A 230,686-nucleotide genomic window follows, 5' to 3' on the forward strand; every position below is an offset into this window, starting at 1 on the left:
AATAAGAAAAAAGCAGAGAGGCTGGCCTCTCTGCTTTTTTTATTTCACTGCAGCACGCAATTCCTCTGCCGCAAACTCTACATTCGGGCCAATAATGACTTGTACTGATTGCCCGCCCGATTTGACGACTCCTTTTGCGCCTGCTTTCTTTAATAACGCTTCATTTACTAAAGACGTATCTTTCACTGTCAATCTCAGCCTTGTCGCACAGTGATCAATCGTCTGCAGGTTTTCTTTTCCGCCAAGCCCCTTCAGCATGATGTTTTCATTGACAGACTGTGCTGTGTTCTCGTCCAGCACTTCATCCAAGTCATCATCCTCACGTCCCGGCGTTTTCAAATTCAACGTCTTAATTAAGACGTAAAACACGACAAAGTATACAGCCGCATAGCATATACCTACCAGAAGCAGCAGCAGCGGCTTTTCTGCAATTCCGTAGCTCAAAAGATAATCGATCGCACCGGCTGAAAAAGAAAATCCAGAGCGTATGCCGAGCAAATTAACGATGAATAACGACAGTCCGGTTAAGACTGCATGCACTGCGTATAACAGCGGAGATAAAAACATAAATGCAAACTCAATTGGCTCCGTAATCCCTGTGATAAACGCAGTCAACGCAAAACCGATCATCATTCCGGCCGTTGCTTTTCGTTTTGACGGCTTGGCAGTCACAATCATTGCCAGACATGCCGCCGGAAGGCCGAACATCATAATCGGGAAGAATCCCGTCATGTATGTGCCCGCTGTCGGGTCTTTAGCGAAAAAGCGCGCCAAATCACCTGTCACTCCGTTATATTCGCCGAATTGGAACCAGAAAATATTATTGAGCACGTGGTGAAGACCGAGCGGAATTAACAGCCTGTTGAATAAGCCGAATATGCCCGCGCCGATTCCTCCAAGCCCAAGCATCCACTCCCCAAACGCGTTAATTCCCGATTGAATCGGCGGCCATATCGAACCGAATATTCCTGCTAAAATGATTGTAAAAATAGCGGTGACAATCGGCACAAGCCGTCTGCCGCTGAAGAACCCGAGATATTCCGGCAGTTTTGTATCCTTAAAGCGGTTATAGGTGTAACCCGCAATTAAACCGGCAATAATTCCCCCAAATACCGCCATGTTGTTTGCTTCATTAATCGATTTTGTTGCCGCGTCGAGCATCAGATACGAAATCGCCCCTGATAAACCCGCGGCCCCATTGCTGTCCTTTGAAATGCCGATGGCAATCCCAATCGCAAATATAAGCGGCAGGTGATCAAAAACAGCAGTTCCCGCTTGATAAACAAACGGGATATCGAATAAATCCTCCCTGCCAAGTGCAAGGATAATCCCGACTGCAGGCAAAACCGCAATCGGGAGCATAAATGACTTTCCAAGCTTTTGTAAAAATGAAAGCATACCCATCCCCCTCTTACCCTTTTTTAAAAATATACCATACAAGATATCTAGTGATCTATACCAATTTTCCCGGCATATTTCTTTTTTCCCAGGTTCGCGTGTTTCCTATTCTAGAGCCAATTGTGGTAAGCTTAAACTAGATTATTTAAAAAGAAAGCGGGAATGACAGATGATTGTAACAAACGATCAAGAATTAGAAGGCCTGAAAAAAATCGGCCGAATCGTAGCGCTGGCGCGTGAAGAAATGAAACGGAAAGCAGAGCCCGGCATGAGTACAAAAGACCTTGACCTTATCGGAAAAGCGGTGCTTGACGAGCATGGCGCTGTTTCGGCTCCGCAAAAAGAATACGACTTTCCTGGTGTGACATGCATCAGCGTAAATGATGAAGTGGCGCATGGTATTCCAAGCACATCCACTATTTTAAAAGCCGGAGATCTTGTGAACATTGATATCTCTGCTGAATTCGGCGGTTTCTACTCCGATACAGGCATCTCGTTTGTCCTCGGTGAAGGAGAAGAACGTCTTCACAAGCTATGCCAATGCGCAGAGGATGCCTTCCAAAAAGGGCTGCAGCAGGCAAAAGCCGGCAAGCGCCAAAATCAGATCGGGAGAGCCGTTTATCATGAAGCACGTTCTAAAGGATTTACCGTCATTAAAACCCTGACCGGCCACGGAATCGGCAGAAGCCTTCACGAAGCGCCGAACCACATCATGAACTATTATGATCCATTTGATAACGCGCTTTTCAAAAACGGCACAGTGATCGCACTTGAACCATTCATTTCAACAAAAGCGGAAACCATCGTCGAAGCTGGAGACGGCTGGACCTTTAAGACGCCGGATAAAAGCATGGTCGCCCAAGTTGAGCACACCATCGTCATCACCAAAGACGAGCCGATTATCCTGACAAAGCTGTAAAAACACATTTCGTATGTTTAGCCTCCTCCTATTACAGGTAAAGCATCACTATTCTGCAGGAGGAGGCACTGTAATGAACAGAGATCAAGAAAAAATCCAAATTGAAAACGAAATGAATGCAATGCACGGAACAACAAAAGAAGAAATTTTAAAAGACTTTGAAGAATTTAAAGACTACCTGAAAAAACAAGTTGACCGGGGCAAAAAATTAGGATTAGATGACGGCAAGCTTGTCAAAAGCGCTGCGATCCTGGGAGACTACCTCGCAAAGCATGAAGAACCGCAAAACGGTGAAGAAATGCTGCTGCAGGAGCTTTGGAGCGTGGCGGATAATGATGAGAAAAAACATTTGGCACAGCTGTTGGTCAAATTGGTTGAGAAACAATAAAACACCTAAGCCGGGCATATGCCCGGCTTCTTTATATTGTCACAGCCCGGCCCATCCAGATATGCTACACTAGGATTAATGTCTTGAAAGGAGCCTTTGTCCGCATGTGGTTTATTATTTTTGGAATCGTCTTTTTCATTGAAGGCATCATCATGACCGTTTTCGGCGTGAAGAAAAAAAACGGGATGCTTACATATATCGGTATTGTGTTCAGCATCATGACACTTGGCATTGTCGTGCTGAAACTCACCGGGCATTAAATCATATTCAGCGTTTACTCCGCATATACATACAGGAAGAACGTTCGCATCATTAGTGCGAAAGACTCAGTTTTTCCCGCATCTCTTTTCAGCATCTTTTGATAGATGTTACAATGCCAATCGTTTGGTCAATCAGATAGGGAAAGGAGTTTTCTGACATGCATTACGGCAGTAAAGGCTGGTATGTGGCAGAATTAAAAAAGCAGGGCATCACGAAATATGAAGGAAGAAAGCTTCAAAGCTATAAAACCTATTTTCTTGCCAACCTGCTTGAAACAAAGAAAAAACAATCCTGACATGGTGAAGCCGCGCACGTTTAGATGCGCGGCTTTTTTATTGAATCGGAAGCAGCCTGTCCCGTTTTTTGATAAAGGAAGATCTCCAGCTTTCCGACAATGCTTCTTCACTTAATATCCGTTCAATGGCGGCGAGATTTTTTGTGTCATGGTATTTGATATGGTTTGCGAATTGGACGGATATGCCTTTTTCGCCTCTGGACAGCAGGTCGAGCTTGGCGCCCGGAGCAACCCTGCCCTCTTCCAGCACGCGAAAATAAAATCCCGTATATCCGGTTTGCTGAACTTTCAGCACCATATCCTTTACACCAAACTTTTTGGCCAGTTTTATACACGGCTGACGCGGCTGGCTGACCTGAACAACGGCATCATCAAGCTGAAAGACATCCCCTATGCAAACGTCCTCCTCAGTCAGGCCTTGCACCGTAAGATTTTCACCAAACGCGGCGTCCGGGAGCGATCTTGAGAGAAACTCCGTCCAAAACGGATAGTGCTCCGCGGAATAGACACAGACAGCCTTATCAGGGCCGCCATGATTGACGAGGTCCGCCTGTCCGTCTCCCTCAAAATTCTCCCGATACAGCATCACTGCGGAATCTGCCGGCCGCTTCATAATGCCGGTCTCTATTTTCTTTCCGTCATATTCAAGCGTCTGCGGCTTTCCCAGATTAAGAGAAAGAATGGAATAATGAGCTGATGTCATACGAACACATCTCCTTTACAGGATATAAAATGATTGATTATCATAAAAAAAAAGGTGGTTTTTACATGCTTCAATATCGAATCGTTGCTGACGGCCGGGTTCAAGGTGTCGGTTTCCGCTACTTTGTTCAAGCGGAAGCCGATAAGCATAAACTCACCGGCTGGGTCAAAAACCGTGATGACGGGCGTGTCGAGATTTTGGCCGAAGGGCCTGAAAACGCCTTGCAATCATTTCTTGAGGCCGTGAAGAAAGGCAGCCCCTTTTCAAAGGTTACCGGCATCTCTGTCACTGAATCCAGCAGCCTTGAAGGCCATCACCGGTTTTCAATAGTCTATTCGTAAGGCTTATCCTGATAAAAGTAATTCGGCTTGACGATTGAATTGTCATAAGATCGGTGAAAAATATGTGTGGAGGCGGGTGAAATCGGCGGTATCAGCCACGTCCAGTCACCCGTCAGCTTTCTGCCCGCTTCTTCCTCCTGTTCTTCAAACCGTTTAAACTGGCTTGCAGCCGTGTGATGATCGACGATGCTGACGCCGTGCTTTTTATATGAATGCAAAACAGCTTTATTCAATTCAACAAGCGCCTGATCCTTCCATAAATCCGCATTGTAATCAGTGGCAATACCGATAACGGATGCCACTTTTTTGAGCTTATCATACCGCTTTTCATCAGCCAGATTTCTCGCACCGATCTCCGTTCCCATATACCAGCCGTTAAACGGTGCGGCATTATAATGAACGCCCCCGATCTCAAGCCTCATATCCGCAATAATCGGCACGCCGTACCATTGCAGCTTCAGGTCAGAAAACGCTTCGAATTCCGGGTGGGTCAGCGGAACTTCTATCACCAGTGACCGGGGCAGCTCATACCAGACCGGCTGTTGGTCACCCTTCATGCGGAAAATAAGCGGCAGCAAATCAAAATCAGTCCGATCTCCGCGCCAGCCGAGCTGCTCACAGGCTGCGGTGAGAGAACGGGAAGCAGGATCGCCGATTCTTTCTCCGTCGGACTCATATCCCGCGTACCGGATCAGCTGATGATTCCAGATCTCGACTTGCTTTTCGCCCTTCTCTTCCGGAGGGAAAATCGTAATGGTCGGCCTGATTTTCCCGTTATTTGTGGCGGTTTCAATGTGATGAAACAGAGCGTCCCGTACTTCTTCTTTTGTCGTGACGTCACGTCTGTCAATGACATTCAGCGAATTCCAGAACAGTCTGCCGATGCAGCGGTTGCTGTTTCTCCAAGCCATTTTCGCCCCGTGCGCCAGCTCTTCCTTTGTATGTACATAGCTTCCAGTCCGGTCAATCTCACTTTTAATGTCATCGAGACGGTCTTGCGCTTCATTCTCCTTTCCGAGTTCCTGATAGCAATTGGCAATAAACGCTTTCGCTTCGTTCCAGAGTATTTCTTTATCTTCCAACAAACTCTCTCCTCCAAATCGCATTCATGCTTCTCATTGTATCGTTTTTGAGCGGGAAGACAAATGATTTTTCTGCATCTTCTTGGAAAAACAAATAAAAAAACACCCGCGTTTGCGAGTGTCAAAGGGATGATAAATGATGGGCCAATTCCATTAAATCACTGCGAAAGTTTCTGCCTGTCATTGGGATGCCGTGCCCGGTCAGCAGCGCTTCCGGTTCTCGTTCGGCAAGTCTTTGAATGGACTCGGCGGCCATCTCAGTGTCAGGTGTGAAATAAGCCGGCGGGCCGTGAAGCTCCTGTTTTTGAATGAAGACGTCAGCCATTTTTTCCTGTTCAACTGTAATCACCGCATCGCCAGCGACAAGCACACGGCCGTCCTCGCGGAATAATGAAATATGGCCCGGTGTGTGGCCCGGTGTTGCGATCCAGACCCACTCGTCCAAAAACGGAACAGTGCCGTCTTCAGGCAGCGCTTGAACATGAGAGGAAATATCGATCGAATGGCGCGGAAACAGAGGCGACAGCTTGGCAACCAGACCGCTTTTGCTGTCTGGCCGCGCCGGCGGATAATCCTCTTTTCCGGTCACAAAAGGCATTTCCCGCGAATGGACATAAACAGGAACATCCCAATGCTCAAGGATCTCTTCAATGGCCCCGATATGATCAAAGTGCCCGTGTGTCAGAATAATGGCCTTCAAGTGGTAGTCATCACCGAATCTTTGTTTTGCTTCGTTTAAAATCATGCCGGCTGATTGAGGCATGCCGGCATCTATTAAAATAAATGAATGAGGTTCAGAAGGATACTGAATAAAATAGACATTCGCAATTTGCACGGTCAGACCATGTACACCCTTTGCGGCCTCGAACCCAGTCCCGCTTCTGACTGAAGTCAGCGGCATATAAGGATCACTCATGAAGACACCTCCGGTACGTTGTATGCCGTTAGTGTATGTCATTCCGCCTGAATTATCATGCAGAAATCGAAATGGCACCGATCAATAAAGCGGTAACCGTCATGACAATCACGGCGAGAACCGCCCATTTCAAAGCGAATTTTTGATGATCGTCAATTGAGACACCGACAAGCCCGACAAGCAAATGTGTTGATGGCACTAGCGGACTCAGCATATGAATCGGCTGTCCGATAATTGAGGCTCTTGCAATTTCGACTTTATCAACACCGTATGCGACAGCCGTTTCTGATAAAATCGGCAGCACTCCGTAAAAATACGCGTCATTCGGCATGAGAAATGTGAAAATGCCGCTAGTTAATGCTACAATTGCCGGGATCAAGCCGCCCATTTGTTCAGGAATCATCGACACAAGCGAAATCGCCATTTCGTCAACCATTTTGGTGCCTGTTAAAATTCCCGTAAAAACGCCTGCTGCAAAGATCATGGAGCCAATGGCCAGCACGTTGCTTGAATGTGCTGAAATACGCTGTCTCTGATGATCGAGGTTCGGATAATTCACAATGAGTGCAATACAGAATGCGATGACAAACAGCACCGTTAAACTGACTTTGCCTGATACTAAAAATCCTATCAATGAAAGCGTTAACAACAAATTGAACCGCCAAAGCTTCGGCCGCTTCCACTCATCTTCAACCGAAGCGGCTGGTTCGTTGACATCGGCCGGCTGTTTCAGCTCAATCACACCGAGCCGTTTGCGCTCCGCTTTACCCAGCACATACGAAACTGCGACCATACAAAGCATTCCGCTCGCGATCACAGGGATCATCGGCCCGGTCAGCTCAGCCGGATCAACCCCAAGCGCGCTCGCCGCCCGCGGCGTCGCGCCTCCCCACGGGATCGTATTCATAATCCCCATGCCGACTCCGGCAATTCCCGCCAATATAATCGGCCGGATGCCGAGCAGCAAATAGAGCGGAAGCATCGCGCTTGTTGTAATCATATAGGTTGTTGAACCGTCTCCATCCAATGCAACAAGCATCGTAAGAACCGCTGTCCCGACAACGATTTTTAACGGATCGCCTTTGACCATATTTAATATTTTGGCAACCATCGGATCAAAAAGCCCAGTGTCAATCATGATTCCAAAATATAAAATCGCAAACATAATCATAACAGCCGTCGGCGCCACCTGTTGAATCCCCGAGATCATCATATCGCCAACTTCAGTGAACCCGAAACCGGCTATCAGCGCAAACACAATCGGCGTCAGAACCAATGCCGTCAGGACAGAAAGCCGTTTTGTCATGATCAATACCATAAACACAAGCATCATAAGAAATCCTAAGATTGCTAACACATTCATTCCCCCTTTAAATGAATCCGCTTACATTTTATCCCCTATTCCCCTTTTGCCTTTTTGTCATCGTATGAGAAAAACGGTCTCAAGTAAATAATTTGGTTTTTTTGTATTTTTAATTTTTTAAAACCGTTTTGTTCTTTTTGGTCATTTCTAAACACAAAAAAAGCATTCCGCCTACGGCAGAATACTTTTTGCTTAATTGCCTGTCATGATGGTTTGATAAAACGCTGATTGTTCTTCAAGAAACCGTTTCGTTTCCTTGCTGTTTAAATAAAAGCTCTCCCAGTCCTGCTCGTTTATTTTCTGCTTCCATTCGGGCGAGGATGTCACCTTTTTTAATGCTTGGTCCCAGTAAGAAATCTCTTCCTCAGACATGTTTTTCGGTCCCAGCACCCCTCTCCAATGAGAGAAGACAAACGGAATGCCCTGCTCTTTCCACGTCGGCACTTTTGGAAAACCGGGCAGCCTTTTATCTGACGTGACGGCGGCTAATGTAATCTCGCCGTTTCGCTCGTACGGCTTGGCTTCTGAAACAGTCATGGAAGCTGCTTCTATCTCATGCCTGATAAGCGCCTGGATCAATTCTTCACTGCTGTCAAACTGTAAAAACTCAATGTCGAAAGGGTCAATCCCGTACATATCAGCGGCTCTGACGAACGAGAGCTGATCGTCATTGCCAAGCCCCGGAGAAAAACCGATTTTGACTTTGCCAGGATGCTTCTTGATCTCTTTCAGCACATCCTTTCCGCTTTTCAGCGCCGACCCTTTCGGAAGAGCGACAGTCTGCCATTCCTTAGCGAGAATCGCCAGCGGCGTAAAATCATCAGTTTTTAATTTACTTTGTCCGAGCAGGTAATTGCTCAGGATTAAACTGGACATCATACTGATAGTCTTCCTGCCGCTTTGGTTGACATATTTCCAGCCTTTATCGCCTCCGCTTCCAGGTTTATACACAATATGAATCCCGCCTTTCATCAGCTGTTTTTGCCTGAGCACGGATTGAATCGCCTGCGCCGTGACATCCCAGCCCCCGGAAGGCTCGGCAGGCACAACGATCTCAACCGGCCCGTCCGGCAGACGGGGAGCGGCCGCCTTCCGGATGTCACCTTGCATGAAGACCAATAGACAAATGAATAGGATCACAAGTTTTTTCATCGCTATTCAGCCGCCAAATAATATTTTCTCTCCGGTCTGCCGATAATCCCGTACTCCAGCTCGGCTCGCGCTTCTTCCTTAGACACAAGATACTCGGCATAGCGGCGGGCTGTTGTTCGTGACGCACCCATTGCTTCTCCAAGTTCTTCCGCTGTCATTCCTCTCCCGGCAGTACACAGCGCCTCTTTAATTTTTTTCAGCGTGATCGGATTGATTCCTGTCGGCAAATCCTCCGCAGTGACAGCTCCCTTAGAGCTGCCCCCAAAAATATGGTCAATCATGGATTGGCTGACCTCCGGCTGAGACAGCAGCACCTGCCTTTTTTCTTTATACTGCAGCAGCACCTGTTTGAACTTGTCAGCCGATACAGGCTTTATCAAATAGTTTGCGATCCCCGCCCGCAGCGCTTCCTGTAAGTGGCGGGTTTCCGTTGCGGCTGTGATGATCATAATATCCACTTCCGGAAACCGTCTCCGTATCTCTGGAATCAATGCTGTTCCGAGCTCGTCCGGCATATAAATATCCAATAGCAGCAAATCAGTTTTGTGTGTCTCCAAAAGCAACATTGTCTCTTTTGCATTGCCCGCTTTGCCGATAATGCTGAATCCATCAAGCTGTTGAATCAATCTCTCATGAATTTGCGCAACCCGAAAATCATCCTCCGCAATCACGATGTGAATCAAATGGATTCCCCCTTTGTCTGTTTCTCCTTCGGTATAAAAACAGTAAATACCGCTCCCCCGCTTTTTTGATTTGTCAGCTCGATCCAGCCTCCCAGCTCACGCACTGACTCTTTTACGTTGGCGAGTCCGTAGCCTCTCTTCATCCCCTTTGAAGAGTAGCCCCTTTCAAACACCGCCTCCATTTTATCAGGCGGCACTCCCAGTCCCGTATCGGATACTTCGATAACAATATCCCGTCCGATATCTGTAATAAAACATGAAACCTCCTGTACGCTTTGATCCGCTACAGCTTCGAAAGCGTTATCAATTAAATTGCCGATAATTGTAATGAGATGGGACAAGCCGACATGAGGAGGAAGAGGCCCAAGTGTGCTGTTGTCATCAATCGACAGCTTCACCTTTTTTTCCGACGCTTTGCTCATCTTTCCTAACAAAATCGCCTGCACCTGCTGCGAATGAATATTTTGGAATAAAATATCATGCTGTTCATTTTGGATGGCGTATTCCTCTTTAATCAGTTCAATCGCTTCGTCATATTCACCAAGCTCAAGCAGCCCTAAAATCGCGTATAGCTTATTAGAAAATTCATGAGTCTGGGCGCGCAGGTCCTCTGAGTATTTCCGTACCTCTGTCAGCGTGTCAATCAGCTTTTTCAGTTCTGTTTTTTCTCTGAAGCTGATAACAATTCCATACGCCTGTCCGCCTTGTGTCATGACTTTTGTATTGATAATAAAGACTTGATCGTTGACGCATACCTCCTGATTCGGCGGCATTTCTTCCTGCTCAAGCACAGCCATCAGTTCTGCTCCCGGCATCACGTCATCAACAGGCACGTTCATCACAGGCTCGGAAAGCTTAAGCATTTCAGCCGCCGATACGTTCATCATCGTTACAATGCCTTCACGGTTGGTGGCGATGATCCCTTCCTTAATCGCCCGCAGCATCGCATTCCGCTCCCGATAGAGAGAGGCAATTTCGTGCGGTTCAAGGCCAAGCGTATCCTTTCTGATGCTTTTGGCAAGCGCGGCGGCACCGGCAAATCCAAGCAGCAGCACGAGTACAGCCATGAAGCTTAAGTCTCTCAGATGTCTCTTAATGCCTTGCTCTGTCTTCGTCTGCAGAAAATCAACGGACACGCTGCCGATCACTTGGCTGCGCCCCTTTTGTTCCTCGATAATCGGTGCGCTGCCACGAATCACCCTTTGTCCATCCGCTTTTGTCTCTGAGACGTGAGAGCCTCCAAACAGGATTTCTCTGCTTCTCGTCAGATGCTTATTTCCGCTATTTTCCGCGGCGGTTCGGACCATTCCTTTTTCATCAAGCACATAAATCGCATAAGCGCCGGTCTGTTCTTTCATTTGTTCAATGACCTCCTGCGCCTCAGCAGCTTGCCCGCCTTTCGACACGATAAGCTCCTTTGCCGGCGGCATATAGGAAATCGTTCTCGCCGTCTGTACCGCCAGCTGCTCTGCCTGTTTTCGCCCTTCTTTTGTTTGCTGAACGGCAAACGTGACCGTCAGCACGCCAATCACAAAGATCAGCAGCGCCGCAATCAACCCCATTATTTTTGTTTGCAGAGAAAAATGGAATCGCTTTTTCACCACAGCACCAGCCGTCCTTTCTACCTAGATCATACCATTTTTCGCCCGGTCATTTTCTTATTTTTCAAAATCCATTTCTTTGGTGATCAGGATCTATTATTCAGATCAAGATGTTTCCTTGTCACATTACCAGTGTCCAGTTTTGCTGAACAATCCTTTTTTCATGAAGGAATCATTCCGTCTGAACATTTCAATATACATATAGTATCTGAGTGATAAGGTGAAGGGCGGGAGGTTATGGTGAAAACGAGTCTTATTGTGCTGACTTATAATCAATTGGCGTTAACAAAACAATGCTTGGAGAGCATATGGACGCATACCGATGATGACTGTATAGAAGTGATTGTTGTAGATAACGGCTCTCATGACGGGACACAGGACTACCTCAAACAGATCCCTTCAATCAAAACGATTTTTAATGAAACAAACGAAGGGTTTGCGAAAGCCTGCAATCAGGGCCTTGAGGCCGCTTCGGGGGACAATGTTCTTTTTTTAAACAATGATACTGTTATGACAAGTCATTGGCTGGAGCCGATGATCAAGCTGCTTTATCAAGATGATAAAACCGGCATGGTCGGGCCTGTAAGCAATTATGTCAGCGGGCCTCAGCAAATCTCAGTTGATTACAACAGCTTAGAAGGAATCGAAGCTTTTTCACGGCGCCATTGCATGCAGCAGCGGGGCAAATCAAGAAGCGTTTTAAGGCTGGTCGGATTTTGCCTTCTTGTCAAAAAAGAGGTACTGGACAAAATCGGCTGCTTTGACGAGCGTTTTGGAGGCGGTTCATTTGAGGACGATGATTTGTGCCTTCGCGCTCTGCAGGCAGGATATCAGCTGAAAATCGCCCTTGATTCGTTTGTGCATCATCACGGGCATGCCACGTTTTCCGGAAATCCAGATTTAAGCATCAGCCGATTATATCAGGTCAACCGCCAAACCTTTATAGATAAATGGAAGCACGATGTGACGGCTTTTATTGATCCCCAGCCAGAGCTGACAGCCCTTGTGCCTTCAAAAGCCCGCTCCATCCTGCATATCGGCTGCGGCGCGGGAGCTGCGGGTGCAGAGCTGTTGAACCGGCAAACCTGTACATTGTACGGCATTGAAGAAGATGCATTGCTACGTACAATGGCAAGCGCCTATTATGAACAAGTCACGTCAGCAGATACGGAAACACGCGGCCTTCCTTACCCTGAGGCTTTTTTCGATACCATTTTGATAGGAGACCTTTTGAGCTGCTCGATGCATCCCCGGCGAACGATTGAGGCTCTTGCCGTTTATCTAAAGCCTTCAGGCTCATTGATTTGCAGTATCCCGAATGCAGCTTATGCAGACACGTTTTTTTCTTTATTATGTGGAACACCGGCACACACACATTTCATCACGCCTCAAAACGTAAACACACTATTTCCCGAACACCTTTATGACATAAAATCAACCTCCCATTTAGCCGTTCCTGAATCGAACATACAGCTGTTTTTACAAGAAGTTGAATATCTTGCCGGGCAATTTGATTTGCCTTTGGATCACTTATCAAAACATGCTCAGATTGATTACATGTTTGTCCATGCAATGAAGAAAAAACCTGAAGCGGAGGTGGCGATATGATTTCGATCAGTCTATGTATGATCGTGAAAAATGAGGAAGCCGTTATCGGCCGCTGCTTAGATTCTGTGCGCAGGATTGCTGATGAAATGAACATTGTGGATACCGGCTCAGTTGATCAGACGAAAGACATCGCTGCCCGTTATACAGACCGTATCTTTGATTTTGAATGGATAGACGATTTTGCGGCCGCCCGAAATTTTTCGTTTCAGCAGGCAACAGCTGACTATATTTTATGGCTTGATGCCGATGATGTGTTTACCGAGAAGGATCAAGAACTGTTCTTGGATTTAAAAAGAACGCTTGATCCGCATATTGACGCGGTATCAATGAACTATCACCTGGCGTTTGATGAAGAAAACAACGTCACATCCAGCTTAAGAAGATACCGGCTCGTAAAACGGGAAAAGGGCTTTAAGTGGATCGGCGCGGTTCATGAATATTTAGAGGTGTACGGAAACCTCCATCACAGTGACACAGCGGTTTCTCACATGCCTCTTAGCCATGACGCTGACCGAAATCTGCGAATTTATGAAAACATGGCCTCGTCAGGAAAGGATTTTTCGCCAAGAGATTTATTTTACTATGCGAACGAGCTGTGTGATCACGGAAAAATAGAAAAAGCGATAGAATACTATTTGCGTTTTTTGAAAACAAAGCAGGGATGGGTTGAGGATAATATCAGAGCCTGCAATAAATTAGCAGATTGCTATCATTCATTGGGACTGAAGGAAAAAGAATTAAACTGGGTGCTCCACACGCTCGTCTACGGACCTCCCAGAGCGGAAACGTGCTGCAGATTGGGATTCTCTTTTTTAGAAAAAAACGATGTCCAAACCGCTGTCTATTGGTATGAAAAAGCAATAGAAGATAGAGGCTCAGAAAGCTTGGCTTTTCAGAACCGCGCCTGCGCCATCTGGCTGCCTCACATACAATTAGCCGTCTGCTACGATAAGCTTGGCCAGCATCAGCTTGCCTATCAGCATAATGAATCGGCTTTACAATACCGTCCTCATGATTCAAGAATGCTTGCCAACAAAACATACTTTGAAGAGGTCCTGCAGCAGCAGGCTGGCTCCGGAGGTGAACATCATGGAAATCAATAAAAGGTCACTTGCTGATTCTATGAAAGAATATGAGCGAAAAGATAAAGAGTATTACAAAAGCATCAACCGGCAGCTGTTTGACCTGGTAGAACCCCATGCGAAAACCATTCTTGAGGTCGGATGCGCCGAAGGCCTGTTTGGCGCAGCTGTTAAGGAAAAAATGAATTGCTCCTATTTTGGGGTCGAATCATATCCGCCAGCTGCCGAAAAAGCCGCTCATCACATTGACGAAGTGATAACAGGAGACATCGAAACATTGAAGCTTCCTTTTGAAAAAAACACATTTGATCACGTCATCTTCGGCGATGTATTGGAGCACTTAATAGACCCTTGGACAGTGTTAGCTAACATGAAGCCTTACGTAAAAGAAACAGGGAGCATTTTGGCAAGCATTCCGAATATCGGGCATATCTCAATTTTTGAAAGTCTGCTGACCGGCAAATGGACGTATACACAGGCTGGGCTGCTCGATAAAACACACTACCGTTTTTTCACCTTGCAGGAAATGAAGAAGATGTTTCATGAAACAGGTTACAAGGTCAGCCAGATCAATCCTATTTCCTTTACGACTCACTATTATGAAAAAATGATCAGCAAACTGGCACATGTCAGAGCAAACATGGGAATTCACCATGCAAATTTCGAGGAGGAAGCCAGAGCCTATCAATATGTCATAAAGGCGCAAAAAAGATGAAACAGCATCTAAATGAAAATTCCATTTGCTTCATTACATGTGTTAATGATGACACCCTTTATGACCTCTGCCTGAGACATATCCAGTCTCTATCAGTACCGCCGCATATGGAGGTTGAGTTAATTGATATACGAAAGGCTGACAGTATGGCCTCCGGCTACCAGGCGGCAATGCATCAGTCAGACGCAAAATATAAAGTGTATGTCCATCAGGATACATTTATCATCAATCGTTCATTTATTTACGATATCCTGCATGTCTTTCAGCAGAACGATGCGCTTGGCATGATAGGCGTCATAGGAGCTGAAGAAGTGCCGCAAAGCGGGATTTGGTGGGAGGCTTCTAAAAAAGCGGGAAAAGTCATTGAATACCGCAGTACGTATAGCTATTTGTCGTTTGATGAGATAGACGGAACCGTGAAAACAGTTGAAGCATTAGACGGTTTATTGCTGGCCACCCAGTACGATCTCCCGTGGCGGAAAGAGATCTTTGACGGCTGGCATTTTTACGATACTTCTCAATGCTTTGAGTTCAGGAAAAAGGGATATCTTGTCGGTATTCCTCATCAAAAAGAGCCATGGGTCATACATGCTTGCGGCAATGAGTTTGATTCTGACCAGTATTCTGATTACCTTAAAAGATTTTTGGGGGAATATTTCAAAACATGATAAGTCTTTCATTGGGCACAACAAGAAACCTACTTTTTTTATAAAGTAGGTTTCTTGTTTCAAATGCTTGAATTTTAAAAAAGAAGTGACTCTCATTCTCTATTATTAAGGGAACCTAATAGCATTTATATCTAGGTTTAGTGCGGTGCTGCCACTCACATTACTTATTGTGGTAAAGATTATCCTAACCTCATAAGAAGTCGTGCCTGTGACTGTTGTAGTATCTACATACGTTGTAGCAATTGGAAATCTTGACGTAATGGCAGCATTAACATTTCTTTGGACAGAGCGTATATCTACCAATACTCCGTTTCTATAAATTCTGGTTTGGAAAGTAAAGTTCGAGTTAGCTGTCGTTGTCACATCAACAGAAATGGCAAAATCTAATTTTATTAATTGGCCAGCGACTGTTGGCAGACTTAAAGTCCCAATTGACGTTTCAGTACCGTTAACAGCAACTGAAACTGGGCCTGCTACCTCATTGTAAAACAGCTGCGGATTCGGTCCTGTTGGGCCTGTGGCTCCTGTCGCTCCGGTTGATCCCGTTACACCAGTTGATCCGGTTGATCCCGTTGATCCGGTTGCTCCCGTTGCTCCGGTTGATCCCGTTGATCCGGTTGATCCCGTTGATCCGGTTACTCCAGTTACACCAGTTGATCCGGTTGGACCTGTTGGTCCGGTTGGTCCGGTTACTCCAGTTACACCTGTTGGTCCCGTCGCTCCTGTTGATCCCGTTGATCCAGTTTCTCCGGTTGCTCCCGTCGCTCCCGTTGATCCGGTTACTCCGGTTGATCCTGTTGATCCTGTTGATCCTGTTGATCCTGTTGATCCCGTTGATCCCGTTGCTCCTGTTGCTCCGGTTACACCAGTTGATCCGGTTGGTCCTGTTGGTCCGGTTGCTCCGGTTGGTCCGGTTACTCCGGTTGGTCCTGTTGGTCCTGTTTCCCCGGTTGATCCAGTTGATCCGGTTACACCAGTTACACCAGTTGATCCGGTTGGTCCTGTTTCCCCGGTTGATCCTGTTACTCCAGTTACACCTGTTGGTCCCGTCGCTCCGGTTGATCCCGTTGATCCAGTTTCTCCGGTTGTTCCAGTGACTCCTGTTGATCCTGTGACACCAGTTTCTCCTGTTGCACCAGTTGATCCGGTTGCTCCGGTTGCTCCAGTTGCTCCAGTTGCTCCCGTCGGCCCAGTCGGCCCGGTTGGTCCAATCCCCCCGGTAGACTCTATTAAAGAAACATCATCAATTAGAACAGAACCAAAAGTAGCTTTACTTATTACCACTACTGCATTTACTGCTTCTGAGGGAGGGGCAATTGGTCTATATATTTCATTCCATGTATTAAATGAGACATTTGGCAAATTTCCGGCAGCAATGATCATTTCCTGTCCGCCTTCAATCTGTTCTCCTTCACTGTTAACAAATAGAATTTGTATAGTGACTTGAGGACTTGGATTGTTCCCCGTTTTCCCAAGCGAAACAGTGAATATAAGAGATTGTCCAGAAACGACAGGCACGATCTGCCCTAAAAAAGCATAAGGCTGGCTGCTGATAAACTGTGCGGAATAGCTTCCAGAATGGGCAAAAGTATTAATAACGGACGTATTTGCAAAAGCCCAGCCCGTCAGATTGCCTGTTTCAAAACCTCCATTTACAATCACATTATTCACTCAACTTCATTCCCCGCCCTCTTTGATTAGTTCCAGCTATTATATGCAGGAAAATTATCATCGGTCTGTAAGGTCACTAAACAAAATAAAAAAAGGTGATTGTCCCTGCATCACCTTTCTTTCCCTGTATTTGTAGAAAACCCATCTATGCTAGATATGCTGCTAGTACGCCGGACATTTCTCACTAGGTTAAGCGATCACCTGCCAATTATATTTTCCCGCTTTCTTCTCAGTTCTTTGCTTTTTATACCAACTTTTCATATACCGACTACTATAACGAGAGGCATAATCCCGTTTTGTTCTTGCGCTGAAACCCATCCATTATAAACCACCTCATCATCTGTTGCTCACGCCCTAAAGTAATGTGATCAAACATAAAAAAAGGCAGACCGCGTCTGCCTTTTTTCTTTCTACCATATCCCTAATAATTTCCACCATAATCCGCCGATCACAAGCCATGTGACAATATGAACGATCGACAGGATAAATCCGATAGACCACCATTTGCCTTGCGAAATGTAGCCTGCTCCGAAGAAGACCGGAGCCGCTCCAGAACCGTAGTGGGTTGTTGACCCGAACAGATTGCTGAAGAATGCGAGGCTCAGCGCTGCTAAAAGCGGCGGTGCGCCCGCTGCCACAATAACAGCCAAAAATGCTGAATACATCGCACTGATGTGGGCTGTCGCACTTGCAAAGAAGTAGTGAGAGTAATAATACACAACAATTAAAATTAAAAATGCCACAATCCAAGAGAACCCTGATACAGATGATTTCATGGCGTTGCTGAACCAAGAAACCATGCCTAATTCATTCAGGAAGTTGGCCAGCATAACAAGCGCCGCAAACCAAGTGAGCGTATCCCAAGCGCCCTTTTCTTTCTTGATATCATCCCAAGTCAGAACCTGTGATAATAAAAGAACTGACAATCCGATCAGTGCGGTTGTGGTTGCGTCGATGTTGAAGCTGCCGCCAAAAATCCAAAGAGCAAGCACTAAAAGAAACACAATAACCATGGAAAGCTCTGATTTTTTAAATGGTCCCATTTCTTTCAGTTTTTCGGTTGCGATTTTCGCTGCGTCCGGTGTTTCTTTAATTTCCGGCGGATACAGCTTGTAAATCACAAGCGGTGTGATGATTAAGCTTACAAGTCCCGGCACAATCGCGGCAATTGCCCAGCTTGTCCATGTTAAGTCCACCCCTGCGACATCATGGGCCAGCTTGGCAATCAGCGGGTTTGCCGCCATCGCCGTCAGGAACATAGCAGATGTAATCAAGTTTCCCTGAAAACCGGTTTTTAATAAGAAAGCACCGATTTTTCTTTCTGTTCCATCTGCCGGGCTTGATCCGAATGTTTCGGATAATGATCTGATAATAGGAAATATAATGCCTCCTGCACGCGCCGTATTACTTGGAATAGCAGGTGATAATATTAAATCACTGAACAGCAGTGAATAAGAAAGTCCAAGGGTTTTCTTCCCGAATTTCTGAACGAATACATACGAAATTCTCGCACCTAGCCCGGTTTTGATAAATCCCCGGGAAATAAAGAATGCGATGACGATAAGCCAGATGGTCTTATTCCCGAATCCGCTTAATGTATCCTCAATTGATAATGTTCCAGTTAATGCAGTAACCGCCAATGCAAAAATTGCAATTGCACCCATTGGCAAGGGCTTGGAGATAAAGCCGATAATTGTCGCGACGAAAATCGCAAACAAATGCCATGCTTTAGGTTCAAGTCCGGACGGAGCGGGAATAAACCAGATGATTAGTCCCACAGCGACAGTAATAAGCAATGGAACAAGCTTTACTGCTGACTGTTTTCCTGCGTCTTTTTCTGAAGCCATAAATAGGTCTCCTCCTATATACTTGTTTTCCGATCCCCTTTTTCATTCTACTCCTTAACTAAGTTAATAAACATTTTAATTAATTAAAAAACACAAAGGTGAGCAGCCCTTTGTGTTTTTTTCATTTCTTAATTTAGTTTACCCGCGCCCGCTTGAGATATAACACTTGACTTCACATTCGCGGAAGCATCAATTGATCCGTGCAGAGATGGCGTCCATCCGACAGAAGAGCTCAGCCCGTTTGCAGCCGATGCGTTGATCTGCGTACCGTTCAGCAATGTGCCGGAATCGTATAAAGCCGTTCCCCCGCTGAATACGCTGATCGTTTTAGCAGCAGTCAATCCCGGAACGTCAATGGCATTGTTTTGTGCATAAATTTTTGATGATTTTCCGATTCCCCATGCATAGCTAAAGGCATAATCTGATGAGTTTTTATTGCCTTCATAATAGTTGTTGTAAACGTGTACCTGTCCAAAACGGACTCTCGGTGCGCGCTGAACGATATTTTTGTAGCGGTTATGATGCAGTGTGATTTTTAATTTGCCGTCATCGGAGGTTTTGCTGTCGCTTGATCCGAAAATGGAGCTTTTATCATGATCGTGATAAAAGTTATAAGACATTGTAATGTAATTAGCGCCGTTAGAGGCATCAGTTTGGCCGTCATGGTGCTGATATTCTCTTCCAAAATACTTTGGAGAGGTGCTGTCTGGACGGGAACCGTCATTAAATGTACAGTGATCGATCCATACATGTGTACCGCCGTTTATTGTGATGTTGTCATATTGTGAGTTCCAGTTTCCTGAACTTCCGTCAGTCGGGTCCCATTGCGGGAAATAGTCATATGCGTCTTGGAATTCGATATTGCGGATAATGACGTTATCACTCTTGATCTGGAAGTTTCCGCCCAGAACTTTAGCATTTGACCCTGAACCAACGATCGTCGTATTTGCAGGGATATCCACCATCACGCGTGCCTTTTGGTTTTTCTGTGAGCGTGCTCTGGCCTCTTCCTGTGTTCCGGATGGCTCTTTTTTGCCCCATGTGCTTGGGTCATAGGCTTTCAAATATTTGTTCAAATCGTACTCTGGATCTTTATAATCATTCAGACCAAGCGGCTTCAGATTGTCATCGACATTCATGTCAATCGTTCCCTTGATATAAATGATTTTTGGCGTTGTGTTGGTGTCCTTGCCCAAAGCCGAAACGAGCTGATTTCTGTTGCTGACTGTATACACGTGGGATGACGAGGCTTTTGATCCGCCTGTCGTGCCGGTCGAGTACGCTCCCCAGCCATCATTTGACCCTAACGTCTGATGGCCCAAATCCGCTGCGTTCGCCCCAACCGGAGTCAAGCCTAATAACAAAGCCGTGGCTAACATCACTTTTTTCATTCAGTATGAACCCCCATTTTCTATTTTGTGAGAATTTGTTCCATATTCTCACAAAAAACATAATAGCAAATTCATGGGCGTCCATAACCGAAAATGTGCGGCTTTTTATTGCGGCATCCTGCAAAAAAACACCGCAAAAACCGCAAATATAAAAAACCCCAAAAGGACGATAATCGCCTTTTGGGGTTACATTCCTGCATTATGCCCAAGATTTTACTTTTTCGTTGTCTGTCACAAAGAGAAGCACTTTCCCTTCATCGAGCCGTTTTTCAAACTGAGCCGCTTCGTCTTCTGAAAAACCGATTTCGTGGATTTTATTGCGAAGCTCGTCTCCTTTTTTATTAAATATGTTCCCTACCGCATGTTTGAAACCTGTTTCTTTGGCTCCGATCGTGTTGGCATTCGTGTTGTCTGCCAGTCGTTCCGTTCTGTCATCGTCGTGAGCTAAGACGTATACATCCTCTTTTGCGACACCCATTTGCTGTAATTCTTCTACATCCTTCATGAGCTGTTCATCGTTTGTATACTCTCTTACAACTGGTTTCATATCCAATTCCTCCTTCATCATGTCTATGTTATATTCATACCCGATCCTTTTTCTATGAAACAGCATCCAGAGCATTGGGCACAAAAACAGGAAGAATGGTAGTAGATATTTCATTTCTAACCATGGTAAAGTGATAGAACGAGAGTATTTTCAGAATAGTCAAAATCAAAACCGCTGCACGGGGCGTCCGAACATGAATCGCCATTTTTATCCGTACAAGCAGGAGGTATGTCCAATGCAATACTTTTCACCAGAACAGCAATACAATGCGTGGGTTGTGAGTGATTTAGTAAAACAGGTCTTCCATCAGCGTGTCGGCTATTCAGCCGGCATTCACCAGCTTGCCATCTTTGCCGAAGAAACATTTCACATCGATATTGACTTTGTTTTCTCTATTGTCATGAATATCGGAGACATTGAATTTGCGCTCTCTGAAGAAATCGAAAGAAAATTGTCCGGCTATCTCAGCGTTCTTCTTCCCCATGTCAGCAGAGATATGCTTGAAGCCTCTAAAGCCAACGCCAGTTCGTTTTTATCCCACAGACACGGCGATGCTGTGTACGATTTATTTGTGCCATATGACCCATACATCAAAAAAACATAAAGCAGCCGCTTCTGTTTCTTTATTTAAAAAATATTGACATAGGAAGCCATGCTATTATAGTGTTTATTTGTGATAATGATTCTCATTATTAAATTCAGAAAAAAGGAAGAAAACAATGCGCACCTATCCTAACAAGTTTATTGCCATCATCAGTGTTTTATTAATCGCTTGTTTCATTATATCCGGCTGTTCATCAAGTCAGGATAACAGCGGAAGCAAAGCCGGAAGCAAATCTAAGGATTCAAGAGTCATTCAGCACGAAGACGGGAAAACAACAGTGACCGGCACACCTAAAAAAGTCGTTGTGCTTGAGCTTTCATTCCTGGATGCTGTTTACAACCTCGGCATCACGCCGGTAGGCATCGCCGATGACAACAAAAAAGACATGATTCAAAAGCTGGTCGGCAGCTCGATTGATTATACATCAGTAGGCACGCGAAGCGAACCGAATCTTGAGGTCATCAGCTCCTTGAAGCCTGATTTAATCATCGCTGACGCTGAACGCCATAAAAACATTTACAAACAGCTGAAACGAATCGCACCGACCATTGAATTGAAAAGCCGGGAAGCGACTTATGATGAAACAATCGACAGCTTCAATACCATTTCTAAAGCATTAAATAAAGAAAAAGAAGGAAAAGAAAAGCTTGCCGACCATACAAAGGTCATTGACGATCTGAAAGCGGAGCTTCCGAAAGATGAAGACCGCAGCATCGTTCTCGGCGTGGCAAGAGCCGATTCCTTCCAGCTTCATACGTCATCTTCTTATGACGGAGAAATCTTCAGCATGCTCGGCTTTACGCACGCCGTGAAGTCAGATAACGCGTATCAAGAGGTCAGCCTCGAGCAGTTAAGCAAAATCGATCCTGATATTTTGTTTATTTCAGCCAACGAGGGTAAAACAATCGTAGATGAGTGGAAAAAGAATCCGCTTTGGAAAAACCTAAAAGCGGTGAAAAACGGACAAATCTACGATGCAGACCGCGACATTTGGACAAGATTCAGAGGAATCAAGTCCAGTGAAACAAGCGCCAAAGACGTGCTCAAAAAAGTGTATAATAAGTAGGACAAAAGAGAAGCGAGGAGAATCCTTGCTTCTTCGTTTTTGCAAACAGACGCAGCAAGGAAGTGAGACTGTTGTATTACTCAGCCAAACGGCGCTCATCATCAAGATTGATGGTTTTTATCATTGCACTGATCATCCTTATTTTCGGGCTTGGGCTGAATCTCTCAGTAGGCGCCTCAGACATCGGCATCATTGATGCTTTGACATATCTTTTTGTATGGGACGGTTCAAAAGAACAGCTTATCATCTCTACTCTTCGCCTCCCCCGCACATTAATCGGCGTTTTCGTCGGCGCCAGCCTGGCTGTAGCAGGGGCGCTGATGCAGGCCATGACAAGAAACCCTCTGGCTTCACCTCAAATTTTCGGTGTGAATGCGGGTGCATCGCTGTTTGTCGTTGCTTCTCTCGTCATTCTGCCGGCGTCGTCCTACTCTTCGGTTGTGTTCGCTTTTGCAGGTGCGGCGGCAGGCGGCGCAATTGTGTATATGATTGCCTCTTCCGGCGGAATGACACCTGTCAAACTGGCGCTGTCAGGAATGGCGGTGCATTTGTTCCTGTCCTCCATGACACAGGCGATTATTATTTTAAATGAGTCGGGAGAGGATGTGCTGTATTGGATGACGGGTGCGATTGACGGCAGCAATTGGCAGGACGTCATGACCATTGCCCCGTTTTCTGTCATCGGCATTGGACTTGCCCTTGTGTTTTCAGGTCCCGTTTCTGTTCTCGGTCTCGGTGATGAAACCGCAAAAGGACTCGGGCAAAACATGAACGGCATGCGGATTCTGATCAGCTTTATCATTTTAATTCTATCGGGCGCTTCTGTGGCGGTTGCCGGCCCAATCGGCTTTGTCGGGCTGCTCATCCCGCATATCGTCCGCAAGCTGATCGGAGAAAATTACAAGTATGTGCTGCCTTTTTCAGCGCTGTTCGGCGCCATCTTATTGGTGTACGCAGATGTCCTGGCCAGATGGATTGCATTCCCTTCTGAATCCCCGGTCGGCATTGTCACCGCCATTATCGGCACACCATTTTTCTTATATTTAGCAAGGAAAGGGCGAAATCTGAAATGAAGAAATCAACCAGAAAACAAAAACGCCCCTTGCTGGCCATCCTTATATTGGCTGTCATCTTGCTAGTGCTGTCCGTGATCAGCATCGGCTTCGGGGCATTGTATATTTCACCTGATGCGGTGGTTACGAATCTGTTAGGGATGGATCATTCCTTCGAGTTTATTATTCAGCAGTACCGGCTCCCCCGCATTATACTGGCGATTCTGGCAGGCGCCGGGCTTGCCGCTGCCGGAGCCATTTTGCAGGGTGTCATCCGAAATCCCCTTGCGTCTCCGGACGTTGTCGGAATTTCAAAAGGGTCCGGACTGGCCGCCATGGCCGTTATTCTCATTTTTCCTGAGTCTCCGGTCTACGTGCTGCCGTTCTCCGCATTTGCCGGAGCAGCCATTATTGCTGTAGTATTATTAATGATAGCCCGCAAAAAAAGCATTCAGCCCTCATCATTGGCTTTATCAGGCATTGCCTTAGGCGCGGTCTGCCACGCCGGCATGCAATATATGATGGTCAAATTTCCGGGGGACGTTAATGCAGCGCTCATTTGGCTGACAGGCAGCCTCTGGGGGAGAAACTGGGAAGAAGTCAAGCTCCTTGCGCCATGGCTGCTTGTCCTTTTGCCGATTGTCTGCATCCTCATTCCGAAGCTGGATCTGATGTCACTCGGAGATGAGCTAGCGCAGGGTCTCGGCGAAAACGCAAACCGGCTGAGATTCATCCTGATTTTCACCGCAGTTGCACTGGCGGGGAGCTGTGTAGCCGTCGTCGGATCAATCGGTTTTATCGGGCTGCTTGCTCCGCATATCGCCAGAAGGCTTGCCGGAGAAAAAGCTAAATATTTACTGCCTGCATCGGCATTAATCGGTGCTATTATATTACTAATCGCAGATACATTAGGACGCGGCATCATGCCTCCGGTTGAGATACCCGCCGGAATATTGACAGCTGTGATCGGCGCGCCTTATTTTTTATATTTATTGAAATTCGAAGCGAGGAAACAGTAGGGAGAGGATACCATGGGAAAACTGGCTGCAGACCAGCTCACTCTTTCATATGACAGCACAGTGATTATTGACGGAGTCGATTTAAAGATTGAAGAAGGAAAAATCACTGTGCTCATCGGCGCCAACGGCTGCGGAAAATCAACAATCCTCAAATCGCTGGCCAGGCTGATGGCCCCAAAAAGCGGCACGGTCCTATTAGAAGGAAAAGATATTCATCGCCAGCCGTCCAAAGAAGTAGCTAAAAAGCTGGCGATTCTTCCTCAGTCTCCTCAAGCGCCTGAAGGATTGACGGTACAGGAACTATGCTATTTCGGCAGACATCCTCATAAAAAACTGTTATCCAAGCATACGCAAGAGGATCACGATATGGTAGAGTGGGCGCTTGACGCAACCGGGATGAATGAGCTGAAGGACCGGACACTTGATGCCCTTTCAGGCGGTCAAAGACAAAGAGCCTGGATTTCCATGGCGCTTGCACAAGGCACTGATTTGCTTTTGCTCGATGAACCGACCACTTACTTGGACATTTCTCACCAAATTGAGGTGCTGGAGCTGCTGAAAAAACTGAACCGGGATCATGGACGCACAGTTGTCATGGTGCTTCACGACTTAAACCAAGCCGCTCAATATGCTGACTATCTGATCAGCGTACTGGACGGAAAAATCTACAATGCCGGAACGCCGGAAGACGTCTTTACCCAGCCGTTTTTCCGGGAAGTCTTCGGCTTGGAATGCTGCATCATGAGAAGCCCGATCGACCAGAAGCCGATGTGCCTGCCGATGGGACTATGCCCAAAATTACGGACGTGATGAAAAAGGAGAGGAAACCCTAGGCTGTCGAGAAACTTGACAGCCTTCATTTTCCCTTATAATATTTCATTCTCACATTTAATTGATGTTTAACTAAAAAAACATGTTATTCTTCTCATGTTCCACACGAGAAACTCTTAATATAAAGTTAAATTTGTTCTTATTGACCAACTTGTTAAAGTTGTATATCTCTTCGATTCTCAACAAGACATAAACTTTATCTCATACATAGAAAAGACCGAAAGAATTATAGTAAGTCATCCCTCGAAATGTGTGGAAAGACCAAAAAAAGTGACAAAATTAGATTGTGTATCAGAAAAAGAAAGAATCAAAACAGTGGTAAGGGGCTTTGCTATTGCAGGTTCAATTAAAAATCGAAATGTAAATTGACAGAATAATATATATTTATCACAAAAATATATTGAAGATTTAAATATTCAACGGAGCTTGGGCTTAATGTCTCTTTTTCTGATTCTCAATCCTGATAATTATTAAAAACATTTAAAATAAAAGCTTGCAGAAAAAACATTGTTTTTTGTACAAGCCGAACATTATCACACAATGTTAGTATACTTTTATCAAGTCTCTAATCTAGAATGATTAATAAATTGCTTTATTAGTAATTGGCCCATTAATTGATTCTCTAATTTTATATACTGGAATATTCTTTACGCACCTAATTCCCATTTCATTGTGTCGACAGAAAGGAATATCTTTTGCTCTAAAGGAAGGGAACATTAAGCCTGGATGAGAGAAGAATGATCCTCCTTTAAGAACGGCAAATGAGTTAACACTATTAAATGGTACATTCTCAAAAATAGGGTGGAAAGCTCTCTTTGTTTTAAGCTCACTTCTAGTCCACTCCCATGTTCCGCCGATCATACCGCATACTCCATAGGGACTTTCACCATTTTGTTCAAAAATATCACTTGTTAAATGATTTAATTCTTTATCAGCATGAGCTTTTAATAAATTTTCTCTCCAGGACTTTAAAGAAGTAATGGGTTCATTATAAAGACTTCCAGCATATTGAACCTTTGCAGGATCAAATTTATCTCCCCAAGGCCATATATTACCTTTTTCGCCTCGAGCAGCTTTTTCCCATTGAAACTCGGTTGGCAATTCTTTCCCCTTATATCTTGCGTAAGCAAATGCATCATAAAAATCTATACCTGTAACGGGATGATTATCTAAATACCTATCATCCCAATATGTATTTCTTCTATGTTGTTTATTCTGTGGTTCATTAGGATGACAGAATATATGCCCATTTTCCTCTGTGAACTCGGTAAAGATATCATAATCTTTATTTGTAACAGGATACTTATCAATAAAAAAGGGAGGTAACCATACTTTTTGTCTAGGAACAGCATCTTTCCAATTAAATGTTTTGTCAGGAATTTCATTTTCATTTAAACCGAATTCAAAAAAGCCACCCGGAATTAAAATCATCCCATCTTCTTCTGTTTTTTCGAATTCCTCTATTAGACTTTGAGGAATTTTTTCTTCAAAGTCAAAGTTATTAGGAAGGATACCATTTTGATCAAAATAATTTTTTAGCATTACTAGCTCTTCATATTTTTCAACACCGAATATATCTAATAATGTACTTAATACTTTTTGGGCCCCTAATCCCACAGGTTTTTTAGGGTAGCTTATACTCTCCCGGACATCATCAATGATTGAAGACAAATATGCTAACGATTCTTCAATTTTATGATTTGCACACACATCCATAGCTTTAAAAGAAACTAAATCATCAGGATCCTGGGTTAGATTGATTATAGTTTCTACAGCAGAGAAATAAGGTACCCATTTTTCAACGAAATCAATTAATCTATACCTTATGTAAGTATTCGGGTAAGCAATACACATACCAAACACATTTTCAGCTGCTACAGGGTGTTGAATTTTATTTAGTAGAGTCATAATTCTATTATCGATTAAACTCTTAAAATCATTTTTTTTATTTTCTGGAACAGAAGTAATAAGTTCTTCAACTTCAATTAATATTTCTATATCTTTATTGTAAATTGATTTATGATCTTGCATTAATAGTGTCAATTTACGATAACCTCCCGATTTGTTTGTTGAAATAAGGAATAGCATTTAAATGCTATTCCCTAAGTGTTTACCATTTTTCATTAGTATAAAGAACCGGGCTAACAATCGATTTTCTCCAGTTTTTTCTTAATTTTTTCATGGTATCCCCCCCTTTAATAAGATATGTGGTTCCCCACCCTATTGATAGAATAGTCAGAGAACTTAAATAAACAATAACAATAAATAGAATAAAAGTAAATAGTTTACAAGGAAATTTTTTCTTTACTTTTGTTGTTTTAAGGTGTTTAAATATGTTTAAGCTCTTTACCGAGAAAAGTTATTCCAAGGGAGGATACATATGAGTAAAGGTTATTATTCTATTTTATTTAGCCAGACCACTACAAATTTAGGTTTTTCTCTATATACTATGGTAGTGATTTCGTTTTTGTTTAAAATGACCAATTCGACAACCATCGCCTCTATGGTGACATTAATAAGTATTATTTTTCGTATTTTTGGAAGTGCTATATTACCGTTAATAACAATTCGATTAAAACTGCATCTTACAATAATTATTTCTCAATTGATACAAATGCTGTTGTTAATATGTTTGTTCTTTTCTTTATTAAGAACTTACTCTAATCAAACTCTCATTTTAGTCTTTATTATTATTAGCTGTATTTCCTTTTTTAATGGATGGTTCTCACCTTTAAAAAGTGCAATTATAGGGGAAATAATCTCTCCTGATAAAAGAGTAAAGGCAAATGGATTATTATCTACAGTGGACCAAACTTTTCAATTTGTAGGCTGGTCTTTAGGTGGTCTCATAATTGCATTTTTAGGTAAGGGATATACCATTATACTTACTACCTTTTTGTTGTTTACATCTCTTATTTCTCTTTTATTTTGTCTACCACACGGCCACGCTAATTCTGTCATACGTGAAAAAAATTCTCCCAATAAGAGTATAGTAAGTGATTGGCGGTATTTATTTAGCCAAAAGAAACTTAGAACAATTATTATTATGGATTTAATTGAGTCATGGGCAGGAATGATTTGGATAGGGTCTGTCTCTTTAGCTTTCGTTAACGAAGTCTTGCATAAAGGAGAATCATGGTGGGGATTTATTAATGGAGCATACTATTTAGGTTCGATGATAGGGGGATTTATAATATATAAGCTGTCGGAGAGATTCCAAAATAAGCTAATTAATTTTATGTTAATTGGTGCTGTCTCATATGGAAGTTTAACTTTAATATATGGATTTATAAGTAATTCGTACTTAGCTCTAATATTGGTTCTCTTTATGGGGCCGGCTTATATATTAAGAGATCTTACACAAGAAACATTTATTCAGAACATAACAACCGAGCAAACTCGAATTAATATAATGTCTGCAAGGTCTTCTTTAGTACAGTTCATTTTTATGTTTTCAATTCTGGCTATAGGGGCTATTTCAGATTTCCTTGGAGTTCGTTTAGTTTATGTTTCAGCAGGTATTCTTTTATTAGTGTCCGCAATATATGGATTTTCTCAATTGCAATTCAAGAAAAAGGTAAATAAACATATAAGCTTTTAATAAATATCTAAAATTTAATTATGTTTTCGTTTGCTTTTTCGCGGTTTTATTAAAAAGTAAACATTACTTAATTGACCAAAAGAAAATGGTCGATTACAATCGATTGTCTGTTTCAGAAAGACACAGTATAAAAGTGAAAAAATTGAGAAAAGCTTTGCAGATGCAAAACAATTGCATAGACTTTGCTATGGCAGATTGATGGGAAAGCAAAATGTGAACGACTAAGCTCCCCCCTCGCAGATGCTTGCAAGAATATGAAGAAGAATCGACATACACACTAGCTAATCTTAGCTAGGTGTACACAAGCTCTTTTTCTGTTCTGTTTTCTAATAATGATAAATGACTAAAGACAACTTTTTAAAAACAAAAGAGCTTGTAGAAAGCATAAGTTCCTCTATAACCTTTTTTGTATGCCAGCATACCTTTTGTAATTCCTCTTCTGTCCATGTTACAGTGGTGTCAACCAAGTGATAGGAGGATGAAAATGAAAGCATCTCAGCAGCAAATTCAATTAGCAAGACGTCCGCAAGGTGTTCCCGTTCATGAAGACTTTCGCTTTGAAACCATTCCGGTTCCTGAACCGAAGCAAGGGGAAGTGCTTGTCAAAACGCTTTATGTATCGGTTGACCCTTATATGCGCGGCCGTATGCAGGATACGAAGTCATATGTTGAGCCATTCGCCTTGAATGAAGCGCTTTCTGGCGGGGTCATCGCTGAAGTTGTATCAGACGGGAATCATCTGAAAAAAGGCGATATCGTCATCGGAAACCTCAGCTGGCAAGAATTCTCCGCGGTAAGCGAGTCTGCCTTACGAAAAATTGATACAAGCCTTGCTCCCGCTTCGGCCTATCTCGGCATTTTGGGAATGACCGGCTTGACGGCATACTTTGGATTGCTGGATATCGGGCGTCCGAAAGAAGGCGAAACCGTGGTGGTCTCCGGAGCTGCGGGAGCTGTCGGTTCAACAGTCGGGCAGATTGCCAAAATCAAAGGCGCGCGAGTTGTCGGCATCGCGGGCTCTGATGAAAAAGTCTCCTATTTAAAGCAGAAGCTGCAGTTTGATGAAGCCATCAATTACAAAACCGCAGATGATATTCAAAAAGCGCTCGCTGATGCTTGTCCGAACGGTGTCGATGTGTATTTTGACAATGTCGGCGGGCCGATTTCAGATGCGGTCATGAACCTCCTTAATGAGTTTGCCCGCATTCCGGTGTGCGGCGCCATTTCTTCCTATAATGCAGAAAGCGAAGCAGATGACATGGGCCCTCGTGTTCAATCAAAACTCATTAAAACGAAGTCGCTGATGCAAGGGTTTATCGTAAGCGACTACTCCGACCGTTTTCCTGAAGGCGCAAAACAGCTGGCGGAATGGCTGAGAGATGGAAAGCTTCATTATGAGGAAACCATCACTGAAGGCTTCGAAAACATTCCGGATGCGTTTCTTGGCTTATTTAAAGGAGAAAATAAAGGAAAACAGCTGATCAAAGTCAGCGATCCGAGCTGAAGATGAAAATGGGAGGGCTTTTTGCCCTCCTTTTGGGTTTATATGAGGTCAGCTACGAAGAATCAGCGTAAGAAAACCATCTTCATCTGGTTCCGTATCCTCCAAAGTGAAACCTGCTGCTTGAAAGCAAGCTAAACTGATTTGATTGTCTTCTTCAATGCATGCCACCCATTCCCGCACGCTAGTAAAATCAGGTTCGGTCAGCAGTTTTTGCAATATCCGTTTTCCGTACCCTTGAAGCCGGTACATAGGATTAACGATCAATCCAATATACGTCCGCTCCTCCCCGAACTCAATAACGGCCATCCCTGCTGGCAGCTGTCCATCATATGCCATGATGACAGTATCCTGTTCATCTTTATTTACTCGTGCATACCACTCATCTAATGGCAGCATGCCATCCATTCTCCGCCTGGTATCTTCATGTTCAAACCAGTGTTCAAGGATTTTCAGCTCTGGCTCCTTCACTACTTGAAATCTGTCTATTGAAACCATCTTCCCACCCCCGCGCGAAACCTTTTCTATTATTTTACAACAAAAAAGAAGGGCTTTTGCCCTCCTTTTTATTTCGTCTTCAATTTTCCGCCGGCATACACAGCTTCACTCAGCTCCACGCCAAGTTTCTTCGCCATTTTCTTCAGCTTTGATTCTTCCATACGTGTGACAAGACTCAGCACGTTCCCTTCTTTTCCAGCCCGTCCTGTTCGTCCTGATCTGTGAACATAGCTGTCTTCATCAGGAATATCGGCGTGGATCACATATGGCAGGTTTTCAATATCCAAACCGCGCGCGGCAATGTCAGTTGCCAAAAGCAGCGGGAACTCGCCCTGCTCAAACGCTTTAATGATCTTCGCCCGCTCCATCTTCTTCGCCTCACTGTGAAGGATGCCAAGGTCGACATGATGGTACGCCAGCTTTTCCGCGTACACACTAAGGTTACCGATATCTCTCACAAACACAAGCGCCTGCATGCCATGAAGTCTTGAAAGCTTTTGCAGCAGCTTCACTTTGTCGCGCTGGTCACAGATGATGTATTGATGCTTCACTTTTCCCGCTTCCGCCTTGCTGCGTTCTACCTTCAGAACCTCAGGCTCTTTCGTCATGTCGCGGAGCACATCTTCTGTTTCTTTCTTCAGTGTGGCAGAAAAACAAAGAAGCTGGCGGTCTCTTAATGTCGTTTTAATGATTTGCTTGATCGTTTCACGATGCTCCGGCAGGACAAGCTGATCGGTTTCATCAAGTACGATCGTTTTTACTTCATGCATCTTGAGTTTTTTCGCTTGAATCAGCTCAAACACCCTGCCCGGCGTCCCGACGATAATATGCGGATGATTCTTTTTCAGCTTTTCGACCTGCTTTTTCACATTCGCCCCGCCGATTAAGGAAACTGCCCGTAGTTCTGATCCCGTTTTCCAGTCCTGGATCACCTGAAAAATCTGCATCACCAGCTCACGTGAAGGTGCTAAAATCACCGCCAGCGGATGCTTCTGATCAGGTTTGATGCGCTCCAATACCGGCAGTGCGTAGGCAAGCGTCTTACCTGTTCCTGTCGGCGATTCTGCGATGACATCCTTACCTTCCATGATGAGTTGGGCCGCCTGCTCCTGTACAGGAGTCGGCTTTTCAAAGCCTGAAGCGTTCCAATTTTCTTTGATAAATGATTGTGCATTATGTAAAAATGGCCAAGTTTGCGTCATTTTGTTCTCCTCGATTCCTGAAATCTATTCCATAGTATCTCAAAACAGCGCGCGGAACGCAATTTTTCTTTTTCTTTCCTATGCCTTTCAACAATCGTATTCCTCCTTTATAATCAAAAGGTGAGAAATACACGCCATACAGCGTGTTCGATAAACGATAGAGGTGTAAACATGAGTATTTTATCTGTAAAGGACTTAAGCCACGGCTTCGGTGACCGGGCCATTTTTAATAATGTATCTTTCCGTCTTTTAAAAGGCGAGCACGTCGGTCTGATCGGCGCGAACGGTGAAGGAAAATCAACCTTCATGAATATTATTACCGGAAAGCTTGAGCCTGATGAAGGAAAAGTCGAATGGTCAAAAAACGTCCGTGTCGGCTATCTGGATCAGCATACTGTGCTTGAAAAAGGAAAATCCATCCGTGATGTGCTGAAAGACGCATTCCATTATTTATTTGCAATGGAAGAAGAAATGAATGAGATTTATAACAAAATGGGTGAAGCTGATCCTGACGAGCTTGAAAAGCTTCTTGAAGACGTCGGTGTGATTCAAGACGCGCTGACAAACAATGATTTTTATGTGATTGATTCCAAGGTAGAAGAAATCGCCCGCGGCCTCGGCTTGAGTGATATCGGACTGGACCGTGACGTTACTGATCTGAGCGGGGGTCAGCGCACCAAAGTGCTTCTCGCCAAGCTGCTTCTGGAAAAACCGGAAATCCTGCTTCTCGATGAGCCGACCAACTACCTTGATGAGCAGCATATCGAATGGCTGAAACGCTACCTGCAGGAGTACGAGAATGCATTCATCTTGATTTCCCATGACATTCCGTTCTTAAACAGTGTCATCAACCTGATTTATCATGTAGAAAATCAAGAGCTGACACGCTATGTCGGCGACTACCATCAGTTTATGGAAGTCTACGAGGTGAAGAAACAGCAGCTTGAAGCGGCCTACAAAAAACAGCAGCAGGAAGTCGCGGAGCTGAAGGATTTCGTTGCCCGCAACAAAGCCCGGGTCAGCACGCGAAACATGGCGATGTCCCGCCAAAAGAAACTCGACAAGATGGATATGATCGAACTGGCGGCGGAAAAACCGAAGCCCGAATTTCACTTCAAGCCGGCCAGAACATCAGGAAAGCTGGTTTTCGAAACGAAGGATCTCGTGATCGGTTACGATTCCCCGCTCTCACGTCCGCTGAACCTCCGTATGGAGCGCGGCCAAAAAATCGCCCTTTACGGCGCCAACGGGATCGGGAAAACGACATTGCTGAAAAGCCTGCTTGGCGAAATCCAGCCGCTCGAAGGCTCTGTTGAACGAGGCGAGCACCTCTTTACCGGCTATTTCGAGCAAGAGGTCAAGGAAACAAACAACAATACGTGTATTGAAGAAGTTTGGAGCGAATTCCCTTCGTATACACAGTATGAAATCCGCGCCGCTCTGGCAAAATGCGGACTGACGACAAAACATATCGAAAGCCGCGTCTCCGTATTAAGCGGTGGCGAAAAAGCGAAGGTCAGATTATGCAAGCTGATCAATTCGGAAACCAACCTGCTGGTGCTCGATGAGCCGACAAACCACTTGGATGTCGACGCCAAGGAAGAGCTCAAGCGCGCCCTCAAAGAATACAAAGGCTCCATTCTTCTTATTTCTCACGAGCCTGATTTCTATATGGACATCGCGACAGAAACATGGAACTGCGAGTCTTGGACGACAAAAGTGCTTTAATGTTACGAAAAAACCCGCCTGGTGAAGGGCGGGTTTTTTACTGCCATTTTTTCTGAACGATTCTCAAAAGCTCTCTGTCTTTTAAAATGAGCTGCAATGGCGATATGAATTCATCAAGTATCAGCTCTTTTTTGGCAGACAGTTCAAGGTCTTCCTCATCAGCCCATGCGGTGAACCACTCGACAGAAAAGCTGTTTTTCATGACGCTGTGTATGTATTGATAGAGCGTCTGTAAACACTTCAAGTCATATGCGTCAGGCTTTGCCTTATGCATGGCAAATGATCCCTCTTCAGCATGAACTATTATTTGATAAGGCAACCGTAAATGCACAGACACATTCTCGGCTTCCTCAAGATAAATGCCCGCCGCGTCAATACCTGACCGGAGCGGATGCCCTTTCCGGGAGTAGCCGGAGGGCTGACTGAAAAAACCGGTTTCTAAAGGCGTTTTAGCAGCTAAATAGTAAAATTGTGTCATCTGGATGTCCTTTCTCGCGTCGATTCCATTATGATTAGATTATAACCGATTGCAAATGGTGAGCCGATTCAATCGAGACTAAAAACATATCCTTGCATGCCATTTCACTTCATAATAGAAGGGGTTAAAAAAATGATAAATGGCTATCTGACGGGAAATACGATCATACCATTATGAGGGAAAGATTAAGCAAATAAAAAAAGACACTGCACCTTAGCAGTGTCTTTCCTTATTAATGTCCTGCCTTAATTCCGGCAAGATGTTTACGACCCAGCAGAAGCACAAGCATACCGACGAGAACAACAATTCCGCCAACTGTATACGGCGCGCTTGCTGTGAAGTGTTCTGACAGCATTCCCGCAATCCACGGAGCGATCGCGCCGCCGATGAAGCGGACTGAGCTGTAGGCTGAAGAAGCGATTGAACGTTCAACCGGTGCAGAGCCCATGACAGCTGTTGTCATGATCGTGTTGACCATACCAAGGACAGCACCGGCCACAACGATACATGTAATAATCAACGCCTGATGCTCTGTCCAGATGCCCATGATGATCAGAATGACCGCAAAGGCGATAAAGAGAACAACCAAGGAACGCACTGTACCCAGCGCTTTGTGCACGAGCGGCGCCGTAAAGACTGACGTAATCGCCAGCAGAAGTCCCCAGCCAAAGAAAACATATCCAAGGCCGTGTTCATCTAAATCCAGAACGAACGGAGAATAAGCGAGCAAAATAAAAAATCCAAAGTTGTATAAGAAAGCCGATACCGCCATTGTCAAAAGGCCTTTATATTTGAGTGCCTTCATGGCGTCAAATACCCCAACGCGCTTCGCCGGTTTAGGCAATGTCGGCAGCATCAAGGAAATGGCGATTAACGCAATAAACATCAGGACAGATACCCCGAAGAACGGCGCACGCCATGAAATGCTTCCAAGCTCTCCGCCTGCAAGCGGTCCGACGGAAATCCCGAGTCCGAGCGCCGCCTCATACAAAATAATCGCTTGAGCGCTGCCGCCGACAGACACGCCGACAATGACCGCAAGCGCTGTTGAAATAAATAACGCATTACCTAGTCCCCAGCCGCCGCGATAGCCGACAAGCTGAGCAATTGAGCTTGAACTTCCGCCAAGCGCTGCAAAGATAATAATAAAAATAAGTCCGAGAATTAATGTCCATTTTGCACCGATCCTGCTGGAAATGGCTCCTGAGAAAAACATCATAAATCCGGTAACGAGCAAATAACTTGTAAATAAGAGTGATACTTCACTAGGTGAAGCATGTAATTGTGCGGCAATCGCCGGAAGAATAGGATCGACCAGCCCGATTCCCATAAAGGAAATCACACAGGCAAACGCGACAGCCCATACAGCTTTCGGCTGATTCAGCAAACCTGTCTTCTGATTCACTTGTTTTGTATTGTCCATTTGATCTGACCTCCATCTTTATTCCATTAAAAGAAACGCTACAAAAATAGCGTTTACCAAACGTTTTATTCGATTGATTGAATGGCATGCTCCGCTTTGTCTTTCATCCCGTGCAGACGTTCTTTAAAGCTTTGGAATGTGCGGATTTTTTCATCAATCAAATCCAGCTGGTGATTCAGCGTTTCCTGAATTTCCTCCAGCTTCTCTTTCCGTTCCTTTGGATCCAGTGACAACAAATACCCCTCTTTGTTTAACTCAAGCTGGCGGCTGGTTTCCATGAAATGCTGAAGCTCCTGAAGGGAAAAGCCAAGCACTTCCTTTGTGCTGATCACTTTCTCAAGCTCTTCCATATCATCCTCTGAATAAAGTCTAACGCCGCCTTCCGTCCGTTTCGGTGCTGGAATCAAGCCGATTTCTTCATAAAACCGAATGGTCCGCTTTGTCAGCCCGCTTCTTTTGGCAACTTGATCAATCTTCATCCATTCCATGGTAAATCCCCCTTCGCCTGTTCTGTTATTATTATACACCTTTTGGACCTTAACGTAAACGTTAAGTTTTGAAATATAATAAAAAAGACGAGTACATAAAGCACCCGTCTTTCATTATCCTATTTTAAGCTAGGCTCCCTGTCACTGACAAAGACTGCTTTTGCATGCTTTCAGAAAGCAGCCGATACGCGATAACCTTCTTCTTGTACTGTTTCACGACATCGATATGGTCATCGTAGCTGTACACAAACAGCTTTACATCTTTTTTGCCTTTTTTCGTATCTATCACGAGCGGTGTTCCGCCGTTTTCAGGGTATAAATAACGCTCTTCGTCGCCTGGATAAATATAATATTTCTCCAGGAAGACAGCTTCGTTAAATTGATCGATCATGTGCCTTTTCTCTTCACCCTCGAGCCGTTTTCCATCTAGAGAGAGAACAGCATCTTCGTCGTTCAGCTTGGCGTGAACCTCGAATTTGCTGAGCAGCCATTCTATGACGCCTGTTGGCAGGCAGGTTAATACGATTTTCACCAGACTCATGAGGATTAACATCACGATAGCCCATGTCATACTTCATCATCTCCGTTAGTTTTCAATGTGCCGCTGACACACAATTCCATCCTATCATAAGCTGGCTGTTTCGTTTTTGTACATTATGTGAAAAAAAGTGCGGCCTGCAGTAGGCCGCACTTTTTTAGCTTTCCAGCTCTTCTATCATGAGGGACAATTCTGTCCAGCGATCCATCGCTGCCTCAAGCTCTTCCGCTGTTTTTGCCTGCTCGGCCATCAGCTCTTGAATTTTCCCGAAATCACTGCCCGCCGCGGCGATATCCGCTTCGAGCTGTTCATGCTTTTCTTCAAGCTCGGCAATTTTATCTTCAATGCCGTCCCATTCAAGCTGATCTTTGTAAGAAAGCTTTTTCCGTTTTTTCTTCGGTTCCGCTTCAGCTGTTTTGACTTCAGCTGCGGGTTTCTCAGCCGTTTTTTTTGCTTTGGCCTGCTCCATATAGTCACTGTAGGAGCCTTGGAAGCGAGAAATCACGCCATTCCCTTCAAAGACAATCAAACGGTCTACGACGCGGTCAAGGAAGTAGCGGTCATGGGATACGGTGATGACAACGCCAGGGAACTGTTCAATATAATCCTCAAGCACGCTTAACGTTTCTGTATCCAAGTCGTTTGTCGGCTCATCGAGAAACAGCACATTCGGCTCCTGCATTAGAACCTGAAGCAAGTATAAGCGCCGCTTTTCTCCGCCGGACAGCTTGCGGATATAGGTTTGCTGCATGGAGCGCGGGAAGAGGAAGCGCTCAAGCATTTGTTCAGCGGTGACGATATCGCCGTCCTCTGTTTTCACGACTTCCGCTGTTTCTTTCATGTATTCAATCACCTTCAGCTCACCGTTCATTTCACTGTGATCCTGGGTATAGTAGCCGATTCGTACTGTCTGGCCGATCGTAATATGCCCGCCGTCAGGAGTGATTCGTCCGGCAAGGCTGTTTAACAGTGTTGTTTTTCCAATGCCGTTCGGCCCGATGATCCCGATTCGTTCACCTGGTATAACCAGTTCATTGAATCGATCGACAAGCACGTTTCCTCCATAAGCGATCATCACGTTCTCCGCTTCAATTACTTGCTTTCCAAGACGGTGGGAGCCGATCGCAAAGTCGAGCGAGCCGGCTGACTGAGGGCCTTTCTGCTCCTTAAGCGACTCCACCCTGCCGATTCTCGCCTTTTGTTTTGTGGAGCGTGCTTTCGCTCCGCGTCTGAGCCAGGCCAGTTCACGGCGCAGCAGATTTTGCCGCTTTGTTTCTTTTTGCTCGGCCTGCGCTTCCCGTTCCGCGCGCTTTTCCAAAAAGACTTCATAGTTGCCTTTGTAGGTATAAAGACTGCCCCGTTCAAGCTCATAAATGCGGTTTGTCACGCGGTTTAAGAAGTACCTGTCGTGCGTCACCAGCATGACGGCGCCTGGATATTGCGCCAAATACCCTTCAAGCCATTCAATCGTTTCATTATCCAAATGGTTCGTCGGCTCGTCTAAAATCAGAAGATCAGCGGGTTGAATTAAGTTTTTCGCAATCGCCACCCGTTTTTTCTGTCCGCCTGAGAGCTCGTTCACAGGCTTTGTCACCTCAGTTACTCCCAGCTTCGATAACACCGTTTTCGCCAAGGTATTCGCATCCCACGCGTTGTTTGCATCCATTTTCGCCTGCGCCGCCAGCAGGTGTTTCTGGCGTTTTTCATCTTCCGGGTCTTCTCCCAGCTCATAGAGCGCCTTTTCGTATTCACGGAGCGTTCTCATGACAGCCGATTCACCGGAATAAATATGCTCCAGAATAGTTTGTCCAGCAGGCAGCTGCGGGTCCTGATGAAGAAATTCAACATGCACGCTGCCGGATTTGGCGATGTCGCCTTCTTCAACAGATTCCAAGCCGGCAATCACTTTCAGCAGCGTTGATTTTCCGGTGCCGTTCGGCCCGATTAATCCGATTCTCTCATTCTCTTCAATATGAAAGGAGATATGGTCAAATAACGTCTTATCTCCGTATGTTTTGTAAAGGTTCTCCGCTTTTAATATGCTCATGGTTCCTATCAATCCTCACGTAAGTTCATGTGTACATTTTAAATCAGCCGCTGGAATAAAACTAGTAAAAGAGCAGACAAATTTCATGGAAATACCGGACAGAAAAAAAGACCGGGGACTCTGTCCCCAGTCTCTTACTCTTCTTCAAGCGCTTTTTCTGCCATTTTAGCGAGATGCTGCGCACTGCCTGAGATCTCCTGCATCGTGGCGGAAATCTGTTCAACAGCCGCAGCTTGTCCGTCAGTATGCTGATTAATCGATTCAATCGATTCTTCTAGCCCTTTTAACAGGCTGTGGATTTTTTTCGTGATCTGATCGATCTGGCCGACATTTTCTTTCGAATGCGTCGCAAGCTTTCTGATTTCATCGGCTACGACAGAAAAGCCTTTTCCGGACTCCCCTGCCCGTGCGGCTTCAATCGCAGCATTTAAACCGAGCAGATTGCTCTGGTCAGAAATGCCTTTCACGGTTACTGAAATATCGGCGATTTCTCCCGCGCTTTCGCTTACCTTTTTCGCTTGTGAGGAAATGCCCGACATTTGCGATGAGAATCCGTTAATGGAGTCAGATATATCGGAAATGGCCGCAGCCGTTTGTTCAACGACAGCCGATAAGCTTTCCGCTACATCATGAAGCTTAGAGGACTCCTCAAGGCTCGTGCCGAGGCCCACTCCTCCAATCACTCTTCCGTTCTGGTCATGAAGCGGGATGGCGCGTGCGATCAATGGGAAACCGAACAATTCCTTCGGCACCATGCTCGTTTTTTTCTGATTGCTGCGGATCGCGTCTGTGATGATATCTCCTTCTTGCAGCGGATCTCCGGCTTTTACGTTAAGGGAGAAGGTTTTTGCCGGAATATTGACCAGCAATTTCTCCGTATCATAAATGCCGATTGTAATATCATCCTGAACCAGGCTGTTTAAATAAGGGGCTACTTTTACAAATGCGTCTAGAAGATCTGCTGTTTCATTTTCTGTTCTTATGCTCAATTCCAATCACTCCTTTTATTAGTAAGGGAAGCTGCGTTTTTCGTGCTGAACTGAAATCCATTTCAGTGTCGTAAATTCTTCAAGACTCCATTCGCCATTTAATCGGCCGAGGCCAGATTGCTTTTCACCGCCGAATGCCACATTTGGTTCATCATTAATTGTCGTGTCATTCACGTGAATCATGCCTGTTTCAATGCGTTTCGCAAAAGCCACGCCGCGTTCAAGGTTGGAGGTATGTACGGCTCCGCTTAAGCCAAACGGGGTATCGTTTGCAATATCCACCGCTTCGTCTTCTGAATCAAATGTCATGAAGGAGACGACTGGCCCGAACAGCTCTTCCTTAGCAATGCTCATAAACGGTTTCACGTCTTTTAAGATGGTCGGCTCCACGATCGTCCCGTTAAATCCGCCAAGCTTCACTGGAACAGCCCCTTCTTCAATCGCTTTCTCAACAGATTTCATTAACCCGTCAGTCTGCCTGCTGTTGATTAAAGGCCCGATAATCGTATCAGGGTCCATCGGGTCACCAACTTTCAGCGATTCCACTTTTGCCTGATACAGCTCAAGGAATTGATCATAAATTGATGAGTGAACCAGTACGCGATTGGCTGACATACAAATCTGTCCTTGATGGGTAAATCTGCTGAACACTGCCGCATTGACTGCATATTCGATATCCGCATCTTCAAGCACGATAAAGGCGCTGTTTCCGCCAAGCTCAAGAAGCGGCTTTTTAAAGTGCTTCATCGCAAGCTGGCCGATGTAACTGCCCACTTTCGTAGAGCCTGTAAATGAGATGATCCGCGGCACCGGGTGTTCGACAAAGCTGTCACCGATTTCTGCGATGTCAGTGACAACAACATTCAGCAGTCCTTCCGGAACGCCCGCATTTTCAAAAATCTTCGCAATCAGCGTACCGCCGCAAATCGGTGTTTCTTCGTGCGGCTTCAAAACGACGACATTGCCTGCTCCCAGTGCCGGGGCTACTGATTTCATAGATAAAAAGAATGGGAAGTTAAAAGGACTGATGACACCGACAACGCCTGCCGGCACTCGATATAATCTGTTTTCCTTGCCGTCTATTGTAGAAGGAAGGATTTTCCCTTCCATGCGGACAGGGAACGTCGCCGCTTCTTTGATGATGTTTTTCACGAGTCCGATTTCAAAAGCTGCTTTCAGCCTTGTTCCGCCCAGCTCTTCCATAATCAAATAAATGATGGCTTCTTCATTCTCTTCAATATACGTAACGGCTTTTTCTAAGATTGCTCTTTTCTCGAATGGGTTGACCGCATCCCATTTTTTCTTTGCCAAAGCCGCCGCCCGGTACGCTTCATCTACATCATCAGCTGTCGCTTTTTGAAAGGATGTGATTGTTTTTTGAGTATAAGGATTTTTGTTTTCCAATACATTTGGGCTGCTGCCCTCCTGCCATTTTCCGCCAATAAATTGTTTGTTTAATTCTTCATATTGAAACATGGTCAGCATCTCCTTTTTACCAGCAAATCAAAATATGGCCAATCTATCATTTCTATCGGTTCACCATCAGCAAAATTCAATATCCCCTTTGTAAAAATTACTATATTATGATACGACAACGCTTTTTAGCTTCTATCGTTTAAAGCAGAAAAATATATGATTGACGCCGTCAAATTTCGACAATATAATACAACGAGAAATGTATATAATGATTAGAATATTTTGAATTTTCCAGGAGGAACTTTTTATGAGTTCATTATTTAGAAAAAAACCGCTTGAAACATTAAATGCGCAGAGCCAGTCAAAAAGCCTCGCCCGTACTTTAAGCGCATTTGATTTAACACTTCTCGGTATCGGGTGTGTCATCGGCACTGGGATTTTCGTTATTACAGGAACTGTGGCCGCGACCGGTGCCGGTCCTGCCCTGATCTTATCGTTCATTTTAGCGGGTCTCGCCTGTGCGCTTGCCGCCTTCTGTTATGCTGAGTTTTCGTCTTCGATTCCGATTTCAGGAAGCGTGTACTCATACTCCTATATCACACTTGGAGAGCTGCTCGCCTTTTTAATCGGATGGGATCTCATGCTTGAATATGTCATTGCGCTGTCGGCGGTTGCCACGGGCTGGTCTTCATACTTTCAATCGCTGCTCGCCGGCTTTAACTTTCATATTCCGGCTGCGCTGACAGGAGCTCCGGGAAGCTCGCCGGGCGCCGTGTTTAACCTTCCGGCTGCGGTCATTATTCTCATCATCACTGCAATTGTCAGCAGAGGTGTCAAAGAAAGTACACGCTTCAACAACGTGATCGTGCTGATGAAAATCGGAATTATTTTATTGTTCATTATTGTCGGCTTCGGTTATGTCAAACCGGATAACTGGACTCCTTTTATGCCGTTTGGAATGAAAGGCGTCATTGTCAGCGCGGCAACGGTTTTCTTCGCGTATCTCGGATTTGACGCAGTTTCCAACGCTTCAGAAGAAGTGAAGCACCCGCAAAAAAATATGCCGATCGGCATCATTTCAGCTCTGGCCGTCTGCACCATTTTGTACATCACGGTATCTCTTGTTTTGACAGGTATGATGCCTTATGCCAAATTAAATGTCGGTGATCCGGTATCCTTTGCGCTTAAATTCGTCGGCCAGGATGCGGTTGCGGGAATTATTTCTGTCGGCGCTATCATCGGAATCACAACAGTGATGCTCGCATTGCTGTATGCCCAGGTCCGTTTAACCTTTGCCATGAGCAGAGACGGTCTTTTGCCGGGATTGTTCGCAAAGATTCATCCGTCATTCAAAACGCCGTTCCGCAACACATGGCTGACAGGAATCGTCGCGGCGGGGATCGCAGGATTTATTAATCTCGGCACACTTGCGCACCTTGTAAACATGGGAACGCTTGCGGCATTTACAGTCATTTCGATCGCTGTGATTGTGTTAAGAAAAAAACACCCGGAAATCAAAGCTTCCTTCAGGGTGCCGTTCGTTCCGGTTGTGCCAATCATCAGCGCTGGAATATGCCTTTGGTTTATGTACAGCCTTCCAGGCATCACATGGCTTTCATTTGTCATCTGGATCGCCGTCGGAACGATCGTTTATTTCCTTTATGCAAAAAAACACAGCTTATTAAACAAATAATTGTAAGCCGTCGGTGCGGACATTTCAAACGTCCAATCCGCCGGCTTTTTTCGTTTTCGCGTGTGCTATACTTTGAGTACACATACAGAAAGGAAGACCAGCCTTGAAACCATACCGCACTTTATTATTTGATGTAGATAATACCATTTTGGATTTTACAGCGGCAGAAAAATTAGCGCTGCGCCTGCTGTTTGAAGATCAAAACATTCCGCTTACCGATGAAATGGAATCCCGTTATCAAACAATTAATCAAGGACTATGGAGAGCCTTTGAAGGCGGAAACATGACTCGCGATGAAGTGATGACCACCCGCTTTTCCGCTTTGTTCAAGGAATATGGCTATGAAGCAGACGGAGTGCTGCTAGACCAGAAATATCGCAGTTTTCTTGAAGAAGGGCACCAGCTTATGGACGGAGCTTTTGATCTCATCGCAAAACTGGAACAGCATTTTGATTTGTATATCGTGACAAACGGCGTTTCCAGTACTCAGTATAAGCGTCTCAGAGATTCAGGATTATTTCCGTTCTTCAAGGACATTTTCGTTTCTGAAGACACAGGTTTTCAAAAGCCGATGAAAGAGTACTTCGACTATGTGTTTGAACGGATTCCCCATTTTTCAGCGGAGCACACCTTAATCATCGGCGATTCGCTGACAGCGGACATCAAAGGCGGACAGCTCGCCGGAATTGATACGTGCTGGCTTAGCCCTGACATGAATCTCACTGAAACAGAGGTTGTGCCAACGTACCACATCCGTAAGCTTGAAGAGCTATATCATATTCTGAAAATCGAAAACACAATCATCAACTGTTAATGTTTTTTGGCCGGCGGGCGCTGCGTCTTTCCAGAAGGCGTCTTTTTTCCCTTGATAAATCCTTCACCTTATGAATAATATGTTGGTATGCATTGGTGATATATGTTAGGAGGAGAATCATTTGGCTATTGCCGCCCCACTGAAGGAAAAAACTGTTCAAAAACCCGGCACCACCGTGTATCCGATTTTGTTTATCATCGGAATCTGCCACATGCTCAACGATTCGCTTCAGGCTGTGATTCCGGCCATGTTCCCGATTTTGGAACGCTCCATGAGTTTGACGTTCACACAGCTTGGCATCATCGCTTTTACGTTAAACATGGTGTCATCCGTCATGCAGCCTGTCGTCGGCTGGTATACGGATAAACGGCCGCGGCCGTACGCCCTGCCGATCGGGCTGACTGCCAGCATGCTCGGCATATTGGGCCTTGCATTTGCCCCGTCATTTATTACGATCTTGTGCTGTGTGTTTTTCATCGGATTAGGTTCCGCTATTTTTCATCCGGAAGGCTCCCGTGTGGCTTATATGGCCGCCGGCACAAAACGCGGGCTTGCCCAGTCCATTTATCAGGTCGGAGGAAACTCAGGCCAAGCGATGGCGCCCCTGATTACCGCGCTGATCCTTGTTCCGCTCGGACAATTCGGTGCTGTCTGGTTTACACTTGTAGCCGCGCTCGCCGTTATGTTTCTGCTTTATATTGCAAAATGGTACGCCGCTCGGCTCGGCAGTCTTGCACAGAAGCAGGGCACCCAAAAGAAAGCCGCTGAACAAAACTCGTCTGTCACCAAGTCCGTTATAACCGCTCTTATTATTATTATCTTTTTGATTTTCGCGCGTTCTTGGTATACGAGTGCGATCGGCAACTTTTACACGTTTTACGCGATGGATACATATCACGTAAGCATTCAGCAGGCTCAGAGCTATATTTTCGTCTTTTTGCTGTTTGGCGCTGTCGGAACCTTTCTCGGCGGCCCGCTCGCAGACCGTTTCGGAAAACGAGTTGTCATTCTCGGCTCGCTGCTGTGCTCAGCGCCGCTGGCGATTCTGCTTCCATTTGCCGGACCGGTTCTGGCCTATGGCGTACTCGCTTTGATCGGCTTGGTTCTCATGTCGAGCTTTTCCGTAACAGTTGTGTATGCACAGGAGCTTGTCCCCGGAAAGATCGGCACGATGTCCGGTTTAACCGTCGGCCTCGCCTTCGGTATGGGAGCAATCGGCGCTGTGGCGCTTGGCGCTCTCATTGATGCTGCGGGACTGACCCCGACCATGATTGCCATTGCGTTTCTCCCGATTCTTGGCATCCTTGCGTTTCTTTTGCCGAGTGATCAGAAACTGAGAGAATGGCATAGCTGAAAAAACCCCTGCCGCCTGGCAGGGGTTTTTTAATCAAGCTGTATAAAATGAGTGTCCGGCACCGCGTGCTTCGGGATAAAGCCGTCCGCAAAGTCCGGAAATGCCGTCTGTATTTCGTCAATCCACCTTTTCAGGTTTAACATATACGGCATATAAATCATTTCAATTGTCGCTTCGTCTTCAATGCGGTAATACCAGCAAAGATTAAATTCGTTCTCCGTCACCAATGTGAATCCGGAGAAATGATAGAAAATCAGCGGCGTTTCATCTAGATAAACGCGGCCGTCCTTTTGAGTCACCTTATAGTTTTCTATATTCCAAAGCGCCGTATTGGCTCCGGTTGATTTGACAACATGCACACCCTGATACTGCGCCGGCCACTTCTCCACATACCTTTGATCGCCGTACGTCTTTCTTTTCGTATTCATTTCCACCGTGCAATATTCAATGCAATCCTGTCTCCACTGCCACACCGCTTTATAGGCTTCTTCCGTATTCCGGGCGCCGACAAAGCCTGTGTTAAAACGCCCGGTCCGCTCATAATAAGACATGAACCGCGGCGAGTTGCGGTGATCAGTCAAATACAGTGAAGCCGCCGGATTTTCGGCAAAAATACGCGCTGGATCAGAAAAGAAAAACAGATCGGTATCCATATGGGCATAATATTCGGCGTCATCCCACTGGCTCATGACATGGAACAAAAATGCGGGCTTCAGTGTCCAGCAATACTCATGGAACGTTCTGTTGCTTTTCGCTTCCAATAGCTCCGGATCTTCCATTTCATGAAGCTGCACAAAGGTGACATGCTCCCATGGCACGTGCTGAAGCAATTCATATGCCTTCTGATCAACACACAGCACATATAAATGAAAATCATCACAATGCTCATGGAGGGAATGAATCATAGGCATCAGTTTAAAGATGTGCGTCCTTGACACTATTGTTGAAAAATGAAATTGACTCACCATACCACATCCATTTATCTAAGATCCACGTGCAGTAAATCATTGACAAGCGCATACAGTGCATTGGCAAAATCGTTCACGCCAAGCTTCTTCTTCGCTTTTGGCAGAAGCTTTTGAACGGCTTGCAAATCAAAGCTTTTCGCAGTCACCCGCGGTGTTTTTTTCTGCCAATCCGGGTCCAGATTGCGATCCTTCACGACATGGAGCAGCTCAAGAAACAGATGCAGCAGCATGTCGTATTTCTTCGAGTCCAGCAGCTTATGAATATCAGCCATGATCCTGTTGGTCATGTCCGGAGGGAATGGGCCGTTAAAGGCAAGATGAACGTCTAATGACTGAATGTTGTTATATTTGTCGCACATATAGGCAATGTTTGCTCTGATATCGTCTACTGACTGACAATTGCTCGGGTGCTCCTGATGAACGCTGACAATATCGCGGTGCAGCCTGAACGTGAGTCCGGCCTGATGGAGCCTGATCCCAAGATCATAATCCTCAAACCCGTACCGCACAATGCCTTCGTCAAACAAACCGAGATCAGCCACATGCTTTCGTTTTACTGATGAATTGTTTGTGATAAAAAAACGCCACGGCATATGGTAGCCCTTTAAGTCATCGCCGTATTCATCCAGTATCCGCTTCAGCACGTCAATAAAATCGGTATCAAGGTCAAAGCTTTGATCCAGAAAGCTTTCGTTTTTGATATCCGCTTCCGCCAGAAGCTTTTGTTTGTCTTTTTTCGGCATTTCATCATATAATTTTGCGAGCTGCTTCTTATGTTCATCTTCAAAGCGCTCATAATAATAGCTGTAGATCCTTTTCCAAAATAAACCGCACACGACAAGATTCTCTTCGTTTTCATGCGCTTTGATATGCTTTGCCACAAGATCCTTGGCAGCAAGCATATCGCTGTCATGGAATATCAGAATATCTCCTCTGGCATTGCGGACCGCCTGATTTCTTCCGTATGCAATGCCCCTGTTTTCTTTAATCCGTACAAAAATCAGCGGAAAGTCCGCTTGAAACGATTTGAGCATCGAGAGCGTCCCGTCCTCAGAGCCATTATCTGCTACGATGACCTCAAACTCTTCATCGCACTCCTGCTGGTTTAAAGACAGAAGGCTGTTATAGAGGCGCTCCTTTGAATTATATGCAGGAATAATAACGCTTGCTTTCACTTCATTTTCACTTCCTGTATTTAATCATTTATTTGTTATCATCTTTTGAAGCAAAACCGTTAAATTCAGGGTCAAGCGCTTTGATATGCTGAATGATATGCGGCAGGGTCTGCTGGTACAGCTCATGCACAAACGGCAGGTCTGTGCGTGTTGTTTCGTGAATCTGTTTGATTTCATTGATGCTGACGATTCGATATCCGCTGAAATGATAGAAGATCAGCGGGTTTCCATCTTCCAGCACAATTCGGCCATCCTTCCAGGAAAACGTATGCTGTCCGTAATTCCAATGGCCGATGTTCACACCTGGTGTTGTAATGTCACACACATTCGGAAACAGCTCAGACATATAATCCAAATAGCCCTGATCCCCGAATTTCCCTTCACCCGGCGCATTTTTACACTCCTCAAGACAGCGCTCCTTCCACCACTCCAGACAGTCCGTTCCTGCTTTATCATGTTTAAAGCTGATAAAGCCCGAGTTATATCTGCCTAACAGACGCTGCAGCATATCAATTTGCTCTCTCTCAAAGGAAGGGATGATAATATCGCCCCGGGAAAGCAGCACCGAGCAGTCCGGCTGGTTCGCAAATATCGGTGACGGGTCGGTGTAGAAAAATAAATCTCCGTCAATATACGTCACCCGTTCCAGCTCGGGATTGCTGTTCAGCACAGCTTGCAGAAAGATCGGCTTCATCGTCCAGCAGTATTCGCTTTGATCCCGTGTATCCTTCAGCTTCAGGAGCGTTTCATTTTCAAGCGCTGCCACCGGTACAAGTGTCAGCTGCTTCAGATTCAATTTCCGCAATACGCGGTGCGTGTCATCATCCATACAAAGCGTAAAAATGGGGCTGTCTTGATCGACTTGCGCTAAAGACTTAAATAAGGCGACTGCCTGATATAATCTTCCTTTTGATAAAACGGTGCAATAGGCGCTCGTCACGGTATGTTCACCTCATTTCGCGTTACTTTTTGAAGAATTCTGTATACCACGCAATGGTTTTTTCAAGTCCTTCATCAATGGTGTAAGCAGGTGTCCAATTCAGCAGCTTTCTCGCTTTTTCCGCAGATAAATATTGGTGCTTGATTTCATTGCTTCCCTGATTCAGCACCTTCGGCTTTAGATTACTGTTCATTTTCTTTAATATTTTCTCGACTAACTCAAGTACAGTCAGCTGAATCTCATTGCTGAAGTTAAAGGCTTCCCCGGCGAGATTGTGTTCCTCCATTTTCTCCGCCAGAAGCAGATAAGCCTGAACGGCATCTTCAATATAGAAATAGTCGCGGACAAAGGTGCCGTCACTGCGGATTTCGGGAGCTTCCCCGTTCAGCACAAGCTGAATCGTCTGCGGAATGATGCGGTTGAAGTTCAAATCTCCGCCGCCGTACAGATTTCCGCAGCGTGTAATACAGACCGGCAGGCCATAGGTGTGAAAATACGTATGGCTGATCAGATCCGCGCAGCTTTTCGATACGTCGTACGGATGCTTGCCTTGCAGCGGCATATCTTCATCGTACGGAAGGTTTTCTTGATCACCGTATGCTTTATCGCTTGACGCGACAATGACACGCTTGATTAACGGATGCTTCCGGCAGGCCTCAAGAACATTCCACGTGCCGAGAATATTCGCTTCAAAGGTTGAAACCGGGTTGCGGTTCGCTACGCCGACAATCGCTTGTGCAGCGAGGTGAAACACCGTGTCGATTTCATACTCGCCAAGCGCGCGTTCAATCACGGGCAAATCTTCAAGAGCGCCCTGCACGATGTTCATTTTCTTCACATGTTCTCCCTGATAAAGATTGGACTGAGGCACATGATCTCTGACAAGCCCCGTCACGTTTGCGCCCTGTTCGATCAGCTCTTTCACCAAATAGCTTCCTAAAAGACCTGTACAACCCGTGACAAATACGTTTTTATTTTTCCAGAAACTCAAATCAGTTCACCATACCTTCCATACATGTTGTCCTTGATCCCACAGCTTGTTGACTTCCAAAAGATTTTTATACGTATCGATTGCCGTCCAAAATCCGTAATGGCGATACACGGCAAGTTCACCGTCTTTCGCAAGGTTCTTCAGCGGTTCATCTTCGAACATGGCGTTTCCGTCCTCCGGCAAATAATCGAAAACCTTTGGATTGAGAACGAAAAATCCGCCATTGATGATGCCGTCACTCGATGTCTTTTCAGAAAATGTTTTCGCTATGCCATCCTCAACCGTCAAGGTGCCGAACTGCGAGACTTTATCAATGCCGGTGACAGTCGCGGTAGCACCCTTTGTCTGATGATAGCTGATGAGATGAAAAAGATTGATATTGGCCAGCCCGTCCCCATAGGTGAGCATAAACGTTTCATCGCCGATGTAGTCCTTCGCCTGCAAGATTCTTCCGGCTGTCAGCGTGTCTTCCCCTGTCTCCAAAAATGTGATTTTCCACGTTTCAGGCTGTCCCAGCATCTGCACCTCTCCTGTAGAACTGTCGAGCGTGAGGCTGTTGTGCTTCCATTCGTAGTTCAGAAAATATTCTTTGATTTTTTCTCCTTTGTAGCCTAAAAGCAGAATAAACTCGTTCACTCCGTAGTACTGATAGATTTTCATAATATGCCATAGAATCGGTTTTCCGCCTATCATGGCGAGCGGTTTAGGAAGTTCATTTGTGACCTCACTCATTCTCGTTCCTTTTCCGCCGCAGAGAATGACCGCTTTCATCTCTACCCCTCATCTCTATGAATATTGAGTTCGAAACCTTGGTACCTCCGTACAATCTATCAAGGCATTTCCCCGATAATTTGTCCGATTCCAATACCGGTTTCAAAATCTACTGTAATGATATGAGAGAGAGGCGGCCTTGGTGACCAAATGGAATCTATTTTTTCAACTTGGTTATGTAACCACACAAAAAAAGAGCCCTGAGCGCGGCAATGCGCCCGCTCAAGGCTCTTCTTTGTCTTATTCGATATCTTTTTCCTTGCCGTAATGATAATCAGAAGGATCAACGGCTTGAAAGTCACTGAGTTTGTGGAATCTCAGCAAATCTTTGTAAAGGACACTGTCTGAAAGCTTCAGCTGCTGTGTCACTCTCGTTTTCAGGTTCTTCGTATCTTCATTCGCTTTTACTTCTTTACCTGTCTTCGTATCATAGATGATATTGTCGACAGATGTGTACTTCGGCGTTACAAAGTCGCCGTTTCTAAACGCCACTGTGTCGTCGTGGTCTTTAGAGAATAAATCGGTACCGAAGTTGATATATTTCTCAGAATCAATACCTTGCAAGTGAAGAAGTGTCGGCATGACGTCAATTTCGCCGCCATACGTATGGTTCACTCCGCCTTTTTTGCCAGGAATGCGGATCATCAGAGGCACACGCTGGTTTTGCGCGTTTTGATAATCTGTGATCTCTTTTCCGAGAATTTCTTTCATCGCGCGGTTATGGTTTTCAGAAATCCCATTGTGGTCACCGTAAATCATGATGACTGAGTTGTCATACAGACCTGCTTCCTTCAGTTCCTTGAAGAATTGCTCAAGGGACTCATCAAGGTAACGGGCAGTCTGGAAGTAGCTGTCGACTGTATTATCGCCAGTCGTCGCTTTCTTAATCGTCGCGTCTTTTTCATCCAAGTTAAACGGATAATGGTTTGTCAAGGTAATCAAATGCGCGTAAAACGGCTTTTTCAAAGATTCAAGTTTTGGAATCGATTCTGTAAAGAACGGCTTATCTTTGAGCCCCATATTAATGATGTTTTCTTCTGACATGTCATACGTGCTTGCGTCGAAAAATTTGTCATAGCCGATATGTTTGTAAATCTGATCGCGGTTCCAGAACGATTTGTAGTCACCGTGCAGGACGGCGCTTGTATAGCCTTCCTTCTGATCCAATATCGCAGGAAGCGACTGGTATGTGTTTTCGCCTTTTGTTACAAATGCGGAGCCTTCCGGAAGGCCGAAGATCGAGTTATCCATTGTCAGCTCGGCATCAGATGTTTTACCCTGACCTGTCTGATGGAAGAAGTTATCGAAGTACGTGACGTCTTCGCCTCCGTGGGCCAGTTTATTTAAGAATGGCGTAACTTCCTCACCGTTCAGCTTGTAATCAATCAGGAACGACTGGAAGCTTTCCAGGTGAATCTTAATGATGTTTTTGCCTTTGGCAGAACCAAAGTACTCAGCGTTCGGCTTCGCGTAATGTGACGTCGTGTAATTCTCGACACTTGTCAGATCATCGCTGCTTGCATACGCTCTTTGCGTTTCTGTTTGAGCCGTCTGCACACCGTCATAAATGGTGTAATTGTATAGACCTAAGTATTTTACGATATAATTGCGGTCAAACGTTCTTGTCAGCAGCTGCGGGCGGTCTTTTTCCGCAAAATGCAGGTTGATGAAAAACAGTGCGACCCCGGAAAGGATCACCAAAGACGCAAAACGTTTTTTCATTTTGAATCCTTTGAATTCAGGTCTCCAGATCAGTACCGCAATCAAGATGATAATATCTAAGAAATAGAAAATATCATGACCGGCCATGATGCTGAAAATACCGTCTCCCATGTTTCCGACGTTACCGGACTGTTTAATGTTCGGGAACGTTAAGAAATCATCAAAGAAACGATAGAATAAAATATTTGCATATAAAATGAACGTCATCACAAAATCAATAATCAGCATGATAATAGCCGATTTTCGCCCTTTCGCAAGCAAAGCCAGTCCTAAAAAGAAGACGGCGCTTGAGAACGGGTTAAACACCAAAAGGATTTCTTGGGTTGTGCCTTTTACCCCAAGGTTAAACTCTGTTTTGTAGGATAAATACGTTTTTGCCCAAAACAGTATAACAGCCAACACAAAAAAGCTAAGTTTGTAAGAAAAAAGTTTCTTCATGGCAACCTCTACTTTCTTAAACACTTTAAGTCTTTATTTACTTTTACCTTCTCTTTTATCCTGTCTTTCAATTCCTTCTTTCCAAACAAAATCAAGGCATCACACAACAAATAAATATACCGCGCTATACCGGGATATTTACGTTTTGCACCATACCATTTCTATTACACCTATTTCAAACCAAACACTGGACGAAAGAAGCCCTCAATTCGTTTCACTTTTTTTCTCGTAAATAAAAAAGGTTTCTTTTGTCATGCCCGCTTTTGGAAAAAAAGAAATAGATACCGAGTATAAGAATAACATAAACTAGCAAAAACGAGAAATAGGTCTTAAGGACAGCCCGCCCATCAGGCGGACTGTGGTTATTGTATGCACAGACGTTTAGCGAGATCACATTTTTTTAAAAAGGACATAACAAAAGGACTGGATCTTTCCAGTCCTTTGTAAAAACAATCAAATCCCTGACCAGACATCCTTTGCATACATGCCTGTTTCCTGCAGATGTTTGAGCCAGTTTTGCGCTTCTTCTTCACTGGTGCCATGAACAGACTGATATGCGTTTTGCAGCGCGGCCTCCACATCAGGCGCCATCCTGCTGCCGTCACCGCATACATAAAGCCGGCCGCCGCGGTCGAGGATCGAAATTAAGGTTTCCGCATGTTCCGCCATGAGGTGCTGAACGTACGTTTTCGGTATGCCTTCTTTACGGGAATAAGCCGTGTGCACAGTAACAATTCCGTCTTGTTCAAACTGCTTAAGCTCATCCCGGTAAATAAAATCGCGGTCATTTCTGCAGCCAAAATAAAGATGGGCTTCGCCGAGCGTTTTTCCCTCGCGTTTTAAAGCTGACCGAGCTTGCAGGAATCCGCGGAATGGCGCAACCCCTGTTCCCGGCCCCACCATGATGATTGGTGTTTCAGGGTCTTCCGGAAGCTGAAATCGGGATTCCGGTGTGCGGACAAACATCACGACATCATCTCCCGCCTTCCGCTCCGCCAAGTCATTCGATGCCACTCCGCGATATTCGCCGCGGCCGCTCCAAGCCGGCCCGCGCACAACGCCTACAGTTATCGAGGCTTGTTCCGGATTCACCCGCGGAGAGCTTGAAATCGAATAATACCGCGGTTTTAACGGGCGTAAAAGCTCTAAAAACCGTTCAAACGGCATTTCACATGCTTCATATTGTTCGAGCAGATCCAGCATGGAAATCCGTTTTTTCAAAATTTGTTCCTGATAAACGCCCTCTTCCGTCATATCTTCCAATTCACGTTTATGAGGCGGACAGACGGTAAATGCGGCCAGCTCGCGTATTTGCGCCCTAGTTGCCGCTTCCTGCACCTCGACGCTGTAGCTGAGCAGATCATGCAGGCTGACAGGCCGATCCAAAGGCAGATTCCCGGAGCTGCGCCCGCTTGCCGTCAGTGTAACTTGGTCAGTTCCTTTTAAGCCGAATCTGTGAAGAATCCGGCTGACATTTGTCCGGCTGTTCCTTGGCAGAACGCCAAGGTGATCACCTTCCCGGTATTCGACGCCAGAAGGCAGCGCAATTTCAATATGGCGGGTGCTGCGCCCACTGTCTGCGGACTGGAGTTCACGATTTTCCGCAATGGATGCGTGAACCGCTTCATACGACCGGGCTAATGGGGATTCTCCCAGCCCCCTGACAAACTGAAGGCTCAGCGTGCTTCTCTCCTTATCAGCGTTTTCATTAAGCTCGAGTCCGAAGGTTTTGATGGCGTCCGACCACATGCTTTTTTTCCACTGGTCAAGCTGTCCTTCAAAATCACCGCTCACATCGCCCTCTCCGCGTGCAGAAAAACGGGTCGCCCCTTTTTCCGCTAGCTGCTCGTCAATCGTTCGGGGTACGTACTGATACGTGCTTGCCCAGTTATGATCTCCGCAGCCAAACACCGCATAATGGACACCCTCAAGCTCACCCGGCTGTATTTCTTCAAGCCACTGCACAAACTGCCCCGCATTGCTTGGCGGTTTTCCATTGTAGGAAGAGGTGACGATCACAACGGCTCCCTCTTTCGGCAGTTTTCCAATCTGATCGTTCAAGGGCGCAACCTCAGTCCTTACGCCGTGAAGACTGGCTGTATCTGCAAGTTCCCGGGCGACGCCTTCCGCGGTGCCTGTATCAGAGCCGTACAATACGAGTAGCGGCCGGTTGTTGAGACCGATAACCGAAGCACTTTTCGTTTCCTGTTTGCCCTTTTGTTCATCGTCGTGCGCCGCTTTTTCCTCAGACGGAACGCCGGCATGAATCGCTTCCTGATTTCGTGTTTGAACCCGGATGTGAAAATCACCGGGCTTAAGTGTCAGCGTTTGTTTGATATCAAGCTCATAATTCTCATAATCAATCAAAGTGAAATATTTTAAAATCATGCCAAGCACAAGTGTAGCCTCATGCAGGGCGAACTGCATGCCAATACAGGCTCTCTGTCCATTCCCGAACGGCTTGTAGGCATGATGAGGCACTTGGTCCTGATGTTCGAACCGTTCTGGACGGAATTCCTCCGCATCCTCTCCCCATGCGTCTTGATCGCGGTGAAGCTGCGGAATCAAGACAGAAATTCTGTCCTTGATTGTGATCGGATATTTTCCGCCAATGACCGTATCTTCCTTTGGATAAAGGCTGAAAGCCGGAGCCGTCGGCCATAGACGCAATGATTCATTTAAAATCATCCGGATGTATTTCAGGTCAAGCACTTGTTTATAGGTCGGCGCTGCATCCGTCAGCACCCGGTCGACCTCTTCATACGCCTTTTTCAATTTGTCGGGATGCTTCAATAAAAAGTAGATTGCAAACGAAAGCAGGCCGCTCGTTGTTTCATGGCCGGCAATTAAAAATGTAATGATCTGAAAACGGATGTTTTCATCATCAAGCTTCTCCCCGGTCTCCGGATCTTCCACCTTCAGCATCCGGGCGAGCAAGTCTTTTTCATCCTGATCCCCATCCGCCTTGCGCTCTGCAATAATGCTGTCGACTAACGAAAACATCGTTTGTATATCGTGGTGGAATTGGCGCTTTGTTCTGACCATGAGTTTATCCTGAACATCAAGCCGCTGCATCTGGTGCATCGCTTCATCCAGCGCGCGCACCATGCTGTTGATAAACGGATGAGGCGTTTCTCTGTAGTAGCTGTTAAAACGATAGTTAAACCCGCATAGCCCAATTGTGTCCAGCGTCAGCCGGGTCATATCAGCGGGGACATCGACTGCTTCATTCGGATTGAGCCGAGCCCACTTTTGAATCAGCTGAACAGCGATATCAACCATTTTTTCATGATAATCCTTCATGGCCCGCTGGCTGAACGTCGGCATGAGAATGTTGTGCGCTTTTCTCCAGTTAGGCTCATGCGTCCAGCTTGTAAACAATCCGTCACCGGAAAACGCGCGAACTTTTTCCAAAGCGCCTTCAATGCTTTTATCGAAACGCTCTTCATCACAAACTTCTTTTACGAGTTCATGGCCGGACACCACAATTGTCGTGCCCGCCGGTGTGTGAATTTGAAAAATGGGGCCTTGCTCGTCCGCCAATTTGATCAGTGACAGGGTCGGTTTATCTTTATCAATTAAAGGAAGATTGCCGAGCGGTCCAAACGTCTTCGGCTGAGGAATCGGGTTTGTTTCCTTCATCGAACCATTCCTTTCGTATGTAATGCTTTCTATCTGACTACATTTCCCTTTCATGGTGACGATTATTCCATTTCTCTGATTGACGCCTGATCATTGTTTTTTCTATACTTGAGAAGCTGTACAATACGCAAATAAGGTGAGTTCATATATGGATTTTGAAATTCGATTTTTATCCTTTTATGTCATACAGGTGGAGGGCAAGGATGAGCAGGCAAACAAGCAATTCAAGCACTTCCAGACCCTTGATACAGAGGAATTTGAAGAAAGCGAACTGAAGGACTTTCTTGACGGAGAGCTAAAAAAAATCGTCAAACGGAAAGCCGACCGCCATCCGCAGTCCGAGCAGGTGCCGACGAAAATCGGCCATTTTATCGTCGAACCCGGCCACGAGCTGGATTCCAACCCGAACTACAACATGTTCAACCGCGCGCGCCTGGCGGAAACAAAAGAGGACTTTAACGAGCTGAGCGAACAGTTCGTCCGCACGTACCTAGATACAAGCGCGGTCCGCGGCGGTGTGTTCTTAGTCGCTTCGGCTGTGCCGAGAAAGTACTTCGACGAGTCATTTGTCTTCATTATGAAATGTGATTTTGAGCCGAAGGTGGCCCGCATCTCAGACGCGTCTTCCCTCATTAAAAAAGTCGAAATGGCCATCACGACAAAAAACATGAAGAGTATCCAATACCCGTTCATGCCGGAGGAAGGAATGGTCGAGGAAGGCGAGCTGAAAATCCACCAAGCCTCGCACGCCCGCTATTTCGAGGATTTCCTGAAATTCGTTGAGTACGGCGAATCAATGCCGGAAATCATGAAAACCCAGGTCATGAACATGGTGCAGGAGCACGTCTATGAGACATTTGAGGACAACAGTGAAGAGCTCAAGCAGTTTGAACAAGACATCGAAATCTGGGAAGCGAGCGAAAAACGGGAAATCCAAGAACGCCTCGACACGCATCAAGTGATCGAAGCCTCCGCCCAGATCATCGAGCACACGCCGGAAGCCGAGCTGAAAATGAAAGTCGGAGAAACCGAGATTAAGGGATTGCTAGCTGATTTTGGCGAATCGATTCATCTTGCGAAGGTGAACGGGCGCTATGTCGCGCTGATTGAAGCGGAGACGATTTCGTTTGAGAAGGGCAGTTCGCCGGTGGAGTTTTATAAACCGGAGGGGCTGCATGAGGTGATTGAGCGGATACGGAATAAAACAGAGCAAGAATAAAAAGTCCAGAATTCAATTCTGGACTTTTCCTATTTAATATCCTTCTCTCAACACCGCATAACACTCCCCGATCAGCTCTTCCGCTCCCGGCTGGCCTTTCAGCCCGCGGCGGACGATTTCTGAAGATAAGTCCTGCACTTTGAGCGCTCTTGGCGCTCTTCTTTCGTAGTATGCATGAAATGCGGTTTTGATGCCGTCGTGGTTTTTGAGTTCTTCGGCGAGGACCATGGCATCCTCGATGGCCATTGCCGCTCCTTGTGCGAGGGTCGGCGCTCCGGCATGGGCGGCGTCTCCCCCGATGACGACGCGGCCTTTGTACCATGGATCCTGCACCGCAACCTGCTCAAGCTTGTTAAAAATGACGGGATGCTCTTTTGACATATGCTTTGTGACAAAATTGAGCCCCGGAAAGCCTGAGAGGATCTCTTTGACTCTATCAAACCGGGTCTCTTCCTCATCCCAATAATCGCTCGCGCAAGGCTGAAGGACGAAAACATAGCCGGCGTGTTCCGCAAGCGGCACGACGCCGATTTGTGTCTCTCCGCTTCTGTACATCAATGTCGCGTCCTCAAATGTGTAATCGGGAAGTTCAATATAAAAGCGCCACGCCCCCATGCCGAGAAACTCTTTTTCTATTTCTTTTTGCAGCATGGCATCCCGCACAATGGAATGAATGCCGTCAAAGCCCGCCAGAATGTCGGCCTGCATCTTTTCTCCATCATCAAATATGGCAGTAACCGCTTCAGGCGTTTCTTCATAAGCCACAATCTTTTTCCCCCACAAGATCCTTGCACCCGAAGCTTCGGCATGCTTGATGAGAATATCATTTAACGTTTTTCGCAGAATATTATTGCGGCCCGGAAGCTTATCATCTAAGAAAGACTCACTGACTTTGAATAATAGATTCCCCTGCTTATCAAATGTTTTAAACCACGCTGTTTGAAATCCATGCACGCAGCACTCTTCAAATACGCCCAGCTCCTTTAACACCGCCAGTGCGTTTTGCGGCTGGAGAATCCCTGCGCCGGTCTTGCGGTTTTCTGCAGCCGCTTCACATAAGGTGACGGAAAAACCTGCTTTACTGAGAGAAATGGCTGCCGACAGCCCGCCGATTCCGCCCCCCGCAATCAGTATATGTTTCATGTTGATAACCACCTTTTCAGTTCTCTGTATATAGTTAGGTACCTAACTATATTACCTTACTATGTGCGGCAAACAGCTGTCAATCATCTCCAACACGGGTTGCGTTCTGATTTTCCCTCCATTATAATCGTGTCACGACAAACGTACGGGAGCTTATTGTGATGGAATTAAAACATTTACCGAAATACAAGCATATAACAGAACATGCCGAGACGTATTCCAATGTGGACACCGGTTCTCTTGAATTATTTTTATCTTTGTTTGATATTTCGAAAAAAATGAATCATGTGATGGAGCATTATTTCGCCAGACGCGGACTGTCTGAAGGAAAATTTAAAATCCTGATGCTTTTGTTCGACGCAAAGGACCACACGTTAAGCCCGACGGAGCTCGCCAAGCAATCGAGCGTCACAAAAGCAACGATTACCGGGCTGCTTGACGGACTGGCGAGGGACGGATTTGTCCGTCGCAGGCATCATAACGAGGATAAACGAAAAATCAGCATTGAGCTGACAATGGAAGGTAAAGAACGGCTGAAGCAATTTCTGCCCGGCCATTTCAGCAAGATTTCCGCTGTTATGGAAAACTACAGCGATGAGGAAAAAGACATGTTCGTGAATATGCTGGGCGATCTTTTTGAAAAGCTAAGCGTGTTTAAAGACTAAAAAACCCCGTCCGATCTGGACAGGCTACAGCACTTTTTCTTAAGGGACGGTGACAAATATGCCGCTGAACACAAACACAATGCCGATCAGAACAGATGTAAAAATGCCGGACACCTTTGTCAATCCACTGTACATAAAAAAACGCCAACCGTTACAAAAAGCGCCTATCTTAATGACAGGCGCTTTCTGATTAATCATCACTGCTTAAAATGCCAAAGAAGCGAAGCAGGTTGATGAACAAGTTGATAAAGTCAAGGTACAGCGATAATGCCATAACCGGAATTAAGTCCTCCGTAATATCGCGGTGTTTGATTTGGTTCAAATCATACAAGATGTAAAGGGAAAAGACGATGGTTCCAATAACGGAATACGCCATCATCGCCGCGGAATTCAGCGGGCTGAAGATGCTGAAAATGCCAACCGCAATTAGTGCGATGAGCGCTACGAGCAGAAACGACGACAGGAACGATAAATCCTTCTTCATTTTTGCGCCGATTGTGCCGAGCACAGCAAAAATTAAAAATGTAGATCCGAACGCTTCAAGTACCACATAGGCGCCGGCTATTGAAGCGTAGTGGCTGACAATCGGAAATAGGGTAATGCCGGAAACGAAGGCGAATGTATAAACAAACGCATACCCGACCGCTTTTCTTCTGCGCATCCAGAAGGCGATAATAATCATCGCCACTTCAAGGATTGAAAGCGGCAGCATCAAAGCGACAGGAATAAACTGGCCGATGTACAGCCCGACGGTTGCGATCAGCAGTGTAAAGATAAACACTGTCAAAATGCGCTGCATGATCGAATGCTTACTCTCATGAACTGTAGCTTGCATGTCAATAATCCTCCTAAGAAATGATCTTAAAGGTCTATTATATAAAAAATGGATGAAATATGTATATGTTTTAAGGAGAATTTAATGTCGAACAAAAACCTTTTAAACACCTCTTTTACTTCGATTCTTTGCTTTTCAGTGAGAAACGGTGCTTTTCGACCTTCTCAATCTGTGTGACCTGGGAATCGTGTACGGTGATTTGAACGGTGCCGAAATCCAGTGTTTCCAACGAGCTGATAATTTTTTCAATCACTTTCGGATCAACGGTTGTTTTTGAAACCAATGACCTTCCCCCCTGTTCGGTTTTAATTCATAGTATTCTTATAAGAATTATAATATTATGTTTTTTCCAATAAATCAATGGTGATTTCTATTCACATCAAAAAGGCATATGATCACCTCATCAAGGGGCGGTCATATGCCTAATCAGATTTCATCTTAGTTTTGTTCCAATTCCTCAACAATACAGCGGACGCCCATGTTTTCAAGCGCCTGCTTCAGCGTGCCGTATGTTTCATATTCACTGAAATCAAGCCCTAATTGAATGGATGTTTGGGCGACATCCGGCCGAATGCCTGAAAATACGGCTTTGACGCCAAGTAAGAAAAGTGTTTTTGACAGGTTGTACAATTGCTGTGCAACCATTGTATCCACAATCGGGACGCCGGAAAGATCGACAACAAGACTTGTGATTTTTCTCTCAATGCATCGGACCGGCACTGTCTCTAAAATCACCTGCGCACGTTTTGTGTCTACAGAGCCAATCAGCGGCAATATGCCGATTCCATCCGCAATGGAAATCACCGGACAGCCTAATTCACTGATCAATTCCTGCTGAGAAGTGAGCCTCATCAGCATAAATTTTTGATACTGCTCGGAAAACTCAATAATCAGCTTATCGAAAGACTGATTCACAATACGGTTCCAGCGGTCAGCATCCTCATTTGTGACGATATCCCGATGCTCTTTTATAAACGTAACGACAGCATCCCAGAATGCGATTCTTGAATTTGATATGGCTTCGACGACCTCATGCACCGGAACATCTTGCTCTACTCTTTTTTTCGCAACATTCAGCGCCCATTTTGCCATATTGTCTTGAAATTCGGTTTGTTCCTCCAGGAATGCACTTGCGATTGTTATATTCGTAAACGTATGCTGCTCTGTCAAAAGCTTTTTGGTTTCTTCACTTAAATGCTCGGCGGAATATAATTCGCCTTGCAGCTGACTTCGTAAACTGAACCATTTCTCAGTAATGTCAGCCGTATGGTCTATGATATATTGATATAGTTTTTGATCGATATTCACGGTCTGTCTCCTTTTTCATAATAGAAGCTCTTATATTATAAAATTATAAATCGGAATTGTGAATGGGACTAGGGAAAAATGGATTGATTCTGCACAATGAGCGCATGCCAATTCTATCCATAGGCAGATTCACTAATATAAGCCCACTCTCATATCCTGTCAAATGTACAGTTTACTATGAGAAAGGACGTTATGATATGTATTATGATCCATATATGTATGATGGGCCGATCTATGATCCATGGACTCCAGTAGAATATGATTACCGCTACCCAGTTGGATATCCAGGGCCTGGTATCGGCGGAGGCGCCGTACCCGGTATTGGCGGGGGTGCTGGGCCTGGTATTGGCGGGGGGGCCGTGCCTGGTTTTGGCGGAGGCGCTGGGCCTGGTATTGGCGGGGGGGCCGTGCCTGGTTTCGGCGGAGGCGCTGGGCCCGGTGTTGGAGGCGGGGCGCCGCAAGGTCCTCCCCCGCATAAAAAGCCGGCAAAACCGACAAAGCCTCAGGGCTTGCATGGGGCAGCTTATTTAGTTGAACCCGTTCTCATTCAGCCTTGTCTCTTCCGTTTTACCTATGTTTGGTTAACCAACGGCAGCTCATTTTGGTTCTATCCAGTCATTCTTGGAAGAGAATCCGTCGGCGGCTTTTATTGGGATGCCTCACACCACCGCTGGTTTTATTACGCATTGGACACAAAACATATAGATGTCGTAAGCTGCTCATTTTAATGGTAAATCAGCCGGTTCTCCCGGCTGATTTTTCTGTGTTACTTCAGCTTTATAAAGGTTATGATATACATATCTATTGAATTGGAGGTTTCCCTATGATCAAACAAATCGGCACTGTGGCTGTATATGTTGAGGATCAGCAGAAAGCGAAGCAATTTTGGTCGGAGAAGGTGGGTTTTGACATTGTGGCGGACCATCCGATGGGGCCAAACGCAAGCTGGCTGGAGGTCGCGCCCACGGGGGCACAGACTCGTTTAGTCATTTATCCGAAAGCGATAATGAAAGGCGCCGAACACATGAAGGCTTCTATTGTCTTTGAGTGTGAAGACATCTTTGGTACATATGAAAGAATGAAGGCAAACGGCGTAGAATTTCTCAGTGAGCCGAACCAGATGGAGTGGGGCACCTTTGTTCAATTTCAGGACGAGGACGGCAATGAGTTTTTATTGAAAGCATAAGTGTGACGGCGGAGAAAATGCTCCGCCGTGCTCTTTTTTTGACATTGAGAATGAATTTCATTTACAATAACGGATATATGAGCATGATTGGGGAGAGATAAATGTTTGTTCAGTTGAGAAAAATGACGGTAAAAGAAGGCCATGCTGATAAAGTGATCGAACGTTTCAGCGCTGAAGGAATCATTGAAAAACAGGAAGGCTTAATTGATGTGACCGTGCTTGAGAAAAACGTCCGCCGCGGCGATGAGGAAGTCGTTGTCATGATCCGCTGGCAATCCGAGGATCACTGGAAACAGTGGGAAAAAAGCGATGCGCATATCGCCGGGCATAAGGCGAACAAAGGCAAGCCAAAGCCTGACTATATGATCAGCACTGAAGTGAGCATGTATCACGTGAGAGCTGTTAAACAAGGGACTCATCAATAACGAAATAGAGCTTGGGCTATGCCGCAAGCTCTTTTTTCATGAGGATCTGCTTTCTTCAAATGTGATAGCGTACAGCGGTTTATTAGGATGCCATTCAGCAAATAATACATCCTCAATCTTTTCAATCCCCTGCTTTTTCAGCGTTTGCTTCAGCCACTGTTCGTCTACCCCTGCTTCTCGCAGGTTGTCATACACAATCTCCCCATCAAGAATTAACGTGGTGGGCAAAGACACATTTTGCTGCGGAAGATTCATATCTTTTCTCGTCGGATTGCCAAAATCGGATTTCTGAAGAACGCTGACCATCCCGTTTGTTTCTAATATGGCATATTCCACTTCCTGTATGGAAAAGCAGCCGGCCTGCCTTAAAAGGCTCTGCAGCTGATTAATGTCGAGCTTGTTTTTCTTCAGCATTTCATATTTGAGCTTTCCATTATGGATGACGATATTCGGTTCACCTTCCAGGAATTTTCTGGACCCTTTTACTTTTTGGGTAATGAATTCAATCATATAAATCAGCAGCCCCCACAGCAGCGAAGCGAAAATAATCTCTTTGATCTTAATTTCATGATCGTACACTGCATTTCCGACCAGTTCCCCTAAAATCAATGCAGAAATAAAGTCAAACGGAGTGATTTGAGAGAATTGGGTTTTTCCGAGAAACTTCAAAATGACAAATAAAATGCCCAAACCGCAAACTAATTCTACCGCTACATTGAGATAATCTCCCATGTTGATAGCACCTACTTCTTAAGAGCTACTATCATTATGGTCAACTGCACGTTTTCTAAACGGTCACTGCTCCTATTATAATATCGGCTGGTGCTTTGAAAGCATGTCGTCAAAAAGCTGCTCCGCATCACGGCGGTCGAGCGTGACAAGCGGGTCATTGAGAAACGCTTGAAAAGCGAGACCGCGGTCCTTTGTTAGCCCCGCTTCCGCCACTGCCTCCTGATTGGATACGTGTCGTGCCGCCAGCATTTCCACACCCTTCGGCAGCGCTCCGGAAACAATCGGCTGGACACGGTTGCGGGTAATGAATGCGTTTGTTTCCACGATCGCATCTAATGGGAGATGAGCGACCTGGCCTCGATTCGGCAGATTCACATTTGTTACAAGTTCGCCCAGTCCGAGGAGCGCCGCAATGATATTCACGCCCTCTTCTCCTGATGCTTTCCTCTCAACACCCTGTTTTTGCTGTGCCATGTGGTCCGTTTCTTTTTGTTTCCGGTCTCTGTCCTGTTTTCTGAAGGATATGGGTGTCAGGTGAAACTTCCATGTCTCAGGCTGTTTGAGATAACAACCGGGGAAAAACTCAGCCAGATGCCTGTCACCGGCAGCGGGGATGGCACCGTACGTTTCAAATAAATCGAATGCAATACGGTGTGCAGAGCGAAATACACTGTCCTTCCAGCTTTCCCCCTCCAGCTCATAGCCGGATTCGGCATAATGCGCACAGAAATCATGGAAAACTGGCAGCAGATCAATATGCCGGTAAGAAGCTGCTGTGACCCATGTAAAATGGTTAATGCCCAGCACATGAACATGGACGTCTTCACGCCGCTTTACCTCTAGTCCAAGCCTATCTGTAACCATCTCCGCCAGCAGTTTTTGCGTGCCGAATACCTCGTGGCAGCAGCCGAACGCTTTTATGCCCGGAAACACTTTATACAGCGTTCTCGTGCAAACAGACATTGGGTTTGTATAATTGATGACCCATGATTCGGGGGCGTAGTCTCTTATTGCCCGGGCAATTTCTGCAAACATCGGAACGGCCCGCAAACCTCTCATAATTCCCCCCGGTCCGACAGTATCACCAACTGATTGATAGATGCCGTATCGCTCAGGCAGATGAACGTCCGTTTCCATGTCATCCAGAGTGCCCGGCAAAATCGAAATAATCACGATATCCGCACCGGATAATACCTTTTTCAAAGTAGAAACCGCCTCGTACCGCCATCTGCCGTCTCCGCTGTTATTGCCGATGATTTCATTTTTCTGCGCCGCTTCAAAATTCAGATCATAGAGCGCCACCGTGCCTGACATTCGGTCATCAAGGGACAAATCGCTCATCAAGCTTCGGGCCCAGCCTTGGGAACCCCCGCCGATATAGGCGATTTTGATCTGATCTAACGTACTGATATGAAACACTCCCTTTCTCAGCCTTTCACAGAACCGATCAGCATTCCTTTGGCAAAATGTTTTTGTAAAAATGGATAAACCGCCAAAATCGGTATGGTCGCGATGACGATGACAGCAAGCTTAATCCCCTGCTCCGGCGGAATGGTATTTTGCATCGTATCGCCATTGGTCGCCGTTAAGTCCGATAAAATCGTGACCTGGCGGAGCACCATTTGCAGCGGCCATTTTGCACTGTCATTGATATATAAGAGAGCATGGAAGAAATCATTCCAAATTCCGACCGCATAAAACAGCGCAAAGGTGGCAATGACCGGCTTCGACAGCGGCAAAGCGATCCGCCAAAAAACGCCGATTTCTGAACAGCCGTCAATTTTTGCTGATTCCTCAAGCTCCTGCGGCAGCTGCTGAAAGAAGTTTTTGATAATAATGAGGTTAAACGGATTGATCGCCATTGGCAGGATCAACGCCCAATAGGAATCCAGCAATCCAAGTGATTTGACAACAAGATACGTCGGAATCATCCCCCCGGAAAACAGCATCGAGAAAATCACCAGGTTTAAAAGCAGATTCCGTCCCTTCACATGCCGCTTCGCCAGCGGATACGCCATCGTAAAGGTGAAAAACAATTGCACGGCTGTCCCGACTACAGTGATGAAGATGGATACGCCCATACTTCTGATAAACGTCGGTGTCGAAAACACGTACCGATAAGCGTCAAGGGTAAAGGTTTTCGGGAAAATAAAGAAGCTGCGCTGAGCAAGCTCAGCTTCTGTCGCAAAGGAACCGGCGATAATATACAAAAACGGCAAAATGGTAATAGCGCCGACGCCGCCAAGAAACAAAATGTTGCAGACGTCAAATACCCGTCCGGCTTTTGTGTTGTGCATCGTGTGAATGTCAGCCATACCTCTCCCTCCTTTAAAACAATCCTTCTTGATCGAACTTTTTCGCGATGTAATTAGCACCGAAAATTAAGACAATCCCGACAACCGATTTAAACAAACCGACAGCTGTGCTGTAGCTGTACGCGCCTTGGGTAATCCCCATCATGTAAACGTACGTGTCGAAGATGTCAGCCACGCTGCGGTTAAGCGAGTTTGTCATCAAATACACCTGTTCAAAACCGATATTCAAAAAGCTTCCGATCCTTAAAATCAAAAGAACAATGATGGTGCTTCTGATTGCCGGAAGCGTAATATGCCACATCCGCCTAAACCGGCCGGCCCCATCCATAATCGCCGCCTCATATTGCTCCTGATCCACCGTTGCCAAAGCGGCGAGAAATAAAATCGTTCCCCAGCCTGTCTCCTTCCAGATGCTTTGCATGACAATCATCGGCCGGAACCAGTCAGCGTCTGATAAGAAAGAAATCTGATTCCCTGTCAGGCTCATGACCATTTTGTTGATGACCCCTGTATCGACTGTAAAGAAAACAAAGGTGATGCTGACCACGATTGTCCATGAGACAAAATGGGGCACGTAAATAAGGGTCTGAATGCACCTTTTATACACAGCCTTCCTCAGCTCATTCAACAGCAAAGCCAAAATGAGCGGCGCGGGAAAGGCAAAGAGCAGATCAAGGCTTGCCAGCATGAGCGTGTTGCGCAGCAGCCGGAAAAAATCCGGATTCATAAAAAAATCTTTAAAATAATCAAGACCGACCCATTCGCTTTTCCAGAAGCCGAGATATGGCGAATAATCCTTAAACGCGATAAGCACGCCCCACATCGGCAGGTATTTGAAAATCAGAAAATAAAGCAGACCGGGAATAAGAAGAAGATAAAGCCATTTGTCTCTTTTGAGCGCAGCCATCCAGCTGATGCCTTTTCCAGCAGTGAGAACTGGTGCGTTTCCCTTCTTCGGCACCGTTTCCATATCTGTTCTCCTTTCGTGATACCGGTGCGCCCGCTGAACGGCAGGCGCATCGGTTTATTTTGACGATTGATACAATTTGTTTAAGTCCTTCATCAGTTCATTTCCGCCGCTGTTTTCCCAAAGCTTCACCGCATCCTTGAAGCCTTTTTCATCGATTTCTCCGATAATAAATTGTGTTCTTGCATCGAGAATGATGTTGTCCAGCTGGGCTCCTTTTTGGGTATATACATCGGATACAAGCGACTCAGCCGGGTTAAAGACGGCTATTTTTTCTCCTTCAGTGATGATGTCCTTGCGATGCTGGAAGAGCTTTGTTTTCTGATCTTCGATGTAGTACTCGCTTTTCGGGATGGACATGCTGAATTGAGCCAAGCCTCTATGCTCATACAGGAGGGATTTGTTGTTTTTCTCAAGAGAAGTGAATACGCCGTCCTTCAGCTCATAATTACGGCCCTCCACTCCGTTGTTGGTCAGAATCTGTGCTTCCTTATCGTTCAGCTTATCAAGGAAGGACAGCACCTCTTTCAGCTCTTTTTCCGTTTTCACACTTGATTTTGGTATCGCGATCATGCCTGAATATCCTGATGTCGGGAAAGTGCGCTTGCCTTTTGGTCCTTCTACTGTGCCGACGATATCAATGATATCCTTGTTCGACTCATCCGCTTCTTCCATGGCGCTTTGAATTTGCGACGCTCTGGAGCCTGTATCAACGATGACACCCGCTTTTCCTTTTACAACCGGATCATTCCACTTCGCCGAATCCATAACAGCGAAATCCTTGTTGATCAAGCCTTCATCATACAGCTTCTTAAAGAAGGTGAGCGCCTCCATATATTCCTTCGTTGTAAAATCAGGCACCAGCTTCCCGTTTTCAACGCCGTAGCGATTCGGGGCGCCGAACCAGATTTGCAGAACATCCCACGGGCTTCCGTTGCCAAGCCCCATCCATTTCGGCACGACCATGCCGTACGTATCGTCCTTGCCGTTTCCGTCAGGATCTTTTTCCTTAAAGGCTTTCAGCACTTCATAAAAATCATCAAGCGTTTCCGGCATTTCGAGCCCGACGTTTTTGAGCCAGTCGGTTCTGATGATCATACAGGCTCTGATCAAGTCTCTCGATCTGTAGACCCCGTACACCTCGCCATTTACCGAGCTGTTCTTGAGTATCTTTTCATCAGCCTGGCTTACATTCTTGTAGTCTTTTAAATAAGGAGACAGCTCCCAAAAAGCGCCCGCTTTGACAGACTTAATAAAGCCGGCTGACTTATCTTTAATCACAATCGCATGCGGCATCTCTCCAGAGGCCATGACGATGTTAAATTTATCGTTGTAGGATGAATCAGGCACCCATGTGACCTTAATATCTTTGCCTGTGTATTTCTCTAACGCTTTTAATGATGGGCTTTTATCACTCGGGCTTTCCGGTGACAGCAGCGGCGCCATGATGTTGATCGTGTTTTTTGAATCGCTCGCTGAATTGGATGTTTCTGAATTGCTGCACCCGGCTATCATCATGGCAGCGAGCGGTAAAGCGAGCCATTTTTTTCGTATTCTTTTTTTCATGATGCGTAAGTCCCCCTTTTTCTCCTTTTTCATTTCTCCTTTGCCACCCCTAATATAAAGCGCTTACATAAATTCTTGCAATCTTCATTTTTTGCATCATTTCTCCTATGAATTGACGGCTGTTATCCTTTTTTGCCGGATGTATCTTTTTTTGCGGGGAGGTATTCACCAATTAATTCAAGTGCCGCAATGACATTTAAACACCATTGGGAGACAGTGTTTGTCGTTACCCACGGAAGCTCTTCAAGCTGAGTCCACGTCTCGATTTGCGCGGGGTTGATCGGAAGCGGCGTATGGCTCAGTTTATGGTCGAGCAAAAGATTCCACGCTTTTTCGGCGAGGTTATGGTCTTGTTTTTTTCTCGCAGCATAGGCTGTCATACCAGCCGCAAACATCGGCCAGTGAAAATGCCCATCATGGAGCGCCCCTCCGCTTTTTTTGCGTTTTTCTTCATCACTGAATGTGTAAAACTCGCCGAATTCACTCAGCATTTCCTCCCATTCACGGTCATCGAGAAGCTCTGCCAGCTCCATCCACACTTGCGGCGCGCCAAACGCAATGATCATATGATAGCCGCCCGCGATGCCGTCTCCCATGTGATGAAGCATAGATGTCGCCGGATTATATTCAAACGTCGGACCTGATAATAAGCGAAGGGGCAGGCGTTTCAGGCAGCTGATGCCAGTTTGGATTTTCCTGAGATATTCAGGATTCTCAGTCCGCTCCAATTCCGCCAGCCAGTTCGAGCAAAACGCCGCCCAGTCCGGCCCCGTTCTGACGTGAGTCGGGTGCTCTCCTTTCTCGTAGAAAGCACGCATCGGATCGGTGTTCACTAGGGCGGCATCGGCGTCCTTCACTTCTGTCAAAAGATCTCCCGTGCGCTCATCGCCCGTCAGATAATAGTAGAATTTATAAAGACCGGCCATGCTGATTCTCGCTTCCTTGCAGCCGCATCCCCAGTGCACCACGTTATGCCGGGAGCCAAGCCCCGCATATTCTCCGAGATGAAAACAGTCGGTTTCACTTGTATGTCGGGTCATTGCTTCAGCCATTCGGAATAAGTCTTCTCTGCCGGAGCGGAAAAACGCCTGCCACAGCCACAAGGTCGGAACGAGCTCATTATTTTGCCACGCGTACCCGCCGAGATCATACCGCCACATATGCCGGACCGGGTCATACGTATGCATGACGTCCCCATAGTTCCAGAACCCGTACCATCTGCGCTGCTCCACTTCTTTTTGATAAAACAAGAAGGCGGCGTCCAGCTGTTCTTCCAGCTCTTTTTTGACTGGATCGGCCGTATCGATTACACTCCAAACGCCAAGCGCTTTTGACTCGTAATAAACGTCCGGCTCACAAATAAGCAATGGCGGCGCCTGCCATTTGTCCGCTAACGCATTCAGCACGTCATCAGACGGCATCTGAGAAAAGCATGACAGGCTGATGTCGTTTGTGTTGGCAATGCCTGTCGGATCAGAGCGCATCTCATCAAACCCTTCGTACGCGCTGACGACATGGGTGTTCCCTGTATAATGCCTGAAATCCATTGCTTCCGCGTCTGGCGGCCAGAGCCAGACGGTCAAGTTCGGTTGATCACCGGCAAGACCTGTTATCTCAAGTGACGACGGATATTTTTCAAAAAAATACCGCAGACCGAGCGCTAAGCCTCCATTTTCGCCGCCCGCATAGCAAAGCCCTTTCGCCCGCGTACCATGCAGCATGTCAACCCACGAATATTCCTTGCCGGTCCGTTTTGCCAGTCGGTAATGATCGCTGGAGTCCTGAACGAGTTTCATATCATTCCAAACTGCGTTCTGTACGCCGTGTGCGAACCAATTCTTGTGCTCTTCACTTGGAGAAATCGGTTCCCCGTTGATGTGCCGCTGATAAAGAGGATGCCGTTCATTCCATTTGCGGGTGCCAAACAGCTGGGCGGGTTCTTTATAAACGCCTTTGTCCCCCGCAAAACGGAAATGGCGGTTGTACGGCTCTCCCTGTAAAAAGAGGGCAAACTGCATGCCAAGCCCTTTGATGAACTCTCGTTTGAAATTCCTGTCGATCAGCTGAGTGTGCATGATATTCATCTCTGAAAGCCCGGCATAAAACGTCAATCTGATAATGAAGGGCAGCCATTCTTCATTTGTCTTTTGGAGTACATGAACCCCCTCAATCTTGATGACAGCTTTTACAGGACCTCTCTGTTCAATGACCGCACGTTTGATAAGACTGACCGATGTTTCATGTGAGAAAACCTTTTCCGCCGCCTTCTCCTTTCTCGTTTCCTTTATTGCGATCAGCCGCCCGCCTGCGGCGATCGGCTTTCCGTTGATCACCAGAGATTGAATGATGTCGGAGCCTGTTTTATTCACAGTGCAGACAAGCGCCCCGGTATCCACTTGGATTGCATCCTTTAACTCGTGGATCATGAGCTTTTTCGCTGGCAGCTGGTTTTCATCTTTTTGAAGGGTAAAGCTTGTATCGGTTTGTTCACTGAACACAGCCGCGTGCTTCGTCCATTTGATGCTCCCGTCCGGCCAATAGGCCGACGGATCGCTTTGCACATAGAGGCTTTCACCCTTTGCATTTACAAGCGCCAGACAGTCTCCCTTTTTCAATTCTCCTCTTTTCCAAGGCACACCCCACGTTACGCCGCTTGTCAGCTTAGGTTGCTCTGATAGCCATTTGATCTTTTTCATCGGTTCTCTCCTTCCATATAAAAAAGCTGATTCAATGCAAAGAATCAGCTGCGATTACCAAACTGAATCACACGGTATTCGTGTTGGCCGACTGACAGTCTCCCCGCTCCGACTGAACGGTTTGCCAAAAGATCGGTCCCCTCTTCCGGAAGCGTCACACTCCCGCCTTTTCCATTCATATTAACGATAACCCATACAAGGCCGTTTTCTCCTTTTCTCGGGGCAACAATCGTACCGGGGGTGACATCGGACCTGACAGAAACGGCTGCTTCCCCCGCATAGTGCCTGACGAGTGCTTCCAGCATTGCATTCCCTTTTTCGCCTGATGGAAGCGAGCCGAGCATGACCATTTTCCCTTCGCCGTGCTCTCGTTCTGACAGAAATGCATGGCCGGCACCTGGCCCGGATTCAACTGTGCCGAGAGTGTTTCTGCTCTCTATATCAAACACCGCGCTCCACAGCCCGAGCGGCGCCGTCATGCCAAACGCTTTTCCTGTATTGGCATCCTCGTTCATCGGGAACGTGAACAGTGTTTTGATTCCGGCTGTTTTCTCCAGTTCTCCAAGGCCATAATCGGTATGAACCGTATGCTCGCCCGTACGCCCTCCCGTCAGCGGCCCGGCAATCCATATGCCGCCCGCTTCAGCAAATGCGGAAGCTTTTTTGATAAAAGCAGAAGACAGATAAGGCACAAAAGGCGTAAACAGCACACGATAGCCCTCCAGCGGAAAGCCTTCCGGAACGAGATCACGATGAATACCCGTGTTGAGGATGCGCTCGTAAAAGTGTGTGATAAGCGTTCGGTGTTGGAGCCCCCGGTGAGGTTCTGTTTTCAGAAACGCTTTCGCCCTGTCGGAATAGGTCATTGCAACCTCAGCCTGAACGGGCACAGTAGAAAGAATGATCGGTTCGATTTCCTTTCTTGCCCGCTCAACCGCCAAAACGTTTTGATAACCAATCGTCGGCTCTCCCCAGGCACTAAGGACGGAACCGTGTGAAATCTCGCTGCCTGAACGCTGCTGGCGCCACAGCCAGTAGCAAAATCCCTCGCTCCCCAAGGCGTAAGAAGACACGGCTTCAGCTTGTAAATACCCATCGGCGTGCGGCATGGCACAGCTTTCGAGCGAGGCTGCATATGACGGACTTGTTTCCAGAATCCAGAACGGGCGGTCTTTTTTGAAATGCCTCCAAATATCACAATTTAATAAAAATGCAGATGCATTTTCTTGGGAAGCGTACGTATCATAGGAAGCAAAATCGAGATTCTGAAACATCCGTTCATTGTCTGTGCTGAACATGACCGAGCCGTTATGAGTGATTGGCGCATCTGAATAACAGCGGATGATTTTCGCTTGTTCATCCGCAAATTGAGCGATCATCTCCATCGAAAACAGCTGATACATCGTGCGCAATGAAGCGTGATGCAAAAACGGGGCCGGACCCGGCTGCGGCACCTGCTCAAAGGTTTGATAGGTTTCACTCCACACATCGGTTCCCCACGCTTCATTTAACCGTTCAATCACACCGTAACGGTTTCTAAGCCAGTCATGCCATAAGCTTAAGCACGTCTCACACATGCATTCAGCCACATGGCATTTAAATTCATTATCGAGCTGCCAGCCGATCAGCCCCGGCAAGTGTCCCAGCTCTTTGGCGATGCTTGTGGTGATGATGGCGGCTCTTTTTCGGAAATACGGGTTATTTGTACACGCATGCTGACGGGAGCCGTGTCCCATCACCTCTCTTTTTTCGTTGGTGTGCATTCGCTCAGGCCGGCCGTGCGACAGCCAAATAGGCGGTGTCGGTGTCGGTGTGCACATGATTGTTTCGATGCCGTTTTCATACATCCGGCTGATTATTTCCTTAAAAAAGCTCACGTCAATTTTTCCTTCTTCCGGCTCGATCACAGACCAGGCGAACTCACCAATTCGCACGACATTGATGCCGACCTCCCGCATCCTGTCAATGTCCTGCTGAATCGTCTTTTCATCCCATAGTTCCGGATAATAGCAAGCGCCGTGATATAATTTTCTCCCCAAGTCCTTCACCCTTCTTTGACGATAGATTCTGTTAGTGGCAGGCCCAGCTCTTTCATGCCTTTCGCTACGAGTTTTGCCATTTCATTTGCGCCTTTTTTTGTAAAGTGCGTGTAATCGTCAATCCCTTCTGAAACCATAAAATAGGTGTATACTTTTTCTTCGCCCTTCTCAGTAAAGAAAGCGAGGCTTTTTTCCATTAGATCAATGAGCTGGACATTCTCCTCAGCGGCTGTCTGCTTCATGGCAATGCAATAATCAGGAAAGTCGTTCAAAAACACGCCGTTTTCATAATGAAAGCGGGCTACTGGGGTAATGAGAAGCGGATGCGCGCCTTTTTCTCTAGCGCCTGCGATATACTGCTTTAAATATTGTTTATAGGTGGTATAGGGCTCGGTGTAGCGCTCCGGCTTATTTTTTGACGCGTCATTATGGCCCATCTGCACAAACAGCCAATCATCCGGCTCAATCACATCAAGGATCGCCTGAAGCCTGCCTTCCTCCACAAAGGTTTTTGAGCTTCTGCCGCCGATCGCTTTATTGATCACCTGAATATGCTCCGGCAGATGCGAACCGAGAAACTGCCCCCAGCCCCCTTGATTTGTACTTTCTCCATACGTTTGGACAGTCGAATCACCAGCAAGATAAATATGATGTGCCATGTCTCATTCCCCCTCGTTTTTTTCACTTAATATAAACTCAATGGCAGAAAGCTCCTCGTTTGAAAAATACGCTGATTGCAAGGCTTGAACGTTTTCCTCTATTTGTTGCGCCCGGCTTGCTCCAATTAAAACGGAGGTCATCCGGGCATCCTTCAAAAGCCATGAGAGCGCCATTTGCGGGAGCGATTGTCCCCGTTCTTTCGCAATATTATTCAGCCTTTGCGCCTTACTGACCGCCCTTTCGGTTATGTGCTCCGTCTGCAGGAATGGACTGTTCGCATCCTTTGCTCTTGAGGTTTCCGGGATGCCTGAAACGTACTTTGTCGTGAGAAGCCCTTGAGCGAGCGGCGCAAACGCGATGCAGCCGGCTCCCTTTTTGTCCAGCACATCAAGCAGCCCTTTTTCCGGATCTCGGTGAAACATCGAATATCGCGTCTGATGGATGGCGAGCCGGACTCCGAGCTGTTGTAAAAGATCGGCGGCGCGCTCTGTCTCTTCAGGGCTGTAGTTTGACAGTCCGACATACAAAGCTTTTCCTTGACGCACAAAGCCCGCCAGCGTCTCCATCGTTTCCTCAAGCGGCGTTTCAGGATCAGGACGGTGCGAATAGAAGAGATCCACATAATCAAGCCCCAGCCGCTTTAAACTTTGATTCAAGCTGGCAGTCAAATGTTTTTTCGAGCCGCCATTGCCATACGGCCCCTTCCACATGTCATAGCCGGCTTTAGTGCTGATGACGAGTTCATCACGGTAAGGCGCAAAATCCGTTTTCAGCATGCGCCCGAACATCTCCTCAGCGGAGCCGGGCGGCGGGCCGTAATTGTTGGCCAGATCAAAATGGACGATGCCTGCATCAAATGCGGCTCTCAGCGTGGACCGCGCGTTCTCCGGAGAATAGGCAGCGCCGAACTGATACCAGAGGCCGAGAGAAATAGCGGGAAGCCTTAATCCGGTTCGCCCGGCTTTGTGATAGGTCATTTTGTCATAGCGTTCAGTCTTTGCTTCGTATCCCATACATTCCTCCTAAAGCGGCGTCTCCGCTTTGTTTCCCGCTATGTACAGAGCGGGCTTCGGCGGTTTTTTCATTCCTGTTCCGAGATAAAAGCTTGTGTGCGGCGGCTGGTTGTACGCGGTGTTCTGCCAAGCGATTCCAAGCCTGTAAACCGGATCGTGCATCAGTGTGTAAAAACGATGTCGGGTAAGGTGTGTCGTTGTATAGATACGGAGCGCACTGCTGTCTTCGGTTCTCCAAATGACCTCTTCCCGCCAGTCTCCGAACAGGTTGGCCTGAAGAACCGGGTTTCCTTTTGTCCCGTTGTTGGACAGCACACCTTCCGGCTGAAAAATCGTATTTAAACAGCGGTTTTCAGCATCCCACTTTTCAATCTTTGGTTTGCCGATCGTTCCATTCCATTCATGATCCAACAGCTCCCTGACCAAGTCCCCGTCCCACCAAATGGAGAAATTGGCGGAAGCAGGCGCTTTGTCGCTGATTTTTTCTCCTTTGCTCGTATAGAACCCATATGACATTCCTTCATTGCCCGGCGGATCGATTCCCCAGACGAGCGATCCCTTGTACCGAGGGTCAATGTGAGCCGCCATTCCTCTGCCGACATCTGTTCCGGCATGGACGCCCCATAACACCTCGCCCGTTCCGGCATCACGCAGCGACAACCCATACGGCTTGCTTGCGTCCTCATGAACCTGGAACACTTCAAGCCCTTTGCGTGACGGATCTAGATCGCCGACGTGCATGGCGTCTCCGTGTCCGAGTTCCGTCGTGTACAGACCGGTTCCGTCATGATCAACCGCCATGGCGCCGTAAATAATTTCATCCTTTCCATCTCCATCAACATCGGCAACGCTCAAGCTGTGGTTGCCCTGTCCCGCGTATGCTTCATGCCCCGGCTGATTGGAATCAAACGTCCAGCGTTTCTTCAGCCTGCCATTCCGGAAATCATAAGCGACGAGTACTGTTCTCGTATAATAGCCCCGTGCCATCACCAGGCTCGGCCGCTCTCCATCCAAATAAGCGATTCCGGCGAGAAAACGGTCCATGCGGTTTCCGTAGCCATCTCCCCAATCCTCCAGTTTTCCCCGAGGCGGTTCATAATCGACAGTCGTGAGCGCTTCACCGGTTTCCCCTTTAAACACTGTCAAATATTCCGGACCTGACAGAATACGGCCCTGCTCATTCCTGAAATCGGCACGCGCTTCACCGATGATGTTTCCTTTGCCGTCTATTGTGCCGTCGGCTGTTTTCATAGCGATTTCTGCTTTTCCGTCACCGTCTAGGTCATAGACCATAAACTGCGTGTAATGGGCGCCTGCTCTGATATTTCTGCCGAGGTTGATCCGCCACAGAAAAGTGCCATTCAGTTTATAGGCGTCAATGAGGACGTCTCCGGTATATCCGTCGTGGGCGTTATCTTTTGAGTTGGACGGGTCCCATTTCAGGATGATTTCATATTCTCCGTCCCCATCCACATCTCCGACGCTCGCATCATTGGCGCTGTAGGTATACGGTTTTCCGTCCGGCGTCACGCCGCCTTCGGGTTTGTTAAGCGGGAGCTCGAGAACGTTTTCCCGCCAAACGGGAGCTTCTTTCGAAAGCCTTTCTTCCCGGCCTTTATAGACAGCCGCCACTTGATAGAGAGAGTCCTCCGTTCCCTTTTCATCCAGAAAATTGGTGCTATCCGAAATCGGTTTGCCAGTGATCCGATCTCCGTTCCGATAAATGTGAAAAGTAACAGTCTCATGATCGGTTCCGAGAAAACGCCAGCTCACAAATACGCCTTGCTCCGTTTTGACCGCGATTAGGCCTCTGGTCAGGTATTCCATTTGCCTCTTTTTCGGTTTCATTTTAAATGGGAACGGGCCAAGCGTGCGGCCCGTTCCTTCCCCCCTTCTGTTAAGGCGTATACATATTCGGTTTAGACTGTGCCGCCATGCCGTCTCCTAAAAAGAAGCTTGTATGCGGCGGCTGGTTATACGCGACATTTTGCCAGGCAATGCCGAGCCGGTACACAGGATCATGCATCAGCGTATACAGCCTGTGCTCGGTCGGAATTGTGGTGGTGTAGATGCGGAGCGCACTGCTGTCCTCGGTTCTCCACACAGCTTCCTCCCGCCAGTCACCGAGCAGATCAGCCTGAAGAGCCGGTGTTGCTTTTGTAGAGTTATTGGAGGCAGCACCTGATGCAGTCAGCAGGTTTTTAGAAACGCCGTTTTGATAATCCCATTTATCGATCCTGTTGCTGTCCAGCTGTTCCCGCAGCAGGTCACCGTCCCACCAGATGCCGAAATTGGTTGACGATGGCACACTGCTGCCGATTTTGGCGCCTTTCGATGTGTAAAGGGAACCGTTCGCCCAAACCTCCTGTCCCGGATAGCGCGGATCAATATCAGCGGCCATGCCCCGGCCTACGTCCTTGCCGGCGTGAACACCCCAAATGATTTTTCCTGTTGCGGCATCCCGGAAAGATAAGCCGTATTGCGCGTTTTTGTCCTCATGAACCTGAAATACTTCAAGCCCCGGACGGCTCGGATCAAGATCTCCGGCATGCAGCGCGTCTCCGTGGCCTAAGCCTGTCGAGTACATGCCTTTGCCGTCATGGTCAACAGCCATTGAGCCGAAGATGATTTCATCCTTACCGTCTCCGTCCACATCTGCAATGCTTAAGTTGTGATTGCCTTGTCCGGCGAAAGCTTGATTACCCGACTTAGAGGAATCCAGCGTCCAGAGCTTTGACAGTTTTCCGTCTCTGAAGTTATACGCAACAAGCATGGTTTTGGCGTAATAGCCTCTAGTCATAATCAGGCTCGGACGCTGTCCGTCGAGATACGCAATGCCCGCAAGAAAACGATCGACCCGGTTGCCGTAGCTGTCACCCCAATCCGATACGTTCCCTCGTGCCGGTTCAAAGTTTGAAGTGACAAGCTCTTTTCCCGTTTCACCTTGAAAGACAGTCAGGTACTCAGGACCAGAAAGCACACGCCCCTGCTCATTTCTGTAATCGGCATTCGCATTTCCGATCACTTTTCCCTTGCCGTCTTTTGTTCCGTCAGCGGTCTTCATCGCCACTTCCGCTTTTCCGTCACCATCCAGGTCATACACCATAAACTGAGTGTAGTGTGCGCCCGCTCTGATGTTTTTGCCGAGACCGATTCGCCATAATCTTGTTCCGTCCAGCTTATACGCATCAATAAACACTTCACCCGTATAGCCGTCCTGTGAATTGTCCTTTGAATTGGACGGATCCCATTTGAGGATCAGCTCATACTGCCCATCGCCATCCACATCGCCCGTACTGGCATCATTGGCACTGTAGGTATAGGCTTCGCCCTTTGGTGTCGTGCCGCCAGCCGGTTTATCAAGCGGAACGGAATGATACGGCTGTGCCCATACAGAGGCTTTTTCAGAAGCGGCCTGCTCGGTTCCGTTTACAACAGCCCGAATGGAATACGATGAGCCAGCTGTTCCGTTTTTATCGATATAATTCGTGGATTTGACAGGCGAAGCATTCAGCTTTTGTCCGTCTCTGTACACATTAAACGTCACAGATGCGTTTTCTGTCCCAAGAAACCGCCAGCTGACAAAAATGCCGCCATCCGTTTTGACTGCCACAAGGCCCCGGTTCAGCGCTTCCATCTGCCGCGCCGCTCCTTCTGCTTTGACAGGAAACACAGAAGCCCCCATCATCAACAACACCAACAATGTGAGAGTGGTAAACATGCTTTTTCTTCGTCTAATCATCAGACAGCTCCTTATCATTTATCTGTAAGCGCTTACTTAAATTGGATTTTATGCGCTTGAGGAGCTGTCTTCAATGTCACTTTTTTGCATAAACGTTTTTGATTGGCTGCACTTTTTTGCCCGTTTGTCATTTTTTTGTTTATCCGGCCTGATGGCGGTGCTGCGCCTCTGTTTTTTGAAACCCTCTGAAAGCAAAAAACATCGACACGAGCCCAAATAAACTTGGGCCGTAAAATGGGATCAGGCCTGGAAGCGTATACAGCAAATAAAGCACAAATCCGCAGCCGATCAGCATGCAGCCGGTGGTCAGCGGCCGCATGGCGCCAAACAGCAGCGCTTGGGGAATATATTGGCGAAGCGGAAGCTCGTAATGCACATAAAGAGGAAACACATACATGAGCGCGACGGTATACAAAAGCCCCGCCAAGAGGGTGCAGCTCGTCACGGTAAAGGACAGCCAATCCGCACTTGCCGAAAAATAATAATAATTAGCCGACAAAATAAGCAAAAGGGCAAAAAACGCAAGTCCAATCGCATTGACCTTCAGAAACTCTTTTTTGTAGGTCTCCAGAAATAACGCAAATACCGGGACATCTTTTTGTCCCATCAGCCATTTCCGTATGACGGCACACATCGCGGCTGTGCTCGGCGCCCATCCGAAAAGAACGCCGCCCAAAAGTGTAAACAACAGCCACAGCCCGTTCAGCCACGCGATTTTCACAACCGCTTCACAGCCTGCATAAAGCGCATCCGTCACAGTCGTCTTCATCTTCTCACCGCTTGGTGCACAGACAAATCACGATAAGCGGCTTTCATCGGCGCCATTTGCCTCAGCCCGATTTTTCCTTTTGTTAACACAGGTCCGAATGTGCTTCCGTCATCCTGCCACTCCAGAATGGGCAGATCATTGATCGAAAAATGCACATACCCTTTATCCTTAATAAGCTTCATATGATACGGGGAATCAGCGTCGTCCGGAGAAGGCAGCGGATCAGCTCCCATTGCAGCGAGGTGGAAACCGCGGCTTTTTCTTAAATTGCAGGTGCGGAACGCTCTTTCCTCCGGGTATTTTCTGCGGAAATACGACAGATGGAGCGCATTGATGTCTCCGGAATGGTATTCGGGGTACTTTCCTGTTCTTTTCTTGAGTCGCGGGTCAAATAAGTCCTCGCCTCCGATGCCGGCAGCCGCGAAAAACAGCATACACAGCCCCGGCTGTTCAATCGGGTAAAAATCCCACTTCACAATGATGCCGTCGGGAAATGTTTCCGGGCACCAATAAACAAAGTGCGCTTCGTCCTGTACATGTGACAGGTGCATACGGTGATCTTCGAATGAAACCTGCCCGCCTCCCTCCATCCGCCAGTCCTTCACATCGCTTGCTGAACGGAGCGGATTGCGGTACAGGCATGCGCCTTCTTTATACATGTTCTTTCCCCTCCCGGCTCACGAGATGGTCCTTCAGCGGAAAGCCGATTTCTTCGATGCCTTCAGCAACGAGCTTCGCAACCTCCATGGCCCCTTCTTCTGAAAAATGCGTATTATCCTCAATGCCATCTGGATAATTCGGATGTTCATTCGGCTGGAGCCACACGAACAAACACTTTGACTCCTCCGGTCCGTATGCTTCATAAAGCGCCTTTGTTTTCGTTAACAAATCAATGACCGGCACATCAAGCTCCTTCGCTAACGCTTTCATCGCATCCGGATACTCACCGAGCGTGTGCTCAATCCTTCCGTTTTCATCAAAGCGGCGGCGCTGCACCGATGTAACAAACACAGGCTGTGCTCCTTTTTCTCGTGCTGTTTCCGCAAACAAAGTGAGAAATTGCTGATACGTCGAGTACGGCTTCGTCCCCCGCGGTTTCTGGTCATTGTGGCCGAATTGGATAAACAAATAATCGCCTTGTGCTATGCACTCAGCAATCGCCTGAAGCCTTCCTTCCTCCACAAAAGAGTTGGTGCTCGCTCCCCCTTTGGCGTGATTGCGCACTTTCACCTGTTCAGTGAACAATTGACCGAAAACCTGCCCCCAGCCTGCCATCGGCGCTTCATGCGGCGGGCAGTCGCTTACGGTGGAATCCCCTGCTAAAAACACCTGAATCGGTTTTTCCATCACATGTCCTCTCCTTTCACGGCGTTTCCTGATACATTTGCCTGAAAACTCCCGGCGGCATGCCGACCTGCTTTTTAAAAATCCGGTTGAAATAATTGTGGCGATAGCCGACTTCTTCTGACACATCATGAATTTTTTTATTTGTATTTACCAGCAGTTCTTTTGCTTTTTCAATTCTGATGCGGGTCACATAATCAATAAAATTAACGCCCGTCACTTGTTTAAAGGCCTTGCTCAAGGTATAAGAATTCATGCCCAGCGCATCCGCGCAGCTTTCAAGAGAAAGATCCGCCATATACTGCTCATGAATCATCGCAATCACACGTTCTGCCACCTGTTTTTGCTGTCTGTTTTTCCTGCCTTCAAGCTTGGCGAGGTACGGGGTGACAACCGCATCCATCAGCCAGGCAGCCGCCTGGACAGGCTCATGCAGCTCGGATATTTCCCGAAGCATATCCCTGTTGCCAAACAGCTCGCTCGGATGAAGGCTGGAATGCAGAATATCCTCCTGGATGCGGGAGAACAGCTGAATCAGCGCAGAATGCACTTGTCTGTCGCTGACCGCCTTTTCGGCCAGTTCATCCATACATAAGCGAATCAGCTCTTCTGCTTCCTCTTTTCTTTCCAGCCGAATGGCCTGAACGATTTGCTTTTCAAGTTCAAAAGGATAGCAGGGTGCGGATGGCTCAGCCTGAAAAACATCATCCTGCAAATCTATGATCTGATGGCAATTGGCAAAACACCTGCGGGACTTGCCGCTTTTCACATCCTTAAACAGAGATGGGATATCCATAATACGGGCCGATTGCCTGCTCATTGTTCCGGTCAGGCTTAGTCCCGTGACAGCACCAAATATGCGGGCCAGCTCTGAAACATATCCCCTCAGATCCGAGCCGCTCGTTTTCATCACAAGCACGGTGACGGAAAGGCGGCCAATATCAAGAATTGAAGGGTGAAAACGGCGGTTTGCCGCAAGTTCCTCATGTAAATTGGTCAGTGTAAACACAGCAAGCTGTTCATCATCGGCATAGAACATGCTCTTATCACCACGAAGCCCTGTCACCTGAAGATCAAGCACGTGAAACTCGTGTTCTCCGATGTCCCAGCCCGCATCCTCCATCCGCGATCTGAGACTGTCCTCTGTGTCATAATAAAAATCACCCTGAAGCAGATGCTGCAAAAAACTCTTTTTCATATGGGGCGTCTGCCGGAGCAGTTGCTCTTGAAGCTTTCGGCTCTCAAGGGAAAGATCATGCCATCTCTTTTCTATCCACTTAAATTCATCCTGACCTGACGCCTGCCATGTTTTTCTCTCTCCTCCCGTAAACAGTCCGAGCAGATGCTGAATCGGTCGATAGATTTTCTTTGAAGCGTACCATGTCATGCACACAGCCAAGCCGATACAAATGACAAGCATCACAATAATCACCTTTGATAAAAACACCATCGGCGCTGTAATGGCTGAAAGAGGCGCTGCAGAAACAAAGGTCCACTTCTGATGCATTCGCTTCATTTCTCCATAGGAGACGGAATACACCGTGCCGTCCCAATCCATCTGAAAATGGCCTTTCTTGTGAGGCTGTTTTTTCACCTCATTCATTAAAGCATTTTCAAAATCCTTTTCTCCTCTATGGAAAAGCACCTCTCGCTTTTGATCCAGAAGAAGCGCGCTGCCTTCAGGGTAAGGAGACAAACTTTGCAGGAGCGCCTCCATTTCTTTCGGATCTACCGTCAGCATGATCGCGCCAAACGGTTTCTCAGCCGCACCCGGAATGAGCTGAATCAGCGCGGCGTCTTTTCCCGATCGGCTCCAATAAATACTCCGATCGGAGTCGAGAAGCGAGCGGTATTTGCGAAGCATATCCTGTTCTGTCAGTGCGCTGTATTCGGGGCTCAGCACAAGAGGCCGGGGGCTGTTCAGAAAGATAGAAGCCTGCTGAATCAGCGGCTGCTGGTCCCGCAATAGAAACAGCTTTTTCGTTATTTGATAGGAGAATGTAAAGTCTTTCTCCAAATCCTTCTCGGCCAATCCGTTCATCAGCGAGGAATCGTATGCCATTTGGGCAAGTGTCAGCTCAAGGTCTTCCAGCTTCTCATCCATCCGGCTGACTTCACGCGCCACCTGTGTTTCATGCGACTTTTGCAGCTCTTTCTCCACCTTATCGATAGACAAAAAGTAGATGGCCCCGCCTGTCAGCAGTCCGGGAATACAGGCAATCAGCAAAATGAAAACAAAGTTTCTTTTGAAATACGTTCCCTTCCAGTGTGAAACCCGTTCTTTCTGTTGAGGCTGTTTTTTCATCCCTTTCCCCCCGCCGCCGTCTTTACTGATATACGCGTTTTTTCGTTCTCAGCACATCAGCGAGAAATGTGAGTGCAAGCCCCTGACCCCAGCCTTGTATTCGTTTGTAAGGCACTTGTTTGTATCCTTCCGCATTTTTCATGACGGCTGTGCCCGCGGATACTTTGCTGACACGTCCGTCCTCTTCCACCGCATCCAAAATGGCGGCAAGTGATTTCTGCGCGTATTTTGTATAGAGCTTCCCGCTCGACAGCAAAGCAGAAGCAATGCCCGCCGATGCCGAAACCTCCAAATACGAATCCTGATCATCCAAAATGGTATGCCACAGCCCTGAATCGTCCTGCAGCCGGACAAGCGCGCTCAGCTGGTCTCTGAGCGATCCGTCAATGATCATAAAAGAAGGATGCGTCACCTCAATGAGCGGGAGCGCTTTTGCCATCGTGAGCGCAGCCCAGCCATTCGCCCGCCCCCAATAAATCCCCGACAGGTGGTTTTGCGCTTTGTTGTCCCAGGCATGGTAATACAGATTGGTTACGGGGTCCTGCAGCACGTCCTCATGTCCATGAAACTGGCGCAGGCCGTCCTCGAAGTAATCCTCCCGCTCCATCACACGGCCGATTCTCAGCATAAACAGCCCCGCCATCATCAGCGTGTCCGCCCACGCCTGCTCAGGAAACACATAATCCGCCGAGTTCACCGTATGCTGAAGAATACCTTCTCCAAAGCGCGGCGCATGATGAAGCACATATTCCGCCATCTCGCCAGCCGTTTCCAAATAGACGTGATCTCCCGTCACCTGATGCAGAAACAAAAGCGTATGGCCGATTGATACACCGTTGATCGACAGCGGCGGCAGCCCATCCTCAAGCTGTTCATCCACCCACGTTTTTAACAGTTTGATATACTCCTCGTTTTCCGTCGCTTCATACGCCTCCGCCACGCCGTAAAATGCGACGCCGCCTGGCCAATCCCACGCAAAATCCATTTGAAATGTCCGTTTCACGATTCGGTCAATAACGGCTGTGACCTTTTCTTCATCAAAGATAAGCTGTGCCATCTGCAACACTCCTTTTTATTTTAATCCGGTCGTACTGATGCCCTGAACGATATATTTTTGAAACAGAAAGAATACGAGAATCACAGGCAGCAAAGAGACGGCCGACATGGCAAACATCGCGCCCCAGTTCGAAGCGGATTCCGTATCGAGGAAAAGCTTCAGCGCAAGTGAAACAGGATAAAGCTCCGGCTTATTCAAATATAAGAGCGGCTGAATCAGCTCCTCCCACTTCCAATAGAAAGAAAAAATCGCAGACGTCGCAAGCGCCGGTGCAATGAGCGGCAGAATGATCCGCCAAAAACAGGCAAAGCGCCCGCACCCGTCGATTCTCGCTGCTTCATCCAGCTCCTCAGGGATCGTCCGGATAAACTGGATCATCAGAAAGATAAAAAACGCATGCCCGAAAAATTGCGGAACAACAATCGGTTTAAATGAATTCAGCCAGTCTAATTTCGCAAACATAATGTACTGCGGAATCATCAGCACTTCATGCGGCAGCATTAACGTCCCCATCATACAGGCGAACCAAAATGCTTTTCCTTTAAACGGGATGCGCGCAAAGCCGTAGGCAATGACAGCCGATGACAGAACGGCGCCGATTGTAGACAGCCCGACAATGATCGCCGAGTTTTTAATAAAGGCCCAAAACGGCTGACCCGCAATGCCCTTCCACCCTTCAGCATAGTTGCTGAGAATAAAAGGATCTGGAATGAGAGAATGAGAGGTTGTGAAAATACTGGAGCTTTCTTTAAAAGAACTGACAAACAGCCAAATGACGGGATACAGCAATAACACCGCCAGTGACGCCGTAAAAACATGGAACAGAATGCGTTTTGGCCTGATGCGCCCGGCTTTTTTCCCTTCAAACACCGGGGCTTGCCTGACAGGCTGGTTGACCGGCTCCATCCGTTATTCCTCCTTTGATTCGTAGTGAACCCAATATGATGATGTTTTAAATAAAATCAGCGTAATCAGCCCGACAATGATCAGCATGATCCACGCCATCGCCGAGGCGTAGCCCATTTGAAAATAGTTAAACGCCCGCTGGAACAAATAGAGTGAATACAATAGCGTCCCGTCAAGCGGACCGCCCTCGCCTTTTGAGATGATATAGGCTGGGGTAAAGGTCATAAAAGCAGAAATCGTCTGCATGACCAGGTTAAAGAAAATAATCGGCGTCAGCATCGGAAGCGTGATCCTAAAGAAGCGCTGCACGCGGTTTGCGCCGTCCACGCTGGCCGCCTCTAAGTACGATGCCGGAATGTTTTTCAGCCCGGCCAGAAAAATCAGCATGGATGACCCAAACTGCCAGACGGACAGCAGAATCAGCGTCCATAACGCGCTTGTCGGGTCTTGGTACCAGAGAATTTTTTGATCGATCCCGACAAAAAACAGCAGCGCATTGATGACCCCGTCATTGCCGAAAATATTGCGCCACATAATGGCAACAGCCACACTTCCGCCGATGATAGAAGGCAGATAAAACAGCGTCCTGTAGATAGCCGTCCCCTTTGCCGCATTGTTTAAAATGACGGCAATAAAAAGCGCGAAGCCGAGGCGGAGCGGAACCCCGGCAAGCACATACGTGAAAGTGACCTTCAGCGACTGCCAATACTTTTCGTCACCCGTAAACATTTCCTTATAGTTATCGAGCCCGATCCATTTCGGCGCCGTAAACAAGTCGTAGCTTGTAAAGGACAGAAACAGGGACGCGCCCATCGGAATCACCGTAAAACAGAAGAAGCCGATAATAAACGGAGAAATAAAAGCATATCCCGCCAGATTGTCTTTTCTCATACTCCGGCTTATTTTCATTCTGTCAGCCCCATTTCCCGTCAATTATTCCTCTCTAAAATGTCATTGGCCTGCTTCCGGAATGTTTTGGCGGCTTTTTCCGGCGATACCTTCTGATACAGAATCTGATCAGACGTATCCTTCAGCAGCTTAATAACCTCCGCGCTTCCCACCGGCTCTGGCGGATCGGCTTTGCTGATATTTTTCGACGCGGCTTCCACATATTCCACAATGTTGGCCTCTTCCTCATTCAGCTCCGGTTTAATCGCATCTGCCACCTTGTCGGATACCGGAACGCCCCGCTCGCCTTTAATCAGCTGGTTCGCTTCTTCATTATTCACGAAGAAATCAATAAACTTCGCGGCCTCTTTTTTATGCTCTGAGCTTTTCGGAATAGAAAACAGCATACTCGGCTTCAGCGTCAGCGCTTTTTCCTTCATTTGCTGCGGCGGCAGATAGAGAGAAAGCGGCGAGTCTGTCAGCCGGGCAAAGCCTAAATATTGATTCGAGTAGTTCCATGTAATGGCTGATTTGCCTTTGACAATAAAGTCATCTTCCATCCCCTTAATTTGGGCGCTTTCGTCCGGTGTTGGCGATGTTTTTGCTTTGACCAGTCTCAGCTGCCGCTCAAAATAGTCAACAAACAGCTTGTCATCCTGATACGCAAGGCCCGTGCCGTCCTCTTTATAAAAACGCTCACCCTTTGTGCGCAAATAATACGGGAAGAAAATATCAGGCGGGTGCATTCCGTTAGATCCGTATACGCCGGCTTTTTCCTGCAGCTCATACGCCAGCTTCTCATAATCCTTCCACGTCCAGTTTTCCTGATGAATTGAAACACCGGCTTTCTTCAGCAGATCATCATTGGCAATCACAGAAAGCACGTTGACCCCAAGTGTAAATCCGTAAAGCTTTTCGTCAATTTTTCCGCCGGACAGCATATTTTCATCGATTGAACTGACATCAATTGTTCCGTCCTTCATATATGGCGTTAAATCCTCAAGCTGATTTTTCTTTCCGTATTGCGCCAAATATGCCGTATCCATTTGAATGACATCAGGCAGCTGGCCCGCGGCAGACATTGGCGCAAGCTTCTTCCAATAGTCATCCCAGTTCGCAAATTCCGCTTCAATATGGACGTGCGGATTCTTTTTCTCATATAATTCAATGACCTTTGTTGTATAGTCATGCCGCGGCTGTCCGCCCCACCATGCGATTCTGAGCGTAATGTCTTCCTTTTTCCCTGATGCTTCTTCACCCGCAGAACATCCGCTGAAAAACAAGACGCACACAAGTGACAGCAGCACGTAATAAACCTTCTTCACATCAATCCCCCCTTTAATGTAAGTGCTTACATTTTATTTTAAAGGGTTGTGACGGGGCGAAACACTCAAAAAACAGTGGCGAAAGTTAAAAAAACAGAGATGGCTACCCTGCGGAAGCGCCTCCCTGTTTTCTTCTGAATTCTGACGGTGTCAGACCAGTATATTTTTTAAAGACGAGACTGAAATACTTCGGATTATCACCGAATCCGATTTCTTCCGCGATTTCTGATACACTCACATCCCGCCTCAGCTTCATCTGCTTCATCGCATGCTCAAGACGCACCCGCGTAACATATTGGGAAAACTTTTCGCCTGTCTCCTGCTTAAAGATTTTCCCCAAATAATCAGGGTTCATAAACAGCATATCTTTTGCTGCCCATTTCAGAGAGAGATTCGGATTGCCAAGCTCGTCGGCGACAAGCCTGGTGATTTTAGAAATCAATTCACTCCGCTTTTGGTCACCGGCCGTTTCAGTTGCTTCCCGGAACAGCTGTCCTGCGTCCTGCAGCTCCCCCGTCCGGCTGATGATTACCCGGCAGCCTGCAAAGCCGTCCGCCGCCTTTTTCTCCAGATCAGGCGTGCCCTCCTCCACGGCAAACACCGCACGTCCTCCGCTACAGCAAAAAGCTGTCAGCGAGGAACCAAACGCCTCTCTGGCGGCAGAATCTTCAGGCTGAGTGTTCTCCGCGATGATAAGGCGAATCTTCTTACCTGCAAGCGAAGGCGGCGGAGACAGATGGGTGACACCGGCAATCAAGCCTTCCAGGTATTGATCAGCCGCAAAGGAACGGATATGATTCAGCTCATGTTTCAGGTGGGCGGCTTTCTTCTTCCGCACATCATGCAGCTTCAGCTCGGCGATGATTTCCTCTAATGAACGGATAATCTGCTGTTCATTGCAGGGCTTCAGCAAATAATGCCTTACCCCGTATTTCATCGCTTCCTTCGCGTACTCAAACTCCCCAAAACCAGACAGGACGATAAATTGCACGGACGGGCAGACGGCTGACACCTTTTTGATCAGCTCAAGCCCGTCCATACCGGGCATTTTTACATCAGTGACGACGATATGCGGCTGCTTGTTTACGATCTTCTCATACGCTTCAATTCCGTTCTGCGCTTTTCCGACTAAAGAAGCGCCAAGCGTCTCCCACTCAATGATCCCTGCCATTCCGTCAAGAATGATTCTCTCATCATCAGCAAGCAGTATTTTGTACATCACACCACCTCATTTCGGCACGGTATTGTCAGCAAAATCGCGGTTCCCTTTCCTTTCTCGCTTTGAATGCGTAAGCCATACGGCTCCCCGAACATCAGTCGGATGCGTTCATGAATATTCCAGAGCCCGATCCCTCTTCCGCCCGTTTTTTCAAGAATACGTTCGTCCATGCCGGGCCCGTTATCTTCGACAGTAATACAGACGCAGTCCTCCGTTTTTTTCGCTTGAAGGCGGATGGCGCATGGCCGAGTAAAAGGCTCAAGCGCGTATTGAATCGCATTCTCCGCCAGCGGCTGGAGTGTCAGCTTCGGAATTCGGCAATGCTTCACCTCATCGGCGATGTCCAGTGTGAAGTTCAAGCGCTCCTCAAACCGGAACCGCTGAATCGTCATATAGTGAAGCACAATATCCGCCTCCTCCTGAAGGGTCACTGTATCTTCTTTGATGTGAATGCTGTTTCGCAGGAGAAAACCGAGCGATTCCACCATTTGAGAAATTTGCTTCTGCTGATTCGCTTTCGCCAGCCAATTGATGGACTCAAGCGTGTTATACAAAAAATGCGGGTTGATCTGGGCTTGCAGCGCCTTCAACTCTGTTTCTTTAATAATAAGCTGCTTTTCCACATTTTCTTCCATCAGCTCATTGATCCGCTTCATCATCACGGTAAAATGGCGGTTCAGCGTTCCGGCCTCATCCTGTGTATGTTCCGGCAATGACAGCGACACGCCCGCCTCAATCCCGCCGTGCTGCACCGATTTCATTGCGGACACAAGCTGCTCGATCGGCTCTGTAATGCTGTTGGCAATCTTCCGCCCGAAAAGCAAAACCACACTGAAAAACAAAAGAAAACACGTACCGATTACCGTTTTCATAAAGGAAATTTTCGCGAACATCTGATCAAAGGGGATGACATTGTAGTAGCTCCAGTTTTGATAGGATGATTGAAGGAAAGAAATAAAATAACGTTTGCCATTCTTTTTTACCAAGTCATAACCAGGATGCCGCAGCGTCTGCTTTGTCATCTCAGGCGTAAGCACCGATGCATGTGCCGAATACACCAGATTGCCGTCCTTGTCTGCGATCATCATGTCTCCGACCGAATCGCCCCAATCCTTCGGCAAGTCACGAATCATCTGTTTCACATTCACTTGAATCAGCACCATTCCCAAGCCATTTAAACTCAGCTGATGAAACGATCTGATTTGCCGCGCTGAAATCAGGACAGGATCTGAATTGCCCAAGGTCATCCAAAGATTTCTGCCTTTTTGCGCTTTCGCCCGTTCAAATACCTCTTCCTGCTGCTGTTTCATAAGGTCCGATGAACTGCTTCCGGCGGAATACTCTGAGCCGCGGGCATCAATCAAATGAATCGAATCAATGTACTTTTCATCGCCGGCATATTGCGCAAGCTGATCCCACAGCTCCTGCTTCATTTGATACTGGTCATACGTATCATCACGGTTTTGCATGCTGAGAATGCGCTGAATTTGTTCATCGGTAATGATTTCATATGATACATCTTCAATTTTCTTCAGCTCGTCTTCAATCCGTTCAGAAGACATCCGCAGCACCTCCGAGGATTTGCGGTAAATCTGCTCATCATAGACATGAAAAGCGTACTGCACCCCGCTGTATACAAACAAAAAGGACACGGCCATAATCAATGACAGAAACACAAACAGCTTATCCTTAATCTTCATCCGCCTGTACCAGCCCGCGACTCTTCCTTTCATGCCGCCTTTTCTTTCTCCTGCCGCTGATCTATTGACATAAATGCTGTAAAGGACAGCTTCGTTAACAACAAGCTCAGCGCGCTGCCGCTGAAAAACAGCAAAAACGTCACATGAAACAGCACTAGAAACAACATTCCGACCGCACCCGCTGCCATCATCAGCGTCACCAATGGCCGGCTGAAGGCAATCAAAAAGCTGATGCTCAGCACCTGTCTGAGCTTTACATCAAAATGAGAAAAGACCGGAAACACATATAACAGCACAAACACGAAAATCAATCCGATGCTCATAAACACATTCACCAGCACAGGCTGATTCATCTGAGCGGCAATCCGTATATCCGCAAACAAAAACAAGCCGGCCGTCACAAGAATGAGCCCCAACAGCTGAGCTGCACCCCACTCCTTCTTAAACGTCCGGATAAACACAGAAAACACCGGGACATCCGTGTTCCCCTTCGCCCACTCTCTCGCCACTGAAAACATCGCGGCCGTAGCAGGCATCAACCCAAACACGACGAGCCCGGCAAGAGAAAACAAGATCCACAGCACATTTACATAAGCCAGTCTCATCACCCATGTACAAAAACGATTCAGCCCATTTGTCAGGCTATGTATCATCGACATCACCTTCCCACTACAGAAAACGCTTTCATTGTAAAGTAATATGTATTTCTCCACTCGAAAGAAAATTCCTGCCGGCCCGTAAAAAATTCGACATCATTTGAGACGGCAAATGTCTTACCTTCTCCTGATTTGCCTTTTCAACAGCCGGAACACCGTCTCGATCAAGTACCCGGCAAACGCTCCGACTATCACATGAATCCCAAGCATGCCCAGCGCCATGCCATCCCAGCCGCCGACAAAAAAGATGCTGCACCAAATTGTGATCACACCGAGAACAAGCAGCCCACCAGTATCCATTCCGGCCATTTATTTTGCGGCATCCTCAACCGCAGAAAAATGGAGACACAAGCGGAAATACAAGCCGTCGCAATGGCCATCACATAAAAAAAGATCATCCGCCCTTTCCTCCCTTTTCAAAAAGGCAAAAAAGCCCCCTAAAAAGGACGCTTATTCTGACTTGTTCAGTTCTTTCTCAAACAAATGAAACCCCGAGGCATCCGATCCCTTGAATTCATATCCCATTCTCCGGTAGAAGGAATGCAAGGCGTCGTTATCAGCAACACAATCAAGACGGATCCGCTTCTTCCCCGGATACTCAACACCCGTCTCCGTCCATGTGAGAATCTCGGCCCCAAGCCCATTCCCCGCAAACCGGCGGCTGACCGCCAGACGATGCAAATAAATGGACTCTTCGTGCCCCTCGTCTCCCCAAAGCGTTCTGTCCCACTCGCTCGGCTCAGGCAGAAGCATCACTACACCGGCCAGCTCTTGATCTTTCTGGAACACAAACACATGTCCGCTTTCAATTGAGCCAACAATATCATGTGAGTCATGCCCCTCCAGCAGCCCGCTCCATTGGTCAGAGCCCTGGTCCCGCAGCCATTCAGCCGTACGGACGAGCAGTCCCGTTATTTGCTCTGCATCCTCACGATCTGCCAGGCCGGCGTAAAAATCATTTGCGACAGTTTCTTTCGTAATCTTAAAAGATGTCATAAAGGCCCCCCGATCAAAAATAAACTTACATGCATACCTTCATTATAATGCAAGCAAACGACAAAAAAACAGAATATTTTGTCTGTATGTAAAAGGACGCATGAAGGGAGCCCCCGCTGCCTGTTAAAAGAGTTTCTTCTTATCCCGTTCTTCTTTTAAAATCTCAACCGCTTCCCTGAAGCGCATAGAATGCACAATTTCACGTTCACGCAAAAACCGCAGAGAATCGTTCAAATCAGGATCATCCGAAATATCAATCAGCCACTGATACGTCGCACGCGCTTTTTCTTCTGCTGCGATATCTTCATACAAATCCGCAATCGGATCGCCTTTCGCCTGAATATAGCTTGCCGTAAAAGGCACTCCCGCCGCATTGTGATAAAAAAGCGCGCCGTCATGATTCGCGTAATGATCGCCAAGCCCGGCTTCACGCAGCTGCTCCGGCGTCGCATCTTTCGTCAGCTTATACACCATCGTCGCAATCATTTCCAGATGAGCAAACTCCTCCGTGCCGATATCTGTTAAAAGGCCGATGACCTTATCAGGAATGGTATAACGCTGGTTCAAATACCGGAGAGCCGCGGCCAGCTCGCCGTCCGCTCCGCCATATTGCTCAATCAAATACTTTGCCAGCGTCGGATTGCACGTGCTGACCTTGACGGGATATTGCAGCTTCTTTTCATACACCCACATTCAAGCATTCCTCCTTATACTTGCCACGGCCATGGCCCTCGATTCCAATCCCAATCCTCACCCGCGGGGCTGTTGCCGTACTGCAAAAGCGGTCCGTAAGATGATTCGAACTGTCTTTTTAAGTGCCTCGAATAACCGGAATATTGATTAAATTGCTTTAGCGCGTCTTCATCATCAGGATGTGTATCTAAATACAGACTCAGCTCAACAAGCACAAAATCCGCTGCTTGAATCTGCTCAAGCTGGCGGTAATATTCCGCATCAACCTTTTTTGTCATGTGTGTCTCCCCCTCGATAAGGATTTTCATAAAAATCATAGAGATCCTTCCAAAGGGTGCCTTTCCTTAAAGCCTCCATCGGCGAAAACTGCTCCATATGCTCAGGCTGAAAGGTCATATAGAGGTTAGGCGGCGTTCTGTAATATTTCTTCCCTATGGGCGGACAGGGATCAAAACGGCTGTGAAAGGGCGTGTATGATTTAACAGGTGTAAACGGCTGCATATCCTTCATTCTGGCTCCTCCTTTCTCAAAAACAATGACCTTAATAGGTATGAGGCAGGAGGCGTCATTATGACAAAAATCTTAATAAGGAAGCTTGATTTGTTTTTCTATACCCGCAATTCGGAGAGGTCCCAAAAGCGTTAAACGTGTTAATTGATTTGCCATAAATAAAGGACTGTACTTCATGCCGCTTTCCAGCCAGGAACAAATCACCCCGATATGGGCGGAGGTGATATAGCTGACCAGTATCTCTTTCGGAATCTGAAGCTGTTTCTCAGATTCTTCAATGGATGAGAGCAATTCCTCGTAAATTCGTTTCTGAACGAATTCCGCCATCAGACTTCTGAATTGAGGAAGCCCTCTGTCACTCATCATCACTTGAAAGTACTCGGCGTGTTCATGGATGTACTCAAAGAGCCTCACAAATGAAACAGGCGGATGATCCTCATCCATACTGACCGGTTCCACCGGCGTCTCAGGCTTAACCTGCCGGATCAAATCATCGAGAACCTCCGTCATGCTTTGAAACAGAAAATCCTGTTTATCCCGATAGTGCAAATAAAAAGTGCCGCGGGTCAGATCCGCTTTTTCAGTAATTTCCTGAATCGTAATCGAATTGGCTTCTTTTTCTTTCAACAGTGCGATCAATGCGTCTCTTAAAAATTTGTTCGTTCTTTTGACTCTCGGATCTACTTTATTTTTTTTAGACATTTTTTACCTCCTTGTCTAACTTTTATTTTCTTCTGGACAAATCATCAGCTGATGTCTTCTTCTAAACGTTTGCACGTTCTCTGTTTATTGACCTTTTCCCAAAATCTACTGTACCATGAACTTACATCTTGTACATGATGTAAAGTAATAAACACGATGTTCATTACCTATTGAAACGAAGCTTCGTGACGTAAAATGAGTGCACTCCATCTGATCTACACCAGCCATGATAAAGAGAGGAGCCTTTGACATGAATGGAAAAATCGCATTAGAAGAGCACTGGGAATCTCCTGATTTTCCGGCAACGGGAAGTCACAATTTTACTGACGATGAATATTTCAGCGCTGTCCAAAAACGATTGCAGGAATTCGAGAAACGGATTGAAGACATGGATAAAAACGGCATCCAAACGTCGATTCTCTCATTAACCCAGCCGGGGATTGAAGGAATCACCGATCCTGACAGAGCTGTGAAACTCGCCAAGCAAATGAACGATCACGCTGCGGAATTCTTCGTTTCCAAACATCCAGACCGTTTTAAAGCATTTGCGGCGGTTCCGCTTCAAGATCCTGAAGAAGCAGCGAAGGAGCTGGAGCGGGCAGTAAACGAACTCGGTTTTGTCGGCGCCTTGGTCAACGGCTACAGTAATATCGGAGACGAAAATACCGCTCAATATTTAGACGAGCCACAGGTACGCCCTTTCTGGGAGAAAGCTGCACAGCTTCAGGTTCCCGTCTATCTGCATCCGCGTATCCCGCTGCCAAATCAGCAGCGTATCTATGAAGGCTACGAAGGCCTCCTCGGCTCAGCGTGGGGCTTTGGGGTTGAAACAGCAACACACGCCATCCGCCTGATTCTGAGCGGCCTGTTTGACGAATATCCTGATTTGACCGTAATTCTCGGACACTTAGGCGAGGGTCTGCCGTTTACGCTGCCGCGTGTCGAGCACAGACTGCGCCATCAGCGCCCTGAGACCCATGGAAACCATAAAAAAGCGCCGACTGAATACCTCCGCAAAAACTTTTATCTCACAACAAGCGGCGTATTCAGAACACAGGCATTAATTGATACATTGTTAGAGGTCGGCTCAGACCGCATCTTATTCTCGGTGGACTATCCGTATGAAACAATGGAAGAAATCTCTTCCTGGTTTGACCACTGTCCAATCAGTGAAACGGACCGATTGAAAATAGGCACCGAAAACGCGGCCAGCCTTTTTAAACTCAATAGATAAAAAGAAGACCTTCGGCAGAGCCGAAGGTCTTTCTAGACTATTCAGTCCAAAATGAGGTCAGCGCGTCCAGTACGAAACGTGATCAGCCGCAAACTCATCCAGCGAGCGGGGCTCTTTTCCCGTCACACGCTTCACTGTATCCGTCACCCGGTGTTCGGCACCATGGCGGATCGCTTCTTCTAATTCCGCCATAAAGCGGGCGTAATCCGCAGGCAAACCTGCTGTTTCCATCCTGTTTTGCAGTTCGGAAGAAGAAATGCTGACATGCGTCACCGGACGTCCCGCCGCGGCTCCGATGATCTCCGCCGCCTCAGCGTAGCTAAGCGCCTCAGGTCCCGTCAGAATATGATGAGTATTATGAGGCACAATGTCAATCAAAGCACGCACTGCTGTTTCCGCAATATCATCGGCATCAATAAAACCAAGTTTTCCCTCACCCGCCGCCGTGATGATTTGCCCCTCAGTTTGAATGGACATGCGATGCTGGACATTGATGAAGTTTTGCATGAAGTATGACGGCCGCAGCACCGCCCATTCCGGAAACCCGCGTACTGCACGATGCAATGCCCCAAACACAGGACCATCCTCAGGAACAGCGGACGCGCTGAGCATCACCACACGTTCAGCACCGAGCCGCTTTGCTTCCTTTAAAAATGGAAGCACATAAGGAGACGGATCAAACACACCAACCGGCGCAACGAGGTAAATCCGCTTCACCCGCTCCAATGCAGGCGTAAAGCTGGACTCATCCTTCCAATCAAAATATACATACTCCGTATTGCTAATCTCGCCCTTTTTCCTGCTTGCGATGCGAACGCTGTAACCCTGCTCAATTAACCGTTTAGCAATCCGGCTCCCTGTTGTGCCGGTTCCTCCCGTAATCAGAATCTGATCGTGATTCATCATTTTTCATCCTCCTCTGTTTGTACAAATGTTTCTCCAAACGTCTCATTGACGACAAGCGGATTCCAATAATCCTTATAATGCAAAATGCTGCCGTCCTTCGTTTCAATCACACTGATATAGGTTTGCCGGTAAGGCAGCCCAGTCGCGATCGCATAGCCTTCACATTGAAACTCCGCAATGATCGTGTTTGTATCAGCCGAGCGATACACTGTCGGAGCAGTAAAAGCAGAAATATGAATGTTATCAGGAAAATCCTTAATATAATCGTAAATGGCCGCCTTCCCTTCAATTCTTTCCGGAAATCCCTCTGGCGCATAGGGAAACTCCAATACGGCATGTTCATCCCACAGCTCTGTCCAGCGCTCCATATCCTTTTCAAGCATATATTGCATAAATTGATTCAGTGTGTCACATGCTTTTTCGTATTCCGTCATCATCATGGATCATCACCTCGTATTTTATTCTAGACCATTCAGTCCGAAAAATGCGTCAAAGGGCTAAGCACCCTTTATCAAAAAAAGTCAATCAAGGACAGATAAACTCACTTCAACATAATCCTGAAGCTGGTTAAAATCAGCAGAAACCTTAGCGATAAACGTCAGAGACAGCCTGCTCTGGTTTAAATAACGGGCAAGCGCCGATATATCAAGATGTTCCTTCAATTCTCCTTCAGCCTGTGCCCTTCTCAGTGCCTGATAAAAGGCCGCCTCAAGCTGTTTCGTCTGCCCTTCAAAGTACCGGGCAAGGGCCGAATCATGCGGGATTTGTTCAATAGCGCTGTTGATGATAAAACACGCCTTTGAACGTTCAGGATCTTTCAGGACATTCACACCCTCCTGAAAAATATCACGAATGGCTTCCTTGACAGAGCCCGGTGCCTCAAGCCTTTCCACAACAGCCGCGTTTTTTCCCTCAAGATACGTTTTCACAGCGGACAAAAACAGATCCCGCTTCGTTCCATACGTATCGTACAAACTCTGGCGCGCAATGCCTAAATGAGAGAGCAGCTCCTGAAGAGACGTGCCTTCGTAGCCATACTCTCCAAAAACCTCTATCGCTCTGCGTAAAACAAGCGCGGTATCGAATTCTTTATTCCTACCCAAACGAATATCACCTCCTGCAAGAAGATATTACCTTTTCCAGACTGAACAGTCAAGAAAAAACAAAAACAAAAAAACACCCTTGATCAGCAAGAGTGTCCGTTCTCCACGCTTTTTATTTATGGCCGTCTTTTCCCCAGTGCCCCATTTGGTGGTGATGGTGCCCGTAGTTACCATCATGATGATGCCCATAATTTCCGTCCTCATGATGCCCGTAATTTCCGTCCTCATGATGCCCATAATTTCCATCCTGATGATGTCCATAATTTCCATCCTGATGGTGTCCGTAATTTCCATCAGGGTAATGGTGGTGGTGTCCATCATTATCATGGTGCATTCCGTAGCTCGGATAGCCTCCGCTTGGGTAGCCGCCGAATCCTCCAGACATGCCATAACCCAGATAGCCTGCGCCTCCATAACCTGGTTGGCCCATCCCCGTATACATGCCATGGCCCGGATAGCCCGCGCCTCCGTACATGCCGAATCCCGGACCGCCTGCACCATAGCCTGGGTAAGCGCCAAAACCGGGTCCGCAGCAGAAGTGTCTTGTATCAGTCATATCCAATCTCTCCTTCACATAGGTTACAGTCCAGCGTATGAGAAGAGCTTGCAGATCGTATAGACACCCGCCTATAAACGGATAAAACAATTTCCCGGACAATAAAAAAAGCAGACCATGACAGTCTGCTCCTTTTTTATTCACCAAGATCTACGTTATGATACACCTGCTGAACGTCTTCCAAGTCCTCTAACGCGTCAATCAGCTTTTCGAACTGTTCTTTCGCTTCCTCAGGAAGTGTCACTTCACTTTGCGCAAGCATGGTCAGCTCCGCCACCGTAAATTCCTCAACGCCCGCGTTTTTAAATGCCTCCTGCACCGCATGGAATTGATCCGGCTCCGCATAGACGATCACGCTGTCATCCTCTTCTAAAATATCGCGGACATCCACATCCGCTTCCATCAGGATTTCAAGCGCTTCGTCAGCTGTTTTGCCTTCCACACCAATAACAGCCGTCGCGTCAAACATGTAAGCGACAGATCCGCTCACACCCATGTTTCCGCCATTTTTCCCGAACGCCGCACGCACTTCCGGCGCCGTACGGTTCACATTATTCGTCAGCGCATCAACGATAATCATTGATCCGTTCGGCCCGAAGCCCTCATAACGAAGCTCATCATAATTTTCTTCCGCTCCGCCCTTCGCCTTCTCGATCGCACGTTCAATGATATTTTTCGGCACGCTGTAAGTCTTCGCGCGTTCAAGCACAACTTTCAGCGCCTGATTGGATTCCGGATCAGGCTCGCCCTGCTTAGCCGCCACATAAATCTCACGGCCAAACTTTGCGTAAACCCGACTCGTATTTGCGTCCTTAGACGCCTTCTTTTCTTTAATATTGTTCCACTTACGGCCCATGATGTTCCACTCTCTTTCATATATATCAATCTAAATACTGTTATTCACTTTATCCATTATACCTCAAATGGTTTGGTTGTTTCGAGTGTCTTGCGTTAGAAATAGAAGGAAGGCGGCAGTTTAAAAGTACGAGACGACACAAACTTCCAATAAAGCAAGAAAAAAAGCCCTAACTAAGGGCTTTCTTATCCGGATCAGTCATGACATGATGAGGGGAATGATCGATATACGTCGTGTTTCGATCCGTTGATTCCTTAAAACCGCCTGACTGTGTCAAGAAAGGAACCGCAATGCTTCCGCAAATAAGGGGAACAGCAAGACACATCATCACTTTTTTCTTAATAAGCATATAAACACTCTCCTTTTTGAATATCTTCTTGCGCTTTCAGCACTTTCCGATAAAACGCAGCAGCGTGCTCAAAATGACAGCGGCTTTCAAAAACAGCGGCAGCGCTGCGGGCACATGCTTCAATGTAAGCGTGCAAGTTCTTTTTTTCGAAATAGCTTAAAAGGTCATGAATTTTGCGTTCGTCAACAATCTCTTTGTACACTGCCTGCAAGAACAGATACAATTCTTTATAAAATTTGTGGGCCCCCGCATTTGGATGGGTTGTGATATGTTCTAATCCTTCTTCTATTAGCTGAAACGCCTGCTGTTTTTGTCCAGCTTTACATAATGTCCAGCTTAACCCAAACAGTACTTTCGGCAGCAAGTCAGGGACCGTTTCTCTGCTTACTTTCTCCGCTTTTTGGAAGTGCTCAATTGCCAAATCATATCTTCCTGACCTGTCATAACTGTTGGCGATGTTCAATAAAGAGATGCCAATGAACCTGTCGTTTTGAATGTCCATTGCCAGTTCCAGCGCCTTTCTTAAATGCGGGAGGGCTTTATCATAACATCTGAAGTCATCATAATTTCCCGCTACGATAAACAAGCTTTGTATTCTTCTCATGCTATATAACGGATGATCTTGATAAATGTCTAAGGCTTGAAGGATATGATGCATCGACACATGAGTTTGTTTCATATTGTAGTATGCTTCTGCCACTTTAAAATGAAATTCCGCTTTCTCGATTTCATCTGTTACAAACGGAAGCTCCTTCTCCGCCTCACGGTAAGATCCAATCGCTTCAACATATTCTTTCTGATCAAATTCATACATGCCGCGGAAAAACAAAGAGTAGTATTTCAAAAGACCTGTGAGTTTTTTCTGAGGGGCTTCAATCGTTTCTAAAAGCTCTGTCACTGTAGGGCGATTCCCGTATGTTTGTCCCGGCTCCAAATAATCCAGCATCAGCTGGTGCCGAAAACACATCAGAGAATAATAGATCAGCAAATCCTGATCCTCTTCCATCTGCTGAATGTCCTGCTCCACTTCCGCTTTCAGAACCTCAGCATCCGGAACACTGAACTGGCGAATCATCTTGTACCATTCATTAATCTTAACACCAACACGCGATGATGGTATGGCTTGACTCAACGGCTTCCCTCCCTCTCTTTAGGATATGTCATATTCTATCAATCCCAAATTTTGAAAACAATATGAAAGGAAGAAATTGTTTTTTCATCCTGTCAATTTGTTTTCTCGGCAAAAAAAGACCCTTTATGCAAGGGTCCAATATCATTCTATTTCATTTACGCACTCACTTATTGTCAACCACAACAAAATCCTGAACTTTCACTAGTTCCTCAGGCAAATCAAACTGATAAAGCATCTTCTTGGAATGGATATCAAACACACCCACATACCCGCCAATGCCTTTTTTATGCTCTTCCTGAGCAACAACATACAGTTGACTCCCCTTAAACTTTGCATCCATATAAGGGAATTTTAAGCCGTATGTGTGAAAAGAAAAGTCCTTCCCATACTCAAGCAGGTTCGCTTCCCCCTCTTTGTCTTCGTACGTCACATAAAAACTGCCGCTTTCTTTGTCATAGTACACGGTATCAGCATATTCAAGATCATCAGGATAAGAAATATAATTTGTCTTCCATGTCCCTTTTTCAATCACAGTCAGTTCATGCTGCGAGCTTGCGACAATAAATTCCTCCGAGTCTGCGAATTTATCAGCGTATGAGGCTAAGCTCAGGGTTTCTATGATTTCCTCTGTGTTTCTGTCGATCACGTAAATAGCCATGCCTTGAATGACATAAATATTATTCTCGTCACTCGCCCCCATCGTGACAAGTGAAGGCAAGGTGAGGCTATATTCCTTTTTCGTTTTTTTGTCGTTTATATGCACGTCATTCCCCGTCGTATCAACGTTATAGGCCTTAACAGAAACATCCTTCCCCTCATACCAAAACGAAAATGGATTCGATAGCGAATGCTTTTTTATAGCATCCTTCTCCAGCGTGTAATAAAAGGACTCATGTTCCGCTAATAATACAATGTCTGTTGATGCGTAAGACTTCGTTTGGATGTACGGCACATCCGCCACCTTGAACGTGCGCCTATTAAATCTTTCGCCTGTTGAGGTTGAGAGCAGCGTGCTTTCTTTTATGAGAGGGTTGGAATAGATAAAATAGATGCGGTCTTCTTCGGGATGAATGGCGGAAGTTTTGATAGGAATATCGTTTTTACCATGTAACTGAAGATACAGAGCAAACAGGATGATGCATATCATTAACCCTAATAAACCGAATGTAATGCGTTTTTTCTTCATCAAAATGCTCCTTTAATAACTGTCTATCAATAATCATTTCGACTATGTTTACACAATCCCTCCACGAATAAAGACACATGCCAAATGACTCATTTTCCCATCAAAATATGTTCTCACAGCCATTCTCATCCTGCTCCGTGGTAAAATTTTGATATCGAGTGTAAAAAGAAGGGAAATGGTCATGAAAGTACTTGAAGCGAAAACACTGCTTTCTGAAGCGACAGACCGCGCGAAAGAGTATAAAGAACTAAGAACGCAAATGGTTAATTTAAGAAAAGCCTTAAAAAGCGTCGCTGATCTCAGTGACAGCGAATTCTCGGGAAAAGGCGCCAGCAACATCAAAGCCTTCTATCACGACCACGTCGGTGTCACCGACCAATGGATCGACTACATCGACATGAAAATCGCATTTTTCAACAGCATCGCTGGAGCCGTCGAGGATAAAGCCCTCTCTGACGCATACATCGAAGAATCCTTTCTGGAACACGAGCTGGCAAACGCCCATAAAAAATCAAAGTCCATCATGTCCGAACAGAAAAAAGCCATGAAAGACATCCTGAACGATATCAACGACATCCTCCCACTCGACCTGTTTTCAACAGAAACCTTCAAAGACGAGCTGGCCGATGCCAACGACAAACGCAAAAAAACACTGGAAAAATTGGACGCCTTAGACGAAGACCTGCAGACAGAATACGCCCTGTCAGAACCAAACGAACAATTCATCAAGTCCGACTTCCAAAAGCTCCAAGAAGCAACGGGCAAAGGCAAAAACGCCACACCCATCCACTACAACGCCAAGGCGTACCGTGAGAGTGACATACATAAGAAAAAAGGCGACATTGAAAAGCGGACTGAGGCTTACTTGAAGATTAAGAAAGAGGAAGCGAAGGAACGAGAGATTGAAAAACTGAAAGAAAGACTGAAAAACTACGATTATGCGGATGCCGATGAATTCTACAAAATGGCAAAAACGATCGGCTATGAAAATCTGACAGCAGAACAACAGAGATACTTCACCCAAATTGAAAACACGCGTGAGTTTGAAGCAGGCTTCAAAGGGGTCGCCGTCGGCCTTTACGATTCAGGAAAAGACGCGGTCACAGGCCTGTGGGATATGGTCACAGATCCGGGTGGAACCGTTGAAGCCATTACAGGAGCGGTGGCTCACCCGATCAAAACGTATGAAGCCATTTCAGCAGCAATCGAAGAATCGTATCAAAAAGACATGGTGAATGGTGACACCTACTCACGAGCAAGATGGGTGTCATATGCGGTTGGCACTGTTGTCACATCAGTTGTCGGCACAAAAGGCGTAGGCGCCGTCTCAAAAACTGGCACAGCCGCCAAAGTGACGACCAAAGTCAAAACAGCAGCAAGCAAATCAGCAACAGCCCAAAAAGCCATAACGGTCTCAAAACAAACCGTTGATCACGTCAAACAAAAAGTAAACAAAGGCATAGAAGTATCAAAAAAACACGTCAAAACCAAGTTAAATCAAATCGGAGATCTCACACTTGCAGACATTCTCCCCTATCATCCCCGTCACGATTTAGTGCCGGCAGGCGTCCCTTACAACGCAGTCAATGGGGTCACACTTAAAGAGGGACTGCAGAAATTCGCCAAGGTCATCCTGCCGAAACCGTACGGAACTTCTTCAAGCGGAAGACGAACACCAGCGCCAGTTGTGCCGCCGGTAACCGTCAAATACGGCGAGCATTATGCAAAATGGAGCAGAAAGAAAGTGCTGAAGCCTAATGTTGTCTATAAAACAAAAGAAGGCTACACGTACACCACTGACAACTATGGTAGAATTACAAGTGTCAAAGCAGACTTGCAGCTAGGAGAAGCAAAACGAAACCAATATGCACAGTCGAATGCTGGAAAGCCCCAAGACCGAAAGCCTGACGATGACGGAGGCCATTTAATCGCCACCCAATTCAAAGGCTCAGGCCAGTTTGACAATATCGTGCCGATGAATTCCCAGATTAATAGGAGCGGCGGCAGATGGTATGAAATGGAGCAAGAATGGGCAAAGGCTCTTAAAGAAGAACCTCCGCAAAAAGTTAATGTTAATATAAAAGCTATATATAAAGGTGATTCACTAAGACCAGACAAATTTATCGTTAAGTACAGAATTGGAGATGCTGATTTCGAAAAAGTAACATTAAAGAATCAATCTGGAGGTTGAGATCATGGAAACACCAAAAATGGGTGACTTGTATCAAAGAATAGCAAATCAGATAAATGAAATCATTCCCTCTGAATGGGAAAACGTATATCTTTACGCTGAAATATTAGACGACTCTTCGGAAGTATTTTTTTATTTTAATATACCGGGCGAGAATGAATTCTTATACTCACATAACATTCCAGAACATTTTAATGTAAGCGAAGATATTTATGATGATTTATTAATCGAACTTCAAGAATCATTCGAAGAATTACGCGAAGAATATAAGGAAAATAATCCAGAAACTTGGACGAACTTGACTTTGAAACTAGATAGGACAGGCCAGTTTTCTATAGATTATAATTATGAAGATGTAATTGCTTCAGAGCTAAATGGATCTCAAAGAAAGGCTGTTTGGGTGTATAAAAATCTAGGTTTAATGCCAAAAAGGAAAACGGTAAGAGACTTTTTAGAGGATTATATCAAGACTAACGAAGGAAAAATTTAAATTAATTTCTGATATGGGACAGTTATATCAACAAATAGCAGAACAGCTTAATGACATGATTCCATCTGATTGGACAAAAATCATTCTTTATGCGGAAATATTAGATGATTCATCAGAAGTTTACTTTTTCTTCAATACACCACAAAGTGAAGAGTATATCTATTCTCATGATATACCGAAACAATTCGATGTTAGTAAAAAAATATACGTGAGTTTATTAATTGAACTTCAAGAGTTATTCGAGGAGTTAAGAGAAGAATTTAAAGCAAACAACCAAGATATTTGGACCAATTTAACGCTTAAACTAGAGAATATCGATAAATTCTCAATAGACTATGATTACACCGATGTCATCGCCTCAGACTTAAACGGAACACAACGGCAAGTGGTATGGGAATATAAGAATTTAGGTATCTTGCCTGATGATAAGAAAGACAAAGAATTTGTAATAAACTACTTCAGTCTATAAATAAAAAAATATGGCTCAGCTCTTCTCTGCTGGGCTATTTTTTATAAATTTAGAGGTTCTATATGGATATGTTGATTAAAAATACAATTAATAAACTCTACTATGGTGCAGACCCTTCCAAAGGCAATTATCTATCATTATGCCAACAACCTATAACACTACCGACAGAAATAAAGTCATTTGTAAAAGAAATGAAGATACAATTTGAGAATATAAGCATGGGTGAGATATGGCCCTCCGCTGCCTTTCAGTTTGAATTTCCTAAATATGAGAAGAATGAGTTTCATGTAAACTATACCAGTAAACTTATGATTTCAAAATTGGCTCCTGTTTATTACCTGCAGCACCATTTCACAATTGAAAATGTTGATCCCGAAAGAGCAACTCCCGTGTTAGATGGTTTCAGTACACAATCTTATTCTATGCTTCAACAGAAACTAGACACAAAACTGAATCAAATCTTAAAAGAAATGCGATACAACGCTCTTAATTACCAAGAAATGAACGAAGTCATTTGCGATCTTGATATAAAAATAGAGCCTTTATTCGGTCCCCAAATCACAGTAGAACTGGCATTATTTCATGACTTGCTAGAACTTTGTCCAGACTAGATGCTGGAGGTTGATTCTTTTTGGAAAATAAATTAAATGCATTATATAGAAGCATCGCTGAAACCGTTAACGAAATGATACCAGAACCATGGGAGACATTTTTGTTCTATGCCCAGGTTTCAGAGACAGGCGGAGGGACTTACTTTTTTTATAATTCCCAAAATGAACCTAAGCATTTTAAGTACAGTCTTGAAATTCCGTTTGAATTTGATATTGACGAAAATGAATTCGATCAGTATGAGATGAAATTATTTAAACTAAGCGAAAAAATGAGAGATGTTTTCAAAGATCATGATCAAGAATTATTTTATTCCTTCACTCTTAGCCTAGAGAGATCAGGAAAATTAACTGTCAACTTTGATTATACAGATTGGTTTAAGACAGATTATAGTTTCAGTGATCAGCTTATCATCTGGAAATTTAAATATTTAGTGGAAGAACCTAAGGATCCATCATTACAAAAATTAATAAAAAAATATTTAGAAGAATATCCTGAAAATCCAATGTAATTTTTATAAGGGCATGATAATGCTGTATTAAAATAAGAAAATATCCAAGTGTCATAAACGAATTATTCTTTCAAGGGAGCATAAAAATGGATAATCCGACAAAAGTAGAGTTAATCTCTCTTGTAAAGAAATTGATGAACCCAACTTTAGATGATGAGAGAGTCAATGAATATCTTGCTTTATTAGAGAAAAATGTACCTCATCCGGCACCAAGTGATTTAATTTTCTGGAGCAATGAAGATTACACAGCGGAGCAAGTTGTAAGAATTGCTCTAAACTATATAGATGAGTAGTCTACCATACCGTTAAACAGATATAGCAACTCTAAAATGGAATAGAGATAATAAAGCTGCCACTGACTTGGAGGTTAAAAGAGATTGGAAACTAAAAGAGTGGGTACATTATATCAACAGATAGCGGAACAGATTAATGAATGATTGTAGCAGAATGGAATAAAGTTGTTCTATACTCAGAAATTTTAGATGATTCTAGAGAAGTTTACTTTTTCTTTAATACAAAAAATAGTGAAGAGTTCATTTATTCGCATGACATTCCCGCACATTAGTGAACAAATTTATGATGACTTGTTAATCGAACTTCAAGATTTATTTGATGAACTAAGGGATGAATGGAAAGCGAATAACTCAGATGTATGAACTAACCTTACACTCAAGCTAGATTACACTGGAACATTATCAATAGACTATGATTATGAAGATGTTATTGCATCTACATTAGACGACTACCAAAGACAAATAATCTGGGAATACACTAACTTGGGTATTTTCCCTTTAGACAAAGAGGATAAAGAATTTGTAAAGAACTATCTGACTCTGAGATGACGTTTTACATCTGATGCATTTATCCAGTATCCTATTTTTGATCTGATGGATTATTTTATTATGATTGGTAAGGGGTGAAAAATTGGAAAAACAAAATTTTGTATCGCTATGGATAGGGTACATTAAAAATACCTTCTCTTTAAATGATTACGTTAATCTAAAATACAATGAAGATGAAGGTGATTTTCTCCCTTCCCAATTTTTAATTGACTATGATATAGATATCGATGATTTAGATGAAGATTTTATAGAGAAAGTCGCACATGAAAAAGATTGTAATAATTTAACTTCATTAATTGGCGGCTGTTCATATGATAGTGTCATTTTACCTCGATTTGAGAACATGATAGGTACCACAATCCCTGAACAAATCAACGCTGCTGTTCTTTTATATAATTTTGAATATGATGGCATGCAGAAAGAAATAAATGCAGCCTACCATACATTTAAATTTATTGGTGCAGTATCCTATGTTTGAGTAAAATTTCAAAATAGAAAACAGAAAAAGATTTATAAATAAATGAGCAAATGGCAAAATTATCAGTAAAGATATATTCAAGTCAAGCTACTTATTTTATATTCGTCCATCTCTGCTTAATAAAGCCCTCTTAATTGAGGGCTTTAGCTATATCTCATCTAATAAATTGTAAATCCATTACCCAATAAAATATAAAAATCTCACATTTCAAAACCCGTAACTCTTTTTATGTTTATGCCAATAAGCCAATAGTTGGTTCCATGAAGCTATCCAAAAACTCTTCTGTCACACCCCGTATTTTTCTCCTTTGACACAATGAGTACAATTCTTCTACTGCTGAATAAGGGAAATATCGGACATCTAATTCTTGAAATTGTGGCCGATTCGCTTCCCTTAATACTTTGCTACGATCCTCATCAGGTGCGACGATGACATATCTTGTAGGAAATGGTGGCAGTGCATCTTGAAGTCCTTTCATTCGAGTTAGGCCACTCGTTACACCTGTGCTGTGTTCAACTTCCATGACAGCAGGCATTAACTTCCCATTTTTAAACCAAATGCAATCTATTAATTTAGCTGCATTATATGCTCCATCAAATGCTGCGATTAATCTTTCATCCCGTAACGAATTTACTACTCCAGTCATTTCACCAACCCGCTTGTTGTTATACATAATTCCTTTATCATTTTGAGCTATCCATGTACGAAATCCTAATTGTTTCCCAATCATGATTAAAGCTACTTGAATCTGTGAATGACGTCTTTTAATTTCAATATCAATTTCATTATGAACAATTCCCTCTGGTAGAATTAGCGAATCGTAAAATGCATCTGCATTTGGGATTTCCGAAATAACAATATCCGTTTCGATTTTTACCATTACCCCTAGCTCGTGAGGTTTTTCAGGGCACCACATGAGATGCTTGTGTCCGTTCTTTATACTAGAATTCGACATGGTGCTTTCAATTCGCCCTGGATAACAGTAGTAAAACTGTGGTGTATGGGCGATAAGTGCCTCCAATACCGAGCGGGTATTATAACTGCCACCTAAAACACGATCTAAGTTAATTGGTTGGTTCGGGAAAAAAGCGTTGGCGACTCTCCATATCATTTCAGCTGAAATGGATTCATCTTTAGCTGTAAGGGGTGTCCCTCCTTTACTTGGGTCATAACGTTTAACAACAATACGTCCTTCTGGCTTTGTAACACTCACTATTTTAATAAGACCTTTTGTTCTTGGATTGATATATGGGAATGTTCTATTTTTCGGCAATTGATCAATATAAGCAACAATGTCAGCTGCAGTTAATCTCATCTCTCTAGTATCCCCCTAAGAAATCCTTAATGGTTTCCGCGATTCCCAAAGATGCCAAATATGGCACTCCATTCCCAACTGTTTTAAAGGCATCAGTTAAAGAAATATCAGTCGGAATTTCAAAATTCTGTGGTAATGACTGTATGGCTAATGCTTCTGCTACTGTCAGCCTTCTAGCTTTGTACGGATGTAAATGAACTTCGTTATTCCCGTATGCAGCCGTAGGTGAAAATCTCCATCGATGAAGGCGTTTGTAGGATTTTTTCGAGTCATCCCCCTCTTCAATAACAAGAAATTTGGCTAAACCAGCCCTTGGAGTGAAAAATTGTTTGCTATTCGGATGATTGTCTACATCGTTCTTGCGGAACCAATGCTCGACCGTTAATTCATCAATAATACCTTCTGGTTTTGGTAATACTGAATCCTTCACAAATTCATTCACTATAGGCCAAGGGGAGTTTTCGATTTTTTCCATAGAGTATTTCAAATGATTCTCCCAAGGGAAAAGACCGTTTGGAAGAATGGCTTCGATATCTTCAATGTTGTAACCCACTTGATCTAATAGTTCACGTCGAAAACCAAGCAAGATAATCCGTTCCCTGTGTTGAGCTGAGCCATACTCTAGAGAATTAATTAATCTTTCCGTTGTTACGTATCCATTTGCATGTAATTTGCTTTTCATTTCTTCAAAAAACTCTCTATGCCTCTTGGTTCGCCATAATCCCTTTACATTTTCAAATAAGAAAAATGAAGGTTTATGCTGGCATATCAAATCCACATAGGTCCCTGACAGCTTTCCATTTTCTCCTTCTCTTCCTCTGTTCTTACCACCGACCGAAAAATCTGGACAAGGAGGTCCACCGATAAATCCAAAAACGCTATTTTCAGACTTAATTATGTCTATATATGCCCGTAAATGCTCTTGCTCTAGTAATTCCGTTATATCACCATTGTGATAGCCAAACCGTGGCTCTTCTATTTTAAGCATGTTTCTAGAATGTTTGTATGATTTTAAAAACGGTGTATGAATTTCGTTTACATATACTACATCGAAACCGCTATTTTCAAATCCTAGATCTAAAAAACCTGAACCTGAAAAAAACGAAAATATTGGGTAACTCATTTTATTTGCAACCTTTCTGCGTCTAATAATTGTGTTTTTTGCTATCTCGAATTATATCATATTAATACATATTTTAACGTAAAAACAAAACAGGCAGTGCCCTGTGTTCTTCAAGTAAACTGATGGCTACTTGTTTTTAAAAACTCCCTATAATGGAAGTTGTAACTTTAATTAATGCCCCGTTTATTTAAAAACATGAGTCCTAAATCTTTGTTTCTAGAATTATCTCTTGATTTGAATACACTTTCCTTTGTTCTACCTAATCATCTTATAAATTATCAAATATCTGATATATATAATTGTCTAAGTCCTCATAACCTGCTATAAAAATGACAGAGAAAAAATGGAATACTTTTGATGGCTATTACCATCAGGGGAATGTGAACACTACTACATCTTGTAAATAAAGGAATGAAGTGGTAGAAAATCTGTAATTAATATTCGCGGATATACTCATAAAGGAATAAAAGAAGGCCTCAGAAACTTCAGGGGACTTTTATTTAAAGATTACGGATACATTGGTTTCAAGTACTAACTCCTAATATTTCACACCACATAATAGAAAGAATTGAAATAAAAATAGATGGAAGCCCAGAATCGATAAAAGATTCTGGGGCCCTTCTGCTTATTCCTTTATACTCTCTATCAACACACAGCACTCCACATGATTCGTATGCGGAAACATATCAACAGGCTGCACCTCGCGCGTCGCATACCCGCCATCCTCAAGTACTCGCAGATCTCTTGCAAGCGTGCCAGGATTACAGGACACGTACACTACCCGCTTCGGTTTCATCTCCACAATCGTCCGCAGGAGGGCTTCGTCGCAGCCTTTTCTTGGCGGGTCGACAACTAGCGTGTCGGCCGTGATGCCTTCCTCATACCATTTCGGAATCACGGTTTCCGCTTCCCCAACCGCGAACTCTGCGTTTGTGATGCCGTTCAGCTCAGCGTTGCGTTTCGCATCTTCAATTGCTTCCGGCACAATCTCTACGCCGTACACTTTTTTCGCCTGCTTCGCCAAAAACAATGAAATCGTGCCGATGCCGCAATAGGCGTCAATCACCGTTTCTTCGCCTTTCAGCTCAGCATACTCAAGCGCTTTGTCGTACAGCACCTTTGTTTGCTCCGGGTTGACCTGGTAGAACGATCTGGCGGAGATGGCGAATTTGACGTCTCCGATGAGGTCGTAGATGTATTCTTCGCCCCAGATGACGTTTGTTTCGTTGCCGAAGATGACGTTTGTTTTGTTTGGGTTGATGTTTTGCACGATTGATTTGACGTGCGGGAACGCCGCTGTGATGTCTTCAATAATCTTCGCTTTGTGCGGGAAGTCATTTGTTCTTGTGATGAAGACGATCATCTTTTCGCCTGTGACGACGCCGTATCTGACCATGATGTGGCGGAGCCAGCCTTTGTGGCGTTCTTCGTTGTAGGCTTTGACACCGTAGTTTGCGCAAATGTCTTTGACGGCTTGAACAGCTTCGTCGTTTTTGGATTGCTGGATCAGGCAGGCGCTCATGTCGATGATATCATGGCTTCTTTGCTGATAGAATCCGGCGACGAGCCCGCCTTCCCGTTCTCCTACCGGCACCTGTGCTTTGTTTCTGTAGTTCCATGGGTCTTGCATGCCGAGTGTCGGGTGCACGGTGACGTTGGACAGGTCCAGCTTGCCGATCCGTTCTAAGACGTCTTTGACTTGTTTTTGTTTAAACAAGAGCTGGCCTTCGTAGGTCATGTGCTGAAGCTGGCAGCCTCCGCATTGCTTGTAAATCGGGCATGGGGCGTCCGTTCTATGCGGGCTTTCTTCCTTCAGCTCAATCAGGCGGCCGAAGGCAAAGCCTTTTTTGACACGTGTGACTTTGATTTGGGCTTTTTCTTCCGGCAGGGCGTTCGGCACGAAGATCGGGAAGCCTTGGACCTTTGCGACGCCCGCTCCTTCGTGAGTCAAATCCTCAAATGTCACGTCGTAGTATTCGTTTTTTTCTACTGGGGGTTTCATTTTCATGTATGTTCACCTCTTGTTTTAAGCGAAAGAAAAACTTGGCTCTTTAAAGCCAAGTTTTTAGTCATCCAGCTGTTCCGCTTTCTCCTTCGGCATGACAACGTGAATGTGTCGATACAGATTCACGAATTCGCCCGGCAGCATGCCGCCGTACTCGCCGTCCAGGTTCAGCTGCATCTTTTCTGATACATTGACTTTCACGCGGTTCGCTTTTGTATAAATAATGTGCTGGTCGTTGATGTGTTCGCCGCGGAGCGCCATCGATGCGACTCTGATAAATTCAGCAAGGTTTGCTTTCTTTAATATCATCAAATCAAACATGCCGTCATTCAGGCTGGAATCCGGCGCGAGTTTTTCGAACCCGCCGACGGAATTTGTCAGCGTGACCAAAAACAGCATGATTTCACCTTGAAACAGCTTGCCGTCATATTCAATCTCGACTTCTGTCGGACGAAGTGAAGGCAGCATTTCCATACCCTTTAAATAATAAGCAAGCTGGCCGAGCATCGTTTTGAGTTTGCTTGGGACGTCGTACGTCAGCTCCGTCAGGCGGCCTCCGCCGGCGATATTGATAAAATACTGGCCGTTGACCTGTCCGATGTCGATCGGGCGGGCAACGCCGTTAATCACCGTATCCGCCGCTTTTAAAATATCCTCTCGCGGAATGCCGAGCGCTCTGGCGAAGTCATTTGTTGTGCCGACAGGAATCACGCCGAGTGTCGGACGATTGTCTAATGGGGCAAGCCCGTTGACGACCTCGTTGATCGTTCCGTCTCCGCCTGCCGCAATGATCAGGTCAAACTCACGCAATGCCGCTTCCTTGGCAGCGTGCGTTGCGTCTCCCGCGCATGTTGTGGCATGGGTGGAGGTTTCATAACCGGCTTGTTCAAATTTTTGCAGGACCTGGGCAAGATGCTTTTTAAAGACCTCCCGTCCCGAAGTCGGATTGTATATTATGCGTGCACGTTTCATTATCTCATCATCCTACTTAAGAGTATCCGATCCATTTTTACACTAACAACCTTTAATTATACTATGAGTTAAAAAAATCGCAACAAAATGTACATAATCTTACAGAAGGAAACACAGAAAAGCCCCAGCATAGCTGAGGCTTTTTGTCATTTTTACTCTTCTTCTGTTCCCGGTTTTTTCTTGCGGAACTTCGCCAATACTTCGTATACGATTGGCACGATCAAGAGCGTCAGAAGCGTCGAACTGATTAAACCGCCGATAACCGTTACGCCGAGTCCTTTTGAAATGACTTGGCTTCCGCCTTCGAAGCCGAGAGCTAATGGAATCAAGGCGCCGATTGTCGCGATGGCTGTCATCAGGATCGGACGGAGTCGTGTGGAGCCGGCTTCTAAGAGCGCTTCTCTCGTAGACAGTCCTTCCGCTTCCTTATGAATCACGCGGTCAATTAAGACAATGGCGTTTGTAACAACGATACCGATTAGCATCAGCATACCGATCATCGCGTTCAGACTGATTGTCTCACCTGATACGTAAAGTCCGACCAGGGCACCGATGATTGTAAACGGCAATGAGAACAGAATCGCAAATGGCGCTAATGCTCCGCCGAATGTAATCACAAGCACGAGGTAGACGATCGCAATCGCTGCTAGCATCGCTAATCCAAGCTTCGTAAAGGAATCCGCGATATCTGCGGAAACACCGCCTGTATCGATTGTTACGTTGTCAGGCATGTCAAGCTTATCAATTTTCTTCTGTACATCAACTGATACAGCTGTCACGTTATCTGATGCAACCTCACCAGTGACATCAGCATACACTTTCCCGTCACGTTTAGACACCGTATCAGATGTTGTGCCTTCTTTTGCTTTTGCCACATCACCGATTTTGACTTCTTTGCCGGTCGCTGATGTGATCTTTTTGTTCTCTAAATCTTTGACACTCTTATACTCGTCTTTTTCGGTTTTAATGTTAACGTCAAGCTCTTTGCCGTCTTTTTTCACGGTTGTGAGCGGGTCCTGTGCTGTCTCTGACATTAGGGCCTTAGAAATTTGAGAAGCTGTTAAACCGAGTTTGCTCAGCTTTTCTTGGTCAGCCACAAATGTGTACTCATCATATGTGCTGGAAAGGCCTGAGTTTACGTTCTTCAGATCCTTTTCATCCTTCATGACCTTCTCAATGTCTTTGACAGTGTCTTTAATGTCATTTTCTGAATCGCCATACACATAGTATGTCAATTCATTGTTATTGCCTGAAGAGCTGAAGTCCTGTGACTTCCATTCTCCGCGGTCAGACTGCTTTTTGATTTCTTTCAGCACGTTGTCTTTTTCTTTATCAAAGTTCGGCGTGTCGCTGTCATATTTGATATAGAATAACGCGCCGTTTGAATCTCCACCGGCAAGCGGGCTGCCAGAGCCTAATGAATACTGAACCGTATCGACATGCTTGCGGTCAAGCAGGATTTTTTCTGCTTTTTCAGCTTCATCTTCCGCTTCTTTTTTCGTTTCACCCGGTTCAGGGCTGTATGTGATCTGCATCGTTTTTTCTTCCTCTGACGGAAGGTAGCTGGCACCGATTAACGGTACAAGGAACAAGCTTCCGAGCAGCATCAGAACGGCGATGATAGACGTGATCCATTTGTGGCTCAGCGCCCAGTTCAATACTTTTTTATAGATGTTTGCGAGTCTGCCAGGTTTGTGTTCTTTCGCTTTTACAGGCGCTCCCGTTAATGATTTTTTGAACAGGCTGTGTGCGAGCATTGGCACGAGCGTGATCGAAATCAACAGGGATGCGGCAAGCGCAAATACAATTGTTAAGGCGAAAGGAATAAACAATTCACCAATTTGTCCGCCTACCAGTGCGAGCGGCAGGAATACCGCGATCGTCACGATAGTGGATGACATGATCGGTTTAAACATTTCCTTCGTTGCTTCACGGACCAAGGCTTTTCCGCGCAGCGGTTCATCTTTCAGTCTCATGCGGCGGTAAATGTTTTCGATCACAACAATGGAGTCATCAACAACCCGTCCGATCGCTACGGTCATTGCACCGAGCGTCATGATATTCAGTGTGATATCAAGCTGCTGCAGCACGAAAAGTGCGATCAGCAATGATAATGGAATAGAAATAATTGAAATTAATGTTGATTTGATATCTCTTAAGAATAAGAGAATAATCACAATCGCAAAAATAGCACCGAAGATGGCTTTGCTTAACATTGTTTCAACTGACTGTGTGATAGGCTCTGCCATGTCGAGTGTTGCGCTGTAGTTGAAGCCTTTATGGTCTTCTTTGAACTGCTTCAGCTCATCTTTGACATTGTCGGCAACCTCTACCGTGTTGGCATCGTTTGCTTTGATGATGTTGATGCCGATGCTGTCTTTTCCATTTGTGCGAGAAATTGATTCAGCTTTTTTGACATCTTTAATCGTTGCAATGTCAGATAGCTTGACCGTCGGCACGTCTGTGCTTACGCTTTGCTGCGCCTGTGCTGCTGCCTGCGGGCTTTGAGCCGCTTGTGCGCTTTGTGCTGCTGCGGCGCTGCTGCCTGCACTAGAAGCAGATGCCGTTGGAATTCTCATATTCTTCAAATCTTTAATGGTTTCAATATCGCCGCTGACGACGACAGATTTTTCTTTATTTCCGAATGTGTACAATCCAAGCGGCGTTGTCACATCTGACCCCTGAATCACTTGCTTAACTGTATCTTCATCAAGGCCATATTCTTTCAGTTTGTCTTCTTTGAAAGAGAATTCAACCTCTTCCACCTGCTGGCCTGATACTTGGACTGAAGCAACGCCTTCTATGCCTTCAAGCTTAGAAACGAGGCTGTCCTCCACTTGTTTTGTCAGCTTTTGCAGATTATCTGAATCACTGGACACGCTCAGCGTCAGAATTGGGAAGGAGTTCAAACTGTAGCGTGAAATGTCCGGGTCTTTCGCGTCATCAGGCAGGCTGACGTTTTCTAATGCTTCAGCCGCTTCTGTTTTCGCTTTGTCCATATCTTTCTCATAATCATATTCAATCATGACCGACGATGCATTTTCATAGGACGTCGACGTAACAACGCTCACGCCGTCCAAATTCTGCACCGCTTGTTCAACCGGTTTCGTTACTTCATCAGCGACTTGGCTAGGCGTCGCTCCCGGATATGTCGTGCTGATTGTCAGGTAGGGCATGTTTACATCAGGAATGGATTCTTGCTTCATATTCATACCCGCGTACAAGCCGGCTGCCGTTACAATAATCGTCATCAGCCATACGGCGAATTTGTTTTTCAGAACGAAATTAATAACGTGATTCATCATATCCTCCATTGTGTTTTTATTGACTGACTGGTCATTCTATATAATACTAAACGGTATAACGCAACATCGTCAACTCATATACCAGAAAATTTTTCTAAATTTTTCAAGGATTAAGGGGAAGCACGTCATGAATGAGAAAAAAGAGAGAATCATAAAAACAAGCATTCGTTTATTTGCGAAAAAAGGATACGCTTCGACGACCATCCAGGAAATCGCCAGCGAATGCGGTATCTCAAAAGGCGCTTTTTATCTGCATTTCAAATCAAAAGAAGCGCTGCTATTGTCTGCCTGTGAATATTACATTGGCATGTCTATGAAAAAAATGCAACAAATAGAAGAGAATCTCGCCGGACAGCCGCCTAAGGATGTGCTGAAAAAACAAATCAGCGCCCAGTTTGAGGATTTTCGCGATCATAAGGATTTTATTGTTCTGTTGCTAACTGAAAATATCATTCCGGAAAATCAAGAAGTAAAGCAATACTTTTACAAAGTCACAGCCGAGACAGATAAGCTGTATCGGAACGCTTTGCTTGCGACTTATGGCAAGGAAACTGAGGACTACCTCTCAGACCTCTCCATCATGGCAAGAGGCATTGTGCACTCCTATATGAATGTGATGGTATTTAATGAAGAAATCAAAATTGATGCAGACAACATATCTGAATTTATCATGGAGAGACTGGATGATCTTGTACAGGGGCTAAGCCGTTCCAGCCTGAATCCGCTCATGCCAAAAGACATTTACAGCCTGGTGCCGGCGGATAAAGGCCAGATCCTTCAGGACATTCAAAAAGTGAAAGAAAACAGCGCATTGCCTGAGGACATCATCGTTTCGCTCGATGTGATCGAGGAAGAGCTGTCGCAGGAAAAGCCGCGCAAGCCGATTATCAAAGGCCTGCTGTCAAATTTGACCGGAAGTGATTTCGAAGAAGTTGAAAAGCTTCGCGCTTTAATCTCTATCTTTATTTCTATTTGATCATAAAAAAGCAGCTCTCCTCGGGACTGACCCCCGTTTTTGAGACAGGGATCAAAACACCTTTTATACAGCCAATTGCCGATAGCTTATCGGTGATTGGCTGTTTAGTTTCGTTTGAATACGAATGTTGTTATAATAATAAATGTATTCTTTGACAGTGCGTTCTACGATGGCGGTCGTGGTTCGATCAATGCTGTTAAGATAGAACGTTTCAGACTTTAGTGAGGAATGAAACGATTCGATGGAGGCATTATCAGCGGGCGTCCCTTTGCGGGACATGCTCATGGTAATGCCTTTTGTTTTAACAGCTTTCTGATACTCATAAGATGTATACACAGATCCTTGGTCACTATGTAACACGCAGTTCTGAGACAGTGTTGGCAGCTGATCAAGTGTGTTTAAGACAAAGTCTGTGTCCTGCTTATCTCCAATCGTGAAAGCAATTACTTCTCCATTGTATACATCCAATATACTGGAAAGATACAATTGTTTCTGTCCATAAGGCAAATACGTGATATCCGTTACTAGTTTTTCAAGAGGATGATCGGACTGAAAGTTCCGATCTAATATATTATCAACCACGGCATATGGCTGCCCATTCTTCTTGCGCTTTTTCACCTTAACCCGGCACTGCCACTGATTTTTCTGCATGATACGCTGAACCGTTTTATGGTTAATACGCATTTCCTTTTTTAATATAGCTGTAATTTTTCGATATCCATATCGATACTTGTGCTCTCGGCACAACGTGCCGATTTGTTTTTCCAAATGGCGCTTGGGATGATCTTTCATCAGGTTCTTCTTCCAACGATAATAAGACGCTCGTGAGATACCTAAATGAACACAGATATTCTGTACGGTCATTGTGCCGTGCAATACTTCTACAAGTTCGACTGACGTTTGGCTATCAACTTCCTTTCCAATTCGTTGTACTTTTTTAAAACTTCATTTTGTTGTCTCAGATAACGGTTCTCTGCCTGCAGTTTCTCTAATTCGGAAGAATACTCCGGACCTTTTCCGTAAGTGTATTGCTAACCAACAGGCTGTTCAAATCGATGTGTATCCCCAGCTTTATGCCATCTAACCCATGTCTGAACCTGCGTCTTATTCTTGATATTCAATTCCTGCATGATCGCTTTCATAGGCACGCCTGCCAATCTCATTTCTACAGCCTTATGTTTGACTTCAATCGGATAACTCATTCTTGTTCCCATACAAAAAACACCTCCAAGTCTTATTTCGGATAACAACTATCCGTTTTCAAACTTGAAGGTGTTTTTTATTTGTCTCATCTTATGGGGTCAGTCCCCCTCATTGCAGAGGGAGCTGCTTTTTTATTAGCGTTTTTTGATTTCTTCAAGCAGGATTTTGTTAACCATCGGCGGGTTGGCTTGTCCTTTGGACGCTTTCATAATTTGTCCGACAAGGAAGCCGATCGCGCGGTCTTTCCCGTTTTTAAAGTCTTCAATCGACTGAGGATTGTTGTCAAGCGCCTCTGTGACAAGCTTCAGAAGCACGCCTTCATCAGAAATCTGCACAAGGCCTTTTTCTTTCACAATCTTCTCAGCGTCGCCGCCTTTTTCAATTAATTCCTTGAACACTTTCTTCGCGATTTTAGAAGAAATTGTTCCTTTTTCAATCAATTGAATCATGCCGGCAAGGCCTTCCGGTGTCAGCGCAACATCAGAAAGCTCTTTTTGCTCAGCGTTCAGATAAGCTGACACTTCACCCATGAGCCAGTTTGATGCTTGTTTTGCTTCAGCGCCTTTTTGAACTGTTTCTTCGAAGAAGTCTGCCATTTCTTTTGTCAGTGTCAGAACCATCGCATCATATGCAGGCAAGCCAAGCTCATCGATATAACGCTTGCGGCGTTCATCCGGAAGCTCAGGAATGCTTGCTTTTACGCGCTGCTTCCATTCATCGTCAATGTAAAGCTCGACAAGGTCAGGCTCAGGGAAATAACGATAATCGTCAGAACCCTCTTTGACACGCATAAGAATGGTTTTCTTCGTTGCTTCATCGTAACGGCGAGTTTCCTGCTGGATCACACCGCCGGACAGAAGAACCTGCTCCTGGCGTTTTTCTTCATGCTCAAGGCCTTTTTGAACAAACGCAAAGGAGTTCAAGTTTTTCAATTCCGTTTTTGTGCCGAATTCCTCTTGGCCGATCGGACGAAGAGAGATATTGGCGTCACAGCGAAGTGAACCTTCTTCCATTTTACAGTCAGACACGCCTGTATATTGGATGATGGACTTCAGCTTTTCAAGATACGCATATGCTTCTTCCGGCGTGCGGATATCCGGCTCAGATACGATCTCGACAAGCGGCGTTCCCTGGCGGTTGAAGTCAACAAGAGAATAGCCGTCGCCTGTATGCGTCAGTTTTCCGGCATCTTCTTCAAGGTGAAGACGTGTGATGCCGATACGTTTCGTTTTTCCGCCGACTTCAATCTCGATCCAGCCGTTTTCGCCGATCGGCTTATCAAATTGAGAAATCTGATACGCTTTCGGGTTGTCCGGATAGAAATAGTTTTTGCGGTCAAACTTTGTATCCGTTGCGATTTCACAGTTCAGCGCCATTGCCGCTTTCATTGCGAATTCCACTGCTTCTTTGTTTAGTACAGGCAGGACACCCGGATACCCGAGGTCGATGACACTTGTCTGTGTATTCGCCTCCGCGCCGAATGGCGTCGGAGAGCTTGAGAAAATTTTTGAATTTGTTTTTAATTCAACGTGGACTTCAAGTCCGATTACCGTTTCAAAGTTCAATTCATTTCACCCCTTACAGTTCAGGTTTTGCTTTATGATGGTCTGTCGCTTGTTCGAATGCATGAGCGACGCGGTATACAGTGCTCTCGTCAAAGTGTTTTCCGATGATTTGCAGGCCGAGCGGAAGTCCGTCAGCAAATCCGCATGGCACGCTGATTCCCGGAACGCCGGCAAGGTTGACCGGAATCGTTAAGATATCGTTAGCGTACATTGTGAGCGGGTCCTTCGTGTTTTCACCGATTTTAAACGCAGGTGTCGGTGTAGTTGGTCCAACAATGACATCATATTTCTCAAATACGTCTTCGAAGTCTTTCTTAATCAAAGTACGCACTTTTTGCGCCTTTTTGTAGTACGCATCATAGTAACCTGAGCTTAAAGCGAACGTTCCAAGCATGATACGGCGTTTCACTTCATTTCCGAAGCCTTCAGCGCGCGTTTGCTTGTAAAGGTCGATCAGGTTTTCCGCATTGTCCGTGCGGTATCCGTAGCGGATGCCATCAAAACGTGCAAGGTTGGCAGACGCTTCAGAAGAAGACAGCAGGTAATACGTCGCAAGCGCGTATTTACTGTGCGGAAGAGATACTTCTTCCCATGTAGCGCCAAGGCCTTCTAGAACTTTGAGCGCTGCAAGAACAGATTCTCTCGCTTCTTTGCCGACGCCTTCGCCAAGATATTCTTTCGGAACCGCGATTTTCAATCCTTTGATATCGCCAGTTAATGAAGAAAGAAAATCCGGAACGTCTACATTTGCGCTTGTAGAGTCCATTTTATCAACACCTGAAATGGCTTGCAGCAAGAATGCGTTGTCCTCAACCGTACGTGTAATCGGCCCGATCTGGTCTAATGAAGACGCAAATGCGACCAATCCGTAACGGGATACGCGTCCGTATGTAGGCTTTAATCCGACAACGCCGCAGAAAGAGGCCGGCTGGCGGATGGAGCCGCCTGTATCAGAGCCAAGAGAAAACGGAACTTCTCCCGCAGCAACTGCAGCCGCAGATCCGCCGCTTGAACCGCCGGGAACCGTATCTAAGTTCCAAGGATTTTTCGTCAGCTTGTAAGCTGAGTTTTCTGTTGATGACCCCATGGCGAATTCGTCCATGTTCAGTTTTCCGATTGTGACCGCTTCAGCTTCTTGAAGGCGCTGAACGACAGTTGCGTCGTAGATCGGGTCAAAGTTTTCAAGAATTTTGCTGGAGCAAGTCGTGCGCAGCCCTTTTGTTACGATATTATCTTTTACGCCGATCGGCATCCCAAAGAGAAGACCATGCTCAGAACGGCTGTCAACCGCCTCATCGAGCTCCTTCGCATACGCGCGCGCTTTTTCTTCATCTAATGCCAAAAAGGCTTGTACCTTATCATCTACCGCTTGAATGCGTTTATAAGATTCATCGATCAGGTCAGAAATCTTAATCTCTTTTTTATGTATGAGCTGTTTTAATTCTGTGATTTTGTGATCAAATAATGACATTCTTGTGTCCCTCCTTTAGTCCAGAATTGATGGCACACGAATATAGCCGTCTTTGTGGTCAGGCGCATTTTTCATGACATCCTCAACCGGAAGACCTTTACCCGCTTCATCTTCTCTCATGACATTTTTCATTTTCAGCACGTGAGTTGTAGGCTCAACATGGTCTGTGTTGACTTCATTCAGCTCCTCGGCAAATGAAATGATGCTGTCAAGCTGTTCAGTGAACATTTTTGCTTCTTCTTCAGTAATCGCAAGTCTTGCAAGATGCGCAACGTGCTTTACTTCTTCTATTGAAATTCGTGACATATGATCCACCTCCACATATTTCTCCGTTAAGTCATATAATACTGATCATATCAAAAACAAGCCCTTTAAAGCAACAAAACGCCTTGGGGCGGGCCTGTGTTTTCGAGACAATACCCTATATATTTTATACTAAAAAGAGGCGAAGGAGAAACGAAATATTTTTCTGAAAATTTTTACTTTAATTATTTTTGAAAGCGTTTTAATCTTTATTCCCTTCTAGGTTTGCCCCGGTATTTCCCGCTGACCGTCTATGTTTCATCGCTTGAATGGGTGGGAATACTTTGTTAGGTTAAGTTACCAAGTGCACCTGCAAAAGAATGTCTTTTGTGTCGCACTTGCGCCAGGCTGCTTAACTGGCACCATCAATTTGAGAGGTGATGCAAAATTATTAGAATTGAAGAGAGGGTAAAACGTGAGTATTGAAATTATTATTTCTTTAGGAATTTACTTTATTGCCATGCTGTTAATCGGCTGGTATGCATTTAAGAAAACCACTGATATCAACGATTACATGCTTGGAGGAAGAGGCCTTGGGCCATTTGTTACTGCTTTGTCTGCCGGAGCGGCGGATATGAGCGGATGGATGCTGATGGGTGTTCCCGGCGCGATGTTTGCGACAGGGCTGTCAACCTTATGGCTTGCTTTAGGTCTTACAATCGGGGCGTACTCAAACTACTTGCTGCTGGCTCCAAGGCTGCGTGCTTATACGGAAGCGGCGGATGACGCGATTACGATTCCTGATTTCTTTGATAAACGATTCCAGCATTCTTCATCACTGCTGAAAATCGTATCTGCTTTGGTCATTATGATCTTTTTCACATTGTATACCTCTTCCGGTATGGTATCTGGCGGACGGCTGTTTGAATCTGCTTTTGGCGCGGATTACAAATTAGGCTTGCTTCTGACTACCGGTGTTGTCGTATTGTACACACTATTTGGCGGTTTCCTTGCTGTCAGTCTGACTGACTTCGTGCAGGGTGCGATCATGTTTGCAGCACTAGTGCTTGTGCCGATCGTTGCTTTTACCCATGTGGGCGGCGTTGCTCCGACTTTCCATGAAATCAGCGCTGTTAACCCGAATTTATTGGATATCTTTAAAGGCGCGAGCGTCATTAGCATTATTTCCTATTTAGCCTGGGGCTTAGGCTACTACGGCCAGCCTCATATTATCGTCCGGTTTATGGCCATTAAAAACATTAAAGATTTAAAGCCTGCGCGCCGAATCGGCATGAGCTGGATGATCATCTCAGTTCTCGGTTCCGTGCTGACGGGTTTAATCGGTGTTGCTTATGCCCATAAATTCGGTGTTGCTGTAAAAGATCCGGAGATGATATTCATTATCTTCTCTAAAATCTTGTTCCACCCTTTAATTACAGGATTCTTATTGTCAGCTATTTTGGCTGCGATCATGAGTTCCATCTCCTCACAGCTTTTAGTAACAGCAAGTGCTGTGACAGAGGATTTATACCGGACATTTTTCAGACGAAAAGCTTCCGATAAAGAATTAGTAATGGTCGGGCGTCTGTCCGTCTTAGTGATTGCTGTTATTGCGGTTCTCTTATCCTTGAATCCGAGCAGCTCCATTCTTGATTTGGTCGGATACGCGTGGGCCGGCTTCGGTTCAGCTTTCGGGCCTGCGATTCTGCTCAGCCTGTATTGGAAGCGGATGAACGAATGGGGCGCGCTTGCTGCGATGATTGTCGGGGCTGCGACCGTGTTGATCTGGATTACAACCGGCCTGGCAAAATCAACCGGTGTGTACGAAATCATCCCTGGGTTTATCCTCAGTATGATTGCCGGCATTATCGTCAGCATGATCACAAAGCGGCCTGCAAAAGCATCTTACCGATTATTCGGTGTCATGGAAAAACTGTTAAAACGCAAAAAATAATCAAAAAGCCATCAAGCGCTGCTTGGTGGCTTTTGTGCCCTTGTTTTGCGATAAATACTGTGAGAAAATCATATTTATTTAAAAACACCATAGATAAGGGGGAAGTTGCTGTTGAGCTGGTATATTGATCCTGACATTTTATTAAAATTAGGCATTGCCACTTTGATTGGCATGGTCATCGGGCTGGAGCGCGAGCTGAAGAATAAGCCGCTCGGGTTAAAAACCTGTATCGTTATCGCCGTCAGCTCATGCATGCTGACGATCGTCAGTATTAACGCGGCATATCATTTCCCTAAATACTACCGCATCATGATGGACCCGCTGCGTCTGCCGGCGCAAATCATCTCCGGCGTCGGGTTTATCGGCGCAGGTGTCATTTTGCGGAAAAGCAACGACGTCATTTCCGGCTTAACCACATCGGCTATGATTTGGGGTGCGGCAGGACTCGGGCTTGCTACCGGAGCGGGATTTTATAAAGAAGCCTTTGCCAGCCTTCTGTTCATCCTGATCAGCGTTGAATTTCTTCCGTGGGCGGTCAGAAAAATCGGTCCAGACCGTCTGCAGGAAAAAGACATCCGCATCAGAATGTCACTTTCTGATAAAGACAAAATGACAGAGATCTTAAAAGAAATGAAAAGAAGAAACATTAAGACACACTCCGTCCGAATCGATGACCTTCATGAAAAAGAATTTCCGATCATGGAAGTCAAAGTCCGTGTTCATAAAAACAGATATACGACCGATGTCTACTATGATATAAAAGACATTGAAGGTGTCGTCGGCGTGAAGTGCGATACATTATAAAAGCCAATGGGGCATTATATCCCATTGGCTTTTTTCGTTCTAGACGAGCTTAGAAAAATCAAATTCTGTGATCGGCGTGCGGTTTTCTATATCCCTTCTGAAACCGGCCAGCATTTCTTTTTCTTCTGCGCCTATTGAGTTAAGATCAAACATTTGATGCAGCAGTCCGTATATCAGCATGTGACGCAGGCGGAGAAAATCAGGTATTCTTTTCAGCCACGAAGCATCAAGATTATTTTCCTCTCTGTATCCGTTCATAAAGTGCATCATAAATTCCTCTGTAAACACGGCTTTATTTTCATATGGAACGACCGGGTACCACAGCACATTATAAAGGAGAATGCTGATATCATTGACAAACCAATTGTATCCGATGTCATCAAAATCAAATGTTGTAATTTTCCCTTGGTCCCAGTTAAAATTGCCATGGTGGAGGTCTGCATGAACCAAGCCGTAGCTGTCCCTGCTTTTTGGTAATTGGCGCAGTTCATTCATTAGCTCATCCGCCTGCTGAAACACCTGTGTCTGGTCTTCCGGCACGTATTTTCTAAGCATCAGCTGCTCTTCTTCATCCCACTCCTGTCTTTTAAAAGCAGGATTTTTGAGCTTGTAGCTTTTTGTCAAGCTGTGCATTTTCCCTGTGTATCTGCCAAGCTCAAAAAATAGGGTTTCATTCCAGTCGGATTCGTCCACTTTGTGCCCCGGCGCCTTCTCATAGGCTCGCAATAAAAATGCTCCGCCGTTTCCGTCAGGGACTTCTTCAATCTCTGTGCCGTTTAGCGACGAAATCGGTTTTGCGACTGAAAGCCCGCCTTCATCCAGATGACGGAGCCATTCCATTTCACCCATCATATAATCAGCCGACCTGCGAATTGTATGGGTAACCTTTAAAATATAAGGTTCATTATCTTTTATAAACTCATATACATAGTTTTCGGCATCAGCCAGAAAACGCACCTGATTTCTTGAAAAACCGTATCTCCCCGCAGCCTCTGCCAAAACCTTCTCCTCACGAAATACTTTCTTGATTTCTTTATGCACGTTTATCTCCCTTTCTATGCCTTTGATTTCTTCTATTGTTTTTACACGATTTCCAGCATCAACATACCCCCATTTGGTTTTTGTTTCGGCAGAAGCGGAAATGATTGCGGTTTCCTTATACTGTTAATTGTAACACAAAAAAACCCTCGAGCCTTAATTGGCACAAGGGTTTTGCATGTTTATCAGTCATAAATGTGAACAGTCGGCTCTTTATCGCCAGCATCGCGGAGAATGACCGCTTCCTGTCCGTCTGAGGATGTAATATCCACTTCGAGATCCAGTGAGCTCTTTGAGTAGTAGTCCATGACTTCACCCGTTAAGAACTGGGTAAACGCGACGACTTCACTCTTTCCGTAGAATTGCATCGGAATTTCAATTTTCATTTTCTTCATTTCATCGTTTTCATACAGGGCCGTTCCGACAACACCTGTGTAGTTCGGGAAGTAGTTGTCAATTGAGTTTTTAAACCGTTTAAAAACTTCAGTATCATCAGGATATTTCTCTGCAGTGCTCGTATCGGCCGGATAAAAGACGTATTTTTCATTTACATCGTCCCAGTTTGAAATATCAGAGGAGCCTGCTTTGACTTCTGTTTTGGCGATAAAATTGCCGGGAACGATTGATGTTTTGGACGCCTGTTTGTAAAGCGCAATCGTAATCGGCACATTTTTCAGGTTGTCTTTTTTGCGAAGGCGGTTAATGACCTCCTGCGCGATTTTTTCTCCCTGTTTACGGAGTGTGCTGTTATCAATCTCCACTTCTTTTTGAGGGTCGCCTGTTTTTTCACGGTAGTAATACACTGAATTTAACGCCAAGCCGATCATAACGCCGCCAAGCTGGATGGAATTCTTGTCTTTTCTGACTAAGTAATCATGTTCCAGCATAGAAGCTAAATAAACCGGACTGCTTTCGTTTTTCTCTTCAGTTGAACCAGAGCTAGGGAGTGCTGGGTTCAGACCCTCGTTTTTAAAGTTTTTATCTTCTTTTTGGGCTTTTTTCAGATCAGAGCCTGTTTTTTTCCGAGCCAGCCAGCTTAATACTGTATCTTCATCTAAGTATTGTCCTTCTTGGAACAGATAATCGTCTGTCGAGAAAGAGTCCTGGGCAAGGCGCATCAGCCCCGTTTCAAACTCATCAATATCAAGTCTTGTATTCAGCTGTTCCGTTGTCAGGCCGCGTGCTTTCCCCGCCTTAAACGGAAGCACCATTTTGTAATAGGAGTCAGAGATATTGTATTTCGGGATAATCGCTTTTTCTGACGATTTCGCCGTTTTTTGCGTAATCTCTTCCTCCTTCTTCCCCCCAAAACCTGACGAACAGGCAGACAGCATTAACACTGCCGCCGTTGCCGCCATTACCAACGTCTTTTTCAATAGAAAACACTCCTCTTATTTCTTTAGCTCTCCCATTAACTGTTCTTCATTCCACACTTCAATGTTCAGCTCTTGCGCTTTTGTCAGCTTGCTTCCCGCCGCTTCTCCGGCGATGACCAAGTCTGTGTTTTTGCTGACGCTTCCAGTCATCTTTCCGCCGAGCGCTTCAATTTGCGCTTTCGCTTCGTTTCTTGACAGCTCTTCCAGCTTTCCTGTCAGAACGATGGTTTTGCCTGCAAAATAGGAATCGCTGTCCTCTGCTTTTACTTTTTTCGGACCTTTATAAAGTGTGTTTACGCCCAGCTCCTCAAGCTCTGCCAAAAGCTCGAGCATTTCTTCTTTATGGAAATAGGTGATGACTGCGTCAGCCATTTTTTCACCGATTTCATCTATTGCGAGAAGCTCCTCTATGGTGGCTTTTTTCAGATTATCCAGGCTTTCAAAGTGCATGGCGAGCGTCTTTGCAGCCTTCGAGCCGATAAAGCGGATGCCAAGGCCGAATAACAGGCGCTCTAATGAATTTTCCTTCGATTTCTGTATAGAGCTGATCAGGTTTTCAGTTGATTTTTCGCCCATGCGTTCGAGCTGAATCACCTGTTCCTTCGTCAGCTTATACAAATCTGCCACATTTCGGACGAGATTCTCCTGAAACAGCTGTGTGATGACTCGTTCGCCAAGCCCGTCAATGTTCATGGCATTGCGGGAGACAAAATGAATCAGACCTTCTCTGATTTGTGCAGGGCATTCAGGATTGATGCAGCGAAGTGCCACTTCTCCTTCAATGCGGACGAGTTCACTGCCGCATTCAGGGCATTCTGTCGGCATGCTGAATTCCTTTTCTTCCCCTGTCCGCTGTTCAACGAGAACGTTCACGACTTCAGGAATGATATCTCCCGCTTTTTTGACGACTACCTTATCCAAAATCCGGATATCTTTCTCTCTAATTAAATCTTCGTTATGAAGGGATGCTCTTGAGACCGTTGTCCCGGCTACTTTTACCGGCTCAAGAATCGCGGTCGGCGTAATCACACCCGTTCTTCCGACATTTAATTCGATATCGAGAAGCTTTGTCACGACTTCTTCTGCAGGAAACTTATACGCTATGGCCCAGCGCGGGCTTTTCGCCGTAAAACCAAGCTCCTCCTGCTGATCAAGGGAATCCACTTTGATGACGATGCCGTCAATTTCATACGGGAGATCGGCTCGTTTCGCCTGAATGTCATCGATCATCGCAATGACTTCTTCTATGCTGCCGCATTTTTTCCGTTCCTGGTTCGTTTTAAAGCCGATGTCGTCGAGAAAATCAAGTCCTTGGCTTTGTGTCTCCACACCCATTTCGTCAAGCTCCGCTATACTGTAGACGAAGATATCGAGATTTCGTTTCGCCGCAATTTTAGGGTCGAGCTGTCTGAGTGATCCCGCAGCGGCATTGCGTGGATTTGCGAAGGGTTCTTCCTCGTTTTTGATCCGTTCTTCATTGAGCGCTTCAAACGAACGCTTCGGCATATACGCCTCTCCTCGCACTTCAATCGAAAGGCTGCGTTTCATTTTGAGCGGAATAGTGCGGATCGTCTTCAGATTTTCCGTAATATCCTCTCCCGTCGTCCCATCGCCTCTTGTGGCGCCTCTGACAAAATAGCCGTCTTCATAACGGAGAGAAACAGCAAGACCGTCTATCTTCAGCTCCACATTATACGCCACATCATCACCCACGGCCTGTCGCACACGGCGGTCAAAGTCGCGGAGATCGTCAGCATTAAACGCGTTGCCCAGACTGAGCATCGGCGTGCCGTGAGTGACTTTTTGAAACGCATCAAGCACAGCGCCGCCGACACGCTGTGTAGGAGAATCAGGCGTTCTGAGGTCTGGATGCTCCTCCTCAATCGCAATCAGCTCCTGCATCAATCTGTCGTATTCGGCATCCGGGACGCTCGGTTCATCTAAGGTGTAATATTCATAGCTATACTTGTTGATGGTGCGGCGCAGTTCTTCTGCCCGCTGCTTCGCTGTTTCTTTGTCCATCTGCTTCTTCCTTTCCTCTTCAATTACTGCTTTTCAATTGGCGCGAATGCCGCTAACAGGCGTTTCACACCGATCGGGCTTGGGAAGGCAATATCGAGTTCGGTCCCTTCTCCTTCGCCTTTCACGCTGACAACGGTTCCTGTGCCCCATTTTTTATGCCCGGCTTTATCTCCGACAGCCCAGCTTAGGGTATCGCCGCCTGTTTTGCTTGCGTAGGACACCGGACGGGAAACAGGGCCGCGTCTCGGCTGCATTTTTCTCGCAGACGGCGCTCTCGTTTCTTTTTTCTCATTTAGGTTTTCCAATAAATCATCTGGAATTTCACCGATAAAGCGTGATTCCGGGTTCATGTTTGTTCTGCCAAACAACGTGCGCATTTTTGCGTTGGTCAGATAAAGCTCCTGCTCAGCTCTTGTAATGCCCACGTAAGCGAGACGGCGTTCTTCTTCCATCTCTGCTTCTTCCATCAGTGAACGGCTGTGCGGGAAGACGCCTTCCTCAAGTCCCATAAGGAAAACCACCGGGAATTCCAGTCCTTTTGCGGCGTGCAGCGTCATCAGCGTGATCGCATCCGTGCCGCCGGATTCTTCCTCTTTCTGGTCGAGCTGGTCGATATCAGCGATCAGTGCCAAATCAGTCAGGAACGCAACGAGTGTTTTGTCTTCGCTTTTCTGTTCAAAGTTTTTCGTTACAGACAGGAACTCGTCGATGTTTTCTAAACGGCTTTGGGCTTCAATTGATTTTTCAGCCTTCAGCATTTCTCTGTATTCGGTTTTATCGAGAATTTCTTCGGTCAGCTCGGTAATTGATAAATAGTCCTGCATGTTTGTCAGGTTCTCAATCATCTGTCTGAAGCTGTCGAGCGCGTTTGCTGCCTTGGCGCTGACGCCAATGAAATCAACCTGCTGAATCGCTTGGAATAGTGACAAGCCGTTCATCGCGGCATATGAAGCGATTTTTTCAAGCGATGTGGCGCCGACCCCGCGCTTCGGCACATTGACAATACGCGTGAAGCTGATGTCATCATCCGGATTGGATACGAGACGCAGGTACGCGAGGATGTCTTTGATTTCTTTTCTGTCATAGAACTTTGTGCCGCCGACAATGTTATAGTTCAGGCCCGCTTTGAGAAGCGTTTCCTCAATCACACGGGATTGGGCGTTTGTCCGGTACAAGATGGCGATATCCGACAGCTTCCGTTTGCCGGAGTTATGAAGCTCATAAATCTTCCCGGCAACAAATTGTCCTTCACCGAATTCATTGTCTCCGCGGTAATAGGAAATTTTAATTCCTTCATCGTTTTCCGTCCATAGATTTTTCGGCTTTCGGTTTGTATTGTTTTGGATCACTTCGTTGGCCGCGCGCAAAATCCGTTTTGTCGAACGGTAGTTTTGTTCAAGCAAAATGACGCTGGCATTCGGATAATCCTTTTCAAAGGAAAGAATGTTGGCAATGTCCGCCCCGCGCCATCTGTAGATGGACTGGTCGGAGTCGCCGACAACACAAAGGTTTTGGAAACGCTCCGCCAGCTGCTTCACGAGCATGTATTGCGCTCTGTTCGTATCCTGATACTCATCGACGTGGATGTATTGGAATTTGCGCTGATAAAACTCAAGCACTTCCGGAATACGGTCAAACAGTTTAATGGTCGTCATAATTAAGTCGTCGAAATCAAGCGACTGGTTTTTCAGCAGTTTTTTCTGATAATCAGTGTATACATCGCTGACGACCTGATCATAGTAGCCGCCGGCAACCTTAGAAAATTCCTCAGGTTCGGTTAATTCGTTTTTCGCACTGCTGATCGTGCCGAGGATGCTCCTCGGATCAAATTTTTTCGGATCGAGGTTGCGTTCCTTCAAAATTCCCTTGATGACTGAAAGCTGGTCAGCCGTATCAAGGATTGAGAAATTGCGGTTGATCCCGATGCGGTCGATATCTCGGCGCAAAATCCGCACACACATGCTGTGGAACGTGGAAATCCAGATATCATCCGCCCCGGGCCCGAGAATGCTTTCCACACGTTCTTTCATTTCTCTGGCCGCTTTATTTGTAAATGTGATCGCCAGAATGTTCCACGGCGCCACATGCTTTTCCGCCATTAAGTAAGCGATTCTGTGCGTCAGGACACGCGTCTTTCCGCTTCCCGCTCCCGCCATCAGCAGCAAAGGCCCGTCCGTTGTTTTGACAGCTTCCTGCTGAACGGGGTTTAATCCGCTTAATAGTTGATTGCTAATGTAATTCAAAATTCGTCACCCGCCTATACAAACATATGTTCTATCATAAACCAAATCCGTACATTTCGCTACTCGCCTTTGACAGCCGCTACTGTCTTCAGCGCTTCATCAAAATCCTCATACACAGCGTTGCCTACCACAATGACATCCGCGTGCTCGGCATACTGTTTCGCCGTCTCCGCATCTTTAATGCCGCCTCCGTAAAACAGGGTGGACGTTTCCAATACAGCCTTCGTTTTCTTCACGGCTTCTATGTCCCCAAGAGCGCCGCTGTATTCCAGATAAAAAATCGGAAGCTGCAGCAGTTCAGACACGCGCGCATAGGCGATGATATCGTCATGATTCAAATTGGTGTCCGCCTCCGTTAAAGCCGCGGCTTTGCAATCAGGATTTACGATACAGTAGCCCTCCGCCACGATTTCTTCCATCGCCATCAGTTCTCCATATTCCTTCATGGCTTTCTGATGCATTCCGACAATCCAATCCGGATTTTTGCTGTTTAATACACTCGGAATAAAATATAAGTCAAAGCCAGGGACAATCGCTTCAATCGCAGACACCTCAAGGACACACGGCACCAAAAACCGTCTCACCTGAGACAGCATCCGCAGGACATTATCCTCCGTTACACCGTCGCTTCCTCCGATAATAACCGCATCAGTCCCTGACTCACAAAGCATCTCCAGCTGTTCATCAGGCAAATCTTTATTTGGATCGAGTTTAAAGACATGCTTCCACTCCGTTACATCGTACACGTCATCCGTTCCTCCATTCGTTTCTTACCATTTAAACATTATAACAAATTCACATAGCGCGGAAAAACGGAAAAAGCCGTCATTCTCTTTATTCACTGAAAAAGGTGTTTTGATTCTATTTCCGCAGAAAAAAAGCGGCTGTTCCGCTCTCTTTTTATAGAAAAAACACAGAAATATTTTCTATTGTTTGGAAACGCCCCAACAGTGGAAATGGTTACATAAAAAAGGGAGGCTGACAGATGGAATACATCATTATTGCACTTATTGCATTTATCATCGGGATCATCGTTATCCCCATCGCATTGTTTGTCTGGATCTACATAAAGGACGAAAAACAGCAGGAGCATGCAATCCTCCGCAATTATGCTGTCATCGGAAGGTTTCGCTATATTTTTGAAAAAATCGGACCGGAGCTGCGGCAGTATTTATTCAGCAATGACAATGAGGAACAGCCTTTTTCACGAAAAGAATATGAGCAAACAGTCATATCAGGAAAATACAAAAGCAGAATGATGGGGTTCGGATCGGTAAGAGATTTTGATCAACCGGGCTATTATATCCGAAACGCCCTTTTCCCAAAGCAAAAAGAAGAATTGCGTGTGGGCCAGTCTCCGAAAATCGAAACCCACATCTATAAAATCGATTCGGACAATCTGTTCAGACGCAGCGAACATGCCGAACGTATCAAGGCTGATCCGTATTTTCTCCATCCTGATGATGTTCAAGTCATCGGCGGGAGTACATGCGAAAAGCCTTTTTATGTGAAGGGATTAGTCGGTCAATCCGCCATGAGCTACGGTTCACTTGGAGAGCGCGCCATTACGGCGCTGTCAAAAGGGCTGCACCAGGCGGGCGGCACTTGGATGAATACCGGTGAAGGCGGATTGTCTGAGTATCACTTAAAGGGAGGTGCTGATATCATCTGCCAAATCGGCCCCGGTCTATTTGGCGTACGCAATAGAAAAGGGGAATTTTCGTGGGAGGAATTTAAAAAGAAAAGCCGGCTAGATCAAATTAAAGCGTTTGAGCTGAAGCTCGCACAAGGAGCCAAAACCCGCGGCGGACATGTGGATGGCGCTAAAGTATCAGAAGAGGTGGCAGACATCCGGAATGTCGAACCCGGAAAGTCAATCGACAGCCCAAACCGCTTTCATGAATTTTCAAGCGCGCCTGAAATGCTGGATTTTATTGAAAAGCTGCGAAACGTCGGTCAAAAGCCGGTCGGCATTAAAATTGTTGCAGGCCAGCCTGATGACTTGCATGAGCTTTTTTCTTATATGCAGAAAAGCGGAAAACATCCTGATTTTATTACGGTAGACGGTAGTGAAGGCGGTACCGGCGCTTCCTTCTATGAGCTTGCCGACACAGTCGGCCTCCCGATTATGACGGCGCTCCCTATCGTTGATACGCTGCTCAGACAATACGGCTTGCGTGACCGTATGAAACTTTTTGCTTCCGGAAAGCTGCTGACCCCTGACAAAATCGCGGTCGCTTTAGCTCTGGGCGCTGATTTTGTCAACATTGCACGCGGCATGATGTTTTCAGTCGGATGCATCCGCGCCCTCGTATGCCACACCAACACATGCCCGGCAGGCGTTGCGACAACAGATCCAAAGCTGCAAAAAGCGCTGAGCGTTGAGGAAAAACAGCACCGCGTCTGCAACTACGTCATTTCGCTGCGTGAGGGGCTGTTTAATCTGGCCGCAGCAGCCGGGATCGATTCGCCGGTTCATTTTTCCAAGGAGCATGTTGTCTATCGAAAAGAGGATGGCAGCACAGTTGACATCGACAATCTGATTGAGAAAATTGTTTCATAAAAAAAACGCCCCTTGCCAGACGGCAGGGCGGTTTTTTATTTGGAAGAAGACTCTGTTTCATTCTCCTTCACACGGTCAAGCGCCATTTCATATGCGTCATTTCCATAATTTAAGCATCGTTTCACTCGGGAAATGGTCGCTGTAGAAGCGCCTGTTTCTGTTTCAATTTTATGATACGTGTTTCCTTCGCGGAGCATACGCGCCACTTCAAGGCGCTGAGCCAGCGATTGAATTTCGTTAATTGTGCAAAGATCATCGAAGAACCGATAACATTCCTCCAGGTCTTTCAGCGATAAGATCGAGTTAAATAACTGGTCCAGTTCTTTGCCGCGTAATTTATCGATTTGCATCGTTACACACCTTCTCCTTTACTAATGGAAGCCGCATCGAGATCAGGCACGATATTTATCCATGTCTTTCCTGGCACAAACGGCAGCCATTTGCCGTCTTTTACCGGCACAATTCTTCCGTTTACATTTTTCCAGTCTGCTTCAATGACGTTTCCGTGCTGAAACAGCAGACCTTTACCCCCTGATTCTATGTCGATGTCACGCCTTCCATCTTGGTCAATAGTATGATGGCTGGCTTCAACAATGAAAATATTTTGCATTGCAACCGGCTTTCCGGTCTCCCGGTCTGTCGTCATGACACCATCAGAGCTTCTCGTATAAGCTTCAGTTTTTTTATCATAGTTGTATTCGACAAGATTTGTAACGTTTTTTGTTCCATAATCTACCCGAACATTATAAGATTCATTTACAGGTTTTGCATCTGATGTTTGAAACAGCATTGGATCTGTTTTCTGCTTCAGCTCATATCCCTTTTGTTCAGCCGCCTTTTTTATGTACTGATAAGACGTGTAAGAATTGTGGGGCGGTTCGCTGAAATCAGCTCTCCAAAATAAGCTTCCGTCAAAATCCAATCCATTAATATAATCGGCAGCTCCGGATTCCAGCTGCTCCTTGGCGCCGGGACTCCAGCCGTGATGGACAAATATGCTGTCAAAACCGTTGCTGAGAGTGACGAAATATTCCCGCGCACTCCGCACAGGTCCGACAGTTTCAGGCATCTGGCTTTGAAAAATGGCCAGAAACCTTGTGATTTGGCCTTCGGCAAGCGCTTCTATGACAATGTCGGCTTTAGACAGTCCTGATTGCGGCCTCGCCTTCGGGTGATTGTTCACCATGACAGCAACAGGCCTGCGTTCAGTCACCTTCTGTTCAGTCTCCAGTCCCGTCAAAGGAGCTTTCAGCTTCTTTGTGTGATCAGGGACAGCGTCCTTCTGCTGGCAGGATACTAGCAGGAAAAACGCGAAACACAGTACGCAAACTGTCATCCATTTTTTCATATGTCGGCTCCCCGCTCTTTTATATTTTAACGCATTATCGATGGAAAGAGTACAGTTTTTTTCATCACGTCGAAGATTCCTCTTGGCGTAATGCGTATATACGGGAGGTGCGTGCTTTGCAAAAAGAGCAGCGTATAAACCGGATCACAATACTCATAGCCTCTTTCAGTCAAAAGATCTCTCAGCTTCTGTTCCTTTTCCAGCACGATGTCATACGATTCCGAAGAAGCGCATCCGCACAGTGAAAGCGGTATTTCGTGAAGGATTTTTCCGTTTTCCGCAAGCACAATTCCCCCGCCGATTTCTTTCATGCGGGAGAAAGCAAGCAGCATATCCGCTTTGTTTTTTCCGATCGCGACAATGTCACCCGTCGTCGTAAAGGAGCTCACAAATCCCTGCACACTTGACGCAAATCCTTTTATCATCGTATTCACGCGCCATTTCCCATGTCTGTCAAGCATCGTTAAATAACTTTCATCATGGTCAAATGAAAGCTGTTCGACTGAGTTGTCGATCTCAATCATATACGGCTCCATAATCACCGCATTCCGCATTTTTACGCCCATCGGCATGGAAAACTGCAAATCATCCATCGTCATATCATATGAAAGCTCAAGCGGGACAAGACCGCCTTTATTCCAGTTCGTATGTGGAAACGCATTCATATCACGGCCGTCTTCACGCAGAATTTTGCCTTTTGACAGAACGGTTACCGGATTCGGCTGCAACGGGTCCTCAAGGATATTCAGTGACGCAAGTCTTCCCGGTCCGACAACGCCTAAATAATCATCCATTTGGTAATACTTTGCGATGTTAAAGGATGCCATATTGTACGCATCGATTGCCGGAACCCCTTCTTCCAGGGCAATCCGGATGAGCTCGTTTGTCATGCCGCCTTTATAGAAATTAGGCGTAGCGCCGTCTGTTGTGTAAAAAAAGTGGTCGTAGTAGCGGAAGCCCTTTTCATGAAGCTCCTGCAATATGTTTCTTAAATCAGGGCGAATGGACGAATTGCGAAGTGATACATAATAGCCCAGTTCCAGCCTTCTCATCACTTCATCACCTGTCATGGCTTCATGATCACAATCCGCTCCGAACAGCTTCATTTTTGTAAGCGTTTTATCTGAAGCGCCGGGAAAATGCCCTTCTATGCGTTTCCGCTGTTTTTTTGTGGCCTGCATGCAGTGAAGCATTAAATCATCGCCATCTACAAGACGCGGCCAGCCGGTCATTTCTCCGCCTTGAATGACATCCGGATGTTCGATCCACTGCTTTCTGACGTCAAACGGAAGAACGTGATCCTCGTTCAAAACCTCGGTCTGCAGGTCATACCGTGACCACCAAAAATACTGAACCGGAAGCTTTTTGAGTTCGTTCAAAATAGTAAGCGCTTTCTTTTTTCCGCTTTGCAAAAGCAAAAATAAGTTATCATTTACGAATGTCGTTGTACCGTACTGAGACACATATTCCGCCAGCGTTTGGGGATTATATATTTGAAAAGGATGTGCGTGCGGTTCGATATAGCCAGGCACAATGTATTTTCTTTCACAATCAATCGTATGAATTTCTTCGGTTCTATCCGGAAGTTCATGACCAACATAAACAATACGGTCCTGATAAATCCAAATGTTTTTTTTCAGCCATTGTTTTACATATGGATTTAAGACGAGAGCATTCCGTAAAAGGAGCGTTGGAAGCAGCTTAGAGTCTACAACATCAACCTGTGCCCTGATGTCTTTGTTTTTCCAGTTAAAGGTGCGTTCGGACATTCACATACTCTCCTTTACATGTATTAGACTCATGTTATCACATCCTTCTCCATCACGCACGATAAAAACGTTACAAATTTTTGAAGGTTCAATTAAAAAACTTTTTTAATTAAAAGGAGCAGATTTCATGAAACCAAACATCAGTCTCATCAATGCCGTCTTCCGTATCGCCTGCGGACTGACAATTATGTCAGCTGCCAGCGCCAAGTATACGAAAAAACCTTGGTGCAGAATGCATCTGTTCTGCATCTTTATGGGCGCCATGAAGGCAGGTTCAGGCATACTGCGTTTCTGCCCTGTGACCTATATGTTTCAAAACAGCACTGGTGAAAACCATGGACAGGATCATCAAGAATCGTAAGCAAAAAAGCTTGATCATAAAACGTGATCAAGCTTTTTCTCAGTATATCCCTTTGTCTTCATATAGAAAAAACCAACAGCCGCAAACGCAGCCGGATACAAGAGAGCCCAGCCGCTAAATAAGTAGATCACTGTACAAAGAAGAAGCGCCCCCAAAGCCATCCACCAGCCTGAATCCTTCCAGTTCAGCAGTTTCAGCGCTGCCGCCATTGTGCATATGTAAGATGCGATGAATGCTGAGCTTGGTCCTTTCAGGAGCGTTGTCAGATCAATTTGAAATATGCCGTTTGTCATAAGAACGAAACCAAACACGAAAGCCAGTGCTGTTAATACACGGACAGGTGTATGTTTTGTATGACTGAGCTTCCCGAAATACCCAGGAATATGACCTTCTCTTGCCAACGCATAGACCATCCTTGAAAACCCTGCAATGTTGGCATGAATGGTGGCGAATGTAATAAAAAGAGCTAAACAAGTCGTTACATATACCCCAATATCCCCTGTACCTTTTGATATGAGCATCGTCAGAGATGCGATTTCTCCTTTTTCTCCATATGCATGAGTGCCTACAGTGACAAATGATAGCATGATATAAAGCACCGCCACACAAGCTGCCGCCAAGAATAAACTGATTGGAACATCCTTTTCCGGATGTGTAAACTCTTCAGCTAATGGGGTAATCATTTCCCAGCCTACAAAAGAAAAAAAGATGATGACAGAAACAGAACCCGCGGCAAACCAGCCATGCGGCAGAAAAGGCTTAAATTCAGCTGCTTTAACGTGAGGCAGTGAAACAGCAACAGAAATGACAAGCAGCAGAAGAATGACACAGATGACGAGTATGCTGATGTTTGCTGATAATTGAATGCCCCTGATATGAAGCAAAATGGAGATCGCCAGCATACTTGCTGCAATGCAAGCAATCTGCCAATCTGAAGCCTGTGTGACGTAGCTGACATAATGTGCGCCAGTCAAAGCGATCACTGGCACACCGATCGGAACCGATCCCAGCATGATCCAGCCCAACATGGCTCCGGCTTTTGGCCGAAAAGCAAGCTGTACATAAGCCGTGATCCCTCCCGCGCTTGGCGCCATTCTGACAAGGCGCGCCAGTGTGCCTACGAGCAGAAATGATAAGAAAGACATAAATCCCCAAACCAATACAGAAGCGGGACCAGCGGCGTCAGCCGTGACAGACGGAAGAATTAAGATCCCGCATCCCAATACGGCCCCGATCGTTAATGCCGCTCCTTGAACCCAAGTAATCGAACGCTGCAATTCCGGCAAAATGATGCCTCCTCTCATGTTGATGGCTTTATTATAGAAAAAAGATGACGACACTTATATGCTACAATTAAGCTAAAACAACAACATCACCTAATCATAAAAGGTATTTTTATCAATTCACCTAAATATGTAAAGGAGCCATACGAATGGATGATACAGACCTTCAAATTCTTTCGCATTTGCAGCAAAATGCCAGATTAACGATGGTTGAATTAGGAAAGCTTGTCGGACTCAGCTCTCCGAGTGCGGCGGAACGTGTCAGAAAGCTTGAGGACAAAGGGGTCATTACCGGGTACAGCGCTGATATCTGTTATGAAAAGCTAAACAAACATGTCACTGCTTTTATCCTGATGGAGCCGAAAAGCTGCAAACACTACGCCGCCTTTGCCGCAGCTCACCCCGATGTGGCAGAGAACCACCGGATTACAGGTATGTACAGCTATGTGACAAAAGTGGTGACGGAATCTGTGCATAGTCTAGAAGATTTTATAGACGCTTCAATGGCCCACGGAAAACCGACCACGCTTGTTGTGCTTTCTTCTTCCGCTTTCCGGAATGCTTTTGTATAACAAAAAACCCGCAGCACAATCTGCGGGTTTTTCTTCACTTTATTTTTTGGCAGCCTTCAGAGCTCGTGCTCCGATATCTTTTCTGAAAAACAGGCCGGGTTTGATGATCTCATCAACGGCTTTGTACACTCTGTCTCGTGCCGCTTCAAACGTTTCATCAAAAGCGGTCACATTGGCGACACGGCCGCCGTTTGTGACGAACTCTTCACCTTCTGCTTTCGTTCCGGCATGGAAGACGACAACTTGATCAGCATTTGCTGTCAGGCTGCCAATCGGCGTGCCTTTTGCATAGCTTTCAGGATAGCCTTCTGAAGCAAGCACGACACTGACTGCCGCCGTATCCTTCCATCTCAAGTCAACGTCCTTATCATCTAAAAGATCTAGAAGCACTTGTACCAGATCAGAATCCATACGAGGCAGCACAACCTGCGTTTCCGGGTCGCCGAAGCGGGCATTAAATTCAATGACCTTCGATCCATTCGCAGTGAGCATCAGCCCCGCGTACAAAACGCCTGTGAAGGAGCGACCTTCTTGAAACATTGCTTTTGCGGCTGGCTTGACGATCGTTTCTACAGCATGACGCACGGTGTCTTCCGAAATTTGCGGAACAGGAGAGTAAGCGCCCATTCCTCCTGTATTCGGCCCTTTGTCTCCATCAAAAGCACGCTTATGATCCTGGGCAATGACCATCGGATATACCTTTTCTCCTTTGACAAACGCCATGAGGGAAAACTCTTCGCCAGAAAGAAATTCTTCAATTACGACAGATGCGCTCGCATCACCGAATTTTTCATCCTCAAGAAAATCATGCAGACACGCGATGGCTTCTTCTTCCGTCATCGCAACAGTTACGCCTTTTCCAGCCGCAAGTCCGTCAGCTTTAATGACAATCGGAGCGCCTTTTTCCTGCACATAAGCCTTCGCTTCTTCAAAGGATGTAAACGTGTCGTATTCTGCGGTCGGTATGTCGTATTTCTTCATTAAATCCTTTGCGAACTGTTTGCTTCCTTCGAGGATTGCAGCGGCTTTTGACGGACCGAACACACGAAGACCGGCTTTTTCGAACTCGTCAACAAGGCCTTCAATTAAAGGAACCTCAGGTCCGACAATAGTCAGCCCGACCTGATTTTCTTTTGCAAATGAGACAAGCCCGGCGTGGTCGCTTTCCTCAATGTTTACAAGCTGTGCAGAAGATGCCATGCCGTCATTTCCCGGAGCGGCAAATACCGTATCAACAAGGCTGCTTTGCGCCACCTTCCATGCCAGCGTATGCTCTCTTCCGCCTTTACCGATAATTAATACATTCACGTCGTTTTCATCCCCTTAATGTTTGAAGTGTCTGATGCCGGTGAATACCATGGCAATGCCGTACTCGTCCGCTTTTTTAATGGAATCCCCGTCACGGATAGATCCGCCTGGCTGGATGATAGCTGTAACGCCCGCTTTTGCCGCTTCTTCGACTGTATCAGGCATTGGGAAATATGCATCTGATCCGAGTGCGCTGCCTTTCGCTTTTTCTCCTGCCTGCTCGATTGCGATTTTCGCTGATCCGACGCGGTTCATTTGTCCGGCTCCTACACCTACTGTCATGTTATCTTTTGCGAGAACGATCGCATTGGATTTCACATGTTTCACGACTTTCCAAGCAAGCTTCAAATCTTCCCACTCTTGCTCGTTCGGCTCTCTTTTTGTCGGAATGCTGATCTCAGCATCATTAAAGCCGTGCATATCTAAATCTTGAATCAGCAATCCGCCTTGTACAGATGTCAGCTGTTTTTCTTTTTGGACGGCAGCTGTCACATCAAGTGTCAGCAGACGGAGATTTTTCTTCGCTGTCAGGATATCAAGCGCTTCCTGGCTGAATGAAGGCGCAATGATGATTTCTAAGAAAATATGATGAAGCGCTTCGGCTGTTGGCTTGTCCACTTCACGGTTCAACGCGATAATGCCGCCGAAAATCGATGTTTTATCTGCTTCGAACGCTCTGTCAAACGCTTCTGCGATCGTTTCGCCAGTTCCCACGCCGCACGGATTCATATGCTTCACAGCAACCGCTGCAGGCTCAGTGAATTCACGAACAATTTGAACAGCTGCGTCCGCATCTTTAATGTTGTTGTAAGAAAGCTCTTTGCCGTGCAGCTGTTCTGCTTGCGCAATAGATCCTTTGACAGGAAGCGCGCTTTGGTAGAATGTTGCTTCTTGATGAGGATTTTCCCCATAGCGAAGCGATTGTTTTTTCTCAAACGTAACGGTGAATTGCTCTGGTTCTTTTTCACCGACAACATGTGTCAGATAGTCAGCGATCAGCGCGTCATATGCCGCAGTGTGGCGGAATACTTTTGCCGCCAGCTCGCGTTTTTTCTGAAGCGAAACATCGCCTTCTTCTTTGATTTGATTCAGAACAGGGCTGTAATCCGCTGGGTCAACGATAACCGTCACATCCTGATGGTTTTTCGATGCCGCGCGCAACATGCCAGGTCCGCCGATATCAATGTTTTCAATAGCCTCTTCGTACGTCACATTCTCTTTAGAAATCGTTTCTTTAAATGGATAGAGGTTGACGACAACCAGGTCAATTGGCGCAATGCCGTGTTCATTGATCTGCGCCATATGCTCTTCATTGCCGCGAACTGCGAGAAGACCGCCGTGAATATTCGGATGAAGCGTTTTTAAGCGCCCGTCCATAATTTCCGGAAAACCTGTCACTTCAGAAATTCCGATGACATCAACACCGTTTTCTTGAAGAAGCTTTTTTGTGCCGCCGGTTGAAATCACTTCAACGCCAAGCTCTGTCAGTTCTTTTACGAAAGGAACAAGATTTGTTTTATCTGAAACACTGATTAGTGCGCGTTTAATGGTCATGCCTTTTCACCTCTGTTATTTAATCCTAATAGCTCTTTGATCACACTCGGATACCATTTGTGCTCAAGCTTGTGAATGTGATGTTCAATGGTTTCTAATGTATCTTCTTCGGTAATTTCAATTGCCTTTTGAGCGATGATCGGCCCTGTATCCATTCCTTCATCGACATAATGAACGGTAATCCCGGCAACCTTCACACCCGCCCGGTATGCCTGTCCGACTGCGTCTATTCCAGGGAAAGCGGGAAGAAGGGAAGGATGGATGTTGATGATTTTTCCTCCGTATGCCTGAAGCAGCGTATCACCGATCAGTCTCATATACCCGGCGAGAACGATCAATTCTGCTTCATGAAGATGAAGCTGTTCAATAATGGCCCGTTCAAATGTGGCCTTGTTTTCATAAGACTTCGGCTCAAATGCAAAGGATGGAATCTGGAATCTTTCCGCCCGCTCGATGACTTTCGCCTGCGGCTTATCGCAAACGAGGAGCGAAACGGCTGCATCCCAGTTCTCCTCTTTCAAACGCGTGACGATGGCTTCAAAGTTTGAGCCGTTTCCGGATGCAAATACCGCAAACTTTTTCATGAAAGTGCAGCACCGCCGAATGTAACGCCTTCACCATGTTTTACTCGCCCGATCAAATAGGCTTTTTCGCCGTGACTTTCAAGCGTTCCGATGACTTCGGTGAGATGTTCTTCTTTTACCGCGAGAACAAATCCGATGCCCATATTAAAGACGTTAAACATGTCTCCTTCTTTCAGCTTGCCGTGTTCCTGCAAGAAAGAGAAGATCGGCGGGATCGGCCAAGAGCCGTGATCGATTTCCGCACTTAAGCCTTCAGGAAGCATACGCGGAAGATTTTCAATAAATCCGCCGCCTGTTACATGCGCCATACCATCAATGAGTCCGCTTTTCACAGCCGCAAGCACAGGCTTCACGTAAATTCTTGTCGGCTCAAGCAGTTCTTCGCCGAGCGGGCGTTCAAACGGCTCATACGTCTCGTCGAGATCAAGCTCTGCATCGTCCAGAAGCACCTTTCTCACAAGGGAAAATCCGTTGCTGTGAAGACCGCTGGAGCTTAGTCCGATTAAAAGGTGGCCTTCCTTGATGTTTTCGCCGGTCACGATTTCATCCTTTTCCGCTACACCAACTGAGAAACCTGCAATATCGTATTCATCAGCTGTATATAATCCAGGCATTTCAGCGGTTTCTCCGCCGACCAAGGCTGAACCTGATTGCTCACAGCCATCCGCAACGCCTTGTACGATCTGCTCGATTTTCACAGGGTCCGCTTTGCCGACCGCTAAATAGTCGAGAAAAAAGAGCGGCTCCGCACCTTGCGCAAGCACGTCATTGACACACATTGCAACAGCGTCTACACCGATCGTGTCATGTTTATTCATGGAAAAAGCCAGCTTTAATTTTGTGCCGACACCGTCTGTTCCCGAAATTAAAACGGGTTTCTGATAAGAAAGCTCCGACAGATCAAACATGCCGCCAAAGCCGCCAAGGCTGCCCATAACGCCAAGCCTTTTCGTGCGCTCCACATGTTTTTTCATCCGTTTTACAGCTTCATATCCGGCTTCGATGTCAACTCCTGCGTTTTTATATGCTTCAGACATCCTATTCACTCCTTTAAGGCGCTTTTCAAAATATCTCTCCGAACAAGGGCAGAAAGAGAAAGGCAGCCAAACTGCGCTGCCTTTATGTCATTTTCAAGTTTTATTTGGTTAACACCGCTTCTTTTACATGAGGAAGCACAGTGTCCTGATAAATTTCAGTCGGATATTTCCCTGTAAAGCAAGCAAGACATTGCCCGCAATTCGAGTCTTCGTATTTTCTGCCGATTCCTTTCAGCAGCCCTTCGACACTCAAAAATGAGAGAGTGTCGGCTCCGATTTCCTGACGGATTTCTTCAACCGAGTGAGAAGACGCGATCAGCTCTTCATGTGTGGACGTATCAATGCCGTAAAAGCACGGATGAGCGATCGGCGGCGAACTGATTTTCACATGCACTTCTGTCGCACCCGCTTCTCTGAGCATTGTTACGATCCGGCGGCTTGTTGTTCCGCGCACGATGGAGTCATCCACCATAACGACGCGTTTCCCTTCTACAACACCGCGCACCGCAGAAAGCTTCATTCTGACGCCCTGCTCACGAAGAGCCTGAGACGGCTGAATAAACGTTCTGCCCACATAACGGTTTTTGATTAATCCAAGCTCGTACGGGATGCCTGTTGCTTCCGCGTAGCCGATAGCCGCTGAAATACTGGAATCCGGAACCCCTGTCACGACATCAGCTTCAACCGCTGATTCCTGAGCGAGCATTTTTCCAAGGCTTTTACGCGCACTGTGCACGTTAATGCCGTCAATATTGCTGTCAGGTCTTGAGAAATAAATGTACTCCATGCTGCAAATGGAACGGTTGATATTCATGGAGAAGCGCTCTGATTTCATGCCATCATCATTGATAATCAGCATTTCTCCCGGCTCCACCTCGCGAAGGTACGTCGCACCGACGACATCAAATGCGCATGTTTCTGAAGCGACGACATAAGCGTCTCCCATCATGCCGATTGACAGCGGTCTAAGCCCGTTCGGGTCAAGCGCTACGATCATTTCTGTTTCAGTCATGATCAGGAACGCGTAGGCGCCTTTCAGCATAGAAAGCGAGTTTTTAATCTGATCCTTCAGTGTGAAGTGGCCGCTTCTTTTGATCAGGTGAGCCAAAACCTCTGTATCCGAAGAAGTCTGGAAGATGCTCCCTTGATTTTCAAGCTGCTGCTTCAGCTGAGTGGCATTCACCAAGTTTCCGTTATGGGCAAGCGCCAGGCTGCCGTTGTTTTGAGAGCGGAAGAGGAGCGGCTGAACATTTTCATATCCGCCGCCGCCAGCCGTTGCGTACCGAACGTGTCCGATTGCGCCTTTCCCTTTTACTTTGCTGAGCTCACCGTTTTGAAATACTTCAGTGATCAGTCCTTGGCCTTTATGCGCCGTCAGCTTTTCACCGTCAGTCGCCACAATGCCCGCGCCCTCCTGTCCTCTGTGCTGGAGGCTGTGAAGGCCGTAATACGTGATTTGCGGGGCTTCTTCATGCCCCCAAATCCCAAAAACGCCGCATTCTTCATTTAAGCCTTTGATTTCAGCAAGCATGGGATAGCTCCTTTCCACGCGCGTTCAAGCTCTTTCGTCTGCGCGTGAATCAATTGTTGTCCGTCTTGATTTTGAATGCTCAGAAGTCCGTCAGCTGTTACCTCACCGATATGAACCGCATCTTGTACAGCTGCTTCAAACGCTGCTTGATGTTCTTTTTTCACAGAAACAACGAAGCGGGATTGAGATTCAGAGAATAATAATGCTGCTTCCCCTTCAACAGTCACGCTAGCGCCAAGGTTTTCCGTCGTCATGACACTTTCCGCAATTGCTACGCCTAAGCCGCCTTCAGATACATCGTGCGCTGATTGAACAAAGCCTTGTTTAATCGCATCAAGCAGTGCCTTTTGGCGTGCCTGCTCTACATCAAGATCAATTTGCGGCGCTTTGCCGTAAATGCGGCCTTCTGTCATTTTTTGCAGCTCGCTTCCGGCAAACTCAGGTTTTGTTTCGCCGATGACGTACACAAGGTCGCCCGCTTGTTTGAAATGCTGCGTTGTAATGTGATCTGTATCTTCAATTAAACCGACCATGCCGATTACAGGTGTCGGGTAGATCGCCGTGCCGTTTGATTCGTTATAAAGCGATACGTTTCCGCCGATTACAGGTGTGCTGAGAACGTTACACGCCTCACTGATGCCGTCAGCCGCTTTTTCAATCTGCCAGAAAATTTCCGGTTTTTCCGGGTTTCCAAAGTTCAGGTTATCTGTAACCGCAAGCGGTTCTGCACCTGAGCAAACGATGTTGCGCGCCGCTTCAGCGACAGCGATTTTTCCGCCGACCTCTGGATCAAGGTAGAGATAACGGGCGTTACAGTCAGTTGTCATCGCCAGCGCCTTTTTCGTTCCGCGGATTCTGAGAACACCCGCATCAGACCCAGGAGCGACAACTGTATTCGTCCGCACCATGTAGTCATACTGGTCGTAAACCCACTCTTTGCTTGCGATCGTCGGCTGCTGCAGGAGCGCCTTCAGTGTTTCATTCGCATCGTCAATTTGAGGAGCCGGGACATCCGTCTCTAAAAATTCGCGGTAGTAAGCAGGCTCTTGAGAAGGCTTGTGGTAAACCGGCGCTTCTTCTGCCAAGGCATCAACAGGGAGCTCGCATACAACCTCACCTTTATGTGTCAGGCGCAGCAGTTTATCATCTGTTACACGTCCGACAGAAACCGCTTCAAGATCATACTTGTCAAAAATATCGATGATTTCCTGCTCACGTCCGCGCTCGATAACAAGCAGCATCCGTTCCTGTGATTCAGAAAGCATCATTTCATAAGCAGTCATGCCTGTTTCACGCTGCGGAATCAAGTCAAGATTCATTTCAATGCCTGAACCCGCTTTACTTGCCATTTCCGCGCTTGAGCTGGTCAGACCGGCAGCTCCCATGTCCTGAATGCCGACTAGGGCGTCACATTGAATGACTTCCAGACATGCTTCAAGCAAAAGCTTCTCCATAAACGGATCGCCGACTTGAACCGCGGAACGTTTTTCTTCAGAAGCATCAGACATTTCTTCAGATGCAAACGTAGCGCCGTGAATTCCGTCTCGCCCTGTTTTAGCGCCGACGTACATGACCGTGTTGCCGACACCCTTTGCCTGGCCTTTTTTGATGTCTTCATGATTAATTAATCCGACGCACATTGCGTTGACAAGCGGATTTCCTTCGTAGCTGCTGTCAAATTGCACTTCGCCGCCGACTGTCGGGATTCCGATGCAGTTCCCGTATCCGGCGATACCTGCTACTACTTCTTCAAACAAGTACTTCACGCGCGGTGAAGTCAGTTCACCAAATCGAAGAGAGTTTAATACAGCGATAGGACGCGCCCCCATTGAAAAGACATCACGGATTATGCCGCCTACGCCAGTCGCAGCGCCTTGGTACGGTTCGATGGCTGATGGATGGTTATGCGATTCAATTTTGAACACAACCGCTTGGTTGTCACCGATATCAACGATTCCGGCACCTTCCCCCGGACCTTGCAGCACGCGTTCGCCGCTCGTCGGGAATTTACGCAAAATCGGCTTTGAGTTCTTGTAGCTGCAATGCTCTGACCACATGACAGAAAAAATTCCGATTTCTGTGTAGTTCGGCAATCTGCCAAGAATGGATTCAATCAATGCAAACTCATCATCACTGACACCCATTTGCTGATATAATTTCTCTTCTTTAATTTGTTCTTTACTTGGTTCAAGCAGTAGTGACATGAGTTTCCCTCCAATTTTTCACGATAGACTGAAACAATGTAAGACCGTCGGCGCTTCCAAGCAGTTCATCGACCGCGCGCTCAGGATGAGGCATCATGCCTAATACATTTCCTTTTTCATTAACAACACCGGCAATATCGCTGACACTTCCGTTAATATCGGAACCGTATGTGAAAGCAATTTGATTGTTTTCTTTTAATGAAGCAAGCGTTTCATCATCACAGTAGAAGTTCCCTTCACCGTGGGCAACCGGAACCGTAATCGCTTGGCCCTTTTCATAGGAAGAGGTGAATAATGTTTCGTCGTTCTGCACGATTAATTCAACCGGACGGCAAATGAACTTCAAGTCTTTGTTGCGTCTCATTGCACCTGGCAGAAGGCCAAGCTCCTGTAAAATCTGAAATCCGTTGCAGACGCCGAGAACAGGTTTTCCTTCAGCCGCTGCCTGTTTTACAGCTGGCATAATATTCGCAAAACGGGCGATGGCGCCGCATCTCAAGTAATCTCCGTAAGAAAAACCTCCCGGAATTAACACCCCGTCAAAGCCGTCAAGGCTTGTTTCCTCGTGCCAGACGTATTCCACATCATGACCGAGTTCATCCTTTACAGCGTGAAACATATCGATATCACAGTTAGAGCCAGGTAACACAATCACCGCAAATTTCACTGTGCGACTACCTCCTCAACCTCGTATCTGTAATCTTCAATCACTGTATTCGCAAGAAGTTTTTCGCACATTTCTTTGACTAGCACGTCAAGATCACGGTCAGACTTTTCGATTGTTAGCTCCATGTATTTCCCGATGCGCACGTCTGCGACTTCCTTGTAAGACATACTGTGCAAGGCATGCTGGACAGCGCTCCCTTGTGGATCTAGTACACTTTCTTTTAAGCTGACATAAACTTTTACTTTATACATGATGAATGCCTCCCAGTCTTTTGAAAATCTCTTCGTATGCGTCGGTTAAGCTTCCCAGATTGCGTCTGAATAAATCTTTGTCCAGCTTTTCGTTCGTGTCTTTATCCCACAAGCGGCATGTGTCAGGTGAAATTTCATCCGCCAAAAGCACTTTCCCGTCTGCATCTAAACCGAATTCAAGCTTGAAATCTATTAATCTGACGTGACAATCGTCAAAAATGCTTTGAAGCTCTTCATTTACTGTTTTTGTAATGGACTTAATGGTTTCTACCTGTTCAGGAGTCGCCGCTTTCAGCAGCCAAATATGATCTTCTGTGATGAGCGGATCACCCAGCGCGTCATCCTTGTAGTAAAACTCGATAATCGGCTGTTCAAGCTTCGTGCCTTCTGGAATGCCGAGACGTTTGGACATGCTTCCTGCCACCACATTTCTGACAACGACTTCCAGCGGCACAATCGTTACCTTTTTAATGAGCTGCTCTGTTTCCGAAATGCGCTCGATAAAGTGGTTGTTAACCCCTTTTTCGTGAAGGTGTTTGAAAATCAGGCTTGAGATCTCATTGTTTAAGCGCCCTTTGCCGCTGATTTCCGCCTTTTTTTCTCCGTTAAAGGCAGTTGCAGAATCTTTATACACCACATACAGCGTGTTTTCGTCGTCGGTTTTGTAAATCTTTTTCGCTTTTCCTTCATATAAAAGTTCATTCTTCACAATATTCACGGAAGGCCTCCTAACCCGAATGTTGGGAATTTTCAAACTAAGGCAGCAGGGAAGAAGCCGCCTAAAAGCTTCTTCTATGCTAAACCTAAACGTTCAAAGATCAGATCTACATTTTTCAGATGGTAATGATAATCAAAGCAGTCAGCAATTTTTTCCGAAGAAAGACGGGAAGTGATTTTCTCTTCCGCTTCCACAAGCTCACGGAACGGTACTTGCTTTTCCCATGCCTCCATTGCTTTCGGCTGCACTGTGTCATAAGCTTCTTCACGAGTCAGGCCTGTGTCAATCAATGCCAGCAGCACGCGCTGAGAGTAGATCAGCCCCAATGTGCGGTCCATGTTGCGCTTCATGTTTTCCGGGAAGACCGTTAAGTTCTTCACGATGTTGGAGAAGCGGTTCAGCATGTAATTCAGCCCAATTGTCGCATCCGGAAGAATAATCCGCTCCGCTGAAGAATGAGAAATATCGCGCTCATGCCATAATGGAACATTTTCGTAAGCTGTCATCATGTAGCCGCGAATGACACGCGCTATACCTGTCATGTTTTCAGAACCGATCGGATTCCGTTTATGCGGCATAGCTGATGAACCTTTTTGCCCTTTCGCAAAAAATTCCTCGACCTCGCGTGTTTCACTCTTTTGCAGTCCGCGAATTTCAACCGCGAATTTCTCAATGCTTGTCGCAATCAAAGCAAGTGTCGCCATATAATCAGCATGGCGGTCACGCTGAAGCGTTTGTGTTGAAATCGGTGCGGCTTTCAGGCCAAGTTTCTCACAAACATACTGCTCTACAAACGGATCAATGTTCGCATATGTGCCGACAGCACCGGAAATCTTACCAACCTCGATGCCTTCCTTCGCTTGTTTAAAGCGTTCCAGGTTGCGTTTCATTTCTTCGTGCCAAAGCGCCAGTTTTAAACCAAATGTTGTAGGCTCTGCGTGTACGCCGTGTGTACGGCCCATCATGACGGTGTATTTATGTTCTTTCGCTTTTTCTTTTATAATGTCAACAAATCTCTCAAGGTCCTTGAGCAGAATGTCATTTGCCTGTTTTAATAAGTAAGAAAGAGCGGTATCTACGACGTCAGTTGACGTTAAGCCGTAATGCACCCATTTTCTTTCTTCGCCCAGTGATTCGGATACAGCGCGCGTAAAAGCAACTACGTCATGGCGCGTGTCCTGTTCGATTTCTAATATGCGGTTGATATCAAATGACGCATTTTCGCGCATCAGCTTTACGTCTTCTTTTGGAATAACGCCAAGCTCCGCCCACGCTTCACAGGCAAGAATTTCAACCTCTAACCATGCTTGAAATCTGTTTTCATCCGTCCAAATCGCGGACATTTCAGGTCTTGAATAACGTTCGATCATTCTGCTTGTCCTCCGTCTCTATTTCTCCATTTATTTGTGATCTCCTGAATCCATTCGTCTTCAGGCTGCTTCATAAAAGTAATATGCCCCATTTTGCGGCCTTTTTTGATTTCATGTTTTCCGTATACATAAAGCTTTGCTTCTTTTAAAAGCTCTGGCTCTTCCTCTGGGATCTTCACTTCATCGCCGAGAAGATTCACCATCATGCCAGGCTTCAGCAGCTCCGTTTTTCCAAGCGGAAGGCCGCAGACCGCTCTGATATGCTGTTCAAACTGGCTTGTTTCGCAAAGATCCAGCGTGTAATGTCCTGAATTGTGCGGTCTTGGCGCCAGTTCATTAACCAAAAGCTCATCGCCCTCTGTCAGGAACATTTCAACAGCAAGCGGTCCGACAAGGTTCAGCTCATCTGCGAGCTTAACGGCCAGCTCATCAGCCTTTTCCTGAATCCTTTCTTCAACCCGTGCAGGCACGATGCTTTGGAACAGAATATTATTGTGGTGAATGTTTTCTGCGGCCGGGAACGTCGAAATCTCTCCGTTTACCGATCTGACAACAATCACGGACAGTTCCATTTTAAAAGAAACCCAGCTTTCGAGAATGCAGGTTCCGTGCTCTAAAAGAGCTGAAGCCTCTTCTATTTGTGACGTTTCCTTGATGACAAATTGGCCTTTGCCGTCATATCCGCCGCGGCATGTTTTCAGCACTGCGGGAAGCCCCAGCGACTGAACCGCCTCTTTCAGCTCATCCATTGTTTTGACGATGCGGTAAGGTGCAACTTCACAGCCCGCGGATTGAATCGCTTTTTTCTCTGCTTCACGGTTTTGGGTAATGAGCAGCAGCTCACTTCCTTGCGGGAGATACGCATGACCTTTCAGCCAATGCAGCGCATCATAATCAATGTTTTCAAACTCATACGTGATAATATCACTGATCTCAGCCAATTTCCGAATCGCTTCGCGGTCGTTGTATGAAGCGGTGATTTCAATATCCGCCACCTGCCCGCACGGCGAGTCTTTTACCGGATCGACGACCGCGACTTTATACCCCATTTGTTTTGCGGAGACAGCCATCATTTTTCCAAGCTGTCCGCCGCCGATAATGCCGATGACGGCTCCCGGATAGATGATTTGATTAGACAAGCTGATCACTGCTTTCTAACACTGTTTGTTTTGTATTTTCTCTTCTTTCATCTAACTTTCTGGCCAGATCCTCGTCAAAAGCTGACAAAATTTGCGCCGCTAACAGACCTGCGTTCACAGCGCCCGCTTTTCCGATGGCTGTTGTGGCAACCGGCACGCCTCCAGGCATTTGCACGATGGAAAGAAGTGAATCGAGTCCGTTCAGCGCCTTGGATTGAACCGGAACACCGATGACCGGCAGCGTCGTTTTAGCAGCTGTCATCCCCGGCAGGTGCGCCGCTCCTCCAGCACCGGCGATAATCACCTTGATGCCTCTTTCTCTGGCTGTTTCAGCGTACTCAAACATGAAATCAGGCGTCCGGTGAGCGGAAACCACCTTCTTTTCGTACGGCACTTCAAGTTCTTCAAGTATGTCGCATGCGTTTTTCATTGTCTCCCAATCGGAAGTGCTTCCCATGATGATCCCTACTAGCGGCTGCATTCTGTTCCCACCTTCTAATGCTTTAGTTTTCAGAAAATAAAAAATACCCGGCTTTGTATTGACTTATGAGGAAGCAATACAAACCGGGCATGGTGCATGTATCGGCAGTCGTTCGCTTCTGCGATATATCCATGTCAGTTTTATCGATCACTTTCCTGCATAGTCCGGCAATTTACGGTTGCCGGGTAGAAACTTATGGGCCATATTCCCAAGATTATATGAGGTCGTGTTTTGATTTCATGTTTATCTTAACAACGGACTTGGATAATGTCAACGATATTATCGAACGATACAAAAATTCATTCTTCTAATGTTCGTGTTTTAGATCAATTTCCCTTCAAATACGATTTTTTTTCCGCACGGAACGATCTGAATTGACCCATTTTCCATCTTTTCCTTGAAAATCGGCTCTTCCATTCGACGTACAGGCATATATCCTTCTTCTTTCATTTGCTGAAGCACTGCTTCTATCGTTTGCTGTTCTGTCACTTCAAACTTTTTCTTCTTCGGCTTTGCCATTATTCTTTAATTCTCCTCTTCTTCACCGCTTTGACCCAGAAGCCGCCGTGGATCGTTTTTGGTTCATACGCAATAATAAAAGCTTTCGAATCAAGCGTTTTAATCGTATCATACAGCTGCAGCTCATATCTTCTCGGCGTCAAAATCTGCAGGGCCGTGCGGTCGCCTTCAAGCCCGCCGGCCACCCAATTCGTTACGCCGTAGCCTTTTTCACGAAGCTGCCTAGGAAGATCGAGGTCAAGCTCTTTTGTAATCACATTGACCATAATATAGCCAAGCGCCAGTTTTTCTTCGATTTTCATGCCGACAATAACGCCCAGTCCATAGCCGAGTGCGTACGCAATCACGTTTTGAATCTGGTCTAAGTTATCAAGCACAAGGCTCAGCCCTGTCACATAAACCAGAATTTCAATGGTGCTGATTCCGGCCGCTAAATACCGCTGGCCTTTCAGTGTTAAAATCATTCTTATCGTAAAAAATGATACATAAACAACATTGATAATCAGAATAATGAGAACCATTGCTAATCCGTTTGATAATAAGGTTTGCATCATTTTATAAAACCTCCTTACTCATTCAACTTACGTAAAGCATTCATATTCTACTAGAGAAATGAACCCTTTACAATCAGCTATGGCCGTCATCGCAGGCAAAATTTTTCGACACACTCTCTTCATCACTCAGCAATAGTTTACCCTCTTTCTGTCCTTTTCAAAATCCAAACAAAAAAGCCTGCTTTTCAGCAGACTCATTTTTCTTTATCTATTGTCACATCTCTTTTTTCATTTTCCGAAGGGACTCATATTCTTTCTCAAGTTCACTCAGCGTATAATCAGCGAGCTGTTCCCCTCTTCCGCGATAAAATTCTGAGAGCATTAATTTGGTTTTTAAAAATTCCTTCTTTTGATAAATCGCCTGACGAAGTAAATGGGCCATGTCCATCATCCTCCACCGCATTTTCCTCATCATACACGGATTAATCCTACAATTCAACTGTGTTTTTTAGATATATTTGTAAAAACTGTGACATCAAAAAAACCGGCCTTTTCAGCCGGTTTTTTTACATTAAAGCGGGATAAGCGATGCCGTAAAATATTCAGAAATAAACGGCCAAGTCACTGCCGCAAACAGCAGCGCAACGGCTAAAACAGCAAACACACAATAGATATAGTCAATCGGTGCCTCGCTTGCCGCCTGATACAGACGCTGTACATACAACGCCATCACAAAGAAGATCGAAAACAGCATTAACACTGTAAAAAGGACAGTCAGCATCGGTACATTCACAATCGCAAATATCATCCAAATGATTGAAACGGCGATCACCGGAACAAGCAATGAGCCAAAACCAGCCGCAGCTTCCTTGAATGATACCTTTTGCTTCATCATATACCGAGACACGGCCCATATCGAGAAGACCATAACAGCAAAAAAGACGAGCATATACACAAGAACAACAAAAAATCCGTCATAAAACGCGTGATGGCGCTCTCCAAAACCAAGCGGCCTGTTCCAGCTCGCCTTTAACTGAAACCAGTTTCCGATTGAAAAAACGATACTGAATATGAGCATTGAAATAAGACCATATTTATAATGAGAGAAACCATCTGCCACAACAGTTTTCGCCGGAGACTTTAATATTGAAAAAGCAAAGCCGCAATATCTGTTAATGGCTGCCCAAACAGAGGATAGCTTTTCTTTCACAGACGATTCTACGCGTTCCTTATGTTGTTTCTGCTTTTGTTTCTGCTTTTGCTTGCTTTGGCGGCTGGCTTTTCTGGACATCCGCGAAAGCGGCTCTTCATCTATTCCTTCATTCTGGTTAACTTCTTCTTCAAACGTTTCTTTTCTTTCTTCCGTCATGTTAGCAACTCCTATCAAAAATATACGGCGGAATACCATTCAGTAAGAAAATAAAACACTTATATAAGGTACCGAAGCCTTCCTGAACAGTCAAGTCATTTCCATTTAAGTAAACAATGGCGGCACATCTACATGACGGTATATGATATGAAATGGTTTTGCCTTTCGCAACAAAATAAAAAACCAGCCGCAACATCGCAGCTGGTTTTCATTCATTATTTCAAGAAAATAAAGTAAAGAATAAATACAACAAACAGTCCGTACATGATCGGATGAACCTCTTTGGCTTTTCCTTTGCACACCATTGTAATCGGATAGAAAATAAATCCGATGGCAATCCCGGTCGCAATGCTGTACGTTAACGGCATCATGATCATTGTAAGGAAAGCGGGAACCGCCACTTCGAACTTATCCCAAGCGATTTTGCCAAGCGGCGCTACCATTAGTGCACCGACAATGATCAGTGCCGGAGCTGTTACATTTGACGTAACGACTGATAGAAGCGGCGAGAAAAACATAGCGAGTAAAAAGAGAAACCCAGTTACAATTGCCGCAAATCCGGAACGAGCGCCCGCAGCAACACCCGAGCTTGATTCCACATAAGACGTTGTCGTAGACGTCCCAAGCACGGAGCCGATAACGATGGAAGTTGAGTCAGCTAAAAGCGCACGGCCCGCACGCGGCAATTTGTTTTCCTTCATTAAACCAGCCTGTGTTGCCACAGCAACCAGTGTACCAGCCGTATCAAAAAATCCGACAAACAAGAATGTTAAAATGACGATCAGCATTTGCACAGAGAAAATATCCGGCAAGTGAATCCAAGCTTGTCCAAAGGTCGATTCAAGGCTCGGCACACTTCCGACGATTTGAGACGGAACCGGAACCAAACCGAAAATCATCCCGGCAATCGCCGTTAACAGCATCCCGATAAACACGCCAGCGTTTACGCGAAGCACCATCAAAATAACCGTTACGATGACACCGAAAATCGTTAACAGCACAGGACCGCTGTGAATGTTTCCGATTGTGACAAGGGTTGAAGGATTCGATGCAATGATTCCTGAGCCCTGCAAGCCGACAAATGTAATAAATAGGCCAATCCCCGCTCCGACTGCCAATTTCAGCTCAGGCGGAATTGCGTTAATGATTTTTTCACGAAAACCTGTTAAAGAAAGAGCAACAAAGATCAGTCCTGAAATGAAAACACCAGACAAAGCGGCCTGCCAGGAAATCCCCATACCGAGAACGACAGAAAACGCAAAAAACGCGTTCAGCCCCATACCGGGCGCAATGGCAATCGGATATCTCGCAATCAATCCCATTAAGATACAGCCTGCTGCAGACGCCAAAGCTGTCGCCGTAAAGACCGCGCCTTGATCTATTCTCAATGCTTCCGGAAAATCTTTTACACTTTCCAAAGCAAGCGTAATCGGATTGACGAACAGGATATACGCCATGGATAAAAAGGTCGTTAATCCGCCGATGATTTCGTTGCGATAGCTGGTGCCCAGCTCATCAAACTGAAAAAACTTTTTCAAGCTATATGACTCCCTTCACTCTTTGCTATTTATCCTGCCCTGAAATCGCCAAATAAAAAACGCCCCAATACATTTTGGGACGCTTGACTACAGACGGATTTCAGTTTGAATAAATAAACCTGTTTTATTTATATCAAACGAAAGAAATGTTTACGTAGTCAAGCCATTTACGGTAGCTTGGTAGAAACTTGCGAGCCATATCCCCGCGATTATACGAATTCATCTTATTTGATTTCTGTGTCTATTGTACCAACTTCAATTTGAAATGACAATATAAATAACGAACAATAGTCAGTTAAAAATCGATTTTGTTCGTAATAAACAAAAAAAACCATCTTCTCGGCATAATTGCCAAAGAAAATGGTTTTCTCTATTTTTACTTATTCCCACTCAATCGTCGCAGGCGGCTTACTTGTAATATCGTACACCACGCGGTTGATGTGCTTCACTTCGTTTACGATACGTGTAGAAATGACTTCAAGCACATCCCATGGGATACGCGCCCAGTCAGAAGTCATGCCGTCGATTGATGTAACGGCGCGGATTCCGATTGTGTAATCATATGTTCTTGCATCACCCATAACACCAACGCTGCGGATGTCAGGAAGAACAGTGAAGTATTGCCAGATATCACGCTCTAAGCCGTGATTTGCAATTTCTTCACGCAAGATTGCATCTGATTCACGAACGATTTCCAGTTTTTCTTCTGTTACTTCGCCAAGAACGCGGATGCCGAGTCCCGGTCCTGGGAACGGCTGGCGCCACACGATTTCATCCGGAATGCCGAGCTCTGTGCCAAGCGCGCGCACTTCGTCTTTGAAGAGCGTGTTTAACGGCTCGATCAGCTCAAACTGCATGTCTTCAGGAAGCCCGCCGACATTGTGGTGAGATTTGATCGTTTGCGCCGTTGCTGTACCGCTCTCGATGATATCTGTGTAAAGCGTACCTTGTGCAAGGTAGTCGATGCCTTTGAGCTTGTCCGCTTCATCATCGAATACGTAAATGAATTCATTACCGATGATTTTGCGTTTTTGCTCAGGATCAGAAACGCCTTTTAATTTATCTAAGAATCGATCTTGTGCATCTACTTTAATCACGTTCATGTTAAAGCCTTCGCTGAATGTTTTCATAACACCCTCAGCTTCGCCTTTACGGAGAAGACCATGGTCTACAAAGATACAAGTCAGCTGGTCGCCGATCGCTTTATGAATCAAAACAGCAACAACAGAGGAATCAACGCCGCCGCTTAGCGCGCAAAGAACCTGTTTGTCTCCGACCGTTTCACGGATTTTTTGCATTTCGATTTCGATAAAGTTCTCCATTGACCATTCGCCTTCGCATTCGCAAACGCCGAATACAAAGTTTTTCAGAAGGTCATTGCCGTATTCAGAATGGCGCACTTCCGGGTGGAATTGAACGCCGTACCATTTTTTATCCGCTTTGCTCATCGCTGAGTTCGGACAGTGATGGCTTGTCGCATCAACAGTGAAACCTTCAGGCACTTCTACAACCAAGTCACCGTGGCTCATCCAAACCACTTGTTCATTCGGAAGATCTTTGAACAAATCAGGTGTTCCCTCGATGTGGATGTTCGCTTTGCCGTATTCACGCTGGCTGGCAGCTTCTACTTTACCTCCAAGGTAATGAGTCATCAGCTGCATGCCGTAGCAAATTCCCAATACAGGAACATCTAATTCGAAGATTTTCTCGTCACAGCGGAAAGAGCCTTCATCATATACACTGTTCGGACCGCCGGATAAAATAATTCCTTTTGGATTCATTTCTTTAATTTCTTCAGCCGTCAATGTATGCGGATGCAGCTCACTGTATACACCAAATTCACGGATGCGGCGTGTAATCAGCTGATTGTACTGACTGCCGAAATCAAGGACAAGAATCATTTCATTCACTAACTTTGTCATGGTTGTCACCTAATCTCCTCTAAGTTTTTTGACACAGAAAAAAACGAGGACAGATATGAAACACGCTCCGCCCTCTTTGGCAAGGCCGTTTGCCGGAGTCAGGCAACTCGCTCCCAGACTCCGATAATATTCACTAATTCTAACAACACGTCGATAAGCGGTCAAGACCATCTTCTTTTAATTAAATTTTCCCATAACTCTCTGGAATCATTCCAAAGCTTTGCCGAATCGTCATTTCTGTACAGCACCCGTTCATAGTTTGCTGTCAGCTTTAACATGTCTTCAGAATGATATGTTTCGTCAATTCGTTTTGCATATTCCCGCAGCGTTTCGCTGTCACGTTTGGGCAGGCCTCTTCTTTTCATCTGTTTCAGAAGCGCGCCGTATGCCTCAAAAAACACATGCTGATCGCTGCGGCGCTTCAATTTTCTCACTGTGAAAACAGGCAGCCATAACGAACGGAATACATACAGCAACACCGCTGCCAAAAATACCGCAGCAATGGCGACATACCAGCCTGTACTAACACTTGCATGCGCAGACGGCGTTTTTTTAGAAACGGCAGGCTCACGTTTTTCCTTTTGCTTTTCCTCTTTCTCCGGCTGTTTTCTCTCTTCTTTCTGGTCCTCTTTTGCTTTCTCAGGCGGATTGCTGCTCTCGCTGCCGGAATCCTTTGTATCAGAGGAAGCAAACTCAGCCGGATTTGTGAATCCTTTTGTCGGCTCAAAAGTGACCCATCCCTGCTCTGGAAAATACACCTCTACCCAGGAATGGGCGTTGTTATTTGTCACTTCATAGATGCTGCCGTTTTTGTTCCCCGCTTCTTTATATTCACCAGACGTATATCCTTTTACCCAGCGTGCCGGAATGCCGGCCGAACGCAGGAGCACCACCATCGAGGACGAAAAGTTATCACAATAGCCCATCTTTGTTTCAAACAGAAATTGATCCACATAATCTTCATCATCTTTAGGGATGGTGACGTTTTCTGTTTCATAGGTGAACTCGTTTGATCCTAAATAGTCCTCAACAGCTTTGACCTTATCAAACATATTATCGTGATCCTGAGTCAGCTTGATCGCTAGCGTTCTCACCCGCTCAGGCAGAGTATCCGGCAGCTGCATATAGCGGTCGCTGAATGTGTACTCCTCACTGTTTTGTCTCACTTTCACCTTTTTCAGCTCATCCTGTTTATAGACCGGGGAGTTGTACGTCACTGTATAACTGCCCATGTTCCGAATATCACCGGCCTGCTCACTGATCGGAGAAATTTGTTCAGTGTTCCCGTTCATTTCAAGCGAGACAGCCTGCTTAGGCTTAATATTTTGCGCACCAATCGGATACATTACATGGTTATATCCATAATGCTCATCGACCTTCACACGTACAGTGTTCCATTCTGTGGAAACCTTATGATCAAACCACAGATTTTCAACGTTGCCTCCGCTAAGCTGATACGACATGCCCGTGTCTGTTTCAATCCAGCCTTTTCCCGTATACGTATCCTTTGTTTCCACGCGGAAATATGTGCGCTCTTTTCCCTGCCACGTGAAAACAGGGGTAGCGTCCTGCTGAAACGGACCGCCAAGCGATTCATCGTGATTCCCGTATCCGATTTTGCTTTCTCCTGCCGGCACACGATCATGATTGGTGACTTTTTTGAGAAAAGGAACGGGATCCGGCCAATTCGGATCTGATTTCGGCGCGGCAAGCCCAAATCCCACCGCGGCCAAAATCAGCACAGACAGGGGGAGAAACCATTTCAGAACAGCCGCTTTCGGTAACGTTATTCGTTCCATCAGCTTAATGCGTTCCAAATACAGAAGGCCCAGCATAAAGAAGCCAATCAGCACGATACGGATAACAGCGTAAGCGGCGTCATAAGGCGTAAATGTATCAAGAATCGTAATATACGCCACTGTCATCATAAAGAAAAATAAGATCCTCCTCTGGTAAATCACCCAGTAATGAAGGAGATAGACCAGCAGCCACAGCAGCACAAAAAACAGCAGGGTCCGAAAAGAAGGAATCATATTATCCCATTGTCCTGTCTGAATAAACGTGATATTCAAATAGACATCCTGTAAAAAAGAGCTGACCCAGCTTAAGTCAAAAATAGACCCTTGGTAAAACAGAATGTGTATCGAAATGAATGTAAATAAGACACAAAAAGGAACGGTGACAAACCACCTCATCCTGAAAAAAGTCAGCAGAAACGTCAAGCCGATAAAGACAATAAAAAAGCCTGTATGCTTCGTGTCTGTAAAATGGTCCAGCGGCCTGAGCCACTCCCACAGCAATAAAAAAGCCAGAAAATAAAATAACAGCAAGCTCAAACGGCTTCCCTTCTGGTCATCAAGCGGCATGTACACCGTCACCTCTCTTTCTAAACAACACGCGAAGCTCGGCCGCCTCTCATGATTTGAACTCTGATTTGGTGTTTCAGCATGCGTTCGATCATCATATGCTCACCTTGGGAAAGATCGGCGTCTTTCTCTTTTGCCAGTATAATGGTAACCGGACCGATCCCTGCTTCTGACGTCTTCACCAAATCCTCCGTGATTTGTCCCGTGACAATCACTTTATCAGCCTGGCGAACAGACGGCTTCCCAAGCTCCTCAGCCGCAAAACGGCTTACGCGGTCAGCAGCATCACAATCACAAACGGCTAAGTGATGGAGCATGTGTTTAAAATGCCGCTCTCCCTCCTGAATCGGAAAAATAGACCTTTCCTTTCCGACTGAAGCCAGACCTGCTCCTGCGCCATTTTTCAAAACAGAATGAAGAATCGAAGCTGTCACGGAAACGACCTCTTCGAATCCGTCAGAACTAAAACGGTCCATCAGAAGAAACAGGTTTTTGCTTTTTGACGGTTCAAATTCCTTCGTCATCAGCTGGCTCCTTCTTGCCGAAGTCTTCCAGTCTAACGCCGCAAAACGGTCTCCCGGCTGATAGTTCCTTACACTCGCTGCGACTGAAGACTGGTGCTGATGAACAGGCGATGCCCCGCTTACGCCATCTTCCTGATAACGCTCATTCAGCTGATACTGAAGAGACTGAAAGGACGGATAAACAAACACCGCATCATCTGCTCCATAAAACGCCGTTTTTTCAATCAGGCCGAGAACATCCCCGGCCCGCACCCTGACGGCATGAAAATGATGTTCTCCACGCGGTACTCGCGTTATTTGATATGACATCGTGATGCTCCGTTTGAACCATGGGAACACCAGCTGTTTGGCCAAAGCTTCATCTCCGTTTAATGGCTCTAACCCTGACGGCAGACAATCTTCAATCACCATATACATCAGGGGAAACGGCAGTTTTCTTTTAAGCGTAATCGAAGTTTCCAGCCTGTCTCCCGCATGCAATTGCGTTTTGACGATATGCCGCGACACCTGAAAAGAGCGGAGCAGGTACATCGCCAGCAGCCCGGCGTATACAACAAAAGGGAGAAATGAATAAAACAAAAACCAGCTGACAAAGCCGCCCTGAAACATTGCATAAGAGAAAACAGCACCCGTCAATAACGTTAATACGAGCAGTTTCCACCCGTACATCAACCATTGAAATTTCTTTTTCATCAGCGGACCGACGACCTTTGAACCGGAACTTTCACGCCAGACATGATCTCCCGTATGATTGTTTCTGCCTGGATCCCTTCAAATTTTGCTTCCGGCTGCAGGAGCATCCGGTGCGGCAGTGTATAAGAGGCAAGATATTGAATATCATCCGGAATGACATAATCGCGGTCATGAAGCAGCGCAAATGCCTGGGCCGCTTTCATAAGAGCGATGGATCCGCGCGGACTGACGCCTAAGTGAACAGAGGCATGCTGTCTCGTCTTTTGCACGATTTCGACAATATATTCCTTCATGCTGTCATCAGCACGGACATCCTGCACTTCTCTCTGCAGGCGGATGAAATCTTCTTTTGAAATCACAGGCTCGAGTGTCTCAATCGGATGGCTTTTTTCCTGAAGAGATAAGACATCCAATTCCTCTTCAAAGGACGGATAGCCCATGCGAAGTTTAAATAAAAAACGGTCAAGCTGGGCTTCCGGCAAAGGATATGTCCCTTCATATTCCACAGGGTTTTGCGTGGCCATAACAAAAAATGGAGCGGCAAGCGGCATTGTGTTGCCGTCTACCGTGACGCTTCCCTCTTCCATCGCTTCAAGCAAGGCAGACTGTGTCTTAGGGGATGTTCGGTTGATTTCGTCAGCCAGCACGATATTCCCCATAATCGGGCCCGGCCGGTATTCGAACTCCATTGTTTTCGCATTATAAATAGAAACACCCGTTACATCGGAGGGCAGCAAATCCGGTGTGAATTGAATTCGTTTAAAATCTGCGCCGATCGATTTCGCCAGAGCGCGAACCATCATCGTTTTCCCTACGCCCGGCACATCCTCAAGCAGCACATGTCCTTTGGCAAGAATAGCTGCTAAGCTGAGTTTTGCGATGTCCCGTTTTCCAACCATTACTTTATCGATATGTTCAACTGCTTTTCCCAGCAAAGGATGCAGGTCTTCTTGGTATGACATTCTCTTCCTCCTAGTCATCTACAAAAATCATCATATAGTAACCTAACTTTACCACAAAAAACGACCTGTATAAAAAAACGATTCTAGCAAATTGCTGCCAATACATACAGAGCACTCAAACAAAAAAAGCCTCCCATGACAGGAAGCTCTCATTACCCAGTTATTTGTTTTGCAAAGGCTCCATATGAACATGCGAATAATCAATCGCATGCTCCTCCTTCATTCTCCGCTCAATTTCATTCGCAATATCATGGCTTTCTGTAATATTTAACTCTGATGACACTTCAACCACTACATCTACGTGCACAGAGCTGCCCAAATATCTCGCCTTGATGTCTTTTAACCGGCTGACACCGGAGATTTTTTCGATCGTCTGTTTATAATCGGACATGTCCTTTACGTCAAAGCCATCAGTCAATGAATGCGATGATTCCTTAAAAATATCCCATGCCGTTTTGCAAATGAGAAGGCCGATGACAAATGCAGTCACCGTATCAATCCATGCAAGATGGAATTGCGCGGCCAAAATACCGATAAACGTGCCGACACTGACGAATGCGTCCGATTTATTATCAGCCGCCGCCGCAAGCAGCGCTTGGCTGTTCACCTTTTTGGCAAGCCTTTTGTTGTACTGATAGACAATCAGCATCATGACTGCCCCGCCTGCAGCCGTCCAAGCCGCAATCATATCCGGTGTTTCTTCTTTCACAGAAAAAATAGATTCACCGGCGCTGAAAAGCACTTGCAGGCCGACAACCATCATAATAAACGATGCGATAAGTGATGCAATTGTTTCCGCCCGAAAGTGGCCGTATGGATGATCTTCGTCAGGAGGCTTTTGAGAGATGCGGAGACCGATCAGCACAGCAACAGAAGCAATAATGTCTGTTGTGTTATTTAGCCCGTCTGCCGTAAGAGCTTCCGAGTGAAATACATAGCCGATGATCAGCTTAATCGCGGACAGCACAAGATACGCGGCAATACTGACCAGCGCCCCGGATTCTCCCTTTTTCAGTTCATCATATCTCTCCATAAAAAACCTCCTCTCCGCTCATGTTTTCCTATCATTATGATACAAAGCTGACCCGCAGTGGGTCTATAGAAACATGATTCACTCACCACAGAAAAATAGTGACGATAGAACAATTTTTACTCAATGCAAATTATTTTCATTTGTAAAAAGTGTTTCAAATCCAATGATGCCAATACTTCTAGCCATCCAACACTTTTTCAAAAATATAACAAATCAAAAAAACGGGTAATTGACGGAAAATTTTTTCTTTTATTTCGAACATATTCACTCCCAAAACAGCAAACAAAACCCTACAAATTTGAAATAAACTGTTATATTTTCTGACATAAATTTTCGACAAAATGTATATTTATGTTACAGTTTCAATTATCATAATATTCAGTAACAACTCTAATTTTCAAGGAGGTAACATATGAACCAGTCTCAATCAGGATTAAAAAAAGAATTAAAGACCCGACATATGACGATGATTTCTATCGCCGGCGTCATCGGAGCCGGATTATTTGTTGGCAGCGGTTCAGTCATTCACTCGACCGGGCCCGGTGCCATTGTCTCTTATGCATTAGCCGGATTATTGGTCATCTTTATCATGCGAATGCTTGGTGAAATGTCGGCTGTAAATCCGACAAGCGGATCATTCTCCCAATACGCTCATGACGCTATCGGACCGTGGGCAGGATTTGCAATCGGCTGGCTCTACTGGTTTTTCTGGGTTATTGTTATCGCTATTGAAGCAATCGCGGGAGCAGGCATTATCCAATACTGGTTCCACGATATTCCGCTGTGGATGACGAGCTTAATTTTGACGATTTTACTCACACTGACAAACATCTACTCTGTTAAATCATTTGGTGAGTTTGAATATTGGTTCTCCCTCATTAAAGTTGTTACAATCATCGCATTCTTAATCGTTGGTTTTGCATTTATTTTTGGCTTCGCCCCAGGCAGTGATCCAGTCGGTTTCGCAAATATCACGGGCCAAGGCGGATTTTTCCCGGAAGGCATAGGCTCTGTATTACTCGGAATTGTTGTCGTGATCTTCTCCTTTATGGGAACGGAAATTGTTGCGATTGCTGCCGGTGAAACATCAAACCCGGTCCAATCCGTAACCAAAGCGACTCGATCCGTTGTATGGCGCATCATTGTCTTTTACGTTGGTTCAATCGCCGTTGTCGTTGCGCTTCTGCCTTGGAACTCAGCGAATATTTTAGAAAGCCCTTTCGTCGCTGTTCTCGAACATATTGGAGTGCCGGCAGCCGCGCAAATTATGAACTTTATCGTCCTCACAGCTGTACTTTCTTGCCTGAATTCAGGTTTGTACACCACATCCAGAATGCTGTATTCACTCGCAGAAAGAAACGAAGCGCCGCGCCGCTTTATGAAACTGAGCAAAAAAGGAGTTCCCGTACAAGCAATTGTCGCCGGAACATTTTTCTCTTATATCGCGGTCGTAATGAATTACTTTTCACCTGACACCGTCTTTTTATTTTTAGTCAACTCATCAGGCGCAATCGCCCTGCTCGTTTATCTTGTTATCGCTGTTTCCCAGCTGAGAATGAGAAAAAGCCTCGAAAAAACAAACCCGGAAGCATTGAAAATCAAGATGTGGTTCTTCCCGTTCTTAACCTACCTGACCATTATTGCCATCTGCGGTATTTTAGTATCCATGGCATTTATTGAATCTATGAGAGATGAACTGCTGCTGACAGGCTTTATCACAGGCATTGTATTGCTTTCTTATCTTGTGTTCAGAAAACGCAAGGTGACTGAAAAAGCATCAGCCAAACCGGTCACTCAGCAGCAGCCCGATATCCTGCCTTAACGGCAGGATTTTTTTGTCACCTTCACGTCCTTAATGTCATTAACTATAGTACCAATTAGGGAATATTTAGATAAGGACAGATGAAAATGACACTTGAAAAATTTGCGGATGCTCTCCCAATCCCAGATACACTAAAGCCGGTACAGCAGTCAAAAGATAGCACATACTACGAAGTAACCATGGAGGAATGCTACCATCAGCTTCACCGCGATCTCCCTCCAACCCGCTTGTGGGGCTATAACGGTTTATTCCCCGGTCCCACCATTAAGGCCAAAAGAAATGAAAACGTTTATGTGAAATGGATGAATAACCTTCCTTCAGAGCATTTTCTTCCGATTGATCACACCATTCATCACAGTGACAGCCAGCATGCCGAACCCGAGGTGAAAACCGTCGTTCATTTACACGGCGGCGTCACTCCAGATGACAGCGACGGTTATCCTGAGGCCTGGTTTTCTAAAGACTTTGAACAAACAGGCCCTTATTTTAAACGAGAGGTTTACCATTATCCAAATCAGCAGCGCGGAGCTATTTTATGGTATCACGATCATGCTATGGCGCTCACGAGGCTGAATGTGTATGCCGGGCTCATCGGTGCTTATATCATCCATGAACCAAAGGAAAAACGTCTAAAGCTCCCATCAGGTGAATACGATGTGCCGCTTTTGATCACGGACCGTACGATTAATGAAGATGGCTCTTTATTTTATCCGAGCGGACCGGAAAACCCTTCACCGTCACTGCCAAATCCGTCAATCGTTCCAGCCTTTTGCGGAGATACAATTCTCGTCAACGGGAAGGCATGGCCATACATGGAGGTCGAACCGAGAAAATACCGCTTCCGCGTCATCAATGCCTCTAATACGAGAACATATAACCTGTCACTTGATAATGGCGGAGAATTTATCCAGATCGGTTCTGACGGCGGACTTTTGCCGCGCTCCGTCAAGCTAAACTCTTTCAGTATCGCGCCAGCTGAGCGCTTTGATATCCTCATTGACTTCGCCGCGTTTGAAGGACAATCGATTATTTTAGCAAACAGCGAGGGCTGCGGCGGCGACGTTAATCCGGAAACAGACGCAAACATCATGCAATTCAGAGTCACAAAACCGTTAGCCCAAAAAGACGAAAGCAGAAAGCCAAAATACCTGGCATCTTACCCTTCGGTACAGCACGAAAGAATACAAAACCTCCGAACATTGAAGCTGGCAGGCACTCAAGACCAATACGGCAGACCCGTCCTTCTTCTTAACAACAAACGCTGGCACGATCCTGTCACTGAAGCACCGAAAGCCGGTTCTACCGAAATATGGTCGATCATCAATCCGACACGCGGAACACATCCCATCCATCTTCATTTGGTCTCCTTCCGTGTATTGGACCGGCGCCCATTTGATACAGCCCGTTTTGAAGAGCGCGGAGAACTGGCCTACACCGGACCCGCCGTTCCGCCGCCACCAAGTGAAAAAGGCTGGAAAGACACGGTTCAGTCCCACGCCGGTGAAGTCCTGAGAATCGCCGTAACATTCGGGCCATACACTGGGCGGTACGTATGGCATTGCCACATTCTTGAGCATGAAGACTATGACATGATGAGACCGATGGATGTGATTGACCCCCATAAATAAGGCCCAAAAAACTTGCCTGCTGCAGGCAGGTTTTTTTATCTATGAAACTTTTTTCTTCCACAAATCGTATAACTTAGAAACAGCGAAGAAAGGAGCGGCTTTTTATGCTGACAAACGATCTTAAAAATAAAACAAATCAACACATTTCAATTTATGACGAATTAAAATCAAAATTAAGGTGGAAAGTTGCTCATAATCAGATATTAATGCTCATCTCCTCTGCATATATTGTGAATAAAAGAGATTTTGATTTTCAGCGCTTTTATGATTTAAGCAGCTATATAAAATCAAACATCGGCAGCTTCTCAACACTCAATTCTCACCACCGCTTTACTGTCGCTTCAATTCTGGATATTCATTTTCAGCATGAGGCGAAGCAAGCGTTTCTTACTTTCATCGATGTGTACAGCCAAATGGTGAAGCTTGGATATAAACGGGATATTTTCACGTACCTTTCCGCTCTGATCATGCTCACCGGCAAGACCGAAACGATAAACCAAAGAGAACAGATGAACATGGGGCTCTCTGTTTATCAGCAGATGAAGAAAAATCACTATTTCCTCACTTCAACTCAAAATGTTCCGCTTGCCGTATTGCTCGCCCAAAACGAAAATGGTTTGCGGGCGCTGAACAAGGCAGAAACATGTTATCAGCTGCTGTCCGCTAACGGCTTTAAAAAAGGCCAATACTTACAACACGTCAGTCATATTCTTGCCCTGCAAAGTGAAAAAGACCCTGAAACCCTTGTTTCCCAATGCAAACTGATCTTTCAATCCATTACTGAATCTCATAAAAAGCCAAAAGATTTTCATTATCCCGATCTTGCCCTTCTCACATTCTTGGAAGAGCCGGACATCAAAACCGTTTTAGGCATCACTCATGAGCTGAACCAAGAAAAAGCATTTAAATGGGAAAAGGATATGAACTTCAAAATTGCTGTCAGCTTATATCTCAGCGAGTATATGGAGAAAAATCTGCTGATGGAATCAGGCCTATACACAGCAATTGAAACGGCCATCCAAGCACAGCAGGCAGCCGCGACAGCTGTGATCATCAGTTCATCAGCCATTCATTCACATGACGGAAACTAAAGGAGGAGAAAACATGCCATATATCACATTAGAAGATCAGACCCGCCTATACTACGAAACTCACGGGAGCGGGACACCGATCCTATTTATACACGGCGTGCTTATGAGCGGACAATTTTTCTACAAACAACTTTCAGCGCTATCTGCCAATTATCAATGTATTCGTCTCGACCTTAGAGGGCACGGCGAATCCGACAAAGTTCTTCATGGACACACCATTTCCCAATACGCCCGTGATATCAAGGAATTTATGTGTGCGATGGAGCTTGATCCTGCCGTCCTTGTTGGCTGGTCAATGGGCGCTTTCGTGGTATGGGATTATATCAATCAATTTGGGAATGATAACATACGAGCCGCTGTTATCGTCGATCAATCAGCTTCTGACTACCAATGGGACGGCTGGGGACACGGCCCGTTTGACTTTGACGGCTTGAAAACAGCGATGCACGCTATTCAAACTGAGCCGCTTTCATTCTACAAAAGCTTCATCAATAATATGTTCGCAGAGCCGCCAGCATCAACAGAAACAGAATGGATGCTTGCCGAAATTCTGAAACAGCCAGCAGCCATTTCAAGTACGATTTTATTTAATCAAACGGCAGCTGATTATCGCGAAACCATTCAAAACGTTCATGTGCCGACATTGTTATGCTTCGGAGAAGACCGCAAATTTTTCTCAATAGAAGCCGGAGAACACCTGCGTGAACATATTCCAAACGCAAAGCTCGTTACATTTTCTAGGAGCAGCCATTGTCCGTTTTTAGAAGAACCGGATGCTTTTAACAGCACGCTCCTGTCCTTTTTAGATGAGCAGATTGGAAAGTCATAAAGAAAAAGGAATTAGGAGATTAGGGCAAAGTATGAGACAATAAGAAATGTGCAGTAAAATACATGAGGGAAGAAGTGACTTTATGTCTTACTATAACAAACGAAATCAAGAACCGCTGCCAAAGGAAGATGTGAGTACTTGGGAATGCACAAAAGAAGACTGCAACGGCTGGACCAGAAAAAACTTCGCCAGCAGTGACACGCCATTGTGCCCTTTGTGCGGAAGTAAAATGGTCGACGGCATCCGTTCATTAGTGAATCTCCAAAACAACAGCCAAACGAAAACAAGTTAGCTCTTCCCTTTTTTAAAAGCAGTCTCTATCAGCAAACAATCCTCGATCAGAGATACGAATTTTATATCCAATAGCACGGCCTCCCGATTTGACGAGAGGCCGAGATAATGAAGCCCAAAACTGCAAACGTTTCGGGCTTTTTCACTTTCTATTATGGTATAATATGGATATTAGGGATGATGATGTGATCAAAAACCAACAGCAGGCTGACCTGAAGAAACGAGCTTCAGTCAAAAAGTTGAATTTGGCTATTAACTCATGTGCGGAACTTATGAATTGGTCAATACCGATCATCCGTTTCTTTAAATGGCTCGGATCATTTGCCCTGCACCTCGTCCATTAAAAAAATCACTCAGCATTTGCTGAGTGATTTTTTCAGTTGATGACAGAAAAGCTGTTGATGATGCCATTCGGATTTTCCCATACTTTTTTGAACGTCTTCGTATCAAGGTCATAAGAATAAATTGTCCGAACCTTGGCTTCACGCCCTGTTTCGTCCTTCAGCTTTTTAGCCCCCTTGGCTTCGGCAAGGAAATAAATCTTCTTTCCGTCCTTGGAGAACTGCGGCTGCGCGTCAATTAACAGCTTAAATGTTTTCTGGTTTGAAATGATTTTTTCATAGGTTTTCGTGTCTGCATTCAGCATTTGAATAGAAGCCGTTTGCTCCGTTCCTTTTTGTGTATATGACGTAAACAGAATACGTTTATCGTCATCAGAAACAGCAATATCACTGATAAACTGCTCCAGGCTCTTAAGCTCATGAAGGCCGCTTTCATTACCGGCCGAAAAATGAATCTTTGTCGGTTCAGGATCGATTCCCTTCTCATTGGCTTCATCCGTTTTTTTGTAATCTTCTTCTACAGAATAATGAAGCAATGCAAATGAATCTGTTTTTTGGTTATAAAAGAAGCTGCTGACGCTGTCATCCTGGTCATTAGCGGCAGGATACAGGTTTTTATACTTCTTCGTTTTCAAATCAAAGGATGCGATACGAAAATTGCTTTCGTCCGCTTTCCCTAAACGAAAATAGATTTTTGAGCGATCCTTTGATAAAAACAAGCTGTCCGCGCTTTCCGGACCTTTATAAAGCATAGTTTTCTTATCAGATTTAAGATCAAGCTTAAAAAGCCTCATCTCATTTTGATCGTTATTGCTTGTATAATAGAGCGCCTGCTGCTCTTGGTCCAAGGCAAATGCCGGATAGCTGGTCAGCTTCGCCTCGTGGATCACCTTATCATTTTCATAATACTTCGTCAGAAGATCGGTATCGGTAATCGAAACCAGAAGCTTCTCACTGTTCTCCGTGTTCACGGAAACATCGGCGGCACTCTCACTGCCTTTATCTTTAAAAGAATAAAACATAAAACCCGCAGCTGCCGCCAAAACAACGACGATTGCCAATAAAACGATTCCTTTTTTCATCTCTTATCTCCACCAATAGAAAAAGCAAGAATGCGACTTCTTGCTTTACAGATTTAAACTATGTATTAATAGCTGTAATGTCCCGCTACTTTTCCTTTGCTTAATGGGTATCCCAGCGCTTTAAACGCTTTAGGGCTTACATCCAGCACTGCATGAGGCATTCTGCCAACATCATTTTTATAAACCGTAATCACCTTTTTAGGCTTCGCTTTAGCATAAGCTCTGATTTTTGTCCCATTTCTAGGTACGTCAAATCCGATCTTTGTCGCACAGTCCCAATGTCCAAGTTTTTTACCTGAAGAGCCTTTTTTCCCAACTCCGTTATACCAAGTAATATTTCCGTTCACATGTTTTGCACTGGCATCTGCTGAAAAACTGAAAGCTCCCAAAGTACTTCCTACTAAGATAAAAGCGGCTAAAATGACTTTCTTCAACATTTCGTCCCCCTGTTTGTTAACATCTAGGAAAAATTATACACGATCAACCAGGGATTTTTTATTTCAATATCCTTACAGTAATGTTACAAAGTCGAAAAAATCCCCTCTGCTAAAATAAACCATGGAAGATTATCCTATTATAATTGCAGCATTAGCGTTATAATTGTTGATAGAGTAGTTGTCGCATTCAATATGAACGAACCATTACCGTATTGTTCAAGCCAAATTCATAGTTATGTAAACCAATCATACTCTCTCATCATAAAGAAAAAAGAGTGTGCGAGACTCTTTTTTCTTCAAAGTTTCTTATTTCAAAAAACGTAGATTATATTATATATAAGTTTTATCTTTTTTTGGTTTTAAAAAATGGCGATTTTGTGAACAGTTCATATTGATCGGTGCGGAATTACTCATATCAAAAGATATAGGAGTGGTAATCCATGAAGGCAGCTAGATGGCATAACCAAAAGGATATCCGTATTGAAAATATTGAAGAGCCAAAAGCGGAACCGGGAAAAGTCAAGATCAAAGTCAAATGGTGCGGCATCTGCGGCAGTGATTTACACGAGTATTTAGGAGGCCCGATCTTTATCCCGGTGGACAAACCCCATCCTTTAACAAAAGAAACAGCACCTGTCACAATGGGGCATGAATTCTCCGGTGAAGTTGTTGAAGTCGGGGAAGGCGTTGAAAACTATAAAGTCGGAGACCGAGTCGTTGTGGAACCGATTTTTGCAACACACGGACATCAGGGTGCGTACAACCTTGATGAACAAATGGGATTCCTCGGCTTAGCCGGAGGCGGCGGCGGATTCTCTGAATACGTTTCTGTAGATGAAGAGCTGTTATTCAAACTTCCTGAGGAATTATCATATGAACAAGGCGCACTCGTTGAACCTTCTGCGGTCGCTTTATACGCTGTCCGCTCAAGCAAAATCAAAGCCGGTGACAAAGCGGCTGTATTCGGCTGCGGCCCGATCGGACTTCTTGTCATTGAAGCGCTGAAAGCTGCGGGTGCTACTGAAATTTATGCTGTTGAGCTCTCACCTGAGCGCCAGCAAAAAGCTGAGGAGCTCGGCGCCATTATTGTGGATCCGTCCAAAACAGACGATGTAGTGGCACATATCGCAGACCTTACAGGAGGCGGCGTTGACGTAGCCTTTGAAGTAACCGGGGTTCCAGTCGTTTTGCGCCAAGCGATCCAATCTACAACAATCGCCGGTGAGACAGTGATCGTCAGCATCTGGGAAAAAGGCGCTGAAATTCATCCGAACGATATCGTAATCAAAGAGCGTACAGTGAAAGGAATCATCGGGTACCGTGACGTATTCCCAGCTGTATTGTCATTAATGAAAGAAGGCTATTTCTCAGCCGATAAACTCGTTACGAAAAAGATTGTCTTAGACGATTTAATCGAAGAAGGCTTCGGAGCTCTGATCAAAGAGAAAAACCAAGTGAAAATTCTTGTCAGACCAAACTAAACATACAAAAAAAGAATCCGCATTCAAGTGCGGATTCTTTTTATTCCACTTAGCCAATCACTTCAGCGCCGGACTCTTCTTTAACCTCACTGCGATCATGAGCACGGAAGCTTTCCTCAAGCTGCTCAAGCGAAAGACCTTTTGTTTCCGGTAAAAACTTGTTCACAAACAGAATCGAGCAAATTCCCAGCGCAACGAAGATGAAGAACGTTGTTGATAACCCAATGCCTGCCATCAAAATAGGGAAAGTCAGACTGACTGCGAAATTGACCATCCACAAGCAGAATACCGTAACACCCATTCCCAGACCGCGAAGGCGCAGCGGGAAAATTTCTGAAAGCATCAGCCATGTCACTGGTGAAATCGCACCCTGCTGAAACGCCAGGAACGAAACCGTTAATGACAGAACCACATATGGAAGCGCAGGCGATCCTTCCAGCACAAGTGAAAATATCCCGATCAGCAGCAATGCCGTTGTCGTTCCGATCAGCCCTGTAATCAGCATCGGCCGGCGACCGACTTTACCGAGCAGCCAAATTCCAACGAACGTGGCCAGGACGGAGATCACACCATTGGCAATATTCCCGATCAGCGCTGCTTCCGTTTGAAATCCGGAATCTCTTAAAATTTCAGTGCCATAATACATGATGGAGTTTACACCCGTAATTTGCTGTACAATCGCAATTCCGATTCCTATGAATACAATTCGGCGCACCCACGGCACTGCAAGATCTTTAAACGTAGCTTTCTCAAGCTTATCCTCTCTTTTGAAAGCGGATTCAATTTCAGCCAGCTCAGAAGCAGCGCGTTTTTCGTCCCTGATTTTCTTCAAAACCCCTAAAGCATCTTCATTCCTTCCTTTTGAAACAAGCCAGCGAGGACTCTCAGGCATTCTGATCATTCCAAAGAACAGGAATACGGCCGGAAGAGACGCTATCACGAGCATAAATCTCCATACATTGGAGCTGTCTCCCATTGTCGTCCCGAGGATGGCATTAAAAACAAAGGCCAACAGCTGTCCGGATACAATCATTAATTCATTCTGGGTCACCATCCGTCCTCTGCTTTCCACAGGTGACATTTCCGCTAAATAAGCAGGCACCGTGACTGATGCGCCCCCGACGGCAATTCCAAGCACAAAACGGGAGATGATCATGATTGTTACGTTTGGAGCCAGTGTACACCCAATCGTTGAGATAAAAAATATAATGGCGAGGAAAAGAATATTTTTACGGCGTCCGTTAAAATCAGACATTCTTCCGCCAAGCACAGCTCCAAGTGCAGCTCCAAAAAGAAGAGAACTGGTGACGAGCCCCTCTGTGAAAGCATTGAGATTAAGCTGATCAGGCTCACCCATATATGGTAAAGCTCCATTTAATACCCCGGTATCATAACCGAAGAGAAGCCCGCCGAAAGTCGAAACTAAAATAATTGTGCGTAAAAATGACATTTGACTGCCTTTTGTATTCATACCGTTTCCCCCAGTCTTTTTCAAAATCGGTCACTGCGTATTTCAAAAACGTATTCTAGGGTGCCGCCTTCCTCAAATGCCGTGAGCAGGCCGCAGAAAAAAGTTCAAAATGTCTTTTTTCACTGGCTTCATAACCTTCCCTTCTTTTCAGCATGTGATGAAGTCAATTGATTTGGAAGCGATTTCATTTATTACTAAACAACAATGGGTATATTTTTGATGTCTGACTTAATTAATTGTCATCTTATAGTCACTTTTTAGTGTTGTTATAGTAATTTTATAGTGATATATTTGTCACTTCTGATATTATCATAATTTCAAAAACGCTTTCAGTCAATATAAATTTCTGAAAATTCCTTAACTTCATGTCAGTAAAATGACCACTTCAAGGGGAAATTGAACTTTTTTCTTGCCGGAAATGTGGAATCAGTATGTATTATCTCTGAACTTCTGTTTCATTTCTGTCTTCATCAAAATGAGTAAGTGTTGGGTAACTCCCCCTATACAAATCTTCTCTGCATAATTCGCTGCTCAAACATTCAAATGTTTGTTTCAGATTCAAGACAAAAGGAAATAGAAGAGGAAAATAAAGATGGCTAAATGGCTGGCTCTTATTGAATAGGAGGAGGCAATAAAATTGAATGAGATTTATATCTTTGCAGGAATTTTATTGTTGGCAGCGGGGATGATTGATTTTATATGGACAACATTATGGCTTGAGAGCGGAGCCGGTCCGATCACAAGATGTTTGTCTGCATGGCTGTGGAAAGGCTTCCGTAAGATCAGCGGAGATCACGCAAAGGTTCTCAGTACGGCAGGGCCGCTGCTGTTATGCATGACATTATTGGTGTGGATCGGTTTATTTTGGAGCGGCTGGACTTTTATCTTCTCAAGTGATCCTCACTCTCTCGTAGTTACTCAAAGTAAAGAACCAGCCTCCTGGTCAGACCGGGCTTATTTTTCTGGATATGTGATGTTTACATTAGGAAATGGCGACCTTACACCGAACGGTGCCCTTTGGAAGCTTGTGACAGTCGGTGCTACAGCTGAAGGTCTGCTTACGATTACTTTTTCTGTCACGTATTTGATTTCTGTCTTGAGTGCGGTTAATCAAAAGCGCTCATTCGCCCAGAGTGTACTGAGTCTTGGGCATAACGGAACAGCGATTGTCCAAACTGCGTGGAACGGAAGACATTTTCACGACATGGATTTGCTTCTCGTCACATTTTCTTCAGAGCTGGGAAAGCTGACCGCTCAGCATAACGCCTTCCCCATTCTTCATTTTTACCATAGCACACAGCGCGAGGAATCTTCCGTCATTGCAGTCACTGTATTGGATGAAGCGTTAACCATTTTGACGTATGGCATTCCAAAGCAGTACCTTCCGAATCAGCTGCACATAAAAGAAGCGCGCTCAAGTGTCAAAAACTACTTAGACACCGTTCATACAGCATATATCCATCCGGCTGAACAAGAACCGCCGGAGCCCAACCTCTTGAAGCTAAGAGATTGCGGCATACCGACCCTATCAGAACAAACATTTCGAACAGCGGTCAAATCTTTAAAAGAACGGCGGCAATTGCTTTTGGGCATTGTTCAAGCGGGTGCGCGTAAGTGGCCTGCACAAGAGTAAGGGGTAAAAAAGAGGATGCCTCCCAAAAGTCAAAAAGACTTTTAAGAAACATCCTCTATTTTTATTACAAAGATAAAGAAGCTTCAATCTCTTCCATACGCGGCAGTGCATCAATCGCTCCAATTTTAGTGCAGACAAGAGCGCCCACCTTATTGGCAAAAGACACGATATCACGCAGCTGCTCAAAATCAGTTTCTACCGATTGAATCTTATCTGTACCAGCTAATTTGAACAAAGCCGCTCCGACAAAAGCGTCTCCCGCTCCTGTAGAATCAATCGAAGTGACAGGAATACTCGGAATGATTTCATGTTCCTTGCCATTAGACAGCAATGTTCCGTTTTTCCCAAGGGTCACGGCAACCATCTCGGCTCCGATACCATGGAGAATATTGACGCCCTCTTCATGATCCTTCGCACCAGTGATGATCTCCAGCTCCTCGTCACTCACCTTAACAAAATCACTTAAAGCAATGGCTCTTTTTGCAGCACTAACAAACTCAGAGACTCTTCCCTTCCATAAATCCCCTCGATAGTTAGGATCAAATGAAAGAAATTGCCCTTTATCCTTCGCAATGGTCATAAGCCGTAAATAGGCTGTACAAAATGGATCAGATAACAATGCCGTCGCTGAGCCAAAATGAAGGATTTTCGCTTGATTCATTTTATCCTGATCGACATCTTCGATCGTAAACAGAGCATCCGCGCCTCTATTGAAAACAAAATCGCGCTCTCCATTATTCTTTAATGAAACAAAAGCAAGCGTTGTAGGTGCTTTCTCATCCATCACCAGCATAGAGGTATCCACATGAACAGCATCTAACGTTTGCTTCAGAAAATACCCAAAGGGATCCTTCCCTACTTTTCCTGCGAAAGCAGCGTCCCCTCCCAGCTTGGCAATCGCCGCTGACACATTTGCTGGGGCGCCCCCGGCACTTTTTAAAAATTGACGCCCTTTCTTTAAATCAACGTCCACATCGGTACAAAAGAAATCGATCAATAACTCCCCAATACAAACAACAGACTGACTTCGCATGTTATCACACTCTTTTTACATATTCTAGATTACAGTCTCAGTATATTACTTTCAGTCATAAATACAACCTTTTACATCGAATATTAGAAATATTAAATATATTCATTTACCTGGATTTCTTCTCAAGCTCGGTGATGATCTGTTTATATCTTTTTTCAGTTAAAGGATAAAAGGCTATGATGATGATAGAGAGTAAAATAAATAGTCCCGGAATTAAGGCATTCATATGTTTAATCGCATTCAGTGACGTCACGGTTTGATCAGTATTCGCCACATATCCTGCGATTCCTAAATAGATGGCAGAAAACGAACCGGCCAGTGCAACACCTAACTTATTGATAAAACTCATGCTGGAAATCACCACTCCGTCGGCACGAACCCCTGTCTTCCATTCCGCATAATCAACACAATCGGCAACCATTCCCCAAGCAAGCGTATTTAAAGGGGTTGTAAAGAACCCTGAAGCAAATAGCCAGATGAAAATGAGCGTCACCGAAGAATACGCCGTAAAATGCAGACCTGCATACGAGATCAGTGACAAAGCAGCCGATATGACCATCACATTTTTCCTGCCCCACTTCTCAGAAAAGTATGGAATAAACAAGTTACTGATGAGGGCTGCGCCAAAAAATAAAACGGTTCCAAAGAACACCTGTTCCTTATGATTCACGTTATACGTAAAGTAGTACACCATTGTACTGATTTTAATATTAAACCCGATTGCAAATGCTAAAAATGATGACGTTAGAATCAGCAAAGGTTTGTTTTGAAACAAAACAGATAACGTCTTTTTCATTCCCTGTTTCTTTGTTTTCTTAGGCGCAATCCGCTCACGCACAGTAAAGAAACTAAAGAGGTTCAAAGCGATGCTAACAATGGCATAGACGAGAGCTGTCATTTGAAACCCAAATGCCTGGTTCTCTCCTCCCAAAGCTGCTGCAAGCGGTGTTGCACAGGAGATGGATAGAAGGATTCCAACATAAACCAAGATCATACGAGTCGTTGTTAATACCGTTCTTTCTTTTACAGAATTCGTAATCCGGCCCGTTAAGCTGTTCACTGGAATCGTTTGCATACTAAAGGACATGCCGAGCAGAATATAGGTAATATACGCATATACGATGTTTCCCGTTGCTCCAAAGTGAGGCGTGGTGAAACACAGGACAGTAAATAATGCGAAAGGAAATGCAACCCACAGCAGATAAGGCCTTGCCTTTCCCCACCTTGTGTTTGTTTTATCTAAGATAACCCCCATAATCGGGTCAAAAATAGCATCCAGCACCCGCACAACAAGAAATAATGTGGCGATGACCGCAGGCTGTATGCCGCCGATGTCCGTATAATAAAACAGCAGGTATGCGTTTACAAATTGAAACACAATATTATACGACATATCACCAAAGCCGTATCCGATTCGTTCAAGCCAGGACAAACCGGCACTGGATTTTGTTTGATGTTTCGCCTTCATTACCGTTGCTTTTTCTGTTTCGATCATCTTTCCCACCCCAAGAATCCGTTTTCATTATTGAGTACAAATCCAGTAAATAAGAGGGAGAATACGAGATTCTCCCTGTTCACTCAGCTATTCGGATAAACCATCACTTTTAAACATTCATTCTTAAATTGAAGCGCCCGCTCCATCGCCTCTTGTGTCTGTTCCAGCGAATATTGGTCCGTTACAAGATGCTTCGTGTCGACAATGCCTGAAGCGAGAAATTCGATTCCCTTCGGATACGTGTTGGCATAACGGAAGATCCCGTAAATATCAATCTCATTGTCCGCAATAAACGGCACATTAAGCGGGATCTCGTTCTGAGAAGGCAAACCAACAATCGCCAGTTTCCCGCCCCGGCGCACAGAAGCCAGTGCGGATTGCAATGCTGCTGGATTCCCCGCTGTTTCCCAAGCAACATCAACGCCTCTATCATTCGTGATCGTTTTAATCTCTTCAAGCGCGTCCTGTTCACGGATATTAATAATATGAGTCGCTCCCATTTTTTTCGCAGCTTCTAACCGCAGCGGCTCTAAGTCGGTCACGATAATTGTGCTTGCCCCAAATGCTTTAGCTGCCGCAACAGCCATTAACCCAACAGGGCCCATCCCCATAATCGCAATCGTTGATCCGGGCTGAAGCTTCGTTCTCGCCGCTGCATGGATACCGACAGAAAACGGTTCAATCAAGGCAGCATCCTCATAAGAAAGTGAATCTGGAATAGAGAAAACAAAGTCCTGTCTGATTTTGATATATTGTACAAACGCGCCGTCTACCGGCGGTGTGGCCAAAAACTGTACATCCGGACAAAGGTTATAGCGCCCTTCCTTGCACGCCTCACAGCGTCCGCACGTGACACCCGGCTCAACAGCGACGCGGTCACCTACTTTGAATTGTTCAACAGACGAGCCGACAGCCGCGATTTCTCCCGCGCACTCATGTCCGAGGATAAATGGCTTTTCCACTACATAATTGCCTATTCTGCCGTTTGTATAGTAATGCAGATCCGATCCGCAGATGCCGACAGCCATCACCTTAATCAACACTTCATCCTGGCTGATGTCCGGCACAGGCAATGTTTCTATTCTGATTTCTCTAGTGTTATGCATAATAGCTGCTTTCATGGTTTTAGGTACTGTGTGAGTCATTACGGCAAATTCCTTTCTTTATGAACACTATTAACGGCATTTAAGCCGCTTCATCAAGAAATGTAAGTGCATACATTTTTGCATTTTCTGTCACTGCCCTCATTTTATCTGCTTTTCAGAATGTTCAACAGCTTTTCATGCTGTATAAAAGGACAGCCGCACTGTACTTTTTGATTTTTCATATACAAAACTAGCAGGATTGATAAAATAGTACTAATAGGAGGTGCAGGTTTTATGGCTGAACTTGAAGATCGAAAACAATTTGCGGAATTGCTGGCACCTGGCGTAAAGTCATTAAAACTTCATCCAGATTATAAAGTCAGAAGGAATAAGAACGAAAAAACAAGACAGTCTTATTTAGACAACATTTCACACCAGCTGGGAGTTTCCCCAAACACGATTAAAAGCTGGATCGGACAGATGGGTGTGAACTATGTTCCCGGAAGAATAGAAGACGGAAAACTGTTCGGAATGATCTGGATCATTCTAGAAAAAACCGATATGAATATACAGTGGTTTACTGACCTGCTTGAGACCACCACTATACCGGTAATCAAACCTGCACTGCCTGTATGGGCGGCCTCATGTCTTAAAAAAGCGAAAATAGTACGGCAGGACAATTCATTCGGAGCACCGCTTGATCAAGATATTGAAAAAACAGTCAAACGTTTATTTCCCGATATTCTCGACCATAAAACGAATGCGCTTACAGAACAGATGCCTTTGACACACAACTTACCGTCACGCTGGTCGGGTCACTTTATAGGAAGAAGATTTGACATCGAGGCGATACGGCAATGGATGCTTTCCCCATCACCCGTCTGTTTAATTACCGGATGGGCAGGCACGGGAAAAACGACAACTGCTCTAGAAGCAGCCTATTCCTGTATCGGCGATTCCTCAGATTGGCCGGCATTCAACAGCATCATCTGGCTCAGTGCTGATTGGAAAGGATTAAGCTTTAGCGATTTTTTAAATACGATTGCATACCAGCTCGGACGCGCTGAACAAATCGATAAATCAATCAATGAAAAACGATTCGTCGTCCGCAATGCGTTAGCCAATTACACCAGAGAAAAACCGATACTGCTGATCGTGGACAGCATAGACACTGCTGAAAGAGACATTCACGAATTTATCACCAGCCTGCCCCAAGGCGTGAAAGTCCTCCTCACAGCACGTGAAAACTTGAAGCAAACCTATCGGGAAGGCTTCGGTGAAATGGTAACCATCCAGCTGAGCGGACTTGAACAAACAGATGCCCTGGAATATTTTCATCAAGAAGTGAATCGCTGCCTGCAAATGTGCAACGATCCAACTAAACGAGAAAAGCTCGCGCAGCTGCTGGAACTATCTCCAGAACTGAAGAGCGGGTTCATTTCAGCGACAGCCGGAAACCCGAAAGCCATGGCACTCAGCATCGCCTATATGTCAGACGATGACATTCCCGCTCAGCAGCTGATTCATGAGCTCGGAAAAGCAGGCTACTCACTATTAGATCTGTTTGATTTTCTATTTGGGCGCACATGGCACAGATGCAATGAAGACACCCGGAAGCTATGGCAGGTGCTATGCTTTTTCAGCAAGCCGCCAGATGAAAAAAGCCTGGCGGCAGCGGCCGGATTAGACGCTCGTCGTTTTCATTACGCAGTTGAACAAATGCGGTCTTTTGCTCTGATTCAGCCGGAACGAAGCGAAGGAAGGACACAATACTTAGCGCATCAAACTGTGGTCGCTTACGGAGAACAGCACTTGTCCGAAAATCAGAATTATGAAACAGAAGCCCGCAGCCGCTGGGCGCACTATTATATTCATTATGCAGAGACCCACTTAAAGCGGGAACAGCCAAACTCTATCTATTGGAGCTGTCTCTTGGGACGTAATTTGGACCAAATCAAAAAAGAATGGCCAAACATCCTAAAGGTGATCAAATGGTCAAGCGAAACCGGACAAAGTGAAATCTTAATTGAACTCATCACCCGCATCAGCCATTTTCTAAGCAGAATCAACCTGCCCTTACGAATCGAATACGGACGTAAAGCCGCCGACGCCGCCCATCAATTAGGCCAACACACACGAGAAGCCTTCTTCCGAATCGACACAGCAGGCTGGGCACTGATGGAAGTCAATGATTTAGACGGGGCCTTACTGCAAATAGAAGCCGGCCTGAAGATTCTGGAACAATCTGACGTTCAAGATGCCCTTGATCTAAAGGTTTGGGGACACGCACTCAAAGCAAGGCTGTTTTTAAAAGCCAGGCAACAGGAAAAAGCAGAAGCCATTTTAAACGAAATCGAAGATCAACCGATTTCCCCTACAATTCAACACAGAGTTCTACTGGTACGCGGAGATCTAAGCTTTGCGAGAGGTCATGATGAAGAAGCCATTCAATTATACGAAGCGGCAAATCAGATAAGTTCTATGTATGGGGGCGAAAAAACGATAGAAGCCTATTTCAATTTAGGTGTGGCTTACGTGAAATGCGATCTGTTTGAGAAAGCGGAAGAAGCTTTTGAGCAGATGCTCTATGACAAACATAACGCGAATCAGGTTGAGCTGATTTATTATTATTATGGGATGGCGCAGCTGTTGCATCGTAAAGGAGAGAAAACGAAAGCGATGGAAGCTAATCAGAAAGCGATTCGTTTGATTGATTCGTGGGAGCCTGCGATTGGGATTCGGGGAGAGGTTGAAGAACTGGCAATGGCGATTAAAGAAAACGACTATTACTCATAGTTGTTCTGTCAGAAATCTCATGCTGTTTCTTTATTATAAATAGGAAAGGCCAACTGAAGTCAGCAGTTGGCCTATCGTTTCTTATTAAGGTCTACAAATGTACTGAACCAGGTTTTCCCGTATGTATTCTTTCTCGTATAAAGGAAAGCGTATCATTTGCCAGCTTTTTGCGGCAAAGAACAATACCGGAATGACCACAATTGTAGACATATCTTGTGGGCTTCTCCCAACTTTCCCATAAATAATCGGCATCTTTTAAGTCAATATACTGATCATGTTTAGCAGAAATCAGCAGAATGTTATCTTTATTAACTTTCGGTAAGGCTTGACTAGGAACTGTGATATTCCAATATTTTACTAACTCTTCATAGGTCACACCATTTTGTTCTAATTCTTCTCTTATAAATTTACCTGGGATCGTGTTCCATATTGAATAAGATAGGCGATTGGCATAAAAGATTGATACCACTACATCAATTTGAGATTCTAGGGTAGCAATTAGATTAGTAACCCATCCCCCTAAGCTTACTCCCACTATGATAACAGGGCCCTTTTTATTTGCTTTTATCCAGTGAATTAACGCCCGTAAATCTACAATAGACTGTCTTGTCGACTCAATTGTACGATCAATGTTTGCACTAATCATCAACTCGCCACTATACAGTGAATTTTCCGGTTCCCTTTCAAAATGGTATGGAAGAGAATAATAATACATGTTCCAGCCTAAATCGTTTATTATACGATTATGAAATATTTTTTTGATTCTATCGAACGAATCCATGCGCCAGCCATGTACAAAGATAACATTGGGTTGATCTATATCATTTTCATTTAAAAAAACCTCCCCTTTTAAAGTATCATTAACAGGATTCCCAGATTGAATTAAAGATTCATAGCCAAAGGTTCCAATTTTATAATTTTTTCCTGATCCATTCAAATCAATTGAAACATCAGCTATATTTGCACTGTAAAATTCTTCTCTATCATCTATATCGGCTGTAAAAGCAGCAGAAAAATGTTTATCTTTGCTTCTTTTTCTGTGTAAATCATATAAAGCCAAGCGATCTATCATTTCTGAGAAATGCACTATAAGTCCTCCTTGATAATCAAAAAAACTAATATTAGAGTTGATAATTGGATTGTCTGTCTCCATAGAGTCGGGACGGATTTTATCAAGAATCTAACTTCATCGACAGTGAATTTTTGGGGATCAGTTAGATGTCATTATTCTGTCTCTCTTTATTCTTAACAAAAAAGACGAGTTCCTTATTGCAAGGAAAACAGCGTCTTTTAGTAGCTAAAAAAGCAGCAAAATAGACATTTTAACAGGATTTCTCTTTGACAGTGCTTTCCTAGAGGAAACCGTCTAAAAGTGTTGGTGGCACTATTTATCTAGATAACGGGGTCTTTTTTTGTCGTATGAGAGTATACCAATATTGTCTCCTATCTGCAATAGAGAGAAAGGTAACAGAGGTCGGGACGAATAATTTTCAACCCCATAAGTGAATGGATATAGAAAATGACCAAAAATAAATAACAATGCCCTTCCTCTTTGTGGATAAGGGCTCTTATTATTTCAATTACTTATTGTTTCACTTTTATTTTGGTCGGGCTCATAATATCATGGATAAGCCCAGAAAAGGCTGGAACCTTCTCGCTGGAACCCAAGAAATGCCTCGTGTTATTTTTCGAGACGATGGAATTCAACTCACTTCTGGTTTTCAGCAGTCGAAGATGAGGTACTGCGCCTCCTTAAAAATCACAAAGTAAATCAAAACAAAGTCAAGATGCAAATAAAGCATGAATTGTATGATGAGAATTTTGTATTTCAGTCGATAGAATAGTCTATATCGGGGTTACCTACCGTTTATCAAAACTATTGAGTATCGATATAAAACAGTGCTGAAAAAATCAAACCACAAAAGACAGAAAAAAAGAAGCCTCTCACAAGTTCGGTGAACTCATGAGAAGCCTCGAAAATTTATAAATGGCATCAAAAGGGCATCAAAAATGACGTCCGTTGCCGACAAACCCTTGTTTATCAAGGGTTTTTTGTCGGTTTTACATCATTCCACCCATACCGCCCATGCCGCCCATATCAGGCATTCCTGCGCCGCCGGCATTTTCTTCCGGTTTGTCAGCGACAACAGCTTCAGTTGTTAAGAGCATTGCTGCTACAGAAGCTGCGTTTTGCAGTGCAGAGCGTGTAACTTTCGTTGGGTCAACGATACCTTTTTCGATCATGTTTACCCATTCGCCAGTTGCAGCGTTGAAGCCTACGCCGATTTCTTCGTTTTTGAGGCGCTCAACGATGACGGATCCTTCAAGACCTGCATTGTGCGCGATTTGACGAATTGGCTCTTCAAGCGCGCGAAGCACGATGTTGATACCTGTTTGCGCATCACCTTCAGCTTCAACGGCAGCCACTTTGTTATATACGTTGACAAGCGCTGTACCACCGCCGGATACGATGCCTTCTTCAACAGCTGCGCGAGTTGAGTTGAGGGCGTCTTCGATGCGAAGTTTGCGTTCTTTCAGCTCAGTTTCAGTCGCAGCGCCGACTTTGATGACAGCTACGCCGCCAGCAAGTTTAGCAAGACGCTCTTGTAATTTTTCTCTGTCGAACTCAGAAGTTGTTTCTTCCACTTGTGCGCGGATTTGAGTGACGCGTGCAGAAATTTTATCTGTTTCGCCAGCGCCTTCAACGATTGTTGTGTCTTCTTTTGTAACAACAACTTTAGAAGCGCGTCCCAATTGTCCGATTTCAGTAGATTTCAGGTCAAGACCAAGATCTTCTGTGATGACTTCTCCGCCAGTAAGGACAGCGATGTCTTCAAGCATTGCTTTACGGCGGTCACCGAATCCAGGAGCTTTAACAGCAACTGCGTTGAATGTGCCGCGAAGTTTGTTCACAACAAGTGTTGCAAGAGCTTCACCTTCAACATCCTCAGCGATCAGAAGCAATGGTTTTCCTTGCTGAACAACCTGCTCAAGCACAGGAAGGATTTCTTGAATGTTTGTGATTTTTTTGTCTGTGATTAAGATGTAAGGATTGTCAAGAACCGCTTCCATCTTATCAGAATCAGTTACCATGTAAGGAGACGCATATCCGCGGTCGAATTGCATACCTTCAACAACTTCAAGCTCAGTTGTGAAGCCTTTAGACTCTTCGATTGTGATAACGCCGTCGTTGCCTACGCGCTCCATTGCTTCAGCGATAAGGCTTCCGACTTCCTCATCAGCAGCAGAGATCGCAGCAACCTGAGCGATAGATTCTTTGCCTTCGATTGGCTTAGAAATTTCTTTCAGATTCTCGATCGCAACGTTTACAGCTTGTTCCATACCTTTACGCACGCCTACAGGGTTAGCGCCTGCTGTTACGTTTTTAAGGCCTTCACGAATCATTGCTTGCGCAAGAACTGTCGCAGTTGTTGTACCGTCACCGGCAACGTCGTTTGTTTTGCTGGCTACTTCAGCTACAAGCTTAGCACCCATATTTTCAAACGCGTCTTCAAGTTCGATTTCTTTAGCGATTGTTACACCGTCATTAGTGATTAACGGAGAACCGAATTTTTTCTCTAGAACCACGTTGCGTCCTTTTGGTCCTAAAGTTACTTTTACAGCATCAGCAAGTGCATCAACACCGCGAAGCATTGCGCGGCGAGCTTCTTCACTAAACTTAATATCTTTTGCCATGTGTACGAAACCTCCTCGAATTTTTAAGTATTTGTTTATTTAAGAATTAGCCGATAACAGCTAAAATGTCACTTTCACGTAAGATTAAGTATTCAGTACCTTCGTATTTCACTTCAGTACCTGCGTATTTTGAGAAGATAATGCGGTCGCCCTCTTTTACTTCTAAAGCAACGCGCTCTCCGCTTTCTAACACGCGACCTGAACCAGCTGCCACGATTTTGCCTTCTTGCGGCTTTTCTTTTGCAGAATCCGGTAACACAATTCCGCTGGCAGTTTTTTCTTCAGATTCTACGAGTTCAATGACAACGCGATCACCTAATGGCTTTAACAATGTAATAACCTCCTCAATAGTATGAATATGTAATTTTAGCACTCAGCACTAAAGAGTGCTAACACAATTCTTATAATAAAGAATCTCACTTCCAATTTCAAGTGATAAGATAAAAAATTTTTCACGCTTACATCATTCTTTTCAGCTCAGATATCCCTTGGCTTTTTCACCCCCGATTCAATTATGTTACAATAGCTGTAGACAAAAGAAACCCATTTAACAAAGGAGTACATACCATTTGAGAAAACAGTATTGGTTTATTATTTTGACATATATCATCATGCAGTTTTCAGCAGTAATCGGGATTCCCTTGTTATTTAAATTCGGTTATGCGGGAGGACAGCCCACAAAAGAAAATCTGCTGTACGCGCAGGGATTATGGTCCGTCATCAGTTTTATTGCCTGTCTGATTGTTGTGTTGCTCATTCTCAGAACTATGCCTAAAACTACGCTGCGGAACGAAAAGAAAGACTCGGTCGGACTTTCGATCCTTTGGGCGATAGCCGGGTTTTTCATAGCCCTTTTCTCTCAAGGAATAGCCGGTTCTATTGAATATTATGTATTTGGCATCGGAAGAGAATCAGAAAATACAAAAGCCATCCTGGATGTGATTCAGGCAGTCCCGCTTATGATTATCGTTTCTTCTATCATCGGGCCTATATTAGAAGAAATCATCTTCAGAAAAATCATTTTCGGCGCGCTGTACGAAAAAACAAATTTCTTTATTGCCGGACTGATCAGCTCCATTATTTTCGGAATTGTTCACGCGGATTTAACGCACCTTCTGCTGTATACGGCAATGGGCTTTACCTTTGCATTTCTATATGCGAGAACTAAACGGATTTGGGTGCCGATTTTCGCCCATGTAATGATGAATACATTCGTCGTCATTATGCAGCTTGAGCCTGTTCAGAAATACCTTGAACAGCAAAGCACACAAATGCAATTGATTATTGGAGGATTATTTTCATGAGAAACCCGATAGTGTGGGGAATGATCTACTTTGCCGTAGGGTGCATCTTTACTTATCTCGCCGCAAGCTCGCCAGGCAGCATGTGGTCATTTTACTCCATCCTGCTGATGGTGTTCGCTGCATACAACATCAGCATTTCTTTTAAGATGTTCGCCTTTTCATTTAAAATAAAGAAGAACCAGAAATAAAGAAAATCCATTTCTCTCTATGAGAAATGGATTTTTTATGTTGGCTAAGAAGAAACGTCCTGATCGGCAGCACTGTTTTTCTGCGCTTTCCGATAGGCAGCCTTCGATATTAAAATACTGATTTCATACAAAATCAAGAGCGGAACAGTCACCATCATATGAGACAAAAGCTCAGGTGGTGTGATCAGAGCAGCAATCACAAGCAGCGTAAAGTACGCATACTTTCTGATTTTCGCTAAGAACATCGGTGTCACAATTCCAAGCCTTGTCAAAAACATAAGGATGACCGGCATTTGAAACAACAGTCCAAACGGAATCGTCAGCTGCAGAAGAAAATGAAAATATTCATTAATTCCAATCACCTGAGTGACATTCAAATCCTGAGATATCCGTTTCATAAAATCGACAACAAAAGGAAATAAAATATAATAGGAAAAAGATAAACCCGCTAAAAACAGCAAAATAGAGATCGGAATGTAGCTGAGCGTTACTTTGCGCTCCTTTTCATAGAGGCCCGGGCTCACAAAAGCCCAAAGCTGATAGAGAATAACCGGCGAAGTCAGGACAATCCCGATGATAAACGCAAACTGCATAAACACATAAAGCGGGTCTGTCAGATTAAACGCATTGAGCGTGAGCTCCTTCGCTTCATCCGTTTCTTGCAGATACACTATAATCGGCTTCGCTAAAAAAAATCCCGCGATAAAGAAAACGACAAACGCCAGCGCCACAACCAGCAATCGTTTTCGAAGCTCCGCAATATGCTCCAGCAGCGACATTTGATTCACTTTCATTTGTGTCATCCTAACTTACTGATTCTCTTTCTTTTTTTCCTCATCATCACTCGCTAATCCTTTAGTAGCGTTTTTGAATTCACGAAGTGTGTCTCCAGCCGCTTTTCCCAACTCAGGCAGCTTTTTGGGGCCAAAGATAATCAGAGCAACGATTGCGATAACAGCAAGGCTTCCAGGACCGATCGGCATATTTGGGCTCCTCCTTTCCGGTTACTCGATTTCCTCTAAAACAGAATAATGCTTCAAGAAATAAACCAGTGACTGAAGCTCTACAGCTAAATCTATATGATGAATTCGAATGTGTTCCGGCACATTCAAACGGGCCGGCGTAAAATTAAGAATACCCTTGATCCCTAACGCAACCAATCTGTCGGTAATCGATTGGGCCGCAACTGCGGGCACTGTCAGAATGGCAACTGATTCGCCTTTTACATGCTTTTCAAGATCATCGAGGTTAAAGACGGGCACACCGCCTACCTCAGTTCCTATTTTACTCTCATTTATATCAAAAGCCATAGAAATTTTTGTGTTATTATTTTTTGTGAAATTATAGTGAAGAAACGCTGTTCCTAAGTTCCCGACACCAATCAGGATAACGTCTGTCATTTCATCCTGATCCAGCGTTTTTCGGAAAAATGACAGCAAATAATCGACATTATATCCGTATCCTTTTTTGCCAAGAGCTCCAAAATAGGAAAAATCCCTGCGAATCGTGGCAGAATCAACCTTTACGGCATCGCTGAGTTCAGCGGATGATACACGCTGTTTTCCTGACGCATGCAGATTCTTTAAAAAGCGATAATAAAGCGGCAGCCGTTTTGCCGTCGCCTGCGGAATTTTTGATTGATCCTTATTCATTTTTGGTCCTCCAAATTATACTCGGATAGTTCTCTTTTAAAGTCACCGTTTTTCCCGCCTGTCTTTTCCAGCAAGCAGGTAGGGCCGATGACCATCCCCTTATCAAGCGCCTTGCACATATCGTAAACAGTAAGGGCACACACCGATGCAGAAGTTAGCGCTTCCATTTCCACACCTGTACTCCCTTTCGTTTTGACCTGTGCTTTTATATGAAGTATAACTTCTGTTTCTTTTATTTTCCAGTCAAACGAAATATCGACCCCGCTCAAGGATAGCGGATGGCACATCGGAATGATATTTGATGTTTGTTTCGCAGCCATAATACCCGCCACCTGAGCGACAGCAAGTACATCTCCTTTGCCGATATCATGGCTTTTTATTTTCTCGTACACTTCACTCTTCATGTGTACGCTTGATACAGCCGCCGCAGTACGGACAGTCGAAGATTTTTCGCTGATATCCACCATCTGGGCTCTGCCCTGTTCATTAAAATGAGAAAATCCATTCATAGTAAAAACTCTCCTTAAACAGATCATACACTATTTTCTTCTCTATGTCTTATTCGGCCAATGTATTGTTTGCTGAGTTCTGGTTCATAAGCTACACTTAACTTATTATAGCAGAGGTGAAATAATATGATGATCTTACAAATTAATCAGCTTTCCAAATCATTTGGTGCTGATACTATTTTAAACAATATAAAGCTGGAAGTCAGAAACCGTGATCGCGTCGCAATTGTAGGAAGAAACGGCGCTGGGAAATCTACACTCCTTAAAATTATCGCAGGTCACCTTTCATATGAAAAGGGTGAAATGATCAAGCCGAAAGATATCACAATGGGCTATTTGGCCCAGCATACCGGCTTGGATTCTAAGCTTACCATAAAAGAAGAGCTGCTGACTGTTTTTGATCACTTAAAAGCAATGGAAAAAGAAATGCGAAACATAGAAGAAAAAATGGCGGCAGCTGACCCAAGTGAACTGGAAAGCATCATGAAAACCTACGACCGTCTTCAGCAGGAATTTAAAGATAAAGGCGGCTATCAGTATGAAGCAGATGTCAGATCTGTGCTGCACGGTCTCGGCTTCAGCCATTTTGACGATTCAACGCAGGTGCAAAGCCTGAGCGGAGGTCAGAAAACAAGACTGGCCTTGGGTAAGCTTCTGTTAACACAGCCTGATCTTCTCATTCTAGATGAGCCGACCAACCATCTGGACATTGATACGCTGACATGGCTTGAACATTATTTACAAGGCTATTCAGGCGCGATTCTGATTGTTTCTCACGACCGCTACTTTTTGGACAAAGTGGTGAACCAGGTGTACGAGGTATCAAGATCAGAAAGCAAAAAGTATCACGGCAACTACAGCGCTTATCTAGACCAAAAAGCTGCCCAATATGAAAAGGATCTTAAGCTGTATGAAAAACAGCAGGATGAAATCGCCAAGCTGCAGGACTTTGTAGACCGAAATCTGGCGAGAGCCTCAACGACAAAAAGAGCACAAAGCCGCCGGAAACAGCTTGAACGGATGGACGTCATGTCAAAACCGCTCGGCGACGAAAAATCAGCAAATTTTCATTTCGATATTACAAAACAGAGCGGAAACGAGGTCCTGCGGGTTCAGGATCTGACCATCAGCTATGAAAACCAGCCGCCGCTTCTGACAGATGTGTCGTTTAGGCTTACAAGAGGAGAAAGCGCCGCTCTTGTAGGTCCCAACGGAATCGGAAAATCAACCCTGCTGAAAACATTAATAAACACATTGAAGCCGGATCAAGGAACAATAGCGTACGGTTCAAATGTCAGTGTCGGTTACTATGACCAGGAACAGGCTGAGCTGACTTCCTCTAAACGCGTCATTGATGAGCTGTGGGACGAGTATCCGGAGCTTCAAGAGAAAGAAATTAGAACGTGCCTCGGAAATTTCTTATTCTCCGGGGATGATGTGCTTAAACCCGTCCATTCCCTAAGCGGAGGCGAAAAAGCAAGAGTGGCCCTGGCAAAGCTGATGCTGCAAAAAGCTAACTTTCTCATTCTTGATGAGCCGACGAACCATCTTGACTTAGACAGCAAAGAAGTTCTCGAAAACGCCTTGATCGATTATCCGGGCACATTGTTATTTGTCTCACATGACAGATATTTTATTAACAGAATCGCAACAAGGGTATATGAGCTTTCTCCAAACCATATTGAAGAATATCTCGGAGATTACGATTATTATACAGAGAAAAAAACACAGCAGCTGGAATTGGAGAAAATGAAACAGCAAGAGGAAACTGAAAAAGCCACGGTTGCAATGAAATCCGACTCTAAACGTTCTTATGAGGAAGAAAAAGAATGGAAAAAGAAAGAACGACAACGACTCAGACGCATAGAAGAAATTGAAACGACAGTTCAAACCATAGAAGAAAAAATCAGTCATAATGATGAATTACTTTGTGATCCGGAAGTATATCAGGACCACGAAAAGGTACAAGCCATCCACGCTGACAACGAGAAACTCAATCAAGAATTGGAAAACCTATTATCAGAATGGGAAGAACTATCCACAGAAGAAGATTAAAAAAAGTCAAGCACCTCTTTTTTAGAGGTGCTTTTTATCCACAGAAAATAACCTTATAAGCAAACGAAGAAAGCGGTTTATACACAATATCCACAAAATATTCTGAATTTATCCACTTTATTAACAGCCTCTCAACCCCTTTACCCATCTATATCTCTATAATTACTCACAGATATGTGGATAAATTGAGAATTATCTGTTAATAACAATAAAAAAGCCTCACTCCATTATGTCGTGAGACCTTGGTAAGAAGTCAGTTCAAGACCAGGCTGGCCATTCATATCATATGATCCGCGAATCCCTTTTTCAAAAGCAATTGTACCGGCCGCAGCAATCATTGCAGCATTATCCGTACATAAGGATAGCGGAGGAATGATGAGCGCTGTCCCCTCATGCTGGGAGAATTCCTTCTGTAACGCAGCTCTGAGTCCTCTGTTTGCAGCTACTCCGCCGGCCAAAAGAACCTGTTTGACACCATATTCTTTTGCAGCGCGTGCCGTTTTTGTCACTAAGACATCAATGACGCTATTCTGAAAACTGGCAGAAAGATCTTCCGGCGCAATTTCCTGTCCTTTTTGAGCCGCGTTATGAAGCGTATTGATCACAGCTGATTTCAGCCCGCTGAAGCTGAAATTATAAGAACCTTCTTCAAGCCATGCGCGAGGCAGAGGAATAGTGTCATTCCCTGATTCCGCAAGCTTGTCAATCTGCGGTCCGCCTGGATACGGGAGATCCATTGTTCTCGCCACTTTGTCATAAGCTTCCCCTGCTGCGTCATCGAGTGTTTCCCCGATTACTTCAAATGAACCGTGTTCTTTCATATAAACCAATTCCGTATGGCCGCCGGAAACGACCAATGCAAGCGCTGGAAAAACAATCTCTTCTACCAGACGGTTTGCGTAGATATGGCCCGCTATATGATGGACTCCAACTATCGGAATCTGATGCGCAAAGCTCAATGCTTTAGCGGCGTTTACCCCGATTAGCAGTGCTCCCACCAATCCCGGGCCTTCAGTAACTGCAATCGCATCTATGTCACGATATGTCATGTCTGCTTTACGGAAAGCCTCTTCGATCACTAAAGTGATTTGCTCCACATGATGTCTTGATGCAATTTCCGGCACAACCCCTCCGAATCGTTTATGGCTTTCAATTTGAGAGGCCACAACGTTCGAGACGATTTCTGTTCCGTTTTTTACAATAGCTGCTGCCGTTTCATCGCAGCTCGTTTCGATTCCTAATATATAAAGATCTTTTTGCTCATTCATTTATCATCACCCACATAATTAACGCATCTTCCCCGTTATCAGTATAATAGTTCTTTCTTATTCCGCCGGGCTGCATCCCGAACTTTTTATATAAACTTTGAGCAGGGTGATTGGAAACCCTCACTTCAAGCGAAAGCCGCCTCGCCTCTTTTTCTTTACAAAGCTCGAGAGCTGAACGAAAAAGTGCTTCTCCTAAAGACTGGCCCCTATACTCTGGTTTAATCGCTATATTTGTGATTTGGGCGTCGTCCATCACAATCCAAATCCCGCAATAACCCGCGATACAATCGTCCTTTTCAATCACGAGATAGTGGGCATACGGATTTTCAAGCAATTCATGATAAAACGAATCCTTCGTCCAGGGAGACGTAAAGGAGGATGTTTCAATTTCGTATACGTGATCAACATCATCAAGCTGCATTTTTCTGACTGCTGCTTTTGTTTTCATCCTATCACCCTACTTTTGACTTTCAATCCATTTCGCTTCAGCTTCTGCAAGCCGCAAATAATCCGGCACAAGCCCGTGAATATCAGCAGCTTCCCTATCCGCACCCAAGTAAGCCAATTCTGAAGGGCGGGGATTATGCTGAACCGCAGACCCTATGATTCCTTTTGTTCCTAATACATCCAGTATCGTCTCCTTGTGTATGGATGTATCATGTCCTAAAAACAAAACAGGGCGATCCTTCTCTTTTAGCATCTCCAGCCACTCTGTCAGCATCACATTTTGATCCGGCACAGCCTGTTCTAAAAGCCCGTTTTTATATTCATAAAGACCTGTATACACCTGTCCGCGTCTCGCATCAAATATAGGGCTGATCAGACCGTCAAAGTGACGTCCATTTGCCGCGAGCGCTTCAAGACTTGAAACAGCAGAAATCGGAATGTTTAAAGACCAGGCAAGTGTTTTGGCAATGGTTACACCGATTCTCACCCCTGTGTACGAGCCAGGACCTTTTGCGACAACAATTTTAGAAAGATCCTGCGGGGTTGTATCACAATCATTCAGCAAAGAATGAACAGCAGGCATCGCTCTCACAGAGTGATTCTTTTTTAAATATGTCATGTATTCTGCTATGACAGTGTTATCCCGAAGCAGCGCTATGCCTAAAGTATAATTCGATGTATCAATTGCTAATATTGTCATGTCTACTTATCTCCTCACAAAGCATTTCATACCGATTCCCCACAGCTGTAAAGGTGATCTCTCTTTCATCATCACCAGCTCTTTTAATGACAATTTGCAGTCGCTCCTGCGGAAGCTGCTCTTCAATTAAATGTGCCCATTCCACTAAGCAGACACCTTGTCCATGAAAATATTCATCAAGTCCTAAGTCTTCACTCTCGTCTTCCATTCTGTATACATCCATATGAAAAAGAGGAAGTGAACCATCGTTATATTCTTTTATGATCGTAAACGTCGGACTGTTTACAACACGTGTAATTCCAAGTCCTTCAGCAAAACCTTTTGTAAAGGTTGTTTTCCCAGCTCCTAAATCGCCCTCTAATGTCAGGACGTCCCCAGGCTTTGAAAACGATGCAGTCAGCTTAGCAATCGCTTTTGTTTCTTCAGGATTTACAGTTCTCCATTTTAATTGCTTCACACGAGTCACCCGTCTTATTTAAAATGATTATATCCTTTTTTCTCTAAAGTCATTGTTTCTTCATCTGTCTTTAATACGACATTGGATTCTGTCTTTTCACGGACACATCCAATCTTTGTAATTGGCAGTTGAAGTCTGCTGCACTCCTGCTGTAACACTTCCCAGTCTTCCTTTGAGATCGTCCCAGTCAGCTCAAAATCCTCTCCGCCAAACAAAGCCCATTCCTTCCATTTGGAATTTAACTTAGGCAAGTCCGGATGAACTGGAAGAAGGCTCTCGTCAATTTCTATTGAAACAGAGCTGGATTCAGCAATTTCATGCAATTCACTTGCCAATCCGTCACTAATATCATTAAGAGCCACACGCTGAGCGTTCGAGCATAGTCTGCCAACACTCACTCTTGGGTGAGGCCGTTTATGCCTATTGATAAAGTGATCTGTTTCAAATGATGTTTCCGGATGAGAGGACTCTTTTAGCAGCAATGAAAGTCCAGCGGCAGAAGAACCGATTTCACCAGTGACAAAGACAATATCATTCGGCTTTGCCAAACTGCGCAAACAGGCACGTCCCTTTTCAACTTCCCCAATCACAGTCACTGTGACGACTAGTTTATCGTTAGTAGAAACTGTATCACCGCCAATCAGGTCCATACAGTATAGTTTCGCCAGTTCATTCATTCCTTCATACATTGCCTTGATTTCTGATGCCGTCCATTTTGAAGGCACCGCAAGAGACACTAAATAAAACTTAGGAATACCTCCCATTGCGGCAATATCACTTATATTTATAGCCAACGCCTTATATCCAATGTCCTCCGGCGAAGAATAGCTCAATTTAAAATGCACGTCCTCTACCATTGTATCGACACATACAATTTCCTGCACACCGTTTTTCGCTGTGTAAAGAGCCGCATCGTCTCCAATTCCTACATCAACGGAAGAATGGTGAATGGTTCGCGGAGTAATACTATTAATTAAATCAAACTCATCCATTAACCAAACCTCCTTTTGGTCTGATTATGTTTTATATGTACTGTATCTAGTGTATCGGATTATGGTGAAATATCCAAGATGTTGCCGATATAAAGAAAGCTTGGCTATCATACCAAGCAAAAGATGTAATAAAAGAAAACACAAAAAAAACGAAAACATGATCGTTTCGTTTACAATAAATGGCGGTCCGGACGGGACTCGAACCCGCGACCTCCTGCGTGACAGGCAGGCATTCTAACCAACTGAACTACCGGACCATTTTAATTTGGTTGCACCCTTTGGGCGCTCCTTATTTTAAAGGATATATTTTTTGGTTGCGGGGGCAGGATTTGAACCTGCGACCTTCGGGTTATGAGCCCGACGAGCTACCGAACTGCTCCACCCCGCGACGATATAATTATGATAAAACTGCTTGGCGGCGTCCTACTCTCACAGGGGGAAACCCCCGACTACCATCGGCGCTGAAGAGCTTAACTTCCGTGTTCGGCATGGGAACGGGTGTGACCTCTTCGCTATCGCCACCAAACAATTTGAGAGTGTTCTCTCAAAACTAGATAACAGGTGTGACATCATTAGAAATTAGGTTAAGTCCTCGATCGATTAGTATCTGTCAGCTCCATGTGTCGCCACACTTCCACCTCAGACCTATCAACCTGATCATCTTTCAGGGATCTTACTTCCTTGCGGAATGGGAAATCTCATCTTGAGGGGGGCTTCATGCTTAGATGCTTTCAGCACTTATCCCGTCCGCACATAGCTACCCAGCGATGCCCTTGGCAGAACAACTGGTACACCAGCGGTGCGTCCATCCCGGTCCTCTCGTACTAAGGACAGCTCCTCTCAAATTTCCTGCGCCCGCGACGGATAGGGACCGAACTGTCTCACGACGTTCTGAACCCAGCTCGCGTACCGCTTTAATGGGCGAACAGCCCAACCCTTGGGACCGACTACAGCCCCAGGATGCGATGAGCCGACATCGAGGTGCCAAACCTCCCCGTCGATGTGGACTCTTGGGGGAGATAAGCCTGTTATCCCCGGGGTAGCTTTTATCCGTTGAGCGATGGCCCTTCCATGCGGAACCACCGGATCACTAAGCCCGACTTTCGTCCCTGCTCGACTTGTAGGTCTCGCAGTCAAGCTCCCTTGTGCCTTTACACTCTGCGAATGATTTCCAACCATTCTGAGGGAACCTTTGGGCGCCTCCGTTACCTTTTAGGAGGCGACCGCCCCAGTCAAACTGCCCACCTGACACTGTCTCCCCGCCCGATAAGGGCGGCGGGTTAGAAGGTCAATACAGCCAGGGTAGTATCCCACCGATGCCTCCACCGAAGCTGGCGCTCCGGTTTCCAAGGCTCCTACCTATCCTGTACAAGCTGTACCAACATTCAATATCAGGCTGCAGTAAAGCTCCACGGGGTCTTTCCGTCCTGTCGCGGGTAACCTGCATCTTCACAGGTACTATAATTTCACCGAGTCTCTCGTTGAGACAGTGCCCAGATCGTTGCGCCTTTCGTGCGGGTCGGAACTTACCCGACAAGGAATTTCGCTACCTTAGGACCGTTATAGTTACGGCCGCCGTTTACTGGGGCTTCAATTCGCACCTTCGCTTACGCTAAGCGCTCCTCTTAACCTTCCAGCACCGGGCAGGCGTCAGCCCCTATACTTCGCCTTACGGCTTCGCAGAGACCTGTGTTTTTGCTAAACAGTCGCCTGGGCCTATTCACTGCGGCTCTCTCGGGCTTGCACCCTAACAGAGCACCCCTTCTCCCGAAGTTACGGGGTCATTTTGCCGAGTTCCTTAACGAGAGTTCTCTCGATCACCTTAGGATTCTCTCCTCGCCTACCTGTGTCGGTTTGCGGTACGGGCACCTCTCACCTCGCTAGAGGCTTTTCTTGGCAGTGTGGAATCAGGAACTTCGCTACTATATTTCGCTCGCCATCACAGCTCAGCCTTATGGGAAACGGATTTGCCTATTTCCCAGCCTAACTGCTTGGACGCGGATATCCAATACCGCGCTTACCCTATCCTCCTGCGTCCCCCCATTGCTCAAATGGTGAGGAGGTGGTACAGGAATATCAACCTGTTGTCCATCGCCTACGCCTTTCGGCCTCGGCTTAGGTCCCGACTAACCCTGAGCGGACGAGCCTTCCTCAGGAAACCTTAGGCATTCGGTGGAGGGGATTCTCACCCCTCTTTCGCTACTCATACCGGCATTCTCACTTCTAAGCGCTCCACCAGTCCTTCCGGTCTGGCTTCACAGCCCTTAGAACGCTCTCCTACCACTGTTCGAAGAACAGTCCGCAGCTTCGGTGATACGTTTAGCCCCGGTACATTTTCGGCGCAGAGTCACTCGACCAGTGAGCTATTACGCACTCTTTAAATGGTGGCTGCTTCTAAGCCAACATCCTGGTTGTCTAAGCAACTCCACATCCTTTTCCACTTAACGTATACTTTGGGACCTTAGCTGGCGGTCTGGGCTGTTTCCCTTTCGACTACGGATCTTATCACTCGCAGTCTGACTCCCAAGGATAAGTCATTGGCATTCGGAGTTTGACTGAATTCGGTAACCCGGTAGGGGCCCCTAGTCCAATCAGTGCTCTACCTCCAAGACTCTTACCTTGAGGCTAGCCCTAAAGCTATTTCGGAGAGAACCAGCTATCTCCAGGTTCGATTGGCATTTCACCCCTACCCACACCTCATCCCCGCACTTTTCAACGTGCGTGGGTTCGGGCCTCCATTCAGTGTTACCTGAACTTCACCCTGGACATGGGTAGATCACCTGGTTTCGGGTCTACGACCACGTACTCATGCGCCCTATTCAGACTCGCTTTCGCTGCGGCTCCGCATCTTCTGCTTAACCTTGCACGGGATCGTAACTCGCCGGTTCATTCTACAAAAGGCACGCCATCACCCGTTAACGGGCTCTGACTACTTGTAGGCACACGGTTTCAGGATCTCTTTCACTCCCCTTCCGGGGTGCTTTTCACCTTTCCCTCACGGTACTGGTTCACTATCGGTCACTAGGGAGTATTTAGCCTTGGGAGATGGTCCTCCCGGATTCCGACGGAATTTCACGTGTTCCGCCGTACTCAGGATCCACTCTGGAGAGAACGAAGTTTTGACTACAGGGCTGTTACCTCCTATGGCGGGCCTTTCCAGACCTCTTCATCTACCTCGTTCCTTTGTAACTCCGTATAGAGTGTCCTACAACCCCAAGAGGCAAGCCTCTTGGTTTGGGCTAATCCCGTTTCGCTCGCCGCTACTCAGGGAATCGCATTTGCTTTCTCTTCCTCCGGGTACTTAGATGTTTCAGTTCCCCGGGTCTGCCTTCTCATATCCTATGAATTCAGATATGGATACCACTCCATTACGAGTGGTGGGTTTCCCCATTCGGAAATCTCCGGATCAAAGCTTGCTTACAGCTCCCCGAAGCATATCGGTGTTCGTCCCGTCCTTCATCGGCTCCTAGTGCCAAGGCATCCACCGTGCGCCCTTTCTAACTTAACCGTTAAAAAGAATCACTATGTGATATCTTGTGTTACTAATTGAATGTGATGTCTACTGTTATCTAGTTTTCAAAGAACACGTTTCGAAGGAATGATCCTTCAAAACTAAACAAGACAGGGAACGTTCTGTTTATAAGACCCAAGGTCTTATATTCCGTAAATATCCTTAGAAAGGAGGTGATCCAGCCGCACCTTCCGATACGGCTACCTTGTTACGACTTCACCCCAATCATCTGTCCCACCTTCGGCGGCTGGCTCCATAAAGGTTACCTCACCGACTTCGGGTGTTACAAACTCTCGTGGTGTGACGGGCGGTGTGTACAAGGCCCGGGAACGTATTCACCGCGGCATGCTGATCCGCGATTACTAGCGATTCCAGCTTCACGCAGTCGAGTTGCAGACTGCGATCCGAACTGAGAACAGATTTGTGGGATTGGCTTAACCTCGCGGTTTCGCTGCCCTTTGTTCTGTCCATTGTAGCACGTGTGTAGCCCAGGTCATAAGGGGCATGATGATTTGACGTCATCCCCACCTTCCTCCGGTTTGTCACCGGCAGTCACCTTAGAGTGCCCAACTGAATGCTGGCAACTAAGATCAAGGGTTGCGCTCGTTGCGGGACTTAACCCAACATCTCACGACACGAGCTGACGACAACCATGCACCACCTGTCACTCTGCCCCCGAAGGGGACGTCCTATCTCTAGGATTGTCAGAGGATGTCAAGACCTGGTAAGGTTCTTCGCGTTGCTTCGAATTAAACCACATGCTCCACCGCTTGTGCGGGCCCCCGTCAATTCCTTTGAGTTTCAGTCTTGCGACCGTACTCCCCAGGCGGAGTGCTTAATGCGTTAGCTGCAGCACTAAGGGGCGGAAACCCCCTAACACTTAGCACTCATCGTTTACGGCGTGGACTACCAGGGTATCTAATCCTGTTCGCTCCCCACGCTTTCGCTCCTCAGCGTCAGTTACAGACCAGAGAGTCGCCTTCGCCACTGGTGTTCCTCCACATCTCTACGCATTTCACCGCTACACGTGGAATTCCACTCTCCTCTTCTGCACTCAAGTTCCCCAGTTTCCAATGACCCTCCCCGGTTGAGCCGGGGGCTTTCACATCAGACTTAAGGAACCGCCTGCGAGCCCTTTACGCCCAATAATTCCGGACAACGCTTGCCACCTACGTATTACCGCGGCTGCTGGCACGTAGTTAGCCGTGGCTTTCTGGTTAGGTACCGTCAAGGTGCCGCCCTATTCGAACGGTACTTGTTCTTCCCTAACAACAGAGCTTTACGATCCGAAAACCTTCATCACTCACGCGGCGTTGCTCCGTCAGACTTTCGTCCATTGCGGAAGATTCCCTACTGCTGCCTCCCGTAGGAGTCTGGGCCGTGTCTCAGTCCCAGTGTGGCCGATCACCCTCTCAGGTCGGCTACGCATCGTTGCCTTGGTGAGCCGTTACCTCACCAACTAGCTAATGCGCCGCGGGTCCATCTGTAAGTGGTAGCCGAAGCCACCTTTTATGTTTGAACCATGCGGTTCAAACAAGCATCCGGTATTAGCCCCGGTTTCCCGGAGTTATCCCAGTCTTACAGGCAGGTTACCCACGTGTTACTCACCCGTCCGCCGCTAACATCAGGGAGCAAGCTCCCATCTGTCCGCTCGACTTGCATGTATTAGGCACGCCGCCAGCGTTCGTCCTGAGCCAGGATCAAACTCTCCGATAAATGGATCGCAGATTAAGTTCACCACATCCTGTGGCAACATCTGCGTGATCTGCATCGTGCAGACCTCAGTTTGACTGACTACGCACATCGCTGTGCGATTTATAATAAAACTTGAATTAACAGGTACGTTTTGTCTTGTTTAGTTTTCAAAGATCATTCAAGAAATAATGGAGCGGGTGATGAGAATCGAACTCACGACATCAGCTTGGAAGGCTGAGGTTTTACCACTAAACTACACCCGCATGTATATTATATTGGCGCGCCCGAGAGGAGTCGAACCCCTAACCTTTTGATCCGTAGTCAAACGCTCTATCCAATTGAGCTACGGGCGCTTATCGAGCGACTTAACTATCATACTATTAATTGATGTTAAAGTCAAGATGTTTTTTCGAATGTTTTTTCAAATCTTTTTGATTCGACTTTATCTATTATACACATTCTGAAGTGTTTGTAAACACCTTCGAAAAACTTTTTTGTTTTTCATTTTGTTCTGTGCTGTTCATCAGCGACGTTTAATAATATACCATGTGTTTTTTTATCGGTCAACACTTTTCTATGTTTTTGTTTCATTTTTCTCATTTTCTTTTCAGCTGTTGGTTAGTCCGTATAGTTTATCTGATTGTACAGATGATATAAAAAACAAAATAAATAAGAAAAGAGGCGTGCTATGTTTTACTACAAAGAAGAACTAATCAATATCATTAAACCCGATAAGCCAGATCCGGCCGCAGCTAAAGTACTGCAGGAAATATTAGGCGGACATTACGGAGAAATGCGTACAATGATGCAATATTTCTTTCAAAGCTCCAATTTCAGAGGAAAGCAGAAACAATATCGTGATTTGCTGCGCGGCATCTTTTTAGAAGAAATTGCCCATGTAGAGCTTGTGCAAAATACAATCAATGCCTTGTTGGATGAATCAGGCGGTGCTGGAGTCGGCAGCCAGGGTATAGATCACGCCCCCCTCGATGAAGCAGTTAAACATGCTAACCCTCATCATTACATTATTGGCGCACAGAGTTCACTCCCGGTTGATGCGGGCGGCAATCCTTGGAACGCATCCTGGGTTTATAATCACGGAAACTTAATCACTGACCTGTTGGATAACTTGTTGCTTGAGTCTACTGGCGTTCTCCAAAAAACAAGAATTTATGAAATGAGCTCTAATCAGACGTTCCGGGAAACACTCGCTTTTCTTATTGTTCGTGACAATGCTCATCAAAATGCTTTCGCTAAAGCGCTTGAGACTTTGGGTGTTGACTGGGCTAAGCTTTTTCCAGTACCGAATTACGACATTAATAAATATCCAGAGTGCAGAAAGTATGTTGAATTAGGCTACCATAATGTACAGTTTAACTTTAGATTAGATGAAACAAGAATTGCAGAGATCTTTCAAGGGAAATCTCCAAGCAGAAATGGCGGCGAGCTGCAAGTAACTGAACCTCCGGCTGGATTTCCTGTTCCGGTTCTTCCGGAAATGCCGAATGAACATAGTCCCGGCTTAGGGGATATGAACGCCTGATGAGCAAAAGGTTCTCAAGGATATCCTTGAGAACCTTTTATTAATGTAAAACGTTTTTTATTCAACTATAGGTGTTAGCGTATCACCGTTCCATACTTCTCCCTTATTTAATGTCCAGCTATCATTGTAGAGAGCAGAAGCGCCTCTGTTCACAGCCGGGCTCCATTCATCATTCCAGGCCAGAAAATAAGTGGTTTTAGGGTATTTTTGTTTTATCGCACTCATAAACAGGCTGTAATCAAAGCTGCCGTTTGCTGTTTGCGGACCAACTTCTGTGAAGGCAAATGGTTTATTAAGTGCTGTCAGCTGGTCGTATCCGCTTATCGAATATGGATCTTGAAAGTATGCATCTAACCCAACTATATCTACGTATGAAGCTCCAGGGTAAAAATCTGTTTTAAAATCTCGATTAGCGTCGGGAGAGTAAACCCACAATAAATGATCCAATCCTCTTTCGTCAGTCATATAATGATAGATTTTGATGTAGAGCTGTTTATATAAGTAGATTCTTTCATCATCCTTTTGATTATATGACGTAAGGCCCCACCAAAACCACTCGCCGTTCATCTCATGCAGCGGCCTGAACAGAACGGGCACGCCTTGCTTTTCCAGCTCTTGAAGTCCGTCAGCAATTTTGCTGAGCATGGCGTTCAGCCGCTTCCCCTCTGTTGTAGAAGAGTCTAACAGTTTTTTATACTGATCGTTGGTAATCGGTGTTTTATAGTGTCCTGACTGATAAGCAGGATTCGCTAGATGCAGACTGATCTGCGGAATCCCTCCGCTTTTCCAATACGAAATTAAATCACTGTTGCAGCTTACGTCTATAGAATCTTCAATGTTTGAGGTTTCAAGCCATCCCCTCGCGTAATCACAGCCGTAAATGGCAGGTGATTGTCCGGCTGAGCTTCGGATTCTTTCTGCTTCGGCCATGGAGAATGTGTCATGACTGTAACCGCCAAACGCACCGGAAAGCACTCTGTTTTCAGAACGATTCGGCAGGTGGGCGAGCCAATTCATCAGATCTTTTGTTGTCTGCTGTGCTTTAGGATTAACAGGTGACACAGTATGTGCTTGGATCGGCTCAGCCAAAACGGCAGGCGCAAATAAAAATAAGATGAACAAACAGATGATAGGTTTCTTTAACACAGAAATTCCTCCGTTCTTATTAAGGATGAGATATGACCAGCTCGCAAGTTCCTTCTATTGAAAACTCGCCAAAATGGGCAGGCAAAATAAAGTGTGAGCCTTTATTGCATTCATACTGCACACCGTTGTTTTCTATTATCCCTGAGCCTTCGACAACACTGCATAGCAAATAGGTTTGAGGAGAAGGAAAAACCGGCTTGCCGCTGACATTCCATTTGTAAACTGAGAAATAATCTGACTGAACATAAGACGTAATCACGGCATCCTTCATTTCTTTCACCGCCGGTATTGGTTCAGAATCCGCATGCGGTATGTTTACGACTTCCATAGCTTTTTCTATATGGAGATCCCTTTTTTGGCCATGGTCATTACAGCGATCATAATCGTATACTCGATATGTGGTATCAGAATTTTGCTGAATTTCAAGGACGAGGGTGCCCTCACACAATGCATGCAGCGTGCCGCTTGGAACATAAAAGAAATCTCCTGGCTTTATGTTGATGCGCCTAAGCAGTCCGTTCCAATCACCGCTTTCTATAAGCTGTTTGAATTCTTCCTTCGTGCTTGCGTGATGTCCCAAAATTAGTTCCGCGCCTTCTTGGCAATCAATAATATACCAGCACTCTGTTTTTCCGAGGTCTCCGTTTTCGTGCACCATGGCATAATGATCATCAGGATGCACTTGTACGGAGAGGTCCATGTTGGCATCGAGTACTTTCACCAGTAACGGAAACACGCTTCTTTGCGGAAAGCCGAAAAACTCCGGGCATTCTTTCCACACTTGATCTAGTGTTTTTCCTGCCAACCGGCCATTTTGAACAGTCGATGATCCATTGGCATGGGCCGAGACAGCCCAGCATTCACCAGTTTTTTCTGAAGGGATGCTATAGCCGAATCTATCACGAAGCGCTGTGCCGCCCCATATCCTTTCTTTAAAAATCGGCTCTAAAAATAAAGGATGCTTCATGATGGAACCTCCCCGGATGCTTCTTCTGCTTTTAATGCCTGATCGGCTAAAACAAACGTTCCGATGATTCCGGCATTTCTGCCTAAATGGGGAGCTACAATAAACTCATTTATACTTTCTGATAATTCGGAAAAATTAAAGTAGCTTTTCATTATTTTAGGTACATATTGATATATATAAGGGAACAGCTGACTCTGATTCATGACGCCGCCGCCAAGAATCATTTTTTTTGGTGCCAGGATGAGGATATATTGTGCCAGCGCCTGCGCAATGTAATATCCTTCAAGTTCCCAGACCTCATTAACATGTGATAAATCTGCGGCCTTTTTTCCCCATCGTGACTCTATAGCAGGACCGGAAGCCAGACCCTCGAAGCAATCCTTATGATAAGGGCACTTTCCTTGATACGTGTCATCCGGATGGCGGCGAATATAGATATGGCCCATTTCAGGATGTGACAATCCTTGCAGAAGCCGCCCTTCTATAATCGCGCCTGCACCAATGCCAGTGCCGACCGTGATATATAAGCAGCTGTCGAAGTCTTTAGCTGCGCCGAAAAGAGATTCACCGAGCGCCGCAGCGTTTACATCCGTACTGAATCCGACAGGAATATTCATTTCTTCTTTTATTGTTTTCAAGAATGGATAGTGCCTCCAGCCTGGTTTAGGCGTGGCAGTAATGGTTCCATATGTTTTACTGTTTACATCTAAATCAACGGGACCAAAGGAGCCGATGCCGATTGCCTGTAGCGAGAATTGGCGAAAATATTGAATGACTTTCTCTATCGTTTCATCCGGCATCGCTGTTGGTATCTCTATTCTGTCAATGATCGTTCCATCTTCTGTTCCGACGGCACATACAAATTTTGTGCCGCCTGCTTCAATACCGCCAAGCATGCAGATGGCCTCCTTGTTATCTCCGCGATCAGCGCCTTACATTTACCGAAGTGACGACAAATTTGTCATGCCGATGACGTGAAAAGGAATATTCAAATGGAATACCGATATCTAAAAAGCCCACGTGCTCAACTTCAAGAATGGGATCATCCTGTTTGCAGCCCAGATGCTGCTGATCCATCTCATCAGATTTACAGGCTCTGATTTTCCGGTGCGTTCCGGCAATCTTTAGCTGAAGCCCGTTTGTAATGTGTTCATAAATAGAGTGGTGCAGCACCTCATCATTAATGCCGGGTATTAAGTGTGTCGGCATATATGTTTTTTCCAATACATATGGCTCGCCTTCCACAATCCGCAGCCGTACAACATAATAAACCGGCGTTTTCTGATCAATTGATAAATGGGCAGCCACTTCCTCAGTGGGAAATTGCACCTCGAACTGAATGACCTTGCTTTTGATTTTTTTGTCTTTTAACAAATTGGTCAGTCCGAGGATTTCATTGCTGACGACATGGACATGTTCATCCTGTATCGCAGATTGGATGATAAAGGTTCCGTGACCGCGTTTTCTGAATAACAGTCCTTCAGCAACTAAATTATCTAGAGCTCTTTTCATCGTCATGCGGCTTGAATTGAACTCTTTTGCAAGAGATACTTCATCGGGAATCGGCTGATCGATGGGATATACATTATTTTTGATTCGTTTTCTCATTTCATTTGCAATGATTTCGTATTTATTCATTGGTATCCTCCGGCAGCTGTAAAAGTAAAAATTTTGATATCGAATAAACTTCTTTACGGATATCATAAGTTCTTTTCCCTGTTTCATCAACGTTATGGCTATTTGTTGTTTCTGTTAGAAATTTTGACCGCCGGAAGACCTTTTAGCTATAGCAACCTAAAAAACATTTTTCTCAGCAAGCTTTTTGAACCATTTTCCGCTCTTTTTGACGGTTCTTTCTCCGTCTTTCTTCAGATTGACTGAAACAAATCCGTATCGGTTTTTATAAGCGTTTGTCCATGACCAATTGTCCATAAACGTCCATAAGTGATAGCCTTTTACGTTTGAACCTTCCTGTATAGCGCGGTGAATCCATTTTAAGTGCTCTTTGATAAATTCAATTCGATAGTCATCTTGAATCATACCCTGCTCGTCTCTGAAACGCTCTTCCCCTTCAACCCCCATGCCGTTTTCAGAAATAAAGCACTCGATATTCCCGTAATTTTCTTTTAAATTGATCAGGATATCATAAACGCCTTTTTCGTAAATCTCCCAGCCTCGGTGGGGATTCATTTTGCGGCCCGGCATGACGTAAGGATCGAAATACCTGTCAGGCAAAAACGGCGCATCCGGATTTGGCAGGTGCTCTTTGGCTTTTACACGTCTCGGCTGATAATAATTCACACCTAATAAGTCAACCGTATGCTGTTTAATGATCTCAAGATCCTCTTTCTCATATTCAGGCATAAAGCCTTCAGTTTTTAAAATGTCTATGAGTTCTTTTGGAAACTCGCCTTTTACAGAAGGGTCTAAAAAAGATCGGTTAAAGAACGCATCTGCTATTTCACCCGCTTTTACATCCGCCGGGTGGCTGCTTCTCGGATAGGATGGGGTTAAATTTAAGATGATGCCGATTTTTCCATCCTGCTTCATCTCTCTGTAAGTCCGAATGGCCCGGGCGCTCGATAACATGGTGTGAAACCCGACTTGAACGGCTTCTTTAAAATCTACCTTGTTCGGATAATGAAAATCATATAAATATCCGCCTTCTACCGGTACGATCGGCTCGTTATGCGTGAACCATTTTTTCACGCGATCGCCAAACAAACGAAAGCACGTTCCCGCATAGTTTTCATAAGCATCCACCGTTTCTCTGTTTGCCCAGCCGCCGATGTTTTGAAGTTCCATCGGCATATCGAAATGAAACAAATTGACAAAGGGTTCAATTCCATTAGCTATGAACTCATCAATGACGCTGTTATAAAAGTCCGCTGCTTTAGGGTTGATCTCGCCTGTTCCGCCCGGTATTAAACGTGACCATGAAATCGACATACGGAACGAGTTGTGGCCAAGCTCCTTCATCAGCCTGATATCCTCTTTATAGTTATCGTAAAATTGCGATGTGGATGCAGGCCCTACATGATCAAAAAAGCGATGAGGCTCTTTTTCAAACCAGTAATCCCAAATATTCTTCCCTTTTCCGTCTCGATCGGAGGCACCCTCCGTTTGTGTCGCTGAAGCGGATGATCCCCACCAAAAATCTTTTGGAAAACGATACTGTTCTGTTTGAGTCAAGTTCTCTCTCTCCTTCTGTCACATTTTGATGCTGTTATCATTTTGCTTTGCTGTTTCCTGAACAGCCTGTTCCTTTTCTTTTGCGAGATTTAATTTATCCATTGCTTTTAGGAACGGAAACCATATCACGAAGACAATTAATAGATTAACAAGCTGCATGACGCCACCCATGATTGAGTTCGTCGCCATAATGCCATTAATGAATAATGGAACCGTCCACGGCACCGTCACACCGGTCGGCGGCGGAACGAGCCCTGCTGACATGGCCAGATAGGTGACGAGCGTAACAACCATCGGTGCCAGCACCCAAGGCACGATAATGATTGGATTCATCACAATCGGCAGTCCGAAGATAATCGGTTCGTTTACGTTAAAAATCCCTGGAGCAAGGCCGAGTTTTGATACTTGCTTCATCTGCCTGCTTTTCATGAATATAAGAATCGTAAATACAATCGCCAGCGTCATCCCGGTTCCGCCCATCCCCACTGTATAAATCTCCATAAACGGTTTTGAGATGATGTGCGGCACTTCTTTCCCCGCTGTGTAGGCTGCCAGGTTTTCCACCTGAAGTGTATTCCAAATCGGGTCCATCACAGAGTTGATAATGATTTGCCCATGCAATCCGAAAAACCAAAGAATTTGAATAAAAAATACAGCAATCAGCGTCGGAATGATACCGCTTCCAAGTCCGACAAGCGGAGCCTGAATCGCATGATAAATGACATCATGCATGTTGGTTTTGAAAAGCTGGGTGACCAGAACGTTAATCAGCAAAAACACAGTCAGTGTGATAAAAGCCGGAATAAGTGCGGCAAATGATTTTGCTACAGCCGGCGGAACCCCGGCAGGCATTTTGATCGTCAGATTTTTCTGAACGATTCTTCTGTAGATTTCACCAGAAAGAAATGCCGTGATCATACCCAGAAACATTCCTTTGGCACCGAGGCGGTCTACCGGAATGACTCCGGTTATGGCATCTCCTGTTTCCGGCTGAACGATAAAAGGCGTCAGCAGCAAAAAGGAAACCAAAGCGATCGCACCGCCAAACACAGCTTCAACCTGATAGCTTTTTGAGAGATAATAGCCTATACCAAACACGACGAAGACAGACATAATCCCCATGGTCGCCGTAGACGCAATGCCAAAATTGGACTGAAACGATGTGAGCATTGAAGCATTCATGATTTTATTTAAAAACGGCAGGTTCGTTAACACCACAAAAATGGACCCGAATATCGTAAGCGGGAAGGCCAGCATAAACGCATCGCGCAACACCTGCAAATAACGGTTATTATTTAACCTCCCTGCAATTGGAACAAGGAATTGGCTGATTTTCTCGAACACCCTATCCACCCCGATTTTTATATATTCTTTGTTTTAAAGATGCCAAGCAGCTCTTTTACCAATTCTTTCATGGTCAATGTTGACATCAGATGATCTTCCGCGTGCATAAGCAGCAATGAGAAATTGGCTGCCTCGCCGCTTGATTCTTTCTGTATCATTTGAAAGTGAATGTCATGGGCTGCAGATAGAGCATCCTCAGCCTGGGCAATAAGGGCATCTGCCTCCCCCCTGTTTCCTTCCTTGTAGGCACGCAGTGATTGAATGATGCAGCTGCGGGCATTGCCGCTGTGGAGAATAAGCTGAAAGCTGATTTGTTCGTCTGTTAAATCGGTGATTTTTATCTGCTCCATCATTGTTGCCCCATTAATGACAAAGCCTGTTCATAAGCTTTTTTGCCATCAGCCATTCCGTAAGCCATCATGTCAATGACCTCAACCCGAATGTTGTATTGGTCGGCTTCTTTTTGCAGTTCGCTTTTCAGAAAGCTCATTTGCGGGCCGATTAAAACCGCATCTGCCTTTTGCATATCTTCTTTCGCTTTATCCTGGCCGACTGCCCAGATCTCCGCTTCCTCTCCGATGGATTGCGCGTATTCTTTCATTTTTGTCACCAACAAACTGGTGGACATTCCCGAACTGCACGCCAGTAAAATTTTCTTCAATGGATGACCCCCCTCTTATATTTAAAACGCTTACAAAATTTATTATAGTCATTTAATTTTAATTGTCTATACTTTTATAAAAATAAATATATTCATATTTTTCGATTCAACTATTTATCAAATTTTTCTATGGAAGATTCGCTCACAATATGTTAAACTCATCCTCGGAAACTAAATCAATTCAATAGCTATTTTTACTTGTATAACCTCAATAATATGGATTGAGGGTGTCTACCAGGAACCGTAAAATCCTGATTACAAAAATTGTGTATCACTTTTTTTGTAATCAGGATTTTTTTATTTGTCAAAAAATTTATGTAAAGGAGTTTGTTATGAATTTTAAAGTTTTTCTGCTTGCAGCTTCTACGATTGCAGTCGGATTGGTTGAGTTAATTGTGGGTGGGATTCTTCCTCAAATCGCAAATGATTTACACATTTCCATTGTTTCGGCCGGACAGCTGATCAGTGTGTTTGCGCTGGGATATGCTGTTTCAGGGCCGCTGCTTTTGGCAATGACCGCGAGGGTTGAACGGAAGCGTTTATATTTAATTGCGTTATTTGTTTTCTTTTTAAGTAACCTTGTCGCCTATTTCAGCCCTAACTTTGCGATGCTGATGGTATCAAGGGTATTGGCGGCGATGAGCACAGGACTGATTGTGGTCCTTTCCTTGACAATTGCGCCGAAAATTGTGGCGCCTGAATACAGAGCCCGCGCAATCGGCATCATTTTTATGGGATTCAGTTCTGCCATCGCATTAGGTGTGCCGCTTGGCATATTGATCAGCGATTCCTTCGGATGGCGCATTTTGTTCCTTGGCATCGGCCTGTTGGCGCTGATCTCCATGCTGATTATTTCAATCTTCTTTGAAAGAATACCAGCGGAGAAAATGATTCCTTTCCGGGAACAACTCAAGACAGTCGGTAATCTGAAAATCGCGAGTTCACACCTCGTCACGATGTTTACATTAGCTGGCCATTACACGCTTTACGCTTACTTTGCGCCGTTTTTAGAAGAGACTCTTCACCTGAGCTCTTTCTGGGTCAGCATTTGTTATTTCCTTTTCGGGATATCTGCTGTATGCGGAGGTCCTTTCGGAGGAGCGCTATCTGACCGGCTTGGTTCCTTTAAGAGCATTTTGCTGGTGACCGGTTCCTTTGCCATCATTATGTTCTTACTGCCGCTGTCTACATCGTCTATGATTTTCTTTTTGCCTGTTATGGTGATTTGGGGTCTTCTGAGCTGGAGCCTCGCCCCGGCTCAGCAAAGCTATTTAATTGAAATTGCACCTGATTCGTCTGACATTCAGCAAAGCTTTAACACGTCGGCCCTCCAAGTCGGAATTGCCCTTGGCTCAGCCATTGGCGGTGTTGTTTTGGATCAGACGGGTACTGTGGTGTCAACAGCATGGTGCGGCGGGTCGATTGTGATCATCGCTGTCCTGTTTGCTCTAATTTCTTTAACAAGACCTGTTCAGACAGCAAAAAAATCCTCCTTGTAAAAGGAGGATTTTTTATTATTTAGCTGAAAGCTCATCTTCGGTGACCCATTTGTGGTTTTTCACTTTTTCTCCGCTTGTTTTCGATGTATAGTCCACCATGTATACCGTTGTTTTTTCTGCAGAGTCGATTTCAGCAGTTGCTCCCTTCATGCCTTTCATGTGAGAGGCCTCTAAGATCGCCTGATCTCCGGGGTTGAGGGGTTTATCTCCTGCATCTTTTATCTCTTCTTGGATCACCCATTTGTGATGATCAACTCGCTGTCCTCCGGTTGTCGGTGTATAAGAAACAACATATGCCGTAGTATCGTATGCGCCTGTAACTGTTGCTTCGGCGCCCTTCATACCTTTCATATGAGAAGCATTGATGATGACCTGGCTGCCTATCTTATATTTAGGATGTTTCGATTCCGTTAATCCCTCTGGAACTTCAGCAGATCCGGAATGATCCATTTCTTCGTGTGAGCCGGAGTCCGAATGACTTTCATGAGTGCTTTCTTTTTTGCTATCGCTATTGCCGCATGCTGATAAAACAAAAATAAGTGACATCAATAAAATTCCAAGTGCCTTTTTCGAAATCTTCATGTTCATTCTCCTTTGCTTCATTTTTTGGTGTGAACCACATCTGCCTGTCATACATGATCTTTTCAATAATACTGTACCCCCGAACGGTATGTAAATGCGCTGATATTCTCATAAAATATGCTGCTGTTTGTCCTATTCCCCGTGATCCGCAGAATAAAACGCGGTGGATAAAAGCCGCGGTTGCGCGGCTTCGGTTAGTTTTCGATTACTTTGATATACACGCCTTTTTTTGCTTTCTGATAAGCGGTCTCTCCCATTTTTCTGATGTTTTCAGATACTGATGAGGATGTGATCCATTCATTATGATGGAAAACAGAAGGGTCGATGAGACGCATTTTCTTTTTTCGATGAAAATCGTAATGAATGTCATCCTCTTTTACTTGTATGTGAGGATGTATTTTTTCAAGCAGTCTCCGTACTTCTTCATTTTCTGATGAATGCAGGATGTCTAACACCTCTTGGTCTGTTTTCAGCAAATCTTCGGCAGCGATGACATTGTGCTGCAGCGCAGCCTTCAGCGTTCGCGTTAAGTATTCATATCCATATACATTCACTGGGTGCATAAAGAAATCGATTACTTCCTTGTAATACACTCGCACGAACCATTCGGCTGTTCCGATACTATCTGGAAACACCCTTCCGTTTCTCACAATGAGGCGATCTAAAAAGATTTCTGCTTCGCGGAGCGTGATCTGTCCATATTGATACATGTCACGCAGCGTGTAGTCTATGCGATCAGCACACAGCTCCGGTGCGGGCTGTTCGAGCAGTGTCCATCTTGTATCATTTAATAAAAGATCGTCGGCATCATAACCGTGTTTTTTTAGAATTCCAGGGATCTCGGACTGGCCAATGACTTGTTGAAAAATGTTTTCATGATAATCTTCCGCTTCATTTTCAAATACAAAATCGATTACATGAGAAAATGCTGTGTGCGACACATCGTGGAGAAGACCCGCGATCTGCTCTTCTATGGTTCCCCCCAGCCTTTTGATTAGAAGCATAACGCCAATGGAGTGCTCATACCGGGTCACATTCCACTTTGGATTGACTAAAAAGCTGGCGCCGCCTTGATAAACCCCTTTTAATCTTTGCACGGGTGAGCTTTTTATGAGTTCTTCCAGTACTCCGTCTATTTGATGCCTGCCGTATAGCACATCGTTTATTTCCATACTGTCACCTCAACATCTATTCTCTTCTTCGGGTGCATTGCCGGTCACATGTTTTCCTTTAATATCCCCTCAGTAAGAAATATTACCTCTAGCAAACTCGATTTCTTTTTGAGTTCTATATCAAGGGATTGATTGACATCTTCTAGTCACATACATAATCACTAGCCGGTCAGATTTGCACATCATATTTACTTTCGGCACTGCCTTTTCATTTCCTTGTAATCTTGTAAATTCAATCTTTAAAATCGATTAATACTAGCTTAACACTTTAAAAATATAATGGGTTTGTCATTGAGGATCATATTTTTAGGAGGTTATTCAGTTGAAAAAATTCCCGAAGAAGCTGCTGCCTATTGCGGTGTTATCATCTATTGCGTTCAGCAGCCTAGTCAGCGGCAGCGTGCCTGAAGCCAGCGCCCAGGAAAAGAAAAAGGGGAATCAAAACGAAATTAAGAATGTCATCGTCCTGATCGGTGATGGGATGGGTGTGTCTTATACGTCCGCTCATCGTTACTTAAAGGATAATAAAAAGACAAAGGTTGTTGAGCCTACAGCTTTTGACCAATACCTTGTCGGCCAGCAGACTACTTACCCTGAAGATCCTGAACAAAATGTAACGGATTCTGCTTCTGCCGCAACGGCTATGTCAGCTGGGGTTAAAACATATAATAATGCAATTGCAGTGGATAATGACGGTTCAGAGGTCAAAACAGTTCTTGAAGCGGCAAAAGAAAAAGGAAAATCGACCGGCCTTGTCGCCACTTCAGAGATTACTCACGCCACTCCGGCTTCTTTCGGCTCACATGATCACAGCCGGAAAAACATGAATTCTATTGCAGACGACTATTTTGATGAAATGGTGAACGGCAAGCACAAAATCGATGTCCTTCTAGGCGGTGGAAAAAGCAATTTTGACCGCAAGGACCGTAATTTGGTAAAGGAATTCAAAAAAGCGGGATACAGCTATGTGGATAACCGCAAGGACATGCTGAAAAACAAGGACAGCCAAGTTCTCGGCCTATTCGCTGACGGCGGCCTGCCTAAAAAGATCGACCGCACGAAGGATATTCCTTCATTAAAAGACATGACAAACACAGCTCTCAAAAAATTAAGCAAGGACAAAGACGGTTTCTTCCTCATGGTTGAAGGAAGCCAGATTGACTGGGCGGGGCATGACAATGATATTGTCGGCGCCATGAGTGAGATGGAAGACTTTGAACAAGCCTACAAGGCAGCGATCGATTTCGCTAAAAAAGACAAGCATACATTGGTTGTCGCAACGGCTGACCACTCAACCGGCGGGTACTCCATCGGTGCGGACGGCATTTACAACTGGTTCAGTGAGCCAATTAAAGCGGCAAAACGCACGCCTGACTTTATGGCAGAAAAAATCGCCGGCGGCGCAGATGTTGAAAAAACATTAAAAACGTATATTGATCAAAAGAAATTAGCTTTAACAGCATCTGAAATTCAATCTGTTGAAAAAGCGGCAAAATCGAAGGAAGTCCTTGATATCGATAATGCGATTGAGGAGATTTTCAATAAACGCTCCCACACAGGATGGACAACAGGCGGACATACCGGCGAGGATGTTCCTGTCTATGCGTACGGACCGTCCAGTGAGAAGTTTTCCGGCCAAATCGATAATACTGAAATCGCCAAAAATGTTTTCGACGCTTTACAATACAACATTAAGATTAAAGATAAGTAGGAGAATACAAGGTGTCCCGTTGCTTGTATAAGGAACGGGCTCTTTTCTTAATGGAGGTCTCATGATGAAAAAGATTCTATCGATTTTATTTTTTATCGTCATGCTTGCGGGCTGTTCATCAAACGCCGATTTTGAAAAACAAAATACAGCTGGAGAGCAAACAGCTAAAGCCACACCGCAAAGCACTTCGTCTCAAAAGGACAGTATAGATGAGTATCAGCCTAATGCACAGGTAACAGATGACCGGTCATTGCTGAAGGTAAATCAAACGTTTTCTGATGACAAAGGAGAAGCCGTCTTAAAAGATATCAAACAAGTCAATCAAACTTATAAGATTGGAAACGTAGAGTTAACAGTAAAAGAAATGAAGCTGATCCACTTACGTCCGGATTACAGCATGATTGATTATTTTCATGTATTAACACACGATGAAGAGTTTGATTTCGTTAAAGTTTTCGTTGATATCAAAAACACTTCTTCCGAGAAAGTAAATTTTGCCCCGATTGCATTGATGAAAACAAATACAGGTGAAACCTTTGATTGGAATAAAGATATGTACCTCGAAGAGTTGAATGGTGAATTAGAAGGCGGCGCCGAAAAATCCGGCAATCTCGGCTTTATTGTAAACGCAGCAAGCGGACATGCTCATGATGAACCATCAGCTGAGAAGAAGAAAAAAGAGATCAAATGGATTGAAATCACAACAAGTGACGTTTTTGACCAAAACCATAAGAAGATCAGTGATTCACAAAAGATCAAAATTGCATTTTAATAATTGCCTTCCAACTCGGAAGGTTTTTGTATATCGGAGAAGCTAAACAGTCACCTTGTATGCCAATTTGATATGATCTTATTTTTTGCGTAGATAGAATACTTCACCTGTTCATCAAACCCTAACTTTTGAGCTGGCTTTATCGATGCTAAATGGTTAACATCACGATCCTATCTTGGTTATGGCATAACCAAAACCTTTAGCTGCCCCGAATCCTCATATTCTTCATAGTATGCCCCATTAAATAACGACTGTTTGTAATTGTTTCTTCGTTAATTCTCTAGATGCTGTAAACCTTCCGAAGAATCGTTTAACCGATTAAAAGAAAAGGATGTCTGCTCATTTGTTCGATATCGTTTTTTTGTTTTACACATCCTATCCCAGTTATCCCATACAAAATAAATATCTGAGATAAAAAGAACTTGGAGCGTTTGTATGATCACATAAATAGGTCAAAAAAAGCACTGCTGAAATATAAGTACTAGTAAGATCAATAGAGTACTTTTTGTTTGTTCATGACACAGTGCTAATTGTTAATCTAATTTTTTAATTACAATTGAAGCGTTTACGTTAGGTTGTGTGCCTCCTGCCAAAGTCTGGAGAGTCACTGCGGCAGCGGACGTATGATTTCGAAGAGTTAGAACATCGCCGGCTGCTATGGCTATAATAGCCTGACCGTTGTTTTGCTGAGTACCTGCACCTGAACCGTAGACTGTATTCGTAATCGGCGCACCATTTAAAAATAGTGTGAATTGGTTAGGCTCTACTCCCGAAACAGAAAAAGTGACCTCATAGTCTCCCGGAGTGGTAATTGCAATTTGAGAAGTTCCGGGGGCATGTGTAATTCCAGGGGTGGTTATCCCTGTTGAATCAAAAATGACATCAGCCTCTATAGCTACCGTTTGAGCGCTTAAGTTATAAATATACCCGTATTCGGATAACCCAGCTGCTCCTGTGCCTGTGGCTCCCGTGGCTCCCGTCGCTCCCGTGACTCCGGCTGGTCCGGCGTCTCCTGTGGCTCCCGTGGCTCCCGTTGCTCCCGTTGCTCCGGTGGCTCCTGTGGCTCCGGCTGGTCCGGCGTCTCCTGTGGCTCCCGTCGCTCCCGTTGCTCCGGCTGGTCCGGCGTCTCCTGTGGCTCCCGTGGCTCCGGCTGGTCCGGTGTCCCCTGTGGCTCCCGTGGCTCCGGCTGGTCCGGTGTCCCCTGTGGCTCCCGTGGCTCCGGCTGGTCCGGCGTCCCCGGTTGCTCCCGTGGCTCCCGTCGCTCCCGTGACTCCGGCTGGTCCGGCGTCTCCTGTGGCTCCCGTTGCTCCGGCTGGTCCGGTGTCCCCTGTGGCTCCGGTGGCTCCGGCTGGTCCGGCGTCCCCGGTTGCTCCTGTGGCTCCCGTTGCTCCGGTGGCTCCCGTCGCTCCGGTGGCTCCGGTGGCTCCGGCTGGTCCGGCGTCTCCTGTGGCTCCGGTGGCTCCGGCTGGTCCGGCGTCCCCGGTTGCTCCTGTGGCTCCCGTTGCTCCGGTGGCTCCCGTTGCTCCAGCTGGTCCGGCGTCTCCTGTAGCTCCCGTTGCTCCCGTGGCTCCGGCTGGTCCGGCGTCCCCTGTAGCTCCCGTCGCTCCGGTGGCTCCGGCTGGTCCGGCGTCTCCTGTGGCTCCCGTGACTCCTATTGCTCCGGTGGCTCCCGTGACTCCTGTTGCTCCGGCCGGCCCTGGTGGTCCTGTGGCTCCAATACTGCCTGGAATACCGCGTAATCCGCGTGGTCCCTGCGGCCCTCTTACTCCCCTTACGCAGCAGCAGCACATACATGAATGTTTAGGCTCAGGATTTTTTTTAGGGCCTACTCTACAACTGGGGCTTGAAGAGTTAGATCCACAGTAAGGGCACCTATGTGACGGCTTTCGAGACATAATTTATATCCACATCCTTTCGATACATAATTTTCCATACACTTATTCATAATATGAAAAATGATTTTGAGTGTGAATGAATGCGAAAGTATTCCTCCTGCTGCCCTGCCGTTCCCAGAAAATGAGCCCATACAAATTTATAATCCTTTTGCTAAAATCTCGGATCCCGCAAAATGAATCCGGTTATTGTCACAATGCCTGTAAGACCCTATCAGTAAAAAAGAGTGAGACCATTTTCATCTCACTCTTTTTTCTTATATCATCCGAATGTATTTTTTGCTGTTTATTTTCTCTGATCTATAAATTGATCAATCCGCTCCATTACCTCTTCCATATTCATGCAATCCTGAAAGCTTTGATTGATTTTTTGAATCCCTTCCTTATACCGGTCGTTTTTCAACACTTCTTCCACTGCATGTTTTAAAGACTGCGCGGTTACATGGTCTTTAGATACTGTATAACCGGCTTGTAATTCAGTCAGCCGCTGGGCCACCATTGGCTGGTCCTTATCGTGCGGCATTACAACTAAAGGAACGTTAAAGTGAATGCCTTCATTTACACTGTTCATTCCCCCATGAGTGATGAAAACATCTGATTGTTCCAGCACTTCCAATTGAGGCACATATGAAGCTATGATAAAGTTTTCCGGCGCTTGCTTTAATTTTGTCAAGTCAGCTTTTTCTCCCGCAGCTATCACGACCTTGCCCTCGACATCAGAAAAAGCATCTATACATAAGTTGAAAAACTCTTCAGTTTCGTCTAATACAGTCCCCATTGAAATATAGATGACTTTCTCATCTTTCAATTTCTCAATTGGGAAATCAGTTTTTTCCGCTCTCTTTGGAAAGCTTGGACCGATAAACAGAAATTCATTGCCGAAACGATGGCTTTCCGGCTGAAAATATCGGCTTGTGTACACTACATTTAATTCACCTTTATTATTCATGAATTGAACCATATTTTCAGGTGATACACCATAATTTTGTTTCATCTCTAATAATAGATCTTCACACTCTTTATCCAATTGTAAAGGCACTTCTGAATCCGGATGCAGAGGCAATACCTTTAAATGCTCTTCATCGAATAAGAAGGAAGCAGATGAAGAGATGCCCGGGATGTCGAGATAATCTCTGACCAGCTCTCCCGCACCGAATTTATCATAATAAACAAAGTCAAATTGGATGCTTTTTGACAACTCCTTTACGACATGTAAAATGTCCAGTGAGGTTTTGATATGTATTTTCAGGAAATCAAGAATGCCATTTGGCGAAGCGACATGAATAGGTGTTGTTCTCAGCAAATCCTGATGAAGGTGGACAGTCGCTCCCACCGCTTCTAATCTTTCTTTATATTTTTCAGTGGATATATAGTGGACATCATATCCTCGATCGGCAAAGGCTTTCGTAATGCCTAATGTAGGATTTACATGGCCTTCAGCTGGGAAATTCAGGATCAATACTTTTTTCATTCTGACAACTTCCTCTCACTCATATTCCGTAAGCGTTCATAAGATGATATGCAATTTGTGCCTGATTAGACTGATGATAGTTCTCACTATCGATCATAATGGGGGAGACTGACGCCATGCAAGTGACAAATGATCGAATTATTCTGCCGCTTTAGGCTGATGCGATTTTACGGCTATCAATCCGTTACGATAAAGGATATCGCCAGCGCTGCCAGCCAGTGAAATGACAATATGTCGGGAACTCAGGGCTGCTCGAGGCACCGCAGTCAAAAAATACGCCTATGTCCTCCTTTGTGTGAGAATGGCATTTATCTGCTTCTTATATTTCAACACCGTGAACGATTATCATCTGATTTTAACAAAGCAGCTTAGAGATAATGCCCGATGGAAGTAACAACGCAAGGAAGGCTGAGACGGTAAAAGCATTCAGCAGACGCTTAAAACATCACTAAAAAGACACCGTGCCCGGTGCCCTTAAACCTTTCTGATCGTAAAAAATTTCCGCAGAAGCCATGGAGCTGGTGTGAATCCGAGTGTTAACTGCCAGGCGCCTATTGCTTGTAATCCATATTCGCGGACGATCAGCATCTTTTGGCTCATGCTCCTGACATCTTCAAACCATACTTCATGCGTCCGTCCCTGCTCATCTCTGTAGCGAAAAAATGGCGATTGATATTCGTTTGAATATTGAATGGGTGCTTGGTACCTCATCGCTGTTTCAATTGATTTTTGATTTGAAATAGCTGAAGCCACTGTTCCCGGCTGATAAGGGATGATCCAATTGTAGCCGTAGAGCGGGACACCGATGATGATTTTTCTCCGCGGCACCTGGGCAATCGCAAATTCAATTGTTCTTCTTATTTCAGTAATCGGCGCAACAGGCCCCGGCTCGCTTCCCGCATGATGCCAGTCATACGCCATGATAAACATATAATTGACGACCGCTCCAATCCCTCCGTAATCATAGCCCCTCAGCCACGGAATATCATCACTTGTTTTTGCCGGAACAGCTATGGTTAGCACATAGCCACCCGGCTGCAGACGATCTCTGAGCTGACGCAAAAATCCTGTGAACAGATCCCGATCTGCGGCGCTCACTTGTTCAAAATCGATCATCACGCCGCCATATCCCCTTGTGGATACCAAGTTATAAATATTGTTAACCAGATTGGTTCTCGCAGTTGGATTGTTTAACACTTGGTGTACGAGTTCCGTGCTGAAGCCTGCTGAGGTTAGATTTGTTATTGTTGCAAGCGGCGTCACCCGTCTTCTCCATGTGGTTTCAATAGCGGCTGCGTCATTCAATTGGTTTGCAATGTCGCCATTAGGCGCAATATGGTATTCGAAAATGGAAATCGAAGACGAATACGGGGCGTAATCATTGATTAAATCGCGATCTAGATCCGGATTGCGGAGCACGTAAAAGCTTAACGTTCCCGCAATATAGTTTGAGATATTAGGAATCGTCAGTCTCATTCCTGCTTGCAAGGCATTTGGATTTATAGCGGGATTTGCGGCTCTTAGCCGTTCTGTCGGAACAAACGCTTTTGCTGCAATAGCTCCGAGCGTGTCTCCCGGCTGTACTGTATATACATAAAGAGGGATGAGCAGAGCCTGCCCCGGCACGATATTCGTTTCTTCTAAGCCATTCACACCACGTATTTGATCAACAGAAGCACCGTATCTTCTGCCTATGGAAAACAAAGAATCACCCGGCCGGACGATATGGATAAACATGTCTAACCCCCATTATTCGTTAGTCAATCATCATAGAATCTTATTAATGGGCTTCCTTATATATGATTTTCAATTTATTAAAGTAATGATAGCAATAAAAAATACCAAGGACTCATCCTCGGTATCTGTACATGTCATTTAATTTTCTTTTCCTTCTTCAAGCACACGCTTCAAATGTTCTGAATCATGATTGAAATGAGCCATCATATATTCTTTGGCTGCTTCTTTGTTTCTCTTTTTTACTTCTTCAAATATGCTGCGGTGTTCACGCAGGATCGTTTCAGGGCGGTTGTCCCCTTTATAATTAAGGATTCTGCAAAAGTGAATCAGATCGTTTACATGCTCAAGCAAGTTTTTTAAATGTCTGTTATGGCTAAAATCGACAAGCAGCTGGTGAAACTTTTGGTTTAAGCTGATCATTTCAGTTTCTTCCGCTCCGTTACGAATCGCGTTTTCTGTTTCTTCAAGCTGTTTTTCAAGCGTTTGAAGCTCTTCGTCATTCGCTTCGTCTATGACCAATTCGACAGCAAGCAGCTCGAGAGGAATTCTGATTTTATAAATTTCATCTACATCTTTAGCCGTTAAAGAAGCGATTGAAAATCCATTCCGGTCATCTGCTCTTAACAAGCCGTCTTTCTCAAGCAGCCGCATAGCTTCCCGTATCGGAGAGCGGCTGACACCGAAACTTTTAGCCAGCTGTGTTTCATTGATCCGTTCCCCCGGCTTAAATGTCCCGTTAAAAATCATTTTTTTCAGCTGGAAATAAAATTGCAGGTAATAAGGAGTCGGCTTGTCTAATTTAAAATCATCCATATAAATAATACCTCTTTTGAATAGATTCAGGGGCTGTTCTTCATCAAAATCATATAACAGATGATAAAGGGAAGCAACAAACTCCCTTGTCAAATTCCAAAATTTGCGGTACGATATTTTTGCTAAACGACGGTCGACAGACTACTGTAAACCAGTGAGATGATCCTCTCATCGGCTGCCGGACACTTCGCCTCAGCTACAATCACTCAGATTCATTACATTTACAGCTCAGAATACAATGGAGGAAAAAGTATGCTCATTATTCTTGTTATGTTTCTTCTCGGAATCATTTTAGGCTTTATTGGTGCCGGGGGAGCCGGCTTTGTTATTGCTCTTTTAACTCTTGTTTTCCATATTCCGATTCATACAGCTTTAGGCACTTCCCTCGCCGGTATGGCTTTCACCAGCTTATCAGGGGCCTACAGCCATTACCGGGAAGGCAACATCCAATTAAAAATCGGTTTAACGGTCGGATGCTTTGCTGCCGTCGGGTCATTTTTCGGGGCAAAGCTGACATCTTTTATTCCCGCCGATTTGCTTCATTATTTGACAGCAGGAATGTTATTTTTATCAGCGATTCTCATTTTAATCAGATTATTTATTTTAAAAGAAAAGCCTCAAGGGAATCAAAGCAATGTTTCAATGTACACAAAAGCCGTGATTTTAGGAATCGTATCAGGCATACTTTCCGGCACATTCGGCATCGGTTCTGCTCCTTTTATCCAGATCGGTTTAATGATTATGCTGAACCTTTCCATCCGTCATTCTGTCGGAACAACGATGCTTGTCATTATCCCTCTTGCTGCAGGCGGAGGTATAGGGTATATCACGGAAGGATTTGTTGATTATGTGTTGCTGATCAAAGTCTTGATCGGAACCATGTGCGGTGCGTATGTTGGCGCGAAATTCACCAATCTCATGCCAAAGGCCGTCTTGAAATCAGCAATCTTTTTGACTCCGGCCATCGCCGGACTGCTTTTGCTATTTTAATAAAATCAAAAAAACCTGACATGCCGTCAGGTTTTTTTGATTAATTCTGCTTCACGCTCTCTTTAGTTAATCTAAAAAAGGCGAGCGAACCGATAACTGCTGTAACAAACATGATCGCTCCCATCGGAACAGCTGTCGTCTCATCAATGCCCACAAGCGGCGAAACGATGGAGCCAAGGAGCAGCGGGAGCATTCCCAGCAGCGCACTTGCACTTCCGGCGCGGTGCCCCTGTTTTTCCATGGCCAGCGTAAATGTGCTCGTCAGAACCATGCCGATCGTAATCATATAGACAAAAATAGAGATGACCAATGCAGCGAGAGGACCGTGAATCATCGTCATCGTTAAAAGCACGGCAGTCGCAATCATAGCTGTAATGACCGCCATGCGGAGCAGGCTTTTTTCATGAATGATTCCGCCAAAGCGCCCGATAATAAAGCTTCCCGTAATAATCGCCAGGCCGTTAATGCCGAATAAAATACTAAATACCTGCGGCGACACCCCGTAAATATCCTGGTACACAAAAGGCGTACCGGATACATAAGCAAAGCTTCCCCCGTGAACAAATCCGACAGTTAACGCGTAGCCCATAAAAGAACGATCCTTCAGCAGGCTCCCCATTGTTCTGACAGATGTTCCAATTGAGCTTGGAATCCGCTTTTCTGGCGGCAATGTTTCTTTTAGCCTCAGCGCAATAACCAGTACAAGCACAAATCCGATGATCGTTAAAAAGTGAAAAATCGTATGCCACGTTGCAAACGGCAGCAATAAAAGAGCACCGCCTGTCATTGGCGCAATCATTGGTGCGACTGCGGTAATCACCATTAACAGTGAGAAAAATTTAGAAAGCTCTCTCCCTGTGAACACATCCCGCACGATTGCCCGAGACAGTACAAGTCCTGCAGAGGCCGTAATCCCCTGTAAAAAACGGGCTGCCACTAGTGTTGTAATGTTTGGTGAAAGCGCACAGAACAGAGAAGATAACGCAAATAAGAAAATACAGATTAATAGCGGTTTCCGTCTCCCCTGCACATCACTGACCGGCCCGACAATCACCTGGCCGATGGTAAGCCCGATCAGACAGGCTGTTAAACTTAACTGTACAAGCGAGGCACTGGCCGATAAATCATCGGCAATGTCAGGAAAACTAGGCAAATACATATCTATATTAAGCGGGCCCAATATAGCAAGCATGCCGAGCAGAAATGCCAATGCCAAACGCTCTTTTCCAGTTGGATTTTGCAGCATTCTATCAAAACCTTCCCTTCAATCTATTATTTATCTGAAACAGATGTCACTCCAACAATTGATTGAAGCTGTAAAACATTTGTATATTGTACCATAACTTTCAGCCAGTGAAAGCCGCTTAAAGATTGAATCAGAGACACAAAAAATACCAGGGTTTGCTTCCCCCTGATATCGTGAGTTTTGATGTAAGCAGCTGTTTTATACCCATAAGCGCAAGCCAGCCATAAGAACAACACCGCTGATAACTGTCATAGATAAACTTTTTGTTTTCAGTGCAATCAATAGAGTAGGAATCAATACAACTGCTGCCTGCCAATTCAATTTCAGAGAATCATTGGATTGAATCATGCAATCCTTCACAACAAGTGCCGTCAATATACAAACCGGCACATAGGAGAGCCATTTCAGCACAGGCTCCGGCAAGGAAATATTCCGTACAACTAAAAATGGAATTACGCGGGGAATCATTGTGACCAGCGCGCAGCCGATAATCACCATCAGGATGTATGTATTTACGCTCATTTATCTGTCACCACCCCGATTGTCGCTACGATGATCGTTGAAATAATCACAGCGAGATGTGACGGCATTAAGAAAGAGAAAACAATCATCGCAATCACCATATAAATAATGAGAGATACATAGTGTTTAATCTTTGCAGGCACAACATGTTCCATCTGCAAAATCAGCAGTGCTAAAAACATAGCCGTCACCGCAAAATCGAGTCCGAACGTTTCCGGATCGGTAATCCATTTACCAAAGACTGCCCCTGCCACACAAGAGAGCACCCAGCACGCATATGCAGTGAGATTTAATCCGAACATCCATCGATCACTAATTGGTTCTTTTTTTACAATCTTATTTGAAGCAACACCGAATGACTCATCTGTCACCATCATGCCGATCCCCACATTTTTCACTAGCGTATACTTTGAAAAATGAGGAGCAAGCGCGGCACTTAATAGAAAATTGCGTAAATTTACGATAAACGTTGTCAGGATAATAGCGGACATCGGACTGTTCGCTGCTAACAAAGCACAGATAACGAACTGGGAGCCGCCGGCAAAAACCAAACCTGACAACAGCGTAATCTCAAGGACGCTTAAATGCGAGGCAATTCCCACGATTCCGGCAGCCAAACCTATACTGATGTAGCCGATCAGCGTCGGGACACAATCTTTAACCCCTTGTAAGAACGATGGCTCGCAAGTTGGGGCATGAGTGATTTCCTTCTCTGATATCATTCTGTTTCTCCTCCTCGTCTAACATATTATACACATATATGTTATAGCTTACAACTGTATGTAATAGCTGATTTTAATATGTTATAATAAAGCGAATATGACGTAAGGAGATACATGTATGGATGATATCCAAGCCATTATCGCAAAGAATCTTGTCAAACTCAGAAAAAGCAGAAACCTGACTCTTGATCAAGTTTCTGAGTTAACGGGCGTCAGCAAAGCGATGCTAGGACAAATTGAGAAAGAAAAATCGACCCCGACTGTCACCACTCTCTGGAAGATCGCAAATGGACTGCAGGTATCTTTTTCTGTTTTTCTGAAAGAAGACAAGCCGAAAGTAAGAAAAATTAATCTTAAAGATATTGAACCTGTTACAGATAATGAAGAAAACTACATTGTTTACCCCTTTTTTCCGTACAACCCTGAAACAAAGTTTGAAATTTATGTTGTCGATCTGAAACCGGGATGCATACATGAAGCAAAAACACATTTAGGAGAAGAATACATTTTAATCAAAGAAGGCGAGTTAACCGTCAATCTGCAGGATCAGGAGCATTCGCTGGTACCAGGAGACGCCATGCAGTTTACGGGATCCACACCGCACAGCTACATCAATTCATCACAGAAAACGGCCAGCTTTTTTCTGCTGATGTTTTATCCTGAGCCGCAAGGATAACAAGAACCTCCCAACTTATATGTTGGGAGGTTTTTCAAATGTGCAAATGGCTTGCAAATTGAAATCAATCGTTGTATATTAATTGACGTGTCAATCATTGATATATCAATTATTTTTTTGACAAGAAAGAAGGGATGGGTTTTGGCATCATTTTGTTCTGAGGAAGCCGAGATTTTATATCAGCTGCAAGGCGTGAACAAAGTGATTGGCGTGAAGTTCGAGGCATGCACGGGCATCAGCCAATCTCGTTTGGAATTGCTGACATTGCTTTATCATGCGGATGAGATCAGTCAAAGCGACCTTCAAAAGAAAGTCAATATCGACAGCGCGGCCGTCACAAGACACCTAAAACAGCTTGAAGCCAAAGGCATGGTATCAAGACGGCGCAAGCCCGAAGACAACCGGATTACCCTTGTGCGGTTAACAGATCAAGGAAGAAAACGAATCGAGTCTTCTAAGAAAGAAAAGGAGCGTTTCATGAAGGAAATGCTCGCAAATGTAAGTGCTGAAGAGCGCAGCTTGCTTATTGATGTGCTTGGGCGCATGCGAAACAACATAGATAATATCGAAGCTTAAAAGGAGTGTATCAACATGATCAAAACAAACGATTTTATGGACATTATGAAAGGACGCCGTTCCATTCGCAATTATGATCCGACAGTGAGAATCAGCAAAGAAGAGATGACAGAAATCCTAGAGGAAGCTACAACTGCGCCATCCTCTGTCAACGCGCAGCCATGGCGTTTTCTCGTCATCGACAGCCCGGAAGGAAAAGAGAAGCTCGCGCCGCTGGCAAGCTTTAACCAAACACAGGTCACAACTTCATCTGCCGTCATCGCTGTTTTTGCAGACATGAACAATGCAGACTACTTAGAAGAAATTTATTCAAAAGCCGTGGAGCTCGGTTACATGCCGCAGGAGGTCAAAGACAGACAAATCGCTGCCCTGACTGCTCATTTTGAAAAGCTTCCGGCTCAGGTGAACCGTGAAACGATCCTGATTGACGGCGGCCTTGTTTCTATGCAGCTTATGCTGACTGCACGCGCGCACGGCTATGACACAAACCCGATCGGCGGCTACGATAAAGAAAACATCGCGGAAGCCTTCGGATTAGACAAAGAGCGTTATGTGCCTGTTATGCTTCTTTCCATCGGAAAAGCTGCGGACGAAGGATACGCTTCCTACCGTCTGCCGATTGATACTATTGCAGAATGGAAATAAAACAAAGCTCCCAAGAATGACTCTTGGGAGCTTTTTCATTTTAAATAAATCCGCCATTCACACGGATCGTTTGGTCTGTGATCCATTGGATTGTTCGCTCGTTAAAAATTCAATCACATTTGCGATATCTTCCGGTACCGCATTAATGGTGATTTGTTTCACGGCTAATTCTTTGGCGAGCTGACGGGTGAATTGCCCAAGCGCCTTTTGTTCCCGCATATGCTGTATGTCGGAAACATTTGACCGACAACAGATGTAGAAAAGTTGATGATTCTCCCCTGTTCCTCCATTGCTTGCTGAAAGGTGAAAAACGTGCCTTTTACATTTACAAAAAAGAGTGATGAACAAATGAATTGTCACCACTCTTTTTTTCTATTCTTTATTTTTCTTTCTGCCAAACGGCCACCAGTTTCCTTCTCCAAATGTCACAATGATTGCCGGCATCAAGAGCGGAAGAATGACAAGGCCGTACAGCAGCAGCCCGATAATGACGACACTTGCCACCTGCATCAGCGTATTAACGCCCGATGGCATCATCGCCGCGAATGTACCGGCCAAAATAATAGCCGCGGTGATGATGACAGAGCCCATTTTGCTCATTGACCTGATGACACCTTGATGAATGCCAAGCTGAACCTCTTCTTTAAAGCGGTCAAGCAAGAAGATCGAGTAATCTACCCCTAACGCGATCAATATGACAAAACTGAAGAACGGTACCGCCCAGCTGACTCCATCATTGCCCAAGATATTCACAAAAATCAATTCCGTCATTGATATTGAAGTGTAATACGTAAGCAGCAGTGAAGCGATCATATAAATCGGCATCACCATTGAACGGAACAAGATTGTCAAGACGATAAACAGCCCGAGAATCATGATGACCATCGTTCTGGAGAAATCCGTTGTAGACAGCTCTTTTAAATCGGCATTGACGCTCGTTACCCCGCCGTAAACTATTTGAGTGTCCTCCAGAGGCGTGCCGCCGACTTCGCCGGCTACCGCTTTTTTGATCTGGTTTATGGTCGTAATCGCTTGTTCTGAATACGGGTTTGACTCCAAGGCGACGCTTAATTGCACTCCCTTGCCGTCTGCAAAGGAATACCGATCAATTGATTTCTTAAAATCCTTATCTTTCATGACTTGATCAGGAATAAAAATCCCCGTATCCCGAACGGTTGAGCTTTTGCTCATGTCCTCTAACATATCACTGGATGCCGTAATCCCGTCGGTGATTTTTGTCAGTCCATTATTTGCACTCTTCACACCTTCGGCAAGCTGATTCAGGCTTTCTGTCAGCGTTCCGGCCTGTTTCTGCTGACCTGAAAGCTGCTCGTTTGCTTGCTCAAGTCCGGTTTGAATTTGTCCAAGCTGTCCGCTGATTGCTGCGAGCTGCGGCACCGCCTGTGCGGTATTGCCGGTTTGAGAAAGCTGTTTGCTGACAAGCTGCAGCTGCTGATTGATTTTTCCCAAACCGTCAGCTGCATCTGACAGTGAGCCTCCGGAGCTGCCATTCGCGGCCGTTCCGGTTTGCCCGGACATTTGATTCAGCCCATCTTCAATATCCGTTAACCCGCTTTGGACATCAGCAATTCCCTTTACTGTCTTATCCAGTCCGTCTGACACAGAGCCTAGCTGTTTATCAATATATAAATCTTTGATTTTTTCACCCGTCGGCTGGGTAATGGTCATGACGGAATCAACATGTTCGACTTTCTCAATGGCTTTGCTGATATTTCCGAGATAAGGGATCGTCTCAGCGGTAGTGAGATCCTTGTCTCCTTTTATCACCACATTCACCGGAAATGCTTTTCCTTCACCAAACCCATCCTTAATGGCTTCAAGACCTTTGATGGATTTGTAATCGCTGCTGATTTCCGCCGTTGAATCAAATGAAATCTGGTCATCATAGGTCAAAATGAACGGAAGCGTGATGATGACTGTTATAACGAGAAACAGAAACGGACGGGCAACAGAATGTCTGCCGAGAAACGCCCACAATTTATTGTCATTGTGCGACAGCACTTTCTTAGACGGCCAGAAGAGCTTTTCACCGAGCGTCACCATAAATAAAGGCAGCAGAGTGAAGAGGATGATCATTAAAATGCCAACCCCGACAGCAACTCCCACAGCTGATTGGAAAATGGCGAACTTCGCAAAACCAAGGGCAGAAAACCCGATCAATACCGCAAACCCGCTGATAAACAATGTTTTTCCGCCTGTACGGTAAGCAATAAGGGTTGCCTCTTTTTTGTCATGCCCGTTTGCCAGTTCTTCACGGAAACGAGTCAGAAGAAGAATACAGTAATCTGTTCCAATCCCAAACAGGATGGCAACTAAAAAGGTTTGGGTAAATGTCGAAATAGGAAAATCAACATTATAAACTAAAATGCCCAGTATAGATTGACTGATTACATACGAGAAACCGACAATCACAATCGGGATAAAAGGCGTCACAACAGAGCGGAACACGATCAGCAGCAAGCCGATAATCAAACAGACTGTGATCACTTCCGTTTTCTTAAGCCCATCCTCTGAGCTGTGCGCAAAATCCTGATTGATAAGAGACGCTCCCGTAATATATGCCGTCAAATCATCGGGAACGATTTGATAAATATCATCGGCAATATTTTCCGCTTTCTTATCAGATCCGGTGATCGTTACGGGAATAAGAATGGTTTTCTTATCCTTTGAAATCAATTGATCTTTGATTTCTTTTTCACCTGTCAGCGGAGATGTTACCTCTTCAACACCATCAATCTTTTTGATGTTATCGATCATGCTGCGGAGCTGACCCTCTGTATCTTTATTTAGCGCACGATCTAATGGAAAGACAATGCTTATCGAATTATTGTTTTCTCCGGCTTTTTTCAGAATAGCATTTGCTTTTTCTGAAACGGAATCAGCCGGCAGCTGTGCCTGCCCCTTTTGATTGGCCAGCTCCGTTAAGTTGGGAGAAAATAAATTCAATATAACAGTCAGCGCTAAGATAACCGCCGCAATGGCCCATTTGAATTTGACAATCGATTTCATTCCGGAAGATCCCCTCCTTTAAATTTGCTTTTTAGAATGGTAAATATGTCAATGAATGATTGTAAGTGCTCCTCATCTATATCGTGCATCAGCTCTTTGAGCGCGTTAAAGATAGCTGAATCCAATTCTTCGATAATGCTTTCACCGTTTTCTGAAATTTTGATTCGTTTCGTGCGTTTATCACTTTTTACCGGACAGTCATCCCACTCAACCAATCCCTTTTCCAGCAGCTTCTTCAATCGGTTAGAAATCGCGCTCTTATGCACGTTTTGATACATGGCCAGGCTGCCGGGAGAAGATGGGCCCTTGACTTTTAAAATTTTTAACAGGTCGGCCTGTTCTCTGGAGATGTGTTTGAATACATCCTGATCGACTTCATGATGTACAAACTCTGTACCTTCAAGTAAAACTTCTACGAAAAGATTTATCGCTTGGCATAGCTTCTGTTCATTCAACGTCTTTCCTCCTGCATTTTAGTTTACACCCCTAAACTTCCGATCGATGCTACATAGTTTATCCCTCTAAACTATGTTCTGTCAATACATTTTATTCACAGAAAATCCCCTAAAGAATGTTTGTTCGTATACAATAGAAATGATAAACGCGAAAGGGGAAAATTCACATGTCTGATCTAGCATTACAATTGTATGAATATAACGTATGGGCTCATCAGCAAATGTTTAATCGATTAAAAGAGCTTCCACAGGAGGTTTATCGTCAGGAGATCCAAAGTGTGTTCCCGTCAATATCCCATGTATTGTCCCATGTTTATCTTTCTGATCTCGGCTGGGTGGAAGTGTTTTCCGGAAAAAGCATGAACCATGCTTTGGCATTAGCTGAACAGCTTAAAGACCAGACAGTGGCGAAGGAGCTAGCGGAAATGGAAGCCCTGTTTCTAAAGTTGTCCGAGCGATATACAGCTTTTTTCAAGCAAAAGGAACAGATCCATAAACCCCTTCAGATTGAAAATCCCGCCGGCGGAATCATGAAAACGACTGCTTCTGAACTGGTGCCGCATGTTGTAAATCACGGGACATATCACCGCGGCAACATAACAGCGATGCTGCGTCAGATAGGGTACGCATCTGCTCCGACTGATTATGGGCTTTATCTGTATATGAAAAAATCATAAAATGGCGTAAACAAAAGCGGCTCCCACGATTGAGCCGCTTTTTTCGTATCTTGTGATGAATCGATAAACCTTAAAATTTCCTTCCATATTTCCTGTATAGTAAAAAAGATAGAAATTTTAGTGTTATAATAGTATCTAAAAACATGTTTAAACAATTTTCAATGGAGGAACACACAAAGTGACAGACGACATGACGCAAGATCCTAATATAAATCAGCAGAAACTGTCGAGAGGCCTGAAAAACAGGCACATCCAGCTTATTGCGATCGGCGGAGCCATTGGGACAGGCCTGTTTCTCGGCTCGGGAAAATCGATACACTTTGCAGGACCGTCAATTTTATTTGCTTACATGATCACGGGGATCATTTGCTTTTTAATTATGAGATCGCTTGGAGAACTGCTGTTGTCTAATCTGAACTATCACTCTTTTGTTGATTTTGTTCAGGATTATTTAGGCGATATGGCCGCATTTATCACAGGCTGGACCTACTGGTTCTGCTGGATTTCAATCGCGATGGCCGATTTAACTGCGGTCGGGCTATATACACAGTATTGGCTTCCCGGTGTGCCGCAATGGGTTCCGGGCTTAATCGCTCTTATTATTTTACTGATTATGAACCTGGCTACCGTCAAGCTGTTTGGAGAATTGGAATTCTGGTTTGCATTAATTAAAGTCATTGCCATCTTGGCGCTGATTGTGATCGGTCTTTTTATGATTTTCAAAGGCTTTTCCACAAGTTCAGGTGTTTCCAGTTTCTCAAATCTCTGGAACCACGGAGGCATGTTCCCGAATGGAATACACGGATTTATCCTCTCGTTCCAGATGGTTGTGTTTGCCTTTGTCGGCATTGAACTCGTCGGGCTTACAGCGGGTGAAACAGAAAACCCTGAAAAAGTCATCCCTAAGGCGATCAACAATATCCCTGTAAGGGTGCTGCTTTTCTATATTGGGGCGCTTCTTGTGATTATGAGCATCTATCCATGGGATGTCATCAATCCTAGCGAAAGCCCATTCGTACAGGTCTTTGTTGCAGTCGGCATCGTCGGTGCGGCAAGCATTATCAACTTTGTTGTATTAACGTCAGCTGCCTCAGCCTGCAACAGCGCTGTATTCAGTACAAGCCGCATGGTCTATTCACTGGCGAAAGACAAGAATGCGCCGGAATCAATGGCAAAACTGACACCGCGCAAGGTACCGAGAAATGCATTGTTCTTTTCAGCTATCGTGATTTTAATCGGTGTGACATTGAACTACATCATGCCGGAAGGCGTATTTACCTTGATCACAAGTATTTCCACCGTATGTTTTATCTATATTTGGGGAATTACTGTTATCTGCCATATGAAATACCGTAAAACAAGACCTGAATTGGCGAAAGCAAACAAATTTAAGCTGCCGCTTTATCCATTTACGAATTACTTAATTTTGGCGTTCCTGGCGTTTGTCCTTGTTGTACTGGCATTAGCACAGGATACTCGGGTTTCCTTATTTGTTACACCGGTTTGGTTTATTTTGCTGATTGTGATTTATAAAGTAAGAAAATTAAAGCAGCAATAACCCTTTTAAGCTCCTGCCTCAGAAATGAGAGCAGGAGCTTTTTTGATTGGATATCCAGAGGAATTCCAATTTCCCTTTGCTTTCGAATTAAAAAATATGCTATATTGTTTGTAATAAATTGAGAAGGGATGATGGGTGGACAATGATTAACTAATCTTATTTTTAACGTTTGAAATCGCATATTTCAAATCATAAAAAATAGGATTAGTC

Annotated in this window: 202 protein-coding genes, 4 tRNA genes, 3 rRNA genes, 9 pseudogenes and 3 riboswitches (1 of these 221 only partly in view); of the genes and pseudogenes, 63 read left to right on the forward strand and 155 right to left on the reverse strand. The window is 45.3% G+C overall.

Going from position 1 to position 230,686, the window contains the following annotated elements; all coding sequences use genetic code 11:
* Nucleotides 1-5, forward strand: partial view of a lipoteichoic acid synthase gene (ltaS, locus tag ACQVGS_RS18000; RefSeq protein WP_106021443.1) — the 3' end only. Its footprint begins 1,942 nt before the window's first position; the window shows 5 of its 1,947 coding nt (coding positions 1,943-1,947); the start codon falls outside the window, past its left edge; its stop codon occupies nt 3-5.
* Between the two features lie 34 nt (nt 6-39).
* Here the strand turns inward: ltaS and nagE are convergent, their stop codons facing one another.
* Nucleotides 40-1,398, reverse strand: a complete 1,359-nt coding sequence (gene nagE, locus ACQVGS_RS18005; RefSeq protein WP_024120573.1) for an N-acetylglucosamine-specific PTS transporter subunit IIBC — start codon at nt 1,396-1,398, stop codon at nt 40-42.
* Nucleotides 1,399-1,567: 169 nt separating this feature from the next.
* Here nagE and map point away from each other — a divergent pair, with 169 nt between their 5' ends.
* The 4 genes from map (at nt 1,568) to ACQVGS_RS18025 (ending at nt 3,261) form a co-directional block, all read left to right on the forward strand.
* A complete protein-coding gene (gene map, locus ACQVGS_RS18010; protein WP_024120572.1) occupies nt 1,568-2,317 on the forward strand; it encodes a type I methionyl aminopeptidase in 750 nt (249 codons plus the stop codon).
* Nucleotides 2,318-2,390: 73 nt separating this feature from the next.
* Entirely contained in the window at nt 2,391-2,705 is a 315-nt protein-coding gene (locus ACQVGS_RS18015; protein ID WP_106021444.1) for a DUF3243 domain-containing protein, read from the forward strand.
* A 104-nt stretch (nt 2,706-2,809) separates the two neighbouring features.
* Entirely contained in the window at nt 2,810-2,965 is a 156-nt protein-coding gene (locus ACQVGS_RS18020; RefSeq protein WP_010333377.1) for a hypothetical protein, read from the forward strand.
* Nucleotides 2,966-3,123: 158 nt separating this feature from the next.
* Entirely contained in the window at nt 3,124-3,261 is a 138-nt protein-coding gene (locus ACQVGS_RS18025) for a YflJ family protein (protein ID WP_010333376.1), read from the forward strand.
* Nucleotides 3,262-3,298: 37 nt separating this feature from the next.
* On the opposite strand, the gene ACQVGS_RS18030 is transcribed toward ACQVGS_RS18025, so the two are convergent.
* Nucleotides 3,299-3,964 carry an MOSC domain-containing protein gene (locus tag ACQVGS_RS18030; RefSeq protein ID WP_024120568.1) on the reverse strand — a complete coding sequence of 222 codons (666 nt, stop codon included), beginning with the start codon at nt 3,962-3,964 and terminating at the stop codon, nt 3,299-3,301.
* A gap of 65 nt (nt 3,965-4,029) precedes the next feature.
* On the opposite strand from ACQVGS_RS18030, the gene ACQVGS_RS18035 reads away from it, so the two are divergent.
* Nucleotides 4,030-4,305 carry an acylphosphatase gene (locus tag ACQVGS_RS18035; RefSeq protein ID WP_010333374.1) on the forward strand — a complete coding sequence of 92 codons (276 nt, stop codon included), beginning with the start codon at nt 4,030-4,032 and terminating at the stop codon, nt 4,303-4,305.
* Here the strand turns inward: ACQVGS_RS18035 and nosA are convergent.
* The 6 genes and pseudogenes from nosA to ACQVGS_RS18065 all read right to left on the reverse strand — a co-directional run bounded on the left by nosA (nt 4,296) and on the right by ACQVGS_RS18065 (nt 11,105).
* Nucleotides 4,296-5,387 (reverse strand): nitric oxide synthase, encoded by a 1,092-nt coding sequence (gene nosA, locus ACQVGS_RS18040; RefSeq protein ID WP_127695698.1) that lies wholly within the window; start codon nt 5,385-5,387, stop codon nt 4,296-4,298. The two genes, ACQVGS_RS18035 and nosA, sit on opposite strands and share 10 nt — an antisense overlap.
* A 121-nt stretch (nt 5,388-5,508) precedes the next feature.
* On the reverse strand, nt 5,509-6,303 hold the full coding sequence (locus ACQVGS_RS18045) for an MBL fold metallo-hydrolase (RefSeq protein WP_151174837.1): 795 nt from the start codon (nt 6,301-6,303) through the stop codon (nt 5,509-5,511).
* Nucleotides 6,304-6,358: 55 nt separating this feature from the next.
* Nucleotides 6,359-7,660 carry an Mg(2+)/citrate complex secondary transporter CitM gene (gene citM / locus ACQVGS_RS18050; protein WP_024120563.1) on the reverse strand — a complete coding sequence of 434 codons (1,302 nt, stop codon included), beginning with the start codon at nt 7,658-7,660 and terminating at the stop codon, nt 6,359-6,361.
* Between the two features lie 198 nt (nt 7,661-7,858).
* On the reverse strand, nt 7,859-8,818 hold the full coding sequence (locus ACQVGS_RS18055) for a tripartite tricarboxylate transporter substrate binding protein (protein ID WP_151174836.1): 960 nt from the start codon (nt 8,816-8,818) through the stop codon (nt 7,859-7,861).
* A gap of 2 nt (nt 8,819-8,820) precedes the next feature.
* Nucleotides 8,821-9,501, reverse strand: coding sequence for a response regulator (locus tag ACQVGS_RS18060; protein WP_106021448.1), 681 nt, complete (start codon nt 9,499-9,501; stop codon nt 8,821-8,823).
* Nucleotides 9,473-11,105, reverse strand: a pseudogene (locus ACQVGS_RS18065) (sensor histidine kinase). The gene ACQVGS_RS18060 and the pseudogene ACQVGS_RS18065 overlap by 29 nt, the downstream one beginning before the upstream one ends.
* 234 nt (nt 11,106-11,339) lie before the next feature.
* Between ACQVGS_RS18065 and ACQVGS_RS18070 the strand changes: the two are divergent.
* From ACQVGS_RS18070 to ACQVGS_RS18085, 4 genes are read left to right on the forward strand one after another with little or no spacing between them, the layout of a single operon-like run.
* Nucleotides 11,340-12,710, forward strand: coding sequence for a glycosyltransferase family 2 protein (locus tag ACQVGS_RS18070; protein ID WP_151174834.1), 1,371 nt, complete (start codon nt 11,340-11,342; stop codon nt 12,708-12,710).
* Nucleotides 12,707-13,813, forward strand: a complete 1,107-nt coding sequence (locus ACQVGS_RS18075; protein ID WP_491830319.1) for a tetratricopeptide repeat-containing glycosyltransferase family 2 protein — start codon at nt 12,707-12,709, stop codon at nt 13,811-13,813. Before ACQVGS_RS18070 ends, ACQVGS_RS18075 begins: the two co-directional genes overlap by 4 nt.
* The gene (locus ACQVGS_RS18080) at nt 13,800-14,507 is read left to right on the forward strand and encodes a class I SAM-dependent methyltransferase (protein WP_095714413.1); all 708 of its coding nucleotides are present in this window, start codon (nt 13,800-13,802) and stop codon (nt 14,505-14,507) included. Before ACQVGS_RS18075 ends, ACQVGS_RS18080 begins: the two co-directional genes overlap by 14 nt.
* Nucleotides 14,504-15,175, forward strand: a complete 672-nt coding sequence (locus tag ACQVGS_RS18085; RefSeq protein ID WP_095714412.1) for a glycosyltransferase family protein — start codon at nt 14,504-14,506, stop codon at nt 15,173-15,175. The genes ACQVGS_RS18080 and ACQVGS_RS18085 overlap by 4 nt, the downstream gene beginning before the upstream one ends.
* A 105-nt stretch (nt 15,176-15,280) precedes the next feature.
* Here ACQVGS_RS18085 and ACQVGS_RS18090 read toward each other — a convergent pair whose 3' ends face one another.
* From ACQVGS_RS18090 to ACQVGS_RS18105, 4 genes are all read right to left on the reverse strand, one after another.
* Entirely contained in the window at nt 15,281-16,846 is a 1,566-nt protein-coding gene (locus ACQVGS_RS18090; RefSeq protein WP_487446377.1) for an NTTRR-F1 domain, read from the reverse strand.
* A gap of 410 nt (nt 16,847-17,256) precedes the next feature.
* Nucleotides 17,257-18,693: an anion permease gene (locus ACQVGS_RS18095; RefSeq protein ID WP_151174831.1), complete on the reverse strand. Its 1,437-nt coding sequence runs from the start codon at nt 18,691-18,693 to the stop codon at nt 17,257-17,259.
* Between the two features lie 128 nt (nt 18,694-18,821).
* Nucleotides 18,822-20,084 (reverse strand): pectate lyase, encoded by a 1,263-nt coding sequence (locus tag ACQVGS_RS18100; RefSeq protein ID WP_103672169.1) that lies wholly within the window; start codon nt 20,082-20,084, stop codon nt 18,822-18,824.
* Nucleotides 20,085-20,283: 199 nt separating this feature from the next.
* Nucleotides 20,284-20,631 carry a YflT domain-containing protein gene (locus ACQVGS_RS18105; RefSeq protein WP_024120550.1) on the reverse strand — a complete coding sequence of 116 codons (348 nt, stop codon included), beginning with the start codon at nt 20,629-20,631 and terminating at the stop codon, nt 20,284-20,286.
* A gap of 235 nt (nt 20,632-20,866) precedes the next feature.
* Between ACQVGS_RS18105 and ACQVGS_RS18110 the strand changes: the two genes are divergently transcribed.
* The 5 genes from ACQVGS_RS18110 to yfmF all read left to right on the forward strand — a co-directional run bounded on the left by ACQVGS_RS18110 (nt 20,867) and on the right by yfmF (nt 25,182).
* On the forward strand, nt 20,867-21,235 hold the full coding sequence (locus ACQVGS_RS18110; protein ID WP_024120548.1) for a DUF3212 family protein: 369 nt from the start codon (nt 20,867-20,869) through the stop codon (nt 21,233-21,235).
* Nucleotides 21,236-21,350: 115 nt separating this feature from the next.
* Nucleotides 21,351-22,301 carry a Fe(3+)-citrate ABC transporter substrate-binding protein YfmC gene (gene yfmC / locus ACQVGS_RS18115; RefSeq protein WP_101860586.1) on the forward strand — a complete coding sequence of 317 codons (951 nt, stop codon included), beginning with the start codon at nt 21,351-21,353 and terminating at the stop codon, nt 22,299-22,301.
* A 71-nt stretch (nt 22,302-22,372) separates the two neighbouring features.
* Nucleotides 22,373-23,374: a Fe(3+) dicitrate ABC transporter permease FecD gene (fecD, locus tag ACQVGS_RS18120; RefSeq protein WP_491830320.1), complete on the forward strand. Its 1,002-nt coding sequence runs from the start codon at nt 22,373-22,375 to the stop codon at nt 23,372-23,374.
* A complete protein-coding gene (yfmE, locus tag ACQVGS_RS18125; RefSeq protein ID WP_101860588.1) occupies nt 23,371-24,372 on the forward strand; it encodes a Fe(3+)-citrate ABC transporter permease YfmE in 1,002 nt (333 codons plus the stop codon). The genes fecD and yfmE overlap by 4 nt, the downstream gene beginning before the upstream one ends.
* Before the next feature lie 12 nt (nt 24,373-24,384).
* On the forward strand, nt 24,385-25,182 hold the full coding sequence (gene yfmF / locus ACQVGS_RS18130) for a Fe(3+)-citrate ABC transporter ATP-binding protein YfmF (protein ID WP_010333352.1): 798 nt from the start codon (nt 24,385-24,387) through the stop codon (nt 25,180-25,182).
* A 600-nt stretch (nt 25,183-25,782) separates the two neighbouring features.
* On the opposite strand, the gene ACQVGS_RS18135 is transcribed toward yfmF, so the two are convergent.
* A complete protein-coding gene (locus ACQVGS_RS18135; protein WP_024120544.1) occupies nt 25,783-27,246 on the reverse strand; it encodes a formylglycine-generating enzyme family protein in 1,464 nt (487 codons plus the stop codon).
* 337 nt (nt 27,247-27,583) lie between these two features.
* Between ACQVGS_RS18135 and ACQVGS_RS18140 the strand changes: the two genes are divergently transcribed.
* Both ACQVGS_RS18140 and ACQVGS_RS18145 read left to right on the forward strand, forming a co-directional pair.
* A complete protein-coding gene (locus tag ACQVGS_RS18140) occupies nt 27,584-28,804 on the forward strand; it encodes an MFS transporter (RefSeq protein ID WP_254518104.1) in 1,221 nt (406 codons plus the stop codon).
* 484 nt (nt 28,805-29,288) lie between these two features.
* Nucleotides 29,289-30,308, forward strand: coding sequence for an NADP-dependent oxidoreductase (locus tag ACQVGS_RS18145; RefSeq protein ID WP_127695712.1), 1,020 nt, complete (start codon nt 29,289-29,291; stop codon nt 30,306-30,308).
* A 48-nt stretch (nt 30,309-30,356) separates the two neighbouring features.
* On the opposite strand, the gene ACQVGS_RS18150 is transcribed toward ACQVGS_RS18145, so the two are convergent.
* Both ACQVGS_RS18150 and ACQVGS_RS18155 read right to left on the reverse strand, forming a co-directional pair.
* A complete protein-coding gene (locus tag ACQVGS_RS18150) occupies nt 30,357-30,803 on the reverse strand; it encodes a GNAT family N-acetyltransferase (protein ID WP_010333350.1) in 447 nt (148 codons plus the stop codon).
* A 68-nt stretch (nt 30,804-30,871) separates the two neighbouring features.
* Complete coding sequence (locus tag ACQVGS_RS18155) at nt 30,872-32,005, reverse strand: DEAD/DEAH box helicase (RefSeq protein WP_106021457.1); 1,134 nt, start codon at nt 32,003-32,005, stop codon at nt 30,872-30,874.
* A gap of 171 nt (nt 32,006-32,176) precedes the next feature.
* Here ACQVGS_RS18155 and ACQVGS_RS18160 point away from each other — a divergent pair, with 171 nt between their 5' ends.
* Complete coding sequence (locus ACQVGS_RS18160; RefSeq protein WP_044163577.1) at nt 32,177-33,733, forward strand: ABC-F family ATP-binding cassette domain-containing protein; 1,557 nt, start codon at nt 32,177-32,179, stop codon at nt 33,731-33,733.
* A 120-nt stretch (nt 33,734-33,853) separates the two neighbouring features.
* On the opposite strand, the pseudogene ACQVGS_RS18165 reads toward ACQVGS_RS18160, so the two are convergent.
* The 7 genes and pseudogenes from ACQVGS_RS18165 to yfmT form a co-directional block, all read right to left on the reverse strand.
* Nucleotides 33,854-34,007 (reverse strand): annotated as a pseudogene (locus ACQVGS_RS18165) (hypothetical protein).
* 436 nt (nt 34,008-34,443) lie between these two features.
* Nucleotides 34,444-35,634: an MFS transporter gene (locus tag ACQVGS_RS18170; protein WP_101860595.1), complete on the reverse strand. Its 1,191-nt coding sequence runs from the start codon at nt 35,632-35,634 to the stop codon at nt 34,444-34,446.
* A gap of 65 nt (nt 35,635-35,699) precedes the next feature.
* Nucleotides 35,700-36,122: a MerR family transcriptional regulator gene (locus ACQVGS_RS18175; protein ID WP_024120538.1), complete on the reverse strand. Its 423-nt coding sequence runs from the start codon at nt 36,120-36,122 to the stop codon at nt 35,700-35,702.
* Nucleotides 36,123-36,246: 124 nt separating this feature from the next.
* Nucleotides 36,247-36,693: a YfmQ family protein gene (locus tag ACQVGS_RS18180; protein ID WP_044163571.1), complete on the reverse strand. Its 447-nt coding sequence runs from the start codon at nt 36,691-36,693 to the stop codon at nt 36,247-36,249.
* A 124-nt stretch (nt 36,694-36,817) separates the two neighbouring features.
* Nucleotides 36,818-38,707 (reverse strand): ABC-F family ATP-binding cassette domain-containing protein, encoded by a 1,890-nt coding sequence (locus ACQVGS_RS18185; RefSeq protein WP_151174826.1) that lies wholly within the window; start codon nt 38,705-38,707, stop codon nt 36,818-36,820.
* A 134-nt stretch (nt 38,708-38,841) separates the two neighbouring features.
* Nucleotides 38,842-39,207 (reverse strand): annotated as a pseudogene (locus tag ACQVGS_RS18190) (methyl-accepting chemotaxis protein); the annotation flags it as partial.
* Nucleotides 39,208-39,714: 507 nt separating this feature from the next.
* A complete protein-coding gene (gene yfmT / locus ACQVGS_RS18195) occupies nt 39,715-41,172 on the reverse strand; it encodes a benzaldehyde dehydrogenase (protein WP_491830321.1) in 1,458 nt (485 codons plus the stop codon).
* A gap of 247 nt (nt 41,173-41,419) precedes the next feature.
* On the opposite strand from yfmT, the gene bcaP reads away from it, so the two are divergent.
* The 3 genes from bcaP (at nt 41,420) to ACQVGS_RS18210 (ending at nt 44,973) form a co-directional block, all read left to right on the forward strand.
* Nucleotides 41,420-42,805 carry a branched-chain amino acid transporter BcaP gene (bcaP, locus tag ACQVGS_RS18200; RefSeq protein WP_106022429.1) on the forward strand — a complete coding sequence of 462 codons (1,386 nt, stop codon included), beginning with the start codon at nt 41,420-41,422 and terminating at the stop codon, nt 42,803-42,805.
* A gap of 103 nt (nt 42,806-42,908) precedes the next feature.
* Entirely contained in the window at nt 42,909-43,619 is a 711-nt protein-coding gene (locus ACQVGS_RS18205) for a YjjG family noncanonical pyrimidine nucleotidase (protein WP_106022430.1), read from the forward strand.
* A gap of 121 nt (nt 43,620-43,740) precedes the next feature.
* Nucleotides 43,741-44,973: an MFS transporter gene (locus ACQVGS_RS18210; RefSeq protein ID WP_127695724.1), complete on the forward strand. Its 1,233-nt coding sequence runs from the start codon at nt 43,741-43,743 to the stop codon at nt 44,971-44,973.
* Between the two features lie 29 nt (nt 44,974-45,002).
* On the opposite strand, the gene ACQVGS_RS18215 is transcribed toward ACQVGS_RS18210, so the two are convergent.
* The 7 genes from ACQVGS_RS18215 to ACQVGS_RS18245 form a co-directional block, all read right to left on the reverse strand.
* On the reverse strand, nt 45,003-45,938 hold the full coding sequence (locus tag ACQVGS_RS18215) for a glycosyltransferase family protein (protein WP_106021460.1): 936 nt from the start codon (nt 45,936-45,938) through the stop codon (nt 45,003-45,005).
* A 14-nt stretch (nt 45,939-45,952) separates the two neighbouring features.
* Entirely contained in the window at nt 45,953-47,116 is a 1,164-nt protein-coding gene (locus ACQVGS_RS18220; RefSeq protein ID WP_024120529.1) for a glycosyltransferase family 2 protein, read from the reverse strand.
* A 28-nt stretch (nt 47,117-47,144) separates the two neighbouring features.
* Nucleotides 47,145-48,056 (reverse strand): putative nucleotide-diphospho-sugar transferase, encoded by a 912-nt coding sequence (locus tag ACQVGS_RS18225; RefSeq protein WP_106021461.1) that lies wholly within the window; start codon nt 48,054-48,056, stop codon nt 47,145-47,147.
* Between the two features lie 22 nt (nt 48,057-48,078).
* Nucleotides 48,079-49,047, reverse strand: a complete 969-nt coding sequence (locus ACQVGS_RS18230) for a GDP-mannose 4,6-dehydratase (RefSeq protein ID WP_024120527.1) — start codon at nt 49,045-49,047, stop codon at nt 48,079-48,081.
* A gap of 6 nt (nt 49,048-49,053) precedes the next feature.
* Nucleotides 49,054-49,818 carry a glucose-1-phosphate cytidylyltransferase gene (locus tag ACQVGS_RS18235; protein ID WP_151174824.1) on the reverse strand — a complete coding sequence of 255 codons (765 nt, stop codon included), beginning with the start codon at nt 49,816-49,818 and terminating at the stop codon, nt 49,054-49,056.
* Between the two features lie 240 nt (nt 49,819-50,058).
* Complete coding sequence (ltaS1, locus tag ACQVGS_RS18240) at nt 50,059-51,978, reverse strand: lipoteichoic acid synthase LtaS1 (protein ID WP_151174823.1); 1,920 nt, start codon at nt 51,976-51,978, stop codon at nt 50,059-50,061.
* 453 nt (nt 51,979-52,431) lie between these two features.
* Nucleotides 52,432-55,620 (reverse strand): bifunctional cytochrome P450/NADPH--P450 reductase, encoded by a 3,189-nt coding sequence (locus ACQVGS_RS18245; protein WP_151174822.1) that lies wholly within the window; start codon nt 55,618-55,620, stop codon nt 52,432-52,434.
* 148 nt (nt 55,621-55,768) lie between these two features.
* Here ACQVGS_RS18245 and ACQVGS_RS18250 point away from each other — a divergent pair, with 148 nt between their 5' ends.
* Nucleotides 55,769-56,839 (forward strand): DUF3900 domain-containing protein, encoded by a 1,071-nt coding sequence (locus ACQVGS_RS18250; protein ID WP_095714392.1) that lies wholly within the window; start codon nt 55,769-55,771, stop codon nt 56,837-56,839.
* Between the two features lie 33 nt (nt 56,840-56,872).
* Here ACQVGS_RS18250 and ACQVGS_RS18255 read toward each other — a convergent pair whose 3' ends face one another.
* Complete coding sequence (locus tag ACQVGS_RS18255) at nt 56,873-57,982, reverse strand: FAD-dependent oxidoreductase (RefSeq protein WP_106021465.1); 1,110 nt, start codon at nt 57,980-57,982, stop codon at nt 56,873-56,875.
* A gap of 161 nt (nt 57,983-58,143) precedes the next feature.
* On the opposite strand from ACQVGS_RS18255, the gene yetL reads away from it, so the two are divergent.
* Nucleotides 58,144-58,647 carry a transcriptional regulator YetL gene (gene yetL, locus ACQVGS_RS18260; RefSeq protein WP_127695732.1) on the forward strand — a complete coding sequence of 168 codons (504 nt, stop codon included), beginning with the start codon at nt 58,144-58,146 and terminating at the stop codon, nt 58,645-58,647.
* Nucleotides 58,648-58,837: 190 nt separating this feature from the next.
* Here yetL and ACQVGS_RS18265 read toward each other — a convergent pair whose 3' ends face one another.
* From ACQVGS_RS18265 to ACQVGS_RS18275, 3 genes are all read right to left on the reverse strand, one after another.
* On the reverse strand, nt 58,838-59,482 hold the full coding sequence (locus ACQVGS_RS18265; RefSeq protein ID WP_010333322.1) for a Bax inhibitor-1/YccA family protein: 645 nt from the start codon (nt 59,480-59,482) through the stop codon (nt 58,838-58,840).
* Nucleotides 59,483-59,597: 115 nt separating this feature from the next.
* Complete coding sequence (locus ACQVGS_RS18270) at nt 59,598-59,765, reverse strand: YezD family protein (protein WP_024120518.1); 168 nt, start codon at nt 59,763-59,765, stop codon at nt 59,598-59,600.
* A gap of 155 nt (nt 59,766-59,920) precedes the next feature.
* Entirely contained in the window at nt 59,921-60,790 is an 870-nt protein-coding gene (locus ACQVGS_RS18275) for an STAS domain-containing protein (RefSeq protein WP_024120517.1), read from the reverse strand.
* A gap of 197 nt (nt 60,791-60,987) precedes the next feature.
* Between ACQVGS_RS18275 and ACQVGS_RS18280 the strand changes: the two genes are divergently transcribed.
* From ACQVGS_RS18280 to hmoA, 3 genes are all read left to right on the forward strand, one after another.
* Nucleotides 60,988-61,518, forward strand: coding sequence for a hypothetical protein (locus tag ACQVGS_RS18280; protein WP_491830322.1), 531 nt, complete (start codon nt 60,988-60,990; stop codon nt 61,516-61,518).
* A 95-nt stretch (nt 61,519-61,613) separates the two neighbouring features.
* Nucleotides 61,614-61,976: a VOC family protein gene (locus ACQVGS_RS18285; RefSeq protein ID WP_106021468.1), complete on the forward strand. Its 363-nt coding sequence runs from the start codon at nt 61,614-61,616 to the stop codon at nt 61,974-61,976.
* Between the two features lie 101 nt (nt 61,977-62,077).
* Nucleotides 62,078-62,401, forward strand: a complete 324-nt coding sequence (hmoA, locus tag ACQVGS_RS18290; protein WP_024120514.1) for a heme-degrading oxygenase HmoA — start codon at nt 62,078-62,080, stop codon at nt 62,399-62,401.
* A gap of 36 nt (nt 62,402-62,437) precedes the next feature.
* On the opposite strand, the gene ACQVGS_RS18295 is transcribed toward hmoA, so the two are convergent.
* The 28 genes from ACQVGS_RS18295 to ACQVGS_RS18430 all read right to left on the reverse strand — a co-directional run bounded on the left by ACQVGS_RS18295 (nt 62,438) and on the right by ACQVGS_RS18430 (nt 93,201).
* Nucleotides 62,438-63,133 carry a DUF421 domain-containing protein gene (locus ACQVGS_RS18295; protein ID WP_024120513.1) on the reverse strand — a complete coding sequence of 232 codons (696 nt, stop codon included), beginning with the start codon at nt 63,131-63,133 and terminating at the stop codon, nt 62,438-62,440.
* A gap of 75 nt (nt 63,134-63,208) precedes the next feature.
* Nucleotides 63,209-64,552 (reverse strand): alpha-galacturonidase LplD, encoded by a 1,344-nt coding sequence (gene lplD, locus ACQVGS_RS18300; protein ID WP_487446373.1) that lies wholly within the window; start codon nt 64,550-64,552, stop codon nt 63,209-63,211.
* Between the two features lie 8 nt (nt 64,553-64,560).
* On the reverse strand, nt 64,561-65,448 hold the full coding sequence (locus ACQVGS_RS18305) for a carbohydrate ABC transporter permease (protein ID WP_095714388.1): 888 nt from the start codon (nt 65,446-65,448) through the stop codon (nt 64,561-64,563).
* 13 nt (nt 65,449-65,461) lie between these two features.
* Nucleotides 65,462-66,418 (reverse strand): ABC transporter permease, encoded by a 957-nt coding sequence (locus tag ACQVGS_RS18310; protein WP_024120510.1) that lies wholly within the window; start codon nt 66,416-66,418, stop codon nt 65,462-65,464.
* Between the two features lie 54 nt (nt 66,419-66,472).
* Nucleotides 66,473-67,981, reverse strand: coding sequence for an extracellular solute-binding protein (locus ACQVGS_RS18315; protein ID WP_491830323.1), 1,509 nt, complete (start codon nt 67,979-67,981; stop codon nt 66,473-66,475).
* Between the two features lie 122 nt (nt 67,982-68,103).
* Nucleotides 68,104-70,677, reverse strand: coding sequence for an exo-rhamnogalacturonan lyase family protein (locus ACQVGS_RS18320; protein WP_491830324.1), 2,574 nt, complete (start codon nt 70,675-70,677; stop codon nt 68,104-68,106).
* 44 nt (nt 70,678-70,721) lie between these two features.
* The gene (locus ACQVGS_RS18325; protein ID WP_491830325.1) at nt 70,722-72,716 is read right to left on the reverse strand and encodes a beta-galactosidase; all 1,995 of its coding nucleotides are present in this window, start codon (nt 72,714-72,716) and stop codon (nt 70,722-70,724) included.
* A gap of 5 nt (nt 72,717-72,721) precedes the next feature.
* Nucleotides 72,722-73,375, reverse strand: coding sequence for a rhamnogalacturonan acetylesterase (locus ACQVGS_RS18330; protein WP_024120506.1), 654 nt, complete (start codon nt 73,373-73,375; stop codon nt 72,722-72,724).
* Nucleotides 73,376-73,378: 3 nt separating this feature from the next.
* Nucleotides 73,379-74,389 (reverse strand): L-glyceraldehyde 3-phosphate reductase, encoded by a 1,011-nt coding sequence (gene mgrA, locus ACQVGS_RS18335; protein ID WP_491830326.1) that lies wholly within the window; start codon nt 74,387-74,389, stop codon nt 73,379-73,381.
* Nucleotides 74,390-74,398: 9 nt separating this feature from the next.
* Nucleotides 74,399-76,237: a rhamnogalacturonan lyase gene (locus ACQVGS_RS18340; protein WP_263463712.1), complete on the reverse strand. Its 1,839-nt coding sequence runs from the start codon at nt 76,235-76,237 to the stop codon at nt 74,399-74,401.
* 49 nt (nt 76,238-76,286) lie between these two features.
* Nucleotides 76,287-78,131, reverse strand: coding sequence for a rhamnogalacturonan lyase (locus tag ACQVGS_RS18345; protein ID WP_444876422.1), 1,845 nt, complete (start codon nt 78,129-78,131; stop codon nt 76,287-76,289).
* A 139-nt stretch (nt 78,132-78,270) separates the two neighbouring features.
* Nucleotides 78,271-78,900 (reverse strand): YesL family protein, encoded by a 630-nt coding sequence (locus ACQVGS_RS18350; protein WP_105991310.1) that lies wholly within the window; start codon nt 78,898-78,900, stop codon nt 78,271-78,273.
* Nucleotides 78,897-79,559 carry a YesU family protein gene (locus ACQVGS_RS18355; RefSeq protein WP_106022444.1) on the reverse strand — a complete coding sequence of 221 codons (663 nt, stop codon included), beginning with the start codon at nt 79,557-79,559 and terminating at the stop codon, nt 78,897-78,899. The genes ACQVGS_RS18350 and ACQVGS_RS18355 overlap by 4 nt, the downstream gene beginning before the upstream one ends.
* Entirely contained in the window at nt 79,552-80,250 is a 699-nt protein-coding gene (locus ACQVGS_RS18360) for a rhamnogalacturonan acetylesterase (protein ID WP_106022445.1), read from the reverse strand. The genes ACQVGS_RS18355 and ACQVGS_RS18360 overlap by 8 nt, the downstream gene beginning before the upstream one ends.
* Nucleotides 80,251-80,263: 13 nt before the next feature.
* A complete protein-coding gene (gene yesS / locus ACQVGS_RS18365; RefSeq protein WP_491830327.1) occupies nt 80,264-82,549 on the reverse strand; it encodes a transcriptional regulator YesS in 2,286 nt (761 codons plus the stop codon).
* A 22-nt stretch (nt 82,550-82,571) separates the two neighbouring features.
* Entirely contained in the window at nt 82,572-83,606 is a 1,035-nt protein-coding gene (yesR, locus tag ACQVGS_RS18370; protein ID WP_106022447.1) for a rhamnogalacturonyl hydrolase YesR, read from the reverse strand.
* 15 nt (nt 83,607-83,621) lie between these two features.
* Nucleotides 83,622-84,512 carry a carbohydrate ABC transporter permease gene (locus ACQVGS_RS18375; protein ID WP_101863659.1) on the reverse strand — a complete coding sequence of 297 codons (891 nt, stop codon included), beginning with the start codon at nt 84,510-84,512 and terminating at the stop codon, nt 83,622-83,624.
* A gap of 3 nt (nt 84,513-84,515) precedes the next feature.
* On the reverse strand, nt 84,516-85,445 hold the full coding sequence (locus tag ACQVGS_RS18380) for a carbohydrate ABC transporter permease (protein WP_038954162.1): 930 nt from the start codon (nt 85,443-85,445) through the stop codon (nt 84,516-84,518).
* Nucleotides 85,442-86,725, reverse strand: coding sequence for an ABC transporter substrate-binding protein (locus ACQVGS_RS18385; RefSeq protein WP_103672149.1), 1,284 nt, complete (start codon nt 86,723-86,725; stop codon nt 85,442-85,444). Before ACQVGS_RS18385 ends, ACQVGS_RS18380 begins: the two co-directional genes overlap by 4 nt.
* Before the next feature lie 103 nt (nt 86,726-86,828).
* Complete coding sequence (locus tag ACQVGS_RS18390; RefSeq protein WP_106022448.1) at nt 86,829-87,944, reverse strand: response regulator transcription factor; 1,116 nt, start codon at nt 87,942-87,944, stop codon at nt 86,829-86,831.
* Nucleotides 87,944-89,677, reverse strand: a complete 1,734-nt coding sequence (locus ACQVGS_RS18395; protein ID WP_198097574.1) for a cache domain-containing sensor histidine kinase — start codon at nt 89,675-89,677, stop codon at nt 87,944-87,946. The genes ACQVGS_RS18390 and ACQVGS_RS18395 overlap by 1 nt, the downstream gene beginning before the upstream one ends.
* On the reverse strand, nt 89,674-90,303 hold the full coding sequence (locus tag ACQVGS_RS18400) for a YesL family protein (protein WP_081638248.1): 630 nt from the start codon (nt 90,301-90,303) through the stop codon (nt 89,674-89,676). The genes ACQVGS_RS18395 and ACQVGS_RS18400 overlap by 4 nt, the downstream gene beginning before the upstream one ends.
* Nucleotides 90,304-90,417: 114 nt before the next feature.
* Nucleotides 90,418-90,609, reverse strand: coding sequence for a YesK family protein (locus ACQVGS_RS18405; RefSeq protein WP_394373938.1), 192 nt, complete (start codon nt 90,607-90,609; stop codon nt 90,418-90,420).
* Nucleotides 90,610-90,750: 141 nt separating this feature from the next.
* On the reverse strand, nt 90,751-91,296 hold the full coding sequence (locus tag ACQVGS_RS18410; RefSeq protein WP_105954767.1) for a GNAT family N-acetyltransferase: 546 nt from the start codon (nt 91,294-91,296) through the stop codon (nt 90,751-90,753).
* Between the two features lie 123 nt (nt 91,297-91,419).
* Entirely contained in the window at nt 91,420-91,989 is a 570-nt protein-coding gene (gene cotJC, locus ACQVGS_RS18415) for a spore coat protein CotJC (protein ID WP_024120490.1), read from the reverse strand.
* A gap of 14 nt (nt 91,990-92,003) precedes the next feature.
* Nucleotides 92,004-92,267, reverse strand: a complete 264-nt coding sequence (gene cotJB, locus ACQVGS_RS18420) for a spore coat protein CotJB (protein WP_024120489.1) — start codon at nt 92,265-92,267, stop codon at nt 92,004-92,006.
* A complete protein-coding gene (gene cotJA / locus ACQVGS_RS18425; RefSeq protein ID WP_024120488.1) occupies nt 92,251-92,499 on the reverse strand; it encodes a spore coat-associated protein CotJA in 249 nt (82 codons plus the stop codon). The genes cotJB and cotJA overlap by 17 nt, the downstream gene beginning before the upstream one ends.
* A 72-nt stretch (nt 92,500-92,571) precedes the next feature.
* The gene (locus ACQVGS_RS18430; protein ID WP_106022451.1) at nt 92,572-93,201 is read right to left on the reverse strand and encodes a TetR/AcrR family transcriptional regulator; all 630 of its coding nucleotides are present in this window, start codon (nt 93,199-93,201) and stop codon (nt 92,572-92,574) included.
* A gap of 250 nt (nt 93,202-93,451) precedes the next feature.
* On the opposite strand from ACQVGS_RS18430, the gene ACQVGS_RS18435 reads away from it, so the two are divergent.
* Nucleotides 93,452-94,435 carry an amidohydrolase family protein gene (locus ACQVGS_RS18435; RefSeq protein WP_151174813.1) on the forward strand — a complete coding sequence of 328 codons (984 nt, stop codon included), beginning with the start codon at nt 93,452-93,454 and terminating at the stop codon, nt 94,433-94,435.
* A gap of 57 nt (nt 94,436-94,492) precedes the next feature.
* On the opposite strand, the gene ACQVGS_RS18440 is transcribed toward ACQVGS_RS18435, so the two are convergent.
* From ACQVGS_RS18440 to ACQVGS_RS18475, 8 genes are all read right to left on the reverse strand, one after another.
* Nucleotides 94,493-95,341 (reverse strand): NmrA family NAD(P)-binding protein, encoded by an 849-nt coding sequence (locus tag ACQVGS_RS18440; protein WP_106022453.1) that lies wholly within the window; start codon nt 95,339-95,341, stop codon nt 94,493-94,495.
* Nucleotides 95,338-95,781, reverse strand: coding sequence for a nuclear transport factor 2 family protein (locus ACQVGS_RS18445; RefSeq protein ID WP_044163484.1), 444 nt, complete (start codon nt 95,779-95,781; stop codon nt 95,338-95,340). Before ACQVGS_RS18445 ends, ACQVGS_RS18440 begins: the two co-directional genes overlap by 4 nt.
* An 81-nt stretch (nt 95,782-95,862) precedes the next feature.
* The gene (locus ACQVGS_RS18450) at nt 95,863-96,444 is read right to left on the reverse strand and encodes a TetR/AcrR family transcriptional regulator (protein WP_106022454.1); all 582 of its coding nucleotides are present in this window, start codon (nt 96,442-96,444) and stop codon (nt 95,863-95,865) included.
* Nucleotides 96,445-96,556: 112 nt separating this feature from the next.
* A complete protein-coding gene (locus tag ACQVGS_RS18455) occupies nt 96,557-97,000 on the reverse strand; it encodes a spore coat protein (RefSeq protein WP_491830329.1) in 444 nt (147 codons plus the stop codon).
* Between the two features lie 136 nt (nt 97,001-97,136).
* The gene (locus ACQVGS_RS18460) at nt 97,137-97,856 is read right to left on the reverse strand and encodes a YebC/PmpR family DNA-binding transcriptional regulator (protein ID WP_106022486.1); all 720 of its coding nucleotides are present in this window, start codon (nt 97,854-97,856) and stop codon (nt 97,137-97,139) included.
* Nucleotides 97,857-98,025: 169 nt separating this feature from the next.
* A complete protein-coding gene (phrH, locus tag ACQVGS_RS18465) occupies nt 98,026-98,205 on the reverse strand; it encodes a phosphatase RapH inhibitor PhrH (RefSeq protein WP_106022485.1) in 180 nt (59 codons plus the stop codon).
* The gene (gene rapH, locus ACQVGS_RS18470; protein ID WP_491830332.1) at nt 98,195-99,337 is read right to left on the reverse strand and encodes a response regulator aspartate phosphatase RapH; all 1,143 of its coding nucleotides are present in this window, start codon (nt 99,335-99,337) and stop codon (nt 98,195-98,197) included. Before rapH ends, phrH begins: the two co-directional genes overlap by 11 nt.
* A 163-nt stretch (nt 99,338-99,500) precedes the next feature.
* Entirely contained in the window at nt 99,501-100,523 is a 1,023-nt protein-coding gene (locus tag ACQVGS_RS18475) for a hypothetical protein (RefSeq protein WP_491830334.1), read from the reverse strand.
* A gap of 181 nt (nt 100,524-100,704) precedes the next feature.
* On the opposite strand from ACQVGS_RS18475, the gene ACQVGS_RS18480 reads away from it, so the two are divergent.
* The 8 genes and pseudogenes from ACQVGS_RS18480 to ACQVGS_RS18515 all read left to right on the forward strand — a co-directional run bounded on the left by ACQVGS_RS18480 (nt 100,705) and on the right by ACQVGS_RS18515 (nt 106,113).
* A complete protein-coding gene (locus tag ACQVGS_RS18480) occupies nt 100,705-102,714 on the forward strand; it encodes a T7SS effector LXG polymorphic toxin (protein WP_491830336.1) in 2,010 nt (669 codons plus the stop codon).
* Between the two features lie 4 nt (nt 102,715-102,718).
* Nucleotides 102,719-103,204: an LXG family T7SS effector immunity protein YezG gene (gene yezG, locus ACQVGS_RS18485; RefSeq protein ID WP_127695773.1), complete on the forward strand. Its 486-nt coding sequence runs from the start codon at nt 102,719-102,721 to the stop codon at nt 103,202-103,204.
* 13 nt (nt 103,205-103,217) lie between these two features.
* Nucleotides 103,218-103,673, forward strand: coding sequence for an antitoxin YezG family protein (locus tag ACQVGS_RS18490; protein WP_188323598.1), 456 nt, complete (start codon nt 103,218-103,220; stop codon nt 103,671-103,673).
* Nucleotides 103,674-103,735: 62 nt separating this feature from the next.
* Nucleotides 103,736-104,284 carry a hypothetical protein gene (locus ACQVGS_RS18495; protein ID WP_223203909.1) on the forward strand — a complete coding sequence of 183 codons (549 nt, stop codon included), beginning with the start codon at nt 103,736-103,738 and terminating at the stop codon, nt 104,282-104,284.
* 20 nt (nt 104,285-104,304) lie between these two features.
* Nucleotides 104,305-104,793 (forward strand): immunity protein YezG family protein, encoded by a 489-nt coding sequence (locus tag ACQVGS_RS18500; protein WP_491830338.1) that lies wholly within the window; start codon nt 104,305-104,307, stop codon nt 104,791-104,793.
* An 86-nt stretch (nt 104,794-104,879) separates the two neighbouring features.
* On the forward strand, nt 104,880-105,086 hold the full coding sequence (locus ACQVGS_RS18505) for a bacteriocin immunity protein (RefSeq protein WP_326253741.1): 207 nt from the start codon (nt 104,880-104,882) through the stop codon (nt 105,084-105,086).
* Between the two features lie 84 nt (nt 105,087-105,170).
* Nucleotides 105,171-105,635, forward strand: a pseudogene (locus ACQVGS_RS18510) (antitoxin YezG family protein).
* Nucleotides 105,636-105,717: 82 nt separating this feature from the next.
* Nucleotides 105,718-106,113: an immunity 22 family protein gene (locus ACQVGS_RS18515; RefSeq protein WP_268507577.1), complete on the forward strand. Its 396-nt coding sequence runs from the start codon at nt 105,718-105,720 to the stop codon at nt 106,111-106,113.
* A 232-nt stretch (nt 106,114-106,345) separates the two neighbouring features.
* Here the strand turns inward: ACQVGS_RS18515 and ACQVGS_RS18520 are convergent, their stop codons facing one another.
* The 5 genes from ACQVGS_RS18520 to srfP form a co-directional block, all read right to left on the reverse strand.
* A complete protein-coding gene (locus ACQVGS_RS18520; protein ID WP_268507576.1) occupies nt 106,346-107,428 on the reverse strand; it encodes a type II restriction enzyme NmeDI-related protein in 1,083 nt (360 codons plus the stop codon).
* A 4-nt stretch (nt 107,429-107,432) separates the two neighbouring features.
* Nucleotides 107,433-108,551 carry a DNA cytosine methyltransferase gene (locus tag ACQVGS_RS18525; protein ID WP_400152698.1) on the reverse strand — a complete coding sequence of 373 codons (1,119 nt, stop codon included), beginning with the start codon at nt 108,549-108,551 and terminating at the stop codon, nt 107,433-107,435.
* Between the two features lie 625 nt (nt 108,552-109,176).
* Nucleotides 109,177-110,559, reverse strand: coding sequence for a 23S rRNA (uracil(1939)-C(5))-methyltransferase RlmD (gene rlmD, locus ACQVGS_RS18530; RefSeq protein ID WP_400152699.1), 1,383 nt, complete (start codon nt 110,557-110,559; stop codon nt 109,177-109,179).
* A gap of 57 nt (nt 110,560-110,616) precedes the next feature.
* Nucleotides 110,617-111,528, reverse strand: a complete 912-nt coding sequence (locus ACQVGS_RS18535; RefSeq protein ID WP_010333270.1) for a diacylglycerol kinase — start codon at nt 111,526-111,528, stop codon at nt 110,617-110,619.
* 152 nt (nt 111,529-111,680) lie between these two features.
* A complete protein-coding gene (srfP, locus tag ACQVGS_RS18540; protein WP_400152700.1) occupies nt 111,681-114,830 on the reverse strand; it encodes a surfactin resistance protein SrfP in 3,150 nt (1,049 codons plus the stop codon).
* 130 nt (nt 114,831-114,960) lie between these two features.
* On the opposite strand from srfP, the pseudogene ACQVGS_RS18545 reads away from it, so the two are divergent.
* A pseudogene (locus ACQVGS_RS18545) lies at nt 114,961-115,852 on the forward strand (TetR/AcrR family transcriptional regulator).
* Between the two features lie 20 nt (nt 115,853-115,872).
* On the opposite strand, the pseudogene ACQVGS_RS18550 reads toward ACQVGS_RS18545, so the two are convergent.
* From ACQVGS_RS18550 to gatC, 4 genes and pseudogenes are all read right to left on the reverse strand, one after another.
* Nucleotides 115,873-117,023: pseudogene (locus ACQVGS_RS18550) on the reverse strand (IS3 family transposase).
* Nucleotides 117,024-117,146: 123 nt separating this feature from the next.
* Complete coding sequence (gene gatB / locus ACQVGS_RS18555) at nt 117,147-118,577, reverse strand: Asp-tRNA(Asn)/Glu-tRNA(Gln) amidotransferase subunit GatB (protein WP_010333268.1); 1,431 nt, start codon at nt 118,575-118,577, stop codon at nt 117,147-117,149.
* A 13-nt stretch (nt 118,578-118,590) separates the two neighbouring features.
* Nucleotides 118,591-120,048, reverse strand: coding sequence for an Asp-tRNA(Asn)/Glu-tRNA(Gln) amidotransferase subunit GatA (gatA, locus tag ACQVGS_RS18560; protein WP_491830344.1), 1,458 nt, complete (start codon nt 120,046-120,048; stop codon nt 118,591-118,593).
* 15 nt (nt 120,049-120,063) lie between these two features.
* Nucleotides 120,064-120,354 (reverse strand): Asp-tRNA(Asn)/Glu-tRNA(Gln) amidotransferase subunit GatC, encoded by a 291-nt coding sequence (gene gatC, locus ACQVGS_RS18565; RefSeq protein ID WP_024120463.1) that lies wholly within the window; start codon nt 120,352-120,354, stop codon nt 120,064-120,066.
* Nucleotides 120,355-120,766: 412 nt separating this feature from the next.
* On the opposite strand from gatC, the gene opuE reads away from it, so the two are divergent.
* Both opuE and ACQVGS_RS18575 read left to right on the forward strand, forming a co-directional pair.
* Nucleotides 120,767-122,245 carry a proline transporter OpuE gene (gene opuE, locus ACQVGS_RS18570; protein ID WP_103672132.1) on the forward strand — a complete coding sequence of 493 codons (1,479 nt, stop codon included), beginning with the start codon at nt 120,767-120,769 and terminating at the stop codon, nt 122,243-122,245.
* Between the two features lie 105 nt (nt 122,246-122,350).
* On the forward strand, nt 122,351-123,049 hold the full coding sequence (locus tag ACQVGS_RS18575; RefSeq protein ID WP_081638247.1) for an MgtC/SapB family protein: 699 nt from the start codon (nt 122,351-122,353) through the stop codon (nt 123,047-123,049).
* A gap of 39 nt (nt 123,050-123,088) precedes the next feature.
* On the opposite strand, the gene ACQVGS_RS18580 is transcribed toward ACQVGS_RS18575, so the two are convergent.
* From ACQVGS_RS18580 to pcrB, 5 genes are all read right to left on the reverse strand, one after another.
* On the reverse strand, nt 123,089-124,096 hold the full coding sequence (locus tag ACQVGS_RS18580; RefSeq protein WP_474393798.1) for a phosphotransferase enzyme family protein: 1,008 nt from the start codon (nt 124,094-124,096) through the stop codon (nt 123,089-123,091).
* Nucleotides 124,097-124,272: 176 nt separating this feature from the next.
* Nucleotides 124,273-125,463: a CamS family sex pheromone protein gene (locus tag ACQVGS_RS18585; RefSeq protein ID WP_024120459.1), complete on the reverse strand. Its 1,191-nt coding sequence runs from the start codon at nt 125,461-125,463 to the stop codon at nt 124,273-124,275.
* 15 nt (nt 125,464-125,478) lie between these two features.
* Entirely contained in the window at nt 125,479-127,485 is a 2,007-nt protein-coding gene (gene ligA / locus ACQVGS_RS18590; RefSeq protein ID WP_101861345.1) for an NAD-dependent DNA ligase LigA, read from the reverse strand.
* Between the two features lie 23 nt (nt 127,486-127,508).
* Nucleotides 127,509-129,728, reverse strand: a complete 2,220-nt coding sequence (gene pcrA / locus ACQVGS_RS18595) for a DNA helicase PcrA (RefSeq protein ID WP_127695792.1) — start codon at nt 129,726-129,728, stop codon at nt 127,509-127,511.
* Nucleotides 129,729-129,787: 59 nt separating this feature from the next.
* Nucleotides 129,788-130,474, reverse strand: coding sequence for a heptaprenylglyceryl phosphate synthase (gene pcrB / locus ACQVGS_RS18600; RefSeq protein WP_127695794.1), 687 nt, complete (start codon nt 130,472-130,474; stop codon nt 129,788-129,790).
* Between the two features lie 239 nt (nt 130,475-130,713).
* Between pcrB and ACQVGS_RS18605 the strand changes: the two genes are divergently transcribed.
* Nucleotides 130,714-132,291 carry an FMN-binding glutamate synthase family protein gene (locus ACQVGS_RS18605; protein WP_491830349.1) on the forward strand — a complete coding sequence of 526 codons (1,578 nt, stop codon included), beginning with the start codon at nt 130,714-130,716 and terminating at the stop codon, nt 132,289-132,291.
* A gap of 35 nt (nt 132,292-132,326) precedes the next feature.
* On the opposite strand, the gene ACQVGS_RS18610 is transcribed toward ACQVGS_RS18605, so the two are convergent.
* From ACQVGS_RS18610 to ACQVGS_RS18620, 3 genes are read right to left on the reverse strand one after another with little or no spacing between them, the layout of a single operon-like run.
* Nucleotides 132,327-132,641: a YerC/YecD family TrpR-related protein gene (locus ACQVGS_RS18610; protein WP_014479070.1), complete on the reverse strand. Its 315-nt coding sequence runs from the start codon at nt 132,639-132,641 to the stop codon at nt 132,327-132,329.
* Nucleotides 132,642-132,643: 2 nt separating this feature from the next.
* Complete coding sequence (locus ACQVGS_RS18615; protein WP_326230340.1) at nt 132,644-133,639, reverse strand: DUF3048 domain-containing protein; 996 nt, start codon at nt 133,637-133,639, stop codon at nt 132,644-132,646.
* 26 nt (nt 133,640-133,665) lie between these two features.
* Nucleotides 133,666-135,408 (reverse strand): adenine deaminase, encoded by a 1,743-nt coding sequence (locus tag ACQVGS_RS18620; protein WP_491830352.1) that lies wholly within the window; start codon nt 135,406-135,408, stop codon nt 133,666-133,668.
* Nucleotides 135,409-135,535: 127 nt separating this feature from the next.
* Here ACQVGS_RS18620 and ACQVGS_RS18625 point away from each other — a divergent pair, with 127 nt between their 5' ends.
* Nucleotides 135,536-135,769 carry a YgaP family membrane protein gene (locus ACQVGS_RS18625; protein ID WP_095714336.1) on the forward strand — a complete coding sequence of 78 codons (234 nt, stop codon included), beginning with the start codon at nt 135,536-135,538 and terminating at the stop codon, nt 135,767-135,769.
* A 14-nt stretch (nt 135,770-135,783) separates the two neighbouring features.
* Here the strand turns inward: ACQVGS_RS18625 and ACQVGS_RS18630 are convergent, their stop codons facing one another.
* On the reverse strand, nt 135,784-137,058 hold the full coding sequence (locus tag ACQVGS_RS18630; protein ID WP_491831843.1) for an APC family permease: 1,275 nt from the start codon (nt 137,056-137,058) through the stop codon (nt 135,784-135,786).
* Nucleotides 137,059-137,201: 143 nt separating this feature from the next.
* Between ACQVGS_RS18630 and ACQVGS_RS18635 the strand changes: the two genes are divergently transcribed.
* Nucleotides 137,202-137,624: an Lrp/AsnC family transcriptional regulator gene (locus ACQVGS_RS18635; RefSeq protein ID WP_106021517.1), complete on the forward strand. Its 423-nt coding sequence runs from the start codon at nt 137,202-137,204 to the stop codon at nt 137,622-137,624.
* A gap of 39 nt (nt 137,625-137,663) precedes the next feature.
* Here ACQVGS_RS18635 and purD read toward each other — a convergent pair whose 3' ends face one another.
* The 22 genes from purD to mneS form a co-directional block, all read right to left on the reverse strand.
* Nucleotides 137,664-138,932: a phosphoribosylamine--glycine ligase gene (gene purD / locus ACQVGS_RS18640; RefSeq protein ID WP_151174799.1), complete on the reverse strand. Its 1,269-nt coding sequence runs from the start codon at nt 138,930-138,932 to the stop codon at nt 137,664-137,666.
* A 15-nt stretch (nt 138,933-138,947) separates the two neighbouring features.
* Nucleotides 138,948-140,486 (reverse strand): bifunctional phosphoribosylaminoimidazolecarboxamide formyltransferase/IMP cyclohydrolase, encoded by a 1,539-nt coding sequence (purH, locus tag ACQVGS_RS18645; RefSeq protein WP_151174798.1) that lies wholly within the window; start codon nt 140,484-140,486, stop codon nt 138,948-138,950.
* Nucleotides 140,483-141,070, reverse strand: a complete 588-nt coding sequence (purN, locus tag ACQVGS_RS18650) for a phosphoribosylglycinamide formyltransferase (RefSeq protein ID WP_106021514.1) — start codon at nt 141,068-141,070, stop codon at nt 140,483-140,485. The genes purH and purN overlap by 4 nt, the downstream gene beginning before the upstream one ends.
* A complete protein-coding gene (gene purM / locus ACQVGS_RS18655; protein ID WP_101861353.1) occupies nt 141,067-142,107 on the reverse strand; it encodes a phosphoribosylformylglycinamidine cyclo-ligase in 1,041 nt (346 codons plus the stop codon). Before purM ends, purN begins: the two co-directional genes overlap by 4 nt.
* A gap of 100 nt (nt 142,108-142,207) precedes the next feature.
* The gene (purF, locus tag ACQVGS_RS18660) at nt 142,208-143,638 is read right to left on the reverse strand and encodes an amidophosphoribosyltransferase (RefSeq protein WP_024120445.1); all 1,431 of its coding nucleotides are present in this window, start codon (nt 143,636-143,638) and stop codon (nt 142,208-142,210) included.
* Entirely contained in the window at nt 143,614-145,842 is a 2,229-nt protein-coding gene (gene purL, locus ACQVGS_RS18665; RefSeq protein ID WP_254518085.1) for a phosphoribosylformylglycinamidine synthase subunit PurL, read from the reverse strand. Before purL ends, purF begins: the two co-directional genes overlap by 25 nt.
* Nucleotides 145,826-146,509 (reverse strand): phosphoribosylformylglycinamidine synthase subunit PurQ, encoded by a 684-nt coding sequence (gene purQ, locus ACQVGS_RS18670; protein ID WP_044152779.1) that lies wholly within the window; start codon nt 146,507-146,509, stop codon nt 145,826-145,828. Before purQ ends, purL begins: the two co-directional genes overlap by 17 nt.
* Nucleotides 146,506-146,760 (reverse strand): phosphoribosylformylglycinamidine synthase subunit PurS, encoded by a 255-nt coding sequence (gene purS / locus ACQVGS_RS18675; protein WP_010333246.1) that lies wholly within the window; start codon nt 146,758-146,760, stop codon nt 146,506-146,508. Before purS ends, purQ begins: the two co-directional genes overlap by 4 nt.
* A complete protein-coding gene (gene purC / locus ACQVGS_RS18680) occupies nt 146,753-147,478 on the reverse strand; it encodes a phosphoribosylaminoimidazolesuccinocarboxamide synthase (protein WP_127695805.1) in 726 nt (241 codons plus the stop codon). Before purC ends, purS begins: the two co-directional genes overlap by 8 nt.
* Before the next feature lie 74 nt (nt 147,479-147,552).
* On the reverse strand, nt 147,553-148,848 hold the full coding sequence (gene purB, locus ACQVGS_RS18685) for an adenylosuccinate lyase (RefSeq protein WP_255004889.1): 1,296 nt from the start codon (nt 148,846-148,848) through the stop codon (nt 147,553-147,555).
* A complete protein-coding gene (gene purK / locus ACQVGS_RS18690; protein WP_106021509.1) occupies nt 148,845-149,987 on the reverse strand; it encodes a 5-(carboxyamino)imidazole ribonucleotide synthase in 1,143 nt (380 codons plus the stop codon). Before purK ends, purB begins: the two co-directional genes overlap by 4 nt.
* Complete coding sequence (gene purE / locus ACQVGS_RS18695) at nt 149,980-150,468, reverse strand: 5-(carboxyamino)imidazole ribonucleotide mutase (RefSeq protein ID WP_024120439.1); 489 nt, start codon at nt 150,466-150,468, stop codon at nt 149,980-149,982. Before purE ends, purK begins: the two co-directional genes overlap by 8 nt.
* Before the next feature lie 140 nt (nt 150,469-150,608).
* Nucleotides 150,609-150,710, reverse strand: a riboswitch (purine riboswitch).
* Nucleotides 150,711-150,789: 79 nt separating this feature from the next.
* The gene (locus tag ACQVGS_RS18700) at nt 150,790-150,987 is read right to left on the reverse strand and encodes an NETI motif-containing protein (RefSeq protein WP_044152785.1); all 198 of its coding nucleotides are present in this window, start codon (nt 150,985-150,987) and stop codon (nt 150,790-150,792) included.
* Nucleotides 150,987-151,541 (reverse strand): DUF2179 domain-containing protein, encoded by a 555-nt coding sequence (locus ACQVGS_RS18705; protein WP_024120437.1) that lies wholly within the window; start codon nt 151,539-151,541, stop codon nt 150,987-150,989. The genes ACQVGS_RS18700 and ACQVGS_RS18705 overlap by 1 nt, the downstream gene beginning before the upstream one ends.
* A 214-nt stretch (nt 151,542-151,755) precedes the next feature.
* Entirely contained in the window at nt 151,756-151,923 is a 168-nt protein-coding gene (locus ACQVGS_RS18710) for a Fur-regulated basic protein FbpA (protein WP_010333239.1), read from the reverse strand.
* A 129-nt stretch (nt 151,924-152,052) separates the two neighbouring features.
* The gene (locus ACQVGS_RS18715) at nt 152,053-152,850 is read right to left on the reverse strand and encodes a DUF6574 domain-containing protein (protein WP_095714329.1); all 798 of its coding nucleotides are present in this window, start codon (nt 152,848-152,850) and stop codon (nt 152,053-152,055) included.
* Between the two features lie 215 nt (nt 152,851-153,065).
* Nucleotides 153,066-154,388: a hypoxanthine/guanine permease PbuG gene (gene pbuG, locus ACQVGS_RS18720; RefSeq protein ID WP_024120435.1), complete on the reverse strand. Its 1,323-nt coding sequence runs from the start codon at nt 154,386-154,388 to the stop codon at nt 153,066-153,068.
* Nucleotides 154,389-154,523: 135 nt separating this feature from the next.
* Nucleotides 154,524-154,625, reverse strand: a riboswitch (purine riboswitch).
* 143 nt (nt 154,626-154,768) lie between these two features.
* Nucleotides 154,769-156,310: a glutamine-hydrolyzing GMP synthase gene (guaA, locus tag ACQVGS_RS18725; protein WP_095714385.1), complete on the reverse strand. Its 1,542-nt coding sequence runs from the start codon at nt 156,308-156,310 to the stop codon at nt 154,769-154,771.
* 161 nt (nt 156,311-156,471) lie between these two features.
* On the reverse strand, nt 156,472-158,676 hold the full coding sequence (locus tag ACQVGS_RS18730; protein WP_487446441.1) for a DUF4129 domain-containing transglutaminase family protein: 2,205 nt from the start codon (nt 158,674-158,676) through the stop codon (nt 156,472-156,474).
* A 20-nt stretch (nt 158,677-158,696) separates the two neighbouring features.
* Nucleotides 158,697-159,893 carry a DUF58 domain-containing protein gene (locus ACQVGS_RS18735; RefSeq protein WP_491830362.1) on the reverse strand — a complete coding sequence of 399 codons (1,197 nt, stop codon included), beginning with the start codon at nt 159,891-159,893 and terminating at the stop codon, nt 158,697-158,699.
* Entirely contained in the window at nt 159,893-160,855 is a 963-nt protein-coding gene (locus ACQVGS_RS18740) for an AAA family ATPase (RefSeq protein WP_151174793.1), read from the reverse strand. The genes ACQVGS_RS18735 and ACQVGS_RS18740 overlap by 1 nt, the downstream gene beginning before the upstream one ends.
* A 160-nt stretch (nt 160,856-161,015) precedes the next feature.
* A complete protein-coding gene (mneS, locus tag ACQVGS_RS18745) occupies nt 161,016-161,888 on the reverse strand; it encodes a manganese transporter MneS (RefSeq protein WP_024120430.1) in 873 nt (290 codons plus the stop codon).
* A 412-nt stretch (nt 161,889-162,300) separates the two neighbouring features.
* Between mneS and gabP the strand changes: the two genes are divergently transcribed.
* The 6 genes from gabP (at nt 162,301) to ACQVGS_RS18775 (ending at nt 167,893) form a co-directional block, all read left to right on the forward strand.
* Nucleotides 162,301-163,710, forward strand: a complete 1,410-nt coding sequence (gene gabP, locus ACQVGS_RS18750; RefSeq protein WP_059293380.1) for a GABA permease — start codon at nt 162,301-162,303, stop codon at nt 163,708-163,710.
* A gap of 86 nt (nt 163,711-163,796) precedes the next feature.
* A complete protein-coding gene (cotA, locus tag ACQVGS_RS18755; protein ID WP_095714325.1) occupies nt 163,797-165,338 on the forward strand; it encodes an outer spore coat copper-dependent laccase CotA in 1,542 nt (513 codons plus the stop codon).
* Between the two features lie 104 nt (nt 165,339-165,442).
* On the forward strand, nt 165,443-166,429 hold the full coding sequence (locus ACQVGS_RS18760) for a DUF4003 family protein (RefSeq protein ID WP_106021505.1): 987 nt from the start codon (nt 165,443-165,445) through the stop codon (nt 166,427-166,429).
* A 13-nt stretch (nt 166,430-166,442) separates the two neighbouring features.
* Nucleotides 166,443-167,258, forward strand: a complete 816-nt coding sequence (locus ACQVGS_RS18765; protein ID WP_106022476.1) for an alpha/beta fold hydrolase — start codon at nt 166,443-166,445, stop codon at nt 167,256-167,258.
* A gap of 82 nt (nt 167,259-167,340) precedes the next feature.
* Nucleotides 167,341-167,550 carry a cold-shock protein gene (locus ACQVGS_RS18770; RefSeq protein WP_003234008.1) on the forward strand — a complete coding sequence of 70 codons (210 nt, stop codon included), beginning with the start codon at nt 167,341-167,343 and terminating at the stop codon, nt 167,548-167,550.
* A 184-nt stretch (nt 167,551-167,734) separates the two neighbouring features.
* The gene (locus ACQVGS_RS18775; protein ID WP_038954158.1) at nt 167,735-167,893 is read left to right on the forward strand and encodes a hypothetical protein; all 159 of its coding nucleotides are present in this window, start codon (nt 167,735-167,737) and stop codon (nt 167,891-167,893) included.
* A 32-nt stretch (nt 167,894-167,925) separates the two neighbouring features.
* On the opposite strand, the gene ACQVGS_RS18780 is transcribed toward ACQVGS_RS18775, so the two are convergent.
* A complete protein-coding gene (locus ACQVGS_RS18780; RefSeq protein ID WP_101861365.1) occupies nt 167,926-168,972 on the reverse strand; it encodes a PD40 domain-containing protein in 1,047 nt (348 codons plus the stop codon).
* A gap of 65 nt (nt 168,973-169,037) precedes the next feature.
* Nucleotides 169,038-169,409 (reverse strand): cell wall metabolism protein WalM, encoded by a 372-nt coding sequence (gene walM / locus ACQVGS_RS18785; protein ID WP_081638245.1) that lies wholly within the window; start codon nt 169,407-169,409, stop codon nt 169,038-169,040.
* A gap of 440 nt (nt 169,410-169,849) precedes the next feature.
* On the opposite strand from walM, the gene bdhA reads away from it, so the two are divergent.
* Nucleotides 169,850-170,890 carry a (R,R)-butanediol dehydrogenase gene (bdhA, locus tag ACQVGS_RS18790; RefSeq protein WP_024120423.1) on the forward strand — a complete coding sequence of 347 codons (1,041 nt, stop codon included), beginning with the start codon at nt 169,850-169,852 and terminating at the stop codon, nt 170,888-170,890.
* Nucleotides 170,891-170,939: 49 nt separating this feature from the next.
* On the opposite strand, the gene ACQVGS_RS18795 is transcribed toward bdhA, so the two are convergent.
* Nucleotides 170,940-172,361 (reverse strand): sugar porter family MFS transporter, encoded by a 1,422-nt coding sequence (locus ACQVGS_RS18795; protein WP_095714321.1) that lies wholly within the window; start codon nt 172,359-172,361, stop codon nt 170,940-170,942.
* 637 nt (nt 172,362-172,998) lie between these two features.
* Between ACQVGS_RS18795 and ACQVGS_RS18800 the strand changes: the two genes are divergently transcribed.
* Entirely contained in the window at nt 172,999-173,994 is a 996-nt protein-coding gene (locus ACQVGS_RS18800; RefSeq protein ID WP_095714320.1) for a potassium channel family protein, read from the forward strand.
* A 64-nt stretch (nt 173,995-174,058) separates the two neighbouring features.
* Here ACQVGS_RS18800 and ACQVGS_RS18805 read toward each other — a convergent pair whose 3' ends face one another.
* The 3 genes from ACQVGS_RS18805 to gutB form a co-directional block, all read right to left on the reverse strand.
* Entirely contained in the window at nt 174,059-175,027 is a 969-nt protein-coding gene (locus ACQVGS_RS18805; protein WP_326230351.1) for a carbohydrate kinase family protein, read from the reverse strand.
* Between the two features lie 106 nt (nt 175,028-175,133).
* The gene (locus ACQVGS_RS18810; protein ID WP_491830369.1) at nt 175,134-176,522 is read right to left on the reverse strand and encodes a glycoside-pentoside-hexuronide (GPH):cation symporter; all 1,389 of its coding nucleotides are present in this window, start codon (nt 176,520-176,522) and stop codon (nt 175,134-175,136) included.
* Between the two features lie 83 nt (nt 176,523-176,605).
* Entirely contained in the window at nt 176,606-177,667 is a 1,062-nt protein-coding gene (gene gutB / locus ACQVGS_RS18815) for a sorbitol dehydrogenase (protein WP_106022472.1), read from the reverse strand.
* A 234-nt stretch (nt 177,668-177,901) separates the two neighbouring features.
* Here gutB and ACQVGS_RS18820 point away from each other — a divergent pair, with 234 nt between their 5' ends.
* Nucleotides 177,902-180,403: an NB-ARC domain-containing protein gene (locus ACQVGS_RS18820; RefSeq protein ID WP_254518080.1), complete on the forward strand. Its 2,502-nt coding sequence runs from the start codon at nt 177,902-177,904 to the stop codon at nt 180,401-180,403.
* Between the two features lie 91 nt (nt 180,404-180,494).
* Here the strand turns inward: ACQVGS_RS18820 and ACQVGS_RS18825 are convergent, their stop codons facing one another.
* From ACQVGS_RS18825 to groES, 4 genes and pseudogenes are all read right to left on the reverse strand, one after another.
* Entirely contained in the window at nt 180,495-181,184 is a 690-nt protein-coding gene (locus tag ACQVGS_RS18825; RefSeq protein WP_302329783.1) for an alpha/beta hydrolase, read from the reverse strand.
* Between the two features lie 144 nt (nt 181,185-181,328).
* Nucleotides 181,329-181,655 (reverse strand): annotated as a pseudogene (locus tag ACQVGS_RS18830) (hypothetical protein); the annotation flags it as partial.
* A gap of 809 nt (nt 181,656-182,464) precedes the next feature.
* On the reverse strand, nt 182,465-184,099 hold the full coding sequence (gene groL, locus ACQVGS_RS18835) for a chaperonin GroEL (RefSeq protein WP_188323578.1): 1,635 nt from the start codon (nt 184,097-184,099) through the stop codon (nt 182,465-182,467).
* 46 nt (nt 184,100-184,145) lie between these two features.
* Nucleotides 184,146-184,430, reverse strand: a complete 285-nt coding sequence (gene groES / locus ACQVGS_RS18840) for a co-chaperone GroES (RefSeq protein WP_003155970.1) — start codon at nt 184,428-184,430, stop codon at nt 184,146-184,148.
* Nucleotides 184,431-184,668: 238 nt separating this feature from the next.
* Between groES and ACQVGS_RS18845 the strand changes: the two genes are divergently transcribed.
* Nucleotides 184,669-185,403 (forward strand): CPBP family intramembrane glutamic endopeptidase, encoded by a 735-nt coding sequence (locus ACQVGS_RS18845; protein WP_491830372.1) that lies wholly within the window; start codon nt 184,669-184,671, stop codon nt 185,401-185,403.
* On the forward strand, nt 185,400-185,591 hold the full coding sequence (locus tag ACQVGS_RS18850) for a DUF4305 domain-containing protein (RefSeq protein WP_024120410.1): 192 nt from the start codon (nt 185,400-185,402) through the stop codon (nt 185,589-185,591). The genes ACQVGS_RS18845 and ACQVGS_RS18850 overlap by 4 nt, the downstream gene beginning before the upstream one ends.
* A gap of 44 nt (nt 185,592-185,635) precedes the next feature.
* On the opposite strand, the gene tatC is transcribed toward ACQVGS_RS18850, so the two are convergent.
* Genes tatC through moaC form a run of 4 tightly spaced genes read right to left on the reverse strand, consistent with a single transcriptional unit; the run spans nt 185,636 to nt 187,752 of the window.
* Nucleotides 185,636-186,394 carry a twin-arginine translocase subunit TatC gene (gene tatC / locus ACQVGS_RS18855; RefSeq protein WP_081638244.1) on the reverse strand — a complete coding sequence of 253 codons (759 nt, stop codon included), beginning with the start codon at nt 186,392-186,394 and terminating at the stop codon, nt 185,636-185,638.
* A gap of 6 nt (nt 186,395-186,400) precedes the next feature.
* Nucleotides 186,401-186,574 (reverse strand): sec-independent protein translocase protein TatAY, encoded by a 174-nt coding sequence (gene tatAY / locus ACQVGS_RS18860; protein WP_010333210.1) that lies wholly within the window; start codon nt 186,572-186,574, stop codon nt 186,401-186,403.
* 21 nt (nt 186,575-186,595) lie between these two features.
* The gene (locus ACQVGS_RS18865; protein ID WP_010333209.1) at nt 186,596-187,243 is read right to left on the reverse strand and encodes a redox-sensing transcriptional repressor Rex; all 648 of its coding nucleotides are present in this window, start codon (nt 187,241-187,243) and stop codon (nt 186,596-186,598) included.
* The gene (gene moaC, locus ACQVGS_RS18870) at nt 187,240-187,752 is read right to left on the reverse strand and encodes a cyclic pyranopterin monophosphate synthase MoaC (RefSeq protein ID WP_010333208.1); all 513 of its coding nucleotides are present in this window, start codon (nt 187,750-187,752) and stop codon (nt 187,240-187,242) included. Before moaC ends, ACQVGS_RS18865 begins: the two co-directional genes overlap by 4 nt.
* A 126-nt stretch (nt 187,753-187,878) precedes the next feature.
* On the opposite strand from moaC, the gene ACQVGS_RS18875 reads away from it, so the two are divergent.
* Nucleotides 187,879-189,807, forward strand: a complete 1,929-nt coding sequence (locus ACQVGS_RS18875) for an ABC-F family ATP-binding cassette domain-containing protein (RefSeq protein ID WP_106021489.1) — start codon at nt 187,879-187,881, stop codon at nt 189,805-189,807.
* Nucleotides 189,808-190,034: 227 nt separating this feature from the next.
* Here the strand turns inward: ACQVGS_RS18875 and tsaD are convergent, their stop codons facing one another.
* The 12 genes from tsaD to ACQVGS_RS18935 form a co-directional block, all read right to left on the reverse strand.
* Nucleotides 190,035-191,075, reverse strand: a complete 1,041-nt coding sequence (tsaD, locus tag ACQVGS_RS18880; protein ID WP_106022467.1) for a tRNA (adenosine(37)-N6)-threonylcarbamoyltransferase complex transferase subunit TsaD — start codon at nt 191,073-191,075, stop codon at nt 190,035-190,037.
* Complete coding sequence (rimI, locus tag ACQVGS_RS18885) at nt 191,068-191,523, reverse strand: ribosomal protein S18-alanine N-acetyltransferase (RefSeq protein WP_095714313.1); 456 nt, start codon at nt 191,521-191,523, stop codon at nt 191,068-191,070. Before rimI ends, tsaD begins: the two co-directional genes overlap by 8 nt.
* 9 nt (nt 191,524-191,532) lie before the next feature.
* On the reverse strand, nt 191,533-192,222 hold the full coding sequence (tsaB, locus tag ACQVGS_RS18890) for a tRNA (adenosine(37)-N6)-threonylcarbamoyltransferase complex dimerization subunit type 1 TsaB (protein WP_024120405.1): 690 nt from the start codon (nt 192,220-192,222) through the stop codon (nt 191,533-191,535).
* Nucleotides 192,203-192,679, reverse strand: a complete 477-nt coding sequence (gene tsaE, locus ACQVGS_RS18895; protein WP_106021487.1) for a tRNA (adenosine(37)-N6)-threonylcarbamoyltransferase complex ATPase subunit type 1 TsaE — start codon at nt 192,677-192,679, stop codon at nt 192,203-192,205. Before tsaE ends, tsaB begins: the two co-directional genes overlap by 20 nt.
* A 14-nt stretch (nt 192,680-192,693) precedes the next feature.
* Nucleotides 192,694-193,671 carry a thiamine-phosphate kinase gene (thiL, locus tag ACQVGS_RS18900; RefSeq protein WP_213418358.1) on the reverse strand — a complete coding sequence of 326 codons (978 nt, stop codon included), beginning with the start codon at nt 193,669-193,671 and terminating at the stop codon, nt 192,694-192,696.
* Between the two features lie 180 nt (nt 193,672-193,851).
* Nucleotides 193,852-193,928: transfer RNA gene (locus ACQVGS_RS18905), tRNA-Asp, on the reverse strand.
* Nucleotides 193,929-193,982: 54 nt separating this feature from the next.
* A tRNA-Met gene (locus ACQVGS_RS18910) sits at nt 193,983-194,059 on the reverse strand.
* A gap of 22 nt (nt 194,060-194,081) precedes the next feature.
* Nucleotides 194,082-194,197, reverse strand: a 5S ribosomal RNA gene (rrf, locus tag ACQVGS_RS18915).
* A gap of 54 nt (nt 194,198-194,251) precedes the next feature.
* A 23S ribosomal RNA gene (locus ACQVGS_RS18920) occupies nt 194,252-197,179 on the reverse strand.
* A gap of 169 nt (nt 197,180-197,348) precedes the next feature.
* Nucleotides 197,349-198,898: ribosomal RNA gene (locus ACQVGS_RS18925) — 16S ribosomal RNA — on the reverse strand.
* The 16S, 23S and 5S rRNA genes sit together here with 4 tRNA genes alongside, the layout of an rRNA operon.
* 168 nt (nt 198,899-199,066) lie before the next feature.
* Nucleotides 199,067-199,140 (reverse strand) — tRNA-Gly (locus tag ACQVGS_RS18930).
* A 13-nt stretch (nt 199,141-199,153) separates the two neighbouring features.
* Nucleotides 199,154-199,230: transfer RNA gene (locus ACQVGS_RS18935), tRNA-Arg, on the reverse strand.
* Between the two features lie 335 nt (nt 199,231-199,565).
* Here ACQVGS_RS18935 and ACQVGS_RS18940 point away from each other — a divergent pair.
* Nucleotides 199,566-200,420, forward strand: a complete 855-nt coding sequence (locus ACQVGS_RS18940) for a manganese catalase family protein (RefSeq protein ID WP_024120402.1) — start codon at nt 199,566-199,568, stop codon at nt 200,418-200,420.
* 57 nt (nt 200,421-200,477) lie between these two features.
* Here ACQVGS_RS18940 and gmuG read toward each other — a convergent pair whose 3' ends face one another.
* From gmuG to ACQVGS_RS18980, 8 genes are all read right to left on the reverse strand, one after another.
* Entirely contained in the window at nt 200,478-201,566 is a 1,089-nt protein-coding gene (gene gmuG, locus ACQVGS_RS18945) for a mannan endo-1,4-beta-mannosidase (RefSeq protein ID WP_024120401.1), read from the reverse strand.
* 19 nt (nt 201,567-201,585) lie between these two features.
* Nucleotides 201,586-202,533, reverse strand: coding sequence for a mannose-6-phosphate isomerase, class I (manA, locus tag ACQVGS_RS18950; protein ID WP_106020835.1), 948 nt, complete (start codon nt 202,531-202,533; stop codon nt 201,586-201,588).
* Nucleotides 202,530-203,429, reverse strand: a complete 900-nt coding sequence (locus ACQVGS_RS18955; RefSeq protein ID WP_491830379.1) for an ROK family protein — start codon at nt 203,427-203,429, stop codon at nt 202,530-202,532. Before ACQVGS_RS18955 ends, manA begins: the two co-directional genes overlap by 4 nt.
* Before the next feature lie 28 nt (nt 203,430-203,457).
* Nucleotides 203,458-204,171 (reverse strand): transcriptional regulator GmuR, encoded by a 714-nt coding sequence (gene gmuR / locus ACQVGS_RS18960; protein ID WP_106020837.1) that lies wholly within the window; start codon nt 204,169-204,171, stop codon nt 203,458-203,460.
* Between the two features lie 156 nt (nt 204,172-204,327).
* On the reverse strand, nt 204,328-205,725 hold the full coding sequence (locus ACQVGS_RS18965; RefSeq protein WP_106020839.1) for a glycoside hydrolase family 1 protein: 1,398 nt from the start codon (nt 205,723-205,725) through the stop codon (nt 204,328-204,330).
* Nucleotides 205,726-205,743: 18 nt separating this feature from the next.
* Nucleotides 205,744-207,069 (reverse strand): PTS cellobiose transporter subunit IIC, encoded by a 1,326-nt coding sequence (gene celB / locus ACQVGS_RS18970; RefSeq protein WP_106020841.1) that lies wholly within the window; start codon nt 207,067-207,069, stop codon nt 205,744-205,746.
* 17 nt (nt 207,070-207,086) lie between these two features.
* Entirely contained in the window at nt 207,087-207,419 is a 333-nt protein-coding gene (locus ACQVGS_RS18975) for a PTS sugar transporter subunit IIA (RefSeq protein ID WP_024120395.1), read from the reverse strand.
* The gene (locus ACQVGS_RS18980; RefSeq protein WP_024120394.1) at nt 207,419-207,730 is read right to left on the reverse strand and encodes a PTS sugar transporter subunit IIB; all 312 of its coding nucleotides are present in this window, start codon (nt 207,728-207,730) and stop codon (nt 207,419-207,421) included. Before ACQVGS_RS18980 ends, ACQVGS_RS18975 begins: the two co-directional genes overlap by 1 nt.
* 178 nt (nt 207,731-207,908) lie before the next feature.
* A riboswitch (purine riboswitch) is annotated at nt 207,909-208,008 on the forward strand.
* 54 nt (nt 208,009-208,062) lie between these two features.
* On the opposite strand from ACQVGS_RS18980, the gene pbuE reads away from it, so the two are divergent.
* The gene (gene pbuE, locus ACQVGS_RS18985; protein ID WP_151174784.1) at nt 208,063-209,229 is read left to right on the forward strand and encodes a purine transporter PbuE; all 1,167 of its coding nucleotides are present in this window, start codon (nt 208,063-208,065) and stop codon (nt 209,227-209,229) included.
* Nucleotides 209,230-209,244: 15 nt separating this feature from the next.
* On the opposite strand, the gene ACQVGS_RS18990 is transcribed toward pbuE, so the two are convergent.
* Together ACQVGS_RS18990 and ACQVGS_RS18995 are read right to left on the reverse strand one after the other, a co-directional pair.
* Nucleotides 209,245-209,862, reverse strand: coding sequence for a YdhK family protein (locus ACQVGS_RS18990; protein WP_101861420.1), 618 nt, complete (start codon nt 209,860-209,862; stop codon nt 209,245-209,247).
* A 143-nt stretch (nt 209,863-210,005) separates the two neighbouring features.
* Nucleotides 210,006-210,983: an HD domain-containing protein gene (locus tag ACQVGS_RS18995; protein WP_106020845.1), complete on the reverse strand. Its 978-nt coding sequence runs from the start codon at nt 210,981-210,983 to the stop codon at nt 210,006-210,008.
* Nucleotides 210,984-211,305: 322 nt separating this feature from the next.
* On the opposite strand from ACQVGS_RS18995, the gene ACQVGS_RS19000 reads away from it, so the two are divergent.
* Both ACQVGS_RS19000 and ACQVGS_RS19005 read left to right on the forward strand, forming a co-directional pair.
* On the forward strand, nt 211,306-212,694 hold the full coding sequence (locus ACQVGS_RS19000) for an alkaline phosphatase family protein (RefSeq protein ID WP_095714196.1): 1,389 nt from the start codon (nt 211,306-211,308) through the stop codon (nt 212,692-212,694).
* Between the two features lie 64 nt (nt 212,695-212,758).
* Nucleotides 212,759-213,466, forward strand: coding sequence for a membrane lipoprotein lipid attachment site-containing protein (locus tag ACQVGS_RS19005; RefSeq protein ID WP_316961258.1), 708 nt, complete (start codon nt 212,759-212,761; stop codon nt 213,464-213,466).
* 533 nt (nt 213,467-213,999) lie between these two features.
* On the opposite strand, the gene ACQVGS_RS19010 is transcribed toward ACQVGS_RS19005, so the two are convergent.
* From ACQVGS_RS19010 to ACQVGS_RS19025, 4 genes are all read right to left on the reverse strand, one after another.
* Complete coding sequence (locus ACQVGS_RS19010; RefSeq protein WP_491830384.1) at nt 214,000-215,256, reverse strand: collagen-like protein; 1,257 nt, start codon at nt 215,254-215,256, stop codon at nt 214,000-214,002.
* 388 nt (nt 215,257-215,644) lie between these two features.
* The gene (locus ACQVGS_RS19015) at nt 215,645-216,829 is read right to left on the reverse strand and encodes a macrolide family glycosyltransferase (RefSeq protein ID WP_491830386.1); all 1,185 of its coding nucleotides are present in this window, start codon (nt 216,827-216,829) and stop codon (nt 215,645-215,647) included.
* Between the two features lie 474 nt (nt 216,830-217,303).
* Nucleotides 217,304-218,566 (reverse strand): glycoside hydrolase family 18 protein, encoded by a 1,263-nt coding sequence (locus ACQVGS_RS19020; RefSeq protein ID WP_188323574.1) that lies wholly within the window; start codon nt 218,564-218,566, stop codon nt 217,304-217,306.
* Between the two features lie 138 nt (nt 218,567-218,704).
* The gene (locus ACQVGS_RS19025; protein ID WP_024120383.1) at nt 218,705-219,379 is read right to left on the reverse strand and encodes a GntR family transcriptional regulator; all 675 of its coding nucleotides are present in this window, start codon (nt 219,377-219,379) and stop codon (nt 218,705-218,707) included.
* A gap of 252 nt (nt 219,380-219,631) precedes the next feature.
* Between ACQVGS_RS19025 and ACQVGS_RS19030 the strand changes: the two genes are divergently transcribed.
* Nucleotides 219,632-220,369, forward strand: a complete 738-nt coding sequence (locus tag ACQVGS_RS19030) for a sulfite exporter TauE/SafE family protein (protein WP_106020855.1) — start codon at nt 219,632-219,634, stop codon at nt 220,367-220,369.
* A 40-nt stretch (nt 220,370-220,409) separates the two neighbouring features.
* Here the strand turns inward: ACQVGS_RS19030 and ACQVGS_RS19035 are convergent, their stop codons facing one another.
* From ACQVGS_RS19035 to ACQVGS_RS19045, 3 genes are all read right to left on the reverse strand, one after another.
* The gene (locus ACQVGS_RS19035; protein WP_106020857.1) at nt 220,410-221,615 is read right to left on the reverse strand and encodes a Bcr/CflA family efflux MFS transporter; all 1,206 of its coding nucleotides are present in this window, start codon (nt 221,613-221,615) and stop codon (nt 220,410-220,412) included.
* 198 nt (nt 221,616-221,813) lie between these two features.
* On the reverse strand, nt 221,814-222,137 hold the full coding sequence (locus tag ACQVGS_RS19040; RefSeq protein ID WP_024120379.1) for an AzlD domain-containing protein: 324 nt from the start codon (nt 222,135-222,137) through the stop codon (nt 221,814-221,816).
* Nucleotides 222,134-222,859, reverse strand: coding sequence for an AzlC family ABC transporter permease (locus tag ACQVGS_RS19045; RefSeq protein WP_286109165.1), 726 nt, complete (start codon nt 222,857-222,859; stop codon nt 222,134-222,136). Before ACQVGS_RS19045 ends, ACQVGS_RS19040 begins: the two co-directional genes overlap by 4 nt.
* Before the next feature lie 118 nt (nt 222,860-222,977).
* On the opposite strand from ACQVGS_RS19045, the gene ACQVGS_RS19050 reads away from it, so the two are divergent.
* The 3 genes and pseudogenes from ACQVGS_RS19050 to ACQVGS_RS19060 all read left to right on the forward strand — a co-directional run bounded on the left by ACQVGS_RS19050 (nt 222,978) and on the right by ACQVGS_RS19060 (nt 224,756).
* Nucleotides 222,978-223,535, forward strand: a complete 558-nt coding sequence (locus tag ACQVGS_RS19050) for a helix-turn-helix domain-containing protein (protein WP_044161601.1) — start codon at nt 222,978-222,980, stop codon at nt 223,533-223,535.
* A gap of 82 nt (nt 223,536-223,617) precedes the next feature.
* Nucleotides 223,618-224,111 (forward strand): annotated as a pseudogene (locus tag ACQVGS_RS19055) (MarR family transcriptional regulator).
* Between the two features lie 15 nt (nt 224,112-224,126).
* Nucleotides 224,127-224,756 (forward strand): nitroreductase family protein, encoded by a 630-nt coding sequence (locus ACQVGS_RS19060; RefSeq protein WP_106020861.1) that lies wholly within the window; start codon nt 224,127-224,129, stop codon nt 224,754-224,756.
* Nucleotides 224,757-224,796: 40 nt separating this feature from the next.
* On the opposite strand, the pseudogene ACQVGS_RS19065 reads toward ACQVGS_RS19060, so the two are convergent.
* The 3 genes and pseudogenes from ACQVGS_RS19065 to ACQVGS_RS19075 form a co-directional block, all read right to left on the reverse strand.
* Nucleotides 224,797-225,091 (reverse strand): annotated as a pseudogene (locus ACQVGS_RS19065) (SDR family oxidoreductase); the annotation flags it as partial.
* A 37-nt stretch (nt 225,092-225,128) separates the two neighbouring features.
* Complete coding sequence (locus ACQVGS_RS19070; RefSeq protein WP_491830391.1) at nt 225,129-227,786, reverse strand: MMPL family transporter; 2,658 nt, start codon at nt 227,784-227,786, stop codon at nt 225,129-225,131.
* On the reverse strand, nt 227,783-228,241 hold the full coding sequence (locus ACQVGS_RS19075) for a MarR family transcriptional regulator (RefSeq protein WP_024120373.1): 459 nt from the start codon (nt 228,239-228,241) through the stop codon (nt 227,783-227,785). The genes ACQVGS_RS19070 and ACQVGS_RS19075 overlap by 4 nt, the downstream gene beginning before the upstream one ends.
* 167 nt (nt 228,242-228,408) lie before the next feature.
* Here ACQVGS_RS19075 and ACQVGS_RS19080 point away from each other — a divergent pair, with 167 nt between their 5' ends.
* Both ACQVGS_RS19080 and ACQVGS_RS19085 read left to right on the forward strand, forming a co-directional pair.
* Nucleotides 228,409-228,918: a DinB family protein gene (locus ACQVGS_RS19080; protein WP_105955105.1), complete on the forward strand. Its 510-nt coding sequence runs from the start codon at nt 228,409-228,411 to the stop codon at nt 228,916-228,918.
* Between the two features lie 178 nt (nt 228,919-229,096).
* Entirely contained in the window at nt 229,097-230,476 is a 1,380-nt protein-coding gene (locus tag ACQVGS_RS19085) for an amino acid permease (RefSeq protein WP_127695879.1), read from the forward strand.
* The last annotated feature ends 210 nt before the right edge of the window (nt 230,477-230,686 follow it).

The sequence above is a fragment of the Bacillus sp. SD127 genome, assembly GCF_058566445.1.

Excerpts from the sequence above, each read along its gene's own strand:
- ACQVGS_RS18085 (WP_095714412.1), top strand. The coding sequence starts at position 14,504 with ATGAAACAGCATCTAAATGAAAATTCCATTTGCTTCATTACATGTGTT.
- yesS (WP_491830327.1), bottom strand. The coding sequence starts at position 82,549 with ATGAAAAAACAGCCTCAACAGAAAGAACGGGTTTCACACTGGAAGGGA.
- ACQVGS_RS18770 (WP_003234008.1), top strand. The coding sequence starts at position 167,341 with ATGTCTTACTATAACAAACGAAATCAAGAACCGCTGCCAAAGGAAGAT.
- rimI (WP_095714313.1), bottom strand. The coding sequence starts at position 191,523 with ATGAAAACAAAAGCAGCAGTCAGAAAAATGCAGCTTGATGATGTTGAT.
- ACQVGS_RS19045 (WP_286109165.1), bottom strand. The coding sequence starts at position 222,859 with ATGATATCAGAGAAGGAAATCACTCATGCCCCAACTTGCGAGCCATCG.
- ACQVGS_RS18150 (WP_010333350.1), bottom strand. The coding sequence starts at position 30,803 with ATGGTTTCAATAGACAGATTTCAAGTAGTGAAGGAGCCAGAGCTGAAA.
- ACQVGS_RS18760 (WP_106021505.1), top strand. The coding sequence starts at position 165,443 with ATGCTGACAAACGATCTTAAAAATAAAACAAATCAACACATTTCAATT.
- ACQVGS_RS18070 (WP_151174834.1), top strand. The coding sequence starts at position 11,340 with ATGGTGAAAACGAGTCTTATTGTGCTGACTTATAATCAATTGGCGTTA.
- ACQVGS_RS18535 (WP_010333270.1), bottom strand. The coding sequence starts at position 111,528 with ATGAAACGTGCACGCATAATATACAATCCGACTTCGGGACGGGAGGTC.
- ACQVGS_RS18170 (WP_101860595.1), bottom strand. The coding sequence starts at position 35,634 with ATGGACAATACAAAACAAGTGAATCAGAAGACAGGTTTGCTGAATCAG.
- ACQVGS_RS18245 (WP_151174822.1), bottom strand. The coding sequence starts at position 55,620 with ATGAAGGAAACAAACCCGATTCCTCAGCCGAAGACGTTTGGACCGCTC.
- ACQVGS_RS18975 (WP_024120395.1), bottom strand. The coding sequence starts at position 207,419 with ATGGAGCAGATAAAAATCACCGATTTAACAGACGAACAAATCAGCTTT.
- ACQVGS_RS18285 (WP_106021468.1), top strand. The coding sequence starts at position 61,614 with ATGATCAAACAAATCGGCACTGTGGCTGTATATGTTGAGGATCAGCAG.
- ACQVGS_RS18305 (WP_095714388.1), bottom strand. The coding sequence starts at position 65,448 with ATGGCTGACATTCACACGATGCACAACACAAAAGCCGGACGGGTATTT.
- ACQVGS_RS18805 (WP_326230351.1), bottom strand. The coding sequence starts at position 175,027 with ATGCGAAGTCAGTCTGTTGTTTGTATTGGGGAGTTATTGATCGATTTC.
- yfmF (WP_010333352.1), top strand. The coding sequence starts at position 24,385 with ATGGGAAAACTGGCTGCAGACCAGCTCACTCTTTCATATGACAGCACA.
- gmuR (WP_106020837.1), bottom strand. The coding sequence starts at position 204,171 with ATGAATAAATACGAAATCATTGCAAATGAAATGAGAAAACGAATCAAA.
- cotJC (WP_024120490.1), bottom strand. The coding sequence starts at position 91,989 with ATGTGGGTGTATGAAAAGAAGCTGCAATATCCCGTCAAGGTCAGCACG.
- ACQVGS_RS18940 (WP_024120402.1), top strand. The coding sequence starts at position 199,566 with ATGTTTTACTACAAAGAAGAACTAATCAATATCATTAAACCCGATAAG.
- ACQVGS_RS18730 (WP_487446441.1), bottom strand. The coding sequence starts at position 158,676 with ATGCCGCTTGATGACCAGAAGGGAAGCCGTTTGAGCTTGCTGTTATTT.
- gabP (WP_059293380.1), top strand. The coding sequence starts at position 162,301 with ATGAACCAGTCTCAATCAGGATTAAAAAAAGAATTAAAGACCCGACAT.
- ACQVGS_RS19005 (WP_316961258.1), top strand. The coding sequence starts at position 212,759 with ATGAAAAAGATTCTATCGATTTTATTTTTTATCGTCATGCTTGCGGGC.
- ACQVGS_RS18620 (WP_491830352.1), bottom strand. The coding sequence starts at position 135,408 with ATGTCCGAACGCACCTTTAACTGGAAAAACAAAGACATCAGGGCACAG.
- ACQVGS_RS18320 (WP_491830324.1), bottom strand. The coding sequence starts at position 70,677 with ATGAAAAAGATCAAATGGCTATCAGAGCAACCTAAGCTGACAAGCGGC.
- ACQVGS_RS19040 (WP_024120379.1), bottom strand. The coding sequence starts at position 222,137 with ATGAGCGTAAATACATACATCCTGATGGTGATTATCGGCTGCGCGCTG.
- ACQVGS_RS18795 (WP_095714321.1), bottom strand. The coding sequence starts at position 172,361 with ATGAATACAAAAGGCAGTCAAATGTCATTTTTACGCACAATTATTTTA.
- ACQVGS_RS18355 (WP_106022444.1), bottom strand. The coding sequence starts at position 79,559 with ATGTATAAAGAAGGCGCATGCCTGTACCGCAATCCGCTCCGTTCAGCA.
- gatA (WP_491830344.1), bottom strand. The coding sequence starts at position 120,048 with ATGTCATTATTTGATCACAAAATCACAGAATTAAAACAGCTCATACAT.
- walM (WP_081638245.1), bottom strand. The coding sequence starts at position 169,409 with ATGTTGAAGAAAGTCATTTTAGCCGCTTTTATCTTAGTAGGAAGTACT.
- ACQVGS_RS19060 (WP_106020861.1), top strand. The coding sequence starts at position 224,127 with ATGATCAAAACAAACGATTTTATGGACATTATGAAAGGACGCCGTTCC.
- ACQVGS_RS18850 (WP_024120410.1), top strand. The coding sequence starts at position 185,400 with ATGAGAAACCCGATAGTGTGGGGAATGATCTACTTTGCCGTAGGGTGC.
- ACQVGS_RS19025 (WP_024120383.1), bottom strand. The coding sequence starts at position 219,379 with ATGGATGATTTTAAATTAGACAAGCCGACTCCTTATTACCTGCAATTT.
- ACQVGS_RS19035 (WP_106020857.1), bottom strand. The coding sequence starts at position 221,615 with ATGCTGCAAAATCCAACTGGAAAAGAGCGTTTGGCATTGGCATTTCTG.
- ACQVGS_RS18185 (WP_151174826.1), bottom strand. The coding sequence starts at position 38,707 with ATGAGCATATTAAAAGCGGAGAACCTTTACAAAACATACGGAGATAAG.
- ACQVGS_RS18715 (WP_095714329.1), bottom strand. The coding sequence starts at position 152,850 with ATGACGGAAGAAAGAAAAGAAACGTTTGAAGAAGAAGTTAACCAGAAT.
- purE (WP_024120439.1), bottom strand. The coding sequence starts at position 150,468 with ATGCAGCCGCTAGTAGGGATCATCATGGGAAGCACTTCCGATTGGGAG.
- ACQVGS_RS18180 (WP_044163571.1), bottom strand. The coding sequence starts at position 36,693 with ATGACATGGGCTATCGTGATGTTAATCCTCATGAGTCTGGTGAAAATC.
- ACQVGS_RS19020 (WP_188323574.1), bottom strand. The coding sequence starts at position 218,566 with ATGTTTATCCATATCGTCCGGCCGGGTGATTCTTTGTTTTCCATAGGC.
- ligA (WP_101861345.1), bottom strand. The coding sequence starts at position 127,485 with ATGGACAAAGAAACAGCGAAGCAGCGGGCAGAAGAACTGCGCCGCACC.
- ACQVGS_RS19070 (WP_491830391.1), bottom strand. The coding sequence starts at position 227,786 with ATGAAATCGATTGTCAAATTCAAATGGGCCATTGCGGCGGTTATCTTA.
- ACQVGS_RS18495 (WP_223203909.1), top strand. The coding sequence starts at position 103,736 with ATGGATATGTTGATTAAAAATACAATTAATAAACTCTACTATGGTGCA.
- gutB (WP_106022472.1), bottom strand. The coding sequence starts at position 177,667 with ATGACTCACACAGTACCTAAAACCATGAAAGCAGCTATTATGCATAAC.
- ACQVGS_RS18345 (WP_444876422.1), bottom strand. The coding sequence starts at position 78,131 with ATGATTAGACGAAGAAAAAGCATGTTTACCACTCTCACATTGTTGGTG.
- gatC (WP_024120463.1), bottom strand. The coding sequence starts at position 120,354 with ATGTCACGAATTTCAATAGAAGAAGTAAAGCACGTTGCGCATCTTGCA.
- ACQVGS_RS18480 (WP_491830336.1), top strand. The coding sequence starts at position 100,705 with ATGAAAGTACTTGAAGCGAAAACACTGCTTTCTGAAGCGACAGACCGC.
- ACQVGS_RS18460 (WP_106022486.1), bottom strand. The coding sequence starts at position 97,856 with ATGGGCCGTAAGTGGAACAATATTAAAGAAAAGAAGGCGTCTAAGGAC.
- ACQVGS_RS18990 (WP_101861420.1), bottom strand. The coding sequence starts at position 209,862 with ATGACAGGCAGATGTGGTTCACACCAAAAAATGAAGCAAAGGAGAATG.
- tatAY (WP_010333210.1), bottom strand. The coding sequence starts at position 186,574 with ATGCCGATCGGTCCTGGAAGCCTTGCTGTTATCGCAATCGTTGCTCTG.
- ACQVGS_RS18340 (WP_263463712.1), bottom strand. The coding sequence starts at position 76,237 with ATGAAACCGAAAAAGAGGCAAATGGAATACCTGACCAGAGGCCTAATC.
- ACQVGS_RS18955 (WP_491830379.1), bottom strand. The coding sequence starts at position 203,429 with ATGCTTGGCGGTATTGAAGCAGGCGGCACAAAATTTGTATGTGCCGTC.
- cotA (WP_095714325.1), top strand. The coding sequence starts at position 163,797 with ATGACACTTGAAAAATTTGCGGATGCTCTCCCAATCCCAGATACACTA.
- ACQVGS_RS18700 (WP_044152785.1), bottom strand. The coding sequence starts at position 150,987 with ATGGCAAAGCCGAAGAAGAAAAAGTTTGAAGTGACAGAACAGCAAACG.
- ACQVGS_RS18810 (WP_491830369.1), bottom strand. The coding sequence starts at position 176,522 with ATGATCGAAACAGAAAAAGCAACGGTAATGAAGGCGAAACATCAAACA.
- yfmE (WP_101860588.1), top strand. The coding sequence starts at position 23,371 with ATGAAGAAATCAACCAGAAAACAAAAACGCCCCTTGCTGGCCATCCTT.
- ACQVGS_RS18265 (WP_010333322.1), bottom strand. The coding sequence starts at position 59,482 with ATGCAAGCTACAGTTCATGAGAGTAAGCATTCGATCATGCAGCGCATT.
- ACQVGS_RS18490 (WP_188323598.1), top strand. The coding sequence starts at position 103,218 with ATGGGACAGTTATATCAACAAATAGCAGAACAGCTTAATGACATGATT.
- ACQVGS_RS18430 (WP_106022451.1), bottom strand. The coding sequence starts at position 93,201 with ATGTCTAAAAAAAATAAAGTAGATCCGAGAGTCAAAAGAACGAACAAA.
- bdhA (WP_024120423.1), top strand. The coding sequence starts at position 169,850 with ATGAAGGCAGCTAGATGGCATAACCAAAAGGATATCCGTATTGAAAAT.
- ACQVGS_RS18625 (WP_095714336.1), top strand. The coding sequence starts at position 135,536 with ATGAAACCAAACATCAGTCTCATCAATGCCGTCTTCCGTATCGCCTGC.
- ltaS1 (WP_151174823.1), bottom strand. The coding sequence starts at position 51,978 with ATGAAGAAACTTTTTTCTTACAAACTTAGCTTTTTTGTGTTGGCTGTT.
- ACQVGS_RS18105 (WP_024120550.1), bottom strand. The coding sequence starts at position 20,631 with ATGAAACCAGTTGTAAGAGAGTATACAAACGATGAACAGCTCATGAAG.
- guaA (WP_095714385.1), bottom strand. The coding sequence starts at position 156,310 with ATGACAAAGTTAGTGAATGAAATGATTCTTGTCCTTGATTTCGGCAGT.
- yfmT (WP_491830321.1), bottom strand. The coding sequence starts at position 41,172 with ATGTTTCAATATGAAGAATTAAACAAACAATTTATTGGCGGAAAATGG.
- purL (WP_254518085.1), bottom strand. The coding sequence starts at position 145,842 with ATGTCACTACTGCTTGAACCAAGTAAAGAACAAATTAAAGAAGAGAAA.
- ACQVGS_RS19015 (WP_491830386.1), bottom strand. The coding sequence starts at position 216,829 with ATGAAAAAAGTATTGATCCTGAATTTCCCAGCTGAAGGCCATGTAAAT.
- ACQVGS_RS18250 (WP_095714392.1), top strand. The coding sequence starts at position 55,769 with ATGGATTTTGAAATTCGATTTTTATCCTTTTATGTCATACAGGTGGAG.
- yesR (WP_106022447.1), bottom strand. The coding sequence starts at position 83,606 with ATGGCACAGCTTATCTTTGATGAAGAAAAGGTCACAGCCGTTATTGAC.
- ACQVGS_RS18865 (WP_010333209.1), bottom strand. The coding sequence starts at position 187,243 with ATGAATAAGGATCAATCAAAAATTCCGCAGGCGACGGCAAAACGGCTG.
- mneS (WP_024120430.1), bottom strand. The coding sequence starts at position 161,888 with ATGGAGAGATATGATGAACTGAAAAAGGGAGAATCCGGGGCGCTGGTC.
- ACQVGS_RS18635 (WP_106021517.1), top strand. The coding sequence starts at position 137,202 with ATGGATGATACAGACCTTCAAATTCTTTCGCATTTGCAGCAAAATGCC.
- ACQVGS_RS18445 (WP_044163484.1), bottom strand. The coding sequence starts at position 95,781 with ATGATGATGACGGAATACGAAAAAGCATGTGACACACTGAATCAATTT.
- ACQVGS_RS19030 (WP_106020855.1), top strand. The coding sequence starts at position 219,632 with ATGCTCATTATTCTTGTTATGTTTCTTCTCGGAATCATTTTAGGCTTT.
- ACQVGS_RS18095 (WP_151174831.1), bottom strand. The coding sequence starts at position 18,693 with ATGGCTTCAGAAAAAGACGCAGGAAAACAGTCAGCAGTAAAGCTTGTT.
- ACQVGS_RS18735 (WP_491830362.1), bottom strand. The coding sequence starts at position 159,893 with ATGAAAAAGAAATTTCAATGGTTGATGTACGGGTGGAAACTGCTCGTA.
- ACQVGS_RS18110 (WP_024120548.1), top strand. The coding sequence starts at position 20,867 with ATGCAATACTTTTCACCAGAACAGCAATACAATGCGTGGGTTGTGAGT.
- ACQVGS_RS18995 (WP_106020845.1), bottom strand. The coding sequence starts at position 210,983 with ATGGAAATAAACGATGTGCTATACGGCAGGCATCAAATAGACGGAGTA.
- ACQVGS_RS18505 (WP_326253741.1), top strand. The coding sequence starts at position 104,880 with ATGGATAATCCGACAAAAGTAGAGTTAATCTCTCTTGTAAAGAAATTG.
- ACQVGS_RS19080 (WP_105955105.1), top strand. The coding sequence starts at position 228,409 with ATGTCTGATCTAGCATTACAATTGTATGAATATAACGTATGGGCTCAT.
- ACQVGS_RS18455 (WP_491830329.1), bottom strand. The coding sequence starts at position 97,000 with ATGACTGATACAAGACACTTCTGCTGCGGACCCGGTTTTGGCGCTTAC.
- rlmD (WP_400152699.1), bottom strand. The coding sequence starts at position 110,559 with ATGAAAATGAAACCCCCAGTAGAAAAAAACGAATACTACGACGTGACA.
- ACQVGS_RS18100 (WP_103672169.1), bottom strand. The coding sequence starts at position 20,084 with ATGAAAAAAGTGATGTTAGCCACGGCTTTGTTATTAGGCTTGACTCCG.
- purF (WP_024120445.1), bottom strand. The coding sequence starts at position 143,638 with ATGCTTGCTGAAATCAAAGGCTTAAATGAAGAATGCGGCGTTTTTGGG.
- mgrA (WP_491830326.1), bottom strand. The coding sequence starts at position 74,389 with ATGGGATACGAAGCAAAGACTGAACGCTATGACAAAATGACCTATCAC.
- ACQVGS_RS18155 (WP_106021457.1), bottom strand. The coding sequence starts at position 32,005 with ATGACGCAAACTTGGCCATTTTTACATAATGCACAATCATTTATCAAA.
- ACQVGS_RS18080 (WP_095714413.1), top strand. The coding sequence starts at position 13,800 with ATGGAAATCAATAAAAGGTCACTTGCTGATTCTATGAAAGAATATGAG.
- ACQVGS_RS18280 (WP_491830322.1), top strand. The coding sequence starts at position 60,988 with ATGTATTATGATCCATATATGTATGATGGGCCGATCTATGATCCATGG.
- ACQVGS_RS18025 (WP_010333376.1), top strand. The coding sequence starts at position 3,124 with ATGCATTACGGCAGTAAAGGCTGGTATGTGGCAGAATTAAAAAAGCAG.
- ACQVGS_RS18140 (WP_254518104.1), top strand. The coding sequence starts at position 27,584 with ATGAGTAAAGGTTATTATTCTATTTTATTTAGCCAGACCACTACAAAT.
- tatC (WP_081638244.1), bottom strand. The coding sequence starts at position 186,394 with ATGACACAAATGAAAGTGAATCAAATGTCGCTGCTGGAGCATATTGCG.
- phrH (WP_106022485.1), bottom strand. The coding sequence starts at position 98,205 with ATGCTTATTAAGAAAAAAGTGATGATGTGTCTTGCTGTTCCCCTTATT.
- tsaB (WP_024120405.1), bottom strand. The coding sequence starts at position 192,222 with ATGACAATATTAGCAATTGATACATCGAATTATACTTTAGGCATAGCG.
- ACQVGS_RS18375 (WP_101863659.1), bottom strand. The coding sequence starts at position 84,512 with ATGGAGCCGGTCAACCAGCCTGTCAGGCAAGCCCCGGTGTTTGAAGGG.
- yetL (WP_127695732.1), top strand. The coding sequence starts at position 58,144 with ATGGAATTAAAACATTTACCGAAATACAAGCATATAACAGAACATGCC.
- ACQVGS_RS18315 (WP_491830323.1), bottom strand. The coding sequence starts at position 67,981 with ATGAAAAAAAGAATACGAAAAAAATGGCTCGCTTTACCGCTCGCTGCC.
- ACQVGS_RS18015 (WP_106021444.1), top strand. The coding sequence starts at position 2,391 with ATGAACAGAGATCAAGAAAAAATCCAAATTGAAAACGAAATGAATGCA.
- ACQVGS_RS18740 (WP_151174793.1), bottom strand. The coding sequence starts at position 160,855 with ATGTCATACCAAGAAGACCTGCATCCTTTGCTGGGAAAAGCAGTTGAA.
- ACQVGS_RS18255 (WP_106021465.1), bottom strand. The coding sequence starts at position 57,982 with ATGAAACATATACTGATTGCGGGGGGCGGAATCGGCGGGCTGTCGGCA.
- ACQVGS_RS18710 (WP_010333239.1), bottom strand. The coding sequence starts at position 151,923 with ATGGCCCATTTACTTCGTCAGGCGATTTATCAAAAGAAGGAATTTTTA.
- ACQVGS_RS18440 (WP_106022453.1), bottom strand. The coding sequence starts at position 95,341 with ATGATGAATCACGATCAGATTCTGATTACGGGAGGAACCGGCACAACA.
- ACQVGS_RS18020 (WP_010333377.1), top strand. The coding sequence starts at position 2,810 with ATGTGGTTTATTATTTTTGGAATCGTCTTTTTCATTGAAGGCATCATC.
- cotJB (WP_024120489.1), bottom strand. The coding sequence starts at position 92,267 with ATGACAAAAAAGGTTGATGCGGAATATTACCGCCAGCTTGAGCAGATT.
- ACQVGS_RS19050 (WP_044161601.1), top strand. The coding sequence starts at position 222,978 with ATGGATGATATCCAAGCCATTATCGCAAAGAATCTTGTCAAACTCAGA.
- ACQVGS_RS18350 (WP_105991310.1), bottom strand. The coding sequence starts at position 78,900 with ATGAAGACGACTGTGACGGATGCGCTTTATGCAGGCTGTGAAGCGGTT.
- cotJA (WP_024120488.1), bottom strand. The coding sequence starts at position 92,499 with ATGAAGGATATGCAGCCGTTTACACCTGTTAAATCATACACGCCCTTT.
- ACQVGS_RS18045 (WP_151174837.1), bottom strand. The coding sequence starts at position 6,303 with ATGAGTGATCCTTATATGCCGCTGACTTCAGTCAGAAGCGGGACTGGG.
- ACQVGS_RS18475 (WP_491830334.1), bottom strand. The coding sequence starts at position 100,523 with ATGAAGAAAAAACGCATTACATTCGGTTTATTAGGGTTAATGATATGC.
- ACQVGS_RS18395 (WP_198097574.1), bottom strand. The coding sequence starts at position 89,677 with ATGAAAGGAAGAGTCGCGGGCTGGTACAGGCGGATGAAGATTAAGGAT.
- purN (WP_106021514.1), bottom strand. The coding sequence starts at position 141,070 with ATGAAAAAGTTTGCGGTATTTGCATCCGGAAACGGCTCAAACTTTGAA.
- groL (WP_188323578.1), bottom strand. The coding sequence starts at position 184,099 with ATGGCAAAAGATATTAAGTTTAGTGAAGAAGCTCGCCGCGCAATGCTT.
- nagE (WP_024120573.1), bottom strand. The coding sequence starts at position 1,398 with ATGCTTTCATTTTTACAAAAGCTTGGAAAGTCATTTATGCTCCCGATT.
- moaC (WP_010333208.1), bottom strand. The coding sequence starts at position 187,752 with ATGAATGGATTTTCTCATTTTAATGAACAGGGCAGAGCCCAGATGGTG.
- ACQVGS_RS18330 (WP_024120506.1), bottom strand. The coding sequence starts at position 73,375 with ATGGCACATCATATTTATCTTGCTGGTGATTCGACTGTCCAAACGTAT.
- ACQVGS_RS18610 (WP_014479070.1), bottom strand. The coding sequence starts at position 132,641 with ATGCAAATCGATAAATTACGCGGCAAAGAACTGGACCAGTTATTTAAC.
- bcaP (WP_106022429.1), top strand. The coding sequence starts at position 41,420 with ATGAGTTCATTATTTAGAAAAAAACCGCTTGAAACATTAAATGCGCAG.
- ACQVGS_RS19010 (WP_491830384.1), bottom strand. The coding sequence starts at position 215,256 with ATGTGCTGCTGCTGCGTAAGGGGAGTAAGAGGGCCGCAGGGACCACGC.
- thiL (WP_213418358.1), bottom strand. The coding sequence starts at position 193,671 with ATGGATGAGTTTGATTTAATTAATAGTATTACTCCGCGAACCATTCAC.
- map (WP_024120572.1), top strand. The coding sequence starts at position 1,568 with ATGATTGTAACAAACGATCAAGAATTAGAAGGCCTGAAAAAAATCGGC.
- hmoA (WP_024120514.1), top strand. The coding sequence starts at position 62,078 with ATGTTTGTTCAGTTGAGAAAAATGACGGTAAAAGAAGGCCATGCTGAT.
- srfP (WP_400152700.1), bottom strand. The coding sequence starts at position 114,830 with ATGAATCACGTTATTAATTTCGTTCTGAAAAACAAATTCGCCGTATGG.
- ACQVGS_RS18035 (WP_010333374.1), top strand. The coding sequence starts at position 4,030 with ATGCTTCAATATCGAATCGTTGCTGACGGCCGGGTTCAAGGTGTCGGT.
- ACQVGS_RS18410 (WP_105954767.1), bottom strand. The coding sequence starts at position 91,296 with ATGACATCTTTTAAGATTACGAAAGAAACTGTCGCAAATGATTTTTAC.
- ACQVGS_RS18780 (WP_101861365.1), bottom strand. The coding sequence starts at position 168,972 with ATGAAAAAAGGAATCGTTTTATTGGCAATCGTCGTTGTTTTGGCGGCA.
- ACQVGS_RS18820 (WP_254518080.1), top strand. The coding sequence starts at position 177,902 with ATGGCTGAACTTGAAGATCGAAAACAATTTGCGGAATTGCTGGCACCT.
- ACQVGS_RS18825 (WP_302329783.1), bottom strand. The coding sequence starts at position 181,184 with ATGGATTCGTTCGATAGAATCAAAAAAATATTTCATAATCGTATAATA.
- purH (WP_151174798.1), bottom strand. The coding sequence starts at position 140,486 with ATGACCATTAAACGCGCACTAATCAGTGTTTCAGATAAAACAAATCTT.
- purS (WP_010333246.1), bottom strand. The coding sequence starts at position 146,760 with ATGTATAAAGTAAAAGTTTATGTCAGCTTAAAAGAAAGTGTACTAGAT.
- ACQVGS_RS18160 (WP_044163577.1), top strand. The coding sequence starts at position 32,177 with ATGAGTATTTTATCTGTAAAGGACTTAAGCCACGGCTTCGGTGACCGG.
- ACQVGS_RS18400 (WP_081638248.1), bottom strand. The coding sequence starts at position 90,303 with ATGTCGATGATACATAGCCTGACAAATGGGCTGAATCGTTTTTGTACA.
- ACQVGS_RS18525 (WP_400152698.1), bottom strand. The coding sequence starts at position 108,551 with ATGAGTTACCCAATATTTTCGTTTTTTTCAGGTTCAGGTTTTTTAGAT.
- ACQVGS_RS18705 (WP_024120437.1), bottom strand. The coding sequence starts at position 151,541 with ATGATGCAAACCTTATTATCAAACGGATTAGCAATGGTTCTCATTATT.
- ACQVGS_RS18435 (WP_151174813.1), top strand. The coding sequence starts at position 93,452 with ATGAATGGAAAAATCGCATTAGAAGAGCACTGGGAATCTCCTGATTTT.
- ACQVGS_RS18875 (WP_106021489.1), top strand. The coding sequence starts at position 187,879 with ATGATGATCTTACAAATTAATCAGCTTTCCAAATCATTTGGTGCTGAT.
- ACQVGS_RS18295 (WP_024120513.1), bottom strand. The coding sequence starts at position 63,133 with ATGGGAGATTATCTCAATGTAGCGGTAGAATTAGTTTGCGGTTTGGGC.
- ACQVGS_RS18030 (WP_024120568.1), bottom strand. The coding sequence starts at position 3,964 with ATGACATCAGCTCATTATTCCATTCTTTCTCTTAATCTGGGAAAGCCG.
- ACQVGS_RS18520 (WP_268507576.1), bottom strand. The coding sequence starts at position 107,428 with ATGAGATTAACTGCAGCTGACATTGTTGCTTATATTGATCAATTGCCG.
- ACQVGS_RS18175 (WP_024120538.1), bottom strand. The coding sequence starts at position 36,122 with ATGGAATGGATGAAGATTGATCAAGTTGCCAAAAGAAGCGGGCTGACA.
- tsaD (WP_106022467.1), bottom strand. The coding sequence starts at position 191,075 with ATGAATGAGCAAAAAGATCTTTATATATTAGGAATCGAAACGAGCTGC.
- purM (WP_101861353.1), bottom strand. The coding sequence starts at position 142,107 with ATGTCTGAAGCATATAAAAACGCAGGAGTTGACATCGAAGCCGGATAT.
- ACQVGS_RS18310 (WP_024120510.1), bottom strand. The coding sequence starts at position 66,418 with ATGGAAACGGTGCCGAAGAAGGGAAACGCACCAGTTCTCACTGCTGGA.
- ACQVGS_RS18075 (WP_491830319.1), top strand. The coding sequence starts at position 12,707 with ATGATTTCGATCAGTCTATGTATGATCGTGAAAAATGAGGAAGCCGTT.
- yfmC (WP_101860586.1), top strand. The coding sequence starts at position 21,351 with ATGCGCACCTATCCTAACAAGTTTATTGCCATCATCAGTGTTTTATTA.
- ACQVGS_RS18615 (WP_326230340.1), bottom strand. The coding sequence starts at position 133,639 with ATGAAAAAATGGATGACAGTTTGCGTACTGTGTTTCGCGTTTTTCCTG.
- ACQVGS_RS18605 (WP_491830349.1), top strand. The coding sequence starts at position 130,714 with ATGGAATACATCATTATTGCACTTATTGCATTTATCATCGGGATCATC.
- manA (WP_106020835.1), bottom strand. The coding sequence starts at position 202,533 with ATGAAGCATCCTTTATTTTTAGAGCCGATTTTTAAAGAAAGGATATGG.
- yezG (WP_127695773.1), top strand. The coding sequence starts at position 102,719 with ATGGAAACACCAAAAATGGGTGACTTGTATCAAAGAATAGCAAATCAG.
- ACQVGS_RS18405 (WP_394373938.1), bottom strand. The coding sequence starts at position 90,609 with ATGGCCGGAATGGATACTGGTGGGCTGCTTGTTCTCGGTGTGATCACA.
- ACQVGS_RS18235 (WP_151174824.1), bottom strand. The coding sequence starts at position 49,818 with ATGAAAGCGGTCATTCTCTGCGGCGGAAAAGGAACGAGAATGAGTGAG.
- ACQVGS_RS18055 (WP_151174836.1), bottom strand. The coding sequence starts at position 8,818 with ATGAAAAAACTTGTGATCCTATTCATTTGTCTATTGGTCTTCATGCAA.
- pbuE (WP_151174784.1), top strand. The coding sequence starts at position 208,063 with ATGAATTTTAAAGTTTTTCTGCTTGCAGCTTCTACGATTGCAGTCGGA.
- ACQVGS_RS18145 (WP_127695712.1), top strand. The coding sequence starts at position 29,289 with ATGAAAGCATCTCAGCAGCAAATTCAATTAGCAAGACGTCCGCAAGGT.
- ACQVGS_RS18390 (WP_106022448.1), bottom strand. The coding sequence starts at position 87,944 with ATGTACAAAATACTGCTTGCTGATGATGAGAGAATCATTCTTGACGGA.
- ACQVGS_RS18765 (WP_106022476.1), top strand. The coding sequence starts at position 166,443 with ATGCCATATATCACATTAGAAGATCAGACCCGCCTATACTACGAAACT.
- purB (WP_255004889.1), bottom strand. The coding sequence starts at position 148,848 with ATGATCGAACGTTATTCAAGACCTGAAATGTCCGCGATTTGGACGGAT.